Source organism: Ruegeria sp. G10 (assembly GCF_056533645.1).
On the sequence record NZ_JBQFOQ010000006.1, the window covers coordinates 1 to 225166 of the forward strand.

Annotated in this window: 222 protein-coding genes, 4 tRNA genes and 1 other RNA gene (1 of these 227 cut by a window edge); 83 read left to right on the top strand and 144 right to left on the bottom strand. The window is 60.9% G+C overall.

The genetic code is table 11. The features are described 5' to 3' along the window. Positions 1 to 85: 85 nt before the first annotated feature. Positions 86 to 175: transfer RNA gene (locus ACR0KM_RS11545), tRNA-Ser, on the bottom strand. 203 nt (positions 176 to 378) lie between these two features. Between ACR0KM_RS11545 and ACR0KM_RS11550 the strand changes: the two genes are divergently transcribed. From ACR0KM_RS11550 to ACR0KM_RS11585, 8 genes are all read left to right on the top strand, one after another. Continuing rightward, a complete protein-coding gene (locus ACR0KM_RS11550) occupies positions 379 to 1671 on the top strand; it encodes an SPOR domain-containing protein (RefSeq protein ID WP_480861422.1) in 1293 nt (430 codons plus the stop codon). Between the two features lie 16 nt (positions 1672 to 1687). Next, the gene (locus ACR0KM_RS11555; protein ID WP_480822496.1) at positions 1688 to 2854 is read left to right on the top strand and encodes a D-alanyl-D-alanine carboxypeptidase family protein; all 1167 of its coding nucleotides are present in this window, start codon (positions 1688 to 1690) and stop codon (positions 2852 to 2854) included. Further along, positions 2851 to 3477: a dTMP kinase gene (gene tmk / locus ACR0KM_RS11560; RefSeq protein WP_480861421.1), complete on the top strand. Its 627-nt coding sequence runs from the start codon at positions 2851 to 2853 to the stop codon at positions 3475 to 3477. Before ACR0KM_RS11555 ends, tmk begins: the two co-directional genes overlap by 4 nt. A 7-nt stretch (positions 3478 to 3484) precedes the next feature. Continuing rightward, entirely contained in the window at positions 3485 to 4603 is a 1119-nt protein-coding gene (locus ACR0KM_RS11565; protein ID WP_480861420.1) for a DNA polymerase III subunit delta', read from the top strand. After that, positions 4603 to 5409 carry a TatD family hydrolase gene (locus ACR0KM_RS11570; protein ID WP_480861419.1) on the top strand — a complete coding sequence of 269 codons (807 nt, stop codon included), beginning with the start codon at positions 4603 to 4605 and terminating at the stop codon, positions 5407 to 5409. The genes ACR0KM_RS11565 and ACR0KM_RS11570 overlap by 1 nt, the downstream gene beginning before the upstream one ends. Next, entirely contained in the window at positions 5406 to 6203 is a 798-nt protein-coding gene (locus tag ACR0KM_RS11575) for an MBL fold metallo-hydrolase (protein ID WP_480861418.1), read from the top strand. Before ACR0KM_RS11570 ends, ACR0KM_RS11575 begins: the two co-directional genes overlap by 4 nt. 46 nt (positions 6204 to 6249) lie before the next feature. Beyond that, the gene (locus ACR0KM_RS11580; RefSeq protein WP_480861417.1) at positions 6250 to 7182 is read left to right on the top strand and encodes an AEC family transporter; all 933 of its coding nucleotides are present in this window, start codon (positions 6250 to 6252) and stop codon (positions 7180 to 7182) included. Positions 7183 to 7244: 62 nt separating this feature from the next. Then, positions 7245 to 7931 (top strand): CbiX/SirB N-terminal domain-containing protein, encoded by a 687-nt coding sequence (locus ACR0KM_RS11585; RefSeq protein ID WP_480861416.1) that lies wholly within the window; start codon positions 7245 to 7247, stop codon positions 7929 to 7931. 20 nt (positions 7932 to 7951) lie between these two features. On the opposite strand, the gene ACR0KM_RS11590 is transcribed toward ACR0KM_RS11585, so the two are convergent. The 5 genes from ACR0KM_RS11590 to ACR0KM_RS11610 all read right to left on the bottom strand — a co-directional run bounded on the left by ACR0KM_RS11590 (position 7952) and on the right by ACR0KM_RS11610 (position 12319). Then, positions 7952 to 8947: a diguanylate cyclase domain-containing protein gene (locus ACR0KM_RS11590; RefSeq protein ID WP_480861415.1), complete on the bottom strand. Its 996-nt coding sequence runs from the start codon at positions 8945 to 8947 to the stop codon at positions 7952 to 7954. Continuing rightward, a complete protein-coding gene (locus ACR0KM_RS11595; RefSeq protein WP_480861414.1) occupies positions 8944 to 9531 on the bottom strand; it encodes a heme NO-binding domain-containing protein in 588 nt (195 codons plus the stop codon). Before ACR0KM_RS11595 ends, ACR0KM_RS11590 begins: the two co-directional genes overlap by 4 nt. 116 nt (positions 9532 to 9647) lie before the next feature. Next, a complete protein-coding gene (locus tag ACR0KM_RS11600; protein ID WP_480861413.1) occupies positions 9648 to 11207 on the bottom strand; it encodes a trimethylamine methyltransferase family protein in 1560 nt (519 codons plus the stop codon). Positions 11208 to 11326: 119 nt separating this feature from the next. Next, positions 11327 to 12019, bottom strand: a complete 693-nt coding sequence (locus ACR0KM_RS11605) for an HAD family hydrolase (protein ID WP_480861412.1) — start codon at positions 12017 to 12019, stop codon at positions 11327 to 11329. A 15-nt stretch (positions 12020 to 12034) separates the two neighbouring features. After that, positions 12035 to 12319: a DUF3572 domain-containing protein gene (locus ACR0KM_RS11610; RefSeq protein WP_480861411.1), complete on the bottom strand. Its 285-nt coding sequence runs from the start codon at positions 12317 to 12319 to the stop codon at positions 12035 to 12037. A gap of 89 nt (positions 12320 to 12408) precedes the next feature. On the opposite strand from ACR0KM_RS11610, the gene ACR0KM_RS11615 reads away from it, so the two are divergent. Continuing rightward, positions 12409 to 13809, top strand: a complete 1401-nt coding sequence (locus ACR0KM_RS11615) for a diguanylate cyclase (protein ID WP_480861410.1) — start codon at positions 12409 to 12411, stop codon at positions 13807 to 13809. A 12-nt stretch (positions 13810 to 13821) separates the two neighbouring features. On the opposite strand, the gene ACR0KM_RS11620 is transcribed toward ACR0KM_RS11615, so the two are convergent. The 4 genes from ACR0KM_RS11620 to ACR0KM_RS11635 are packed head-to-tail and all read right to left on the bottom strand — an operon-like array spanning position 13822 to position 15702. Next, a complete protein-coding gene (locus ACR0KM_RS11620; RefSeq protein WP_480861409.1) occupies positions 13822 to 14295 on the bottom strand; it encodes a periplasmic heavy metal sensor in 474 nt (157 codons plus the stop codon). Beyond that, on the bottom strand, positions 14292 to 14633 hold the full coding sequence (locus ACR0KM_RS11625; protein ID WP_480861408.1) for a hypothetical protein: 342 nt from the start codon (positions 14631 to 14633) through the stop codon (positions 14292 to 14294). Before ACR0KM_RS11625 ends, ACR0KM_RS11620 begins: the two co-directional genes overlap by 4 nt. After that, positions 14626 to 15240 (bottom strand): RNA polymerase sigma factor, encoded by a 615-nt coding sequence (locus ACR0KM_RS11630; protein ID WP_480861407.1) that lies wholly within the window; start codon positions 15238 to 15240, stop codon positions 14626 to 14628. The genes ACR0KM_RS11625 and ACR0KM_RS11630 overlap by 8 nt, the downstream gene beginning before the upstream one ends. Positions 15241 to 15246: 6 nt before the next feature. Then, positions 15247 to 15702, bottom strand: coding sequence for an EF-hand domain-containing protein (locus ACR0KM_RS11635; protein WP_480531416.1), 456 nt, complete (start codon positions 15700 to 15702; stop codon positions 15247 to 15249). 220 nt (positions 15703 to 15922) lie between these two features. Here ACR0KM_RS11635 and ACR0KM_RS11640 point away from each other — a divergent pair, with 220 nt between their 5' ends. Both ACR0KM_RS11640 and ACR0KM_RS11645 read left to right on the top strand, forming a co-directional pair. Then, entirely contained in the window at positions 15923 to 16321 is a 399-nt protein-coding gene (locus tag ACR0KM_RS11640) for a DUF983 domain-containing protein (protein ID WP_480861406.1), read from the top strand. After that, the gene (locus tag ACR0KM_RS11645; RefSeq protein ID WP_480861405.1) at positions 16318 to 17019 is read left to right on the top strand and encodes an NUDIX hydrolase; all 702 of its coding nucleotides are present in this window, start codon (positions 16318 to 16320) and stop codon (positions 17017 to 17019) included. The genes ACR0KM_RS11640 and ACR0KM_RS11645 overlap by 4 nt, the downstream gene beginning before the upstream one ends. On the opposite strand, the gene ACR0KM_RS11650 is transcribed toward ACR0KM_RS11645, so the two are convergent. From ACR0KM_RS11650 to ACR0KM_RS11800, 31 genes are all read right to left on the bottom strand, one after another. Beyond that, positions 17016 to 18683, bottom strand: a complete 1668-nt coding sequence (locus ACR0KM_RS11650) for a ribonuclease J (RefSeq protein ID WP_480861404.1) — start codon at positions 18681 to 18683, stop codon at positions 17016 to 17018. The genes ACR0KM_RS11645 and ACR0KM_RS11650 overlap by 4 nt on opposite strands. After that, the gene (locus tag ACR0KM_RS11655; RefSeq protein ID WP_480822536.1) at positions 18680 to 19459 is read right to left on the bottom strand and encodes a type III pantothenate kinase; all 780 of its coding nucleotides are present in this window, start codon (positions 19457 to 19459) and stop codon (positions 18680 to 18682) included. Before ACR0KM_RS11655 ends, ACR0KM_RS11650 begins: the two co-directional genes overlap by 4 nt. Positions 19460 to 19470: 11 nt before the next feature. Then, positions 19471 to 20220 (bottom strand): biotin--[acetyl-CoA-carboxylase] ligase, encoded by a 750-nt coding sequence (locus tag ACR0KM_RS11660; RefSeq protein ID WP_480861403.1) that lies wholly within the window; start codon positions 20218 to 20220, stop codon positions 19471 to 19473. A 54-nt stretch (positions 20221 to 20274) separates the two neighbouring features. Then, a complete protein-coding gene (nuoN, locus tag ACR0KM_RS11665; RefSeq protein WP_480861402.1) occupies positions 20275 to 21717 on the bottom strand; it encodes an NADH-quinone oxidoreductase subunit NuoN in 1443 nt (480 codons plus the stop codon). Between the two features lie 15 nt (positions 21718 to 21732). Next, positions 21733 to 23277 (bottom strand): NADH-quinone oxidoreductase subunit M, encoded by a 1545-nt coding sequence (locus ACR0KM_RS11670; RefSeq protein WP_480861401.1) that lies wholly within the window; start codon positions 23275 to 23277, stop codon positions 21733 to 21735. Then, positions 23277 to 25406, bottom strand: a complete 2130-nt coding sequence (nuoL, locus tag ACR0KM_RS11675; RefSeq protein ID WP_480861400.1) for an NADH-quinone oxidoreductase subunit L — start codon at positions 25404 to 25406, stop codon at positions 23277 to 23279. Before nuoL ends, ACR0KM_RS11670 begins: the two co-directional genes overlap by 1 nt. A gap of 7 nt (positions 25407 to 25413) precedes the next feature. Further along, positions 25414 to 25719 (bottom strand): NADH-quinone oxidoreductase subunit NuoK, encoded by a 306-nt coding sequence (gene nuoK / locus ACR0KM_RS11680; RefSeq protein WP_005984024.1) that lies wholly within the window; start codon positions 25717 to 25719, stop codon positions 25414 to 25416. A gap of 4 nt (positions 25720 to 25723) precedes the next feature. Next, positions 25724 to 26326: an NADH-quinone oxidoreductase subunit J gene (locus ACR0KM_RS11685; RefSeq protein WP_152458578.1), complete on the bottom strand. Its 603-nt coding sequence runs from the start codon at positions 26324 to 26326 to the stop codon at positions 25724 to 25726. After that, complete coding sequence (locus tag ACR0KM_RS11690; protein WP_480822546.1) at positions 26323 to 26733, bottom strand: carboxymuconolactone decarboxylase family protein; 411 nt, start codon at positions 26731 to 26733, stop codon at positions 26323 to 26325. The genes ACR0KM_RS11685 and ACR0KM_RS11690 overlap by 4 nt, the downstream gene beginning before the upstream one ends. Continuing rightward, positions 26730 to 27224 (bottom strand): NADH-quinone oxidoreductase subunit NuoI, encoded by a 495-nt coding sequence (gene nuoI, locus ACR0KM_RS11695; protein WP_039524264.1) that lies wholly within the window; start codon positions 27222 to 27224, stop codon positions 26730 to 26732. Before nuoI ends, ACR0KM_RS11690 begins: the two co-directional genes overlap by 4 nt. Position 27225: 1 nt before the next feature. Next, entirely contained in the window at positions 27226 to 28263 is a 1038-nt protein-coding gene (gene nuoH, locus ACR0KM_RS11700) for an NADH-quinone oxidoreductase subunit NuoH (protein ID WP_480861399.1), read from the bottom strand. A 204-nt stretch (positions 28264 to 28467) separates the two neighbouring features. Further along, entirely contained in the window at positions 28468 to 30489 is a 2022-nt protein-coding gene (gene nuoG, locus ACR0KM_RS11705) for an NADH-quinone oxidoreductase subunit NuoG (protein WP_480861398.1), read from the bottom strand. Positions 30490 to 30492: 3 nt separating this feature from the next. Next, positions 30493 to 30897 (bottom strand): DUF5333 domain-containing protein, encoded by a 405-nt coding sequence (locus tag ACR0KM_RS11710; protein WP_480822552.1) that lies wholly within the window; start codon positions 30895 to 30897, stop codon positions 30493 to 30495. A 98-nt stretch (positions 30898 to 30995) separates the two neighbouring features. Further along, the gene (locus ACR0KM_RS11715) at positions 30996 to 31343 is read right to left on the bottom strand and encodes a hypothetical protein (protein ID WP_480822554.1); all 348 of its coding nucleotides are present in this window, start codon (positions 31341 to 31343) and stop codon (positions 30996 to 30998) included. A gap of 76 nt (positions 31344 to 31419) precedes the next feature. Beyond that, entirely contained in the window at positions 31420 to 32718 is a 1299-nt protein-coding gene (nuoF, locus tag ACR0KM_RS11720; RefSeq protein WP_480822556.1) for an NADH-quinone oxidoreductase subunit NuoF, read from the bottom strand. Positions 32719 to 32725: 7 nt separating this feature from the next. Beyond that, the gene (locus ACR0KM_RS11725) at positions 32726 to 32953 is read right to left on the bottom strand and encodes a DUF5337 domain-containing protein (RefSeq protein WP_480822558.1); all 228 of its coding nucleotides are present in this window, start codon (positions 32951 to 32953) and stop codon (positions 32726 to 32728) included. Between the two features lie 30 nt (positions 32954 to 32983). Next, positions 32984 to 34090 (bottom strand): NADH-quinone oxidoreductase subunit NuoE, encoded by a 1107-nt coding sequence (gene nuoE, locus ACR0KM_RS11730; RefSeq protein WP_480861397.1) that lies wholly within the window; start codon positions 34088 to 34090, stop codon positions 32984 to 32986. After that, a complete protein-coding gene (locus tag ACR0KM_RS11735) occupies positions 34090 to 35313 on the bottom strand; it encodes an NADH-quinone oxidoreductase subunit D (RefSeq protein WP_480593116.1) in 1224 nt (407 codons plus the stop codon). Before ACR0KM_RS11735 ends, nuoE begins: the two co-directional genes overlap by 1 nt. After that, positions 35313 to 35438 (bottom strand): hypothetical protein, encoded by a 126-nt coding sequence (locus tag ACR0KM_RS11740; RefSeq protein WP_480822562.1) that lies wholly within the window; start codon positions 35436 to 35438, stop codon positions 35313 to 35315. Before ACR0KM_RS11740 ends, ACR0KM_RS11735 begins: the two co-directional genes overlap by 1 nt. Beyond that, the gene (locus ACR0KM_RS11745) at positions 35438 to 35611 is read right to left on the bottom strand and encodes a hypothetical protein (RefSeq protein WP_170397057.1); all 174 of its coding nucleotides are present in this window, start codon (positions 35609 to 35611) and stop codon (positions 35438 to 35440) included. The genes ACR0KM_RS11740 and ACR0KM_RS11745 overlap by 1 nt, the downstream gene beginning before the upstream one ends. Positions 35612 to 35614: 3 nt before the next feature. Continuing rightward, positions 35615 to 36217, bottom strand: coding sequence for an NADH-quinone oxidoreductase subunit C (locus tag ACR0KM_RS11750; RefSeq protein ID WP_480861396.1), 603 nt, complete (start codon positions 36215 to 36217; stop codon positions 35615 to 35617). Further along, the gene (locus tag ACR0KM_RS11755; RefSeq protein ID WP_480861395.1) at positions 36210 to 36536 is read right to left on the bottom strand and encodes an antibiotic biosynthesis monooxygenase; all 327 of its coding nucleotides are present in this window, start codon (positions 36534 to 36536) and stop codon (positions 36210 to 36212) included. The genes ACR0KM_RS11750 and ACR0KM_RS11755 overlap by 8 nt, the downstream gene beginning before the upstream one ends. Next, on the bottom strand, positions 36533 to 37066 hold the full coding sequence (locus ACR0KM_RS11760; RefSeq protein WP_037307875.1) for a NuoB/complex I 20 kDa subunit family protein: 534 nt from the start codon (positions 37064 to 37066) through the stop codon (positions 36533 to 36535). Before ACR0KM_RS11760 ends, ACR0KM_RS11755 begins: the two co-directional genes overlap by 4 nt. Beyond that, positions 37057 to 37422, bottom strand: a complete 366-nt coding sequence (locus ACR0KM_RS11765) for an NADH-quinone oxidoreductase subunit A (protein ID WP_120635912.1) — start codon at positions 37420 to 37422, stop codon at positions 37057 to 37059. The genes ACR0KM_RS11760 and ACR0KM_RS11765 overlap by 10 nt, the downstream gene beginning before the upstream one ends. Positions 37423 to 37598: 176 nt before the next feature. Then, positions 37599 to 38387, bottom strand: coding sequence for a crotonase/enoyl-CoA hydratase family protein (locus tag ACR0KM_RS11770; protein WP_480861394.1), 789 nt, complete (start codon positions 38385 to 38387; stop codon positions 37599 to 37601). Between the two features lie 3 nt (positions 38388 to 38390). Next, positions 38391 to 39245, bottom strand: a complete 855-nt coding sequence (locus ACR0KM_RS11775; protein ID WP_480861393.1) for a hydroxymethylglutaryl-CoA lyase — start codon at positions 39243 to 39245, stop codon at positions 38391 to 38393. A 74-nt stretch (positions 39246 to 39319) separates the two neighbouring features. After that, entirely contained in the window at positions 39320 to 41251 is a 1932-nt protein-coding gene (locus tag ACR0KM_RS11780; RefSeq protein ID WP_480861392.1) for an acetyl/propionyl/methylcrotonyl-CoA carboxylase subunit alpha, read from the bottom strand. Between the two features lie 3 nt (positions 41252 to 41254). Then, the gene (locus tag ACR0KM_RS11785) at positions 41255 to 41677 is read right to left on the bottom strand and encodes an ASCH domain-containing protein (protein WP_480861391.1); all 423 of its coding nucleotides are present in this window, start codon (positions 41675 to 41677) and stop codon (positions 41255 to 41257) included. 1 nt (position 41678) lies between these two features. After that, positions 41679 to 43286, bottom strand: a complete 1608-nt coding sequence (locus tag ACR0KM_RS11790; RefSeq protein WP_480861390.1) for a carboxyl transferase domain-containing protein — start codon at positions 43284 to 43286, stop codon at positions 41679 to 41681. Next, the gene (locus ACR0KM_RS11795; protein ID WP_480861389.1) at positions 43283 to 43849 is read right to left on the bottom strand and encodes a hypothetical protein; all 567 of its coding nucleotides are present in this window, start codon (positions 43847 to 43849) and stop codon (positions 43283 to 43285) included. Before ACR0KM_RS11795 ends, ACR0KM_RS11790 begins: the two co-directional genes overlap by 4 nt. Then, positions 43846 to 45372 (bottom strand): AMP-binding protein, encoded by a 1527-nt coding sequence (locus tag ACR0KM_RS11800; RefSeq protein ID WP_480861388.1) that lies wholly within the window; start codon positions 45370 to 45372, stop codon positions 43846 to 43848. Before ACR0KM_RS11800 ends, ACR0KM_RS11795 begins: the two co-directional genes overlap by 4 nt. Positions 45373 to 45508: 136 nt before the next feature. Here ACR0KM_RS11800 and ACR0KM_RS11805 point away from each other — a divergent pair, with 136 nt between their 5' ends. Then, positions 45509 to 46111 carry an OmpW/AlkL family protein gene (locus ACR0KM_RS11805; RefSeq protein ID WP_480823128.1) on the top strand — a complete coding sequence of 201 codons (603 nt, stop codon included), beginning with the start codon at positions 45509 to 45511 and terminating at the stop codon, positions 46109 to 46111. Positions 46112 to 46158: 47 nt separating this feature from the next. On the opposite strand, the gene ACR0KM_RS11810 is transcribed toward ACR0KM_RS11805, so the two are convergent. The 3 genes from ACR0KM_RS11810 to ACR0KM_RS11820 form a co-directional block, all read right to left on the bottom strand. Further along, on the bottom strand, positions 46159 to 47322 hold the full coding sequence (locus tag ACR0KM_RS11810) for an isovaleryl-CoA dehydrogenase (RefSeq protein ID WP_480861387.1): 1164 nt from the start codon (positions 47320 to 47322) through the stop codon (positions 46159 to 46161). Between the two features lie 163 nt (positions 47323 to 47485). Continuing rightward, the gene (locus ACR0KM_RS11815) at positions 47486 to 48676 is read right to left on the bottom strand and encodes a DegT/DnrJ/EryC1/StrS family aminotransferase (protein ID WP_480861386.1); all 1191 of its coding nucleotides are present in this window, start codon (positions 48674 to 48676) and stop codon (positions 47486 to 47488) included. A gap of 39 nt (positions 48677 to 48715) precedes the next feature. Continuing rightward, complete coding sequence (locus ACR0KM_RS11820) at positions 48716 to 49387, bottom strand: HAD-IA family hydrolase (protein WP_480861385.1); 672 nt, start codon at positions 49385 to 49387, stop codon at positions 48716 to 48718. A gap of 134 nt (positions 49388 to 49521) precedes the next feature. Between ACR0KM_RS11820 and glmU the strand changes: the two genes are divergently transcribed. Genes glmU through ACR0KM_RS11835 form a run of 3 tightly spaced genes read left to right on the top strand, consistent with a single transcriptional unit; the run spans position 49522 to position 53384 of the window. Beyond that, the gene (glmU, locus tag ACR0KM_RS11825) at positions 49522 to 50874 is read left to right on the top strand and encodes a bifunctional UDP-N-acetylglucosamine diphosphorylase/glucosamine-1-phosphate N-acetyltransferase GlmU (protein ID WP_480861384.1); all 1353 of its coding nucleotides are present in this window, start codon (positions 49522 to 49524) and stop codon (positions 50872 to 50874) included. A gap of 3 nt (positions 50875 to 50877) precedes the next feature. Continuing rightward, positions 50878 to 52698, top strand: coding sequence for a glutamine--fructose-6-phosphate transaminase (isomerizing) (gene glmS / locus ACR0KM_RS11830; RefSeq protein ID WP_480861383.1), 1821 nt, complete (start codon positions 50878 to 50880; stop codon positions 52696 to 52698). Beyond that, positions 52695 to 53384, top strand: a complete 690-nt coding sequence (locus ACR0KM_RS11835) for a DNA alkylation repair protein (RefSeq protein WP_480861382.1) — start codon at positions 52695 to 52697, stop codon at positions 53382 to 53384. Before glmS ends, ACR0KM_RS11835 begins: the two co-directional genes overlap by 4 nt. Here the strand turns inward: ACR0KM_RS11835 and ACR0KM_RS11840 are convergent. Continuing rightward, positions 53381 to 53794: a hypothetical protein gene (locus tag ACR0KM_RS11840; RefSeq protein WP_480861381.1), complete on the bottom strand. Its 414-nt coding sequence runs from the start codon at positions 53792 to 53794 to the stop codon at positions 53381 to 53383. The genes ACR0KM_RS11835 and ACR0KM_RS11840 overlap by 4 nt on opposite strands. Before the next feature lie 90 nt (positions 53795 to 53884). Here ACR0KM_RS11840 and moaA point away from each other — a divergent pair, with 90 nt between their 5' ends. Continuing rightward, positions 53885 to 54892: a GTP 3',8-cyclase MoaA gene (moaA, locus tag ACR0KM_RS11845; RefSeq protein WP_480861380.1), complete on the top strand. Its 1008-nt coding sequence runs from the start codon at positions 53885 to 53887 to the stop codon at positions 54890 to 54892. Between the two features lies 1 nt (position 54893). Then, positions 54894 to 56216 (top strand): 3-deoxy-D-manno-octulosonic acid transferase, encoded by a 1323-nt coding sequence (locus tag ACR0KM_RS11850; RefSeq protein ID WP_480865499.1) that lies wholly within the window; start codon positions 54894 to 54896, stop codon positions 56214 to 56216. Between the two features lie 42 nt (positions 56217 to 56258). Here the strand turns inward: ACR0KM_RS11850 and ACR0KM_RS11855 are convergent, their stop codons facing one another. Genes ACR0KM_RS11855 through ACR0KM_RS11875 form a run of 5 tightly spaced genes read right to left on the bottom strand, consistent with a single transcriptional unit; the run spans position 56259 to position 62798 of the window. Next, entirely contained in the window at positions 56259 to 57422 is a 1164-nt protein-coding gene (locus ACR0KM_RS11855; RefSeq protein ID WP_480859834.1) for a M20 aminoacylase family protein, read from the bottom strand. Positions 57423 to 57439: 17 nt separating this feature from the next. Continuing rightward, a complete protein-coding gene (locus ACR0KM_RS11860; protein WP_480859835.1) occupies positions 57440 to 58603 on the bottom strand; it encodes a M20 aminoacylase family protein in 1164 nt (387 codons plus the stop codon). Between the two features lie 14 nt (positions 58604 to 58617). Then, positions 58618 to 59784 (bottom strand): M20 aminoacylase family protein, encoded by a 1167-nt coding sequence (locus ACR0KM_RS11865; RefSeq protein ID WP_480859837.1) that lies wholly within the window; start codon positions 59782 to 59784, stop codon positions 58618 to 58620. A 21-nt stretch (positions 59785 to 59805) separates the two neighbouring features. Next, the gene (gene argE / locus ACR0KM_RS11870) at positions 59806 to 60972 is read right to left on the bottom strand and encodes an acetylornithine deacetylase (protein ID WP_480859838.1); all 1167 of its coding nucleotides are present in this window, start codon (positions 60970 to 60972) and stop codon (positions 59806 to 59808) included. A gap of 5 nt (positions 60973 to 60977) precedes the next feature. Continuing rightward, positions 60978 to 62798: an ABC transporter ATP-binding protein gene (locus ACR0KM_RS11875; RefSeq protein WP_480859840.1), complete on the bottom strand. Its 1821-nt coding sequence runs from the start codon at positions 62796 to 62798 to the stop codon at positions 60978 to 60980. A gap of 285 nt (positions 62799 to 63083) precedes the next feature. On the opposite strand from ACR0KM_RS11875, the gene ACR0KM_RS11880 reads away from it, so the two are divergent. From ACR0KM_RS11880 to ACR0KM_RS11890, 3 genes are all read left to right on the top strand, one after another. Beyond that, a complete protein-coding gene (locus ACR0KM_RS11880; protein ID WP_480859842.1) occupies positions 63084 to 64790 on the top strand; it encodes a peptide ABC transporter substrate-binding protein in 1707 nt (568 codons plus the stop codon). A gap of 94 nt (positions 64791 to 64884) precedes the next feature. Next, a complete protein-coding gene (locus tag ACR0KM_RS11885; protein WP_170573004.1) occupies positions 64885 to 65892 on the top strand; it encodes an ABC transporter permease in 1008 nt (335 codons plus the stop codon). Further along, the gene (locus tag ACR0KM_RS11890) at positions 65885 to 66865 is read left to right on the top strand and encodes an ABC transporter permease (RefSeq protein WP_480822616.1); all 981 of its coding nucleotides are present in this window, start codon (positions 65885 to 65887) and stop codon (positions 66863 to 66865) included. The genes ACR0KM_RS11885 and ACR0KM_RS11890 overlap by 8 nt, the downstream gene beginning before the upstream one ends. 7 nt (positions 66866 to 66872) lie before the next feature. Here ACR0KM_RS11890 and ACR0KM_RS11895 read toward each other — a convergent pair whose 3' ends face one another. The 6 genes from ACR0KM_RS11895 to ACR0KM_RS11920 form a co-directional block, all read right to left on the bottom strand. Next, complete coding sequence (locus tag ACR0KM_RS11895) at positions 66873 to 68009, bottom strand: MFS transporter (protein ID WP_480859846.1); 1137 nt, start codon at positions 68007 to 68009, stop codon at positions 66873 to 66875. A 68-nt stretch (positions 68010 to 68077) separates the two neighbouring features. Next, positions 68078 to 69355, bottom strand: a complete 1278-nt coding sequence (locus tag ACR0KM_RS11900; protein WP_480859848.1) for a DUF3422 family protein — start codon at positions 69353 to 69355, stop codon at positions 68078 to 68080. 107 nt (positions 69356 to 69462) lie between these two features. Continuing rightward, the gene (locus tag ACR0KM_RS11905; RefSeq protein WP_480822622.1) at positions 69463 to 69819 is read right to left on the bottom strand and encodes a VOC family protein; all 357 of its coding nucleotides are present in this window, start codon (positions 69817 to 69819) and stop codon (positions 69463 to 69465) included. A gap of 160 nt (positions 69820 to 69979) precedes the next feature. Continuing rightward, positions 69980 to 71431, bottom strand: coding sequence for an NAD(P)(+) transhydrogenase (Re/Si-specific) subunit beta (locus ACR0KM_RS11910; protein WP_480822624.1), 1452 nt, complete (start codon positions 71429 to 71431; stop codon positions 69980 to 69982). A gap of 13 nt (positions 71432 to 71444) precedes the next feature. After that, positions 71445 to 73016: a Re/Si-specific NAD(P)(+) transhydrogenase subunit alpha gene (locus tag ACR0KM_RS11915; protein WP_480822626.1), complete on the bottom strand. Its 1572-nt coding sequence runs from the start codon at positions 73014 to 73016 to the stop codon at positions 71445 to 71447. A gap of 132 nt (positions 73017 to 73148) precedes the next feature. Beyond that, entirely contained in the window at positions 73149 to 73598 is a 450-nt protein-coding gene (locus ACR0KM_RS11920; protein WP_480859850.1) for a methyltransferase family protein, read from the bottom strand. 196 nt (positions 73599 to 73794) lie between these two features. On the opposite strand from ACR0KM_RS11920, the gene kynU reads away from it, so the two are divergent. After that, positions 73795 to 74988 carry a kynureninase gene (kynU, locus tag ACR0KM_RS11925; protein WP_480859852.1) on the top strand — a complete coding sequence of 398 codons (1194 nt, stop codon included), beginning with the start codon at positions 73795 to 73797 and terminating at the stop codon, positions 74986 to 74988. Here kynU and ACR0KM_RS11930 read toward each other — a convergent pair. Continuing rightward, a complete protein-coding gene (locus ACR0KM_RS11930) occupies positions 74981 to 75559 on the bottom strand; it encodes a TetR/AcrR family transcriptional regulator (RefSeq protein ID WP_480822632.1) in 579 nt (192 codons plus the stop codon). The two genes, kynU and ACR0KM_RS11930, sit on opposite strands and share 8 nt — an antisense overlap. A 97-nt stretch (positions 75560 to 75656) precedes the next feature. Between ACR0KM_RS11930 and ACR0KM_RS11935 the strand changes: the two genes are divergently transcribed. Next, complete coding sequence (locus ACR0KM_RS11935) at positions 75657 to 76121, top strand: (2Fe-2S)-binding protein (protein ID WP_480859854.1); 465 nt, start codon at positions 75657 to 75659, stop codon at positions 76119 to 76121. Between the two features lie 3 nt (positions 76122 to 76124). After that, the gene (locus ACR0KM_RS11940) at positions 76125 to 78365 is read left to right on the top strand and encodes a xanthine dehydrogenase family protein molybdopterin-binding subunit (RefSeq protein WP_480859856.1); all 2241 of its coding nucleotides are present in this window, start codon (positions 76125 to 76127) and stop codon (positions 78363 to 78365) included. A 5-nt stretch (positions 78366 to 78370) separates the two neighbouring features. Here ACR0KM_RS11940 and ACR0KM_RS11945 read toward each other — a convergent pair whose 3' ends face one another. The 3 genes from ACR0KM_RS11945 to ACR0KM_RS11955 all read right to left on the bottom strand — a co-directional run bounded on the left by ACR0KM_RS11945 (position 78371) and on the right by ACR0KM_RS11955 (position 81926). Continuing rightward, positions 78371 to 79150: a gamma-glutamyl-gamma-aminobutyrate hydrolase family protein gene (locus ACR0KM_RS11945; protein WP_480859859.1), complete on the bottom strand. Its 780-nt coding sequence runs from the start codon at positions 79148 to 79150 to the stop codon at positions 78371 to 78373. 133 nt (positions 79151 to 79283) lie between these two features. Next, positions 79284 to 79709 carry a GlcG/HbpS family heme-binding protein gene (locus ACR0KM_RS11950; RefSeq protein ID WP_480859861.1) on the bottom strand — a complete coding sequence of 142 codons (426 nt, stop codon included), beginning with the start codon at positions 79707 to 79709 and terminating at the stop codon, positions 79284 to 79286. Between the two features lie 81 nt (positions 79710 to 79790). Continuing rightward, positions 79791 to 81926, bottom strand: coding sequence for a malate synthase G (locus tag ACR0KM_RS11955; RefSeq protein WP_480859863.1), 2136 nt, complete (start codon positions 81924 to 81926; stop codon positions 79791 to 79793). Between the two features lie 208 nt (positions 81927 to 82134). Here ACR0KM_RS11955 and pepN point away from each other — a divergent pair, with 208 nt between their 5' ends. The 7 genes from pepN (at position 82135) to ACR0KM_RS11990 (ending at position 91407) form a co-directional block, all read left to right on the top strand. Continuing rightward, positions 82135 to 84687 carry an aminopeptidase N gene (gene pepN, locus ACR0KM_RS11960; RefSeq protein WP_480859866.1) on the top strand — a complete coding sequence of 851 codons (2553 nt, stop codon included), beginning with the start codon at positions 82135 to 82137 and terminating at the stop codon, positions 84685 to 84687. Beyond that, positions 84684 to 85112, top strand: a complete 429-nt coding sequence (locus ACR0KM_RS11965; protein WP_480859867.1) for a hypothetical protein — start codon at positions 84684 to 84686, stop codon at positions 85110 to 85112. Before pepN ends, ACR0KM_RS11965 begins: the two co-directional genes overlap by 4 nt. A gap of 127 nt (positions 85113 to 85239) precedes the next feature. Next, the gene (locus ACR0KM_RS11970) at positions 85240 to 86499 is read left to right on the top strand and encodes a hypothetical protein (RefSeq protein WP_480859868.1); all 1260 of its coding nucleotides are present in this window, start codon (positions 85240 to 85242) and stop codon (positions 86497 to 86499) included. A gap of 75 nt (positions 86500 to 86574) precedes the next feature. After that, positions 86575 to 88086, top strand: coding sequence for an Asp-tRNA(Asn)/Glu-tRNA(Gln) amidotransferase subunit GatB (gene gatB / locus ACR0KM_RS11975; RefSeq protein WP_480859870.1), 1512 nt, complete (start codon positions 86575 to 86577; stop codon positions 88084 to 88086). A gap of 91 nt (positions 88087 to 88177) precedes the next feature. Beyond that, a complete protein-coding gene (gene pepT / locus ACR0KM_RS11980; RefSeq protein ID WP_480822652.1) occupies positions 88178 to 89416 on the top strand; it encodes a peptidase T in 1239 nt (412 codons plus the stop codon). Positions 89417 to 89514: 98 nt separating this feature from the next. Further along, a complete protein-coding gene (locus ACR0KM_RS11985; protein ID WP_480822654.1) occupies positions 89515 to 89940 on the top strand; it encodes a DUF4177 domain-containing protein in 426 nt (141 codons plus the stop codon). Between the two features lie 96 nt (positions 89941 to 90036). Continuing rightward, a complete protein-coding gene (locus ACR0KM_RS11990; RefSeq protein ID WP_480822656.1) occupies positions 90037 to 91407 on the top strand; it encodes a DUF3179 domain-containing protein in 1371 nt (456 codons plus the stop codon). On the opposite strand, the gene ACR0KM_RS11995 is transcribed toward ACR0KM_RS11990, so the two are convergent. The 18 genes from ACR0KM_RS11995 to ACR0KM_RS12080 all read right to left on the bottom strand — a co-directional run bounded on the left by ACR0KM_RS11995 (position 91408) and on the right by ACR0KM_RS12080 (position 108893). After that, complete coding sequence (locus tag ACR0KM_RS11995; RefSeq protein WP_480822658.1) at positions 91408 to 93093, bottom strand: chloride channel protein; 1686 nt, start codon at positions 93091 to 93093, stop codon at positions 91408 to 91410. A 92-nt stretch (positions 93094 to 93185) separates the two neighbouring features. Then, entirely contained in the window at positions 93186 to 94835 is a 1650-nt protein-coding gene (gene recN, locus ACR0KM_RS12000) for a DNA repair protein RecN (protein WP_480859872.1), read from the bottom strand. 36 nt (positions 94836 to 94871) lie between these two features. Beyond that, entirely contained in the window at positions 94872 to 95732 is an 861-nt protein-coding gene (locus ACR0KM_RS12005; RefSeq protein ID WP_480822662.1) for an outer membrane protein assembly factor BamD, read from the bottom strand. 129 nt (positions 95733 to 95861) lie between these two features. Further along, complete coding sequence (lpxC, locus tag ACR0KM_RS12010; RefSeq protein WP_480859873.1) at positions 95862 to 96782, bottom strand: UDP-3-O-acyl-N-acetylglucosamine deacetylase; 921 nt, start codon at positions 96780 to 96782, stop codon at positions 95862 to 95864. Between the two features lie 214 nt (positions 96783 to 96996). Continuing rightward, a complete protein-coding gene (gene ftsZ / locus ACR0KM_RS12015) occupies positions 96997 to 98598 on the bottom strand; it encodes a cell division protein FtsZ (RefSeq protein ID WP_480859875.1) in 1602 nt (533 codons plus the stop codon). A gap of 351 nt (positions 98599 to 98949) precedes the next feature. Further along, a complete protein-coding gene (locus tag ACR0KM_RS12020; protein WP_480859878.1) occupies positions 98950 to 99369 on the bottom strand; it encodes a hypothetical protein in 420 nt (139 codons plus the stop codon). Further along, on the bottom strand, positions 99356 to 100690 hold the full coding sequence (gene ftsA / locus ACR0KM_RS12025; protein ID WP_480531467.1) for a cell division protein FtsA: 1335 nt from the start codon (positions 100688 to 100690) through the stop codon (positions 99356 to 99358). Before ftsA ends, ACR0KM_RS12020 begins: the two co-directional genes overlap by 14 nt. Before the next feature lie 8 nt (positions 100691 to 100698). Beyond that, on the bottom strand, positions 100699 to 101703 hold the full coding sequence (locus tag ACR0KM_RS12030) for a cell division protein FtsQ/DivIB (protein WP_480859880.1): 1005 nt from the start codon (positions 101701 to 101703) through the stop codon (positions 100699 to 100701). After that, complete coding sequence (locus ACR0KM_RS12035) at positions 101691 to 102608, bottom strand: D-alanine--D-alanine ligase (protein ID WP_480859881.1); 918 nt, start codon at positions 102606 to 102608, stop codon at positions 101691 to 101693. The genes ACR0KM_RS12030 and ACR0KM_RS12035 overlap by 13 nt, the downstream gene beginning before the upstream one ends. A 112-nt stretch (positions 102609 to 102720) precedes the next feature. Beyond that, the gene (gene murB / locus ACR0KM_RS12040; protein ID WP_480859884.1) at positions 102721 to 103641 is read right to left on the bottom strand and encodes a UDP-N-acetylmuramate dehydrogenase; all 921 of its coding nucleotides are present in this window, start codon (positions 103639 to 103641) and stop codon (positions 102721 to 102723) included. Then, entirely contained in the window at positions 103641 to 103913 is a 273-nt protein-coding gene (locus tag ACR0KM_RS12045) for a hypothetical protein (RefSeq protein ID WP_480859886.1), read from the bottom strand. Before ACR0KM_RS12045 ends, murB begins: the two co-directional genes overlap by 1 nt. A gap of 5 nt (positions 103914 to 103918) precedes the next feature. Next, on the bottom strand, positions 103919 to 104167 hold the full coding sequence (locus tag ACR0KM_RS12050) for a DUF2484 family protein (protein ID WP_480859888.1): 249 nt from the start codon (positions 104165 to 104167) through the stop codon (positions 103919 to 103921). Beyond that, a complete protein-coding gene (locus ACR0KM_RS12055) occupies positions 104164 to 104412 on the bottom strand; it encodes a DUF2484 family protein (protein ID WP_480822680.1) in 249 nt (82 codons plus the stop codon). Before ACR0KM_RS12055 ends, ACR0KM_RS12050 begins: the two co-directional genes overlap by 4 nt. A gap of 54 nt (positions 104413 to 104466) precedes the next feature. Continuing rightward, positions 104467 to 104733, bottom strand: a complete 267-nt coding sequence (locus ACR0KM_RS12060; RefSeq protein WP_480859890.1) for a hypothetical protein — start codon at positions 104731 to 104733, stop codon at positions 104467 to 104469. Continuing rightward, positions 104730 to 106127 (bottom strand): UDP-N-acetylmuramate--L-alanine ligase, encoded by a 1398-nt coding sequence (murC, locus tag ACR0KM_RS12065; protein WP_480865502.1) that lies wholly within the window; start codon positions 106125 to 106127, stop codon positions 104730 to 104732. Before murC ends, ACR0KM_RS12060 begins: the two co-directional genes overlap by 4 nt. Further along, on the bottom strand, positions 106124 to 107215 hold the full coding sequence (locus ACR0KM_RS12070; RefSeq protein ID WP_480859894.1) for a UDP-N-acetylglucosamine--N-acetylmuramyl-(pentapeptide) pyrophosphoryl-undecaprenol N-acetylglucosamine transferase: 1092 nt from the start codon (positions 107213 to 107215) through the stop codon (positions 106124 to 106126). The genes murC and ACR0KM_RS12070 overlap by 4 nt, the downstream gene beginning before the upstream one ends. Then, positions 107215 to 108378, bottom strand: a complete 1164-nt coding sequence (gene ftsW / locus ACR0KM_RS12075; RefSeq protein ID WP_480822685.1) for a putative lipid II flippase FtsW — start codon at positions 108376 to 108378, stop codon at positions 107215 to 107217. The genes ACR0KM_RS12070 and ftsW overlap by 1 nt, the downstream gene beginning before the upstream one ends. Before the next feature lie 158 nt (positions 108379 to 108536). Further along, a complete protein-coding gene (locus ACR0KM_RS12080) occupies positions 108537 to 108893 on the bottom strand; it encodes a cupin domain-containing protein (RefSeq protein WP_480859896.1) in 357 nt (118 codons plus the stop codon). Positions 108894 to 109034: 141 nt separating this feature from the next. On the opposite strand from ACR0KM_RS12080, the gene ACR0KM_RS12085 reads away from it, so the two are divergent. Further along, positions 109035 to 110213 (top strand): BaiN/RdsA family NAD(P)/FAD-dependent oxidoreductase, encoded by a 1179-nt coding sequence (locus ACR0KM_RS12085; RefSeq protein WP_480859898.1) that lies wholly within the window; start codon positions 109035 to 109037, stop codon positions 110211 to 110213. On the opposite strand, the gene ACR0KM_RS12090 is transcribed toward ACR0KM_RS12085, so the two are convergent. The 9 genes from ACR0KM_RS12090 to mraZ all read right to left on the bottom strand — a co-directional run bounded on the left by ACR0KM_RS12090 (position 110210) and on the right by mraZ (position 119883). Further along, complete coding sequence (locus ACR0KM_RS12090) at positions 110210 to 110584, bottom strand: glycine zipper family protein (protein ID WP_480822691.1); 375 nt, start codon at positions 110582 to 110584, stop codon at positions 110210 to 110212. The two genes, ACR0KM_RS12085 and ACR0KM_RS12090, sit on opposite strands and share 4 nt — an antisense overlap. Positions 110585 to 110696: 112 nt before the next feature. Then, positions 110697 to 112091: a UDP-N-acetylmuramoyl-L-alanine--D-glutamate ligase gene (gene murD, locus ACR0KM_RS12095; protein WP_480859901.1), complete on the bottom strand. Its 1395-nt coding sequence runs from the start codon at positions 112089 to 112091 to the stop codon at positions 110697 to 110699. Positions 112092 to 112239: 148 nt separating this feature from the next. Beyond that, a complete protein-coding gene (gene mraY / locus ACR0KM_RS12100) occupies positions 112240 to 113322 on the bottom strand; it encodes a phospho-N-acetylmuramoyl-pentapeptide-transferase (RefSeq protein ID WP_480730839.1) in 1083 nt (360 codons plus the stop codon). Between the two features lie 31 nt (positions 113323 to 113353). After that, positions 113354 to 114736: a UDP-N-acetylmuramoyl-tripeptide--D-alanyl-D-alanine ligase gene (locus tag ACR0KM_RS12105; RefSeq protein ID WP_480859903.1), complete on the bottom strand. Its 1383-nt coding sequence runs from the start codon at positions 114734 to 114736 to the stop codon at positions 113354 to 113356. Further along, positions 114733 to 116214 (bottom strand): UDP-N-acetylmuramoyl-L-alanyl-D-glutamate--2,6-diaminopimelate ligase, encoded by a 1482-nt coding sequence (locus tag ACR0KM_RS12110; protein ID WP_480859905.1) that lies wholly within the window; start codon positions 116212 to 116214, stop codon positions 114733 to 114735. The genes ACR0KM_RS12105 and ACR0KM_RS12110 overlap by 4 nt, the downstream gene beginning before the upstream one ends. A gap of 22 nt (positions 116215 to 116236) precedes the next feature. After that, entirely contained in the window at positions 116237 to 118024 is a 1788-nt protein-coding gene (locus tag ACR0KM_RS12115; RefSeq protein WP_480531247.1) for a peptidoglycan D,D-transpeptidase FtsI family protein, read from the bottom strand. Continuing rightward, the gene (gene ftsL, locus ACR0KM_RS12120) at positions 118021 to 118389 is read right to left on the bottom strand and encodes a cell division protein FtsL (protein WP_480822701.1); all 369 of its coding nucleotides are present in this window, start codon (positions 118387 to 118389) and stop codon (positions 118021 to 118023) included. The genes ACR0KM_RS12115 and ftsL overlap by 4 nt, the downstream gene beginning before the upstream one ends. Next, complete coding sequence (gene rsmH, locus ACR0KM_RS12125) at positions 118386 to 119375, bottom strand: 16S rRNA (cytosine(1402)-N(4))-methyltransferase RsmH (protein ID WP_480859907.1); 990 nt, start codon at positions 119373 to 119375, stop codon at positions 118386 to 118388. The genes ftsL and rsmH overlap by 4 nt, the downstream gene beginning before the upstream one ends. Before the next feature lie 4 nt (positions 119376 to 119379). Beyond that, on the bottom strand, positions 119380 to 119883 hold the full coding sequence (gene mraZ / locus ACR0KM_RS12130) for a division/cell wall cluster transcriptional repressor MraZ (RefSeq protein WP_480859910.1): 504 nt from the start codon (positions 119881 to 119883) through the stop codon (positions 119380 to 119382). Positions 119884 to 120787: 904 nt separating this feature from the next. Here mraZ and ACR0KM_RS12135 point away from each other — a divergent pair. Both ACR0KM_RS12135 and ACR0KM_RS12140 read left to right on the top strand, forming a co-directional pair. Then, positions 120788 to 121012 (top strand): DUF1127 domain-containing protein, encoded by a 225-nt coding sequence (locus tag ACR0KM_RS12135; RefSeq protein WP_480859911.1) that lies wholly within the window; start codon positions 120788 to 120790, stop codon positions 121010 to 121012. A 375-nt stretch (positions 121013 to 121387) separates the two neighbouring features. After that, positions 121388 to 121678 carry a DUF1330 domain-containing protein gene (locus ACR0KM_RS12140; protein WP_480859913.1) on the top strand — a complete coding sequence of 97 codons (291 nt, stop codon included), beginning with the start codon at positions 121388 to 121390 and terminating at the stop codon, positions 121676 to 121678. A 3-nt stretch (positions 121679 to 121681) separates the two neighbouring features. Here ACR0KM_RS12140 and ACR0KM_RS12145 read toward each other — a convergent pair whose 3' ends face one another. After that, on the bottom strand, positions 121682 to 124078 hold the full coding sequence (locus ACR0KM_RS12145) for an ATP-dependent helicase (protein ID WP_480859914.1): 2397 nt from the start codon (positions 124076 to 124078) through the stop codon (positions 121682 to 121684). A gap of 168 nt (positions 124079 to 124246) precedes the next feature. Here ACR0KM_RS12145 and ACR0KM_RS12150 point away from each other — a divergent pair, with 168 nt between their 5' ends. From ACR0KM_RS12150 to ACR0KM_RS12160, 3 genes are all read left to right on the top strand, one after another. Next, positions 124247 to 126034 carry a sensor domain-containing diguanylate cyclase gene (locus tag ACR0KM_RS12150; protein ID WP_480859917.1) on the top strand — a complete coding sequence of 596 codons (1788 nt, stop codon included), beginning with the start codon at positions 124247 to 124249 and terminating at the stop codon, positions 126032 to 126034. Between the two features lie 453 nt (positions 126035 to 126487). Continuing rightward, positions 126488 to 129925, top strand: coding sequence for a pyruvate carboxylase (locus ACR0KM_RS12155; RefSeq protein WP_480859919.1), 3438 nt, complete (start codon positions 126488 to 126490; stop codon positions 129923 to 129925). 74 nt (positions 129926 to 129999) lie between these two features. After that, positions 130000 to 130386, top strand: coding sequence for an MAPEG family protein (locus ACR0KM_RS12160; protein ID WP_480822717.1), 387 nt, complete (start codon positions 130000 to 130002; stop codon positions 130384 to 130386). Between the two features lie 8 nt (positions 130387 to 130394). On the opposite strand, the gene ACR0KM_RS12165 is transcribed toward ACR0KM_RS12160, so the two are convergent. Beyond that, entirely contained in the window at positions 130395 to 130547 is a 153-nt protein-coding gene (locus tag ACR0KM_RS12165; RefSeq protein WP_480822719.1) for a hypothetical protein, read from the bottom strand. Between the two features lie 148 nt (positions 130548 to 130695). On the opposite strand from ACR0KM_RS12165, the gene ACR0KM_RS12170 reads away from it, so the two are divergent. The 3 genes from ACR0KM_RS12170 to ACR0KM_RS12180 all read left to right on the top strand — a co-directional run bounded on the left by ACR0KM_RS12170 (position 130696) and on the right by ACR0KM_RS12180 (position 131828). Further along, a tRNA-Gly gene (locus ACR0KM_RS12170) sits at positions 130696 to 130770 on the top strand. A gap of 33 nt (positions 130771 to 130803) precedes the next feature. Then, a tRNA-Gly gene (locus ACR0KM_RS12175) sits at positions 130804 to 130878 on the top strand. 83 nt (positions 130879 to 130961) lie between these two features. Further along, positions 130962 to 131828 carry a GNAT family N-acetyltransferase gene (locus ACR0KM_RS12180; protein WP_480859921.1) on the top strand — a complete coding sequence of 289 codons (867 nt, stop codon included), beginning with the start codon at positions 130962 to 130964 and terminating at the stop codon, positions 131826 to 131828. Here the strand turns inward: ACR0KM_RS12180 and ACR0KM_RS12185 are convergent. After that, a complete protein-coding gene (locus ACR0KM_RS12185) occupies positions 131825 to 132064 on the bottom strand; it encodes an Lrp/AsnC family transcriptional regulator (protein WP_480822723.1) in 240 nt (79 codons plus the stop codon). The two genes, ACR0KM_RS12180 and ACR0KM_RS12185, sit on opposite strands and share 4 nt — an antisense overlap. 154 nt (positions 132065 to 132218) lie before the next feature. On the opposite strand from ACR0KM_RS12185, the gene hisB reads away from it, so the two are divergent. Then, positions 132219 to 132806, top strand: a complete 588-nt coding sequence (gene hisB / locus ACR0KM_RS12190) for an imidazoleglycerol-phosphate dehydratase HisB (protein WP_353008264.1) — start codon at positions 132219 to 132221, stop codon at positions 132804 to 132806. 58 nt (positions 132807 to 132864) lie between these two features. Then, on the top strand, positions 132865 to 133503 hold the full coding sequence (gene hisH / locus ACR0KM_RS12195) for an imidazole glycerol phosphate synthase subunit HisH (RefSeq protein WP_480859923.1): 639 nt from the start codon (positions 132865 to 132867) through the stop codon (positions 133501 to 133503). A gap of 3 nt (positions 133504 to 133506) precedes the next feature. Here hisH and ACR0KM_RS12200 read toward each other — a convergent pair whose 3' ends face one another. Then, on the bottom strand, positions 133507 to 133908 hold the full coding sequence (locus ACR0KM_RS12200; protein ID WP_480822728.1) for a DUF2147 domain-containing protein: 402 nt from the start codon (positions 133906 to 133908) through the stop codon (positions 133507 to 133509). Between the two features lie 134 nt (positions 133909 to 134042). Between ACR0KM_RS12200 and hisA the strand changes: the two genes are divergently transcribed. Beyond that, positions 134043 to 134762 carry a 1-(5-phosphoribosyl)-5-[(5-phosphoribosylamino)methylideneamino]imidazole-4-carboxamide isomerase gene (gene hisA / locus ACR0KM_RS12205; protein WP_480859925.1) on the top strand — a complete coding sequence of 240 codons (720 nt, stop codon included), beginning with the start codon at positions 134043 to 134045 and terminating at the stop codon, positions 134760 to 134762. Between the two features lies 1 nt (position 134763). On the opposite strand, the gene ACR0KM_RS12210 is transcribed toward hisA, so the two are convergent. Beyond that, positions 134764 to 135156: a DUF302 domain-containing protein gene (locus tag ACR0KM_RS12210; RefSeq protein ID WP_480822730.1), complete on the bottom strand. Its 393-nt coding sequence runs from the start codon at positions 135154 to 135156 to the stop codon at positions 134764 to 134766. 174 nt (positions 135157 to 135330) lie between these two features. Between ACR0KM_RS12210 and hisF the strand changes: the two genes are divergently transcribed. The 3 genes from hisF (at position 135331) to ACR0KM_RS12225 (ending at position 137047) form a co-directional block, all read left to right on the top strand. Then, on the top strand, positions 135331 to 136092 hold the full coding sequence (gene hisF / locus ACR0KM_RS12215; RefSeq protein WP_480859927.1) for an imidazole glycerol phosphate synthase subunit HisF: 762 nt from the start codon (positions 135331 to 135333) through the stop codon (positions 136090 to 136092). Then, the gene (locus ACR0KM_RS12220; protein ID WP_480859928.1) at positions 136089 to 136406 is read left to right on the top strand and encodes a phosphoribosyl-ATP diphosphatase; all 318 of its coding nucleotides are present in this window, start codon (positions 136089 to 136091) and stop codon (positions 136404 to 136406) included. The genes hisF and ACR0KM_RS12220 overlap by 4 nt, the downstream gene beginning before the upstream one ends. A gap of 74 nt (positions 136407 to 136480) precedes the next feature. Beyond that, the gene (locus ACR0KM_RS12225; RefSeq protein ID WP_480859931.1) at positions 136481 to 137047 is read left to right on the top strand and encodes a hypothetical protein; all 567 of its coding nucleotides are present in this window, start codon (positions 136481 to 136483) and stop codon (positions 137045 to 137047) included. Between the two features lie 3 nt (positions 137048 to 137050). Here ACR0KM_RS12225 and ACR0KM_RS12230 read toward each other — a convergent pair whose 3' ends face one another. The 3 genes from ACR0KM_RS12230 to rlmB form a co-directional block, all read right to left on the bottom strand. Next, positions 137051 to 137521, bottom strand: coding sequence for a CoA-binding protein (locus ACR0KM_RS12230; RefSeq protein ID WP_480822737.1), 471 nt, complete (start codon positions 137519 to 137521; stop codon positions 137051 to 137053). A gap of 207 nt (positions 137522 to 137728) precedes the next feature. Beyond that, positions 137729 to 138175, bottom strand: a complete 447-nt coding sequence (locus ACR0KM_RS12235) for a YHS domain-containing (seleno)protein (RefSeq protein WP_480859933.1) — start codon at positions 138173 to 138175, stop codon at positions 137729 to 137731. 376 nt (positions 138176 to 138551) lie between these two features. Next, positions 138552 to 139325: a 23S rRNA (guanosine(2251)-2'-O)-methyltransferase RlmB gene (rlmB, locus tag ACR0KM_RS12240; protein ID WP_480859935.1), complete on the bottom strand. Its 774-nt coding sequence runs from the start codon at positions 139323 to 139325 to the stop codon at positions 138552 to 138554. Positions 139326 to 139441: 116 nt separating this feature from the next. Here rlmB and ACR0KM_RS12245 point away from each other — a divergent pair. After that, positions 139442 to 139525: transfer RNA gene (locus tag ACR0KM_RS12245), tRNA-Tyr, on the top strand. Positions 139526 to 139569: 44 nt separating this feature from the next. Here ACR0KM_RS12245 and ACR0KM_RS12250 read toward each other — a convergent pair. From ACR0KM_RS12250 to ACR0KM_RS12275, 6 genes are all read right to left on the bottom strand, one after another. Beyond that, complete coding sequence (locus tag ACR0KM_RS12250) at positions 139570 to 141012, bottom strand: ArnT family glycosyltransferase (RefSeq protein WP_480859937.1); 1443 nt, start codon at positions 141010 to 141012, stop codon at positions 139570 to 139572. A gap of 157 nt (positions 141013 to 141169) precedes the next feature. Next, positions 141170 to 141694 (bottom strand): DUF2478 domain-containing protein, encoded by a 525-nt coding sequence (locus tag ACR0KM_RS12255; RefSeq protein ID WP_480859939.1) that lies wholly within the window; start codon positions 141692 to 141694, stop codon positions 141170 to 141172. Positions 141695 to 141765: 71 nt separating this feature from the next. Beyond that, positions 141766 to 142431: an NnrU family protein gene (locus ACR0KM_RS12260; protein WP_480859940.1), complete on the bottom strand. Its 666-nt coding sequence runs from the start codon at positions 142429 to 142431 to the stop codon at positions 141766 to 141768. A 105-nt stretch (positions 142432 to 142536) separates the two neighbouring features. Beyond that, the gene (locus ACR0KM_RS12265; RefSeq protein ID WP_480859944.1) at positions 142537 to 144597 is read right to left on the bottom strand and encodes an ABC transporter permease; all 2061 of its coding nucleotides are present in this window, start codon (positions 144595 to 144597) and stop codon (positions 142537 to 142539) included. Continuing rightward, entirely contained in the window at positions 144594 to 145643 is a 1050-nt protein-coding gene (locus ACR0KM_RS12270; RefSeq protein ID WP_480859945.1) for a quaternary amine ABC transporter ATP-binding protein, read from the bottom strand. The genes ACR0KM_RS12265 and ACR0KM_RS12270 overlap by 4 nt, the downstream gene beginning before the upstream one ends. 10 nt (positions 145644 to 145653) lie before the next feature. After that, positions 145654 to 146604: an ABC transporter substrate-binding protein gene (locus ACR0KM_RS12275; protein ID WP_480859947.1), complete on the bottom strand. Its 951-nt coding sequence runs from the start codon at positions 146602 to 146604 to the stop codon at positions 145654 to 145656. A gap of 339 nt (positions 146605 to 146943) precedes the next feature. On the opposite strand from ACR0KM_RS12275, the gene ACR0KM_RS12280 reads away from it, so the two are divergent. Continuing rightward, positions 146944 to 147606, top strand: a complete 663-nt coding sequence (locus ACR0KM_RS12280) for a DNA-3-methyladenine glycosylase I (RefSeq protein ID WP_480859949.1) — start codon at positions 146944 to 146946, stop codon at positions 147604 to 147606. Between the two features lie 42 nt (positions 147607 to 147648). Beyond that, entirely contained in the window at positions 147649 to 148335 is a 687-nt protein-coding gene (locus ACR0KM_RS12285; protein ID WP_480822757.1) for a hypothetical protein, read from the top strand. 3 nt (positions 148336 to 148338) lie between these two features. Here the strand turns inward: ACR0KM_RS12285 and ACR0KM_RS12290 are convergent, their stop codons facing one another. Then, complete coding sequence (locus ACR0KM_RS12290; RefSeq protein WP_480822759.1) at positions 148339 to 148746, bottom strand: c-type cytochrome; 408 nt, start codon at positions 148744 to 148746, stop codon at positions 148339 to 148341. 97 nt (positions 148747 to 148843) lie between these two features. Between ACR0KM_RS12290 and ACR0KM_RS12295 the strand changes: the two genes are divergently transcribed. Then, positions 148844 to 149281, top strand: coding sequence for a DMT family transporter (locus ACR0KM_RS12295; protein ID WP_480822761.1), 438 nt, complete (start codon positions 148844 to 148846; stop codon positions 149279 to 149281). Here ACR0KM_RS12295 and ACR0KM_RS12300 read toward each other — a convergent pair. Further along, on the bottom strand, positions 149265 to 149951 hold the full coding sequence (locus tag ACR0KM_RS12300) for an ABC transporter ATP-binding protein (protein WP_480859951.1): 687 nt from the start codon (positions 149949 to 149951) through the stop codon (positions 149265 to 149267). The two genes, ACR0KM_RS12295 and ACR0KM_RS12300, sit on opposite strands and share 17 nt — an antisense overlap. Next, positions 149944 to 151230, bottom strand: a complete 1287-nt coding sequence (locus tag ACR0KM_RS12305; RefSeq protein WP_480859954.1) for a lipoprotein-releasing ABC transporter permease subunit — start codon at positions 151228 to 151230, stop codon at positions 149944 to 149946. Before ACR0KM_RS12305 ends, ACR0KM_RS12300 begins: the two co-directional genes overlap by 8 nt. 381 nt (positions 151231 to 151611) lie before the next feature. Between ACR0KM_RS12305 and ACR0KM_RS12310 the strand changes: the two genes are divergently transcribed. Then, positions 151612 to 151962, top strand: a complete 351-nt coding sequence (locus ACR0KM_RS12310; protein ID WP_480822767.1) for a hypothetical protein — start codon at positions 151612 to 151614, stop codon at positions 151960 to 151962. 30 nt (positions 151963 to 151992) lie between these two features. Here ACR0KM_RS12310 and proS read toward each other — a convergent pair whose 3' ends face one another. Further along, entirely contained in the window at positions 151993 to 153333 is a 1341-nt protein-coding gene (gene proS / locus ACR0KM_RS12315) for a proline--tRNA ligase (protein ID WP_480822769.1), read from the bottom strand. Between the two features lie 168 nt (positions 153334 to 153501). Here proS and ACR0KM_RS12320 point away from each other — a divergent pair, with 168 nt between their 5' ends. The 5 genes from ACR0KM_RS12320 to ACR0KM_RS12340 all read left to right on the top strand — a co-directional run bounded on the left by ACR0KM_RS12320 (position 153502) and on the right by ACR0KM_RS12340 (position 159290). Then, positions 153502 to 154866: an FAD-dependent oxidoreductase gene (locus tag ACR0KM_RS12320; protein ID WP_480859955.1), complete on the top strand. Its 1365-nt coding sequence runs from the start codon at positions 153502 to 153504 to the stop codon at positions 154864 to 154866. Next, positions 154866 to 155840, top strand: coding sequence for an isopenicillin N synthase family dioxygenase (locus tag ACR0KM_RS12325; protein ID WP_480859957.1), 975 nt, complete (start codon positions 154866 to 154868; stop codon positions 155838 to 155840). The genes ACR0KM_RS12320 and ACR0KM_RS12325 overlap by 1 nt, the downstream gene beginning before the upstream one ends. 89 nt (positions 155841 to 155929) lie before the next feature. Then, complete coding sequence (locus tag ACR0KM_RS12330; protein ID WP_480822775.1) at positions 155930 to 157003, top strand: AI-2E family transporter; 1074 nt, start codon at positions 155930 to 155932, stop codon at positions 157001 to 157003. Then, the gene (locus ACR0KM_RS12335) at positions 157004 to 157693 is read left to right on the top strand and encodes an HdaA/DnaA family protein (protein WP_480822777.1); all 690 of its coding nucleotides are present in this window, start codon (positions 157004 to 157006) and stop codon (positions 157691 to 157693) included. Between the two features lie 52 nt (positions 157694 to 157745). Continuing rightward, positions 157746 to 159290: a Ppx/GppA family phosphatase gene (locus ACR0KM_RS12340; protein WP_480822779.1), complete on the top strand. Its 1545-nt coding sequence runs from the start codon at positions 157746 to 157748 to the stop codon at positions 159288 to 159290. Here the strand turns inward: ACR0KM_RS12340 and ACR0KM_RS12345 are convergent, their stop codons facing one another. From ACR0KM_RS12345 to ACR0KM_RS12375, 7 genes are all read right to left on the bottom strand, one after another. After that, positions 159291 to 159623, bottom strand: coding sequence for a hypothetical protein (locus ACR0KM_RS12345; protein WP_480859959.1), 333 nt, complete (start codon positions 159621 to 159623; stop codon positions 159291 to 159293). A 76-nt stretch (positions 159624 to 159699) separates the two neighbouring features. Continuing rightward, complete coding sequence (locus ACR0KM_RS12350) at positions 159700 to 160692, bottom strand: endonuclease/exonuclease/phosphatase family protein (protein ID WP_480859960.1); 993 nt, start codon at positions 160690 to 160692, stop codon at positions 159700 to 159702. Between the two features lie 3 nt (positions 160693 to 160695). Continuing rightward, entirely contained in the window at positions 160696 to 161376 is a 681-nt protein-coding gene (locus tag ACR0KM_RS12355; protein WP_480822785.1) for a TerB family tellurite resistance protein, read from the bottom strand. Between the two features lie 45 nt (positions 161377 to 161421). Beyond that, the gene (locus tag ACR0KM_RS12360; protein WP_480859962.1) at positions 161422 to 161910 is read right to left on the bottom strand and encodes an N-acetyltransferase family protein; all 489 of its coding nucleotides are present in this window, start codon (positions 161908 to 161910) and stop codon (positions 161422 to 161424) included. Continuing rightward, on the bottom strand, positions 161907 to 162509 hold the full coding sequence (locus ACR0KM_RS12365) for a VOC family protein (RefSeq protein WP_480859963.1): 603 nt from the start codon (positions 162507 to 162509) through the stop codon (positions 161907 to 161909). Before ACR0KM_RS12365 ends, ACR0KM_RS12360 begins: the two co-directional genes overlap by 4 nt. A gap of 70 nt (positions 162510 to 162579) precedes the next feature. Continuing rightward, the gene (gene scpA, locus ACR0KM_RS12370; RefSeq protein WP_480822791.1) at positions 162580 to 164706 is read right to left on the bottom strand and encodes a methylmalonyl-CoA mutase; all 2127 of its coding nucleotides are present in this window, start codon (positions 164704 to 164706) and stop codon (positions 162580 to 162582) included. Next, positions 164703 to 165518 (bottom strand): hypothetical protein, encoded by an 816-nt coding sequence (locus tag ACR0KM_RS12375; protein ID WP_480822793.1) that lies wholly within the window; start codon positions 165516 to 165518, stop codon positions 164703 to 164705. The genes scpA and ACR0KM_RS12375 overlap by 4 nt, the downstream gene beginning before the upstream one ends. Before the next feature lie 171 nt (positions 165519 to 165689). Between ACR0KM_RS12375 and ACR0KM_RS12380 the strand changes: the two genes are divergently transcribed. After that, positions 165690 to 166136: a DUF4174 domain-containing protein gene (locus ACR0KM_RS12380; RefSeq protein WP_480822795.1), complete on the top strand. Its 447-nt coding sequence runs from the start codon at positions 165690 to 165692 to the stop codon at positions 166134 to 166136. A gap of 76 nt (positions 166137 to 166212) precedes the next feature. Here the strand turns inward: ACR0KM_RS12380 and ACR0KM_RS12385 are convergent, their stop codons facing one another. Both ACR0KM_RS12385 and ACR0KM_RS12390 read right to left on the bottom strand, forming a co-directional pair. Beyond that, the gene (locus ACR0KM_RS12385; RefSeq protein WP_480859965.1) at positions 166213 to 168258 is read right to left on the bottom strand and encodes an acetyl-CoA carboxylase biotin carboxylase subunit; all 2046 of its coding nucleotides are present in this window, start codon (positions 168256 to 168258) and stop codon (positions 166213 to 166215) included. A 117-nt stretch (positions 168259 to 168375) separates the two neighbouring features. Continuing rightward, positions 168376 to 168579 (bottom strand): hypothetical protein, encoded by a 204-nt coding sequence (locus ACR0KM_RS12390; protein WP_480822799.1) that lies wholly within the window; start codon positions 168577 to 168579, stop codon positions 168376 to 168378. A gap of 650 nt (positions 168580 to 169229) precedes the next feature. Between ACR0KM_RS12390 and ACR0KM_RS12395 the strand changes: the two genes are divergently transcribed. Next, positions 169230 to 170381 (top strand): DcaP family trimeric outer membrane transporter, encoded by a 1152-nt coding sequence (locus ACR0KM_RS12395; RefSeq protein WP_480822801.1) that lies wholly within the window; start codon positions 169230 to 169232, stop codon positions 170379 to 170381. Between the two features lie 86 nt (positions 170382 to 170467). On the opposite strand, the gene ACR0KM_RS12400 is transcribed toward ACR0KM_RS12395, so the two are convergent. From ACR0KM_RS12400 to ACR0KM_RS12410, 3 genes are all read right to left on the bottom strand, one after another. Beyond that, complete coding sequence (locus ACR0KM_RS12400; protein ID WP_480859967.1) at positions 170468 to 170821, bottom strand: hypothetical protein; 354 nt, start codon at positions 170819 to 170821, stop codon at positions 170468 to 170470. Between the two features lie 126 nt (positions 170822 to 170947). After that, positions 170948 to 171373: a DUF6497 family protein gene (locus ACR0KM_RS12405; RefSeq protein WP_480859969.1), complete on the bottom strand. Its 426-nt coding sequence runs from the start codon at positions 171371 to 171373 to the stop codon at positions 170948 to 170950. A gap of 80 nt (positions 171374 to 171453) precedes the next feature. After that, complete coding sequence (locus ACR0KM_RS12410; protein WP_480859971.1) at positions 171454 to 172986, bottom strand: acyl-CoA carboxylase subunit beta; 1533 nt, start codon at positions 172984 to 172986, stop codon at positions 171454 to 171456. 182 nt (positions 172987 to 173168) lie between these two features. Here ACR0KM_RS12410 and ACR0KM_RS12415 point away from each other — a divergent pair, with 182 nt between their 5' ends. Continuing rightward, positions 173169 to 174374, top strand: coding sequence for a multidrug effflux MFS transporter (locus ACR0KM_RS12415; protein ID WP_480859973.1), 1206 nt, complete (start codon positions 173169 to 173171; stop codon positions 174372 to 174374). A gap of 63 nt (positions 174375 to 174437) precedes the next feature. Continuing rightward, a complete protein-coding gene (locus ACR0KM_RS12420) occupies positions 174438 to 175838 on the top strand; it encodes a helix-turn-helix domain-containing protein (protein WP_480859974.1) in 1401 nt (466 codons plus the stop codon). A gap of 69 nt (positions 175839 to 175907) precedes the next feature. Here ACR0KM_RS12420 and ACR0KM_RS12425 read toward each other — a convergent pair whose 3' ends face one another. The 6 genes from ACR0KM_RS12425 to ACR0KM_RS12450 form a co-directional block, all read right to left on the bottom strand. Then, positions 175908 to 176147 carry an HP1242/YdcH family protein gene (locus tag ACR0KM_RS12425; protein WP_480822813.1) on the bottom strand — a complete coding sequence of 80 codons (240 nt, stop codon included), beginning with the start codon at positions 176145 to 176147 and terminating at the stop codon, positions 175908 to 175910. Positions 176148 to 176245: 98 nt separating this feature from the next. Then, entirely contained in the window at positions 176246 to 177904 is a 1659-nt protein-coding gene (gene betA / locus ACR0KM_RS12430) for a choline dehydrogenase (protein ID WP_480859978.1), read from the bottom strand. A gap of 89 nt (positions 177905 to 177993) precedes the next feature. Then, entirely contained in the window at positions 177994 to 179502 is a 1509-nt protein-coding gene (betC, locus tag ACR0KM_RS12435; protein WP_480859979.1) for a choline-sulfatase, read from the bottom strand. After that, positions 179499 to 180071 carry a choline-binding transcriptional repressor BetI gene (gene betI, locus ACR0KM_RS12440; RefSeq protein WP_480859981.1) on the bottom strand — a complete coding sequence of 191 codons (573 nt, stop codon included), beginning with the start codon at positions 180069 to 180071 and terminating at the stop codon, positions 179499 to 179501. Before betI ends, betC begins: the two co-directional genes overlap by 4 nt. 75 nt (positions 180072 to 180146) lie before the next feature. Continuing rightward, positions 180147 to 181067, bottom strand: a complete 921-nt coding sequence (locus ACR0KM_RS12445) for a DMT family transporter (protein ID WP_480822821.1) — start codon at positions 181065 to 181067, stop codon at positions 180147 to 180149. 40 nt (positions 181068 to 181107) lie between these two features. Further along, entirely contained in the window at positions 181108 to 181707 is a 600-nt protein-coding gene (locus tag ACR0KM_RS12450) for a LysE/ArgO family amino acid transporter (RefSeq protein WP_480859983.1), read from the bottom strand. Between the two features lie 86 nt (positions 181708 to 181793). On the opposite strand from ACR0KM_RS12450, the gene ACR0KM_RS12455 reads away from it, so the two are divergent. Then, positions 181794 to 182681 carry a LysR family transcriptional regulator ArgP gene (locus tag ACR0KM_RS12455; protein ID WP_480859985.1) on the top strand — a complete coding sequence of 296 codons (888 nt, stop codon included), beginning with the start codon at positions 181794 to 181796 and terminating at the stop codon, positions 182679 to 182681. Here the strand turns inward: ACR0KM_RS12455 and ACR0KM_RS12460 are convergent. Next, positions 182678 to 183949: a permease gene (locus ACR0KM_RS12460; protein ID WP_480859987.1), complete on the bottom strand. Its 1272-nt coding sequence runs from the start codon at positions 183947 to 183949 to the stop codon at positions 182678 to 182680. The genes ACR0KM_RS12455 and ACR0KM_RS12460 overlap by 4 nt on opposite strands. A 144-nt stretch (positions 183950 to 184093) precedes the next feature. Further along, a complete protein-coding gene (locus ACR0KM_RS12465; protein ID WP_480859989.1) occupies positions 184094 to 184834 on the bottom strand; it encodes a YebC/PmpR family DNA-binding transcriptional regulator in 741 nt (246 codons plus the stop codon). Positions 184835 to 184944: 110 nt separating this feature from the next. Here ACR0KM_RS12465 and ACR0KM_RS12470 point away from each other — a divergent pair, with 110 nt between their 5' ends. From ACR0KM_RS12470 to ACR0KM_RS12485, 4 genes are all read left to right on the top strand, one after another. Then, positions 184945 to 186717 (top strand): SLC13 family permease, encoded by a 1773-nt coding sequence (locus ACR0KM_RS12470; RefSeq protein WP_480859991.1) that lies wholly within the window; start codon positions 184945 to 184947, stop codon positions 186715 to 186717. Positions 186718 to 186733: 16 nt separating this feature from the next. Continuing rightward, the gene (locus ACR0KM_RS12475; RefSeq protein WP_480859992.1) at positions 186734 to 187468 is read left to right on the top strand and encodes a glutamine amidotransferase; all 735 of its coding nucleotides are present in this window, start codon (positions 186734 to 186736) and stop codon (positions 187466 to 187468) included. Positions 187469 to 187540: 72 nt separating this feature from the next. Further along, on the top strand, positions 187541 to 188398 hold the full coding sequence (locus ACR0KM_RS12480) for a bile acid:sodium symporter family protein (protein WP_480859994.1): 858 nt from the start codon (positions 187541 to 187543) through the stop codon (positions 188396 to 188398). An 11-nt stretch (positions 188399 to 188409) separates the two neighbouring features. Further along, positions 188410 to 190071, top strand: a complete 1662-nt coding sequence (locus tag ACR0KM_RS12485) for an FAD-binding dehydrogenase (RefSeq protein WP_480859996.1) — start codon at positions 188410 to 188412, stop codon at positions 190069 to 190071. Here the strand turns inward: ACR0KM_RS12485 and ACR0KM_RS12490 are convergent, their stop codons facing one another. The 5 genes from ACR0KM_RS12490 to mgtE form a co-directional block, all read right to left on the bottom strand. Further along, a complete protein-coding gene (locus ACR0KM_RS12490) occupies positions 190072 to 190818 on the bottom strand; it encodes a YbaY family lipoprotein (RefSeq protein ID WP_480859998.1) in 747 nt (248 codons plus the stop codon). A 98-nt stretch (positions 190819 to 190916) separates the two neighbouring features. Beyond that, positions 190917 to 192695 carry an SLC13 family permease gene (locus tag ACR0KM_RS12495; protein WP_480822841.1) on the bottom strand — a complete coding sequence of 593 codons (1779 nt, stop codon included), beginning with the start codon at positions 192693 to 192695 and terminating at the stop codon, positions 190917 to 190919. Positions 192696 to 192786: 91 nt separating this feature from the next. Further along, positions 192787 to 193599, bottom strand: a complete 813-nt coding sequence (locus tag ACR0KM_RS12500) for a TIGR00282 family metallophosphoesterase (RefSeq protein ID WP_480859999.1) — start codon at positions 193597 to 193599, stop codon at positions 192787 to 192789. Positions 193600 to 193677: 78 nt separating this feature from the next. Beyond that, a complete protein-coding gene (locus tag ACR0KM_RS12505; RefSeq protein WP_480860001.1) occupies positions 193678 to 194244 on the bottom strand; it encodes a 5-formyltetrahydrofolate cyclo-ligase in 567 nt (188 codons plus the stop codon). Beyond that, positions 194241 to 195635 (bottom strand): magnesium transporter, encoded by a 1395-nt coding sequence (gene mgtE, locus ACR0KM_RS12510; protein WP_480860003.1) that lies wholly within the window; start codon positions 195633 to 195635, stop codon positions 194241 to 194243. Before mgtE ends, ACR0KM_RS12505 begins: the two co-directional genes overlap by 4 nt. A gap of 138 nt (positions 195636 to 195773) precedes the next feature. Here mgtE and guaD point away from each other — a divergent pair, with 138 nt between their 5' ends. Next, positions 195774 to 197063: a guanine deaminase gene (gene guaD / locus ACR0KM_RS12515; protein ID WP_480860005.1), complete on the top strand. Its 1290-nt coding sequence runs from the start codon at positions 195774 to 195776 to the stop codon at positions 197061 to 197063. Between the two features lie 65 nt (positions 197064 to 197128). On the opposite strand, the gene ACR0KM_RS12520 is transcribed toward guaD, so the two are convergent. The 3 genes from ACR0KM_RS12520 to ACR0KM_RS12530 all read right to left on the bottom strand — a co-directional run bounded on the left by ACR0KM_RS12520 (position 197129) and on the right by ACR0KM_RS12530 (position 199787). Beyond that, complete coding sequence (locus tag ACR0KM_RS12520; RefSeq protein WP_480860007.1) at positions 197129 to 198463, bottom strand: 8-oxoguanine deaminase; 1335 nt, start codon at positions 198461 to 198463, stop codon at positions 197129 to 197131. 115 nt (positions 198464 to 198578) lie between these two features. Next, positions 198579 to 199370 carry a histidinol-phosphatase gene (gene hisN / locus ACR0KM_RS12525; RefSeq protein ID WP_480860008.1) on the bottom strand — a complete coding sequence of 264 codons (792 nt, stop codon included), beginning with the start codon at positions 199368 to 199370 and terminating at the stop codon, positions 198579 to 198581. A 45-nt stretch (positions 199371 to 199415) separates the two neighbouring features. Further along, positions 199416 to 199787: a helix-turn-helix domain-containing protein gene (locus ACR0KM_RS12530; RefSeq protein WP_480822855.1), complete on the bottom strand. Its 372-nt coding sequence runs from the start codon at positions 199785 to 199787 to the stop codon at positions 199416 to 199418. 325 nt (positions 199788 to 200112) lie between these two features. Here ACR0KM_RS12530 and ACR0KM_RS12535 point away from each other — a divergent pair, with 325 nt between their 5' ends. Then, positions 200113 to 201072 carry an NADPH:quinone oxidoreductase family protein gene (locus tag ACR0KM_RS12535; protein WP_480860010.1) on the top strand — a complete coding sequence of 320 codons (960 nt, stop codon included), beginning with the start codon at positions 200113 to 200115 and terminating at the stop codon, positions 201070 to 201072. Here ACR0KM_RS12535 and ACR0KM_RS12540 read toward each other — a convergent pair. Further along, the gene (locus tag ACR0KM_RS12540; RefSeq protein ID WP_480822859.1) at positions 201065 to 201943 is read right to left on the bottom strand and encodes a LysR family transcriptional regulator; all 879 of its coding nucleotides are present in this window, start codon (positions 201941 to 201943) and stop codon (positions 201065 to 201067) included. The genes ACR0KM_RS12535 and ACR0KM_RS12540 overlap by 8 nt on opposite strands. Positions 201944 to 202070: 127 nt before the next feature. Between ACR0KM_RS12540 and ACR0KM_RS12545 the strand changes: the two genes are divergently transcribed. Together ACR0KM_RS12545 and ACR0KM_RS12550 are read left to right on the top strand one after the other, a co-directional pair. Continuing rightward, entirely contained in the window at positions 202071 to 202289 is a 219-nt protein-coding gene (locus tag ACR0KM_RS12545; RefSeq protein ID WP_480822861.1) for a DUF1127 domain-containing protein, read from the top strand. 172 nt (positions 202290 to 202461) lie between these two features. After that, a complete protein-coding gene (locus ACR0KM_RS12550; RefSeq protein ID WP_480822863.1) occupies positions 202462 to 203241 on the top strand; it encodes a Bax inhibitor-1/YccA family protein in 780 nt (259 codons plus the stop codon). 148 nt (positions 203242 to 203389) lie between these two features. Here ACR0KM_RS12550 and ACR0KM_RS12555 read toward each other — a convergent pair whose 3' ends face one another. The 8 genes from ACR0KM_RS12555 to gatC all read right to left on the bottom strand — a co-directional run bounded on the left by ACR0KM_RS12555 (position 203390) and on the right by gatC (position 208885). Beyond that, positions 203390 to 203896, bottom strand: coding sequence for a hypothetical protein (locus ACR0KM_RS12555; protein ID WP_480822865.1), 507 nt, complete (start codon positions 203894 to 203896; stop codon positions 203390 to 203392). 184 nt (positions 203897 to 204080) lie between these two features. Further along, positions 204081 to 204248 (bottom strand): 50S ribosomal protein L33, encoded by a 168-nt coding sequence (gene rpmG / locus ACR0KM_RS12560; protein WP_010441901.1) that lies wholly within the window; start codon positions 204246 to 204248, stop codon positions 204081 to 204083. A gap of 128 nt (positions 204249 to 204376) precedes the next feature. After that, the gene (locus ACR0KM_RS12565) at positions 204377 to 205084 is read right to left on the bottom strand and encodes a DUF533 domain-containing protein (protein ID WP_480860013.1); all 708 of its coding nucleotides are present in this window, start codon (positions 205082 to 205084) and stop codon (positions 204377 to 204379) included. Positions 205085 to 205198: 114 nt separating this feature from the next. Next, positions 205199 to 205592: RNase P RNA component class A (rnpB, locus tag ACR0KM_RS12570), an RNA gene on the bottom strand. Positions 205593 to 205717: 125 nt separating this feature from the next. After that, on the bottom strand, positions 205718 to 206389 hold the full coding sequence (locus tag ACR0KM_RS12575; RefSeq protein WP_480860015.1) for an N-acetylmuramoyl-L-alanine amidase: 672 nt from the start codon (positions 206387 to 206389) through the stop codon (positions 205718 to 205720). Next, the gene (locus tag ACR0KM_RS12580) at positions 206373 to 207065 is read right to left on the bottom strand and encodes a hypothetical protein (protein WP_480822871.1); all 693 of its coding nucleotides are present in this window, start codon (positions 207063 to 207065) and stop codon (positions 206373 to 206375) included. The genes ACR0KM_RS12575 and ACR0KM_RS12580 overlap by 17 nt, the downstream gene beginning before the upstream one ends. 41 nt (positions 207066 to 207106) lie before the next feature. Then, positions 207107 to 208594 carry an Asp-tRNA(Asn)/Glu-tRNA(Gln) amidotransferase subunit GatA gene (gatA, locus tag ACR0KM_RS12585; RefSeq protein ID WP_480860017.1) on the bottom strand — a complete coding sequence of 496 codons (1488 nt, stop codon included), beginning with the start codon at positions 208592 to 208594 and terminating at the stop codon, positions 207107 to 207109. Positions 208595 to 208597: 3 nt separating this feature from the next. Then, positions 208598 to 208885: an Asp-tRNA(Asn)/Glu-tRNA(Gln) amidotransferase subunit GatC gene (gatC, locus tag ACR0KM_RS12590; RefSeq protein ID WP_039536649.1), complete on the bottom strand. Its 288-nt coding sequence runs from the start codon at positions 208883 to 208885 to the stop codon at positions 208598 to 208600. 210 nt (positions 208886 to 209095) lie between these two features. Here gatC and ACR0KM_RS12595 point away from each other — a divergent pair, with 210 nt between their 5' ends. Together ACR0KM_RS12595 and ACR0KM_RS12600 are read left to right on the top strand one after the other, a co-directional pair. Continuing rightward, a complete protein-coding gene (locus ACR0KM_RS12595) occupies positions 209096 to 209254 on the top strand; it encodes a hypothetical protein (protein WP_480860018.1) in 159 nt (52 codons plus the stop codon). A 155-nt stretch (positions 209255 to 209409) separates the two neighbouring features. Then, positions 209410 to 209973, top strand: coding sequence for a DUF4202 domain-containing protein (locus ACR0KM_RS12600; protein WP_480860020.1), 564 nt, complete (start codon positions 209410 to 209412; stop codon positions 209971 to 209973). Here ACR0KM_RS12600 and ACR0KM_RS12605 read toward each other — a convergent pair. Further along, positions 209950 to 210627, bottom strand: coding sequence for a ceramidase domain-containing protein (locus ACR0KM_RS12605; RefSeq protein WP_480860022.1), 678 nt, complete (start codon positions 210625 to 210627; stop codon positions 209950 to 209952). The two genes, ACR0KM_RS12600 and ACR0KM_RS12605, sit on opposite strands and share 24 nt — an antisense overlap. A gap of 57 nt (positions 210628 to 210684) precedes the next feature. Here ACR0KM_RS12605 and ACR0KM_RS12610 point away from each other — a divergent pair, with 57 nt between their 5' ends. Both ACR0KM_RS12610 and ACR0KM_RS12615 read left to right on the top strand, forming a co-directional pair. Further along, on the top strand, positions 210685 to 211377 hold the full coding sequence (locus ACR0KM_RS12610) for a metal-dependent hydrolase (protein ID WP_480860024.1): 693 nt from the start codon (positions 210685 to 210687) through the stop codon (positions 211375 to 211377). Next, positions 211378 to 212544, top strand: coding sequence for a M24 family metallopeptidase (locus ACR0KM_RS12615; protein ID WP_480860026.1), 1167 nt, complete (start codon positions 211378 to 211380; stop codon positions 212542 to 212544). Here the strand turns inward: ACR0KM_RS12615 and ACR0KM_RS12620 are convergent. Further along, positions 212541 to 212993, bottom strand: coding sequence for a nucleoside deaminase (locus tag ACR0KM_RS12620; protein ID WP_480860027.1), 453 nt, complete (start codon positions 212991 to 212993; stop codon positions 212541 to 212543). The two genes, ACR0KM_RS12615 and ACR0KM_RS12620, sit on opposite strands and share 4 nt — an antisense overlap. Between ACR0KM_RS12620 and ACR0KM_RS12625 the strand changes: the two genes are divergently transcribed. From ACR0KM_RS12625 to ACR0KM_RS12675, 11 genes are all read left to right on the top strand, one after another. Beyond that, positions 212992 to 213870, top strand: coding sequence for a pseudouridine synthase (locus ACR0KM_RS12625; protein WP_480860029.1), 879 nt, complete (start codon positions 212992 to 212994; stop codon positions 213868 to 213870). The two genes, ACR0KM_RS12620 and ACR0KM_RS12625, sit on opposite strands and share 2 nt — an antisense overlap. A gap of 175 nt (positions 213871 to 214045) precedes the next feature. Next, positions 214046 to 214960 carry a 5-bromo-4-chloroindolyl phosphate hydrolysis family protein gene (locus ACR0KM_RS12630; protein ID WP_480860032.1) on the top strand — a complete coding sequence of 305 codons (915 nt, stop codon included), beginning with the start codon at positions 214046 to 214048 and terminating at the stop codon, positions 214958 to 214960. 30 nt (positions 214961 to 214990) lie between these two features. Continuing rightward, positions 214991 to 216181, top strand: coding sequence for a toxic anion resistance protein (locus ACR0KM_RS12635; RefSeq protein WP_480860033.1), 1191 nt, complete (start codon positions 214991 to 214993; stop codon positions 216179 to 216181). Continuing rightward, on the top strand, positions 216156 to 217151 hold the full coding sequence (locus ACR0KM_RS12640) for a DUF2927 domain-containing protein (protein WP_480860035.1): 996 nt from the start codon (positions 216156 to 216158) through the stop codon (positions 217149 to 217151). Before ACR0KM_RS12635 ends, ACR0KM_RS12640 begins: the two co-directional genes overlap by 26 nt. Positions 217152 to 217173: 22 nt before the next feature. Then, on the top strand, positions 217174 to 218322 hold the full coding sequence (locus ACR0KM_RS12645; protein WP_480860036.1) for an SPFH domain-containing protein: 1149 nt from the start codon (positions 217174 to 217176) through the stop codon (positions 218320 to 218322). A gap of 34 nt (positions 218323 to 218356) precedes the next feature. Further along, the gene (locus ACR0KM_RS12650; RefSeq protein WP_480860038.1) at positions 218357 to 219448 is read left to right on the top strand and encodes a TFIIB-type zinc finger domain-containing protein; all 1092 of its coding nucleotides are present in this window, start codon (positions 218357 to 218359) and stop codon (positions 219446 to 219448) included. Positions 219449 to 219504: 56 nt separating this feature from the next. Further along, positions 219505 to 220173, top strand: a complete 669-nt coding sequence (locus ACR0KM_RS12655; protein WP_480860040.1) for a nitroreductase — start codon at positions 219505 to 219507, stop codon at positions 220171 to 220173. Between the two features lie 31 nt (positions 220174 to 220204). After that, positions 220205 to 220642, top strand: coding sequence for a D-aminoacyl-tRNA deacylase (gene dtd / locus ACR0KM_RS12660; protein WP_480822905.1), 438 nt, complete (start codon positions 220205 to 220207; stop codon positions 220640 to 220642). Continuing rightward, the gene (locus ACR0KM_RS12665; protein ID WP_480860042.1) at positions 220642 to 221745 is read left to right on the top strand and encodes a glycerate kinase type-2 family protein; all 1104 of its coding nucleotides are present in this window, start codon (positions 220642 to 220644) and stop codon (positions 221743 to 221745) included. Before dtd ends, ACR0KM_RS12665 begins: the two co-directional genes overlap by 1 nt. Positions 221746 to 221790: 45 nt before the next feature. Then, on the top strand, positions 221791 to 223785 hold the full coding sequence (locus ACR0KM_RS12670) for a CocE/NonD family hydrolase (RefSeq protein WP_480860044.1): 1995 nt from the start codon (positions 221791 to 221793) through the stop codon (positions 223783 to 223785). Positions 223786 to 223910: 125 nt separating this feature from the next. Beyond that, a protein-coding gene (locus tag ACR0KM_RS12675; RefSeq protein WP_480860046.1) for an ABC transporter substrate-binding protein crosses the window boundary here: on the top strand, positions 223911 to 225166 show its 5' portion. It continues 331 nt past the right edge of the window; only the first 1256 of its 1587 coding nucleotides appear in the window; its start codon is at positions 223911 to 223913; its stop codon lies beyond the right edge, outside the window.

Consider the following 225166-nt stretch of genomic DNA (forward strand, 5'->3'; position numbering starts at 1 on the left):
CTGATTGAAAGCGTACGGGCCAACGTGCGGGAATTGCGGCACAATTCCGGGTCAGAAAACACAACTGAAGTGAGACAGGTATGAGTGGCGGGGAGACAGGGATTCGAACCCTGGGGACGCTCTCACGCCCAACGGTTTTCAAGACCGCCGCATTCGACCACTCTGCCACCTCCCCGCGTGAGGCCGGGTCTAAGCGCAGATGCCGGCAGAGGCAAGCCATAAAGCGGGATTTATTGCCGAAGCGAAACCAGCGCTCTTTCCATGGACCGGCACCCGCGTTATGATCCGCGTATCAGACCGCACGAGACTGGCAACAAGAACCAGCGCGACGCGGTTGGGGCGCGGCCTTGAAGGCCTGGTCAGGCAAGGGATGAGACAATGAAGCGAGCGACTGGCACACGCTTTGGGCCACAACGGCTGGCGTTTCTGGCCGTGAGTTTGGCGGCTTTGGCAGGGTGCGAGGAAGGGTTCAACCTGCAGCCCCCCGAGGCCGAAGAACAAACAGGCGAAGACGCCGACAACACGAACAGGTTTGAACTGTTCCCCGAGGCCAACGCCTCGAACCAACGTGACGTGGAAGCCCCCGAGGTGTTTCAGGTGACCGAAGCCGGCCTTTGGGATGGGCGTCCTTCTCTGGGCGGTGTCTGGGTCGCACATCCTGATGTTTCACAACCCGAACGTGTGCTGATCAAGAATACGGCCAACAACAAATCTGTGACCGGGGCCCTGTTCCGCCGCGACCGGAACCTGCCGGGACCTGCGCTGCAGGTGTCGTCTTCTGCCGCATCACAGCTGGGCATGCTGGCCGGGGCACCTACCCGGATCGAAGTGGTCGCGTTGCGGCGCGAAGAAATCGCGCCCGCTCCGCCGCCAATCGCAGATGATCCTGCAACACCGGACATTACAGAAGAAGACGTGGTGCCAACCGACATTGCCGAAGCAGACACCCCCGAGAAGCCCGCCAAGCGAAAGTGGTGGCAAAAGAAACCTGCGGAAGAAACTGCGGCCGCGGCGGCGGTCGCAGGCGCAGCGGTGGCTTCGGCTGGTGAAGAGGCGGCTGAAACGACTGTCGACGCGGTCGATACCGTGGCCGAAACGGCGACATCCGAAGCCCCGGCAAAGCGCAAGTGGTGGCAAAAGAAGGCCCCCGACGAGACGATAGCAGCCGAGGCAGAAGTGACGACCGCGCCGCTAGCGGAAACCGGGACCGAAGCCGCTTTGGCCAGTGAGCAGACAGCAGCCGCTACTTTGTCTGACCCGGACGTCACGCCTCCGGTCGAAAAGCCGGCCAAGCGGAAATGGTGGCAGAAGAAAGATCCCAATGCCATCACCGAAACCCAACTGGATCCGATAGCAGGGGCCGAGGCAGCCATTGAGGCGAGTGCGCCGACAAGCGCAGCTGCAGCCGCTGCCGCCGCGCCCGAGGCGACCGACGGATTGGCGAAGCCATTTGTTCAGGCTGGCACGTTCAGTGTCGAGGCCAATGCCAAAAGCGCGGCGGACAAAATCCGGCGCAATGGCATGGCTGCTCAGGTGGCCGAACTGAAAGGGGACGACAACACCGTGTGGCGCGTGCTGGTTGGTCCAGCTTCGACCCGGGCCGAACGCCGCGCTTTGTTGAACGACGTCAAAGACCTCGGCTTTACCGATGCCTTCACGGCCAAGAACTGAGATGAGGAGGCCCACAATGCTCTCTGCACTGCGATCCACATGCCTTGCCTTTGGGCTATCGGTACTGGCACTGCCCGCTCTCGCCTTTGATACAACGGCGCGAGCCGCATATGTGATGGACCAGAAAACCGGTACGGTGCTGCTTTCGAAAGACGCCGACCAGCCGTTGCCTCCCGCTTCGATGTCCAAGCTCATGACGCTCTATGTCGCGTTCGAGGCTCTGCGCGACGGGCGTCTGACGTTGCAGGAGACCCTGCCCGTCTCGGAACATGCCATGAGCTATGGCGGCTCGACCATGTTTCTGAACACGCAGGACCGCGTAACAGTCGAGGACCTTCTACGAGGGATCATCGTGCTGTCTGGCAACGATGCCTGCGTGGTGATTGCCGAAGCCCTGAGCCCAGATGGGACCGAGGCCGGTTTTGCCCGGTTCATGACGCAACGCGCGCAGCAGATGGGCATGAACCAATCGAACTTCGCAAATTCCAACGGCTGGCCCGCCGCCGGGCACATGATGTCGGTGCATGATCTTGCCATTCTGGCCGACCGCCTGATCACCGATTTTCCCGAATACTATCCGCTTTTTGCCGAAGAAGAATTCGAATTCGATGGCCGCGCGCCTTCGAACTCGCGCAACCGCAACCCGCTGCTGCGTCTGGGCATCGGAGCGGATGGGCTGAAAACCGGGCACACGCAAGAGGCCGGGTATGGCCTGGTGGGCTCGGCCAAACAGGGCGACCGCCGGGTTGTGTTTGTTCTGACGGGCCTCGACAGCACGCGCACCCGCGCAGAGGAGGCTGAGGCCGTGGTTAACTGGTCGTTTCGAAATTTTGTCGAGAGGACAGTTGCCAAAGCGGAAGAACCGGTAGCACAAGCCAAGCTATGGATGGGTGCCGAAAAGACGGTTGGCCTTGTCCCGCAAGAGGACCTGACCCTTCTGTTCCCCGTTCTGGGCGAAAAGGACATCAAGGCCGAGGTTGTTTATGACGGTCCCATTAATGCGCCGGTGTCAAAAGGCCAGCAACTGGCCGAGCTTGTGATCCAACCCGAAGGCCTGCCGGAAATCCGCCGTCCGCTTGTGGCCGACCGGGACGTTGCGCAAGGCGGATTTGTTGTGCGCATGATGACGGTTGGCGGCATCGTTCTGAAAGACGTGATCAATATCCCGTTGGAGCAAATGTGACGCCGCGCGGAGTATTCCTGACCTTTGAAGGCATTGACGGATCGGGAAAATCCACGCAGGCGCGCCTGCTGGCCGAACATCTTCGCGCCGAAGGCCGCGAGGTCGTGCTGACACGCGAGCCCGGCGGATCAGCCGGGGCCGAGGAAATCCGCGCTCTGGTCCTGCAGGGGGACCCAGATCGCTGGTCCGCCGAGACCGAGATTCTGCTGTTCACCGCCGCCCGGCGCGACCATCTGGAACGGACCATCGAACCTGCTCTGGCTGGTGGCAAGGTGGTGATCTGCGACCGGTTCGCCGACAGCACTCGCATGTATCAGGGCCTGTCGCGCGGGGATTTGCGCGGGATGGTCGATCAATTGCACGCACTGATGATCCAGCGTGAGCCTGATCTGACCCTGCTGATCGATATGGACCCCGAAACAGGTCTGTCGCGCGCAAAGGGACGTCAGGGCACAGAGGAGCGCTTCGAAGATTTCGGCCTGGAGCTACAGCAAAAAATGCGCGCTGGCTTTTTGGCGCTCGCGGACGAGTTTTCCGACCGATTTCACGTTGTTGACGGCAACCGAGACATGGACAGCGTCGCGCAGGATGTGACAGATATCATTACAACAGTCCTGCGATGAACGAGACATGAGCGACGACATCCCATCCCCGGATCAGGCCCTCGGCGCACCGCACCCGCGCGAAACGGTGCAACTGTTCGGGCAGGACGCGGCCGAACGGGCCTTTCTGACCGCCTATACCTCGGACCGGTTGCATCACGGCTGGCTGTTGACCGGTCCGCGCGGCGTTGGCAAAGCGACGCTGGCATGGCGTATCGCGCGGTTTCTGCTGGCGACACCTCCGGCAGATGACGGCGGGCTGTTCGGAGCCCCTCCGCCGCCCGAGACGCTGGACATCGCCCTCGATCACCCGGTCGCGCACCGCATCCTGGCCGGGGCAGAGCCCGGATTGGCCGCGATCACCCGCTCGGTCAACGATCAGGGGCGTCTGCGCAATGAGATCGTCGTTGATGACATCCGCAAACTGGGCCGGTTCTTTGGTCTGTCCTCCGCCGATGGTGGACGGCGGGTTGTAATCGTGGATTCAGCCGATGAGATGAACACCAGCGCCGCCAACGCGTTGCTGAAGATGCTCGAAGAACCGCCCGCGCGTACGACCCTGCTGCTAATCTCGCACCAACCTTCGCGCCTGTTGCCCACGATCCGGTCCCGTTGCCGAACCTTGCGCCTGTCGCCTTTGGGGGTCGAAGACATGCAGGCCGCGCTGGCGCAGACCAGCGCGGAACTGCCCGCGCAAGCCGACCATTTGGCCGCCCTCGCGGCAGGCTCGGTCGGCGACGCGGTGCGCCTGATTAATCTGGGCGGGCTGGACCTCTATGCCGAACTGATCGCCATTCTGGGCACCCTGCCCCGGCTTGACCGGCAGCGCGCGCTGAAACTGGCCGAAACCGCCGCCCAGCGCGGCGCGGCTGAACGGTTCGACCTTCTGTTATCACTCATCGACATCGCCCTGTCCCGCCTTGCCTTGACCGGCGCAACCGGCGCGCCCCCTATGCCCGAAGCCGCCCCGAATGAGGCGGAAACGCTGGCCCGCCTTTCGGGCTCGCCGCACAAGGCCCGCCAATGGGCCGAGGCCGCCGCGCTGATCACATCACGCGCGCGGCATGGGCAGGCGGTGAACCTTGACCCTGCCTCGCTTGTCCTAGATACGGTGTTCAAGATACAGGAAACCGCCGGTCACAGCTGATGAGCCCCACCCCCGAAATTACTGACAGCCATTGCCATCTGGACTTCCCGGATTTCGACGGCCAGTTGGACGACATCGTATCCCGCGCGACCGAGGCTGGCGTGACCCGCATGGTCACCATCTGCACCCGCCTGCGCAACGAACCCACCGTGCGCGCCATCGCCGAGGCCCACGCGCCGGTCTTCTACGCCGCCGGAACCCACCCGATGAGTGCTGCCGACGAGCCGATGGCAACCGTGGAAGAACTTGTCGCGCTGGCCCGTCATCCAAAATTCGTCGGCATCGGCGAAAGCGGGCTGGACTATCACTACACGGCGGAGTCGGCAGAGGTGCAGCAACAGTCGCTGCGCATCCATATCGAAGCCGCCCAGCAAACCGGCCTGCCGCTGATCATCCATGCCCGCGCCGCGGACGAAGACATGGCCCGCATTCTGGCCGAGGAACACCGCAACGCGCCCTATTCCTGCGTCATGCATTGCTTCTCATCTTCGGCGGAACTGGCCCGTGCGGCGCTTGATCTGGGCTTTTACCTGTCCATGTCCGGCATCGCCGCCTTCCCCAAAAGTCAGGAGCTGCGCGATATCTTCGCCGCCGCGCCTATCGATCGCATTCTGGTGGAAACCGACGCGCCCTATCTGGCCCCTCCGCCCCATCGCGGCAAACGCAACGAGCCCGCCTATACCGCCCGCACCGCCCGCAAAGGGGCCGAGGTGTTCGGGATGGACTACGCCGATTTCGCCGCACAGACGCAAGCGAATTTCGACCGGCTGTTCACCAAGGCCGCCACATACAAGGCCGCCGCATGAACGAGATACGCTGCACGATTCTGGGCTGCGGATCATCCGGTGGCGTTCCCCGGCTGGGCGGTTTGTGGGGGGCATGTGATCCCGACAATCCCAAGAACACCCGCCGCCGATGCTCGGTACTGGTTGAACGCGACGGGCCGGATGGTACCACGTCTGTCCTGATCGATACCTCACCAGACATGCGCAGCCAGCTGCTGAGCAGCGGCACGGGGCGCTTGGACGCGGTCGTTTACACTCATTCCCATGCGGATCACACCAATGGTCTAGACGATCTTCGGATGATCTTCTTCAACATGAAGGCGCGCGTCCCGGTCTGGGCGGATGGTGATACGCAGAATGATCTGCTCAGCCGGTTTGGCTATGCGTTTGTGCAGCCCAAGGGCTCACCCTACCCACCGATCCTTGACCTGCACACGATCGACGGCCCGTTCGAAATCGACGGACCGGGCGGAGCGATCCCGCTGCAACCCTTTCTGGTCAATCACGGGATGATCGACGCGCTGGGATTCAAGATAGGGAACCTCGCCTATCTACCTGATGTTTCAGAGATTTATGACGACGCATGGGCTGAACTACAGGGCCTCGACTGCCTGATCATCGACGCCCTGCGCCGCACGCCCCACCCCACCCACGCGCATCTGGAAAAGACGCTGGGCTGGATCGAGCAACTGACCCCGAAACGCGCCATTCTGACCAATATGCATATCGATATGGACTATGCCACGGTCGAGGCCGAAACCCCGGACCACATCACGCCCGCCTTCGACGGGATGGTGATCCGGCAAGCGCTTTAGGGGGCGGGTCGCTGGCCGCCTCCGACACTCTGCCCACGGCTTTGCCATGTTCCAAAGCCTGATTGACGTCATCCTGCCGGTCTTTCTGGTGATCGGCGCCGGGTATCTGTCAACGCGACTGGGGTACTTCCGCGAGGTCCATATCGACGGGTTGATGAAGTTCACGCAGGGCTTCGCCATCCCCTGCCTGCTGTTTCTTGCAATCGCCAACCTTGACCTCAGCGCCAGTTTTGATCCCCGTCTTCTGGGCAGCTTCTACACCGCCGCCGGTCTGTGTTTCGCCGCCGGTATGATAGGCGCGCGCCTGATCTTCCGCCGCGACTGGGAGGATTGCGTCGCCATCGGTTTCTGCTGTCTGTTCTCGAACTCAGTCCTGCTGGGCCTACCCATCACCGAGCGCGCCTATGGCCCCGAAAACCTGACCGGCAACTTCGCGATCATCGCGTTCCACTCGCCCTTTTGCTATGGCGTGGGCATCACGGTGATGGAAGTGTTCCGGCACCGCGGGCACGGCGGCGCACAGATGATCAAATCCGTGCTGACCGCCATGTTCAAGAATGCACTGATCCTGGGCATCGGGCTGGGTTTCATCGTCAATCTGTCGGGCCTCGGCATCCCTACCGTGGTGGATGACGCACTGAACCTGATCACTCGCGCCGCACTACCCGGAGCGCTGTTTGCTCTAGGCGGCGTGCTGGTAAAGTACCGCCCCGAAGGTGATCTGCGCGCGATCCTGTTTGTCTGCGGCATCTCTTTGATCCTGCACCCCAGCCTCGTCTGGCTGTTCGGAACGTCGCTATCGCTGCCCCAGGACCTGTTCCGTTCAGGTGTGCTGACCGCCGCGATGGCACCGGGTTTCAACGCCTATATCTTCGCAAACATCTACGGGCGCGCCAAACGGGTCGCTGCTTCGTCGGTTCTGATCGGAACAGGGGCGTCTATCCTCACCGTCTGGCTTTGGCTGACCATTTTGGGCTGACTGCCGCATTGACTTTAGCCGTCATCGTAACACCTATCGCGTGACAAAACCGGAGCTCGAATATGCCAAACGCTGTCATCGTTGCCCATGGCCAACCTTCTGACCCTGCCCCCGCCGAAGACGCGCTTGCCTCGTTGGCCGCTGAGGTCGATGCGCTGTGTCATCGGGTCAACGTGCGCTCGGCCACTTTGGCTGCTCCGCAATCGCTCGAGACCCGACTTGATGACCTCCCCGAGGATACCGCAGTTTACCCGTTGTTCATGGCGCGCGGATGGTTTGTCACCAGCGCCCTGCCGAAGCGGATCGGACAACGGCCCGTACGGATTCTTGATCCGTTGGGGATTGATCCCGAACTTCCCGGTTTGGTCGCCGATGCCCTGCGCACTGTCCTGCAAGACAAAGGCTGGAACGCTGAGAGCACAGATTTGATCGTAGCGGCCCACGGTTCTGGACGCAGCGCCAATCCCGCCCGCGTCGCGCAGGCGTTCACTGACGCCGTGGCGCATCAGATACCTTTCAAAACCGTCCGCACCGGTTTCGTTGAACAACCCCCATCGATCGCCGATGCGGCGGCAGACGCGGGGCAGCAAGCAATCTGCCTGCCCTTTTTCGCCTGCACCGGTGGGCACGTGCTTGAAGATGTCCCGCAAGAGCTTGAGCGCGCCGCGTTCGGCGGTCACGTCATGCCCGTAATATCCGAACTACCGCAGGTGCAGCGCCACATCGCCAAGGTGCTGGATCGGCTTTGACCAAATTGAAGCCGTAGCAATCAACTCGGCTGTTGCGCGCCGGATAGCGCGCAATAAAACCGATGACAGGAGCGACCGCCCCGTTTCGCCGCATAAAGCGCCAGATCCGCAGCGTGCAGGATATCGACCGCTTTCGCTGCTTCGAACTGTGTCGATAACGCAGTGCCGATGCTGCACGAAACCTGACACTCCGCCCCTTCGAACTGCATTGGCTCACACAGCCGGGCGATCAGGCGGCATGCGATTCTGTCCAGCTTATCGACATCTGTCATGCCTTTGAAAATTAAGACGAACTCATCGCCCCCTACCCGAGCTACCGTATCATCCCCGCGCGTCTCGGCCAGCATGATCTGGGCGGCCTGTTGCAACACATAGTCACCTGCAGCATGCCCGAGACGGTCGTTGACCGATTTGAAAAAATCCAGATCAAGGTGCATCAACGCAAAGCTTGCCTTCATCGAGATCAGGTGCCCCAGCAGGTGATCCATTGCACGGCGGTTCCTGAGCCCCGTCAGAGTATCGGTATAGGCCTGCTCTTCCGCAGCAAGCTTGGCCCCCTGCAAACGCAAATTCAAAGAACGCGACGCCTCCATCGCGGCGGATTTTGCTTCGACCAGATACAACAGCTCGATCGCAAGATCGGTGCCAGAGAAATCCGCACTTGTCAGCGCATAATCCCGCACCGCGTCCAGGATGGAGATGCCGAAGGACAGATTAATTATCGCACCACCACCCTGCAGGGGCGCGATCAGTCCCTTCAGCGCAGTGCGGGGCGCGTCCTGAAATCGTAAATGAAGCTTGGTGCCATGCGTCGCAATCAATGTCGTAAGGCTGGTCACAGAACGGGGCCGCAAGAGTTCGAAGATGTCCAGAAAACAGGCTCCTGCCATCGAACTGTCGGGACGCAGTTTCTGTAAGGTCGGACCGACCCGCACAATCCGACCCGCATCATCGATCTGCACGAACATCGGGCAGAGCGTTTCCAGAAGCGGTGTCAGCGCATCTGTCGATGTCATGCCTGTCGCCCCCCCAGATCGAAATGGCGCCCTTGGGAAAATGCGCTTTCGATCAGGATGATCGAAATCACTTCGGCATGACTTTGTTGCCCTTCATAGGTTAAGATAACCAGCGCCCCATAGTCATCCGCCATAGCGCGCAATACCCCGGTCATAACGCTGGGAAACCCTGGCAGGCCCGGAGCGCAATGCAGCCTATACTCGGCGGGCGAATGCTCCTGCAACTCAAGCGCTGGCAACACCAGATCCGAAACCGCAAGCCGTACCCGGTCCGACAGGTCATCCAGTGAATGAAGAAACTCAACATAGCTTACGCCGCCAAAGCGCAGCAGGCGGCGCAAACCCTCCATGTTCGGATGCGAAACCAAATACGTTCCGAGATCTTCCAGAAACTCTGTTTTTGGCCGCTCCAGATCGGCGCACAACGCGTCAAGAACGCGGCTAGAGACATCGGCGTCATAGATAAGCATCGCCTCAAACTCTTCAAAATCCAAACCTGCGGCTTGCATCGCTTGCTGCCAACAGGGGCGGCCATAGGTGGCGCACACAAAGGATTGAATCGCCCTATTGATCAGCCCATGCATGAAAAGCCCCGGTTTGGATACCCGTGACAAGTGAACCCAAAAAGCTTAACAAATGCCCAAAATCCCACATCGGATCATGACAATACGATGTAATCTCAGCCTGAAATGAAAAGCGATCAGAAGTCGGTCGGGGCACCTCCTTCAGCCTTGCGGCGGGTCACGAAGTCAGCCAGTTCTTCGCGGATGGCCTCATCCAGCGCGGGCGGCTCGAAACTGTTAACGATCTCTTTGAACATCCTGTGCGCCCGCTCGGCAGTCCAGATGCTGCCTGCGACCTCCCAGGCCTCAAAATTCTTCCAGTCGCTCAGGAACGGCTGATAAAATGCCGTTGTGTATCGATCCTGCGTATGCTGGATGCCAAAGAAATGCCCGTCATTGCCAACTGCCCGAATTGCATCCAATGCGATCTCATCCGGCCCCGTGGCGTTGATCTCAGGCTGCATATAGCGCTGGATTTGCTGCAGTATCTCGCAATCCATAATGAACTTTTCCGGGCTCGCGATCAGCCCGCCCTCAAGCCAGCCCGCCGCGTGATAGACCATATTGGTCCCCGACTGCACCGCCGCCCAGAGCGAGTTCGACGTCTCCCATACCGCCTGTCCATCCGGGACATTGGCCGCGCACACGCCGGATGAGCGCATCGGCAGCCCGTAAAACCGTGCCATCTGCCCGGTCATCTGGGTCGAGCGCATGTATTCCGGCGTCCCAAACGCGGGCGCGCCCGATTTCATGTCGACATTCGAGGTAAACGTCCCGATCACACAGGGAATGCCGGGCCGGACGTATTGGAACAGCGCAATCGCGCACAGGGCCTCGGCCAGCGACTGCGCCACCGCCCCGGCCATAGTGACAGGTGCCATCGCCCCGGCCAAAGTGAACGGCGTCACCACGATGGCCTGCCCGCGCCGGGCCAGTCGCAGACAGCCGTCAATCATCGGATGGTCATGCTTCAGCGGCGAGGTCGAGTTGATGTTGGTATACATCCGGGGCGATGCCTCGAATTCCTCGTGGCTGAGGCCGCCGGCGATGCGCACCATCTCCATCACGTCCTCGACGCGTTCTTTGCCCAGCGAGTAGGCGTGCATCGCTTTGTCGGTCAGCGTCAGCTTGTCATAGAGCACATCCAGATGGCGAATGCTGGCGTGGATGTCCACCGGTTCGACCGGGTAACCGCCCGCGAAATGGATGCAGTTGAAATATTGCGTCAGCTTCAGCAGGTCCTGACACATCCGGCGTGTGCCCGGAACCTTCTTGCCAATCTCCATGTCCCAATAGTTCGGCGGGGACGAGACATTGCCGAACAGCATCGTACGCCCGCCGACCTCCACCGTATGATCGGGATTGCGCGGGGTGATGGTGAAGCTGCTGGGGGCCTTGCGCACCATCTCCATCACAAAGTCACGGCCCATGCGAACGTTGTCACCATTGATGGTGCACCCGGCCTCGCGCAGGATGCCAATGGCTTCCTTGTTGTAGAACTCGATCCCGATTTCTTCGAGGATGCGCATCGCGCCTTCATGGATCGCCTCGATCCCCTCGGGGCCCAGCGGTTCGGTTGGGCGGTCGATGTTTACAGGCGGGTTCCACGGCATCTGATCGATCACGGCACTGCCGCGCCGGGCGGCTGCCCCCGCGCGACCACCGCCGCGACGTTTGCGAGTATTGCTGTCGGCCATGGTTTCCTCCGGGCACTGCTTTTCCCAAGCAAGCCCGGAAGGTTGTTCTATGGCCGCTCTGTCTGCGACACCGCATGTCGGTTTTGCCATGTGAAGCGGCGATTTTTAAGCGCAGATGGTTAACTCTTAGACAGCCATGCGGGAATATGCCCGATGTCCGGCAGCACGACATCTGCCAGAGGTTCGAGTGTTTCAGCCGGGGCCATTCCGGTCAGGACACCGATGGTCACCATGCCCGCGGCGCGCCCGGCCTCAAGGTCATGAAGGCTGTCGCCCACCATCGCGATGCGCGACGGATCAACGTCGATATGTTTGGCAAAGGCCAGCAATTGCCCCGGTCCGGGTTTGAACCCGTGCCCGCTGTCATATCCGGCAACGAAATCGAAATGATCCTGCACCCCGACCGAAGCGAGATGCTGCAGCGCGGGCATCTCGCCATCATTGGTGGCGACGCCCAGCTTCAGCCCGCTTTCCCGCAACCCCTCCAGAAACGGAGCCAAAGGCACCGATGGGATTTGCCGCGCCTCGGCCGAGGCCCGATTCAGTGTCTCCACGAGGTCAGATCGCGATGTTTCAGGCAGATGGTGCCGCAATGCGTCTGCCACCTCGTCGACTGTGCCTGCAATTACAACGCTGTCGGCCTCGTAAGTCTCTTGCGCAAAGTCGAACCCGATGGCCTTGCCCATTTCACCCGCGCGCTCTGCGTCGCCTTTCGACAGACGTTCAAGCGCAACGCGCCCGAAAGCGCCCCAGGTAGCAGCAAAGTCAAAAAGTGTACCGTCCTTGTCGAACAAAAGGGCGTCGATGGGCATAGGGGCTCCTGCAGATTAGGTCCAGTGCATGTCCGATGTGCCCGCCAACACCGCGTGGGCCTGACCAGGCAGATCGTAGGGGACGGAATTGGCGTCACAAAAGGCGATCACCCACGAATCGTCAAGCATCAGGAAATCGAGAACCGAGGTCAGGAACTCGACCTCGCCCGCGCGGGCACGCAAATCTTCAGCGGACGCACCGCTGGCACCTAGAAAAACAGGCAAAAGCTCTTCGTTTCCGACCAGCCAACCCAGCACGTTCAAGGCCAGAGTTTCGGCGGAGTTGGCAGAGATCGGCATAAACTGGCCCCGGATCGTGTCTTGGAAAGGGTTTGTTAACCAGACTCATAAACACTTTGGCAACGCATGCAATCTAACGGTGAATGGCTATGTCTGTGCAAGGCACCATACTCGTCCTCGACGGTGTTTCGACCAATCGCATTATGCTCAAGGTGCAACTGACTGCGGCCTGGTATCATGTTGTGCAGGGCGAAAAGCTCTCTGGGTTGACGTCGCTTGCGCGGCGGACGCGACCGGATCTTATCCTTACCGCGCAGACTTTGCCGGATGGTACGGCAGCCGACGTGAAAAGGATGATGCAGGCCGAGCCTGCGCTTGCGGATATTCCCGTGGTGGCCATTGCCCCACAAAACGACAAGGCCGCGCGGTTGCGCGCACTTTCCGACGGGCTGGATGATGTGCTGGGCTATCCGCTCAAGGATACGTTGTTATTGGCCCGTATTCGCAGCCTGCTGCGCGCGCGGGCTGACCGGCATGACCTCGACGCGCGCGATGATCCGCAATCGATGGGCTTTGCAGAACCACCTGCGGCCCTGATCGCACCTGCGCCGGCTGCACGGATCGCACTCTTGACGTATTCGCCCCGCACCGGCGCGTTATGGAGCAAAGCCCTGAGCGGGCAGACCCGCCACCGGCTAAGTGCCCACACCCTGCCAAACCTGCGCGGTGTGCTGGGCGACGTTCCACCGGACGCAATCATAATCGAGCTTGGAGCAGAAGCGGCTAGCCTGAAACTGCTGGCCGATCTGCGTTCTCGCAGCGGCACTCGACACACGGTTCTGATCGCGGTTCTGCCGGATGAGGATACGAACCTCGCCGCCGAGGCGCTGGATCGCGGAGCGGATGCCGTCTGTCTGGGTGGGTTCAATACAGATGAAATCTCGCTGCGGCTGGAAACCCAGATCGCGCGCAAAACCCACGATGACCGATTGCGGGCGACTTTGCGCAAGGGATTGGCCGAGTCGCTGACCGATCCCCTGACCGGATTGCACAATCGACGCTATGCCATGCGTGCGCTCGAACGGATCGCCCAACACTCCTTATGCAGCGGACACAGCTTTGCGGTGATGTTGGGCGATCTCGATCATTTCAAGTCCATCAACGACCGCTACGGGCACGCCGCCGGTGATCTGGTCCTCTGCGAAGTGGCGCGCAGATTGGAAGCTGCGCTTAGACTGCCCGGTTTCGTAGCCCGCATCGGGGGTGAAGAATTTATGATCGCGCTGCCGCAGACCTCGGCACAGAAGGCTTTGCGACAAGCTGATCTCATCTGCGAAAGCATATGCAGCAGACCCTTCCCGCTGCCTGATCAGGCTACGCTGATTCCGGTCACAATCAGCATCGGCCTCAAGTTATGCGCGCCGCCGGACCTGACCGCCAGCCAAGACGTAAGCCCGGTGAACCGCCTGCTTCAGTCCGCGGACAAAGCGCTTTATGCGGCGAAGAAAGCCGGGCGTAACCAGGTGCAAATCCGCAAAAGCGCGGCGTGACGAGCCAGTCGATCAATCGCGCTTTTTGTGCTTGCGCGGCCCCTGCTTGACCACCTGCTCCAAACGGTCGGCATAAACGGCGCGCTCTTCATCCGTCATGACCGTGACTTGTGTCAGCCATTGATCGTGCAGCGCCTCTTGCAGGTCCGAGGTCGCGCGCGCCTGCTGCGCAAGCAGTGCCTGAACGGCAGTCGGCTCGAACGGGACAGCCCGCAGGGCCTGACTGAGCGCTCCAAAATCCTCTTCACGCCGCTTGGACCCCTTACCCCGCAGCGCCGACAACTCGCTGCGTAGCGCTTTGCGCTCGGTTTTCGGCAGTGCGTAGTACAAGGTCGGACCGAATCCCGGCGGGCCTATCACCTGATCCCTATCCTTGAAACGCAGCATGGTACCGATGACAACACCAGCCACCAGCAGGTTAATGGCCAGCGAAACAATCAGCAAAATCGGCATCCATCGGCGCTTGGGTGCAGGCGTATCGGTCATTCCGCATCCTCCAGATAATCATCGTCGAAATTCAGATCGGCCATCAGATATGTCGTGTCCGAAGAAACCAAGTACTCGACCGGGTCCGGCAAAAAAGTCGGGGCCGCGAAACCGATCCAGACGCCCGCCGCGCTGGCGGCCACAAGACCGCCCAGCCCCTGCCAGCCACCAATGCCTCGCAGGCGCTGTCGCCACGAGGGCGCGGTTCTGGTCTTGCGCGCCAGGCGCACCGCCTCGGCATCGGTTTCGATCCGAACCGCCAGCGCGTCAGGAAACACATCACGCGTGGCACGCGCCTGCGCAAACAGATCCTCCAGTTCCTTGTCGTGATCAGCCATGTTCATACCCCAGTTCATCCTTGCGCCCGGCCAGTATCGCCGTCAAAGACCGTTTTCCCCGCGCGGTCAGACTTTCCACCGCCTCGATCGAGATATCCATGATCCCAGCAATCTCGGGATTGGATAGCTCTTCGATATGCCGCAGAACAACAGCCTGCCGCTGCCGATCCGGTAGCTGGTCCAGAGCATCTTGCAAAGCATCGCGGCGCGCGACCTCTTGCATCTGCTCGACCACGCTGGCGGCTCCGTCCTCGGGCTCGGGCGCATTCTCCAACGTCTCAGGCCGTTTCCTGCGCCGCAGGTCCACGCACAGGTTCAGCGTCACGCGATAGAGCCAGGTCGAAATCTGCGCCTGCCCCGGCACCCAGTCCGGGGCGATCTTCCACAGGCGCATCATCGCCTCTTGCGTCACATCCTCGGCCTCGGCCCGGTTGCCCAGCATCCGCAAGGCAACCGAATAACAGCGGGGGCCCAGCCGGTCGGTCAGCAAGCGGGCCGCCGCGCCATCGCCATCAGCAAACAGGCCCAGCAACGCCTCGTTGCTGGGGTCGGGCATGGCGAGTGAACCGCCATGCGCCATGTCCGGATAAGAGGTCAGATCCTCCATCCCGCATCAGTTGTTGTCGGTATCCGACTTCTGATGCCGCTTGTGCTTGCGGCCCATCCGGTCCTTTGCATCCGCATACTCCTGTTCCGAGATCGACCCGTTGCCATCGGCGTCGATGCGTTCGAACATCTTGGAGGCACGGCGCGGTTTGGGCAATTCATCTTCGCTGAGGAAGCCATCCGCATTGGCATCGTGCTTCTCGAACATCTTCGTCACACGCTCGTTGGCCTTGACCTGAGCCGCCGCCTGCATTTCCTCGACGCTCAGTTGCCCGTCTCCGTCCGCATCGGCCGAGGTGAACTTCTGCATACGCTGTTCGGTGATCTCGGTCAGCGTCACCTGACCGTCGCCGTCGATATCGAGTTCCTCGAAGGTCACGCGCTGTCCTTTGGCAAAGGCCGAGGTTGCGGTAACCGCAACAGCGGTTCCAACGAGGACTGAGATGAGGTTTGCGTTTTTCATAACATATTTCCCTGATACGCGCGGCCCTGTGCCGCCGCTGATACTGTTCAAACGCGGGGCCGGTAGGTTTCCGTCGCCCGTGGCTCAACTTTTTCGTGCCTTGTTTGAAACAGGCCCGTTTCCTGCTAGGTTGCGAGATGCCGCCGCAAAGCGACGCACCCCCTTTCCCGAACGGCCCGGCTTGGCCTATATCGCCTCAGGACAAACGCGCGAGATTCAAATGACTGATCAGACCATCGATTCCACGATCGAGGAAGACCGCCCGACCAAGCCCGCCCTGATCCGGGGGTTTCGGTGCAAATGCCCGAACTGTGGCGAGGGCAAGCTGCTGCACGGCTATCTCAAGGTGAACGACGCCTGTTCGCATTGCGGGCAAGAGCTGTTTCACCACCGCGCCGATGATGGCCCGGCCTATCTGACGATCCTGATCGTCGGGCACCTGCTGGCGCCTGCGCTGCATGTCTCTTACGTGCATTGGCGGCCTGATCCGTGGACCATGGCGATCGCGTTTTCGATTGGCTGCGTGGCGCTGTCGCTATATCTGCTGCCACGTCTGAAAGGGGCCGTTGTGGCCTATCAATGGGCGCGACGGATGCACGGGTTCGGCAAAACCGCATGAGTGCGGACAAAACCGCCATTCGCAATGCCGCCACGGTGATTGTCCTGCGGGACAGACTGGGTGATCCGTCGATCCTGATGGGGCAACGGGGGGCCAATGCGGCCTTCATGCCGAACAAGTTCGTCTTTCCCGGCGGTGCGGTCGACCCGGCGGACGCAGATGTGCCGCTGGCGTCCCAACTGCCCGATCTGTGCACCGACCGCCTGTCGCAGCAGTCTGAGGCCGGGTTGCAAAACGCTCTGGCCGCCGCTGCAATCCGCGAATTGTGGGAGGAAACCGGGCTGATCCTAGGGCAACCCGGCACATGGCAGGGCGACGTGCCAACGGATTGGCAGAGCTTTGCTGAAATGGGCTTTGTCCCCTCGGCCTCGGCGCTGCAATTCGTGTTCCGCGCTGTCACACCGCCCGGACGGCCCCGCCGGTTTGATGCGCGGTTCTTTCTGGTCGATGCCGACGCCATTCAGGGCGATCTGGATGATTTCACCCATGCCTCGGACGAGTTGTCTCATCTGCAATGGGTGAAAATCCGACAGGCCCGCGAATACGATCTGCCCTTCATAACCGAGGTCGTTCTGGCCGAAATCGCCGCCCGCGCGGCAGACCCGAACCCGCCCGAAACCGTGCCCTTCTTTCTGAACAATGAAGAGGCCAGCCTGTTCCTGCAGCTTCGGGGCTATCCCATGCCTTATGCGGATTAACGCATCCGGCTGACCACCACGGTGACCTCGGGTTTTTTGCCGATCTCGGCCTGTGCGGTCTGGCGCGCGATCCGGCGCAGGCCTTCTTCCAGCTTGTCATCGTCGCGCAGAGTCTTGGCCCCGGCCCGCATCAGAAACTGATTGAGGTCTTCTTCCAGCACCTCGACCAGCCCGGCACGGGACGATCCCATCTCGGGCAGGCCCATGGTGTCGCACCAGGGTTCACCCAGTGGTTCATCCTCTTCATCCAGAATGACCGTGATGGTGATGTGGCCGTTCAGCGCCATGCGGATGCGGTCGCGCACAACCCCGTCCAGCGCACCAATCTTCACCGAGCCATCCAGATAGGTCCGACCGGTTTCAATATAGTCCGCCACCTTGGGCGCATTGCCGGTCAGGTCCAGCATGGTGCCGTTCACAGCCAGTATCCCGGTGCGCCCACCAGCCTCGGCCAGCTTGGCATGTTCGCGCAGGTGACGGTGTTCGCCATGCATCGGGATCACCATCTGCGGGTCAACCAGCGCATGGACCCTCTCAAGGTCGGGCCGGTTGGCGTGGCCCGAAACGTGATAGAGACCCGAGCTGTCATCGACCACATCAACGCCCTTTTCGCTGAGCTGGTTGATGATGCGGATCACACCCCGCTCATTGCCGGGGATGGTTTTGGACGAGAACAGGAACAGATCGCCCTCTTTCGCCTCAAGCCCGCGATATTTACCCCGCGCCAGTTGGGCGCTGGCCGCGCGGCGCTCGCCTTGACTGCCGGTGACGATCAGCATCAGGTTCTGACGCGGCACGTCGACGGCCTCTTCGGCGCTAATCACCTTTGGGAAATCCGTGAGGATACCAGTCTCGGTCGCGGCTTCGATCATCCGCCGCATCGCGCGGCCCAGCAACACGACCGACCGCCCGGCCCTCTGCCCAGCCTCGGCCAGCGTCTTCACCCGCGCCACATTAGACGCGAAGGTCGTGGCGATCACCATTCCGCTGGCCTCTTGCACCAGACGGGTGATCTCGGGGCCGACCTCGGATTCCGAGCGTCCGGGATGGGCCGAGAACACATTGGTGCTGTCGCAAACCAGCGCCTTGACGCCCGGCTTGGCGACCTCGGCCCACAGGTCGGGGTCGAACGCCTCACCCACCACGGGGTCGGCGTCCAGTTTGAAATCGCCCGAATGCACGACGCGGCCCGCAGGCGTGTCGATCACCAACCCGGCGCTTTCGGGGATCGAGTGCGATACGGGCAGGAAGCCAACCGTAAATGGCCCCGCCTTGATCTGCTCGGGCCATGGCGAGGCGGTTTGCACCGCCTCGGTCGGGTGGCCGTGTTCCTCCATCTTGCGCCGCGCGATATTAGCGGTAAAGGCGCGGGCATAAACCGGTGCGCCCAACGCCTCATAGCAATGGGCAACCGCGCCGACATGGTCTTCGTGCGCGTGGGTGATAAAAACCGCGTCAAGCTGGTCGGCGCGTTCTTTCAGCCAGCTGATGTCGGCAAAGATCAGGTCAACGCCGGGCGAGGTGTCCATGTCCGGGAACGCAACGCCCAGATCGACAAGGATCAGGCGCTCCTGTCCCGGTTTGCCGTACCCATAGACATAGGCGTTCATGCCTATTTCGCCTGCACCGCCCAGCGGCAGATAGATCAGTCTCTCGTTGCTCATGCTGATCCGTTTTCCTTGTTATAGCGATGGATCACGGTCAGCCCGTGCATCGTCAGATCGTCTTCGAATTCATCAAACAGCTCAGCCGCCTGCTGGAACAGCGGGGCCAACCCACCGGTCGAGATCACCTTCATCGGGACCCCGGACTCACCCTTGATACGGGCGCAAATCTCGCGCACCAGACCGACATAGCCCCAGAACACACCCGACTGGATGCATTCCACCGTGTGCGTGCCGATCACCTTTTGCGGCTTCGATATATCGACATGCGGCAGCGCCGCTGCAGCCAGATGCAGCGCCTCAAGGCTAAGGTTGACACCCGGCGCAATGACACCACCGACATAGGCCCCGTCATGAGCCACAACATCAAAGGTCGTCGCAGTGCCGAAATCGACCACGATCAGGTCTCCGCCAAACCGCTCGTAGGCGCCCGCCGTGTTGACCAGCCGATCCGGCCCCACCTGCGTCCCTTCATCGACACGCGGGTTGGCGGGCAGCAGGCAGTCGGGCTTGCCCACGACCAGCGGGCGGCATCCAAAAAACCGATCCGCAAAGACACGCAGGTTGAACACCACCCGCGGTACCGTGGATGAGATAATCACATCGGTAATATCCGCCTCGATCCCGTAGTGCTTGACCAGTGTGGAATACCAAGTGAAATACGCATCCGCCGTGCGCGCATGATGGGTCGAGGTGCGTAGGGTGCACAGGAACTTCTCGCCATCCCAGATCGAGAAAACGGTGTTTGTGTTGCCGCAATCAATGGCCAGAAGCATTTGCGCCCCCTTTAGAAATAAACATCCGCGGCAGGTATGCTGACGCGGCCCTTGGCGGTGTTTAGGACAAGGTTGCCGCCCGCGTCCACCGTTTCGAAGGTTCCGACCGTCTTGGACGTTGCGGTACGGGCGGTGATGACCTCACCCAGCCGGGCCGCTCGGGCCAGCCAGGCGGTGCGGATGGGCTCGAACCCATAGGTGGTGAATTGGGTTTCGTAACGGGCGAAGGCTGCTGCCAGCTCGGTCAGGAAGTCTTCGGGCGACACCTGAGCACCGGTCTCGGACAGCAAAGACACGGGCCGCACCGCTCCGGGTTCGACTGTGTCCGGTGTGGGGGCCTCGGACAGATTGACACCGATGCCGATGGACAGGTGCATCACACCTTTGCCCTGCCCGGCACTTTCCAGCAATATGCCGGCCAGCTTCCCGCCGTTCAGCAAAACATCATTTGGCCATTTCAGCGCCAGTCCCTGCGCACGACCGGTCACCGCCACGCAGGCATCAAACAGCGCCAGCGCTGCCACAAAGCTGCGCAGCGCAGCCTGCTCGGGCTGTCCGTCGGGCCGCATCAACAGGGTTGTCGCAAGGTTTCCCTTGGGATTGGCCCAAGCCCTGCCCCGACGCCCCCGCGCCGCCGTCTGGTGATGCGCCATGATCCAGACCGGACCCGTCGCAGTGGGTGCGATCCGTGTGGCTTCGTTCAGTGTGCTGTCGACCTGCTGCAGCACATGCAGGCCGTATCCCTGCGGCCAGTCGCTCATGTCAAAAAGGCCCGGTCATGCGACCGAGCCCTCTGGGTCTGCTGCGCAACCGGATCAGTTGACAAGCGTCGCCGCCGCAGCTGCTGCTGCGCCTTCCACGCCGAACTGATAGAACACGCCGATCAGCATCAGCGCGGCTGACCCCATCAACGCCGTCCAAAGAACCGGAGAGGAACGTGTTTCGATCGGGTCTTCGTTCTCGGCGCCGAAATACATGTAGAACACGATCCGCAGGTAATAGAACGCACCGATCACCGAGGCGATGGCCGAGACGATCACCAGTCCAAACAGGTCCGCATCGATCCCGGCCTGCCAGACGCCGAACTTGGCAAAGAAGCCCAGCATCGGTGGGACCCCCGCAAGGCTGAACATCAGAATCAGCAGGGCCAGTGCCTTGCCCGGATCACGTTTCGAGAACTGGCGTAGCGCGTCGATATTGGTGACCGGCTTGCCGTCACGCTCCATCATCAGGATGAAGGCGAAGGTGCCGATATTCATAGTCACATAGATGGCCAGATACATCAGCATCGCTTTGACGCCCATTTCCGTTCCCGCAGCCAGACCGATCAGCGCATAGCCCATATGGGCGATCGACGAAAACGCCATCAGCCGCTTGATGTCCCGCTGTCCGATCGCCGCAACCGCGCCCAGCAGCATCGACAGGACCGACAGGAGCACGACGACTTGCTGCCAGTCCTTGATCACACCGCCAAACGCGTCGTGCATCAAACGGGCGAACAGCGCCATGGCCGCCACTTTCGGCGCGGTGGCAAAGAACGCCGTGATCGGCGTCGGAGATCCTTCGTAGACGTCCGGTGTCCACATATGGAACGGCACCGCAGACACCTTGAACGCCAGACCGGAAATCATGAAGACCAGACCAAACAACAGGCCAATCGAGACATCTCCATGATGGACCGTCTCGATGATGCCCGAGAACAGCGTGGTGCCGGTAAAGCCGTAAACCAGCGACGCGCCATAGAGCAGCAGACCCGAGCTGAGCGCGCCGAGTACAAAGTACTTCAGACCCGCCTCGGTGGATTTCGCACTGTCACGGCGCAGAGCGGCCACCACATAAAGCGACAGTGACTGCAGTTCCAAGCCCATATAAAGCGACATCAGGTCACCGGCACTGACCATCATCATCATGCCAACAGCGGCAAGGGCGACCAGCAACGGGTATTCAAACCGCAGCAGGTCGCGGCGGGCCATGTAGTCCTGGCTCATCAACAGGACCGCGGCGGCGGACAGCAGGATCGCGACTTTTGCGAACCGGGCGAAACCGTCATCCACGAACATACCGTTGAAGGCGACGTTCACACCGTCGCCATTCATTGCAATCCAGATCGCCAGCACCGCCATCAGGCCCGAGGTGGCCCAGACCAGCACCGGTGCCAGCGCGTCCTTGGTGGTGTAGACGGCCCCCAACAACGCGGCCATCGCATAAACCGCCAGAACAATTTCCGGCATGATAATTGTCAGATCAGCCTGGATCATGTCTCCAAAGCCTCCTTAATGCGAGGCGGCCGTCTGGGTCGCAGCCTCAGCCGCGGCCAGAGCCGTGTCGTAGTTCGAGATTAGCGCAGCGGTCGATTGTCCGATCACATCAGTTACCAGCGATGGATAAACACCCAGCAGAATGGTCATCACGATCAGCGGCGCAAAGATCAGACGCTCACGCGAGCTCATGTCGGTGATGGCTTTCAGGCTTTCTTTGATAAGGTCGCCAAAGACCACACGGCGATAGAGCCACAGCGCATAACCGGCCGAGAAGATCACACCGGTCGCAGCCACGGCCGTTACCCAGGTATTGACCTGGAATGCGCCCATCAGGGTCAGGAACTCGCCGATAAACCCGGAGGTGCCCGGCAGGCCCACGTTCGCCATGGTAAACAGCATGAAGACCAGCGCGTATGCGGGCATCCGGATTACCAGACCTCCGTAAGCGTCAATATCGCGGGTGTGCATCCGGTCATAGATCACACCGACGCACAGGAAGAGCGCGGCCGAGATAAAGCCGTGGCTGATCATCTGGAAGATCGCACCGTCAATCCCTTGCTGGTTCGCCGCAAAGATGCCCATGGTCACAAAGCCCATATGCGCGACCGAGGAATACGCGATCAGCTTTTTCATATCCTCCTGCACTAGCGCCACAAGCGAGGTGTAGACGACAGCGATGGCCGACATCCACAGCACCAGATCGGTCATCACCGCCGATCCCACAGGGAACATCGGCAAGCTGAACCGCAGGAAGCCATAGCCGCCCATTTTCAGCAGGATCGCCGCCAGCACGACCGAACCTGCCGTCGGGGCCTGAACGTGTGCGTCCGGCAACCAGGTGTGCACCGGCCACATCGGCATCTTCACCGCGAACGAGGCGAAGAAGGCCAGGAACATGAGCGTCTGCATGCCGCCGACGATGTAGATGCCCATGACGCTGAACCCTTCGGACGAGAACTGATGGCTCATCAGCGCTTCGATATCGGTGGTGCCTGCGTCGGCGTACATTGCGACCATCGCGACCAGCATCAAAACCGAGCCGAGGAAGGTATACAGGAAGAACTTGAAGCTGGCGTAGATGCGGTTCGCGCCGCCCCAGATGCCGATAATCAGGAACATCGGGATCAGACCGGCCTCGAAGAACAGGTAGAACAGCACCAGATCCAGCGCCATGAACACGCCCAGCATCAGCGTTTCCAGCAGCAGGAAGGCGATCATGTATTCCTTCACGCGGTCGGTCACGTTCCAACTGGCCAGAATGGTCAGCGGCATGATGAAGGTCGTCAGCAGCACGAACAGAACGCTGATGCCGTCCACGCCCATCTTGTATTTCAGGCCTAGCAGCCACTCACCCTCTTCCACCATCTGAAAGCCGGTGTTGTTGGGGTCAAAGCCGGTATAAATGCCGATGGACACAAAGAACGTCACAGTCGTTGCAACCAGTGCGACCCATTTGGCGTTGCGCTGCGCGGCTGCATCTTCGCCATGCAGGAACAGGGCCAGAATACCTGCGGCGATGGCGGGGATGAAGGTGACAATAGATAGGATATTGTCCATTAGTGTGCGCCTCCGCCGATCGACATCCAGGTGACAAGGGCGGCGATGCCCAAGACCATCCAGAAGGCATAAGTAAAGATGTAACCGGTCTGAGCTTTGCCCGCGAGGCGGGTGAAGAAAGGCACCACGCCCATCGCCACTCCGTTCAGGAAGCCGTCGATCGTATTGCCGTCACCGCGTTTCCACAGGAAGCGGCCCAAAGCCACGGTCGGTTTGACGAAGATCGCATCGTAGATCTCGTCAAAGTACCACTTGTTCAGCAGGAACAGGTACAGCGGACGCTGGTTCGCAGCCAAACGCGCAGGCAGCGAGGTGTTCACAATATAGAACCAGTAGGCCACGACGAACCCAAGCAGCATCGCAACAAAGGGCGAGACCTTGACCCATTTCGGAGCAGCATGGGCGTCGTCCAGCACATGGTTATCCGGCGCCATATAGAGCGCGCCCTCACCCGGTTCACCCACGAATGCATAGTGATGATCGCCATGGGCATCTTTCTCACCATGCCCTCCATCCGCATGATCATCTTCAGCGTGGGCGTCATCCCCATGCGCCGTATCCGCCGCGTGGTCTCCGCCCTCGGCATGTTCCGAAGCCTCCGCAACTGGAATACCGTAGAACTTGCCGACCTTGTCCGCATGGCCGAAGAAATTGCCGTACCAGAGCATCCCGGCAAAGACCGCGCCCAGAGACAGTACACCCAGCGGGATCAGCATGACCTTCGGGCTTTCATGTGCATGCTGGTGGGTATGTTTGTCCCCGCGCGGCTCACCATAGAAGGTCAGGAAGATCAGACGCCAGCTGTAGAACGAGGTGAACATCGCCGCGATCACCAGCATCCAGAAGGCATAGCCAGTACCGCCCGCATAGGCGCTTTCGATGATGGCGTCCTTGGACAGGAACCCGGCAAAGCCGAAGGTGGTCAGCGGGATACCCACACCGGTAATGGCCAACGTCCCGATCATCATCGCCCAGAAGGTATAAGGGATCTTCTTCCGCAGCCCGCCGTATTCAGTCATCTCCTGCTCGTGGTGCATCGCGTGGATCACCGAACCGGCCCCAAGGAACAGCAGCGCCTTGAAGAACGCGTGCGTCAGCAGGTGGAACATCGCCGCCGAATACATGCCGACGCCCGCCGCAACGAACATATAACCCAGCTGCGAACAGGTCGAATACGCGATGACGCGCTTGATGTCCGTCTGCACCAGACCCACGGTCGCCGCAAAGAACGCGGTCGAGGCCCCAAGGAAGGTGATGAAACCGGTCGCACCCGGCGCGAACTCCATCAGCGGCGACATGCGGCAGACAAGGAATACACCTGCGGTCACCATGGTCGCGGCGTGGATCAGGGCCGACACTGGTGTCGGGCCTTCCATCGCGTCCGGCAACCACGTGTGCAGGATCAACTGCGCCGATTTACCCATCGCGCCGATGAAGAGCAGGACGCAGATTACTTCAACCGCGTTCCACTCACCCCACAGGAAATGAAGCTGCGTTTCCGACAAGGTCGCTGCCGAAGCAAAAATGTCCGAGAAGTTGATGCTGTCGGTCAGCAGGAAGAGCGCAAAGATGCCCAGAGCAAAGCCAAAGTCGCCGACCCGGTTGACGATGAACGCCTTCATCGCCGCCGCATTGGCCGATGGTTTGCGATAATAGAACCCGATCAGCAGGTACGAGGCGACGCCCACGCCCTCCCAACCAAAGAACATCTGCACCAGATTGTCCGCCGTCACCAGCATCAGCATGGCGAAGGTGAAGAAGGACAAATAGGCAAAGAAACGCGGCTTATAGCTTTCGCCCTCGCGCCATTGCGGGTCGTGATCCATGTAGCCGAAGGAATAGAGGTGAACCAGCGCCGAAACCGTCGTCACCACGATCAGCATGATCGCGGTCAACCGGTCCAGACGAATGGCCCAGCTTGTCGACAGCGAGCCGCTCTCGATCCAGCGCATGATCTCGATCTGCTGGGTGACGCCATCGAATGTGAAGAACACGATCCACGACAGCAGACAGGCCAGAAACAGCAGGCCCGTCGCGGTCCACATGGCCGCCTTCTCGCCGATAAAGCGCCAGCCAAACCCGCAGAGCAGCGCGCCCACCAGCGGGGCAAAGAGGATGGTGGTTTCCATAGTTCTCTTAGCCCTTCATCATATTGACGTCTTCAACCGCGATGGTGCCACGGTTGCGGAAGAAGCAGACCAGAATGGCCAGACCAATCGCCGCCTCAGCCGCCGCAACGGTCAGCACGAACAGCGTAAACACCTGCCCGACCAGATCGCCGAGGAAGCTGGAAAACGCCACAAGGTTGATATTCACCGCCAGAAGCATCAGTTCGATACTCATCAGCAGGATGATGACGTTCTTGCGGTTCAGGAAGAGACCGAAGATGCCGATGACGAACAGCGTCGCCGCGACCGTAAGATAGTGTTCAAGTCCGATCATCGTCTTAAAGTCCCTGCCCCGGTTTCACGTCCTTCAACTCCATCGCCTTGGCCGGGTCGCGCATCATCTGGCCGATGATGTCCTGACGCTTGATGTCCTGACGGTGGCGCAGGGTCAGCACGATTGCGCCGATCATCGCGACCAGCAGGATCAGGCCCGCCAGCTGGAACAGAAGGAAGTATTGATCGTAAAGGATGACACCCAGCGCCTCGGTATTGTGGCGGTCTGCCGGGACCGGCTGGGCCAGATTGGCCGCTGCGCCTTGTGCGCTGTCCCATGCGCCGAAGGCCATGACGAACTGCATCAGGATGACCAGACCGATCAGCAGGGCCAGCGGCATATAGCGCGCCATCTCGGCCTTCAGCTCGGCAAAGTCCACGTCCAGCATCATCACCACGAACAGGAACAGAACCGCGACCGCACCCACATAGACGATGATCAGCAGCATCGCCACGAACTCAGCCCCCAACAGCACGAACAGCCCCGCCGAGGACAGGAAGGACAGGATCAGCCACAGCACCGAGTGCACCGGCTGGCGGCTGATCACCGTGAACAGCCCGCCGGTGATGGCGCTGATGGCAAACAGGTAGAAGGCAAAGACGGTCATTGATCCTCATCCTCATTATCGCCCAGGACCTCTTGCGCCAGATCCAGCGCGCGGGTCATGGCCGGGATGCCGGCAAAGACCGACATCTGACCGATCGTTTCCACGATCTCTTGTTTCCTCGCCCCGGCCTCCAACGCATGGCGTACGGTCTGGCGCACAGCGGTATCGGCCTGTGCGCCCTGACAGGTCAGCCCAGCCAGCGTCAGCAGCAGACGGGTTTTGGCATCCAGCCCGTCTTTGTTGACGGTGTTGCCAAACATCATCTCCATGATCTCTTTGGGCATGGTCGGCCAAAGGGCCTCAAACCCTTTGGGCGAGAAATTCTCCATCGCCGGGTTCATCGCCTTGGCCATGTCCTGCGCCTGCTTCATCATCAGCTCAAACGGATTTGTCGGCGTGTCACTCATCTGTACGGCGCGTCCATTTCCAGATTGCGGGCGATCTCGGCTTCCCAGCGTTCGCCGTTGTCGAGCAGTTTTTCCTTGTCGTAGAACAGCTCTTCGCGGGTTTCCGTGGCGAATTCGAAATTCGGACCTTCGACGATGGCATCGACCGGGCAGGCCTCCTGACAGAAGCCGCAATAGATACACTTGGTCATGTCGATATCATACCGCGTGGTGCGGCGGCTGCCGTCTTCGCGCGGCTCGGCGTCGATCGTGATGGCCTGAGCCGGGCAGATCGCCTCGCACAGTTTGCAGGCGATGCAGCGTTCCTCGCCGTTTGGATAACGGCGCAGGGCATGCTCACCGCGAAACCGCGGGGACAGAGGGCCCTTTTCGTGCGGGTAGTTCACGGTAGCCTTGGGGGCGAAGAAGTATTTCAGCCCCAGTTTCATGCCGACCCAAAAGTCTTGCAAAAGGAAATATTTGGCGGCGCGGGTATAGTCGATTTGAGTCATATCAGCCTCCTACGCTCCAACGGGCGAACGCGCCCCAGAACCAGTCGAACCTTGCCGCGAAGGCCACGAAGACCACCCAGGCCAGCGAGAAGGGCAGGAAGACTTTCCAACCCAGCCGCATCAGCTGGTCATAGCGGTAGCGGGGCGTGATTGCCTTAACCATCGCGAAGAGGAAGAAGAAGAACGCCATCTTGGCGACCATCCACAGCACGCCGTCCGGCAAGCCCGGGATCGGCGACAGCCAACCGCCAAAGAACAGCAGCGTGGTCAGGGCACACATCAGGAAGATGGCAATGTACTCGCCTGCCATGAACAGCAGAAAGGGCGTTGCCGAATATTCGACCTGATAGCCCGCGACCAGTTCCGATTCCGCCTCGGGCAGATCGAAGGGTGGCCGGTTGGTCTCGGCCAGCGCCGAGATGAAGAACAGGAACACCATCGGGAAATGCGGCAACCAGTACCAGCTGAAGAACCCGAACGAGCCATCCTGTGCGCGGACGATATCACCGAAGTTCATCGAACCGGTCGAGATGATGATGCCGATGATGATCAAACCAATGGAGACTTCATAGGAAATCATCTGCGCCGCAGACCGCAGCGAGCCCAGGAATGGATACTTTGAGTTCGACGCCCAACCACCCATAATCACGCCATAAACTTCCAGAGAGGACACGGCGAAGACATACAGAATGGCGACGTTGATATCCGACAGAACCCAGCCATCGTTGAACGGGATCACCGCCCAGGCGATCATCGCCAGCACGAATGACGTCAGCGGTGCCAGCATGAACACCGTGCGGTCTGCACCCGCCGGAATCACAACTTCTTTGACCACGTATTTCAGTGCATCCGCCACCGATTGCAGCAGGCCGTAGACGCCCACCACGTTGGGGCCACGACGCATCTGGACGGCAGCCCAGATCTTGCGGTCGCCATACACAAGGAACAACAGCGAGATCATCACGAAGGCAACAACGGCAAGCACTTGCGCCAGAATGATGATGGCTATTCCGCCTGGGGTGTTAAAGAAATCAGCCATTGGTCCTCACACCGTGGGTATTCTGTTGTCCGCATGCGATGCAAAGGCCAGTTGCCTGCGCGATCTGCGGCTGGGTCGGCGCGTTGGTGTAAACAGCATCTGATGCTGCAGCGCCACCCTTAATCTTGGGGTCCACACGCATTTCAAGCGCGGCTATCTGCCGCCCGGCCGCCACGCCCGAATACGATATGAAACAATTTGAGCTCATTCCGCCGCGATCTTCCCGGATTTGCGGCCCTGCGCCTGCGCCGATAGCTCGGCCATCAGTTCCGAGGCGCGGGCAATCGGGTTGGTCAGATAGAAATCCTTAACCGCATAGCGGAAGCTGGCTTTGCCCAGCGGGCCGGCATCGAGGGCCTGAACCTCATTCTCGATCACCGAGTCGACTTCCGCCAGATGTGGAACGGCTTCGATCAGAGCCGTGCGCAGTTGCGCCAGCGAGTCGTAGGGCAGTGTTGCGCCCAATTCTGCTGACAGCGCGCGCAGGATCGCCCAGTTCTCTTTGGCCTCACCCGGGGCAAATCCGGCGCGCATGGCCAATTGCGGGCGGCCTTCTGTGTTCACGAACAGACCGTTTTCCTCGGTATAGGCTGCGCCCGGCAGGATCACATCGGCGCGGTGCGCGCCGCGATCACCGTGGCTGCCCTGATAGATCACAAAGGCCCCTTCGCCGATTTCGACCTCATCCGCGCCGAGGTTGTAGATCACATCCGCCGCGCTGATGGCCTCCATGCCGCCTTCATTGGTGGCATCGACATCCATGGCACCGACGCGCGACGCGGCAGTGTGCAGTATGATCAGGCCGCTTTCGGTATTTGCGGCAATGGTTTGAGCAGCGGCCAGAACGGCAGCTCCGTCAGCCTCTTGCAGGGCACCCTGGCCCACGATGACCAGTGAGCGCTTGCCCTTGATCTCATCATCGCCGCCCATGTCGACCACTTGTTGCAGCGCGGCCCGGTCATCCCCGATGTGGTGGTACTGATAGGTCAGATCGACCGCAGGACCAACCACGGCGACCTCAGCCCCATGCGCCCAGGCTTTGCGAATGCGCGCGTTCAAAACCGGAGCCTCGTCACGTGGATTCGTGCCAATCAGCAGAATGCGCTCGGCCGTTTCGATATCCTCGATAGCAGCAGTTCCGGCATAGGCACCCCGGTTGCCCGCAGGCAGCTTGGCCCCATCGGTGCGGCATTCAACAACACCGCCCTGCCCTTCGATCATCTGCTTCAGCGCAAAGATCGCTTCGACCGGAGCGAGATCGCCCACAATGCCCGCAGGTTTCTCGGCCCCTTTCAGCGCCTCAGCAGCCTTGGTCAGCGCCTCGGGCCAACTCGCGGCGCGCAGCTTACCGTTTTCACGCACATAAGGCCGGTCCAGACGCTGGCGGCGCAGGCCGTCCCAGACAAAGCGCGTCTTGTCGCTGATCCATTCCTCGTTCACGCCATCATGGTTGCGCGGCAGGAACCGCATCACTTCGCGGCCCTTAGTATCCACGCGGATGTTCGAGCCCAAGGCGTCCATTACATCGATGCTCTCGGTCTTGGTCAACTCCCAAGGACGGGCGGTGAAGGCATAGGGCTTCGAGGTCAGCGCCCCAACCGGGCACAGATCGATAATGTTACCCTGCAGGTTCGAATCCAGCGTCTGGTTCAGATACGAGGTGATCTCGGCATCCTCGCCACGCCCCGTCTGGCCCATCTGGGTGATCCCGGCGACCTCGGTGGTGAAACGCACGCAGCGGGTGCAACTGATGCAGCGGGTCATCGCGGTATCTACCAGTGGTCCCAGATCCAGATCATCCACTGCGCGCTTGGCTTCCTTGAACCGCGAGCCCGAGACGCCGTAGGCCATCGCCTGATCCTGCAGGTCACACTCACCGCCCTGATCGCAGATCGGGCAATCCAGCGGGTGATTGATCAGCAGGAATTCCATCACCCCTTCGCGGGCCTTTTTGACCATGGGTGAGTTCGTCTTGACCTGCGGGGCCTGCCCTTCCGGCCCCGGACGCAGATCACGAACCTGCATCGCACAAGACGCGGCGGGCTTGGGCGGGCCGCCGACAACTTCAACCAGACACATCCGGCAGTTTCCGGCAATCGACAGACGCTCGTGATAGCAGAAACGCGGCACCTCGACCCCGGCTACTTCACAGGCTTGGATCAGGGTCATCGCGCCATCGACTTCGATTTCCTGCCCGTCGATATTGATCTTGCGGAGGTCAGACATCGCCTAGTTCGCCCTCAAATACACGCCGATGGCGCTGTTTCTTTCGATCTCTTTCTGTCCCAATGTGCAGAAAGAATTGGGATTTTCGTAAGACACACCGTTCTGCGCCAGATAGGCTTCGCCCTTGGCGCGCATCCGGTCTTTTTCAGCATCCGAGTCGACATAGGCCCGGATTTCGCTATCCGAGTATCCCAGCTTATTCGCTTTGGATCGCAGGTCCCACATCACGCCAATCGCTTTCAACCGACGCCCGCTGATCGACGGGCAGTACTCGGAAATCTCATTTGCGATGGCGATGTAATAGAGTTCGTTGTCGATCTCTTTGACATCGCGCAAGGGGGGCTTGGCCTCGGCCGCGACCGGCAAAAGCACAGCAGTGACCACAGCAAGCGTTTTCAGACCAAACATGGGGTTTCCTTTCGTCTTGGGTTCCCCAAGACGCACCCCATCCGCACTGTCAGGCAATAGCGCCCAGCCCGTTGGCCCGTGATATCCGATAACGCGGCTCATGGGCGCTGGCACGATCCGGCAAAGGTCAGCTTGTCATTCTCGATCCGCAGGTTCTGCGGCTCGGTATCCGGACCAAGTGTCCAATTGATCCGGGACGAGCCGAAATTCTGCACACAGAATCGCGTCGCTTCGAAACGACCCGCCTCGCGCGCGCCATCGACCGAGGCCGAAACGCCATTCACCGTGACAGTGAAATCTGTTGGCATCTTCTTCTTGTCAACAGACTTCGCCTTCGCGCGGAAGACCTGCCCATCAAAGGCGACTCGCTCGGGGTTCGACACGGCCCCGCCACATGCCGAGAGCAGCAAGACTGCGGTCAGGGCGCAGACGACAGATCGTGTCACGCGCATCTGCCCCTTTCGCTGATGTCCACCGAAGGCGCCATTTTTTGCAATCCGTCCCAGCATCACAGCACCACTGTCATTCCGCCGCCATCGCGCCCATGCGGCCCGATTTTTGCGCCTTGATACGGTCCTCGATCTCTTCGCGGAAGTTGCGGATCAGGCCCTGGATCGGCCATGCCGCAGCATCACCAAGGGCGCAGATTGTGTGACCCTCGACCTGCTTGGTCACGTCGAACAGCATGTCGATCTCTTCCAATTCGGCCTCGCCGCGCACCAGACGGTCCATGACGCGCATCATCCAGCCGGTGCCTTCGCGGCACGGCGTACACTGACCGCAGCTTTCGTGCTTATAGAATTTCGACAGACGCCAGATCGCCTTGATGATGTCGGTGGACTTGTCCATCACGATCACGGCGGCGGTGCCAAGGCCCGAGCCCAGCTCTCCGCGCAGATAGTCGAAATCCATGATCGCATCCCGCATGTTCTCACCGCGCACGCAAGGCACGGATGAGCCTCCGGGGATCACCGCCAGCAGATTGTCCCAGCCGCCGCGAATGCCGCCGCAATGGGTTTCGATCAGTTGCTCGAACGGGATCGACATCGCCTCTTCGACGACGCAGGGGTTGTTCACATGGCCCGAGATCGCAAACAGCTTGGTGCCCGCGTTGTTCTGACGGCCAAAACCCGCGAACCAGTCCGCGCCCCGGCGCAGAATGGTCGGCACAACGGCGATGGATTCCACATTGTTCACCGTGGTCGGGCAGCCATACAGGCCCGCGCCCGCCGGGAACGGAGGTTTCATCCGGGGCATGCCCTTCTTGCCCTCAAGGCTTTCAATCAGCGCCGTTTCCTCACCACAGATATACGCGCCCGCGCCGTGATGCAGGAACACATCGAAATCCCAGCCTGACCCAGCCGCGTTCTTGCCTAGCAGTCCCGCATCGTAGGCTTCGTCGATCGCGGCCTGCAGCGCCTCACGCTCGCGTATATATTCGCCGCGCAGGTAGATGTAGCAAGTATGTGCATTCATCGCGAAAGAGGCGATCAGGCAGCCTTCGATCAGCGTATGCGGATCATGGCGCATGATCTCGCGGTCTTTGCAGGTGCCGGGTTCGGATTCATCCGCATTCACCACCAGATAAGCCGGGCGACCGTCGCTTTCCTTGGGCATGAACGACCATTTCAGGCCGGTTGGAAAGCCCGCGCCGCCACGACCACGCAGGCCTGAATCCTTCATCGTCTGGATAATCCAGTCGCGGCCCTTGTCGATCAGGCCAGCGGTGCCGTCCCAATGCCCGCGGGCCTGCGCGCCTTTCAGAGTGCGCTCATGCATCCCGTAGATGTTGGTGAAGATCCTGTCCTGATCCTTCAGCATCGCTCAGTTACCCTTGGCTATCCTGACGCATGCGCCAGAGTTGAAAAATGTTGACACCCGCATAGATGAACCCTGCCAGAGCGGCAAAATCAAATAGCAGCGCATAGCGCCCGGGCATCCCCAACGCGGGGCCGATGAACAACGTCATGCCAAGCCAAACCACCATCGTCACAGCGATGACGATGCCGATATGTCGACCCTTGCGGGCTATGGCCAGTTCCTTGTCCTTGTCCATCTCATCCCGATGCCCCTTATGGGCACCTGTTTAGTCCTTGTAAGTGCCATCTTCCTTGGCGCGTTTGGCGAACTCGGTTTCTTCACCTGCCGCCAGCTTGGCCGCCTGTTCAATCCACCCGTCGCGTTCGATCCGACCCTTGAACTTCAGCCGGGCATCGACCCACGCGACATGCGCCGCAGTCCATTTGGCGATCTGGTCATAGTGGTAAAAACCCAGCTCGTTCAGCGTCTGTTCCAGCTTCGGACCCACGCCTTTCAGCATCTTGAGGTCATCCGGCTTGCCGCCTCGCGCTTCGGTCAGCGTGACGGGCTGTTCTTCGGCCTCCTGTTTGGCCTTCGCTTCCTCAACCTGTTTCACCGCCGTTTTCGCAGGTTCAGGCGCTTTCGGAGGTTTCGCCGCAGCCGCAGCCCCAGCCTGTGCGCCATCCTTGCCCAGCCAAGGCGTCAGAATCGGAACTTCGGTTCCATCGATCCGCTTAACCGTATCGCCCAGATCGCTCGCCAGTTGGACGCTGGCGTTGTATTGCGTCCGGCCACTGTCATACTCGGTCAGACTGGTCAGCCCCTTCAAAGGCTCAGCCGCATAACGTCCATTCTGCGGACCCGGCGTAGGCACCTTGCCCGCGACAAGATCATCAAGGATGCGGCCAAAGCTCTCGGTTGTCAGGTCCTCGTAATAATCCTTGCCAATCTGCGCCATCGGAGCGTTTGTGCAGGACCCCAGGCATTCCACCTCTTCCCAGCTCAGCTTGCCATCGGCGGACAGCTCATGCGGCTTGGCGGCGATCTTTTCTTTACAAACCGCAATCAGATCCTCGGCCCCGCAGATCATGCAGGACGTCGTGCCACACACCTGAATATGCGCTACCGACCCAACCGGTTGCAGCTGGAACATGAAGTAGAACGAAGCCACCTCAAGCACGCGAATATAGGCCATGCCCAGCATGTCGGCGACAGATTCGATGGCCGGGCGGCTCAGCCACCCCTCCTGCTCTTGCGCGCGCCACAGCAGAGGGATCACCGCGCTGGCCTGACGGCCTTCTGGATATTTGGTAACCTGCGCTTCGGCCCATTGCTGGTTGGCAGCGGTAAAGGCAAAGCTCTCGGGTTGTTCGGGATGCAGACGGCGGAGCATTAGCGGTCAATCTCTCCAAATACGACGTCCATGGTGCCGATGATTGCGGCGACGTCGGCCAGTTGGTGGCCTCCGGCGACATGGTCCATGGCTTGCAGGTGCAGGAACCCGGGCGCGCGCAGTTTGGCACGGTAGGGTTTGTTGGTGCCGTCGGCGACCAGATAAACGCCGAACTCACCCTTGGGGGCCTCGACGGCGGCGTAAACTTCGCCCGCAGGGACATGGAAGCCTTCGGTATAAAGCTTGAAGTGATGGATCAGGCTTTCCATCGAGGTCTTCATGTCAGAGCGTTTCGGCGGGGTGATCTTGCCGCGCGCCAGCACATCTCCGGGGCAATCGCGGATTTTGGCGATGGCCTGACGGATGATCAGCAGCGACTGGCGCATTTCTTCCATGCGCACCAGATAGCGGTCATAGCAGTCGCCGTTCTTGCCGACCGGGATCTGGAACTCGAACTCGTCATAGCATTCATAGGGCTGCGCACGGCGCAAATCCCATGCGAGGCCCGAGCCACGGACCATAACGCCCGAGAAGCCGTATTTCTGGATGTCATCTTCGGTCACAACACCGATGTCAGCGTTGCGCTGTTTGAAGATGCGGTTTTCGGTCAGCAGACCGTCGATATCGTCCAAAACGGTAGGGAACTCATGGCTCCAAGCCTCGATATCATCCAGCAGTTCGGGCGGCAGATCCTGATGCACACCACCCGGGCGGAAATAGGCGGCGTGCAGGCGAGCACCGCAGGCACGCTCATAGAACACCATGAGCTTTTCGCGTTCCTCAAAGCCCCAAAGAGGTGGGGTCAGCGCGCCCACGTCCATCGCCTGCGTCGTCACGTTCAGCAGGTGGTTCAGGATACGCCCAATCTCGGAATACAGAACCCGGATCAGCGAACCCCGGCGCGGCACTTCCACGCCGGTCAGTTTCTCGATGGCCAGACACCAGGCATGTTCCTGATTCATCGGCGCCACGTAATCCAGACGGTCGAAATACGGCAGGTTCTGCAGATACGTCCGGCTTTCCATCAGTTTTTCGGTGCCACGGTGCAGCAGGCCGATATGCGGGTCGCAGCGCTCGACAATCTCGCCGTCCAGCTCAAGCACAAGACGCAAAACCCCGTGCGCCGCAGGGTGCTGCGGGCCGAAGTTAATGTTGAAGTTGCGGATCTTCTGTTCTCCGCTCAGCGCGTCCGTGCTGCCGTCATCATATCTTGAGCCGTCCATCAACGCCCTCGTTTCTTCTTCGCTTCGACCCGAACCCGGACCTTTTCCGCCTCAGCCGCCTTGGCAGCGGCCCCGGCCAGCAGAACCCCAAGCGCACCCAACGCGATCAGTTCCCCCAACCCCATCAGCGGCGCTCCATCTCTTGCAGTTTCATGGCCATGATCCAGATCAGGATCAGCGTTCCAATCGGGATGACGCAGGCGACAACCCAGTATTTCTCGATCCCGAAATGCGGTAGCAGTTTCAGCATCGGGATGATCGTGGCGACCGTGACGGCAATCCAGATCAGGAACTCCATGACTTACGACTCCTGTTTTTCATCCCCTGGCAGAATGTAATTCGCACCTTCCCATGGGGACATGAAATCGAACTGGCGATATTCCTGCACCAGACTGACGGGTTCATAGACCACGCGCTTTTGCGCCTCGTCATAGCGGACCTCGGTATAGCCGGTGGTCGGGAAATCCTTGCGCAGCGGATAGCCCCGGAACCCATAATCGGTTAGGATGCGCCGCAAGTCCGGATGGCCCGAGAACAGGATACCGAACATATCGAACACCTCACGCTCGAACCAATTGGCCGAGGGGTGCACGTCGACGATCGAAGGAACCATGTCATCCTCGCGGATCGAAACCCGCAGGCGGATGCGCTGGTTCTGATACATGGACAGGAAGTGATATACGACGTCGAACCGCTTGGCCCGCTCAGGATAATCGACGCCGGTGATGTCCACGAGGGTCGAGAACTGGCAGTTCCGGTCGGATTTCAGGAATTCAATGAACTCCACAAGGTTCGACAGGGCCACATCCACGTTCAACTCGCCATGGGTCACATCCCACGACAGAACACAATCTTGCCGTTTCAGCTCCAGCTGCGCGCCGAGTTCTTTGAGCGCTTCACTCATTGCGGCCCTCCTGCAGAACTTCGTCATAGAACGTCGCTTCTGCATCGTAAGACTTGAAAAATTTCGCCATAAAGTCGGGCATAACCGTCTTTGCGGCTTCCTTACCCGCAAACGCCGTTACAGCCGCCATGTCCCGCCACTTGCTGAGAACAACAACATGGCAAGGGTCTTGGTCGCGCCGGACCAGAAAAGACACGCTTTTGAACCCGTCAACGGCCTGCATTCCGGGCAACGCGCGTGCGCGAAAGGTGCTCACCCACTCAGCAACATCGTTCCGAGCGACAACGGCCTCCCAGCGCCTGACAACCGCATCACTCATCGAACGATCGTCCCTGTGCGGCGGATTTTGCGTTGCAACTGCATCAAACCGTACAGCAACGCCTCAGCTGTCGGCGGACAGCCGGGGACGTAGATGTCCACAGGCACAATCCGGTCGCAGCCGCGCACGACGGAATAAGAGTAGTGGTAATAGCCGCCGCCATTGGCGCAGGACCCCATCGAGATCACATAACGCGGCTCGGGCATCTGGTCATAAACCTTGCGCAGCGCCGGGGCCATTTTGTTGGTCAGGGTCCCAGCCACGATCATCACATCCGACTGACGTGGAGAAGCGCGGGGAGCGATACCGAACCGTTCCGCATCATAGCGCGGCATCGAGGTATGCATCATCTCAACCGCGCAGCAGGCCAGACCAAAGGTCATCCAGTGCAGCGACCCGGTGCGCGCCCAGTTTATGATGTCCTCGGTCGAGGTCAGCAGGAAACCTTTGTCCTGCAGTTCCGCATTCAGGGCCTGGGTGGCGACTTCCTTGTCGACGCCGGCGGTGTTTGCACCCGTCATCACTCCCATTCCAGAGCCCCCTTTTTCCATTCATAGGCAAAGCCGATGGTCAGAACGCCCAGGAACACCATCATCGACCAAAAGCCGACATCACTGATGTCCTTGAAGCCGACGGCCCAGGGGAACAAGAAGGCAATCTCGAGATCGAAGATGATGAAAAGAATCGCCACCAGATAGAATCGGACGTCGAATTTCATCCGCGCATCATCGAAGGCATTGAAACCACATTCATATGCGCTCACCTTCTCGGGGTCGGGATTACGAACGGCGAGGACCACAGCAGCCAGAATCAGTACGATTCCAAGGCCCACAGCAACGGCCAGAAACACCAGAATCGGGAGGTACTCCCGCAGCAGGTCTTCCACGTATAGCTCCTTTCCTGCGCAGGCCCGAAAAGGGCGCGCCGTCAATTGGCGTGTTGACTGGCCATTCTCTATCCCCGCAGGGTCAGAGGGTCAACCGAACACAAACGCGCAGGTCCGTATTGTTACAGTCGCCCCGACTGCGCTGCCGATGCCAGCGCAGCATGCGGGCTGATCGGCTAACCCGTCCTATTCCATTCAGGTTTTCGCTTGTCAAAGAAGGCAGCGATCCCCTCTTTGGCCTCGTCGCTCTCCCAACGCGCGACAAGCTGTTGAATGGTGTGGTCAATCACCGCATCGTCGATGCGCGGACCAAGCGACCGGATCATCTGCTTGGCAGACGAAACCGCACCGGGCGCGCAAGCGAGATAGGGCGCGACCTCGGCTTCGACGGCCTCGGCCAATGCCTCTGCAGGCACGGTTTTGGCCAACAGCCCGAGATCGACGGCTTCTGGCGCGTCAAACAGGCGGGCTGACATGAAAACGCGGCGCGCCCGCGCCTCGCCCATACGGGCAATAACATAGGGCCCGATCGTGGCCGGGATCAGGCCCAAACGGGTCTCGGTCAGGCCCATCTTCAGGCTGTCGACGCCGATCGCCACATCACAGACCGAGGCCATTCCCACACCGCCGCCAAACGCATTCCCCTGAACCGCCCCGATCAGCGGCTTGGGCAGCGTATTCAGCGCATTCAGCATCTCGGCCAGCTTACGCGCCTCGACAAAGCGCGTTTCAGGATCGGCGGCCATCTGCGCCTGCATCCAGCCCAGATCACCCCCGGCGCAGAAGCTTTTGCCGGACGCGGCCAGAACGACCACCCGCACCGCGTCATCGCTGGCCAATTGCCCTGCGGCTTGGGTGAGCTCGGCAATCATCTGCGCCGACAGAGCGTTGTGTTTTTCGGGGCGATCCAATGTCAAAGTGGTCACGCCACGCGCATCGGTGTTCAGTGTGATTGTGTCGAACATATCCTACTCCGCCCGCATGGCCCGCGCCATGTCCGCCGCCTGTTCCAGAACAGCCGCGTCCAGACCGGTCTCATAGCCCAGTCGCTCCAGATGTGCGGCTACAGCCTCGGTCGCGACATTGCCCGCCGCACCCGGCGCATAGGGGCAACCGCCCAGCCCGCCCACGGCGGCATCAAACACCCGCACGCCCAGCGCCAGCGAGGCATCGATATTGTCGATTGCCCGCCCGTTGGTGTCGTGGAAATGGCCAGCTAGCCGGGTGACTGGTACACGTTCACGCACCGCCAGCAGCATATGGGCGATCTTGTCCGGCGTTGCCTGCCCGATCGTGTCGCCTAGAGAAATCTCGTAGCAGCCATGGGCGAACAGGGCGTCCGCCACCTCGGCCACTTTCTCGGGCTGGGTCGGGCCGTCATAGGGGCAATCGGTCACGCAAGAGACATAGCCCCGAACCGGCAGATCGATATGCCGCGCGGCCTCAAGAATCGGCACGAACCGTTCAATGGATTCGGCGATGGTCGCGTTTATGTTGGCTTTCGAAAACCCCTCGGATGCCGAAGCAAACACCGCGATCTCATCCGCCTTGGCCGCCAGCGCATCCTCATACCCGCGCATATTCGGTGTCAGCGCCGCATAGCGCACACCGTCGGTCCGGGTAATCCCAGCCAGCACCTCAGCGCTGCCCGCCATCTGCGGCACCCATTTCGGCGAGACAAAGCTCGCCACTTCGATCCGGTTGAACCCGGCGCGGCTGAGGCAATCGACCAGAGCTACTTTCTCGGCCACCGGAATCTCGCGCTGTTCGTTCTGCAGACCATCGCGCGGCCCGACCTCGAAAATCTCGACCCGTTCCTTCATCAGCGCATCCCTTCCCGGCTTCTTCTTGTTTCAAATACGGATGACTGTGCCACGCAATGCAACGCCCGAACAGATCAATCCTCGGCCAGCCGGACCAGCGCCGCTCCGGCCTCGACCTGCGCACCTGCCTCGGCCAGCACCTCGGCCACCACGCCATCGCGGGCGGCCAGCAGCGCATGTTCCATCTTCATGGCTTCCAGAATGGCCAGACGGTCGCCTTCCTTCACCTCTTGCCCTGCTAAGGCAAAGACGGCCTTGACCAAACCGGGCATCGGCGCCTCGATCACATTGGTGTCACCCGCCGCGCTGGCGTCACGGTCCAGCGGGTCAACTACCTCAAACACCTGCCCGTAGTCGTCGAAAACCGTGACGACATCACCTGAAACCGCAACCTGCGGCATCGGCGCGCCGTCGATCAGCCAGCGATGGTCGACCCTGCGGGCCTCGACCGTGGTGCCATCCACCTGCCAGACCTGCAGGTCCGGGCCATGAACTTGAACATCCAGATCAATACGCTCTCCGTCACGCATCAGCGCAATGGCCCTGTGCAACGGGGCCCAGAGGGTAAAGCCAATGTCCTCGACCGCGTCAACCAGCCCGGCCGCGGCAATTGCAGCAGCCACCGCCAACGCGGGGCCGGGTGCGGGGTCGCGTACCAAGTCTTCCAGATCACGCCCGATCAGACCGGTATCGACATCGCCCGAGGCAAATCCCGCATGCCGCGTCAGCGCGCCCAGAAACGCAAGGTTGGTGACAGTGCCCGCGACCTGAGTTCCGCGCAGGGCGGTGTCGAGCTTGGCCAACGCGATCTCGCGCGTTGCACCCCAGACCACCACCTTGGCGATCATCGGATCATACCAGGGGCTGATCGTGTCCCCGGCCCGCACGCCACTATCGGCGCGGCACTCTTGCGGGAAGTTCAGATGGGTCAGAGTACCCGTCGCGGGTAAAAAGCCCTTGGGCACATCCTCGGCATAGAGCCGCGCCTCAAAGGCGTGCCCGCTGATGGACAGATCGCTTTGCTGCTTCGGCAGGCTTTCTCCTGCGGCAACGCGCAGCTGCCATTCGACCAGATCGACGCCCGTGATCGCCTCGGTCACCGGGTGTTCGACCTGCAGGCGCGTGTTCATTTCCATGAACCAGAACCGATCCGGGCGCAGCCCGTCCGAGGCATCGACGATGAACTCAACCGTCCCCGCGCCCTTGTAGCCAATCGCCTCAGCCGCGCGCACGCCTGCCCGCCCCATCGCCGCGCGCATTTCAGCGGTCATGCCGGGGGCCGGAGCCTCTTCAATCACCTTCTGATGCCGCCGCTGCAATGAACAATCGCGTTCAAACAGATGCACCGCATGAGTGCCATCGCCGAACACCTGCACTTCGATATGCCGGGGTTTGGCGACGAATTTCTCGACCAACACGGCGTCATTGCCAAAGGCTGTCTTGGCCTCACCGCGCGCGCTGTCCAAAGCAGCCGAGAACTCCTCAGGCCTTTCGACCAGCCGCATGCCCTTGCCACCGCCTCCGGCAACGGCTTTGATCAGGACCGGATAGCCAATAGTGTTCACCGCCTCAGCCAGATGTTCGGGATCCTGATTGTCGCCATGATAGCCGGGCACGACGGGAACGCCCGCATCCTCCATCAGCACTTTTGCCGCGTCCTTGAGGCCCATCTTGCGGATCGCATCCGCAGAAGGCCCGATGAAGGTCAGACCCGCAGCTTCGACCGCATCCACAAAATCCGGGTTCTCGGACAGAAACCCATAGCCGGGGTGGATCGCCTGCGCGCCCGTATCCAGCGCCGCCTGTATGATCACGTCGCCCTTCAGATAGCTCTTAGCCGGGGCCGCGCCGCCGATATGCACGGCCTCATCCGCCATCTGCACATGCTTGGCCGAGGCATCCGCGTCAGAATAAATCGCCACGCAAGACACGCCCATCTTCTGCGCGGTTTCCATGACGCGGCAGGCAATCTCTCCCCTGTTTGCAATCAGGATTTTGTTGAACATGGCTTACCCCTCAACCCCAAGATCTTCGACAAGTCGGAACCGTTCACAAAGCAATTCCATTTCGGGATCAAACCCGCCATTTCGCTCGAAATACCGGCGGTGATCTTCGCGCCAACCCTCAAGCGTCTCATTTTCGCCCTCGGCCAACGCAAAATCCTCGGTCACATCGCAATACCGGCAGATCGAAACCTCAACCGTTTCAATCACCAGCGCCGGTCGGTCGTCCCACTCCAAAGCGATGTCCCGCCGCCCGACAACCGGGGTGTCTGTGCTGCCTTCGGGATAGTCTCGCAAAGCACCGCAGGTTGCCGTCTTCCGGCCTGATCGCACCAAAGCCAGAAGTTCGGCGCTGAGGGCCGCGTTATCGCCGAACTTGAAGGTCTGCGCACCGGGATAGCGGGTTTTCAGATGTTCCAGATCGCTCATCTTACATCCTGAACACGCCGAAACGTGTCTCCTCAATCGGGGCATTCAGCGCAGCACTCAGGGACAGGGCCAGCACATCGCGCGATTTGCGTGGGTCGATGATACCGTCATCCCAAAGGCGGGCTGAAGCATAAAGCGGGTGCGACTGCTCCTCGAACATATCCAGCGTCGGACGTTTGAATTCGGCCTCTTCTTCGGCCGACCACGAGCCACCCTGCCGTTCGATCCCGTCGCGCTTGACGGTGGCCAGAACGCCGGCCGCCTGCTCGCCACCCATCACTGAAATCCGCGAATTGGGCCAGGTCCATAGGAACCGAGGCTGATAGGCGCGTCCCGCCATGCCGTAGTTCCCAGCCCCGAATGAGCCGCCAACCAGCATGGTGATCTTCGGCACAGATGTCGTCGCCACAGCGGTCACCATCTTGGCCCCGTGTCGCGCGATGCCTTCGTTCTCGTATTTGCGGCCCACCATGAAGCCGGTGATGTTCTGCAGGAACACAAGCGGCGTCTTGCGCTGAGAACACAGCTCGACAAAATGCGCACCCTTCTGCGCGGCCTCGGAAAACAGCACGCCATTGTTGGCGATGATCCCCACCGGGCAGCCTTTGATATGGGCAAAGCCGGTCACCAGTGTCTCGCCAAAGCGCGGTTTGAATTCATCGAACCTAGAGCCGTCGACCAGTCGCGCAATCACCTCGCGAATGTCGTAGGGCGTCCGCAGATCGGCGGGAACAACGCCCAGGATTTCCTCGGGGTCATAAGCCGGGTCCTCGGGTGCCTCGAACTGTAGGCCGGGCTTCAGCCCGGCACCGCCCAACGACCCGACCGCGCGGCGGGCCAAGGCCAGCGCGTGGGTGTCATCCTCGGCCAGATAATCCGCCACGCCCGAAAGGCGCGTATGCACATCACCGCCGCCCAGATCTTCGGCGCTGACCACCTCTCCGGTCGCGGCCTTGACCAGAGGCGGCCCGGCCAGAAAGATCGTCCCCTGCTCTTTGACAATGATCGTCACGTCCGACATCGCAGGCACATAAGCCCCGCCCGCCGTGCAAGAGCCCATCACGACGGCAATCTGAGCAATCCCCTTGGCGCTCATCCGTGCCTGATTGAAGAAGATGCGGCCAAAGTGGTCGCGGTCGGGGAAGACCTCATCCTGATTGGGCAGGTTCGCGCCGCCGCTATCGACCAGATAGATGCAGGGCAGATGGTTTTCCTCGGCAATCTCCTGCGCGCGGAGGTGTTTCTTGACGGTCATCGGATAGTAAGTGCCGCCCTTCACGGTGGCGTCGTTGCATACCACCATGACCTCGCGCCCCTGTACCCGGCCAATGCCCGCGATCACCCCGGCACAGGGCGCTGCATCACCATACATCCCATGCGCCGCCGTCGCGCCGATTTCCAGAAACGGAGACCCCGGATCGAGCAGGTTCGCAACCCTGCGCCGAGGCAGCATCTTGCCCCGAGATTCGTGCCGCACGCGAGATTTTTCGCCGCCTCCCATGCGGGCAGTTTCGGCAGCCGTCGAGATTTGCGCCAACGCGTCGAGATGGGCAGTACGGTTTGCTTTGAAGCCCTCGGAGGTGGGCATGGCTTTGGATGTGAGTTTCATGTTTCCTCCAGAAGCGATTCAATTTCAGAGAGCTGCCGCATCCACCAACTTGCAGCTTCGGACAACAACTCATCAAAAGACCAACCTGCAAACGGTCCTGTTGGCATGAGTATCGCTTTCATTGTTCTACCCTCCAAACCCGTGAAAAACGCTTCCGAAAACTGTTTTGACTCTTCTGATGCGTTCGGCCCGGCCGGCAAAGCTCTCCACTTGAGTTCCACCTCGTTGTCAGGCGACCAATTGGGCGCGTACTCTTTCAGAATTAAGTTTCTCTCTTTCTCGATGAACTCGGTAAAAATAGCGTCTCGACCTTCGCCTTTCTTCCATTGTTGAAATTTGCTTTCGACCTCTGCCTGAATTTCGGGGAATTTTTTGCAATCCACTTTATGCAGTACGTGGCCAACGACTCGCAGGAGGGTTACAGCTGAAACATACATTACTCTGGATTCGCCACCCGGCTGAATTGGGCCGTAAGCCCATTTGTAAATTGCGCTAGATGCATCATCCAGCGCCACTTGAGCTTTCAAACGCCGCGCTTCCTTGCCAAAGTTTACCCAAGTCATGCTTGGGCCTCCCCCGCCGCCCGCGCCTTCAATTCCTTACGGATCACCTTCCCCGTCACTGTCATCGGCAGCTCGTCCAGAAACGCCACCTCACGCGGATAGGAATACTGCGCCAGCCGGTCCTTGACCCACTCCTGCAACTCCGCGCCCGTCGCTTCGGCCCCCGGTTTCAACACTACGTAGGCCTTCACAATCTCGGTCCGCAGCTTGTCGGGCTTGCCAACGACGCCCACCGTCGCCACCGCCGGGTGGGTCAGCAGGCAATCCTCGATCTCGGCGGGGCCGATGCGGTATCCGGCAGACGTAATCACATCGTCGTCGCGGCCCACAAAACGCAGATAATCACCCTCCCACACGCCGCGGTCGCCGGTGATCAGCCAGTCACCGCGGAACTTCTCAGCTGTCGCCTCTGGCCGATTCCAGTATTCCAACAGCATCGAGGCCGAGCCGCGCCGGATAGCAACGTCGCCCTCCTCATCCGTCGGCTGGCCGTTATCATCGACTACAGCAACCTCATGCCCCGGCACCGGTTTGCCGATGCAGCCGGGGCGCACGGGGAAATCCTCGGCACAGGAGGACACAACCATATTGCATTCAGTCTGACCGTAGAACTCGTTGATCGTCAGGCCGAACGCCTGCTGCCCCCAGGCCAGCATCTCGGCCCCCAGAGGCTCACCCCCGGACGCGACCGAACGCAGACCGGGGATGCCTTGATCCGCCGCCTTCAGCATCCGCAGCGCGGTTGGCGGGAAAAACACATTCCGCACCCCACCGCGCGCCACCACGTCGGCGCAAGCCTCGGGCGAGAACTTCTCAAGCCGCGCGGCCACCACGGGGATGCCCAGCGCCAGACCGGGCATCAGCACGTCAAACAGCCCTCCGATCCAGGCCCAATCGGCGGGGGTCCAGAGGCAATCGCCCGGGCGCAGATGATTGTGGCTGATTGAAACACCCGGCAAATGACCGGTCAGAACCCGGTGCCCATGCAGCGCCCCTTTGGGGCTGCCGGTGGTGCCCGAGGTATAGATCAGCACGGCAGGATCCTCGGGCCCGGTATCAACGAAGGGCACCGGATCGCCGTCCCGCCCAATCTCGTCCACACTCAGCGACCGCGCCAGATCACCGACCAGCGCTACACCCTCATCATCGGTCAGAACAATGCGCGCGCCCGAATCTCCGATACGCGAGGCAAGTGCATCCCGCTTGAACAGCTTGAACAAGGGCACCGAAATCGCGCCGATCTTCCAGATGGCAAGGTGCGCCGCCGCACACCAGGGTGATTGGCTCAACAACACCCCCACCCGGTCGCCAGGCTGAACATGGTCCAGCAGACCCCGTGCGATGCCGTCGGTCATCTCGTGCAACGCGCCAAAACTGATGGCGTTGGCGCCGCCATCTGACAGGTCCAGAATCGCGGTCTGATCCGAAGGGTGTGACAGGCATTGGCGCGCCATATTCAGCCGGTTCGGAAGCGCCCAGCTTTGATCAGGATGCAAACCCGATATGACGTCAGCGGGACGCATCTGTATTCTCCCTTGTTTTGCAAAGATTTAGGTGTCCAAGGCCCGCTGCACTCATCGCGAAAACTTGATGCAGATCAGGGTCCTGCACCCGCGATGCCCTCACAAAGCGGGTATCAACAAAACCATAGGCATGAAAATGATCAAAACACTCGCCGCTTTGACCCTTTCGACCGCGCTTGTCGCGCTGGCTGCCCCGGCCTTCGCCCAATCTCAGGGTGACTGGACCGTCGGTGTCGGTGTTGGCTATCTGGACCCCAAGTCCGATAACGGCACGCTGGCCGGACTTGACGCTGACGTTGACTCGGACACTCGTCCGATCTTCACCGTCGAATACTTCATTCAGGACAACCTCGGCATCGAATTGCTGGCCTCGACCCCCTTTAGCCACGATGTCTCGCTTGGAGGCACCGAGATCGGCAGCGTCGATCACCTGCCGCCCACCCTGTCGTTGAACTATCACTTCCCGACCGGCAGCGCTTGGACGCCTTATGTCGGTGCGGGCGTGAACTACACTATCTTCTTCGATGAACAATCGTCTCTGGGCGACCTCGAGCTTGATAACTCGGTCGGTATCGCGCTGCAGGCCGGTGTGGACTATGCCGTTTCGGATGCGGGTGCGGTCCGTCTGAACGTGCGCTGGTTCGACATCGACTCGGACGCCACTCTGGACGGTGCCGATATCGGAACCGTCGAGATTGACCCATGGCTGGTGGGCGTGTCCTACGTTCATCGCTTCTGATCCAATCGCCAAAAGGCCCCGTGGTTCGCTGAACCGCGGGGCTTTTTTCACAGCATTTCGTTCATCATCTCGCGGCCAATCAGCATCCGGCGAATCTCGCTGGTGCCTGCGCCGATTTCCATCAGTTTGGCATCGCGGAAAATCCGGCTGACCGGAGAATCCGACAGGAACCCCGCCCCGCCCAGCGCCTGGACGGCCTGATGCGCCTGAACCATCGCCTGCTCGGACGCATAAAGACAACACGCCGCCGCATCCTGACGGGTCACATCCCCCCGGTCACAGGCTTTGGCAACCTCATAGACATAAGCCCGCGCCGAGTTCATCGCGGTGTACATATCCGCAATCTTGCCCTGCATCAGCTGGAACGATCCGATCGGTTTGCCGAACTGCTTACGCTCGGCCAGATAGGGCATGACCTCATCCAGACAGGCCGCCATGATGCCGGTGCCGATCCCGGCCAGCACAACGCGTTCATAGTCGAGACCGGACATCAGAACGGCAACGCCCCGGCCCTCTTCGCCCAGAACATTCTCGAACGGCACCTCGACATCTTCAAAGATCAGTTCGGCCGTATTCGACCCACGCATCCCCAGCTTGTCGAAATGGGGCGAGGTCGAGAAACCCGTCATCTCTTTCTCGATCAGAAAGGCGGTGATCCCTTTTGACCCCGCCTCAGGGTCGGTCTTGGCATAAACCACCAGAGTGTCCGCGTCCGGCCCGTTGGTGATCCAGTACTTGTTGCCGTTCAGCCGGTAATGATCGTTGCGCTTTTCGGCGCGCAGCTTCATCGACACCACATCCGACCCCGCCGAGGGTTCCGACATCGCCAGAGCACCCACATGATCGCCCGAAATCAGCCGCGGCAGATATTTCTGCTTCTGCTCCTCAGAACCATTCAACTTGATCTGGTTCACGCACAGGTTCGAATGCGCCCCGTAGGACAGCGAAACCGAGGCCGAAGCCCGCGCCACCTCTTCCACCGCGATGGTATGGGCCAGATAAGACATTCCCGCCCCGCCATATTCCTCGGGCACCGTGACGCCCAGCAGGCCGAGGTCTCCCATCTCTTTCCACAGCTCATTCGGGAACGCGTTGGATTTGTCGACCTCTGCCGCCATCGGCTTGACCCGCTCCTGCGCCCAGCGGTGGACCATCTCGCGCAGGGCGTTCACGTCCTCGCCCAGATCGAATTGCATTGTGGCGGTAAACATGCGGGCCTCCTCCGACCGAGTTAATGAACAAGTGTTCAATAACCAGATACCAGCGATTCCGCCTCTGGTCAACGACGTCGCGCTGACCAACGCAAAACGCCGCCCGGCAAGGGGCGGCGTTTACCAAAGGATCGAGCGTTCGCTGAAAGCGCACTCCGCCGGATTACGACTGATAGACCGCGCTGACCTCGGCCCGGATGATCCGCGCGATCAGGCGACAATCCTCAAGCGAAAAGGTCAGCGGAACACGCATATCCATGATCCCCGCCAATATCCGGTCACTCGCAGGCATCGGCGCACTGTCCGCATAACGCCAACTGTCGTAGCGCGAGGTAAAGCCCGAAGGTTCCGCACCGCCAAACCACTTCAACTCCACCCCACGCCCGGCGCACCGTCGGATCACCTCGGCGATCCGCTCTGACGACCAGTCCAGCAGCAGGAACTGGATCGAAGAGCCGACATAGGTTTCCTGCTCAGGACGCTCCACAATCGTCAGACCCGGCGTGTCGCGCAGCCCACGCTCAATCTCATCATAGCGCTCGTTCCAGCGCGCAACCTGCCGATCCAGATCCCGCAACTGCGGGCGCAGGATCGCAGCGCGCAGATTGTCCATGCGCCCCGACACATTGGGCGTCGTGTACTTGATCTGCTCAAACACTTCGGGGCCCGGGGCCGCCAGATGGCGTTCGTACAGCATATAAGACCCCGAAAGCATGGTGGCCTTTGCCGCCAGTTCCGGATCATCAGTGACCAGCAAACCGCCTTCGCCGGAATTCACGTGCTTGTATGTCTGGCACGAGTAACAGCCCACGGCCCCCTGCCGACCGGAAAGCTGCCCCCGCCATGCAGCGCCCATCGTGTGCGCACAATCCTCGATCACGACCACTCCGGCGGCATCGCACATCTGCATCAGCCGGTCCATGTCACACAGATGCCCACGCATATGGCTCAGCATCAGCACATGCGCCTGCCGCAGCTTGGCCTCAAGATCATCCAGATCAATGGTCAAAGTCTCGGTGACACCCACAAAGACCGGCTTTGCCCCTACCGATGCAATCGCCCCCGGCACAGGGGCCAGCGTGAATGCATTGGTCAGAACCGGATCCCCCGGCCCGACACCCACGGCCCGCAGGGCGGTGGCCAGGGCGTACCCGCCCGACGATACTGCCAGACAGTACTTCGCCCCCATCTGGGCCGCAAATTCCCGCTCCAGCAAGGCCGTCTCGCTCAATTCGCCCGGCACGACGTTATAACGGTGCAGACGACCATGGCGCATCACGGCCAGAGCGGCCTCGATCGCGTCTTCCGGGATGGGTTCCTGCTGGGTAAAACTGCCAGTGAATGTCTCGGTCATGACCTTGTTCTGGGGCTGCACGCGGTCAGCGTCAAGAGATCACGCCGCCGCTCCGATCAAATCGGAGACCAGTTTCGGCAAATCATCAAAATGATGCAGCAGCGCCTCGGGCTCCAACGCGGCCATATCCTCGCCCGAAGGGCCGAAGGTGACCAGCACCGAAGGCACACCCGCCGCCCGCGCCGTATTCCGGTCGGTATCGGAATCGCCGATCAGTATGCAGTGATCGGGATGCCCACCCGCGCGCCGCGCCGCTTCGCGCAACGGCTCGGGATCGGGTTTGCGCACCGGCAGCGTATCCGCCCCCACCAGCGACGCGAACGTGTCCCGCACACCCAACCGGGTCAGCAGAAGATCAGCCAGGCCCTCGGGTTTGTTGGTGCAAATGCCAACACCATAGCCCGCTTGCGCAAGCGCCTCGACGGCATCCATGGCACCGGGATAGAACCGCGTGTGCGTGTCAATCGCCTCGGCATAAGCCTCAAGCAGGACCGGGTAGTAGTCCGAAACCGTATCCTCGGCATAGGCCCCGACGCGCTTCAGGCCATGGGTCAGCATCATCCGGCCACCGCGCAGCGCGACGCCTGCATCCTGTTCGTGCACCAGCACATCGCCGTGCCCCATCTGTCGGAAACAGTGATTGGCCGCAGCCAGCAGATCACCGGATGTATCGGCCAATGTCCCGTCCAGATCGAAGATCACCGTGCGCATGTTACCCCCTGCCTCAGCGGTTTTTTGCCGTGTCATGTTGCAAACGGCAATCTTGTTTGATGGGCGAACCGCTTGCGCCTTTGACCTCAGCGGATAAAACGGGGCGCAACAAAACACAAAGAGAAAACGATTTCATGACGACCGCCCTTATCATTCTTGCCGCCGGGAAAGGCACAAGAATGAATTCTGACATTCCCAAAGTCCTGCACCCGATCGCGCAGGTGCCCATGCTGGTCCACGCCATGCGCGCCGGTGCGGTTCTGTCGCCCGAACGCACCGTGATCGTCACCGGGCACGGGGCCGAGGCGGTCTCGAAAGTGGCGCAGGCCGAGGACGAAAACGCCCGGATCGTGGTGCAGCAAGAACAGCTTGGCACCGCCCATGCCGTCGCGCAGGCGCGTGACGCGCTGGACGGGTTTGACGGCGATGCGGTCGTGCTGTTTGGCGACACCCCCTTCCTGCAGCCCGACACTCTGGAGCGGATGATCGCTGCACGGGCCGAAAATGATCTCGTCATCCTCGGGTTCGAAGCCGCCGACCCGGCGCGCTATGGCCGTCTGGTGATGCAGGGTGACACGCTGGAACGGATCGTCGAATACAAAGACGCCTCAGACGAAGAGCGCGCCATAACCTTCTGCAATTCCGGTCTTATGGCCTGCCATGCACAAACACTGTTCTCGCTGATCGACGCGGTTGGCAACGACAATGCGTCGGGCGAGTATTATCTGACCGATATCGTTGAGATCGCGCGCAACAAGGGCCTGCGCGTCACAGCAGTCGCCTGTGACGAAGCGCAGACATTGGGCGTGAACTCCCGCGCGGATCTGGCCTCGGCAGATGCGGTTTTTCAAGCGCGCGCGCGGGCAGAACTGCTGGATCTGGGCGTGACATTGATGGCCCCCGAGACGGTCTATCTGGCCGCAGACACCATCATCGGGCGCGATACACTAATCGAACCAAACGTGGTCTTCGGCCCCGGCGTCACCGTCGAAAGCGGCGCCACGATCCGTGCGTTCTCGCATCTTGAGGGTTGCCATGTCAGTCGTGGCGCGACCGTTGGCCCCTATGCCCGGCTGCGTCCGGGCACCGAGCTGGCTGAAAACACCCGCATCGGCAATTTCGTCGAGATCAAGAATGCCGAAATCGCCGAGGGCGCGAAAGTCAATCACCTGAGCTATATCGGCGATGCCTCGGTAGGCGCTGCAACAAATATTGGGGCCGGTACGATCACCTGCAACTATGACGGGGTGATGAAACACAAAACCACGATTGGGGACAACGTGTTCATCGGGTCCAACACGATGCTGGTCGCTCCGGTGACACTGGGAGACGGCGCGATGACTGCGACCGGGACTGTTGTAACCAAGGACGTGGATCCTGACGCCCTTGCCGTGGCGCGCGCCAAGCAGGAAAACAAGCCCGGCTATGCGCGTAAACTGTTTGATATGCTGAGGGCGAAAAAAGCGCGCCGCGACAAAGGAGCCTGAACGATGTGCGGAATTGTAGGTGTTCTGGGCAGTCACGAAGCAGCCCCCATTCTGGTCGAGGCGCTGAAACGGCTGGAATATCGCGGCTATGACAGCGCCGGGATTGCCACCGTCAATGATGGCGTGCTGGGTCGCCGCCGGGCCGTGGGCAAGCTGGTCAACCTGAGCGACCTTCTGGTGCATGATCCGCTGCCCGGCAAGTCCGGCATCGGTCATACCCGCTGGGCTACCCACGGCGCGCCGTCGGTCAGCAACGCGCATCCGCACAAGGCCGGACCGGTCGCCGTGGTGCACAATGGCATCGTCGAGAACTATCGCGAGCTGCGCGCCGAACTGGCCGAGCACGGCATCGGCTTTGAAACCGAGACCGATACCGAAACCGTCGCCCTGATGACCGAGCTTTACCTGTCGCGGGGCATGGCACCGGTTGATGCCGCGTTCAAAACCATCGACCGGCTTGAGGGCGCGTTCGCGCTGGCCTTTCTGTTCAACGGGCAAGATGACCTGATCGTCGCGGCCCGCAAAGGCTCGCCGCTGGCGATTGGCCACGGGGACGGTGAAATGTATGTCGGATCGGACGCAATTGCGCTTGCGCCGCTCACCGATCGCATCACCTATCTGGAAGAGGGCGACCGCGCCGTTCTGACCCGCGCCTCGCTTGAGATTCGCAACGGCGCCGGCGAGATCGCTAACCGCGAGATGCGCCAGATCAAGCTGGATCAGACGCGCGCGGACAAAGGCGGTCACAAACACTATATGGCGAAGGAAATCGCAGAGCAGCCTGTGGTGGTCGCCGAAGCGATCCGCTCGTATCTGCCGACCGGCGGCGATCAGATCGTTCTGCCCGAAGGGCTGGACTTTGCCAAGCTTGACCGGTTGACCATGGTTGCCTGTGGCACGGCGTTTTATGCCTGCCTGACCGCCAAATACTGGTTCGAGCAGCTGGCCAAAATGCCCGTCGAGGTGGATATTGCCAGCGAGTTCCGCTATCGCGAACCTCCGATCACCGACCGGACGCTGGCGCTGTTCGTCAGCCAGTCGGGCGAAACCGCCGATACGCTGGCGGCGCTGCGCTATTGCGAGGGCAAGGCAGACAAGATCGTTTCGGTGGTCAATGTTCCCGAAAGCTCGATTGCGCGGGAAAGCGACATCGCCCTGCCGATCCATGCCGGGGTTGAGATCGGCGTGGCCTCGACCAAGGCCTTCACCTGCCAGCTGAGCGTGCTGCTGATGCTGGCGCTGAAAGCCGCTGCAGATCGCGGCACCCTGACCCCAGCAGAATTGGCGGACCATGCCGCCGCGCTAAGGGGATTGCCTTCGGTTCTGAACACGGCGCTGGACGAAAACGACGCGATCCGCAAATCCGCCCAGCGCCTGTCCGAGGCGCGCGACGTTCTGTTTCTGGGGCGCGGCCTGATGTATCCGCTGGCCATGGAAGGGGCACTGAAACTGAAAGAAATCAGCTATATCCACGCCGAAGGTTACGCATCGGGTGAGCTCAAGCATGGCCCCATCGCGCTGATCGACAAGCACATGCCCGTGGTCGTCATGGCCCCGCGCGATGCGGTGTTCGACAAAACGGTCTCAAACATGCAAGAGGTGATGGCGCGTAAGGGCAAGGTCATTCTGGTCTCGGACGACGATGGCATCGCCGACGCCGAAGACGGGGTCTGGAGCACGATCCGAATGCCGCATGTCCATCCCAGCCTTGCTCCGATCCTCTATTCGGTACCTGCGCAGTTGCTGGCTTATCACACCGCCGTTGCCAAAGGGACGGACGTAGACCAGCCCCGTAATCTGGCGAAATCCGTGACTGTTGAATGAGCGCGGCTCTGCTCAGAACCCATCTGGATCAGATCAAAGCCCATGCCGACCCGGCGCGGGCCGAGCAGGTCGCGGCCTATCACAAGGTTGACCGCACCTATCTGGGCGTCGCCAACCCGATCCTGAACGATCTGACCAAAGAATGGCGGCGCGAGCTCGACCTACCCGAGCGGGTCGAACTGGCCTCGGCCCTTTGGCAGACAGACATCCACGAAGCCCGCGTGGCAGCGGCGAAGCTGCTGACTCAGGCGCGCATCCGGCCCGATGACGGCGTTTGGGACCTGCTACAAAGCTGGGTGCCCGATTTTGATGCCTGGGCCATCGCCGATCATGCCTGCATGGCGATGCAGAAGCGATTGTCTGCCGACCCGTCAAGGCTGGATCAGGTCGAACAATGGACGCTGTCCGATCATATGTGGACCCGGCGCGCGGCCTTAGTCGCCACCCTGCCCTGGACCAAGCAGAACCACCCCAAGCCAGAGGATCTGGCATGCCGAGACCGGGTACTGGGCTGGGCGGCGGGCTATGTCCCCGACCGGGATTGGTTCATCCAGAAAGCCATAGCATGGTGGCTGCGTGAACTGTCCAAACATGACCCCAAACGGGTGATCGATTTTCTGGACCAGCACGGCATGGCGATGAAGCCCTTCGCCCGGAAAGAGGCGGGGAAATACCTGCGGGACTAGTCTGAATAGACGTCCAGCTCGACCAGTTCATCGAACGGGATCAACAGGGCGCGCATCGCCTCAAGCGACAAACGACTGCCGCCGCCTTCCGGCCCGCTCGCAGGCACGAGCGTTACATAGGCCTGCGCCCCGGTGCGCGGCACGACCACGCGGCCATTGAGTTCCACCTCCACCAACGGCGTCTGCAACCAGCGCCCCGGAGTGTTCGGATCCCCCAGACCCGCAACCGTCCTTTTCGCGCCGACCCATCTGACATCGTCCACGGCCGGAGCGGGCGTCTGCCCGACAACTGCAGCAGTCGGAGCCGTCTCAGGCTGCGCAGGGGCGCTTCCGAACACCCGATCCGTTGTCGACCGGACCGTATCGCAACCCGCGATCATGCCACACAGCAAAAGAAACACATATCTCATATGCAAAACGTAAGGTCCTGCGCTTATCTGTACCAGTCCAAAACGCAGATCACACTTGCCGCGTCCCCGCCTGCGCTTTACCTATAAGCCATGACAGCTCCGCTTATCGACCCGTTTGCCCGCGCCATCACCTATCTCCGCGTCTCCGTCACGGACCGCTGTGATTTTCGCTGCGTCTATTGCATGTCCGAGGACATGAAGTTCCTGCCCAAAAAGGACCTGCTGACGCTGGAAGAACTTGACCGCATGTGCACCACCTTCGTGAACATGGGTGTCGAAAAGCTGCGCATCACTGGTGGCGAACCTCTGGTGCGGCGAAACATCATGTCCTTCTTCCACAACATGACCCGGCATCTGGACAGCGGCGCGTTGAAAGAGCTGACGCTGACCACCAACGGCTCGCAACTGCACCGTTTCGCGGATGATCTTTATGCGGCTGGCGTACGCCGGGTGAATGTCTCGCTGGACACGCTGGACGAAGACAAGTTTTCCAAGGTCACGCGCTGGGGCCGCCTGAAACAAGTGCTGAACGGCATCGACGCGGCGCAAAAAGCAGGACTGCGGATCAAGATCAATGCCGTGGCGCTGAAGGGCTTCAACGAACCGGAACTGCCGCGGATCACAGAATGGTGCGCCGAACGCGACATGGACCTGACCTGGATCGAGGTCATGCCCATGGGCGATATCGGCAACGAGGATCGGCTGGATCAGTACTGGTCCCTGAAAGACGTGCGCAAGGAATACGAGAACCACTATACCGTGACCGATCTGGCCGAGCGCACCGGCGGCCCCGCCCGCTATGTCCGTCTTGAAGAGACCGGCCAAAAGATCGGCTTCATCACCCCGCTGTCCCATAACTTCTGCGAAAGCTGCAACCGCGTGCGCCTGACCTGCACCGGAGAGCTGTATATGTGCCTCGGCCAGGAAGACATGGCCGACCTGCGCGGTGCCCTGCGCGACCACCCCGAGACCGAAGAACCGCTGGAACAGGCGATCCGCGCCGCAATCAACCTCAAGCCAAAGGGCCATGATTTCGACTATTCCCGGCAGGCTGTCGACGGCCAGATGAGCCGCCACATGAGCCACACAGGCGGCTGATTTGCCCGGCCCCGGCGGACAGCCGACGCTGCTGTTCAAGCTGTACTGCGGTCTGACTTCTCTGGTCGGACCACTGATCTGGCGCAAGGTACGCGCAAAACTGCAGGCCGCCAACGTCCCTGAGCAGCGACAGCAGGAAAGGTTGGGCCATGCCAGCCTGCCCCGCCCCGACACCCGCCTGATCTGGTTCCACGCCGCCAGCGTCGGCGAAAGCCTGTCCGTCCTCAGCCTGATCACGCGACTAGGCGAACGCCTGCCCGACGCTGAATTCCTGATCACCTCGGGCACCCCGACCTCCGCCGAACTGATCGCCAAACGCCTGCCCCCGCGCACGCGCCACCAATACCCGCCACTCGACAGCAGCGGACCGGTGCGACGGTTTCTGGACCATTGGCAACCGGATGCGGCCATCTTCGTCGAAAGCGAAATCTGGCCCCGCCTTATCGTCGAGACCTCAAGACGCGGAACACCGCTGGCCCTGCTCAACGCGCGCCTGTCCGAGAAATCCGTCGCCGGTTGGACGAAGCGTCCCAAGACTGCCCGGTTCCTCCTGAACCATTTCTCCCTGTTCCTGACCCAGAACACGAAAACCGCCAGCAACCTGATCGCTATGGGTGCCGCTCCTGAGAAGGTACAACCCGGCACCAACCTCAAGGCCCTGTCCGACCCACTTCCTGTGGACACAAAAACGCTGTCCCAGATCAAGCAGCAGATCGGCGATCGCCCGGTCTGGATCGCCAGTTCCACTCATCAGGGTGAGGAAGAAACCGTTCTCACCGCGCATAAAGCTCTGCTCGACCGCTGGCCCGATCTGCTGCTTCTGCTGATCCCGCGCCACCCCGAGCGCCACACCGAAATCGGTGATCTGATCCGTGCCCAAGGCCTTACACATGCCCTGCGCAGCACCGACCAGCCCATCACCGGCCATACTCAGATCTACATGGCCGACACGCTGGGCGAGTTGGGCACATGGTACACCCTTTGCCCGATCGTCTTCCTCGGCGGTTCCCTGAAAGAGATCGGAGGGCACAACCCCTTCGAACCCGCGCAAGCCGGAGCCGCGGTCCTGACCGGCCCGGGCACCTTCAATTTCGCGGAAACCTTCGCCCCGCTGATAGAAACTGGCGGCGCCATCGAGGTCCAGTCAGCGCCCGATCTGACCAAGGCCGTCGACCGCTGGCTCTCGGACATCAACGCACTGACCAAAGCCCGCGCCGCCGCCCAGTCCTGCGTCAACACCCAAGCCACCGCGCTGGACATGGTCATCGAAACCCTCTGCTCCACGCTCGACTTGCGTGCACCGGATCCCTCTTCATCTGGCTAAAAATATCCCGGGGGTGTGGGGGCAGAGCCCCCACGCTGTCCATCAGGCTGCAGGCATCCGCTGCTCAACAATCTCGGCCCACCAGCTGCACCCAGCCGGAATCGCTTCATCGTTGAAGTTATACTCGGGGTGATGAACCATCGCCGTGTCGCCGTTGCCCACCAGAATATACGCCCCCGGACGTTCTTCCAGCATAAAGGCGAAATCCTCGCCCCCCATGACCAGCGGCGCGTCATCGCAAGCCCCCGATACAGACCGCGCCACGTCTGCGGCAAATTCGGTCTGCTCATCGCTGTTCACCATGACGGGATAGCCCCGGATATAGGTCACGTCCGCAGTCCCGCCAAAGGTCGCGGCCACTCCGGCGCAAATCTCGTTGATCCGCGTCTCTGCCAGATCGCGCATCTCTTTGCTCATGGTGCGCACGGTGCCTTTGATCTGCACGGTCTGCGGGATCACGTTGAATGCCTTCGAGGATGTCTCGAACGAAGTCACCGACACCACCACCTGATCAATCGGGTCGGCATTGCGCGAGGCAATCGTTTGCAACGCCAGAACCGCCTGCGCCGTCATCACGGTCGTATCCACCGTCTCCTGCGGTTTGGCGGCGTGACCTCCGCGGCCCTCGAAGGTGATGTCGAACTGATCGGTCGCCGCAAAGAACGAGCCCGGGCGGATCGCAAAACTGCCGACCGGACGACCCGGCCAGTTGTGCATGCCGTAGACTTCCTGAATGTTCCACCGCTCCATCATGCCGTCTTCGCACATCTCGCGACCACCGCCGCCGCCCTCTTCTGCGGGCTGGAAGATCACCACCACCGTACCGTCGAAATTGCGCGTCTCAGACAGGTATTTCGCCGCCCCCAACAGCATCGCCGTATGCCCGTCATGCCCACAGGCATGCATCGCGCCGTCGGTTTTCGAGGCATAGTCTAGCCCTGTCGCCTCATGGATCGGCAGCGCATCCATATCGGCGCGCAATCCAATCACCTTTCCGCCGGTATCGGCCTTACCCTTGATCACACCAACAACCCCGGTACGACCGATCCCGGTCACGACCTCATCGCAGCCGAATTCCTTCAGCTTTTCGGCCACCAAGGCGCTGGTGCGGTGTGTTTCGAACAGAATCTCGGGGTTTTCGTGAATATCCCGTCGCCATGCGGTGATTTCATCCTGCAACTCGGCAAAGCGGTTTTTGACTGGCATCTCTTCTCTCTCCTATTTCAAGCCGCCGGCATCCGGCGCTCGACCATTTCGGCAAACCAGGAACATCCCATCGGGATGATCTCATCATTGAAATTGTATTCGGGGTGGTGCAGCCCGGCGCTGTCGCCATTGCCCAGCACAATGAAAGCCCCGGGGCGTTCTTCCAGCATGAACGAGAAATCCTCGCCCCCCATCACCATTGGCGCTTCACCACAGCTGCCGCCCACGGAAACGGCGGCCTCAGTCGCATACCCCGTCTGCTCCTCGGCATTGATCGTCACCGGAACGCCGCGCTTATAGGTCACTTTGACCGTGCCACCGAAGGTCTCAGCGATGCCCTGCGCCACCTCGTTCAGTCGCGCTTCGATCAGGTCGCGCATGTCGTTCGAATGCGTCCGCACAGTACCCTTCACCTGCGCCGACTGCGGGATCACGTTGAACGCCTTGGACGAGGTCTCGACCGACGTCACCGACAGAACCGCCTGCAAAATCGGGTCCGCGTTGCGCGATACAATGGTTTGCAGCGCAACAATCAACTGAGACAGCATGACGGTTGTATCAATAGTCTCCTGCGGCTTGGCCGCGTGGCCTCCGCGCCCTTCCAGATGAATGTCGAATTCATCGGCGGCTGCCAGCAGAGGCCCAGAGCGGATCGCAAACTGACCGGTCGGCACACCGGGTACATTGTGCATGGCATAGACTTCCTGAATACCGAAGCGATCCATCAGACCGTCCTTGCACATGGCCTCGGCTCCATTGCCGCCCTCTTCGGCAGGCTGAAAGATCACGATGGCCGTGCCGTCAAAGTTCCGCGTCTCGGACAGGTACTTCGCCGCGCCCAGAACCATCGCGGTGTGGCCATCATGGCCGCAAGCGTGCATGGCGCCTTCGGTCTTGGACGCATAGTCCAGCCCCGTCTGCTCCTGCATCGGCAGCGCATCCATATCGGCACGCAACCCGATCACGCGGCCCTGCGTATCGGTCTTGCCCTTGATCACCCCTACAACACCTGTGCGGCCAATGCCGGTCACAACCTCATCGCAGCCGAATTCTTTCAGCTTTTCGGCGACCAAAGCACTGGTGCGGTGGGTCTCATACAGGATTTCGGGGTGCTGATGGATATCCCGCCGCCAACCGGTGATTTCCTCGTGCATTTCGGCAAGTCGGTTCTTGATTGGCATCTGATCCTCCCAAATCAGGCGACGGGCAATCGTCGTTCCACCAGCTCAGCAAACCAGCTGCATCCGGCGGGAATGGCGTCGTCGTCGAAGTTGTATTCCGGGTGATGGCACATCGCCGTGTCCCCGTTTCCGATAAAGATGTAGGCTCCGGGCCGTTCTTCAAGCATGTAGGCGAAATCTTCGGACGGCATGATCGGATCGGTGCTGTCATTGATCTTGCCCGCCACGGCCTGCGCAGCCTCGGCGGCATAGATCGTTTCGTCGTCCGAGTTCACCGTCACCGGATAGCCCGGCGTCCACGTCATCGTGGCCGACGCGCCGAAGGCCGAGGCGGTGTCTTCCGCAATCCGGCGCACGCGGTCCTCGGCGATTTTCCGGTATTCCGGGTCCAAAGTCCGCACCGTGCCCTGCAGCCGCACCGTATGCGCGATCACGTTCGAGGCGACGCTGTCCGTCACGAACGTTCCAACCGTCAGCACGACACGTTTGATCGGATCAACGGTCCGGGACACAACCGATTGCAAAGCCACAACAATATGAGACGCCACAAGCGTGGTATCCACCGCTTCATGCGGCGCGGCGGCGTGACCACCTTTGCCCGTGACGACGATTTCAAACTCATCGGACGAGGCCAGCAAAGCGCCGGGCCGGATCGCAAATTCCCCGACCGGCAGGCCCGGCATGTTGTGCATGCCATAGACTTCCTGAATGCCCCAGCGGTCCATCAGCCCGTCCTGACACATGGCCAGACCACCTGCGCCACCTTCTTCGGCGGGTTGAAAGATCAGCACAACCGTACCGTCGAAATTCCGCGTCTCAGCCAGATACTGCGCCGCGCCCAGAAGCATCGAGGTATGTCCGTCATGCCCACAGGCATGCATCTTACCCGAAACGGTCGAGGCATAGTCCAGCCCCGTCGCCTCTTCAATCGGCAGCGCATCCATATCCGCCCGCAGCCCGATCACCCTACCTTGCGTGTCCTGTCGTCCCTTGATCACTGCCACCACGCCGGTCTTGCCGATCCCCGGTGTGATCTCGTCGACGCCGAACTCTTTCAGGCGGTCGACCACGAAGCCTGCGGTTTCTTCCACGTCATACATCAGCTCGGGATGCATATGCAGATGGCGACGCCATTTGGTGATCTCGCCATGCATCTCGGCGAGCCGGTTCTTGACGGGCATCCTTGACCTCCGATCAGAGCGTTATTCGCAGAGCCGTTCTACCAGACGTTCCATGAATTTCTGGCCTGCGTTGAATTGAGAAATCGTAATGAATTCATTTGGCTGATGCGCCTGCGCGATGTCACCGGGGCCGCAGATGACGGCGGAATAACCCGCCTCCTGAAACTGCCCCGCCTCGGTGCCATAGCTGACCACATGGCTGGCATTGTCGCCAGTGAGTGAACGCACCAGCATCTCGGCCTCACCTTCGGTCTCGGGCACCAAGGCAGGCACTGCGAAATGGTCGGTAACATCGATGCGCGCCTCGGGACGAACGGCCTGCATCCGGGCCTCGGCCTGTTTCACCTGCTCAAGATAATCCGCGCGCCATTGGGCCGCGCTTTCCCCCGGCACCACGCGGAAATCCATCATGAAGCGGCAATCCTTGGCGGTGATGTTATGCGCGGTACCGCCTTCGATCATGCCCACATGGCACGTCGTCCAGGGCGGATCGAACACCGCCGCGATGTCCGAAGGCTGCGCCGCCATATTCTCGGCATTGCGCTTGTTGGCCCAGTCGATCAGCGGCGCGGCCTCCATGATCGCGTTGACGCCGGTGTGCATGATCGAGCTATGCACCTCGAACCCGACCATATGCGTGTCATAGCCGAATCCGCCTTTGTGGCCGGTGACGGCCTGCATCACCGAAGGCTCGCCCACGATCACGGCCGAGCCTTTCGGCAGGACCTTCTGCATCGCTTCGATCATCGGCGGGGCACCGGTGCAGCCGACCTCTTCGTCAAAGCTCAGCGCCAGTTGCACAGGGCGATTGATGCCTGCGTGATGCGCCTCGACCAGTGCCCAGATCGCCAAAGCGTCAAAGCCTTTCATATCGCAGGTGCCGCGCCCGAAATACTTGCCGTCTTTTTCGGTGACGATGAAGGGATCGGTATCCCACGGCTGGCCATCGACCGGCACCACATCCGTATGGCCAGACAGAACAATCGCGCCTTCTTCCCACGGGCCGACATGCGCGAAAACGGCTGCCTTGTGCGGCTGCTCCGGGTCCGGCCAGCGATGCGGCTCGATCCCGTGGCTGCGCAAATAATCTTCGACCCAGTCAACCAATGGCAGATTGGTTTCGCGACTTACCGTTGGAAAAGAGATCAGCTTGGTCATGATCTCAAGCGGGCTCAGGCGTTGGGACATTTAGTTCAGTATCCGCTGTCGGTCGTCAGCACGAAGTGACCTGGTTCAACCTCGTCATACTGCGAGGGTTCGGGGGTGTACCCAATCGAGTGAATCGGCGACGGAATCGGCTTGAAATTCAGGTCTTTTTCCGACTTCCGCTTGTTTGGATCGGCAATCGGCACCGCCTTCATCAGCGCCTGCGTATACGCGTGCTGGGGGTTCTCGAACACCCGCGCCCGAGGGCCGAGCTCAACGATCCGGCCCAGATACATCACGCCCACATGGTGGCTGACCCGTTCTACCACAGCCATATCGTGGCTGATGAACAGATAGCTGAGGTTCAGTTCCGATTGCAGCTCCATCATCAGGTTCAGAACCTGCGCCTGCACCGAGACGTCCAGCGCCGAGACCGCCTCATCCGCCACAATCAGTTTGGGGTTCAGGGCCAGCGCGCGGGCGATGGCAATCCGTTGCCGCTGACCGCCCGACATCTCATGTGGGAAGCGGCGCATGAAGCTGCGCGGCAGTTGCACCTTGTCAAACAGTTGCGCCACCCGGTCCTGCAATTCCGACCCCGAGGCGACGCCGTAATTGCGCATCGGTTCCGCCACCTGATCGACCAGTTGCATCTGTGGGTTCAGCGAGGCGAACGGGTCCTGAAAGATCATCTGCATATCCAGCCGCGCCTTGCGCAGGCCCGCCGGATCCAGCTTCATGATATCGACGCCGTCCAGATCGACCGCACCCTTCATCGGTTCAACCAGACGCAGGATCGAGCGCCCAGCCGAAGACTTGCCGCAGCCCGACTCGCCCACAAGGCTGAGGGTCTGACCGCGGTTGATGGTGAACGACACATCCTCGACCGCGTGCACGTTCGAAATGGTCCGACGCAGCAATCCGCCTTTGACCGGAAAGCGCGTGGTCAGGTTTTTGACCGTCAGCAGAACATCGTTGGTACCCGGAATCGGCGCGATGTTCTGGCCTTCGACACCCAGCAACTTCATCGGCTCGGGCGCGGCCTTGCCCTGCATCTCGCCCAGCTTGGGCACCGCAGCCAGCAGCGCTTTGGTGTAATCGTGCTGCGGATTCTCGAAGATTTCGTTAACCGTACCTTCTTCGACCTTGTTGCCCCGGAACATCACAACCACGCGGTCGGCCATCTGAGCGACCACGGCCATATCGTGAGTGATGAACATCACCGCCGTTCCGGTCTCGCGCTTGAGACGGTCCATCAGCGCCAGAATCTCGGCCTGAATGGTCACATCCAGCGCGGTCGTCGGTTCATCCGCGATCAGCAGGCGCGGTTCGCAGGCCATGGCCATGGCGATCACGACTCGCTGCCTCATGCCACCCGACAATTCGTGCGGGTATTGCTTTAGCCGCCGTTCAGGTTCGGGGATGCGCACCTGTCGCAGCAGCTCCAGCGCGCGTTCCTCGGCCTGCGTCTTCGACATATCCTTGTGGATGCGCAGCCCTTCGGTCAGCTGCCGCCCCACCGTGAACACCGGGTTCAGGGCGGTCATGGGTTCCTGAAAGATCATCCCGATCTCATTGCCGCGAATCTGTTTCATCAGATCCTGATTGGCATCGGCCAAATTCATCTCCTCGCCGTCGCGGCGATCAAACAGCAATTGCCCGCCCGCGATCTCGCCCCCGCCGAACTCGACCAGCCGCATCAGCGACAGCGAGGACACCGACTTGCCGGACCCGGATTCGCCAACGATACATACGGTTTCACCGGGATTCACCTCGAACGAGACATCCTCGACGCCGACCACCGGACCGTCCTTGGTCTGAAACTCGACCCGCAGTTTTTTGATCTGGGCAATAGGCTGATCCAGCACGCGCGCTCTCCCCTTGGCGGCTTTTTGGTTTGAGTGCCAAACGCTAAGGCGGGGGGGCGGGAAAAGTCAAACCCATTGCCGGTTTTCCTGCAGGCAAGGCTTGCAATTTTCTAAAACTCTGTTTCGATACGCCGCGTAACCGCTTTGGGGAGAAGACGGAAAACACGTTCGCGTGACTGCCGTTATCGTTGTTTTTCAACGCATTAAACCCCATCGCGGCAACGCCTAATCCGCGGGCATCGCGGAAAAGACCGAGACACGAATGTGTCCAACATGGAGTGTATGATGAAAATCAAAACCCTTTTGCTTGGTGCGATTGCAAGCACGGCAATGGCCCCGATGGCCTTTGCCGAGCGCGGATCGGACGGCAATGTCAGCATTATTTACTGGCAGGCCCCGTCGATCATGAACCCGTTCCTGTCGGGCGGCACCAAGGATGTGGAAGCGGCCTCGCTGGTGATCGAACCTCTGGCGCGCTACGACCAGGACGGGAACATGGTTCCGTTTCTTGCGGCTGAAATCCCGACCGTTGAAAATGGCGGCGTCAGCGAAGATCTGACAACGATTACATGGAAGATCGCACCCGGTCTCACCTGGTCGGACGGTACGCCGTTCACATCGGCGGATGTGAAGTTTACCGCTGATTACTGCATGCACCCCGAAGGCGGTTGTGCGCAGGTGACCAAATTCGAAGGTGTCACCTCGGTTGAGGCCGTGGACGACCTGACGGTCAAAGTCACCTTCGATGCACCGACACCCTTCCCATACGGCCCGTTTGTGGGCGGTGAAAGCCCGATCATTCAGGCCGCTCAGTTCGCCGATTGTGTAGGCGCAAAAGCCCCCGAATGCACCGATGAGAACTTTAACCCGATCGGCACCGGGCCGTTTGTCGTCACCGAGTTTAAGCCGAACGACGTGATCACTTTTGCGGCCAATGAGAATTATCGTGATCCGGCCAAACCGGCCTTTGCGTCTGTGACCTTCAAAGGCGGTGGCGATGCGACAGCCGCAGGCCGTGCTGTCATGGAAACCGGCGAGTTCGATTACGCCTGGAACCTGCAGCTGGCACCCGAAGTGATCGCTCAGATGCAAGAAGGCGGCAAGGGCACTCCGGTCGCAGGCTTCGGCCCGCTGGTCGAGCGTATCATGCTGAACCAGACCAACCCGTCGCCTGATCTGCCGGAAGGCGAGCGTTCGACAGCTAAGCATCCACATCCGTTCCTGCGGGATCCTGCGGTTTACAAAGCCATGTCCATGGCCATCGACCGCCCGCTGCTCGTCGAGATCGGCTATGGTCAGGCCGGCAAGGTGACCTGTAACTGGGTCCCGGCTCCGGCTGCGTTCAACTCGACCTCGATGACCTGTGATACGCAGGATATCGCAGGCGCCAACGCGCTGCTGGATGAGGCTGGCATCGTGGACACCAATGGCGACGGCATCCGTGAAAAAGACGGCGTTCCGCTGAAAATCGTCTATCAGACCTCGACCAACGCCGTCCGTCAGGATTTCCAGGCGCTGATCAAGGAATGGTGGAGCCAGATCGGCATCGAAACCGAACTGCGCAACATCAACGCATCGGTCTTCTTTGGTGGTGATCCGGGCTCGCCCGATACGTTCCAGAAGTTCTATGCTGATGTTGAGATGTACGCCAACACCTTCAACGGCACCGATCCGCAGTCCTATCTGGGCAACGGTCTGTGCGACAAGGCCCCGCGTCCTGAGACGCAGTGGCAAGGCGAAAACATCAGCCGCTTCTGCAACGAGGAATTCGACAGGCTGCACGGTCAGCTCGCCGAAACCGCCGGTCTGGAAGCCCGCGCCGAGATCGCGAAACAGCTGAACGACATCATCGTTCAGAACGGCGGTATGATCCCGCTGGTACACCGTGGTCGCCTGTCGGCGCACTCGAACACGCTGGGTGGCGTTGTCCTGAACGTTTGGGACAGCGAACTGTGGAACATTGCGGACTGGTACCGCAAAACCGGTTCCTAAACCTTAGCCTTGCAAAACTGCGCCCCGGTCCATATCGGGGCGCAGTCTTTTGCACGCCACCCCAACAAGAAGACGCATATAAAGGCGCCTCTTAATGCTTAACTTTACCATTCGACGACTGGTGCTGGCCGTACCCACGCTGCTGTTCATCAGCCTCGTCATCTTCCTGCTGTTGGAACTCGCCCCCGGCGACCCGATGGCGCAGGTTCCGCTCACCGTTCCGCCCGAAGTCAAAGAGAAAATGCGCGAGGCGCTTGGCCTCGGCCAGCCGATGCATATCCGGTTCTGGAAATGGATCGTGCAGTTCTTCTGGATCGAACCTCAGGTTCTGGTCGACCATATGTTCGGCACCACTTTCTCCGAAGGTGACCTGCGCGTGATTTCGTGGCAGACCCGCTCGCCCGTCATGGACATCGTCGTTCAGCGTATCCCGCAGACCCTGTGGGTTGTTGGCACCGCCTATGTGGTCGCCATCCTGATCGCCCTGCCAATCGGCATCTATTCCGCTTACCGCCAGTATTCCTGGTTCGACCAGATGGGCACGTTCGTGTCGATGGTCGGCTTCTCGGTCCCGCCCTTCTTCTCGGGCGTGCTTGTGATCGTGATCTTCTCGGTCCAGCTGGGCTGGTTCCCGTCGATCTATGACACCACCCACGTGGTCAACAGCTGGGACAGTTTCGTCGTGCAGCTCAAGCAGATGATCATGCCGGTGATGGTTCTGGCGCTGCAGATCACGGCGCAGTTGAGCCGGTTCATGCGCGCCTCAATGCTGGACAACCTCAATCAGGATTACGTCCGCACCGCCCGCGCCAAGGGCCTCAGCGAATACACCGTCGTCATGGTCCACGTCCTGCGCAACTCGATGATCCCGGTGGTCACCGTGATCGCGCTGGGTATTCCGGCCATCTTCGGCGGCGCAATCATCACCGAGCAGGTGTTCAAGGTGAACGGTATCGGCCAGTTGCTGATCGGCGCGATCCAAGCCAACGACCTGCCGATGGTGCAGACCCTGACCTTCATCTTTGCCGTGTTGATCGTGCTGTTCAATCTGATCGCCGACGTCCTGTACGGCATTCTGGACCCGAGGATTCGCTATGACTGATACCGATAAATCAGACACGCTGATCCCGGACGAAGGATTGGCCGCCGCCTCCACTGCCGTTCCCGGTGCGGGCACGATTGAGGAACTGACCACCCCGCCCCGCAGCCAGTGGCGGGATGTGTGGGATCAGTTCAAAACCCACAAAGGCGCGATGATCGGGGCGATCCTGTTCATCTTCATCGTGGCGGCCGTGTATCTGGGTCCGTTTATCTGGACGATCGACCCGACCCAGATCGACATCCGGTCGCGCAACCAGGGGCCCAGCCTTGCGCATCCGTTTGGCACCGATCAGTTGGGCCGGGACATTCTGGCGCGGATGATGTCGGGCGGTCAGACCTCGGTTTCGGTCGGCATCACCGCAATGCTGCTGGCGCTGTTTCTGGGTTCGTTCATCGGCGTTCTGGCCGGGTTCTTCAAACGGCTGGACGGCCCGCTGATGCGCCTGACCGATCTGTTTCTGGCGCTGCCCCTTCTGCCCCTGCTGCTGGTCATGATGCTGTTGTTCCGCGAGCCGCTGTCGGCAGCTTTCGGACTTGAGCGCGGCATTTTCATCCTGATCGTCTGCGCCATCGGCATCACCTCGTGGATGCCCACCGCGCGGATCGTGCGGGGGGACGTTCTGGCCATCAAGGAACGTGAATTTGTTCTGGCCGCCCGGTCCATCGGCACCAGCAACAGCCAAATCATCACACGGCACATCCTGCCGAACGTGCTGTCTCCGATCATGGTGTCGGCAACGCTGGGTATCGCCACGGCGATCATCACAGAAAGCGCGCTGTCCTTCCTGGGCCTTGGCTTCCCGCCGGATTTCCCGACATGGGGCCGGTTGCTGTTCGATGGCGTCGACTACCTGCAGCAATACCCCGAGCGTGTGTTCTGGCCCGGTCTAGCGATCTCGCTGACCGTGCTCAGCGTGAACTATCTGGGCGACGGCTTGCGCGACGCGCTGGATCCGCGCATTCGAGGACGCTAAGCGAACCTCAGTCGGCGCGCTTCAGCGCGCCGGCCAGCAGGATGATCAGCACGGCCAGCGGCAACAGAACCGCAAATGCCAGCCGCAAAGTCATCAACTCGGCCAGAAACCCGATCAAAGGGGGGCCGATGAGCAACCCTCCATAACCCAAAGTCGCAACGCTGGCTATCGCCTGTCCGGGTGGAACATCCGGATCATTGGCAGCGCGACTGAAGGCCAATGGCATGATCACCGCATATCCCACACCCATCAGCGCAAAGCCTGCCAGCGCCAATCCGGGCTGCCCTGCTGACACCACGCCAAAGACGCCCAAAGCGGCACATATTCCCCCAAACCGGGCCGTGGCAACAGGACCAAACCGGGCGATGACCACACCGCCCGCAAGCCGAAACGCAACCATAGTCACGGAAAAGACCGCATATCCAAGCGCGGCGACGCTCTCGGCTGCACCTGTCTCATCACGCAGGAAAATGGCGCTCCAATCCGCAACTGCCCCTTCCCCCAACGCGCCGCACAGCGCTGTGAACCCAACCAGCACCAAAGTCCCGGACGGCAACGCGAACACCGATCCCGGTTCCGAAACCGTGCGCTTTGAGGTCCAGCGCACCCAGGACAAACCAAGCGCAAGCGCCACCACGATGCCACCGGCCAGCAGAAAATGCTGCAGCACGGTCAGGTCCATCTGAACCGCACCATACCCGCTGAGCGCACCCAGCCCGGCCCCAAGGCTCCACATCGCGTGGAACGAGGACATGACCGGCTTGTCATAGGCCTGCTCAACCTCGGCCGCCCAGGCATTCATCGCCACATCCATCGAGCCATGGAATGCACCAAACACAAACAAAAACGCCGCGAGCAACCAGAACCCGCCCGCAAAGGCCAACAGCACCAGCGAAAACGTATAGAGCACGGCGATCACACGCGTTATCGCGACCGCTCCGAACCTGTCGGTCAGACGTCCTGTAATGGGAAACGAACACACCGCGCCAGCCGCCATGAACAGCAATCCCAGCCCCAACGCCTCATGCGTCAGCTCCAGCTTGTCGCGGACCGCAGGGATACGAGACGCCCAGATACCAAACAGCGCCCCGTTCAAAATGAACATGGCGGCAACAGCGCGCCACGCAGCCACAATACCGATCACAGAAGGCCCTCGCGAAATCCGTAAAACGCCGCCCGTTCTACAGATCATTCATCGATTGGCAAAGACAGCTATTCCAAACGCTTGCGAACTCTGCGAACCGCAAACCAAACGGCAAGTACAACAGGCAGCGTCACGATCGCTGTCAACATGCCCTTGCCGATGCCGGCCTGCGTCAGCGGGTAAAGCAGGTAACTCACCAGCGACACCGCATAATAACTGATCGCCACGACCGAGAGCCCTTCGACAGTATGCTGAAGCCGCAACGCCAGATCGGCACGGCGATCCATGCTTTCAAGCAAGGCCTGATTCTGTGCGCTTCGCTCCACATCCACCCGGGTGCGCAGCAGCTCTCCGGCCCGGATTGCCCGATCAGACAGCGTCTGCAACCTGCGTTCGGTCGACTTAACCGTGCGCATGGCAGGATCGTAGCGGCGCATCATAAAATCAGCAAAACTCTGACCGCCCTCGAAACGGTCTTCGCGCAGCACCTGAATCCTCTGATTGACGAGGGCCTCATAAGCCCCTGTCGCGCCAAATCTGAATGAGCATTGTGCTGCGAGCGTTTCAAGCTCGGTCGACACAGACAACAGGTCCGGCAGCAACGCATCAGGATGGGCGGCATTGTCAGTCATTTGCCCCATCAGTCGCGTCAACTGTCCATCCAGCTCTGAAACGCGCGGCGCCAACTGCTTGACGCGAGCAAACCCCAGCATCGACATCGCCTTGTAGGTCTCGATCTCGCACAATCGCTGAATGATCCGCCCGGTACGGCGCTCTCCGGTTCCTTTGTCAACGAACAACGCAAACCGCATGTGCCCGGCCGGATCGATGCGAAAGTCGCTGGCGCAAATGGCCGAGTCATCCAGCACGCGCGCAACGGCCAGGCTTTCTGGTTCAAACCAGTCACTCAAAGCTGCACGCACGGCATCATCCGACCCGCGCTCAACCACCCGCACCATGGCCGAGGTCACCCGCTGGCCGGGGCTGGTCATCAGCCAATCCGTTGGGAATACCTCGAAATCGGCGGGGTTGAAGGGCCGGTCACTGACATTCTGCGTGATCGAGGTATAGGTTACGAATTCCGTATGTTGCTCCCATTTCAACCAATGACGCCCGATCTGGCCCGCATAATGGGTCGCCTCGGGCTGCGGGTGCTGCGCCCCATGGCGATCCAGCAGATCTATCAGGTGCGCCATATCTTTATCCCGGTCCCGCGCCACTGCTGTGGTGGGCTTTTTGATCGCCAGAAACACCACAGTGCACGGTGCCGAGGCCGTCGGAAAAGGTCGCGCGTGCAACTCATTGGCCAGCGCATAGCGCAGCGGATGGTCATCAATGGGCGTCATCTGGGGCTCCGTTAGATCGAGCGTACTATACGCCACAGGATAGATACATCAATTATCTTTTTATTTCATACGCTTACATGGATATCACGGTGTGCAAGCCCGTTATCTCACTGATTTGGCTCCCATAGCTCGATCGGGTTACCCTCGGGATCATGTATCCGGGCAAATTTTCCGACCTCACTGTCCCAATCCGGGTGCGTTTCCACCACGATGTCGGCTGCCCGCAGCTGCGCGATCATAGCGCCCAGATCATCGACGCGGAAATTGATCATCCATTGCTGCTCTGCCTTGCCGAAATACTCGGTGTCCCGAGCGAACGGCGCAAAGACCGTATATCCCTCGCGCTGCTTCCAGGGCACGGGGTCATAGTGGTTGACGCCAAGATGCGCCTCATACCAATCCCGCAAAGCCTCAGGATCATGGGCCCGAAAGAAAACCCCGCCTATTCCGTTTACTTTCTGCATCTCCACCTCCGGCCATCAGGTTCCACCCCAGAATAACACACTCCGCTCGCTTCATCTGGCCAGAAATATCCTGGGGGTTTGGGGGCAAAGCCCCCATTCAAAAAAAGCAAAGAAAAGGGCGCCTTCTGGCGCCCTTTACGATCGTATTATGCCAGCCGATTCAGTCGATCATCGGCAACAGCTTGTCCAGCGACGCTTTTGCATCGCCATAGAACATCCGTGTGTTCTCCTTGAAGAACAGCGGGTTCTCGATGCCCGAATAGCCGGTGCCCTGACCACGCTTGGACACAAAGACCTGCTTGGCCTTCCAGCATTCCAGAACCGGCATTCCGGCGATAGGGCTGTTGGGGTCTTCCTGCGCCGCAGGGTTCACGATGTCGTTCGAGCCGATGACGATGGCCACATCCGTGTCCGGAAAGTCGTCATTGATCTCGTCCATCTCCAGTACGATGTCATAGGGTACCTTGGCCTCGGCCAGCAGCACGTTCATGTGTCCAGGCAGACGACCGGCAACCGGGTGGATCGCAAAACGCACCTCTTTGCCCTTGGCGCGCAGCTTGCGGACCAGTTCAGAGACCGATTGCTGCGCCTGCGCCACGGCCATGCCGTAGCCCGGGATGATGACGATGCTATCGGCGTCGTTCAGAGCGGCTGCCACACCATCAGCCTCGATGGCGATCTGCTCACCCTCAACCGCCATTTGCTCGCCCTGCGGGCCGCCAAAACCACCCAGGATCACGCTGACAAAGTGACGGTTCATCGCCTTACACATGATGTAGGACAGGATCGCACCCGACGACCCCACCAGTGCACCAACCACGATCAGCAGGTCATTGCCCAGCGAGAAGCCAATCGCCGCCGCGGCCCAACCCGAATACGAGTTCAGCATCGACACCACCACCGGCATGTCGGCACCACCGATGCCCATGATCAGGTGATAGCCGATGAACAGCGCCGCCAGCGTCATCAGGAACAGCGGGAAGAAACCACCAGACGCGGTGTACCAGATCAGACAGATCAGCGAGAGCCCCGCCGCAGCCGCATTCAGCGCATGACCGCCCGGCAGCTTGGTCGCCGCCGAGGTCACCTTACCCGCCAGCTTGCCGTACGCCACGACCGAGCCGGTAAAGGTGATCGCCCCGATGAAGATGCCCAGGAACAGTTCCACATGCAGGATCGAAACCTCGGCCGCGGTCTTCTTGGCGATCAGCTTGCCGAATTCGCCCAGCCCTGACAGCTCGACCTCTTTCGCGGCATCCGCGATGGCGAACAGCTCGGCCACGTTCAGGATTTCGAAATGGGCGTTATAGCCCACGAACACAGCCGCCAGACCGACAAGGCTGTGCATTGCCGCCACCAGCTGCGGCATCTCGGTCATCTGCACGCGCTGCGCCACATATTGACCGATCAGGCCACCGCCGATCAGCAGCAGCAGCGACAGCAGCCACAGGCCCGAGCCCGGACCAACCAGCGTAGCAAAGACCGCGAGCGCCATACCGACGATACCATACCAGACCGCGCGCTTGGCGCTTTCCTGGTTCGACAGACCGCCGAGGGACAGAATGAAAAGGACAGCCGCAACAACATAGGCGGCAGAAGTGAAGCCAATCATATGCCCGACCTCCTTAAGATTTCTGGAACATGGCGAGCATGCGCCGGGTTACGAGGAAGCCACCGAAGATGTTGACCCCGGCCATAAAGACGGACAGCGCCGCCAGCAGAATGACCAGGAACGATCCCGATCCGATCTGCATCAACGCTCCAACGATAATAATCGACGAGATCGCGTTGGTGATCGCCATCAGCGGCGTGTGTAAACTGTGCGAGACGTTCCAGATCACTTGAAAGCCCACAAAGATCGCCAGCACAAAAACGATGAAGTGCTGCATGAAACTGGCCGGAGCGATCAGCCCCACCAACAGCATCAACGCGCCGCCGACACCCAGCAGGGTGAACTGCTGTTTTGTCTGAGCCTTGAACGCCGCAATCTCCTGCGCTTTTTTCTCTTCCGGGGTCAGTTCCTTGACCTCGGGCTTTTTCTGCGCCGCAATCGCCTGCACCTTGGGCGGCGGCGGCGGGAAGGTGATCTCGCCCTCATGGGTCACGGTCGCGCCCCGGATCACGTCATCTTCCATGTCGTGGTTGACCTTGCCGTCCTTCTCCGGCGTCAGGTCCGCCATCATGTGACGGATGTTGGTGGCATAGAGCGACGAGGACTGTGCCGCCATCCGGCTGGGGAAGTCGGTATAGCCGATGATGGTCACGCCATTGTCGGTCACGATCTTCTCATCCGCGACGGTCAGTTTGCAGTTGCCACCCTTTTCCGCCGCCAGATCGACGATGACCGAGCCCGGCTTCATCGCCTCGACCATATCCTTGGTCCAAAGCTCGGGTGCCTCGCGGTTCGGGATCAGCGCGGTGGTGATCACGATGTCCATCTCAGGGGCCAGTTCACGGAACTTGGCCAGCTGCGCCTCGCGGAACTCGTCCGACTGGACGGAGGCATAACCACCGGTCGCAGCACCGTCCTGTTGGTCTTCTTCGAAATCCAGATACACAAACTCGGCACCCATGGATTCGACCTGTTCGGCCACTTCGGGGCGCACGTCGAACGCATAGGTGATCGCACCCAGCGAGGTCGAGGTCCCGATCGCCGCCAGACCGGCGACCCCGGCCCCAACGATCAGCACCTTGGCAGGCGGGACCTTACCGGCGGCCGTCACCTGACCGGTGAAGAAACGGCCAAAATTGTTACCCGCTTCGATGACCGCGCGGTAACCGGCGATATTGGCCATGGACGACAGCGCATCCATTTTCTGAGCCCGGCTGATGCGCGGCACCATTTCCATGGCAATCACGGTCGCGCCCTTGGACTTGGCCAGTTCCATCCCCTCTTCATTCCCGGCAGGATTGAAGAACGAAATCAGGGTCTTGTCCTTGGTCAGACGCTTCAGCTCGGTCTCGGACGGCTGACGTACCTTGGCGATGATATCCGCCGCTTTCCAAAGCGCGGCAGGGGTCTTGATGACCTCGACCCCGGCGGCCTCATACGCGGCGTCTGAAAAGCCGGCGGCAGCGCCCGCGCCTTTTTCGATCAGACACTCATAGCCCAGTTTCTGCAACTGCGCCGCCGAGTCCGGGGTCATCGCGACCCGGTTCTCGCCTTTGAATATTTCTTTTGGCGTTCCAATTTTCACCAGTCGGTTCCCCCTAATTTTCGGTTCAGGCCAGGTGGGTATCCGGCATTGTTCGACAAGCCGACACTTATCTTGCGCAAGATTGTTTCGCAAGCGCAGCAATAGTGACGCTGTGTCATGATCCCCACACCCTCAGATCCAGCGCCGGGTCTTGCGTTCATAGCGCGCAAAGTCGGCACGGAAGGTGCGACGCAGGCGGTCTTCTTCCGGGATGATAAAGCGCCGTTCCAGCAGCAGCACAAAGACCGGGATCAGCACCAAGGACAGCACCGCGTCAAAGCGCAGGATCAGCCCCGCCAGGATCAGGACATCGCCCAGATAGATCGGATTGCGGCTGCGTTTGTAGATGCCGCTCTGGACCATGGCCGAGGGCGTTTCGTGCGGAATGACCGTTGTCTTGTGACGCCGGAACTCGACCACTGCCATCAGGGCCAGAATAACGCCGCCACCGATCAGCACACCGCTGAGAAGATCGGTCACTGCACCATCCAGCGACAGGCCCAAGGGCAGCACACGCGCTTGCGTCCAGGCAAGCGCAGCGAAGCCCACAAGCCAGACAGGCGGTATATCAATCAGGCGCATGGCATTCCTTAGCACGGCGACACCCAACTGCACATGTCGCTTCTGATCGACGTCCTACCGCTTTCTGACCCCAATAGCAAAAGCACAGGGTGTCGCATCGGGATAGGGCCCGGCCCTGGCTGTATCAATGGACAGGGCTGACGGGATCAGATAGGCCATTCATAACATCACCGCCTGTGAAAGCTTCAGCCTTACCATGACCGATTTTGCCAAGACCAAATCCATGTTCCACCTGCCCGACGGGATGATCTATCTCGACGGCAACTCTCTGGGTCCGCTGCCGAAATCTGCGGCTGGCCGGGTGGACGAGATGATGCAGGACGAATGGGGGCAGATGCTGATCACCGGCTGGAATAAAGCTGGCTGGATGGGGATGCCCACGGGTCTGGGTGACCGCATCGGAAGGCTGATCGGGGCAGAACCCGGCAGCGTTGTCGTGGGGGATACCCTGTCGATCAAGGTCTATCAGGCTGTCGCCTCGGCACTGGAGTTGAATCCGACCCGCAAGGTTGTTCTGTCCGACAATGGCAACTTCCCCTCGGACCTTTACATGGCCGACGGGCTGCTGCGTTCGCTCGGGCCGGATTATGAATTGCGGGTGGTCGATCCCGAAGACGTAGCCGCTCAGATCACCGAAGAGGTCGCGGTGTTGATGCTGACCGAGGTCGATTATCGCACCGGCCGCATGCACGACATGAAGGCGCTGACGGAACTGGCCCATGCAAACGGGGTTGTCACGGTTTGGGACCTCGCCCATTCCGCCGGCGCCATTCCGGTCGATCTGTCCGGGTGCAACGCCGATTTCGCGGTGGGCTGCACGTATAAATACCTCAACGGCGGCCCCGGCGCGCCGGCCTTTATTTATGTGGCCCCGCGTCTGTCGGATCGGGTGCGCCCGGCGCTGTCAGGTTGGCTAGGGCACGAATCTCCGTTTGCCTTCGACCTCGATTACCGCCCCGGCGCGGGGATCGAGCGGATGCGGGTCGGCACCCCTCCGGTCATACAGATGGCAGCGTTGTCAGCGGCGATGGATATCTGGGATACAGTCGAAATGATCGACATCCGCGCCAAGTCCATCGAGTTGACCGAACTGTTTATCGCACGGGTCGAGGACACCTGCCCCGGCCTGACGCTCGCCAGTCCGCGCGATCCGCAGCAGCGTGGCAGTCAGGTGTCCTTCCGGTTTGAGGAAGGTTATGCCGCCATGCAGGCCCTGATCGCGCGCGGTGTCATCGGCGATTTCCGCGCCCCGGACGTGATGCGGTTCGGCTTTACGCCGCTTTATGTCGACGAAAATGACGTCGAGCAAGCGGTCGATATTCTTGCCGATATCATTACCAATAAGCTTTGGGACAAGCCGGAATACAAGGTCCGTCAGCGGGTTACCTGACCTCCAGCCCGGCGCCCAGCAGTTCGGCCAGCTGAGAAATACGGCGTTCGAATTCGTCCGCGCTGGCGGCGGTCAGCTTGACGCCCATAAGGGTCGCGGTGATGGTCTTGGCCGTTTCCTCGGCCCCATTGGGCAGCCGCACGCGGCCCGCCTCATCCTCGCGCCGCAGCCAATCAGCATAGAGCGTCGTAAGCGCAGCCTCCCCCTCGGCCAAAATGTCCGAGGCGGTGGATTTGCTGGTATCGAGCATCTCGACCCCATGGGGTGAGGCGAGAATGGCGGCCATCCCGTCGATCTGCGCCTCAATCGCGCGCGCCAGCCGACCGGAGACGCTGCCATCACCGGACAACGCCCGCGCCACATTTTCAATCTTATCAGCGTAGTGCGCCTGCGTCAGGCTGCGAACGATCGCCTCTTTGTTCTTGTAATGCAGATACACCGCCGGGCGTGACATGCCCGCGCCCTTGGCGATGTCATCCATTGATGTCTTGCGAAACCCATAGGTCGCAAACGCCTCAAGCGCCGAGGCAAGAATTGCCTGCTGCTTTGGATCGTCTAGTTTGTCTTTCATAGATCTGCTCTGACACTAATTGTCTATTTTGTCAATTGACAACCTGACATTTTTCGATAATTATGTCAGAAACCGTCACAGCCAAAAGAGGTGCGCCATGGCGACCGCCCTTAAGATCAACGGAAAGACCCATCAGGTCGATCTGCCCGACGATGTCCCCCTGTTGTGGGTCCTGCGCGACGAGGTCGGCCTGACCGGAACCAAGTTCGGCTGCGGCGTGGCCGCTTGCGGATCCTGCACCGTGCATATCGATGGCGAGGCCGTGCGATCCTGTCAGGTCGCCCTGTCCGATGTCTGGGGCGATGTCACAACCATCGAAGGTCTGGGCACGCCGGACGCGATGGCGACGATCCAGCAAGCGTGGGTCGATCATCAGGTCGCGCAATGCGGCTACTGCCAGTCGGGCCAGATCATGCAGGCGGCAGCGCTGCTGGCCGAAAACCCAGCCCCCTCGGACGCCGATATCGATGACGCGATGCAGGGCAACCTGTGCCGCTGCGGCACCTATCCCCGCATCCGTGCCGCCATCCACGACGCCGCATCCAAGCTGAAGGAGGTCTGATCCATGGCCAGCATCGGAAAAATCCTGCGCCGCACCTTCCTGATCGGCTCGGCCGCCATTGTGGGCGGTGTGGCCTTCGGCGCATATTACGTCACCCGCCCCGCGGCGAACCCACTGAAACCGCGTGACGGTGAAACCGCGCTCAGCCCGTTTGTGCTGATCGACCAGCAGGGCATCACACTGTTCGCTCCGCGCGCCGAGATGGGCCAGGGCGTCATGACCACATGGGCCGCCCTGATCGCCGAGGAACTGGACGTCGAACTGGAAGATATCCGCGTCCTACACGGACCGGCGGCGGCGGCTTACTACAACCATGCCCTTGTGGGCGAAGGCCTCCCGAACAAGGGCTATGACATCTCGGATTTCCAGCACAATCTGGGTGAGGCTCTGGGTGTTCTGGGCCGGACGCTTAGTTTGCAGGTCACCGGCGGCTCGACCTCGATGAAAGACGGGTTCGAGCGGATGCGCATGGCCGGTGCCACCGCCCGCGAGACACTGAAACAGGCAGCGGCGGATCAGTTGGGCGTGGACCGCGCGCAGTTGAAAACCGAAAACGGCGCGGTGGTTGCCCCCGACGGCACCCGTATCCCCTATACCGAACTGGCCGAAGCCGCTGGCCAGATCGAGCCGCCCGAGGTCGCGCTGCGCGACCCGTCGGAGTGGCGCCTGATCGGTAAATCCCTGCCCCGCGTCGATGTTCCCGGCAAATCCACCGGCACCGCCACTTTCGGCATCGACGTGCGCCCCGAGGGCCTGAAATTCGCGTCCGTGCGTATGAACCCCAAGCTGGGCGGCGCAATGAACGGCTTTGACGCAAGTGCTGCCGAATCCATGCCCGGTGTCGAAAAGATCGTCGATCTGGGCACTGGCGTCGCGGTGATTGCGAACAACACATGGCTCGCCATGCAGGCGGTCGAGGCGATCGACGTCGACTGGGGCGATGCCCCCTACCCGCCCGAGACCGACGACCTGTTTGCCAAGATCGCCGAGGCGTTTGACGACGCCCCGAACTCGACCATGCGCGACGACGGTGATGTCGACACCCTGCCCGAAGGCGCAACCGAGATCACGGCGGACTATACCGTGCCCTATCTGGCCCACGCCACGATGGAGCCGATGAACGCCACCGCGCTTTACACTGGCAGCAAGCTGGACCTGTGGTGCGGCAATCAGGCCCCAACCCTGATCCAGATGCGCGCGGCCAGCACCGCCGGTCTGGATATCGAAGCGGTCGAGATCCACACCACCTATCTGGGCGGCGGCTTTGGTCGCCGCGGAGAACTGGATTTTGGTGAGATCGCCACCAAGGTCGCCATGGCCATGCCCGGCACGCCGGTCCAGACAACGTGGAGCCGCGAAGAAGACATGCGCCACGACTACTACCGCCCCGGCGCGATGGCCCGGATGCGCGGCGCGGTCAAGGATGGCAAGGCGGTGCTGATTGACGGTAAAGTGGCCACGCAATCCCCCACCCAGCAAGCGGTCGAACGCTATACCGGCTTCCCCGGCGGCGGCCCCGACAAGGTTCTGGTCGAAGGCTTCTTCAACCAACCCTATTCGGTGCCCAACTACCGCATGGCCGGGCATATCGCCGATCTGGCCGTTCCTGTGGGCTTCTGGCGCTCGGTCGGCAACAGCCATAACGGGTTCTTCCACGAAACCTTCATGGATGAGATGGCCCATGCCGCCGGACGCGACCCGCTGGAGTTCCGGCTGGAACTGGCCAAATCCGAACACGCGCCCTCGGCCGGGTGTCTGGAGGCCGTCCGGGAAATGTCCGGCTGGACCGGCAAGACCCCCGATGGCGTGGGCCGCGGCGTGGCACTCGCCTACAGCTTCGGCACCCCGGTCGCGCAGGTGATCGAAGTGGTGGACGAAGACGGCACCATCCGTATCTCGAAGGCCTGGATCGCCTGCGACGTGGGCCTTGCGCTGGACCCGGCCACGGTCGAGGCGCAGATGATCGGCGGCATGATCTATGGCCTGTCGGCGGCGGTGTCAGGTCAGATCACCTTTGCCGATGGCGAGGTCGAGCAGTACAACTTCCCCGACTATGACGCGCTGCGGATGCACACAACGCCCGCAACCGAGGTCCGAATCCTTGAGACCAACAAGCATCTGGGCGGGGTCGGCGAACCCGGTACGCCTCCGTCGATGCCTGCACTGGGGAATGCGCTGTTTGATCTGACCGGCGAGCGCGCCCGCAGCCTGCCGCTGAACAAACAGTTCGACCTACTGGTCTGACCGTCTCAGGCAGAGCGCTGCAACCGCGCGGCGTCTCTGCCTGCGGCCCAGCCATATACGGCGCGGCCGAATTCTTCGAACAAGGGGCGCGAGACTGGGTCGTTTGCGGCATCCCATTCGGGGTGCCATTGCACCGACAGGGTAAAACCCGGGGCACCTTGAATATAGATCGCCTCGGGCGTGCCGTCGGGCGCGAGACCGTCGATCACCACATTCTCACCCAGTGTCTTGATGCCCTGCCCGTGCAGCGTATTGGTCATAACCTCGCAAGCACCCAGCAACCGGTGAAATACCCCGCCCTCGGTCAGCGTCACAACATGGCGCAGCGCGAACTTCTCTTCCAAAGTCCCGTCAGGCGGCATCCGGTGGTTCAACCGCCCCGGCAAATCACGAATTTCAGGGTAGAGCGTGCCACCCATGGCGACGTTGACCTCCTGAAATCCCCGGCAAATTCCGAAAAACGGCTGCCCCCGTTCGGCGCAGGCCCGGACCAGAGGCAATGTGATCGCATCCCGCGCCCGGTCGAACTCACCGTGTGCCTCGGTCGCTGGCTCTCCATATTCCTCGGGGTGAACATTCGGGCGGCCTCCTGTCAGCAGGAAACCATCACAAACTTCCAGCAGTTCGTCGACCGAAACATAACGCGGATCGGCAGGGATCAGCAGAGGGATACAATCTGACACGTTCGACACGGCATCTGAATTCATCGTCCCGCCCGCATGGGTCGGATACTGATCGTTCATCAGATAGGAATTTCCAACTATTCCGACGACGGGGCGCGCCATGTGCTGTCCTTCGTTTCAATCGCATTTGGCAAAACCTATCGACAGGCATGGCCCTGCGCAACGGCGCAGGACCTGCATGTCAGCGCAAGCGCGTGTTCAACCGCGCACAAATGATGAAAACTTCGGCAGCAGGTCAGATTTCGCCCGTCAGCCCTGCGGCTTCGATGCCCGCAAGCGCCGCCTGCGCGTCGTTGTCCGAGGTATCACCTGTTACCCCAACCGCGCCAATCACCGCACCTTTGCGATCCCGCAGCAACACGCCACCGGGCACCGGAATGACCTGTCCGCCGTAAACGCCGTTTACTGCAGCCATAAAATAAGCCTGCCCCTCGGCCCGCGCCATCTGTGCCGTACCCGCCATGCCCAACATCACAGCGCCATATGCCTTGCCATGGGCAATCGCAAAGCGACCGGGTGCGGCGTTGTCTTCACGCTCGAACGCGATCACATGCCCGCCCGCGTCCAAAACCACAACCGACAAGGGCTTCAATTCCATCTCGCGCCCTTTCTCCAAAGCCTTGCGAATGATGGTACGCGCCTTGCGCAAAGAAATAAGCATTCCCGATCCCTTTCATCTGGCCAAAAATATCCTCGGGGGAGCGCGAGGGGGCAGACAGCCCCCTCGTTCCTGCCCTTGCCACTAGCCCAGGCTGGCCTTCAACTCTAACCGACGCGCGTGTAAAACCGGCTCGGTATAACCCGACGGCTGCACCCGGCCCCGGAACACAAGATCACAAGCCGCCTGAAACGCGATTCCGTCAAAACCCGGTGCCATCGGGTGATAGGACGGATCTCCCTCGTTCTGACGGTCCACAACGGCCGCCATTTTGCGCATCGCTGCCATCACCTGCTCTTGACTGATCAGATCATGATGCAGCCAGTTGGCCAACGCCTGCGAGGATATCCTGCAAGTCGCCCGATCCTCCATCAGGCCGATATCGTTGATGTCCGGCACTTTCGAACAGCCCACGCCCTGATCGACCCATCGCACCACGTAGCCCAGAATGCCCTGAGCGTTGTTCTCGATCTCGCGGTTGATCTCGTCCGCGCTGAGATTGCGCCCGCCCAAAAGCGGTACGGTCAACAGGTCATCCAGCGTCCCGCGCGCGCCACCAGCGGCCAGCGCGTCCTGACGCGCCTGTACATCGACCTTATGATAATGCGTCGCGTGAAGGGTTGCGGCGGTGGGTGACGGCACCCAGGCACAAGAGGCACCGGATTGCGGGTGGCCGATCTTGGCCGTAAGCATATCCCCCATCCGGTCAGGCATCGCCCACATCCCCTTGCCGATCTGCGCCTTGCCTTTCAGGCCGCAGGCTAAACCGATATCGACATTGCGATCCTCATAAGACGCAATCCACGGCGTGTCCTTGATATCGCCTTTGGGCAGCATCGGACCGGCCTCCATCGAGGTATGGATCTCATCGCCCGTACGATCGAGGAACCCGGTATTGATAAAGGCCACCCGCGATTTCGCAGCACGGATACATTCCTTCAGGTTTGCCGAGGTCCGGCGCTCCTCATCCATGATGCCCAGCTTCACCGTGTTGCGCGGCAGGCCCAGAATATCCTCGACCATGTCGAAAATCTCGACGGCAAAGGCAACTTCCTCAGGTCCGTGCATTTTGGGCTTAACCACATAGACCGACCCGGTGACCGAATTGCCGCCCGCGCGTTTCAGGTCATGGATGGCGATCAACGTAGTGCAGAGCGCATCCATCAACCCTTCACCAATCTCGCGACCTTCTGCGTCCAGCACGGCTGGATTGGTCATCAGATGGCCGACATTGCGCACCAGCATCAGCGACCGCCCCTTGAGCGTCGAAGACGTGCCATCCGGGGCCGTGAACGCCAGATCGCCCGCCAGTTTGCGGGTAAAGGTCCTGCCGCTTTTGCTGACCTCCTCGGTCAGGTCCCCTTTCATCAGGCCCAGCCAGTTTTCATAGGCTGCCACCTTGTCGGCCCCGTCGACACAGGCGACCGAATCCTCGCAATCCATGATCGTGGACAGCGCCGATTCCAAACGGACATCTGCAATGCCCGCCGGGTCCGATGCACCGATAGCGCTGTGCGCATCGATTCTGATCTGGATGTGCAAACCGTTGTTACGCAGCAGAACGAACTCGGGTTTCGCCGCCGCTCCGCCGTAGCCCGCAAACTGCGCGGGATCAGCCAGCGTGGGCATCAATGCCCCGTCCTGAACACTCAAGCCCGAGACATCCGCCCAAGACCCGAAGGCCAGCGGCACGGCCTGATCCAGAAAATCCTTGGCCCAGGCGATCACCCGTGCACCGCGTGCCGTGTCATAGGCCTTGCCTGTCGGCACGTCGCCCAGTGCATCCGTGCCGTAAAGCGCGTCATACAAGCTGCCCCAACGGGCATTCGCGGCGTTCAGCGCAAAGCGGGCATTGGTGATCGGTACGACCAATTGCGGGCCGGGGATCCGGGCGATCTCGGGATCGACATTCGTGGTCTCGACCTCGAAATCTCCGCCCTCATCTACCAAATACCCGATCTCGCGCAGGAAGGATTGATATTCGCCCGGATCAATGACGAGACCCCGCCGTGCCGCGTGCCAGCCATCAATCCGGCCTTGAATATCGGCGCGCTTTTCCAGCAGCGCACGGTTCTTCGGCCCCAGTTCATTCGCCAGGCGCGCCAGACCCGACCAGAACTGCTCTGCAGACACATCCGTACCCGGCAGCGCCTTATGTTCTATGAAGTCGACCAAAACCGGGTCAATCTGCAACCCGCTGCGGGTCTGTCTGCTGCTCATCTCCCGAATCCCCCAATATTGTGTGCCATTGTATGCGGTCATCAATTAGGGCGTTCGTCCGCTATAGGCAACTTGTGCCCCTGCGTTCTGGCCTGTCGAAACTGCGCGAAGCTGTTTCAAATCCAACAAGCCAATCACCATTGGTTGCAGCCACAGGACGAAGACCCTAACGTCGCGCCAAAGTCCCGGATGATGATGAGGCCCCCCGATGCGCGACGCCACCCCCACCACGATCTATCTGAAAGACTATACGCCGTTCGGCTATCTGGTGGACAGCGTACATCTGACCTTTGATCTGGCACCGCACGCCACGCGGGTGACCTCTCGCATCGGGTTCCGTCCCAACCCCGAGGCTAAGGACCGCAGGTTCTTCCTGCATGGCGAAGACCTCAAGCTGATCCGCGCCGCGATCGACGGGGCCGCGATCCAGCCCGAAGTGACCGACGAAGGGCTGACCGCGTCGGTGCCCGACGCACCTTTCATTTGGGAGGCCGAGGTCGAGATCGATCCCGGCAACAACACCGCGCTGGAAGGGCTTTATATGTCGAACGGCATGTATTGCACCCAATGCGAGGCCGAAGGGTTCCGCAAGATCACCTATTACCCCGACCGCCCCGATGTGATGTCCACATTCACCGTGCGCATCAATGGCGATCTGCCGGTGTTGCTGTCAAACGGCAACCCCACGGCCAAGGGTGACGGCTGGGCCGAATGGGTCGATCCCTGGCCCAAACCCGCCTATCTGTTCGCGCTGGTCGCCGGAGAGCTGATCGCCCATCCCGGCCAGTTCACCACCATGTCGGGCCGTGACGTCGAGCTGAACCTCTGGGTCCGCCCGGGCGACGAGGGCAAATGTGCCTTCGGCATGGAAGCCCTGAAGAAGTCGATGAAATGGGACGAGGACGTCTATGGCCGCGAATACGATCTGGACGTGTTCAACATCGTCGCCGTCGATGATTTCAACATGGGCGCGATGGAGAACAAGGGGCTGAACATTTTCAACTCCTCGGCTGTGTTGGCCAGCCCCGAAACCTCGACCGACATGAATTTCGAGCGGATCGAGGCGATCATCGCCCATGAGTATTTTCACAACTGGACCGGCAACCGCATCACCTGCCGCGACTGGTTCCAGCTGTGCCTCAAGGAAGGGCTGACCGTCTATCGCGATGCACAGTTCACCTCTGACATGCGCTCAGCTCCGGTGAAGCGTATCCACGACGCCATCGACCTGCGCGCGCGGCAATTCCCCGAGGATAACGGGCCTCTGTCGCATCCCGTTCGGCCCGAGAGTTTTCAGGAAATCAACAACTTCTACACCTCGACCGTCTACGAGAAAGGTGCCGAGGTCATCGGTATGCTGAAGCGGCTCGTGGGCGATGAGGCCTATGCACGGGCGCTCGATCTCTATTTCGACCGCCATGACGGTCAGGCCTGCACCATCGAGGACTGGCTGCAGGTTTTCGAGGACACCACAGGCCGCGACCTCAGCCAGTTCAAGCGCTGGTACAGCCAATCCGGCACGCCGCGCCTGTCGGTGCGTGAGGATTGGACCGATGGCACCTACACCCTGACGCTGGGCCAACGGACCGAGCCGACACCGGGGCAGGACGACAAGCAGCCTCAGGTGATCCCCGTCGCCGTCGGCCTGCTGGGCCCGAACGGGGATGAGGTCCGCGCGACCGAGGTGTTTGAGCTGACCGAGGCAGAACAAAGCTTTACCTTCAGCGGCCTTGCGGCCAAGCCCGTGCCTTCGATCCTGCGCGATTTCTCGGCCCCGGTGATCCTTGAACATGAGCCGTCGAATGCCGAACGCGCCTTCCTGCTGGCCCATGACACCGACCCGTTCAACCGCTGGCAGGCAGGGCGGTCGCTGGCCGAGGACACGCTGCTGCGCATGATCACCGACGAGGCGACGCCGGATGCCGATTATCTGGACGGTTTGCTGGCCGTTCTGCGCGATCAAACGCTGGACCCGGCCTATCGCGCGCTGATGCTGGGCCTGCCGACGCAATCCGAACTGGCCGCGGCGCTACATGACAAAGGCGTCACGCCCGATCCGATGGCAATCTGGGCAGCGGTTGAAACCCTGCGTCAGGCCACCGCCCAGCATGTTCAGGACCTTCTGCCCCGGCTGCACAGCGAAACGCTGGTGGATGCCCCCTACCAGCCCGACGCCGAACAATCCGGCAAACGGGCCCTTGGGGGTGCTGCTCTGGCGCTGACCTCGCGGCTGGATGGCGGGGTCAAGGCGGCCGAGGACTACGGCCGCGCCGACAACATGACACTTCAACTGACCGCCCTGTCCTGCCTGCTGCGCGCGGGCAAGGGCGAAGCAGAGCTGGCGGCGTTCTATGACCAGTGGCAGCATGACCGGCTGGTGATGGACAAATGGTTCGGACTGCAGGTTGCGATGACAGGCCCCGAAAAGACGGTCGAAACCGCGCGCAAACTGTCCGAGCACGCTGATTTCAATTGGAAAAACCCCAACCGGTTCCGCGCGCTGATGGGCTCTTTAGCGGGCAGCCATGCGGGCTTCCATCAGGCGGACGGAGCGGGCTATGCGCTGCTGGCAGACTGGCTGATCAAGCTTGACCCGGTGAACCCGCAAACCACCGCCCGGATGTGCAGCGCCTTTCAGACCTGGAAACGCTATGACGCCGACCGTCAGGCCCTGATGCGCGCGCAACTGACCCGCATCGCGGACACGCAGGACCTGTCCCGGGACACCACCGAGATGGTCTCGCGCATCCTCGGCGCATGACGCCGTTTCGGTTCACGCGGCAAAACCGGAACCAGCGCACGGTTCTGATCCTGATCTGCATCTATGCGGCGCTGATCGGGCTGATGATCGTCTTTGACGCGGTCTGGTGGCTGATGGCCCTGCTGGCCCTGACCACCCTGCCCGCGCTGTGGGATGTGATCAAAGACACCAGCGCCGGGATGGAACTGACCGGCGATACCCTGCGCTGGCACAGCGGTCAGCGGCAGGGCGAACTGAAGCTGGCCGAGGTTGACCGGTTCCGCTTTGACACCCGTTGGGACTTTTCGGTGCGGGTCTCGGCGATGCTGAAATCGGACAAACGCGTGCGCCTGCCGGATGAATCACTTCCACCGCACAAGCAGTTCGAAGAGGTCCTGACACAGGCCGGATTTGCGGTCGAGCGCCATCATTTTAGAGTATTCTGAAACGATCCCCCGATTTCGAGCCGGATTGGTCGCGGAATCCTCCGCTCGCAACGTTGTTTCCTTGATTTGCAATTAATTTTTGGCAAAACTGAACCGGTTACACTTTTGTTCCAGTTCGAGTTTTGCCATGTTTCGGTCTCTCAGGGCAGTTTCTGCCCGTCTTTTCGGTTCTTCTGATCCCACCCCAACGCCTCTGCCTGCGTCAGTTGCCGATGCCACGGCATGGCTTGTTGCCTCGGGTCAGTTGAACATTCCTATCGCTGAAACAGATGCTGATGATGCGATCGCGCATCAGGTGATCGAGCGCGGCCGCTATCTGGCGCGGCAGGATATGTGGGCCGAATTGTCGCGCGAAATGCGCGCCGCGGACGCTGCCCGCAAGACCACGCCCTGCGGACAGCCAATCACCGACCTACTGGCCTTTGGTGCCCGCTCGGACGTGGTGCTGGCGGCCGAACATGCGCTGTCCGACGGGAAGGAACTGTCGGATTACGATCTTCTGGGTGGAATCTCAGAGCTGGAAGGCGAAGTTCAGAACCATCCCGACGATCCGATGATCGCGCTGGTGGTGGCGCTGGCCCATATCGATCTGGCCTGGGCCTGGCGTGGCACGGCGCAAACGGATGCGCTGCCGGCGCTGCATCAGTCCCGTTGTGCGGCGCATTTCGACCGCGCCGCCGCGCTGCTGCCGCTGAGCCGCGCAACCATGCCCGACAGCCCCGCCGTTGCCGCGGCGGATTGCGCCCTGCTGGCCGGTCACATCGACCCGCGCACCCGCGTCGCTGACAAATACGAGGCGTTGATCACGCTGGATCCGCAGAACCACCGCCACATGCGCGCCATGGGGACCCACCTGCTGCCCCGTTGGTTCGGCAGCTATGAGCAACTTGAGGTTCAGGCCCTGCGCAACGCCGCGCGGACCCAGAAGACATGGGGCGCAGGCGGCTACACCTGGGCGCAATTCGACGCCATCGCACTGGATGACGAGGCCTGCGCGCGGGTGGATGTCGAGTATTTTATTGAAGGATTACAGGATATTGTAGCGCGCCGCCCGGATCAACAGACGATCAACCTGCTGGCGGCCTATTGCTCGGTCACCCTGCAGAAGGGCATGGGCCGCAGCCCCAAGGCAGACGTCGCCCGCAAGCAGATCTGCGCCGCCGCAGACTGGTTGATCCGCGATCACCTGACCGAGCTGCACCCGCTGATCTGGGCCCATGCGGCGAGCGGGTTCAACAACAGCCTGCGTGTCAATTCGGCTGAACGCTTTGCCGCCCGGGGCCGCCGCGATGCGCTGCGGGCGATTGCCAACCTGCTGCGGGACGAGCTGCGCAGCGGTCAAAGCGCGACGTTCACGCCGTCTGGGCTGCAGTTCTCGGGGAATTAGGGTCGGAACCCCTTGCTCCTTTGGCGCGCCGGGCCTAATACGCAGGCTTAGACTTCTGCGGATATGAGGCGCGCCATGCTCGACCTGACATACGAAATGCCCAAACCCAAAACCATTGCCGGGGCCAAGCACGATTGGGAACTGGTGATCGGGATGGAGGTGCATGCTCAGGTCTCATCCAATGCCAAGCTGTTTTCCGGCGCGTCGACCCAATTCGGGGCCGAGCCGAACTCGAACGTGGCCTTTGTGGACGCGGCAATGCCCGGAATGCTGCCGGTCATAAACGAATACTGCGTGGAACAGGCGGTCCGCACCGGGTTGGGCCTGAAGGCGGATATCAACCTGAAATCGGCGTTCGACCGCAAGAACTATTTCTACCCTGACCTGCCGCAGGGCTACCAGATCTCGCAGCTGTATCATCCCATCGTGGGCGAAGGTGAAGTGCTGGTCGAAATGGGTGACGGCACCGCGCGTATGGTCCGCATCGAACGCATCCACATGGAGCAAGACGCCGGTAAATCGATCCACGACATGGACCCGCATATGTCCTTTGTCGACCTGAACCGCACGGGCGTCTGCCTGATGGAGATCGTCTCGCGCCCCGACATCCGTGGCCCGGAAGAAGCCGCCGCATATATCGCCAAGCTGCGCCAGATCATGCGTTACCTGGGCACCTGTGATGGCAACATGCAGAACGGCAACCTGCGGGCGGACGTGAACGTATCGATCTGTTTGCCGGGTGCGTATGAGAAGTATCAGGAAACACAGGACTTTTCGCATCTGGGCACACGGTGCGAGATCAAGAACATGAACTCGATGCGGTTCATCCAGCAGGCAATTGAGGTCGAAGCCCGCCGCCAGATCGCCATCGTCGAAGGTGGTGGCAAGGTCGAGCAGGAGACGCGCCTGTATGACCCGGACAAAGGCGAAACACGCTCGATGCGGTCGAAAGAAGAAGCGCATGACTACCGCTACTTCCCTGACCCCGATCTGCTGCCGCTGGAGATCGAGCAGGCATGGGTGGATGATATCGCCGCCAAGCTGCCCGAGCTGCCGGACGACAAAAAGGCGCGCTTTATCAGTGAGTTCGGGCTGACCGACTATGACGCCTCAGTGCTGACCGCCGAGGTGGAATCGGCTGCCTACTTCGAAGAAGTCGCCAAGGGTCGCAGCGGCAAGCTGGCTGCAAACTGGGTCATCAACGAACTGTTTGGCCGCCTGAAAAAAGAAGACCACGACATCACCGAGTCTCCGGTGTCTCCCGCTCAGTTGGCGGGTATCATTGATCTGATTTCGTCGGATGCAATCTCGGGCAAGATCGCCAAGGACCTGTTCGAGATCGTCTATACCGAAGGCGGCGACCCGGCGCAGATCGTGGAAGAGCGCGGCATGAAGCAGGTGACCGACACCGGCGCGATTGAGGCCGCACTGGATGAGATTATCGCCGCCAACCCGGCGCAGGTTGAAAAGGCCAAGGTGAATCCGAAACTGGCGGGCTGGTTTGTCGGTCAAGTGATGAAGGCCACCGGCGGTAAAGCCAACCCCAAGGCGGTAAACCAATTGGTCGCCCAGAAGCTGGGATCGTAAACCCATCGTGAACCACCCGACGGAGTCAGGCCATCGGCTTGACTCCGTTGTCATTTAGCCCCTTTCTTCGGCAACAAAGAGGGAGGGCACGATGCAGAACAGATTTGATCAGGAACTCGAAACCCGGCTGATGCGCTATGCCGCCATCGACAGCCAAAGCGATGAGACCTCGCCCTCGACCCCCAGCACAAACATTCAGTTCGACATGCTGCATCTGTTGCAAAAGGAATTGGCCGAGATCGGTGCGCAGGATGTTGAGATCACCGGCGACAGTGTGGTTGTGGCGACGATACCCGGCACGGCTGAGGGCCCGACGGTTGGCTTTCTGGCCCATGTAGACACCGCCCCGCAATTCAACGCGACCGGTGTGAAACCGCGGGTGATCAAAGGCTATAACGGTGGCGATATCACCTTTCCTGACGATCCTGATCTGGTTCTGTCCCCCGAAGAGCATCCCTATCTGGCCGAAAAGATCGGCCATGACCTGATCACCGCCTCGGGCACCACGCTGCTGGGTGGTGATGACAAGGCCGGCGTGTCGATCCTGATGACGATGGCGCGGCATCTGATTGAGAACAAAGACATCGCCCACGGCCCCATCCGCATCGCCTTTACCCCCGACGAAGAGATCGGGCGCGGCGTGACCGAGCAACTGCCCAAGGACCTGAAAGCCGATTTCGCCTATACGCTCGATGGGCAGGACGTGGGCGAGATCGAGTACGAGAGCTTCTCGGCGGATCGTGCGGTGATCAACATCACCGGCGTGTCGATCCACCCCGGCCTGGCCAAGGACAAGATGGTTAACGCTGCGCATCTGGCCGCCAAAATCGTGCAGACCCTGCCGCAGGCCACCATGACGCCCGAGGTCACCGACGGGCGCGAGGGGTTCATCCATATCACTGACATGAACGGCGGGTCCTCCGAGATGGAGATCAAGCTGATCCTGCGCGATTTCGAAATGGAGGGGCTTGAGGCCCAGCGCGACATCGTCCGTCAGGTTTGCGCCGCCGTGCAGGCAACCGAGCCGCGCGCGACCATCACCTGCGACATCTCCCATCAATACCGCAACATGCGTTACTGGCTGGAAAAGGACATGACCCCCGTCGATCTCGCCCGCGAGGCCTGCCGCGAACAGGGTATCGAGCCCGTCTCGGTCCCGATCCGGGGCGGCACCGATGGGTCGCGCCTGACCGAATTCGGCACACCGACGCCAAACATCTTCACCGGGATGCAATGCATTCACGGCCCGAAAGAGTGGATTTCGGTGCAGGACATGGCGTTGGCGACCGAGGTTTGCCTGTCGCTGGTCGGCAAAGCAGCGCGGGGCTAAAACCACAGTACACGCCGAAATTCGCCTAAACACGATCTTGGCTTTCACCCGGCGGTCAAAATGTTAACGTGCCCGGACACAGCAATCAGGACCTGTTGATGCAGCGCTACGAATACAAAGTTGTCCCCGCTCCGCAAAAGGGCACCAAGGCGAAAGGTGTGAAAACGCCAGAGGGCCGGTTTGCCACGTCGATCGAGCAGCTTCTGAACCAGATGGGACAGGATGGTTGGGAGTATCAGCGCGCGGAACTGCTGCCCAGCGAGGAGCGCTCGGGCCTGACCGGGTCGACCACCAACTGGCGCAATGTACTGGTGTTTCGCCGAGCGGTCACCGAAGACGCCCCGCGGGTCGAGCCGGTGGAAGAGGATGATACCCCAACCCCGCGCCCGGTGCCGGGCCCCGATGAGGTGCTGACCACGCCGCCTGCGGCCCCTGCCCCGATCTCGGAAGCGCCGCAGGACCCGCCGCTGACGCTGAAAGCGTCGGACGAGGTCGACGCCGACGCGGCCAAAGACAAGGCCTGAACCCGGGACATGATGTTTCACCCCGCTCACGCGGGTGTTTCGTGTATGTGAGCGCGATTGCAGGCAGATTGGGTCTGAACCCAATCGGAGGATGCCATGTCGATCTCACGTCGTAGTTTCACCGCCTTGCTGGGGGCCAGTGTCGCCCTGCCCACCGGGCTTCGGGCCCAGGAAGATCCGGTGCTTGAGGCGGTACGATCCACGCTTTACGGCGGGCGGACCGATTTTGAGGCTTCGATGGCCTTTCTGAAAGAGCGTGGCAACCCCGATGTCGTCCCCGCCCTGCTGACCGGATTGCGGTTCGCCCGGCGGCGCGAAGACGATATCGCCGAGGTGATGGATGCGCTGACCGGCGAATCCATTGGCCCCGATTGGTTTGAGTGGATGTTGTGGCAGGAAAGAAACCCCCAGATCGTGCCACACGCGTCGCTGATTCCGTTCAAACGCGAGGTGTTGCTGGGGATCGACGATAATTTCGACCTGTTCCTGCGGCCCGAGTACCTGCAGCGCGACAAGATGAAGATCCGGCTGGAAGAGATTTCCTGGGGCGGCGTTGTCAAAGATGGCATCCCGTCGCTGGACAATCCCAAGCTGATACCGGCGGCGCGGGCGGATTACATGAAAGACGATGATCTGGTCTTTGGTGTCTCGATCAACGGCGATGTGCGGGCCTATCCGCTGCGGATCATGGGCTGGCACGAGATGTTCAACGAGGTGATCGGCGGTGTGCCGGTCGCGCTGGCCTACTGTACGCTATGCGGTTCGGGGATCTTGTTTGAAACGCAGGTCGAAGCGCGGCGCAAACCGTTCGTCTTCGGCTCGTCGGGATTCCTGTATCGATCAAATAAGCTGATGTTCGACCGCGAGACGCATTCGCTGTGGAACCAGTATACCGGCAAACCGGTCGTTGGCCCCCTGGTAAACAGCGGGATCGAGCTGAAACAGCGCCCGGTGGTGATCACCCGTTGGGACAGCTGGAAAGCATCGCATCCCGACACGCAGGTGCTGTCGCTCAGTACCGGGTACCGGCGCGACTACGGATCGGGCGTGGTGTATCGCGAGTATTTCGCCTCATCCGAGTTGATGTTCCCCGCCTTGGTGGACCAGCGGGTTCACCGGCAAAAGGACTATGTGTTCGCGGTGCGCCAGTTCGGGGCTGCACGCGCTTGGCCACTTGAGGCCTTCAAGGGAAAGCCGGTGATCAATGACGCGATTGGTGGGCGTGCGCTCATGCTGATGGGCGATCCTGACAAACGCAGCGTTCGCGCGTATGAACGCGGCGCGCATAGTTTCCGCGCAACCACGGATGGCGGGCTTTTGGACGAATCAGGGGCGAAATGGACCGTCACAGAAGAGGCGCTGGTCGCCCCGGACGGCACGCAGTTGCCACGCGTCGCGGGTCATATTTCTTACTGGTTTGCCTGGGACAATTATCTGGGCGATGCAGCCAGCGTTTATGGCGGCTGATCAGGAGTGTTCTTCGGCCGCCGTGGCAGCCAGCGCGCGGTTATACGCCTTGAGCGCGTCAATGTGATAGAGCGCGCCCACCGGGTTTTCGCAGCCGTCCTTGCCGACAATCACCACCGGGATACACGGGATGTCATCGCGGTCGAAATAGGGCATGGCGGCTTCGAGCGTGGCATTCGCTCTGACGCAGAGCCCCTGTTCGATCAATGCCAGCGCCTCGTCCTTGGTGATTGATCTCGCGTCGCCCAGTGGCCGCATGACCGCGCCAGCGCGCAGCATGCCCAGCAGGTACGCTTGCGGCCCGGCAGCCAGATGCACGTTGCGACGCTCGAGCTGGGTCAGGAAGAACGACCGGTCCACAAGGCGCGAAGCCAGCGCTGTGGACATCGACACCGACACCATCACGGCAAGGCCGATCTGCCAGTCTCCGGTCAGTTCAAAGACGATGAGCGTCGTCGAAATGGGCGCGCCCAGTACGGCCGCCGCTACCGCGCCCATCCCGGCAAAGGCATAGAGCGTATGGGTGCCTGACACGTCCGGCAGTAGACCGGTGGCGATAAGGCCAAAGGCCAACCCGGTCAGCGCGCCGATCATCAGTGAAGGCGAGAACACCCCGCCGCCCATGCGCCCGCCCATGGTAATGGCCACGGCAACAGTTTTGATCACCGCGAACAGGATCGCTGTCGTCAGGACAAGATCTCCGGTCAGGGCGCGGATCGTGGTCTCGTACCCGACGCCGATAATGTGGGGAAACCAGATGGCCAGAAGGCCAAGCATCAGACCCGAGACCCCCGGCCGCAGCCAGCGCGGAAGGGACAGACGGTTCTGGATATGCGTCCCGATATCCTCAGCAAAGAAGATCGAGCGCATCAGAACCAACGCCACCAGCCCGCAGATCAGACCGAGGATCAGGAATGCGGGCAATTCGACATAGAATTGCAGCGATCCGGGGGTGTCCAGCGTGAATTCCGTGACATCCCCATAGGCCAGCCGGTTGATCACTGTCCCAGCGACCGAGGCAATCACGATGGGCGCAAAGGCATGCACAGCAAAATGGCGCAGCACGACCTCAAGCGCGAACAGCGCCCCAGCGATGGGGGCGTTGAAGCTGGCCGAAACGGCGGCGGCCACGGCGCAGCCCAACAGGTCTCGACCCGTGATACCGTCCGCGTTGATCCGGTCGCTGACCCAGGTCGAGATAACCCCGGCCATATGTACAACCGGTCCCTCCCGTCCCGTCGACCCGCCCGAGCTGAGCGTGATCAGCGATGCAAAGAAGGATGCAATCCCGGCCTTCTTTTCGACCCGCCCATCGATGATGGCCGAGCCCTCGATTACATCCGCGACCGAGCGCACACGCCCGTCATCGGTAAAATTGTGCAGAATGACCCCGACGATCAGTCCACCGATCATAGGAATCAGCAATATCCAAAGCCAATGAAGCTTTGCCGCGTGCGTGTGCAGGAAAAGGATGTCTTCGGTGTCGTAGAGATAGGCCTGCAAGGACGAAATCGCCATGCGGAACCCCAGCGCCATGAAGCCCGCCGCGATCCCGATCAGCAGCGCAATGAACCAGAACTGGATCTGGCTGGGACCGCGATGCAGCATCACCCGCCAGCCATCCCGCAAAGCCGAGAGGGCCTGATTGAGCTGATTGCGCAGCACGGTGCGGGTTGATTGGGTCATTGGCCCTCGTCGAGGTGATCACCTGACCCTTAGTAAGCCACGCGGAGGGCTTAGAAAAGTCGGTTCACAGCAAGATGTTCAAGGAAGGCGCATTATGCATCCAACAGGGCACGGGCAGCGGCGCGCGCCTCTTCCGTTATCGTATCGCCAGCGACCATGCGGGCGATTTCGTCCACGCGGTCCGGATCCGCCAGCGGGATGACGGTGGACAGGGTCTGATCTCCGGCCACTTGTTTCTGCACCCGCCAGTGATGCGCCGCACGAGCGGCCACTTGTGGCGAGTGGGTGACGACCAGCACCTGCCCGCCTTGCGCCAGCGATGCCAGACGACGACCCACCGCATCCGCCGTTGCCCCGCCGACGCCACGGTCGATCTCGTCAAAGATCATGGTGCGGGCGCTGTCCTCGCCGGTCAGGCAAACCTTGAGCGCCAGCAGAAAGCGGCTGAGCTCACCGCCCGAGGCGATCTTGTTCAGCGGACCCGAGGGCGCGCCGGGGTTGGTGGCGACGGTGAAGGCCACCGCGTCAGTGCCTTCGGGGCCGGGATCAGCGGGGGTGATTTCGGTTCGGAACACGGCGCGTTCCATTTTCAGGGGCGCGAGTTCGGCCATGACCGCCTGGTCCAGCGCGCTGGCCGCGGTCTGGCGCGCGGTGCTGAGCGCTTGGGCCGCTGCATCATACGCCGCCTGCGCCGCGTCCACGTCGGCGCGTTTGTCGCTGAGGTCGGCGTCGCCCGCGTCCAGACGGTTCAGGCGGTCGCGCAGGGTATCGGCGAAGGCACCCAGATCGTCGGGGGCGACGTCGTGTTTGCGGGCCAGCGCGCGGATGGCGAACAGGCGTTCCTCGGCCTGTTCCAGTTCCGCCGGGTTGAAATCGAGCGCCTGCAGGCAGGTGTTGACGCCGTCCTGCGCCTCGCCCAGTTCGATCAGGGCGCGGCCCAAAGCGGCGATGGGTTCCTCAAGCTGGCCGCCTGCATTGTCCGAGACCCCTTCGAGCCAGCGCACGGCGTCGGCCATCGCGCCTTCGGCCCCATCACCGCCCAGAAGGGCAAAGGCGCGGGCCACGTCGTCGCGGATACGCTCGGCCCCCTGCATCATGCGGCGGCGGGCGTCGAGTTCGGCATCCTCGCCCGGTTGCGGGTCAAGCTGGGCAAGTTCGCCCACGGAATGACGCAGGAATTCTTCCTCGGCGCGCATGGTGGCCAGCGTGGCTTCGGTCTCAGCCAATGCCTTGCGAGCGCGGGACATCTGGGCCCATGCGGCGCGGACGGCGCCGATGTGATCCCCTGCCCCGGCATAAGCATCCAGCATGGCGCGGTGGCCGCGCGGGTTCAGCAGACCGCGATCATCGTGCTGGCCGTGCAGTTCGATCAGAGTTTCCGACAGGGCACGCAGCACCTCGCCCGAGCAGCGGCGATCATTGACCCATGCGGTCTTACGCCCCTCGGCCGTGTTTACCCGCCGCAGGATCAGCTCTTCGCCGCCGGGCAGACCTGCCTCGGCCAGAACCCCATGGGCGGGGTGATTTGCGGGCAGTTCAAACTCGGCTACGACCTCACCCTGCGCAGCACCCTGTCGGACCAGTTCGGCACGCCCGCGCCAGCCCAACACAAAGCCCAGCGAATCCAGCAGGATCGACTTGCCCGCCCCGGTCTCGCCGGTCAAAGCGTTCAGACCCGGCTGGAAGGTCAGTTCCAACCGGTCGATGATCAGCATATCGCGGATATCAAGGGCGCGCAGCATCGGGTCTTTAGCGTCCCTCGGCCTTAGCCATGGCGGTTACAACCACTCACCCTTGATGGTCTGACGGTAAATCGTGGACAGCCAGTTGTTGCCACGGCTCTTGAGGTCCAGCCCGCGCGACGTCAGAAGTTTGTAGCCGGCATCGTACCATTCCGAAGACTGGTAATTGTAGCCCAAGATCGCCCCTGCTGACTGCGCCTCATCCACCAGGCCCAGCGCAAGATAAGCCTCGATCAGGCGATAGAGCGCCTCGGCGGTGTGGGATGTCGTCTGGAAATCCTCAACCACGACACGAAAGCGGTTGATGGCAGCGGTAAAGTGATCCTGACGCAGATAATAGCGCCCAATCTCCATCTCTTTACCCGCGAGGTGATCGAACGCCAGATCGAATTTCAGGATGGCCGAGGTGGCGTATTCACTGTCAGGATAAACCTCAATCACCGTGCGCAGAGACTGAAGCGCCTGGAAGGTCAGCCCTTGGTCACGACCGACCTCATCGATCTGGTCGTAATAGCTGAGTGCCAGAAGATACTGGGCATAGGCCGCATCTTCATCCGTTGGATAGAAGTCGATAAAGCGCTGCGCGGCGGCGCGGCTTTCTGCATAATTCCGATCATTGTGGAACGAAAACGCCTGCATAATCAGCGCGCGCTTGGCCCAATCGGAATAGGGATACAGGCGTTCCACCTCCGAAAAATACCACGCTGCATCATCCGAGCGATTCTGCGACAGCTCATATTCACCCCGCGTGAATATCTGTTCAGGCGTGAACCCTTCGAGGTTCTGATTGCGATCTGCACCACGGCTGCTGAACAGGCCATTGTCGCCACATGCGGTCAAAACCGCCGCCAGAAGAAGCGCGCCTGCGAACCTGACTGCCGCCTTGGTACCAACCATTCCGCCCATCCTTGTCGTCTTTCTTAGCGGGATTTGTCCCTGATCGGACCTTGGTCTAGCACATAAAATTCCGGGGCAAAACGCCTTATGCACCCTCGTGACGCAAATGTCGCCAGAGTTGATCGGGTGTCAGGCGACCTGCGGAATCTCGCTGCGGACAAGGCCCTGACCCGGCAGACGCGCGGCCTGTTCCGGCGTGCACAGGATCGGACGCACCGCGCCAGGTGTTTCAAACAGCTTGCGCAACAGTGTGTTGGTCATCGAGTGACCCGACTTTTCCCCGATAAAGCGCCCCAGAATCGGGCCGCCCGCAAGGTAGAGATCTCCCAAGGCGTCCAGCATCTTGTGGCGCACGGCCTCATCCGCGTGGCGGAAACCGCCCGGCGTCAGCACTTCGTCACCCTGCACGACCACCGCGTTGTCCAGTGTACCACCCAGCGCCAGCCCGTTTTCGCGCATCGCTTCGACATCCGTGCGGCGGCAGAAGGTACGGCTGTCACAGAGTTCACGCGCAAACGCACCGTTGCACATATCCAGAACCTTGGTCTGGCTGCCGATGGCGTCGTCTTCGAAGTCGATGTGAAACTCGATCTCAAGCTTGTCGGCAGGCACGATCGATGCGCTTGCGCCCTCACGCGACACAGTGACGGGCTTCAGCACCTCATAGGCCAGAACCGGGCTGGCCTGACGGCGCACGCCCTTGGCCATGATGCCACGCACAAATTCAACGGACGAGCCATCCATGATCGGAACCTCGGGGCCGTCGATCTCGATCAGCGCGTTATGGATGCCGCAGCCCGCCAGCGCCGCCATGATATGTTCGATGGTCGAGACCGACACGCCTGCGTCATTGACCAGACGGGTACACAGCGGCGTGCGTTCAACCACGTCATAGATCGCGGGGATCAATGCATTGCCCAGCTCGATATCGGTGCGCTTGAACCAGATCCCATGACCGGCAGCCGCCGGTTTCAGGACCATCGTCGCAGGCTTGCCGCTGTGCAGCCCGGTGCCCTTGAACGTGACCGATGATTTGAGCGTATGTTGCAAATTGAACCTCAGCGAGTGGTGGCCAGCCTTGAGTGGGCTGTGTTGGCCATTCAACTAAGGAACCGGGCCATCAGGCTCAACTCACTCTTTGCAACCGATTGAAACATGAATGTGACAGATCGGCAAAACCCTGCTTAGCGCCTGTCAGGGTCCTGTTTTTTAACGATAAAGGGTCGCCAGATGGCGACCCCTTACAGTGATTTTGTTACCGTGGTCAGTTGGCTTGACGGCGCAAGAAGGCCGGAATTTCGATACGTTCCTGATCCGGGTCCGCCTCTTCCCGTGCAGGTGCCGTTGCGTCAGATGCCCGCATCGCCGGTTGCTGACGCGCCGGTTGGGCCGGAGTATCGGCGGCGTGGCCGGTCATCCGATCGATCAGACGGTTAAAGCCAAACCGGGGGCGATCCTCGGCCGCAGGTTGCGGTTGGGGGGCCGGTTCACGCGGTGCTTCAGCCGCCGGACGCAGACGGTTTTGCGGCACTTTCTGCACCGCTGCCTGCAGCCGCTGCATCGCCTCGGGCGACGGGGTGCCGGGGGTCGGGGCACGCGGCGCAATATAGGATTCAGCCGGTTCTTCCTGCTCGGGTTGAGGCTCGAACTGGGCCACCTGAGGCTGGTAGGCCGGGGGCGGCAGACCATCATCGTCCTGCGCGGCGGGCTCTTCGTGCCAGCCTTCGTTCAATTCGACATCCTCGATCGATTCAAACAACGTGGGGGCGATGTTTGCGTCTTCAGCGGCGGGGGCCTCATCCGCGGCGACTTGTTCGGGGGCTGGTTCTTCTGCCGAAACAGTACGGGTCAGCGGGGCCGACATCGAGCGGCGCGCAACCGGTACGTCGTCAGTTTTCTCGCTGGCGTCGATGCCGGTGGCAACGACCGAAACGCGCATGCCGCCTTCCATCTCGGTATCGAGGGTCGAGCCGACGATGATGTTGGCCTCGGGGTCCACTTCCTCGCGGATGCGGTTCGCCGCCTCGTCCAGTTCGAAAAGGGTCAGATCATGCGCACCAGTGATGTTGATCAGCACGCCCTTGGCACCCTTGAGGCTGATTTCGTCCAGCAGCGGGTTGGCAATGGCTTTCTCGGCGGCCTGAATGGCGCGGTCTTCGCCGGTCGCCTCACCGGTGCCCATCATCGCCTTGCCCATCTCGTCCATCACGGCGCGAACGTCGGCAAAGTCAAGGTTGATCAGGCCCGGACGCACCATCAGGTCGGTCACGCCTTTGACGCCCTGATAGAGCACGTCGTCGGCCATCGAGAACGCCTCGGTAAACGTGGTCTTTTCGTTGGCCAGACGGAACAGGTTCTGGTTTGGGATGATGATCAGCGTGTCGACGACCTTTTGCAGCGATTCAACGCCGTCCTCGGCCTGACGCATCCGCTTGGCACCTTCGAACTGGAAGGGTTTGGTGACCACGCCCACGGTCAGCACGCCCAGTTCACGCGCAGCCTGCGCGATGATCGGAGCCGCCCCGGTGCCGGTGCCGCCGCCCATACCAGCGGTGATAAAGCACATATGCGCGCCCGCCAGGTGATCCACGATCTGTTCGATGCTTTCTTCGGCAGCCGCAGCCCCCACGGCGGGCCGTGCACCTGCGCCCAGCCCTTCGGTGACCTTGACGCCCAGCTGCACCCGCGCCGACGAGCGGCTTTGCTGCAGCGCCTGCGCGTCGGTGTTGGCGACGACAAATTCCACGCCATCCAGCTGCTTTTCGATCATGTTGTCGACCGCGTTGCCGCCTGCCCCACCAACGCCAAATACCGTGATCCGAGGCTTAAGTTCGTCGTGCCCGGGCATCGAAAGATTCAATGTCATGCTCTGTCCGCCTGTTTTATATGTTGCCGCAAAATGCGGTTTTTTCTGACCTATCCACAGATGATTTTACTGTGTCATTTCGGAAACGTCACCAGAAAAATCGCAAGAATCCACAAAATATGGAGGAAATAAGGCAGCAAACAGCGGCATTTCGCTGTGACCGCCATATGTTGCGGCGAGAGCTTCAAGTCATACTACGCGCCGAAAGACCCCACCCGCCTGGATGCGCGTGCGGACACTGGTAGCTCACTTGTTCTGGTCGCGGAAAACTGCTCAATGTCCTGCCGCTGGGCCTCTGCCGGGCCTTGTGGATATCTTGCGGGATTCCGGCGCGCGCTGCAACCGATTTCTTTAGCCAACCGGGGCACTTGGGCAATTCAGGCCGTCCTCGGTGATGCTGCGGACCTCTTGCGTTTCGCTGCCGACAAATCTGGCCAACCGCACCATCAGGCGGTCGTTGTGCAGAAAGGGCCACCAGCAGACCGGCAGGCCATTTGGGGCATCGTCGTAGAGAAAGCAGATCTGGCCGTTGGGCGTGGTGATCTGACCATAGACGCAGCCGCGCCCCTCCATCCGCCAGACGGACAGAGTCGGGCTGAGAAATTCCTCGGTCCCCACCAGCATACCGCTGCGGATTTCGTGGAAGGTGATGGTTTTGCCGACCACCGCGTCCAGAAACGCGTCCGGAGAGATCAGGGTTTGGGCGGTGGCCGCCACAGGCCAGAGCGTTGCGCCGAGGACTGCCCGGCGCAAGGCTTTACCAATTGTCACGGAACCAGCGCACGGCGCGTTTGAACGGGCGCGCGGCGTAGGTATCGACGGGGATTTCGAAATCCCACCATTCGTCCTGCGGATGCGCGGCAAACAGGCTGAGGCCAACAGCCGACGAGAACCCCGGCCCCGTCGCTGATTGCGGCAGGCCATGCACGCGCAGCGGGCGGCCAAGGCGGACGCGTTGGCCGAGGATGCGGCTGGCCAGCCCGTCGAGACCCATGATCTGGCTGCCGCCGCCGGTCAGCACGATCTGCTGGCTGGGCAGGTGGTCGAACCCGGCAGCGTCAAGGCGGGTGCGGACCTCTTCGAGGATTTCCTCGACGCGGGGGCGCATGATACCGATCAGCTCGGCGCGGCTGACCGTGCGGCGGTCGTGTTCCCAATCGCCGGTATCTCCGCCGATATCGATCATGTCGCGGTCATCGGCTCCGGTGGCGTGGACGCCGCCGTTGAAGGTCTTGATGCGCTCGGCCACCGCGGCGGGCACGCCGAGGCCCATGGAGATATCGCTGGTGACGTGATCGCCGCCCATGCGCACGCAATCGGCATAGATCATGTGTTTCTTCATGAAGATCGACACGCTGGTGGTGCCGCCGCCCATGTCGATACAGGCCGCGCCCAGTTCCTGCTCATCCTCGACCAGCGCCGAGATGCCCGACACATAAGCCGAGTTCGCAATCCCGGCCAGTTCTAGATCGCAGCGTTTGATGCAGCGCACGATGTTCTGGATGGCCACCGCGTCGACGGTGAGCATGTGCATATCCACCGCAAGGCTTTGCCCCAACTGACCGCGCGGATCAATCAGGCCCGAGCGGTTGTCCAGCGCGAAATTCACCGGCTGGGCGTGCAGAACCTCGCGCCCTTCGCCGTAATCCGGCACGTCGCAGGCGTTCAGAACACGGCCGACCTCGGCCTCGGTGACCAGTTGGCCCTCCAGATCGACCTGCGCATCCAGACCATACGAGCGCGGGTTCGCGCCCGAAAAGCTGGCAATCACATGGTCGACACGGATATCGGCCATCTTCTGCGCCGCTTGCAGCGCAGTGCGAATGGCGCGTTCGGTTTCCTGCATCGCGGTGACTTCGCCAAACTGCACGCCGCGCGAACGGGTGGTGGCCGCGCCGATCACTCGGAAACCCGTCTGGCCTGCCATCGACCCGATCGAGTTATCCTCGGACAGGCGCCCTGTGCCGTCGAAGCGCAGCACGAGGCAGGCGATTTTGGAACTGCCCACGTCCAGAATGGCGACAACGCCGCGTTGCATGGCCTGCCGGCGCATCTGCCGCATGGCCCGTTGGGACTGATAAAGATCGGTCATCATGGTCGTTACTGCCCGCTACTCACATCTACTTTTGTGTTCCACCAGTCTTCGCTGGCTGTTTTGTTCATTCGAATGGTTGGCCGCTGTCCAAGGCGCATATCCACCGCCACCACGTCGCGTTCCAGAAGGTCCTGCACCTCGTTCACCGCCAGCACGCGCTCCAAGGCGCGCGCGGGGCGGTCGGTGGGCAGCATGATGCGCTGGTTGCGATCCAGCACCAGATCCCAGCGGCGTTCGCCGATGCGCACCAGACCGCGGACGCGTTCGCCCAGACTGCGCGCGGTGGTCAGAATCTGCAGCGCTTCGGGGACGTGTTTGTCGGCACCTTTGCCTGCGATCAGCGGCAGGGTGGCGTGATCAGCGCGCGCGGCGATGTGGTCCACATGGGCCCCGGTTTCGTCCAGCAACTCGATCCCGTCGCGGGTGCGCCAGACGATCACCGGCTGTCGTTCGACTACGTCCACTTGCAGGATGCCGCCGGGGCGGATGCGCACGGTGGCCGATTTCACCGGGTCCAGCCCGGTGATGGTGTCGCGGATCTGCTCGACATCCAGATCCCAGGAACTGAGCGGGAAATCGAGCGGCACGACCTCGCGGATATCTTCCGACAGCGCGGTCCCTGCCCCGTCGATGGCCATCAGGTTGACCATGAATTCGGGCCGTTCCTGAATCGAGGTCTTGATGTCGGCGATATAGGTGCTGACGGCCTCGCGCCGGTCTTCCGAGGCGAAATAGCCGCCCACCGCAGCAACCACGGCCAGCATCGGCAGGCCGATCTTCAGCCCGCGCCGGATGCCGGGGGTGAGCATCCAGCGCTGAAAACGGTAGCTGAGGCGCGACGGCGCGGGGTCCGACGCCTGCGCGCGGCCAAACAGGCGCGCACCGCGCAGGCGCAGTTTGGGTTCAGGTTTGGGATCAGGCCGAGGGGCCGCGGCAAAATCCGCGTCTGGCCCGGCAAGGGCTTTGGTCCGGTGGATCACCGGTGCGCGGGTAGCGGTCAGCGGTCGCATGAGGCGTCCTCCACCATCCAGGCGCAAAGCTGGCCGAAACTCATGCCGATATGCTCGGCCTGTTCGGGCACCAGCGAGGTCGGGGTCATGCCCGGCTGCGTGTTGGTTTCCAGCAGGAACAGGCCATCCGCGCCCATGCTATCATCCCAGCGGTAATCGGTACGGGTCACGCCGCGACAGCCCAGAGCGTTATGGGCTTTCACCGCATAATCCATGCAGCGGTCGAAGATATCCTGCGGGATGTCGGCGGGCAGGACGTGCCACGATCCGCCCGGCTTGTACTTGGCGTCGTAATCGTACCAGCCGCCATCGGTCATGATCTCGGTGACGGTCAGGGGGCGGTCGCCCATGACGGTCACGGTCAGTTCGCGGCCTGCGACGTATTTCTCGACCATGATATGCTCGGGCATGTCGTCCGACAATTGCGGCGGGCCGTTCGAGCCTTCGTGGACGATATAGATGCCGACGCTGGAGCCTTCGTTGTTGGGCTTGGCGACGTAAGGAGGTTCCATCACGTGGACCTCGATCACCTCGACCTTGGGCACGATGACGCTGGGCACGATGGGCAGGCCCTCGGTCTGGTAGATTTCCTTGCTGCGCTGCTTGTCCATCGCCAAGGCCGAGGCCAGCACGCCGGAATGCGTATAAGGAATGCGCATCCATTCCAGCAGGCCTTGCACACAGCCATCCTCGCCCCAGCGGCCATGCAGGGCGTTGAAAACCACATCCGGCTTAATGTCCAAAAGGCGCGCATAGAGGTCGGGACCTGCGTCCAGCTCGACCACTTCAAAGCCTTCTCCCACAAGGGCGGCTGCGCATTCGCGCCCGCTGCTGAGAGACACCTCGCGTTCCGCCGAGGGGCCACCCATCAATACCGCCACTTTGGGGTTTGTCCTGCTCGACATACCCAATGTGCGCCTCAATGTCCCCGGACCTTATGTGGTGGTCCGTACTGCGTTTATGCCTTTGATCCGTCGCCTGAATTTGCCTGATTTTGGTCTGACGGTTGGGGCTTGATTATTCCAGCGGATCACCGACCCGCATGATTTCCCACTCTAGCGTGATGCCGCTTGTTTCGTAAACCTTTTTTCTGACCTCTTCGCCCAGACCTTCGAGGTCTGCGGCGGTCGCGTCACCGGTATTGATCAGGAAATTCGAATGCTTGGGGCTCATCTGCGCGCCGCCAAGCGTGGCCCCGCGCATTCCGGCGTCGTCGATCACCTTCCATGCCTTGAGGTCGTGGACATCATCGGCCTTGCCGGTCGAGGAGAACCCGGCGGGGTTGCGGAAGGTCGAACCGGCGCTGCGGTCTTTGGTGGGTTGGGTTTCGTCGCGCTTTTGCAGTTGCGCTTCCATGCGGGCGTGCAGCTCGGCGGGATCGCCTTTCGGGCCTTGGAACGTGGCCGAGATCAGCACCGCGCCTTCGGGCAAGTCGGACTGGCGGTAGCGGAAGTTGAGGTCTTGGGGTGAGAGGTCTTTCACCTCTCCGGCCCGCGTGACGATGGTGGCTTTTTGCAGAACGTCTGCGGTGTAGCTGCCGTAGCAGCCTGCGTTCATGCGCACCGCGCCGCCGATGGAGCCGGGGATGGTGCGCAGGAAGGTCAGGTCAACCCCCGCATCCGCCGCCTTGCGCGCCACATGCGCGTCCAGCGCGGCGGCCCCGGCGGTGACGGTGGTGCCGTCGATCGAGATCGTGTTGAACCCGCGCCCCAACCGGATCACCACGGCGCGCAGACCACCGTCGCGGACGATCAGGTTTGATCCGACGCCCATGGGGAAGACCGGCACATCTATGGGTAGGTTGCGCAGGAAACCCTGCAGGTCTCGGATGTCAGCCGGTTGGAACAGGTAATCCGCAGGCCCTCCGACACGCAGCCATGTGAGGTCGTTGAGCGGGCGGCTTTCGGTGAGCTTTCCACGAATATCCCAGTTTGTCATCAACGCGATCTTCGCCACGAGAGTCTTCCCCAAATCCAACCGATTAGTGAGAAAACACCTGCTATCAGCAACCCCGCCCAAAAGACAGCTACAAAAGCAGCCTCAACGTCATGAGAGATGCCGCGCAAATAGAGTGTCAGCCAAGAGAATATTGAAACCCACGCTACACCCAAAAACAGGCAAGTTGCATTCTTGTTTTGCAAAGCCAGAATTCTGAAGAAAAAAATAAAAAATGCCGCCAGCGTCAGCGCAATCAAATAAAGCAAAAGCACAAACTCTAGCCCCCGATACTCTTTCGTATCCAACGGGTCAGGTAAATCACCGGCCAGCGCAGCACGGACATGCCCATCGCCAGCACCAGCAGCCCGATCCACGGGCCGTTTTCATAGGTGACATAACCCAGAATAGGCACGCCGACAGCGATCAGGAAATAGGCTCGCCGCCAATGGTTATCCTTGCTGGGCAGCATCGCAAGCACGTTGGCGACCAACCCCCAAAAACCGGCAAGCGCGATTGACCAGTTCATTCCTGCACCTCACGTCCAGTCCATTTGCGCCAATAGTAGCGGATCGGATTGCGAAACATCGAGACGAACCCGGCGAGCGCAAGTAACCCCACAAACCAGCCATAATCATAGCCTAAGAACACAATTAGCGCCGGGGCACTGACGAACAGCACGATACCGGGCGGGAATTGCAGCCGCATGGGGAGCATCGCCACTATGGTTGAGGCGAAGACCCAGAGGCAGGCGATTATGAGCGACAAACTCAAGACGCTCCTCCTGATGGGCCTTGGCCGTGATGACCAAAGATGTCTGTTGGAGTGTCAAGCATCGCTAAGCTCTTGAGCTGCTGACTGTTTTTTTCTGCGCCAGAAGCCAGCGCAAAAACCTGCGAATAGAAACGGAAGCGAATTCAATGCAATAAAGGCCGCAAACTTTGCACCGATGGAAACCTTAGTATCCGGGCCGTAAAGTACGTAGAGCAAAAACCCAGCAATCAGAGCGATCACCCCAAGCATAACCCACCTGGGCAAAGCTCCGATCACAAACCCCAACCCAAACAATATCAATATGCTAAAAAACGCGGTCATGCGACTAGTCGCTCGGGCAACCCATTGGCCCAAGCGCTGATCGTACCGGCGCCCAGACAGACGACCATATCCCCCGGGCGGGCCTGCTCGCGGACAAGCCGCGCGAGGTCGCCTTCATCCAGAATTGCTCGGGCGTGGCGGTGGCCGTGGCGGATCAGACCCTGCACCAGCGCATCGCGGTCGGCGCCTTCGATGGGGTCTTCGCCTGCGGCAAAAACCTCGGCAATGGCGACGACGTCGGCGTCGTTAAAGCAGGTGCAGAAATCGTCGAACAGATCGGACAGGCGGGAGTAGCGGTGGGGCTGGTGGACAGCGATGACCCGACCCTCGGTCGCTTGGCGCGCCGCCTTGAGGACGGCGGCGATTTCAACCGGGTGGTGGCCGTAATCGTCGATGATGGTGACCCCGTTGACTTCGCCGACCTTGGTGAAGCGGCGGTTGACGCCGCCGAAATTGGCCAGTGCATCGCGGATTTCACTGGCCTTCATGCCCAGATGACGGGCCACGGCCACAGCGCTGAGCGCGTTCGAGACGTTGTGATCGCCGGGCATCGGCAGGGTGCAGCCCTCGATCACCTTGTCCTCGTATTGCAGGTGAATGTCGAAATGGGCGACGCCGCCTTTGTAGGTCAGGTTCTCGGCCCGCACATCGGCCTGCGCGTTGAACCCATAGGTGCGCACGCGGCGGTCGGTGATGCGGCCCACAAGCGCCTGAACCTCGGCATGGTCAGTGCAGCAGACGGCGAGGCCGTAGAAGGGCAGGTTCGAGACGAATTCATGGAATCCGTCGCGCAGCTGATCGAAATCGCCCCAATGCTCCATATGCTCGGGGTCGATATTGGTGACGATGGCGATGGTGGCGGGCAGGCGGTTGAAAGAACCGTCGCTCTCGTCGGCCTCGACCACCATCCATTCGCCCTGCCCCATTCGCGCGTTCGAGCCGTAGGCGTGGATGATGCCGCCATTGATGACAGTGGGGTCAAAGTCTCCCGCGACCATCAGCTCGGCCATCATGGTAGTGGTGGTGGTCTTGCCGTGGGTTCCGGCAATCGCGATGTTCGAGCGCAGGCGCATGAGTTCGGCCAGCATGTCGGCGCGGCGCACCACCGGCAGGCCTTGCGCGCGCGCCTCATCCAGTTCCGGGTTGCCCGGTTTGATCGCGGTCGAAACCACGACCACAGCTGCGTTCTGCAGATTCTCGGCGCGTTGGCCCTCGAAAATCTCGGCCCCGAGCGAAGCCAGACGGTCCGTGATCTTTGACGCCTTCAGGTCCGAGCCTTGCACCCTGTAACCCAGGTTCAAAAGCACCTCGGCAATGCCCGACATCCCGATCCCGCCGATACCGACAAAGTGGATCGGTCCTACGTCCTGCGGCAGTTTCGTTGCTGGATTCATGAGGTCTCCTTCTGCGCCATTTGCTCGACAAGGGCCATCAAACGCTCGGTCGCGTCCGGAGCCCCGACCGATAGCGCGGCATGGGCCATTTTCTGTGCGGCTTCGGGGTTGGTCAGAACCGTGGTCATTTGCTCTGTCAGCGCGGCAACGTCAAGCGCGTTTTCCGGGATCATGATCGCCCCGCCCGCCTGCACCAGCCCGCGCGCATTGGCGGTTTGATGGTCGCCTGCGGCGGTGGCCAGCGGGATCAGGATCGAGGGTCGCCCGATCACCGAGATATCGGCGATGCTGGACGCGCCCGATCTGGAGATCACAAGCTGAGCATCAGACATACGGCGCGGTACGTCATCGAAAAAGGGCTGAACATCAGCACGAATGCCGTGGTCGGCATAGAAGGCCTTGACCCGTTCACCATCCTCATCGCGGGCCTGATGCGAGACGCGGATGAAGCCGCGTAGCTCGTCCGGCAGTGCCGCGATGGCTCCCGGCACCATGTCGCTGAGGATGCGCGCGCCTTGGCTGCCGCCCATTACAAGGACAGACATCGGGTAGTCTCCGGGCGGGATATAGGGCGCTCCGGCGCGGTCAAGCACGGCGGCGCGGACCGGGTTGCCGGTGTGTATGCCTTTGGCCCCGTCGGGCAAGTCCGTGGGCCAGACGCCGCAGGCGACTTGACCCACACGGGTCGCGAATATCTGGTTCACGCGACCCAGAACCCCATTCTGTTCATGGATCATGCGCGGGAGTTTCAGCAGCGTCGCCGCACCCAAGGCCGGGATCGAGGGGTAACCGCCGAAGCCAACCACGACGTCCGGCTTGTCGCGCATCATCTGCGCAGCCATCCCGGTGACGCCAGCGGCGATCTTGGGGCCGACCAGCAGTTTGGCGGCCAGACCGCCACGGGCGAAAGTGGCCGAGGAAGCCTCGACGATTTCGACGTCTTCGGGGAACGCGCCGGTATAACGCGCACCGCGCGGGTCGGTGGACAGGCGCACGCGCCAGCCTTTGTGCAGCATCGCCTCGGCCAAAGCCTGCGCCGGGAACATATGGCCCCCGGTGCCGCCCGCTGCGATCAGAAGATACGGCATCAGCCCCGCCCACGCAGAATATCGCCCAGTTCGCCTTGCGGGCGCGAGCGGGTGAAGGCCAGCAGCATACCAACCGCGATGCCGCCTGCGATCAGCGACGAGCCGCCATAGCTGACGAACGGCAAAGTCATACCTTTGGCGGGCAGCAGGCGGACGGCGACGCCCATGTTGATCATCGCCTGCACGCCAAACATGCATGCCAGCCCGGTTCCGGCCAGACGGATGAACATATCGCGTTCGCGCATCAGCCGCAGCAGCGAGCGCACCACGATCAGCGAATAAAGCGCGATGATGATGAGGACGAGGATCAACCCGTATTCCTCGGCCGCCACCGCAATGATGAAATCCGTATGTGCATCGGGCAGCGACCATTTCACCTGCCCCTCACCCACGCCGACACCGAACAGGCCGCCCTCGCGGATGGCATTGGTGGCGTAGCCAAGCTGCGTCGTCGGGTCGAGTTCCTGATTGAGGAAACCGTCGATGCGGCGGGCGAAGTGTTCGGAATTGGAATAGGCGAACATGCCGCCCAGAACGACAGCTCCGGCCATGCCGACCAGCAGCAGCATGGGCGCGCCGGCGACGAAATACATAACGCCCCAGCCAAAGAGGATCAGGCAGGCCTGCCCGAAATCGGGCTGCATGACCAGCATCGCCACAATCGCCATGCACAGCGCAAAGGACCACAGCCGCCCCGGCGGGCCGTTGATTTCCTGCGACGCGGCCAGCAGCCAAGCGGCGACGACCACAAAGCCGGGTTTCAGAAATTCCGACGGCTGCAGCGAGGCAAAGCCCAGCGAATACCAGCGCACGGCACCCTTGCCGAAATCGGTGCCGAAGATGGGCAGGAAGGCCAGCGCCACAAAGGCCCCCAGAAAGCCCAGCACCGCCAGCCGTCGCACCAGAGTCGGCGACATCATCGAGGTCAGCAGCATCGCCACCAGCGCCAGCCCGCCAAAGATCGCCTGCCGTTCGACATAGTGGAACGGATCGAACCCGTTGCGCCCGGCCAGCGGTGGCGACGAGGCCAGCCCCAAGAGCAGCCCGATGACAAACAGGATCAGAACGCAGGACATCGTCCAGCGATCAATCGTTCGCCACCACTTTGGTAGAATCGGTTCGCCGCGCTGGTCCTGGACCGCGCCATACACCATCTCAGTCATGAGATACCGCCACTATCTGCCTCGTTAACGTCCCGTTTTCGGGATCTGTTTGAGAGTCTACAGGTGTTTTTACGTTTGGGCTAGGGAAATAAGGGAAAATCTCTGCTTAACAGGGCAACCTCAGCGGGCCGCCCAGAGATGGGACATTGATGCCACCGTCACAGCCTTGGCTTGGGCGCGGCGGGCTGGCCGGAATCGCCTGAATTCGGCTCTCCTTTGGGCTCGATCAGCACTACCTTGACCTCGGTTTCGGCGCGCGGCCGATGCACGACGCCTTTGGGAACGACGAAAATCTCTCCGGCGCGGACGGTGTGCGAGGGGTGGCCTTCGATATCCATGATCATCTCGCCCTCAAGCACCAGAAAGAAATCATCCGTGGTGTCATGTTTGTGGAAGGGGAATTCACCCTGGAATTTCACGACCATGATGTCATTGTCGTTGTAGTCAGCGACGACATGCGGGTCCCAATGGCTTGAAAACAGGGCCAGCTTTTCCTTCAGGTTGATCGGTTTCATGTGGGTTCCATCCGATGTGCAGTGACTGGGCAGGGTTCACCCCGTATCAATCGGAAACGCGCAGGCATTTTGCAAGACTGCGCGGACCAACACAGCCCATGGGGCCTTGTCTTTCGCGCCGATCCAAGCCATCCCCGCCGCATGACCTACGACACGATCATCCTCGGCGCTGGCGCGGCTGGCATGATGTGCGCCACCCATTGTGGCGGGCGTGTATTGGTGATCGACCACGCTAAGGCTCCGGGTGAGAAAATCCGCATCTCGGGCGGTGGGCGCTGCAATTTCACCAATATGTATGCAGGGCCCGGCAATTTCCTGTCGCAGAACCCGCATTTCTGCAAATCTGCGCTGGCGCGGTATACGCAGTGGGATTTCGTCGATCTGGTGAATAGCCATGGCATTGCCTGGCACGAGAAAACGCTGGGGCAGTTGTTCTGCGACGGATCCTCGAAACAGATCATCCAGATGCTGCTGGACGAGATGGATCGCGCCGGAGCGGAGTTGTGGGTTCAGACCGAGATGAAAGACCTGCGCAAGACCGAAGGCGGCTTTGCCTTGGAGGTTGAGCGCGAGGGGCAGCGCGCACCCCTGACCTGCCGCAATCTGGTGCTGGCGACCGGCGGCAAGTCGATCCCCAAGATGGGGGCGACGGGTTTGGCCTATGATATCGCGCGCCAATTCGGGTTGCGAGTGACCGAAACCCGGGCGGCGTTGGTGCCGTTCACCTTCTCCGAAGGTCGCTTCAAGGACCTGTCGGGCGTCTCTTTGCCCGTCCGTCTGTCGAACGACCGGACCAGCTTTGACGAAGCACTGCTGTTCACCCATCGCGGCCTCAGCGGGCCTTCGGTGCTGCAGCTATCCTCGTACTGGCGCGAGGGTGAGGGCATTGCGGTCAACCTGATCCCCGATCTGCCCCTGTTCGATTTGCTGCGCGAGCAGCGGCAGGCGGGTGGGCGCAAGGCGCTAACGACAGAACTTGCCCGGCACTTACCCACGCGGCTGGTGGATTACCTTGGCCAGCATACCCCGATGCAGGGCAATCTGGCCGACCAGTCCGACGACGCCCTGTCGGATCTGATCTCAGCGCTGTCGAGTTGGGAACTAACCCCCTCGGGCACCGAAGGGTATCGTACCGCCGAGGTCACACTGGGCGGGATCGACACCGATGATCTGTCGTCAAAAACGATGGAGGCCAGGGATGTCCCCGGCCTCTATGTCATTGGTGAAGCGGTGGATGTCACCGGCTGGCTGGGTGGCTACAATTTCCAGTGGGCGTGGTCCTCGGGCCACGCCGCCGGATGCGCCATCGCAGGCCGTTAGCCGACGACGTTGTAGCCACGTCCGCGCATGCAGTTGCGCACGATGACTTCCTTGTTCTGGTTCTTGTTGATCACGTCCGCGCCCGCGCCCACCAGCGCGCCGGCAACAGCTGCGCGGCCGAGGTTGTCGCTGCTGTCCTGCACAATCCCGGTCACAGCTGCAGCACCCGCAGCGCCGATCGCCGCGTTCCCTGCGGTTGATCCGTCAACGCTGGCTTGCGAAGCAGCCAATTGCTGGCATTGCGCCAGATCAGAGTTGTAGTTCGGCCCAACGGGGCCGTCGATCACAGGCTGATAATTGGCGCCGGTATTGGTGCAGGCCCCGGCAGCAAGCAAGGCGGGAACGATTAAAAGAAGTTTACGGTTTGGCATTGTCATGACCTCGTGTTGAATTTCCTGAAGGCAAAAACCAACTCAGGTGGCGCGTCAAGCGGATAGGGCTGCAGCTTCGCCGAACCGGCGGTCAATTGCAAACACCCTGCGCTCAGAGGCGTTTTTGCACCTCGGCCACGAAATCATCTCCGCGCTTCTCAAAGCTGTCATACTGATCGAAGCTTGCCGCCGCCGGGGCCAGCAATACCACTTCACCCGGCTGCGCATCCGCCATAGCCTGTTCGACGGCCTCAGCCATCGCGGTGCAAACCTGCGCCTCGGTCTTCAACTGCATGGCAAAGGCCGCCGCCTCGCGCCCGATGACATAGGCCTTGATCACGTGGTCGGCAGCGGCGTTCAGGGCCTCCAACCCGCCCTCTTTCTCAAGCCCGCCGCAGATCCAGCGGATCTGTTTGAACGCGCTCAGCGCTTTCAGGGCGCTGTCGACATTGGTGGCCTTGGAGTCGTTTACATAGGTCACCCCGCCCGCCTCGGCGATGATCTGGCTGCGATGCGGCAGGCCGGGGAAGGAGTGCAGCGCATCCTCGATCACCCGCGGCGCGAGGCCCAGCGAGCGGCAGGCAGCATAGGCGGCGCAGGCGTTCTGATGGTTATGCGTGCCGGGCAAGCCCCTGATGCCACGCAGATCGATGGACCCCGCCTGACGACCCTTGCGGTATTCCGCGAGGTACCCTTTGCGGGCAAAGACCTGCCAGCCCGGCCCCGTCAGCTTGCGCGCGACCGAGACGCGGATCACCCGGTCATCCGTCGGGCCTTCGGCCATTTGCCCGGCCAGAAACGCGCCCTCGGCCTCGTCAATGCCGATCACGGCGCGGTCCGGCCCGCCCTCGGCGAACAGGCGGCGCTTGGCGGCGAAATAGCCGCCCATGCCGCCATGGCGATCCAGATGATCGGGCGAGAGATTGGTGAACACCGCCACATCCGGGGTCAGCGCCCGGGCCAGTTCGGTCTGATAGCTGCTGAGTTCAAGCACCACGACCGAGCCATCACCGCCCGGGTCGATATCCAGAACGCCCCGCCCGATATTGCCCGCCAGTTGCGAGTCGCGCCCCGCCTCGGTCAGAATATGGTGGATCAGCGCGGCGGTGGTGGATTTGCCGTTCGAGCCGGTCACCGCGATGACGCGCGGCGGGGTGTCGTAATTGTTCCACTCAGGCCCCGCGAAAGAGCGAAAGAACAGACCGATATCATTGTCGACCGGCACGCCCGCCTCCAACGCGGCGGCCACAACGGGGTTTGGTGTCGGATAAAGGTGCGGGATACCCGGGGAAACGATCAGCGCGGCGATCGCGTCAAACGCCCCGTGACGGCGCAGATCGGCGCAGGTGAAGCCTTCGCCCTCGGCAGCCTCACGCGCGGCGGGGTTGTCATCCCAGCAGATCGCTTCGGCCCCGCCTGCGCGCAGCGCGCGCGCGGTGGTGAGGCCCGACCGACCCAGCCCCAGAACTGCAACCTTCTGTCCTGAAAACCCTTTGACCGGGATCATGCCGCCCACCTTCGTCGCCTAGAAATCTGCGCCACCCTGCACCGAAGGATTTGCCAAAGGCAAGGGCGCGTTCAGGCTCGCGCGACAGCGCGAGCCGGGCCCAACGGGTGGCAGGGGGGCCGCAGGCCCTCCGAACCCGGCGGGAGCCTTACCGGACCTTCAGCGTCGCCAGCCCAATCATCGCGAGGATCAGCGAGATGATCCAGAAGCGGATGACGATGGTGGGCTCGGCCCAGCCCTTTTTCTCATAGTGGTGATGGATCGGGGCCATCAGGAACACCCGCCGTCCCGTCCGCTTGAAATAGAGCACCTGAATGATCACGCTCAGCGCTTCGACCACGAACAGGCCGCCGACCACGGCCAGAACCAGCTCGTGCTTGGTGGCCACGGCGATGGCTCCCAGCGCACCGCCCAGGGCCAGCGATCCGGTGTCACCCATGAACACCGCAGCCGGAGGGGCGTTGTACCACAGGAACCCGAGCCCTCCGCCGAACAAGGCGGCGGTGAAGATCAGAATCTCACCCGTGCCGGGCACGTAATGGACGTCGAGATATTCGGTAAAGTCGACCCGCCCCACCGCATAGGCGATCACGCCAAGGGTCGAGGCCGCGATCATCGCGGGCATGATCGCCAGCCCGTCCAGCCCATCGGTCAGGTTCACCGCATTCGCGGCCCCCACGATCACGATCACCGCGAAGGGGATGTAGAACAGGCCCAGATTGACCAGCGTATCCTTGAACACCGGCAGCGCCAGTTGGTTCTGCAAATCCGCCGGGTGGTGCAGCGTCGCCCAGAGCGAGGCCAGAACCGCGATGATAATCCCAAGCGCCAGCCGCATCTTGCCCGACACGCCCTTGGTGTTCTGTTTTGAAACCTTGGCATAGTCGTCGGCAAAGCCGATGGCCGCATAGGCCAGTGTCACGAACAGCACCATCCACACATAAGGATTGTCCCAGCGCGCCCAGACCAGTGTCGAGGTCACCAGCGCGCCCACGATCAGCAACCCGCCCATGGTGGGGGTTCCGGCCTTCGAGAAATGCGCCTCGGGGCCGTCATCGCGGATCGGCTGGCCCTTGCCCTGCTTGCGGCGCAGTACGTTGATCAGGGGTTTGCCGAACAGGAACCCAAAGATCAAAGCGGTCAGAAAGGCGCCCCCTGCGCGGAAGGTGATATAGCGGAAGAGGTTCCAGAAATCGCCTCCGTCCGACAGGGCGGTTAACCAATAAAGCATACCAATACCTTTCTTACGCACCGGGCATGGATCACGCGCGCACTTGCCCCATTTTCCGCAGACCGTCAACAATCTGCGCCAATGCCATGCTGAGCGAGCCCTTCGCCAGCACCGCATCACCGTCACGGATCAGTTCGGGCAGATGCGCGGCCATCTCGGCGCTGGTTTCAGTCCAGAGCCCGCGTTTGTCTTCGGGCAGCGCCTGATGCAGCGCCTGCATCAGCGGGCCGATGCAATGGACCTGATCGACCTGCGCCATTGCCGTGACATCCGCCATCGCGGCATGCATCGCTTGTTCCTGCGCACCCAGTTCTTTCATATCACCCAGAAACGCGATCTTGCGTTTGCCTTGCGAGGCGGCCAGCACGTCCAAAGCGGCCTCCATCGAGGTCGGGTTGGCGTTATAGCTGTCATCCAGCAACTCGATCTGCCCCTCGGGCAGCGCGATCACCTCGCGTACGCCGCGCCCCTTGACCGGAGACCAGCGGCGCAGGCCCGCGATGGCCTGATCCAGATCGATGCCCATCTCGACGCAAGCGGCCAGAGCGCCCAGTGCGTTCATGGCGAAATGGGTGCCCGCCGATTGCACGTCGAACCGGATGGGCTGGCCGCCGACGGCTCCTTGCGCCTGCAGGTTGTCGGGCCCCTGCTCCACCTCGGTCAGGGCATAATCCTGTGCGGCGCGGCCAAATTCGACGATCTTCGCGCCTTTGGCCTGCGCGCAGTCGCGCAGGATGTCGGCGTGGTCGATATCGGCATTGACGATGGCCGCTCCGCCCGTTGTCAGCCCGTCAAAGATCGCGGCCTTTTCGTGGGCGATGCCCGCGACATTCTCGAACGCTTCCAGATGCACCGCCGCGACGGTCGTCACCAGCGCCACATGCGGCTGCGCCTGACGGGCCAGAGGGGCGATTTCTCCGGGATGGTTCATGCCGATCTCGATCACCGCGAATTCGGTGTCGCGGGGCATCCGGGCCAGTGTAAGGGGCACGCCCCAATGGTTGTTATAGCTGGCGACGCTCGCATGGGTTTTGCCTAGGGTTTCCAAAATGCTGGCCAGCATTTCCTTGGTCGAGGTCTTGCCGACGCTGCCGGTCACGCCCACCACGCGCGCATCGGTCCGGGCACGGGCGGCCTGCCCCAGTGCTTCGAGCCCTTCCAGCACATCATCCACGATCAGAAGCGGCGCATCCTCGGGCACACCTTCGGGGATGCGGGAGACCAGCGCAGCCCCTGCGCCTTTCTCCAGTGCTTGCGCCACGAAATCATGACCATCGCGGGCGGCTTTGAGCGCCACGAACAGGTCGCCGGGTTGCAGGGTGCGGGTGTCGATGGAGACGCCGTTGACCTGCCAATCGGAGGTTGCACGGCCCTTGGTGGCCTCGGCGGCCTCGGCTGCGGTCCAGAGCGTCATGCGACCCTCCCGTCCAAAGCGGCGACCGAGATGCTGGCCTGTTCCACATCGTCAAACGGCAAAACCTGATCACCGACGATCTGACCGGTTTCATGGCCTTTGCCTGCGATCAGAAGCGCATCGCCCGGTTGCAGCGCGTCGATGCCGCGCAGGATGGCCTCGGCGCGGTCGCCCACCTCGGTCGCCTCGGGTGCGCCCAGCATGACGGCGGCGCGGATGGTGGCCGGGTCTTCGCTGCGGGGGTTGTCATCGGTGACAAAGACCAGATCGGCGTTTTCTGCCGCCGCCTGCCCCATCAGTGGGCGTTTGGTGGCGTCACGGTCGCCGCCCGCGCCGACGATGGCGATCAGGCGGCCCATCACATGCGGGCGCATCGCCTTCAGCGCCGTGGCGACCGCGTCAGGCGTGTGGGCGTAATCGACAAAGACCGCTGCGCCGTTTTCGCGCGTCGCGGCCAGCTGCATCCGTCCTCGAACGGTGGTCAGATGCGGCAGGGTTTCGAACACGCGGTCAGGGTCTTCTCCGGCGGCGATGACCAGACCGCAGGCCAGCAGGACGTTTTCGGCTTGAAACCCGCCGATCAGGTTCAGGCGGGTTTGATGCACCTTGCCCTTCCAAGAAAAGCGCAGATCCTGCCCGGTCGCATCAAAGCGTTGATTCAGAAGGCAAAGATCGGCACCCTCGGGGCCGACGGTGAAGATATTCTGTCCGCGCGCCTCGGCGATTTGGCGCACTTGCGCGCCCTTGGGATCGCTGAGGTTGATCACCGCGACGCCGTCCTCGGGCAGCACCCGGTCGAACAGACCGGCCTTGGCGGCGAAATAGGCCTCGAACGTGTCGTGATAGTCTAGATGATCCTGCGTGAAGTTCGAGAACCCAGCGGCGGCCAGATGCACCCCGTCCAGACGACGTTGTTCAAGGCCGTGGGACGAGGCCTCCATTGCCGCGTGGGTCACGCCATTCGCGGCGGCCTCGGCCAGACAGCGGTGCAGCGTGATCGGTTCGGGCGTGGTGTGGGCCAGCGGGGCGGTCCATGCGCCCTCGACCCCGGTGGTGCCGAGGTTGACGGCCGGAAGGTCCAGCTCGGTCCAGATCTGGCGGACGAAGCTGGCCACGGATGTTTTGCCGTTGGTCCCGGTCACCGCGACGATGGTCTGTGGCTGCGCGCCGAACCACAGGGCGGCAGCCCCGGCCAGTGCCTGCCGCGGGTCTTGAGTGACGATCAGCGCGGCGTCCGAGACGGCCAGTTCGTTGGCGGCGATCTCGGCCCCTTGGGCGTCGGTCAGGATCGCGGCGGCACCCATGCGCAGGGCGTATTGAATGAACTCTCCGCCGTGGACGCGGGTGCCGGGGAGGGCCGCGAAGAGGAACCCATCCTTCACCTCGCGGCTGTCGACCGCCAATCCGGTAATGTCAGGATTCGCCCCGCCCCGTGCGGTCAGGGCCAGTTCGCTGAGTTTCTTTGACGTTGCGCCCATGACCCACCTTTCGCCGGACAGCCTAATTTGAGGTCAGCGTTATAGCAGCGCGCGCCTCAGGCTCAAGCCGGGGTCTGAGGCCCAACAAAGGCGCAATGCGCGCGATCAATTCGGCGGCGACGGGCACCGCCGTCCAGCCGGCGGTGCGGCGCTTTTCGCCATAGGCGACGATCGAGGGTTCATCCAGCGTGACGATCAGCACATATTTCGGATCGTAGGCCGGGAAGATGGTGGCGAAGGTGGCTATCACCTTGTCATCATAATAGCCTCCGCGCGGCTTGGGCTTGTCAGCGGTGCCGGTTTTGCCTGCGACATCATAGCCCGCCACGTCACCAAAGCTGGCGGTGCCATCGGTGACCACCTTGCGCAGCATGTTCTGCGCTTGCTTGGCGGTATTTTCGGACATCACACGGGGGCCGTATTGCGGACCGTTGCGGCGCAGGATGGTCGGACTGACGTAGTGCCCGCCATTGGCAATCGCGGCATACCCGGCGGCCAGATGCATCGGGCTGGTCGACAGGCCATGGCCGTAGGAGATGGTGACGGTGCTCAGCTCACCCCATTTCTTGGGCTTGAGCGGTTGGCCACCCTTGGCCTCGACAATCTCGAACGGGGTCGGGTCGAACATGCCCAGCGCGTTCAGGAAATCCTGCTGCCGCTGCGCGCCGATCTGCAGCGCCAGCCGCCCGGTACCGCGGTTCGAGCTGTGGACGATCACATCAGCCACGCTGATCTCGCCATAGTTCTTGCCGTTGAATTCACCGATTGGGAAACGACCGATCTTCATCGGGCCGGAGGTATCGATGATCGTGTTGGAATTCACCAAGCCCAGTTGCACCGCCTGCGCAGCGGTGAAGATTTTGAACACCGAGCCCAGTTCATACACACCCTGCACATAGCGGTTGAACAGAGGGCTGTCCGAGGGATCGAAACCCGAGGTCGGCGGGCGCGGGCGGTCGTTTGGATCAAAAGACGGCAGCGAGGCGGCGGAAACCACCTCTCCGGTATGCGCATTCATCAGAACCGCAGACGCGCCCTTGGCGTTCATGATCTTCATGCCGCCATAAAGCACCTGCTCAACGGCGGCCTGAACGGTCAGGTCCAGCGACAGTTGCAGCGGCTTGTTGCCATTGGCCGGGTCGCGCAGATAGTCGTCGAACTGTTTTTCGACACCGGCCACACCGATCACCTCGGCGGCGCTGACGCCTTCGCGGCCAAAGCCCGAGCCGCCCAGAATATGCGCGGCCAGCTTGCCGTTCGGATACAGACGCATTTCACGCGGGCCGAACAGGATGCCCGGATCACCGATGTCATGCACCGCCTGTTTTTGTTCGGGCGAGATGCGCTTCTTGATCCACAGGAACTTGCGCTTGCCGGTGAAGTCTTTGACCAGACGTTCTTTTTCCAGATCGGGGAAGATCGCAACCAGTTGGTCGGCGGCGGCAATCGGATCGATCATCAAGGGCGGTTGGGCGTAGACCGAATAGGTGTCCAGATTGGTCGCCAGAATCCGTCCCTCGCGGTCGACAATATTGCCGCGCTGCATCGCGATGGAAGCCCCCGGTGCGCTGGCCAACGGCTCCTGCGCCTCGGAGGTTGCAAGAACGCCCATGCGGAAGCCCACGACCGAGAAGGCACAGAAGAAGAACAGGCCCAGCACCAGCAAGCGGCCTTCGGCCCGGGCGCGGGCGCGGTCTTTCATGTCTTCGTGGCGTTTGCGGATGTTCTCGCGTTCAATCGCCTTGGGGTTTTCGCCCTTGGCACGGGCGTCGAGAATACGGGCCAGCGGGCGGAGCGGTGTGCGGGTCATGGGAACTGTACCTCGCCCAGCGCCTGGATATCGGTGATTTCCTGCAGCTCAAGCGGATCGACGATGGGCAGGTCGGGGTCTTCGCCATAGGCAATCTGATCGGCGCGGCCAAACTGCTCAGCCCGCAGAGGCAAGAGGCCCAGACGTTCGAAATTGAGGTCCGCCAGTTCCCGCAGGCGGTCGGGCCGGTTCAGATAGGCCCATTCTGCATTCAGCACCGCCAGGCGCGCTTGCGCAATTCCAATCTCGCGCTGCAGCGTCTGGGTTTCCTTCAGCACCTGCTGCGTTCGGTAGTTCTCTTGATACGCCCAAAGCGCTAGCCCGAATACGGAAAGGGCTGTCAACACATACAATATACTCTTCATCTTCCCCGTCCCCCCAGTTGCGGCATCCCGATGGCGCGGGCCTCAATTTCCCCCGCCGGAGCCTCAGTTCGTATCGCCACGCGCAGCTTGGCCGAGCGCGCGCGTGGGTTTTCCTGCAATTCCTGATCGTCGGGACCCACGGCCTTGCGGGTCTTGAGCGTGAATTGCGGCAGTTCCTGTTCCATCTCGGGCGCATAGCGGTTGGCGCGGCCCGTCTTGCCTGCGCGCGACTGGAAGAAGCGCTTGACCATCCGATCCTCGATGGAGTGGAAGGTCACAACGGCCAGCTGCCCGCCCGGTTTCAAAGCGCGTTCGGCGGCCATAAGGCCCTGAAACAGTTCTTCATATTCCGCATTCACCGCAATCCTCAGCCCCTGAAAGCTGCGCGTTGCCGGGTGCGATTGCCCGGGTTTGGGGCGCGGCAGGCAGGATTCGACGATCTCGGTCAGACGCAGAGTCGTGGTGATCGGTTCCTCAGCCCGCGCCTTGACGATGGCCTTGGCAATGCGACGGCTGGCGCGTTCTTCACCGAAATGGAACAGGATATCAGCCAGTTGCACCTCGGTCGCGGTATTGACCAGATCGGCGGCGCTTTCGCCCTGCTGGCTCATACGCATGTCCAGCGGGCCGTCCTTCATGAAGGAAAAGCCGCGTTCGGCCTGATCCAGTTGCATGGACGAGACGCCGAGGTCCAGCACCACGCCATCCAAATCTTGCGCATATTCATCCATGCGCGAGAACACACCCTGCTGCATCACCAACCGGTCGCCATAATCCCCAGCCCAATCGGCGGCCATCTCAAAGGCCAGCGGATCGCGATCCACGCCGATGATCTTCTCGGCCCCGGCCTCAAGCAGGCCACGGGTATAGCCGCCCGCGCCGAATGTGCCGTCCAGCCAGACGCCAGCCACGGGTGCCACGGCAGCCAGCAACGGACGCAACAGAACAGGGATGTGAGGGTTCGATGAGGTCTGAGCGCCGGCCATGCCGTCACCCATCCCCGATGCCGTCAAGATACTGCATCGGATCGAAATCCTCGGGCAGATCGTCCAGCCATTCCTCGGTCGCGGCCAGTTCGTCGGCCTCGTAAGTCTCGGGTTTCCATATCTGGAAGGTGTCTCCGGCGGCGATAAAGAACGCTTCGCTCTCAAGACCGATCTTGTTGCGCAGCTTGGCGGGCAGGACCAGACGGCCCGTCTCATCAACATTGGTCGGGAAGGACTGACCATGGAACAGACGCTGCAACATCCGGCGCTGCATCGAGCCACGCGGCAAAGCGTCGATCTTGTCGTCGACCTCATCAATCGCCTGCATGGTATAGCATTCAAGGTATTTGCGGCGGTGGTCGCCATAGACAATCACCAGTTCAGGATTGTCACCGGGCTGCCAGTTGGGGTCGGACGCTTCAAGCACACGGCGAAACGAGGCCGGGATCGAGACCCTGCCCTTCGTGTCCACCTTATGGTGGCTTTCACCTCTAAACCTGCGCGCCAAGACGACTGTCCCTTTCGCTTGCGCCCCACCTCAAAATTCACGTTCCCCCCGGAAGTAAAAACGGCGGGTTGATCTGCTGCCACTGATCAACCCGCCGCATTGACCCGCTGAGCGGGATGTCCAGCTGCGCGCGCCACCTGGGGGGATGTCTGCTCGCCCGCGCGCCGGATCTGTTAAGTGATGAAAGCGAGATGCCTGTATGAAACCTGTTTTTGTATTTTTTGGTTCGGGGTCGTTTGGCGCCCCTTTAACTGTCCTCGCCCTCATCGGGTAAACAAGGGATGCCATGGGAATTCATGGAAAGCAACATAAATTTACGGTACGAAATCCTCGAACGCTCGCAAAAGAGAGCGAGGATAATCCTCATTTACGAAAAATGCCCCATAAGTTGGGCTAAGATCTCAAGATAATACCATATATACGCGGACTGATGCCAAAAGATCTTATCCCACGATTTCCCATAATTTTTTCAATCCGATGATAAATCGAGGCTCACCACCCACAAAACCCAGCTGTCGACGACGAATCACAGGCTCCGTGCAGGTCGATCCCATGCCGGTCCCATGCCTTCCCGTATCATCACCACGACATGGATCGGATCGGCATCGCACGCCTCTGCCGCCCGCAAGAGCTGACGCAATATGCCCAAACAAACGCCAATGCCGCCCAAGGGATAAGCACCCACACTCATGGCTTCTAAACCGGGAAAATACCAGCAGCGCGCGAAAACCTATATTTTTAAGGCAATTATTAGGCTGAGCGGGATTGTCCTGACAATCCATGCATTTGCTGCATAGCAGCATTGACATTGTGGGCTATTGTGCAATCGCAGCATTTGCCTATTTTCAATCTCAAGCAAGCGCCGGACGATGTCGGCAGCAACAAGAATGAACGGATGATGAAGATGGCAGTTGCAAGCACACAAACAACCCTGAAGGGCGCTCCGGTACTCGGGATCGCAGCCCTGGTTGAAACCTTGAAAGCCCGCGTAGCGCGCTATCGCCTGTACCGCCAGACGGTCAACGAACTGTCGGCTCTGTCCGACCGCGAACTGGCTGATCTGGGCCTGCACCGCTCGATGATCCGCCGGCTGGCCCTGCAGGCCACCGAAGACCACGCCGCGCAGTAAGCGCGACACGAAACACCGAGATCAGGTCCGTCCTCCTCCCTTTCGGACCTGTATTTCAGCGGCAGCGTCTCTCCTCCTCCCTGACGTTGCCGCACCTTATACCGGCCCTGATCGCCGGAACCTGATACATCGGGGCTCTCCTCCTCCCTGCCCCGATGTTGAAAGCGCGCGGCGAGGTCCTCCTCCTCCCTGACGTCGCCGCGTCTTCCTCATACCGGGATCAAACCCGGGTTCGGATACATCGGGGCTTCCTCCTCCCTGCCCTGATGTAGAAAAGAACGGCGGTTCCCCTCCTCCTCCCTGGGAACCGCCGTTTTTCGTTTTTTGCGCACAAGATGTAAGCTGGGGCCGTGAACGATTTTTCAGGAGTATCCCATGGCTGCCTATTTCATCGCCCAGATTTCCATTCATGACCCGGACGGGTATCAAAAATACCTAGAAGGTTTCATGCCGATCTTTGACCGGCACGGCGGCCGCCTTCTGACCGTTTCATCAAAGCCTGTCGAGGTGATCGAAGGCAGTTGGGCCGAAGACGGCATCGTCTTGATGGAGTTCCCCGACATAGCCGCTGCCCGAGCGTGGAAAGATGACCCGGACTACGTCGCACTGGCCAAGATCAGGCAAAATACAGCAACCGCAAATCTGGTGCTGGTCGAGGGGTTGTAGAGCTCAGAACGGCACGTCGTCCTTGGCGGTCAGGAACCGGGACACAACTTTCTTTGTCCCGGCCTTGTCGAAATCGACCTCGACCTTGTCGCCCTCGATGCCGCTCACCGCGCCATAGCCGAATTTCTGGTGAAACACCCGCTCGCCCAGCGTGAAGCTGGCCACGGCCGTCGCATCAATCACCGTATTGCGGCTTTCCTTGGGCTGAGACATCCCATACTGCCCCTGCCGCGCCTGCATCCGCTTCCAGCCGGGCGAGTTGTAAACATTCGCCTCCGCCGCGCGGGTCTCGATGCTGGCCGTGACCCGCCCTCCGCCATAGAGCCCTGGGGGCGTCAGCACCTCGACATGATCCTCGGGCAATTCGTCAATGAACCGCGAAGGCATGGAATTCTGCCACTGCCCGAACACCCGCCGGTTGGCCGCGAAGGAGATCGTGCAGACCTGCTCGGCGCGGGTGATGCCCACATAAGCCAGCCGCCGTTCTTCTTCGAGACCCTTGAGTCCCTGCTCGTCCATTGACCGCTGTGAGGGGAACAAGCCGTCTTCCCATCCTGGCAGGAACACGGCGGGAAACTCCAGCCCCTTCGCAGCATGCAAGGTCATGATCGAGACCTTGGCCCCGTCGCCGTCCTGCTCATTGTCCATCACCAAGCTGACATGCTCCAGAAACCCCTGCAGGTTCTCGAAATTGTCCAGCTGGTTGACCAGTTCCTTGAGGTTTTCCAGCCGCCCCGGTGCCTGAGGCGTCTTTTCATTCTGCCAATGGGCGGTATAACCAGATTCGTCCAACACGATCTGCGCCAGTTCGATATGCGTATGCTCGGGTTCGCCATAGCGGATGGGTGAGACGCCATCGTCAATGACCGTGTCATCGTCCACCTCGATTCGAGGCCCGCGCGTCATCGCATTCCACCGCGCCAGCCCGTCGATCAATTCGCGCAGCGCCTTGGCGCCTTTGCCTTTGATCAGAGCATTGTCGACCGCAATCCGCGCGCCCTCAACCAAAGACACGCCGTTTTCCCGCGCCACCACCTGAATCGTCTGCTGCGCCTTGTCGCCAAGGCCGCGTTTGGGCGTGTTCACGATCCGCTCGAAGGCCAGATCATCCTCGGGGCTGACCACCAGCCGGAAATAGGCCATTGCATCGCGAATCTCCATCCGCTCATAGAACCGAGGGCCGCCGATCACCTTGTAAGGCAGGCCAATGGTCAGAAACCGATCCTCAAACGCCCGCATCTGGTGCGAGGCGCGGACCAGAATCGCCATCTCATCGAGGTTCATCGGCCGCACACCGCGCGTGCCGCCTTGCATCGCGTCGATTTCCTCGCCGATCCAACGCGCCTCTTCCTCGCCGTCCCAATGGCCGATCAGACGAACTTTTTCGCCTTCTTCACGGTCGGTCCAAAGTTCTTTACCCAAGCGACTTTCATTGCCGCGAATGACGTTCGATGCAGCCGCGAGAATGTGGGGAGTCGAGCGGTAGTTTTGTTCCAACCGGACCACAAACGCTCCGGGAAAATCCTTCTCAAACCGCAGGATGTTGCCCACCTCGGCCCCGCGCCAGCCATAAATCGACTGATCGTCGTCGCCAACGCAGCAGATATTCTTATGCCCCCCGGCCAGCAGGCGCAGCCAGAGGTATTGGGCGACGTTGGTATCCTGATATTCGTCCACAAGGATATAGCGGAACCAGCGCTGGTACTGCTCCAATACGTCCGAGTGGGTCTGGAAAATCGTGACCATATGCAGCAGCAGGTCGCCGAAATCCACCGCGTTCAACTCTCGCAGGCGAGTCTGATACTGGGCGTAAAGCTCTATACCTTTGTGGTTGAAGGCCCCAGCATCCGCTGCGGGCACCTTGTCGGGCGTCAGGGCACGGTTTTTCCAATCATCGATGATGCCAGCCAGCATCCGCGCGGGCCAGCGTTTGTCGTCGATATTGGCAGCTTGGGTCAGTTGCTTCAGCAGCCGCTTCTGGTCGTCTGTGTCCAGAATGGTGAAGTTCGACTTCAACCCCACCAGTTCCGCGTGACGCCGCAGCAGCTTGACGCAGATCGCGTGGAACGTGCCCAGCCACGGCATCCCTTCGGCGGGTCGACCCAGCATCCGGCCTACACGCTCTTTCATCTCGCGCGCGGCCTTGTTGGTGAATGTCACCGCCAGAATCTCGTTCTCGCGCACCCGATGAGTTCTGAGCAGATGCGTGATCCGCGCGGTCAGCGCCTTGGTCTTGCCCGTCCCGGCCCCGGCCAGCATCAGCACCGGGCCATCCAGCCGTTCGACCGCTTCGCGCTGCGCCGGGTTGAGGTCGTTCAGATACTCGGCAGACGCCGCAGGCATCGCCCGCGCCGACAGCGATGCGCCCTCGAAGGCGTCCATTTCGTCAAAACTGCTCATGGGTCCAAACTACGCCGGATGCGCGCCGAGGGGAAGGGTTTGTTCACGCCTTGTTCGCAAGGAATTTGCCACGTGATCCGATCAATTCTAGATAATCATCCCGACGCCATTAACCCTCTGTCAAACCTTGCCAAACATCCTGATCCCATTGCTGTGGGAGCGCGGGTTATGAAACAGAGTGATATGGTGGGTCGGACCTCGGCCCTGAAAATTGCGGGCATCTCGGCGATGCTGATAATGCTGACGGCGCTGGCGGGTTGGGGGATTTACGCGATCCCGGCCCCGGTGGTCGACCGGATGCTGGAATCGGACCTGCGGCATCGCGCAGCGCAATTGAACCAACAGGTGGCAAGCCATCTGCACGATGTCGAGGCGACGTTCAAACACGGCATTCTGGATGATCATGATGAAGAGTTTCTGGAACTTTTACCCGAAACCTCGGACATCTACCGGTTCAAGCTGTTCGACAGTCAGGGCCGCGTGTTCTGGTCAACGCGCGCGGGGGATGTCGGGACAGTTAACTCCAAGCCCTATTTCACCGAAATCGTCGCTGCGGGTGGTTCGTACTACAAACACGAAGAAAAGCCGATTTCCGAAGTCAGCGGCCTGAACCACGAGATGATGGTCGGATCAGGCAAGAAAACCTGTCACGTGGCCGAGATCTACACCCCGGTCATCAAGGACGGTCAGTTTCTGGGCGCGATTGAGTTCTATTCGGACATCACTCCGCAGCGCGATCTGTTCATCACGCGCGTCCGGTGGTCGCTGGCGGTGCTGTGCGGCGTGGCCCTTATGGCGCTGACGGCGGTGATTCTGGTGATCTACCGGACGAATCGGACACAGGTGCGCGACCTGCGGGTACGCGCGGCCAAAGAGCGTGCGTTGATGGATGATCAGTTGCGCCTTGCACGCGAGGTACGGCTGCTGGGCGAGTTGAACGAATGGCTGCAATCCAGCCGCTCGCTGGATGAGCTGTTCGACATGGTGTCGCGGTTCATGACCCATATCCTGCCTGAGGCCGAGGGCAGCGTATATGTCTACTCGAACTCGCGCGATGTGCTGGATGGCTGCGCCAGCTGGAACGGCGGGTCGCACAAGGCGCATATCCACCCCGAAGGCTGCTGGGGCCTGCGGCGCGGCCGGACTTATGAATTCGGCGCGTCCGAGATCGATTTCGTCTGCGAACATGCGGAACCGCATGACGGGCGGCCTTATTTCTGCTTTCCCATTCTTGCCCATGGCGAAACTGTGGGTCTGCTGCACCTACGCGCCCATGAGGGCAGTGGAGAGGAATTTCACGCAAGCAAGAAACTCGCGCAGCTCTGTGCCGAACAGATCAGCATGGCAATTGCCAATGTAAGAATGCGCGATCAGTTGCATGATCAATCGGTGCGTGACCCTCTGACAGGGCTGTTCAATCGCCGTCACATGACCGAGACATTGCGCAAAGCGATCAGCCGCAGCCAGCAGACTGGCGCGGCACTCAGCCTGATCGCGGTCGATGTCGATCATTTCAAAAAATTCAACGACACGCACGGGCATGACGCGGGCGACATGGTTCTGCGCGCGGTGGGCTCAGCGTTGGAACAGGGGTGCGACCGGGATGAGGTCGCGTGTCGAATCGGCGGCGAGGAATTCATGCTGATCCTGCCTGACAACACGCCCGACGACGCTATGACCCGCGCCGAGCAGCTGCGTCAAGCGGTTGAGGCGGTCTCGGTCCGATATGGCGAAAAGTCGCTACCGCGCATCACCATTTCGGTCGGCGTCGCGCACTATCCGGCGCATGGTGTAATGCCGCAGGATTTGATGCGCGCGGCCGACGACGCGCTTTACGCCGCCAAGGATAAAGGGCGCAACCAGGTTCAGGTCGCACGCGCCGGTATGACCCAAAGCCCCGCCGCAGAAGCAGGCGATACCCCCGCGCCAGAACCAAAGCGGGTGCGACGGTCTTAGGCGGCATGACGCATGTCAGATGCTTGCACTGAGGCTTGCAAGCCACGCCGATCGATTCAGGCGGCGGATTACAGAAGCGATTTGTGATCGAAGTACAGAGCGGCCTCTTTGCAGTCTCTGGCCCCGCGAAAAACTGCTGTCCCAAGCCGCCATCGACGCACGCGGGACGCAGGGTCGAACGGATGCGTCTGCCGGAAGAATCAGCTCTGCTACCCACCCACCGACCAATGTCGGATATTGAAGGCCACGCTGAATCACGCTGAGGCTGCAACAAGTCAATTTTTGCAACAAAAATACAACATTTGATGCTGCGGCGCAGCATGTGTAAAAGAAAAGCGCCGATGGGCGGCGTTTGCGAGCGATAACATGCCGGTTCTACCCAGAACTACAGATATACGTGGCCCTATTGTCCGCCTAATCACAAGGCCACACCTATAAAGACCGGGACCTGAAATGACAGACTTCAAGAAAATCCTGATCGCCAACCGCGGCGAGATTGCGATCCGCGTGATGCGGGCAGCCAACGAGATGGGCAAGAAAACCGTCGCGGTCTTCGCCGAGGAGGACAAGCTGGGCCTCCACCGCTTCAAGGCGGACGAGGCGTATCGTATCGGGGCCGATCTGGGACCGGTCGCAGCCTATCTGTCAATTGATGAGATCATCCGCGTAGCCAAGGAATGCGGCGCCGACGCGATCCACCCCGGTTATGGTCTGCTGTCCGAGAACCCGGATTTCGTGGATGCCTGTGTGCAGAACGGCATCACCTTCATCGGGCCCAAGGCCGAAACCATGCGCGCGCTGGGGGACAAGGCCAGCGCCCGGAAAGTGGCGATTGCAGCGGATGTGCCGGTGATTCCGGCCACCGAGGTTCTGGGCGACGATATGGCCGCCATCAAAAAAGAAGCCGCCGAAATCGGATATCCCCTGATGCTGAAAGCCAGCTGGGGCGGCGGTGGGCGCGGTATGCGCCCGATCCTGTCCGAAGACGAGCTGGAAGAAAAGGTGCTGGAAGGCCGGCGCGAGGCCGAAGCCGCCTTTGGCAATGGCGAGGGTTATCTGGAAAAGATGATCACCCGCGCCCGCCACGTTGAGGTTCAGATTCTCGGCGACAAGCATGGTGAGATTTATCATCTGTATGAGCGCGACTGCTCGGTCCAACGGCGCAACCAAAAAGTGGTGGAACGCGCCCCTGCCCCGTATCTGACCGAAGAACAGCGCGCAGAAATCTGCGAGTTGGGTCGCCGCATCTGCGCCCATGTGAACTATGAATGCGCAGGGACCGTCGAATTCCTGATGGATATGAACACCGGCAAGTTCTACTTCATCGAGGTAAACCCGCGCGTTCAGGTCGAACACACCGTCACCGAAGAGGTCACCGGAATCGACATCGTGCAGGCGCAGATTCTGATCGCCGAAGGTAAGACCCTGGCCGAGGCCACCGGCAAGCCCAGCCAGGACGATATCCGCCTGAACGGTCACGCGCTGCAGACCCGCGTGACAACCGAGGACCCGCTGAACAACTTCATCCCCGATTATGGGCGCATCACCGCCTATCGCTCGGCAACCGGAATGGGCATTCGTCTGGATGGCGGCACCGCCTATGCGGGCGGGGTGATCACGCGGTATTACGACTCGCTGCTGACAAAAGTCACTGCTTGGGCGCCCACGCCCGAGAAAGCGATTGCGCGGATGGACCGCGCGCTGCGGGAATTTCGCGTGCGCGGTGTCAGCACCAACATCGCCTTTGTTGAGAACCTGCTGAAACACCCGACCTTCCTGTCGAATGAATACACCACCAAGTTCATCGACGAGACGCCAGACCTGTTCCGTTTCAAAAAGCGCCGCGACCGGGGCACCAAGGTTCTGAACTATATCGCTGACATCACCGTCAACGGTCACCCCGAGACCAAGGACCGTCCGATGCCGCGCCCTGACCTGAAGGAGGCGCGCCCGCCTGCGCTGAAGGCGGAACCACAGATGGGCACCCGCAACCTGCTGGAGCAGAAGGGCCCTCAGGCCGTCGCCGACTGGATGAAAGCGCAGCGTCAACTGCTGATTACCGATACCACCATGCGCGACGGACACCAGTCACTGCTGGCCACGCGGATGCGGTCGATTGATATGATCAAGGTCGCCCCGACCTACGCGGCGAACCTACCGCAGCTGCTCTCAGTCGAGTGCTGGGGCGGTGCGACGTTTGATGTGGCCTATCGCTTCCTGCAGGAATGCCCGTGGCAACGCCTGCGCGAGCTGCGCGGTGCCATGCCGAACCTGATGACCCAGATGCTGCTGCGCGGTGCCAATGGGGTGGGCTATACCAACTACCCCGACAACGTCGTGCAGGAATTCGTGCGTCAGGCCGCCAAGGGCATCGATGTATTCCGTGTGTTCGACTCGCTGAACTGGGTCGAGAATATGCGCGTGGCGATGGATGCGGTCGTCGAGAATGGCAAGGTCTGCGAAGGCACCGTCTGCTACACGGGCGATATTCTGGACCCGGACCGCGCCAAATATGACCTGAAATACTATGTCGGCATGGCGAAAGAGCTGCGCGATGCAGGCGCCCATATTCTGGGCCTGAAAGATATGGCGGGTCTGTTGAAGCCGGCCTCGGCCAAGATCCTGATCCGGACACTGAAGGAAGAGGTTGGCCTGCCGATCCACTTCCACACCCACGATACCGCCGGTATCGCCAGCGCCACCATTCTGGCCGCGTCCGAGGCGGGTGTGGACGCCGTGGACTGCGCGATGGACAGCTTCAGCGGCAATACCTCGCAGGCCACATTGGGCACCGTGGTAGAGGCGCTGCGCCATACCGAGCGCGACACCGGGCTGGACATCAAGGCGATCCGCGAAATCAGCGACTACTTCGAGGCGGTGCGCGGTCAGTATGCGGCTTTTGAATCCAGTCTGCAGGCCCCCGCGTCCGAGGTCTATCTGCACGAGATGCCCGGTGGTCAGTTCACCAACCTCAAGGCGCAGGCGCGTTCTCTGGGGCTAGAGGAGCGTTGGCACGAGGTTGCCCAGATGTATGCTGATGTGAACCAGATGTTCGGCGATATCGTCAAGGTGACGCCATCATCGAAAGTGGTCGGCGACATGGCGCTGATGATGGTCAGCCAGGGCCTGACCCGTGATGATGTGGAAAACCCCGCCACCGATGTGGCGTTCCCTGACTCTGTCATCGACATGATGCGTGGCAATCTGGGCCAGCCTCCGGGCGGGTTTCCGGATGCGATCATCAACAAGGCGCTGAAAGGCGAGACGCCCAACACAGAGCGCCCCGGCAAACACGTCGAGCCGGTCGATCTTGAAGCCACCCGCGCCGAACTGTCCAAGCAACTGGAAGGCAAAGAGGTCGATGATGAGGATCTGAACGGCTACCTGATGTATCCCAAGGTCTTCCTGGACTATATGGGCCGCCACCGGACCTATGGCCCGGTCCGCACCTTGCCCACGCGCACGTTCTTCTATGGCATGGAACCGGGCGAAGAGATCACCGCCGAGATTGACCCCGGCAAGACCCTGGAAATCCGCTGTCAGGCGATCGGCGAGACCGATGAAAACGGCGAGGTCCGCGTCTTCTTCGAACTTAACGGTCAGCCCCGTGTGATCCGGGTGCCGAACCGCCTGGTCAAAGCCTCGACCACGCAGCGCCCCAAAGCCGAAGTTGGCAACCCCAACCACGTGGGCGCACCGATGCCCGGGGTCGTCGCGGTAGTCGCCGTTTCGCCGGGTCAAGAAGTGAAAGAGGGCGACCTGTTGCTGACCATCGAAGCGATGAAGATGGAAACCGGCATCCACGCCGAGCGCGATGCGGTGGTCAAGGCCGTCCACGTCCAGCCCGGCGGCCAGATTGACGCCAAGGACCTTTTGGTCGAACTGGACTAACGGGTTATCTTACAACACTGAAATGGGCCGTTCGGGGAACCGGACGGCCCTTTGATCTATGAACCGGAGGAAGCATGATGCCGTCCATCACCCCAATCTACGCTGCAGTGTTGGCGATGCTATATATTGCCCTCAGCTTTATGGTGATCAACCAGCGCCGCAGCGGCAAGATTTCTTACGGGGATGGGGGCAATGCTGACATGCTAAAGGCGATCCGCACCCATTCCAACTTTGTGGAATACACGCCATTCGCCCTGTTGCTTATCCTTATGGTCGAGATGCAGGGCGCAACTGGCCTGACATTGCACCTACTGGGGCTGGCTCTGCTGGCAGGACGCCTGCTTCATGCCTATGGCTTTGGTCGCAGTCCACAGATCGTGATTCTGCGTCAGATCGGCATGGTCCTGACGTTCACCGCGATCCTGATCGCCGCGATGGCGAATCTCGTGCTGGCCCTGTAGCCGCACGCTCAACCCATGAGGCTCTGCGTGTTGACCAATGCTGCGGCCGAGGGGGCTGGTCGTCCCTCTGCCAATTCATCTTCGGTCTTGGCACAGAACACCGTGGTCAGCACAATCAGCACCGCCAGAACCGCCACCTTAATATCTGCAATATGTGCCATTTCGTTCGTCTTGCCCTTCGTTTCGCCGAAACCCATGGGTGTTTAACGGCTCTGCGCCGACATTCCGTCGAAAGATTTTTGCGGGTTTTTGTGTTTTTCCGCTTGCAGCCTCGTGTGGGACTTTATACATCCCTCCTCACTCAACGGCGCGGGCGTAGCTCAGGGGTAGAGCATAACCTTGCCAAGGTTAGGGTCGGGCGTTCGAATCGCCTCGCCCGCTCCATTGAGAGGTCTTTGGACCGAAATAGTATCTGATGCGGGCGTAGCTCAGGGGTAGAGCATAACCTTGCCAAGGTTAGGGTCGGGCGTTCGAATCGCCTCGCCCGCTCCAGGTACCAACCTTTCCCGAACATGCTGGTTCTTTTGCCGAGCTTGCGCCATGCTGGTGGCAACGCAGTATTTAAGGCAACCCGCATGTCAGATTATGTCATTCGCCCCCTCACCGCCCCCGAAGTTCAGCATGCTGTCGATTGGGCGGGGCGCGAGGGGTGGAATCCGGGTTTCCACGATGCGGAGTGCTTTCGACCGACGGACCCCGATGGGTTTCTGGGCGGATTTCTGGATGGCGAGATGGTCGCCTCGGTCTCGGCGGTGAATTATGACGACGCATTCTCATTTCTGGGGTTCTACATCGTCAGACCCGAGTTTCGCGGCTCGGGGCATGGTCTTGAGATCGCCCAGCACGCGCTGGCCCATTGCACCGGTCGGAACATGGGGCTGGATGGGGTGGTCGAGCAGCAGGACAATTATCGCAAATCCGGTTTCACCTTTGCCTATAACAACTATCGCTTTGGCGGAACCAAGCACGGCATTTTGGCGGCACTTGGCGCTCAACCCGTGGCGCAGGTTGCGGTCCTGAACCACCTTTCAGACGATCTGGCCACCTATGACCGGCAATTGTTCCCTGCCCCGCGCAATGTGTTTCTGCGCGACTGGCTGAGCGCGCCTAGCCATACCTCGCGCGTATTTGCCGAAAACGGCGAGATCAAAGGATACGTCACGCTGCGCCCATGCCAAAGCGGGTATAAGATCGGGCCGCTATTTGCCGACACTGCCGAGATTGCGCAGGCTCTGCTGGTGTCGGTCCTTGCCGATATTCCTGACGAAAACGCACTGCTGGACGTTTTCATCGACATGCCGCAACCCAACGCCGCCGCCTTTGCGCTGGCGGATGCGCTAGGGCTTGAGAAGGTATTTGAAACCGCGCGGATGTATTCGGATCATCAGCCGGATATCGATCTGAACCGGATCTTTGGCGTCACCACGTTTGAGCTGGGCTAGAACGCTTTGAACGTGATCGTGGTCAGCGAACGTTCGATATTGGGAATCACCAGCAGGTTTTCGTTGATGAAGTGGCCCACATCCTCGGACGCCGGGATATAGAGCTTCAACAGCAGATCATATTCGCCGCTGGTAGAGTAGAGTTCCGAGTGGATTTCGCGCAGCGCGATGTCTTCGGCCACTTGATAGGTGGTGCCGGGTTTGCAACGGATTTGGATGAAAACGCAGGTGGACATGGGCCAGGCCTTGTTGGTTCGTGTTGTCCGCAGGCTGGCACGGGGCGCGTCCGGGCGCAATCCCCTGCAACAGTTTGCGGCGAAGGCTGAAAGCGGTCTGGATAGGCCGCCCGTCCGCGTCTATAAGCGCCCCTGTAGCAAAAGGAATTCGCCCATGCGCAGCGCAAAGATCAGCCGCCAGACCGCCGAGACCGAGATCTCGGTCGAGGTCAATCTTGACGGCACCGGCCAGTATGACAACCAGACCGGCGTCGGGTTCTTTGACCACATGCTGGACCAGCTGGCGCGCCATTCGCTGATCGACATGACGATCCGCGCCAAGGGCGATTACCACATCGACGACCACCATACGGTCGAGGATACCGGAATCGCGCTGGGTCAGGCCTTGACGCAGGCCTTGGGCGACAAAAAGGGTATCCGGCGTTATGGCGAGTGTCACCTGCCGATGGATGACGCACAGGTGCGTTGTGCGCTGGACCTGTCTGGGCGTCCGTTCCTGATCTGGAACGTGGACCTGCCGACCCAGAAGATTGGAACATTCGACACCGAACTGGTGCGCGAGTTTTTTCAGGCGCTCAGCACCCATGGAGGCATAACGCTGCATATCGATCAGCTGCACGGGTTCAACAGCCACCACATCGCCGAGGCCGCATTCAAGGCCGTCGCCCGCGCGTTGCGCGATGCGGTCGAAACCGACCCGCGTAAGGCGGATGCGATTCCGTCGACCAAGGGCGCGCTGTAAGCGCAACCCGAAAAGTGGGCACCGGTTTTCGGACAAGTTGCGCGCAGAAAGGACTCAGATGCTGACTGCCATCATTGATTACGAGAGCGGCAACTTGCACTCGGCAGAGAAGGCGTTTCAGCGCATGGCGCGCGAGGTGGATGCGGGTGAGGTCGTTGTGACCTCGGACGCGGATGTTGTGGCGCGGGCCGACCGTCTGGTGCTGCCCGGCGACGGGGCCTTTCCCGCCTGCGCCGCCGAGCTTCGGGGCCACAAAGGCATCTATGATGCGATGGTTGAGGTGGTCGAACAAAAAGGCCGCCCGTTTCTGGGCATCTGTGTCGGGATGCAGCTGATGGCCTCGAAGGGCCACGAATACACCGCAACCGATGGTCTGGGATGGATTACTGGCGATGTTGTCCGGATTGAGCCCTCAGACAGCACCTTGAAGGTGCCGCATATGGGCTGGAACGATCTGGTGCTGGAGAGCAGCCACCCGGTCTTTGATGGCGTGGCATCCGGAGATCACGCCTATTTCGTCCACTCCTATCACTTCCGCGTCACCGACCCGGCGCAGCGGCTGGCCTATGTGGATTATGGACAAGAGGTCACGGCCGTCGTTGGCCGCGACACGATGCTTGGATTGCAGTTTCACCCCGAGAAAAGCCAGGATGTGGGCCTGCGCATGATCGGAAACTTCCTGACCTGGACGCCCTGATGTTTACTGAACGCGTGTCCAGGTCTGCCCGCGACAAACTAGACCACCCGCAACACATCCTTTGACGGTCAGCTTGTTCTGCCCGTCCAGCGCCATTTTCGAGTTGTAGGTCTTGTCCCGGTCCGGCGCCCAGATCTTGCCATCGCCATAACTGCCATCGCCTTCGGGCACCATGTCCCAGATGATCTGCTTGCCGAGGTTTTCGTAGTTCAGTGACTGATTGCCCGCCGCATCGAACGCGCTGTCGATGGTTCCGCAAATCGCGCTGCCGCAGGGCTGGATCGAGACGTGAAGATAGTTCCCCTCATCCCCGGGCTCGGTCTTCCACAAACCGTCGACCGGATCGGCCAGAGCGACGGTGGACAGAACCGACAAGGACGCTGCTGCGATGAATGTGCGTTTCATGAATTTCTCCCTGTTTCGCGGCCAGTCTGACCCGGCCATTGCTATCGGGCAAGAATGACCCCGCGTCGCGTTGCATCCCCCGCCCCGCCTGTGCGATATCCCGCGCGGATAACTGACATATAGGGCCGCCTGACATGATCCTCTACCCCGCTATCGACCTGAAAGACGGCAATGCCGTGCGCCTGCTTCGTGGTGAGATGGACCAGGCCACGGTCTTCAACGAAGACCCCGCCGCACAGGCCCGCGCCTTCGTCGACGCGGGCTGCGAATGGCTGCATCTGGTCGACCTGAACGGCGCCTTCGCAGGAGAGCCGGTCAACGCCGCCCCGGTCGAGGCGATCCTGAAAGCCTGCAACGTACCCGCACAATTGGGCGGCGGCATCCGCGACATGGCCACGATCGAGACCTGGATCGAGAAAGGTCTGGCGCGCGTGATACTGGGCACCGTCGCCGTCGAGAACCCCGATCTGGTACGCGAGGCTGCCAAAGCCTTCCCCGGCAAGGTTGCGGTGGGAATCGACGCCCGCAACGGCATGGTCGCCACCAAGGGCTGGGCCGAAGAGACCAACGTGCAGGTTACCGATCTGGCCCGCAGCTTCGAGGACGCAGGCGTCGCTGCGATCATCTACACAGATATCAACCGCGACGGCGCGATGCAGGGGCCGAATATCGAGGCTACGGCGGCACTTGCGCAGGCGGTCTCAATCCCGGTGATCGCATCGGGCGGCGTCAGTTCGCTGGACGACCTGATCGCCTTGCGCGATTGCGGGGTTGAACTGAACGGCGCAATCTCGGGTCGCGCGCTCTATGATGGCGCGATTGACCTTGCTGAGGCCATTCGCGCCCTGAGCTGAGTTACTGTGCGGCAGCGGCGGTCAGTTTCGCCAAAGCGCCGCGCATTTTCTCTATGACCGGGGAATTTTCGACATCGTCGAAGTCATCCATCGTCTCTTTCGGGTCCTCATAGATCAACCAGACCTGCCCGTCGGCGTCCTGATAGGCCTGCACCTTCAGCGGCAGGAACAGCCCCGCACGCGGGTCAATCTGCATGGCTGGCGTGCCCAGCGCGGGGTTGCCAAAGATCAGAACCTGATTGGGCGGGATCGGCGTGCCGACCTTTTCGGCCCCAGCCGCATGATCGATGCGGGCAAAAACGGTGGCGCCAGCGTTGCCCACGGCAGCCTCAAGCGCGTCCAGCGCCTCGGCCACGGATTTGTCGGTTTTTACGGTGATGATGTCGTCTGCCATGGCGGACAGGGTGCCTCCGAAAGTAAGAAGTGAAGCCAGCAAAAGATGTCGCATAGTTATATTCCCTTTGGTGAATTTCATCTCTAATTTCCACAGCTTCGCGCCATATCACAATCACAAGTCTGGCATCGGCAGGGCTTTGCCGGTAGAGGTGCCCTCAACAAAGGACGCCGCATGCTGAAAACCCGCATTATTCCTTGTCTTGATGTTGCCGATGGCCGCGTGGTCAAGGGCGTGAATTTCGTTGGCCTGCGCGACGCGGGTGATCCGGTGGAATCGGCCAAGGCCTATGATGCCGCCGGTGCGGATGAGATCTGTTTTCTGGACATTCACGCCACGCATGAGAATCGCGGCACCATGTTCGATGTGGTCCAGCGTACAGCCGAGCAGTGTTTCGTGCCTCTGACCGTGGGCGGCGGCGTGCGGACCAAGGATGATGTACGCGCGCTGCTGCTGGCAGGCGCAGACAAGGTCAGCTTTAACTCGGCCGCCGTCGCCAATCCGGATGTTATCGCCGAGGCGGCAGACCAGTTCGGCAGCCAGTGCATCGTCTGCGCCATCGACGCCAAAACCGTAAGCCCGGGAAAGTGGGAGATTTTCACCCATGGCGGGCGCAAACCAACAGGTATCGATGCCGTTGAATTCGCCAGAACAGTTGTCGCCAAGGGTGCAGGGGAAATCCTGCTGACCTCGATGGACCGGGATGGGACCAAGGCGGGCTTCAACCTGCCTTTGACTCGCGCAATCAGCGATGCAGTGGACGTTCCGGTCATCGCCAGTGGTGGCGTTGGCAGTCTGGACCATCTGGTCGAGGGCGTGACCAAAGGCGGTGCCAGCGCCGTATTGGCCGCCTCGATCTTCCATTTCGGCGAATACACCATCCGCGAGGCCAAGGAGCACATGGCCGCCGCAGGCATTCCGATGAGGCTGACATGAGCATCCTGCACGATCTGGCCACCACGATCGAGGCCCGCAAAACCGCCGATCCCGACAGCAGCTGGACCGCAAAGCTGTTGGCCAAAGGCCCCGAGAAATGCGCTGAGAAATTCGGTGAAGAAGCCATCGAAGCCATCATCGAAGCGACCAAGGGTGACAGGGAAAACCTAACATCCGAGGCCGCGGATGTCCTCTATCACCTGCTTGTCATGCTGGCGGCAAGAGAGGTGCCGCTGGACGATGTTCTGGCCGAACTGTCCCGCCGTCAGGGCCTCAGCGGCATCGCCGAAAAGGCCGCCCGCCCCAAAAGCTGAGCCGACGGGTTCCGCGCAAAGCCCATGCCCGCTATACTCGGGGACGCGCTGTAGATGATTTAAAGGGCATGCGAATGATCAGAGCACTGATTTGTGCAACCGTCCTTTTCTTGCTCGCGGCCTGCAGTGCCCCACCCCAATCCTCTGGCGATCAGGTCCAGAGACTGGCAACCGAAATTCAAAGCCTCGACCCTGAGATCGACCCGGAAGAGGCGGCGCGGGCCGCGCATATTGCCTATGCCTATACGGCGCAGCTGGCGCGGGAATACGAGATCACTGACCCGCCGCTGATCCACAATGCCAAGGTTAACAAGGGCCTGCGCCCCCGCGGCCTATGCTGGCATTGGGCCGAAGATATTGAGCGGCGGCTGGATCAGGAAGGGTTCGAAACGCTGGAAATGCACCGGGCCATCGCAAATGCCGACAACCCGTTTCGCATCGATCACAGCACCGCCATCATCAGCCGCAAGGGCCAAAGCCTGTACGAGGGCATAGTGCTTGATCCATGGCGTCATGGCGGCGTGCTGTTCTGGTCACCGCTGGTCAAGGACACAAAATACGACTGGGTTCCGCGCGAAGTCGTCATGCGCAAACGAAGCGTTGAGCAGTACGGCGAGTTGAAGCCCTACACCGGCAACTGATCGTCACAGCTTGGACGAGATGATCCCGGTTGCAAACCCGCCCATCCGCAGCTCGCCGAATAAACGCTGGTATTCGATTTTGGGACAGCGGTTCATCACCACATCCACACCGCGCGCCTGCGCCTTGGCTGCCGCCTCGGCATGTTCGACGCCAATCTGCATCCAGATGGTGCGAAGATCCGGAAACGCCTCAAGGGCTTCGTCAACGATGGGCGGCACAGCCTCAGAGCGGCGGAAAATATCGACCATGTCGACCGGTTCGGAAATCTCGGACAGGGACGCCCGTACAGTCTGCCCAAACAACGGTTTACCCGCATGGCCGGGATTGACCGGTATCACCGTATACCCCTTCAAAGACAAATAGCGCGCAACATAATAGCTGGGCCGTACCGGGTCCATCGACACACCAACAACCGCAACCACTTTGGTGCGCCGCAGAATCTGGGTCAGAAAATCATCGCTATAATCCGCCATGCCAGCACCTTAGGCCTGTGCGCCTAAAGAAAAAAGCGCCCAGGTGATTAACCTGGGCGCAAGGTGTTGGAACGAGGGACAGTGAAATGACCCGCGGCAGTTCCATTCCGCGGTCACTGTGACATTTAAGCATGACTTCTTTAAAAAAAAGAGGGGGTGCGCATTTTTGTGATGACAGATCACGAAAAGCGGAACTTCGCCACTTTTCTAGTAGAGGACCTCGGGCCAGTGAACCTCGGCCCGGCGGATATTTTGCGCTACATTCTCGCGCCAAATCCGCTCAATCTCAGCTGAATGCGCAAGGTAAAGCTTGCCGTCCACGATCTGCCACGCCAGCGGGTCGGTGCTGCTCAGCTCTCCAGCCATCATCGCATAGGCGCAGTAGCCGCCGAATTGCGGGGCAAACGCGCGTGGGTTCTGTTCGAACCGGTCGCGGTTTTCCACGGATGCAAATTGCCAGCGAGTGCCCTTCCAGATCAAAGCGATCTTCGAGTCGCCTTGCACCGGCTCTTTGTCGCGAAAATACGAAACGGCATCATAACCGGATATCGCGACCCCATCATCGGCGTAGAACATCGCTTTTTCCTGCGCATGGGCAACAGGCGCGAGGGCAAAACAGGTCAGGCTGGAAAGAAAGAGGCGTCGGGACAGCATTGGTGATTCATCGGTTCAGATTTGAAGAGTCTAAAATGCCTGTTTAAGCCAGCCGCCGAAACCCATATGACGCCGATGTGATCAGATGCTAGTCAAATACATCCTCTATAACGTCCCACGCCTCGTCCAAAACGCGAGAGAACAGGCTTCTCTTCTTCTTTTTCTTGTATTTCGCAGGTTTTCGCCCTGGCTTATAGCTGGGCTTGGGACTTTCCGGCAGCTTGGCCTTTGGCACCATCTTCAAGTTATGCAGCGGCGCACCGCAGCTGGCGCAGCTTAGTTCGTGCTGCTGCTTGCCCCGCAGGACAAGCGCAGCGCGGGTGCCGCAGTAGCAGCAGGTGGCGATTTTATGCGAGGTGGAAATAAGAACCTCCTGTCATCTGGGCTGTGATGCATATAGGGCAATTGCGGCAGCATTTGAGACATTGAGCGAGCCAAAGCCCCCCGCCGCGTCAATCTTGACCAGTTGATCCACCGTCTCTTTGGTCTTTTGCCGCAGACCCGGCCCCTCTGCACCAAGTACCAGCGCGACGGGGCGGTCTTTTTTACCCTGCAGGGCGGTTTCGATGGTCTCGTCTGCCTCACCGTCCAGCCCCAGCACCAGAAATCCCATGGCCTGAAGCTCGACAATCGTATCGGCGAGATTGCGTAAGCGCAGGTAGGGTTGCCGCTCGAGCGCGCCACTGGCGGTTTTCGCCAGCGCCCCGGTTTCGGGGGCCGCGTGATGCCGGGTGCCGATCACCGCGCTTGCCCCAAGCACTTCGGCCGAGCGCAGAATCGCCCCGACATTATGCGGGTCTGTCACCCGGTCCAGCAGCAGCACGCGCGGGTTTTCCCGACCGATACAGTTTTCGGCCAGCCCGCCCCAATCCAACGGCTTGACCTCAAGCGCTGCGCCCTGATGGACCGAGCCGGGGTCGATCGGGGCCGTAAACTTGCGCGGGTCCGCCATCTCGGGCGTGATCCCAGAAAATTCAATGGCTTCCGTCAGCTTATCGCCGGCGTTCCGGGTCACAATCAGGCGCAACTTCTGCCGCTTGGGGTTCATCAAGGCATCCCGAACAGCGTGCAGACCGAACAGCCAGACGGTCTCGGACGCCGCAGCTTTGCGCGCCTGTTCCTTCTCGACGACCCACTTTGGTTTTTTCATGTGACGGGCCTCCGGGCCGGTAATTCGGTTTCCTGCGTCAAAGCGGTATTTTCCTGTTGACGCCCTTTAGACGCGCTAGTAATCACGCCTCCACGTCAGGTGCAACGCCTGACAGTGGGCGACAGGCCGCAAGGTGTGGCAGGGGACTGTAACTCCCTCGCGGAGACGCACGCCTGGTTCGATTCCAGGGTCGCCCACCATCTTCTTCCGACACAGGTTTTCGACATGCCAGACCCGATCTGCGCTATTCCGAAACCGGCGCGAAAGACAGCGACATCACGGTGCTCTCATCAAAGCGGTATGGGGCCGATAGAGTAACCTGACGCGTTTGATCAATATCCTTGGGTGCCTTTCCATCTGCCTCCCACACCCTCAGCGCGGGGCCAGGTGGCTGAGAGCGGAGGGCATCGTGGACCGGCCGACCGGGGGCAAGATAAGCCATGTTTCCTGCCACCCAGTTCTGAGCAATGATGGTTGTTCCTGCGGGGGTTTGCGCTAGAATTTGTGGTGTCAGAACCGCAAAAGGGGCGGCGCGCTTGGCATCCCCGGCGAGATTGTGATGCAGCATCGCTGCGGCGATCAGAGCCGCAAAACCCGCGCTCATCTGGGAAAAGCGCCGTATGCCAAGCTTTCCGGTTCGCGGCAGCACCCACAGCGCAAATACGGGGCCCGCAAAGATCAGAACGGGTTGAAGCCACCGATCCTTGATATTGGTGCTGCCACTGGCAACCACGATCACAACCATCAGAGCCAGCGACCAGACCAGGCTGCGCACCATAAAGCGTAACAGGTCATCCGAAACCGCTTGCACCCCCTGTTTGCGATACAGCAACCAAAGGGCTCCGAGCACCAGCAACAGCAAAGACACGAACCCAAGGGCAGCCGCAAACAGCTCGACAAGGCCTTGCGCCGCGATCAGCAGGGACAGCCCCTGATCCGTCATCTCGAACTTGCGGGCACTCGCAAACGCAAGGTCTGGATTGCCCAAAACCCAGAGCAGCGTTGGCATCATCAGCAAAACGGCAATCCCCAGCGACAACAAAAACCGAGCCGAAAGAAACGGCTTTCGCGTTGCCGGATCACAGAGCGCCGCAAGAAGCATCGCCAGAATTGCAATGGCATAGTTGTATTTCGACAATCCGCCCGCCGCCATTGTCACGCCCAGCAGAACATAGCCTCGGGTCGAAGGGGTGCGGATCAGGTGCCAGATCGCCGCAAAGCTGAGGACCGAGCAAAGATTGGCCAGCACGGTATGCGTCAGTGCCCGCTGTGATTCCCAGCTGATCTGGTAGAACATCAGCAAGGATAGCACCGCCACCCCCGCCATGAGGGGTGTCTGCCGGGTGCGCATGGTCAGGTACAGCGTACAAACGGTGGCAAGCAATATTCCGTTTTTCAACACCGACAGGCCCAAAAGGCCCGGCCCCGTGATCTGAAACACCACCCATTGCAGCCACGCATAAAGCGGCAACTGCGGGCCGTACCCCCAGGCCAACTGCCTTGCATCCAGAAAAACCTCGGCCTCATCCAAGCCAAGCGCCCCGCCGCTGGCAAGCCTCAGGACGACATGAACCGCGAAGTAAGCTGCAAAGAGCAACAACCAGAACCGATCACTGTCCAGCAGGTCTTGCCCGCGGCGGCGAGCAGTAGATTGTAAGTTACAATGGCCCACCCCGGACTGGGTCATAACGCGCCCCGGCTTTTCGGCGGGTCCGAAACGTCGCTGGACCGCCAAGTGCTTCGCTATAAGCAGCTAGCACCGAAGCGGTGGCCTAAGTCCAGTTGTTTTCACCTTCATTGCAACGCGCTGGCGCGCCATGGTTCCAAACCATGCAGGTCGGCACTCAGGCTGTGCGTTGTGCGCTGCTTTTCGCAGCACTGTCGATCCAATCGGTCAGGCTGCCGAGGTCGGGTTCAAGCGCGTCAGCCATACCGCCCGCGAACTCTTGGAAGCGTTCGATGTTCAGTTGATTCAGGCCAACCAATACGGGAATCCCACGCTCGAGCGCGTCGGCGATGAGCGGGCGGAAACCCCGGCCGTCGGCCTCGTGCTTGCCGAACTTGTTGATGATCAGCAGGTGCGGGCCGTCGTCCAGCGATTGCGTGACCAGTCCTACTGCGCGCTCCAGCTCACCCGTGTCCAGTCGGCAGCCGCGCGCATTCTTGCCCAGCGATTGCGAGATGCGAATGGTCTCGCCCGTTGGCAGCACCTTAAGGTCCATGTCGCATTTATAGCCTTCGGCGCATTCGGTATTGGTTTGCACCACGCCGGCCAGCGGAGTGCCCGCATCGGTCAGAGCCTCGGCAAAAGCGCTAAGCAGACGGTCGGTTGCGCCGCGATCGGTGGTTGTGACATAGGCCAAGTGCATTTTGGGACCTCAGTTCTTCGGTTACGACGTTTCAGATAGCACGGGTTTGCTGGTTCGACCACTCTGCCCGCCTATGGCAGCGGGGACAGTCCGATCACAGCTTCGTGCAGGGACAGGAGAGCCGCCCAGACGGCGATGGTTGCAAGCCAGACCCAGAGCCTTGGCCAAGGACGCGGCGGGCGCAGGGACAGGCGCGCGGTGTTGCGGGACAGGCGATGCCATTCTGACCCCATCTGCCGCGCGGTGCGGCGGTCGATCAGGGCCATGCCCATCGCGGCGAACCCTGCGAAGAGGCCAAACAGGATGACATGCGACAGGCTGCCATTGGCCAGAAGATGCGCGACGGCCCACAGCATCAGTGCCACAAGGATCGGATGACGGGTGGTACGCAGGATGCCGGGTTTGTCAGGATCGAAAGGGCGGTTCCCCAGCCCGCCGAAGGAAAACGGGTTCTGGATCGACAGGCCCGCAATCGCCAGCCAACACACGATGGGCATGATCAGCATCGGAAGCCAGCGGAAGATTGTGAACGGTGGAATGACCTCGACGTAGGGCGCGTTGGCGGCGGCGATGATCAGCCAGCCCAGTACGGCCAGCGAGACCAGCGAATAGGTGGCGAAATAGCCAACACGGCCCAACGTGCCGACCAGCCAGCCGCGCACCGCCGGGCGGGCCGGGATCATGTGGCTCAGCAGGAACGTGGCGAGTGCTGCGAGGAATAGGCCCCAGCCGGTCATGGATATCTCCGAACGTGTTGCGCACGGTTTAGGCCTGTGGCTCGTTGCCGTCTTTGTCCGAAATCAAGTGGCGGGCGGGGCGGTCGCGCCGCCCCCTGCCCTTTGCTACAGGCCCAGCGCTTTGCGGCGTTCCTCCGCAAACCCCTGCACCATACGGTCGGCGATCAGCGCGAGGATGGCCATGGCCGCCCCGGCCGAGATGCCAAGCCCCACATCCGCCTGACCCAGCGCCAGATAGATCGACTGGCCCAGACCAGTCGTGCCGATCAGCGCGGCGATCACCAGCATCGCAAAAGCGTATAGGATCGTCTGGTTCAGCCCCAGCAGGATGGTCGGCGCGGCATAGGGCGCGCGGACGTCGCGCATGATCTGCCACTCGGTCGCGCCGCTGGAGATTGCAGCCTCCATCATCTCATCCGGCGTGTTAGCCAGCCCATGCCGCGTGTAGCGGATCATCGGGACAATGGCGTAAGCGCAGATGGCGAGGAAGGCCGAGAACTCTCCGATCTGAAAGACCATCAGTACCGGGATCAGGAACACGAACAGCGGGATGGTCTGCAGCATGTCGCAGATCGGGCGCACGATGGTCCAGACCGGTTTCCAGACCGCGCTGGCCAGACCGATCAGCCCGCCGACCACAGCGCAGGAAAACACCGCCGCACCGCTGAGGTAGAGCGACAGCAACGCACGCTCCCACAGACCCGAGACAAGAATGGTGCAGAGCAGACCCACCGACAGCGCGGCCAGCCGCCAGCCGCCCGCAACCCAGCCCAGCGCAGCAGCGCCGGTCAGGACGAAGGGCCATGGCAGATTGGCAATACCTGTTTCCAGAATTCCGATCAGGATCAGAACGATCAGCCCTCCGGTCAGATGCCCGCGCCATGCCATCAGCAGCGCGATTGCGGCAGCAGCGGCAAAGAGGCCGTAGCTCATGGTGGGCGTCCATGCGAAGCCCCAAGTGAAGGGCAGCACCGCCTGATCCAGCCCGATCCGCAGCGGTAGCAGCACATAGAACAGCGAGTTGTTCTTGAGAGCATCCAGCCACGGCCCGTTGGCCTGCGTGAAGGCGGTCAGGCCACTGTCGATGGCCTCGGCCATCGGGTCCATAACCGTCAGTTCGGACGGGTTGGGCAGCCATGCCCAGAAGGCGGCGGTGAACAGCACGGCAAAGCCTAGCATCGCCCAAACGACACGTTGGTCATAGCGTTTGCGCTCGGTCGCCAGTGTGCCGCTCATCCGGTCGATCACCACGGCAAACACCACGATGACCAGACCAGCCATCAGGGATTCGCCGAACTGCGCCTTGCGCATGGTCAGCAGGACCTCCCAGCCGATGTCATTGAAGCCTCCGATAACGGCGGCGATGATCACCATGGACAAGGCTGCCATCAGGCACTGGTTCACACCGACCATGATCTGCGTCGTGGCGGCGGGAAGCTCGACCTGGAATAGCTGCTGAAACCGAGTGCCGCCGGACATGATAGCGGCCTCTTTGATCTCGGGCTCCACCCGTTCCAGCCCCAGCATCACGTTGCGCGCCATGGGCGGGGCGGCATAGATGGCCGAGGCGATCAGTCCGACCACCGGGCCAAAGCCAAAGAGCAGCAACAGCGGCGTCAGATAGGCGAAGGTCGGCACCGTTTGCATGATATCCAGCACGGCCTGCACGAACGCTTTCACCCTTGGCACTTCGTTGGCGAGAATGCCAATCGCGCCGCCCATGATCAGCGCCACGGGCACAGACACGGCGACAAGGGCCAGCGTGTTCATGCTTTCGGCCCAATAGCCCGAGGCCAGCACAAAGCTGAGCCCCAGAAAGCCCAACGCCGCCATCGGCAGCCCGCCCAGATACCAGCCCAGCGCGGTGACAATGCCGATCAGGATCGGCCATGGTGTGCTGCCCAGCACATAGTTGGCGGCGTTCATCGGATAGGTCATCAGATCCGAAAACAGCCGCACCGCCGGTTTGATGCCGTTCAGGAACCAGTCGAGAAACGATCCGACCCATTGGGTGGCGGGCAGTTCCCATGCGGCGGGCCATTTGACCAGCCACGGGGCCACGCCTTCCAGCGCGAGACATACCGCGCCAACGATCACGGTGATCAGCGCCGCCTGCGCACCGGCGGTCAGGCGCGCCTGCTGCGCAGGGATATCCAGCGCCGTCATGCCTCGTCCACCTGCAACGCAGCCGCCAGATCAGAGGGATGCACAGTACCGACAACTTTGCCCTCGGCATCCCGAACCGGCACGGGTTCGTACAATTCCATGCAATGCGCCAATGCCGCGTCCAACGTCATCGAGGTCGTCAGACCGGGATCATCCGGTCCGCATTCGGCCTCATCCCGCATGACCGAGGCGACCTTCGCGTGCTGGCCTTTGGCCACGTCTTTCGAGAATTCGCGCACATAATCGTCCACTGGGCGCAGCACGATATCTGTGGGCGTGCCGATCTGGACGATCTTTCCGTCACGCATGATGGCGATGCGGTCGGCGAGTTTCAGGGCTTCTTGAATGTCATGAGTGATGAAGACGATGGATTTCTTCAGCGTCGCCTGAATGCGCAGGAATTCATCCTGTAACTGACGGCGGATCAGGGGGTCGAGCGCGCTGAACGGCTCGTCCAGAAACCAGATGTCCGGGTTCACGGCAAGGCTGCGGGCGATCCCGACGCGTTGCCGCTGGCCGCCCGAAAGCTGCCGGGGGAAGCTGTCTTCGCGCCCCTCAAGTCCGACCAGAGAAATGACTTCCTGCGCCCGCGCCAGACGCTCCTTTTTGCCGATACCCTGCACGCGCAGCGGATAGGCCACGTTCTCAGCCACGGTCATATGCGGGAAAAGGCCAAAATGCTGGAACACCATGCCCAGCTTTTTGCGCCGCAGATCGGTCAGCACCTTCTTGGACGCGCCCATGACATTCTCGCCATCCACACGAATCTCGCCACCCGTGCCGGGCAGCAGTTGCGAGATGCAGCGGATCAGCGTCGACTTGCCCGAGCCGGACAGGCCCATGATGACGAACAACTCGCCTTCCTGCACCTCGAAATTGGCGTCCTGAACGGCGGGGATGAATCCACCTTCACGCAGATTGGTGGCGGCTTTGTCGGCGTCATTCCCTGACCGAGACAGCGCGTCGGTCAGGGCCTTTTCTGCGCCGGGGCCAAACACCTGCCAGAGATTCCGGCAGGCGATGGCTGGCGTGTTTGCGTCAGTCACTGATGTCAGCTCACTGGGTTGCCGCGTCAACAACGGGGCGCCATTTGCCCTCGTTCTCGGCCATCCAAGCGGCGACGACTTCCTCGACCGAGCCGCCGTCGACATCGATCGCGCCCATCATCGGCTGCTGGTCTTCGACCGACAGCTGGTAGTTCGACAGGATCTCATAAGCGGCGGGCCATTTGTCGGCCATACCGCTCCAACCGGCTTTGAAGATGCGCGAGGGCGAGAAGTCACAATCGTTGACCGCGTTCGGGTTCGGGCCCCAGGCCGGATCGTTGAAACATGCCTCTTCGCCAGCGGGCAGGTCGACAAACTGCACATCATAGGCGGACATCGCCCAATGCGGTTGCCAGAAGGTGATCAGCAATGGCGACTTGCGCTCGGTCGAGGCGCGGAGTTCGGCGATCAGCGCGCCCTCGGACCCAGCGGGAACCGCTTTGAACGGCAGTTCAAGACCAGTCATGCGATCTGCGCCCGGGGTGCCCCAATCGGCGGGATAATCAACCAGACGACCTCCGGGCAGGGTTTCTGCGGTGGCAAAGACCTGCGCGCAGTCTTTCAGCGCTTCCCAAGCGGGCAGGCCCGGGCACAGCTCGGCCACGTGCGCCGGGTAGGCAATGCCTTCCTTGGCGTCGAGGCCCAGATCGCCGATCTCGACTACGGTGCCTTCGTCGATCTTCTTGGCATATTCATCGGACACGTTGGACGACCAGATTTCCAGCGTTGCATCAATGTCGCCATCAGCCAGCGCCTGGAACTGGTTCATCATCCCGGCGGTGATGTATTCGACGTTGTAGCCGGCGGCCTTCAGCATCTCACCTGCCACATGTGTGGTCACATGCTGACCGGTCCATTCGTTGATCGCCAGTTTGATCGGCTCGTCCACCGCGCCCATCTCGGCGGCATGGGCCGATCCGGCGACGGCGATGGCCAGAAGGCTTACGCTTAGCTTTTTCATGATTTTACTCCCTGTTTTGTTCTGTTGCCCCTGCGCGAACCCGATGGCCCGGGCGGGGAAATCCGTGGTGACTGCACCTGTCGCAACATGCACAAATTCGACCGGAAAGTGAAAGGGAACCGTGACCCCTGCCGAAACTTTCCGCGCCGGTTCTGGTTCTGCCCTCCCTTAGGGCCGTATTTGCAGCTTGTTATCCGCTCCTGGTATCGTTCATACGCTAGGTTAGGGATATTGATTGACTAGTCAATTATAAAACACACCACGGCGCAGCAACGTCACGTTCGCCCTTGCCAGACCGGCCCCAACCAGCCCAACCTTGCACAACGGAGGGATCAGGCGATGCATCACTTTGACGACATCTTTGCCATGGCCGCCAAACGACACGGCGGCCCTGATGCGCTGGAGGCCAAGCTAGAGCGACCCAAACCAGTCGCCGAGCTGGCCGAGATGCCCGAGGATCGGTGGCTGTCGACCATCACCAAAACCGTGTTTCAGGCCGGGTTCAACTGGAAGATCATCGAGGCGAAATGGGACGGATTCGAGACCGCGTTCGACGGGTTCGACGTCGGGCGCTGCGCCTTCATGGATGATGAGAAGTTCGATGCCCTGCTGCAGGACACACGCATCGTGCGCAACGGCACCAAGATTGCTGCCGTGCGCGACAACGCCGCCTTTCTGCTGGAGCTGCGCGAAGAAGGCGGCGCGGGGCAGGTTCTGGGCGGCTGGCCCTCGACCGATTTCATCGGCCTGCTGGCGATGCTGGGCAAGCGCGGGTCGCGGCTGGGCGGGGCGTCGGCGCAATATGCGATGCGCTTTGCGGGGCGGGACAGTTTCATCCTGTCACGCGACGTGACCGCGCGGCTGATCGCCGAAGGGGTGATCGACAAGGCCGCGACCTCGAAAAAGGCGATGACGGCGGTTCAGGGCGCGTTCAATACGTGGATGGATCAGTCCGGGCGCTCGTTGACGGAAATCAGCCGGGTTCTGGCGATGAGCCTCTGAAAACGGGTTGCAGAGCGCAGCGGGCGCTTTAGATTTTGCGATATGGTCCGACCTCTGCTGATTTTGATCCTGCTGTTCTTTGCATCCTGCGGTCGCCCCCTGACCGAGCATGAACGCGCCTTTGCAACAAGGCTGCACGGCGATACTTTGAACCTTGATCGCGTGCGTCTGGTCGAGGGTGCTCCGGTTGCGGCGATCACCTATACGCGCAAAGCCCGGCCCCGTCTGGCCTGCCGCGAGCGGATTTTGCCACCGGTGAAAGAGGAAACGGTGACCGGCAAACCCGCCGGTGTGGCTCTGTTCAACCGGGTTTATTTCACCAAGGACTGGTATCTGGACGACTACATGGCGCAGTACCCCGAGCGGGTGAATCTGATCGCCGCCATGCTGCTGGCGCATGAACTGACCCATGTCTGGCAGTGGCAGAACCGCGAGACGACAGGCTACCACCCTCTGCGCGCCGCAGCCGAGCACGGGCGCAGCGATGACCCGTATCTGTTCGACCTCAATACTTCGCCCAACTTCCTGTCCTATGGCTTTGAACAGCAGGGTGCCATTGTCGAGGAATATGTCTGCTGTCGCGCACTGGACCCGGATGCACCGCGCACCAAGCGCCTGCACGACATGCTGAGCGCCCATTTCGATGTCTCGGCCCTACCCGGCAGCCGGCGTGAAAGCGCCGTGCATCTACCATGGGCGGGGGCCAAGGTCGAAGGCATTTGCCGCTAAATCTCAGTCCTCTTGCAAGGTCTGCAGATAGGCGACCAGATCAGCGATGGGTTTACTTGTCAGGATCGGCTGTCCGGCGGGCGTTTTGATCGCCGTATCGTTTCCCTCAAAATAGGGTCCATAAACCGGCATCGGACTGCCGTGACTGACCAAGGGATCACGCCCGTCGATCCGTGCCACTACGCGGGCGGTTGGAAACACACCCTCTGCGTTGGCCAGCGTCTTGAGGTTCGAAGGCTGGATCACAAGCACTCCGGCCATGGGCCCGTGCCCGGTTGCGTCCAGCCCGTGGCAGGTGGCGCAATAATGCTGATAGAGCTCGGCCCCCATCTCGACGTCCTGCGCCAGCGCGGGCTGTGAAATTGCGGTGAGTGCGCTCAGCGACATAGCGCCAAGTATCCATCGTGTCATCGCTTTTCTCCCTTCTACCTTGCAATTCGAGACTTGCCCGGCACGCCTGCTGGCGCAATGATCCAGATCAACGAAACCGGCGCAGGGGTAGAAGGCCATGACACAATACGCAGCCATCATGCTGGCCGCCGGGATCGGTGTGCCCATCCTCGCCGCGCTGAACGCCGCGCTGGGTCGGCTGATCGGGTCGCCCAACGCGGCGGCGGTCATTCTGTTCGCCATCGCTTTTGTCGCCTCGGCCCTTGCGCTGTTGGTGCTGGGCGGAGGTGACGCGTTCGCAAAACTCGCTGAGGCCCCCAGGCATCTGCTGTTGGGCGGGGTTCTGATTGCGTTCTACGTCCTGTCTATCACCCATGTGGCCCCGCATTTCGGGGTCGGCAATGCCGTGTTCTTCGTGCTGTTGGGGCAGTTGATCAGCACGGCAGCGATTGACCATTTCGGCCTTTTCGGCGCGCAGGTCACGCCGCTGACGCTGATGCGCGCGGGCGGGATTGCGGTGATGGCGCTTGGCGTGGCGATCACGCAACTGGCCTGAGCACGCCCCCGTCCAGCCGCACCACCCGGTCCATGCGCGCCGCCAGATCGAGGTTGTGCGTGGCGATCAGCGCCGAGAGCCCCTCATCCCGCACCAGCGCCATCAGCGCGGCAAAGACCTGATCCGAGGTTTCGGGGTCCAGATTGCCCGTCGGCTCATCCGCCAGCAGAACACGCGGTCTGTTGGCAAGCGCCCGGCAAAAGGCAACGCGCTGCTGTTCACCGCCGGACAGAGCAGCCGGTCGATGACCTGAGCGCGCAGCGACGCCCACCCGATCAAGCAGCTGCATCGCGCGGTCCTGTGCGGCTTTCTCAGACGTGCCGTTCGCCAGTTGCGGCAGCACGATGTTCTCCAGCGCGGTGAACTCGGGCAGCAGGTGGTGGAACTGGTAAACAAAGCCGACATCCTGTCGCCGGATCGCCGTACGGGTGCGGTCACCTCTGTCGGTTGCACCCTGCCCCGCGATCTCGACCGTTCCCGTGTCGGGCGTATCCAGCAGACCCGCGATATGCAGCAGCGTGGATTTGCCCGCGCCCGAGGGGGCAACCAGCGCCACGGCCTCACCTGCGCGCAGCTCCAGATCGGCCCCGCGCAGCACCTGAACCTCGCCCGGGGTGCCCTGCAGGTAGGTCTTGGTCAGGCCGTCGAGCTTCAACGTTACATCACTCATAGCGCAGCGCCTCAACCGGGTTCAGCCGCGCCGCGCGGCGGGCTGGGAAATAGGTGACAAGGAAGGACAGACCCAGCGACAAAGCGATGGCCTTGAGGACGTCCGACAGGTGCAATTCGGCTGGCAGGGCATAGATACCGCGAATGGACGGGTCCCAAACGCCGCCGCCCATGACGTAGTTCACGAACGAGAAAATCGGGTCGATGTAGATCGCGAAGAGGCAGCCCAGAATGACGCCCATCGCCGTGCCGATGATGCCCGTGAAGGCCCCGCAGATGAAGAACACACGCAGCACCGACCCTTCGCTGAGGCCAATGGTCCGCAGGATACCGATATCGCGGCCTTTGTTCTTCACCAGCATGATCAGGCCGGAAACGATGTTCATCGCCGCGATCAGCACAAGGATCGACAGGATGATGAACATCACGTTGTCCTCGACCTCCAACGCGCGCAGGAAGCCGCCCGAGGCGTCCTGCCATGTCCAGATCTGGCTGCGCTCACCAGCGGCTTCGAGGATTGGGATCAGGATCGGTGACAGATCCTCGGGGCGGGCGACCATCACTTCGATTTCGTCAGCCACGCCTTCGCGGTTGAAGAAGCTCTGCGCCTCAGCGAACGGCATGTAGACGCGGGTGCGGTCGATGTCATAGCGCCCAGCGGAAAAGACATAGACCACCTCATAAGCATTCACGCGCGGCGACGTCCCGAAGGCGGTCTTGACCCCGTTGGGCGAGGTCAGCTTGACCCTATCCCCCACCGTCGCCCCGATGGACCGCGCAACGCCCGAGCCGATGGCGATGCCATCCGCGAACCGCGACAGTTCGCCATAGGCCTGCTCGCTTTCTGCAATACCCGGCAGGTCGGCCAAATCATCGGGGCGGATGCCGAACACCTGCACCCCGGCGCTGCGGTCGGCATTGGTGATCAGGACCTGCCCCTTGACCAGCGGCGCGGCACGCTCGACCCCCGGCACCTGCGCGATCCGGTCCGCCATGCCGTCGAAATCGGCGATGGTGCGATCCAGCCGTCCTTGCGCGTTGACCTCTCCGGCTGAGAACACGGTGACATGGGCGTTCGCACCCAGAATGGTGCCCACGAATTCCGACCGGAACCCGGACCGAACGGCCAGCGTCGCGATCAGCGCAAACACTGCCAGCGTGATCCCGATCAACGAGATCCATGTCATCACGCTTACACCACCCTCGGCGCGGCGCGCGCGCAGATAGCGCCAGGCGATTTTCCATTCGAATGGAGCAAAGGGCGGGGGTGAACTGGCCATGGTGCCTCGGGGCTATCGGTTTGGCGCGACCCTCTCGGCATTTCGCCCGAGGGTCAAGCCGGTTCTCGCCCAACATGCACGCGTCGGCAAATGAACGGCGCGCAGGTCCGCCGTACACGGAACGCGCGCCGAATCGACCAAGGGCACTCTGTCATCACGTGAATATGCACCGTGAGAACACCACCATCGGTTGTGACCCTCTTCACAGACAAAGGCTTATTGTTTCAGCTATGAAGTCAATGTGAAGCGTTAGCGGCTCAACTGAGTCACAATCGCAACATTGGATGCGCAATATTATGTCGCAAATTGATTAATGCAGGAAACATTGTACCCTTATTTCGGGGGACACATTTTTAAGAGTGAAGAGCGGAGGTACGCTCAATGGGTATTCAAGAACACATGGAAGGATCGGGCCCTATTTTGGCCCGTCAGGCATCTACGGAACTGGATTGTGAAAGTGCTGCATTGTTGCGGGCAGCGATCCGGCCGTTGTTCAGCAGCGCAGTCAGCTGGGCCAGTCTCGCCGACATTCTGAGAGAGAAGGGCTATCATCTGGCCTTCCGTCAGGGGCGCCTGTGCATCAGCGACCATACGACCGGAAAACGCATCTGCGGATTGCGCTTTCTCGGCTTTGAATTGCGCGATCTGGTTCGGCGCATGGGACGCCCCATCGTCGTCGCACGTGGCAGCGACGCGGACGGGGACATCGTGACTGCGCGCCCGACGTCCTGATCTTTTGACGTCAGGCCTGCATCGACCGGATCAGGCGATGCCCTCATAGATTTCAGCGACTTTAGTCACCGCGGCCTCTGGGCTGAGTTCTTCGCTTTCGCCAGTTCGGCGACAGGTCAGTTCGACCACACCGTTCTTCAAACCACGCGGGCCGACAGTGATCCGCCACGGCAGGCCGATCAGGTCCATGGTGGCGAACTTGCCCCCTGCCCGTTCGTTGCGATCGTCATACAGCGGTTCCAGCCCCAGCGCAGTCAGCGCGCCGTAGAGCTTGTCACAAGCCGCATCCGCTTCTTCATCGCCCTGCTTCAAGTTGACGATTCCACAGTGGAACGGCGTCACGCCTTCGGGCCAGATGATGCCCTTGTCATCGTGGCTGGCTTCGATGATCGCACCAATCAGGCGGCTGACGCCAATACCGTGGCTGCCCATATGCACCGGAACCGGCTTGCCATCGGGTCCTTGGACCGTTGCGCCCAGAGGTTCGGAATACTTGGTGCCGAAATAGAAAATCTGCCCCACTTCGATCCCGCGCGCGACGCGGCGGCGTTCCTCAGGGATCTGGTTGAACAGCGCCTCGTCATGAGTCTCATCAGTACGAGCGTATTTCGAGGTGAACTCTTCGAGGATCGCCTGACATTGCGCGCGGTCATCATAGTCGATCTGACGGTCTCCAAAGGTCAGGTCGGTGACAGCGCTGTCATAGAAAACTTCGGACTCGCCCGTATCAGCCAGAACCAGGAATTCATGCGTGTCATCGCCACCGATGGGCCCGGAATCCGCGCGCATCGGGATGGCCTGCAGGCCCATGCGCTCATACGTGCGCAGGTAGCTGACCAGATGGCGGTTGTAGGAATGCAGCGCGTCCTCTTTGGTCAGGTCGAAATTGTAGCCGTCCTTCATATAGAATTCGCGCCCCCGCATCACGCCGAAACGCGGGCGGATTTCGTCGCGGAACTTCCACTGGATCTGGTAGAGCGTCAGCGGCAGGTCTTTGTAGCTGCTGACATGACCCCGGAAGATATCGGTCACCAGTTCCTCGGCCGTGGGCGTATAGAGCATGTCGCGGTCATGCCGGTCTTTCATCCGCAGCATTTCCTGACCGTAATCATCATACCGCCCGGATTCGCGCCACAAATCCGCCGATTGCAGGATCGGCATCTGGATCGCGATGTGCCCTGCCTTGGCCTGCTCCTCATGCACGATGTTTTCCAGCTTGCGCAGCACTTTGAAGCCCAGCGGCAGCCAAGAATAGATGCCCGCAGCCGCCTGCTTGATCATCCCGGCGCGCAGCATCAGCCGGTGGCTGACGATCTGAGCCTCGGAGGGGTTTTCCTTGAGAACGGGCAGAAAGTAACGGCTAAGGCGCATGGTTTAACCTTCAAAGGTGAATTTGGACGTCGAAAGGTGATTATGCCAAAGCCCCGCCGGGGGCAATCATGCTTTGGCGTTTTTGCGACGGCTGGCACGTCGCAATTTTTGTTGACCAGTCAGTCAGGAAAATAAAATGTGTCGGAAACTTAGAAACCTGAGGCGTCGATGCAAACTATATCCGAACCCGCCCGGCAAATCCCGGTTGTTCACCAAACCGATATTCTGGTCGTGGGCTCCGGCCCTGCCGGACTCGCTGCTGCGTTGGCCGCCGCCCGCGCAGGGGCCGAGGTGACGATCATGGACCGTTTCGGCTGCATGGGCGGCAACATCACCGCCGTAGGCGTCGAAGGCTTTGCCTGGTACCGCCACGAACAGACCGTCGAAGCTGGCGGCATCGGCATGGAGTTTGAGACCCGCGCCAAGGAAATGGGTGCCGCGGTGCCCGAAAGCCAATCGCTCAGCTATGAACTGGACAGCGAAGGGTTCAAGCTGGTCGCCGATCGTCTGATCGAAGAGGCTGGTGTGCATCCCATGCTGCACCGGCAATTCGTCGCTCCGATTATGGAAGGGGATCGGATCACCGGCGTCATTACCGAATCCAAGGCCGGGCGCGAGGCGATTTTGGCCCGCGTCGTGATCGACGCCACCGGCGATGCCGATGTGGCCCATCGCGCGGGCGCGCCGACGCATAAGACTGCGCCGGAGAAGATGATGGCGGCCTCGGTCATGTTTCATCTGGCCGGTGTCGACAAGCGCGCCTTTATGGAGGGCGTCAAAGCTGATCCGCAAACCTACAAAGATTGGGGCGGCGGGGGCGAGTGGAATATCGAAACTTCCGGCAAAGAGGACGATATGTTCTCGCCCTTCGTGCACAAGCCGTTCCAGCAGGCCATTGATCAGGGCCTGATCCCGCCGCATCTGAACACCATCGCGGGCACTTGGGGGGCGATGCACGATACCGGAGAGCTGACCTACATGAACCTGATCCATCTGGATCAGATCGACGGCACCGACCCCGACAGCATGACGCGCGGCGAGATCGAAGGGCGTCGTCAGTCCATGTTGGCAATTGAGGCCCTGCGGCGCTTCATGCCCGGGTGCGAAAACGCCCGTCTGCGCAATTTCGGCATGACCATCGGCATCCGCGACACGCGCAAGATCGACGCCGTTTACAATATGACCGAGGATGACGCTCGCCATCAGGGCCGGTTCGAGGATACGATCGGCATCTACCCCGAATTCATCGACGGCTATGGCATCCTGATCCTGCCGACGACGGGGCGGTATATGCAGATTCCATACCGCTCGATGCTGCCCAAAGGAATAAGGGGCCTGTTGGTCGCGGGCCGCTCGCACGGGGCGGATCGGGTGGCTCACGCGGCGACGCGCAACATGGCCTGCTGCGCAGTCATGGGTCAGGGGGCGGGCATCGCTGCTGCCGTATCGCTGCAAAGTAATCAGGAGGTTGACCGCATGAACCTAGCACCGGTGCATCGGGAACTTGAACGCCAAGGGGTCAGGATCGCCTGATGCAGCACATCCCGACCATCGACATCTCGCCGCTGGCCGATCCCGCTGGCGCATCCTATGACCAGACCGTCCGACAGGTCATGGAGGCCTGCACCGGCATCGGGTTTCTGTCGATCACCGGTACCGGCATATCTCCGCAGACTGTAGATCAGGTCCGGCAGGTCGTCCGCGCGATCTTCGACGTCGATGAGGCGCGCAAATGGGATCAAGCGATCACCCGCGAGAATTATCGTGGCTATATCCCGATGGGGTTTTTCTCGCCCAATGATGGCTCGGGCACGGCGGATAAATACGAAGGCTACAAACTGCACCATGAGGTGCCCGAGGATGCGCCGATCCAGCAGGATTGCGCACTCTATGGCCCGAACCTCTGGCCCGCCGAGGTGCCGCAGGCCCGCGATATCATCCTTGATTATTGGCAACAACTGGACGGGGTCGCCGATCTGTTGCTGGGCGCGCTTGAGGCCGGATTGGGCCTGACGCCGCGCACGCTGCGCGATGCGTTCCGCGACCCGATGACCAACATGACTTTGCTGCACTACCCTCCGCAGGCCCCGGATGAGGGCGGCTATGGCATCCACCCGCATAAGGACACAGACGCGCTGACCATCATCGCCCCCGACCCGGTGGGAGGGCTTGAGGTGCAAACGCGCGACGGCGGCTGGATCACGCCCGACTGCCCGCCGGGAGGCTTCGTCGTCAATATCGGCGACATGCTGGAGCTTTGGTCCGGCGGGCGGTTGAAATCGACACCGCATCGCGTGGTCAATCGCTCGGGGCGCGAGCGCTATTCCTTCCCCTATTTCGCTGTGCCCCGCCATGATGTGGTGGTCGCGCCCTTGCTGCTTGCCCTGCCCGGTTTTGACCGGCCCGCAGTGCATTGCGGCCATTGGTCGGCCGAGATCTGGCGCACCAACTGGCCTGATGAGGCGGCCACCAAGGACACGCCCGAACTGGGCACCTTGACCGACTGAGACGCAAAAACCGTGCCCCATGATCCGCTTGCATCGCGGGGCATCATGGGCCAAGAACACGGCAACGCTGTGCAACAAGGGAATGCGCCATGGCTTTGCCGGTGAAGGATCAGTTCAGATACTGGGGCATCGCCGCTGTTGTCTTTGTGGTGCTTTTGTATCTGCTGGGCGACGTGCTGTTGCCCTTCGTTATCGGCGGGGCAATTGCCTATTTCCTTGATCCCGTGGCCGACCGTCTGGAAAAGCTGGGGCTTTCGCGCATGGCGGCCACCGGCATCATCACGGTCGTGGGCGTTTTGGGCTTCGTGCTGATGATCCTGATGGTTGTACCCGCGCTGATCACGCAGCTGCTTGACCTGATCGACATATTGCCCAGCCTGTTCAAAAGACTGCGCACCTTTGTCGAAACGCAGTTCCCGTCACTTCTGGACCGCGAATCCAATACGCATCAGATGCTGGTCTCGTTCGGGGAAACGCTGAAATCCAAAACCGGCGATGTGCTGCAGGGCGTCCTGGCGTCGCTCGGCTCGGCGATCAACGTCGTGGTGCTGCTGGTCATCGTGCCGGTGGTAGCCGTTTACATGCTGATGGACTGGGACCGGATGATCACCCGGATCGGAGAGTTGCTGCCCCGTGACCACGCACCAACCATCAAGCGCTTGGCGACTGAGATCGATGCGGTTCTTGCGTCCTTCGTGCGCGGTATGGGCACGGTCTGTTTGATCCTTGGCACCTATTACGCGGTGGCGCTGATGCTGGTCGGCCTGCAGTTTGGCCTGATCGTCGGCTTCATCGCAGGGCTGGTGACGTTCATCCCCTATCTCGGCGCGCTGATCGGGGGCACTCTCGCCATCGGGCTGGCCCTGTTTCAGTTCTGGGGCGACTGGGCCCATGTTGGCATGGTTGCGGGTATCTTCGCGATCGGGCAAGTCACCGAAGGTAACTTCCTGACCCCTAAACTGGTGGGCAGTTCGGTCGGCTTGCACCCGGTCTGGCTGCTGTTGGCGCTCTCGGTCTTTGGCGCATTGTTTGGTTTTGTCGGCATGCTGGTCGCCGTTCCGGTGGCCGCCGCCTTAGGGGTACTGGCGCGGTTCGCGACCCAACAGTACCTGAACAGTCGCCTTTACACAGGTCTCGAAGGGCTGCAGCAGGACGACGAATAAATGGCCACTCAGCTGAGCTTTGATCTACCGTCCAAGACCGCCTTGGGCCGCGAGGATTTCTTTGTCTCGCCTGCCAACGCGCTGGCGGTCGCGATGATCTCGGCCACCTCGTGGCCCGGCAACAAGCTGGTGCTCAGCGGCCCGGCGGGATCGGGCAAAACCCATCTGGCTCATGTCTGGGCGGCTGAAACCGGCGGGCGGATTGTGCAGGCGGCAGCCCTGCGTCATGACGAAGTTCCCGGTCTGGCGCGCGCGCCTGTCGCCGTCGAAGACGTGCCGTTGATCGCCGCCGATGCCGAGCAGCAGAAAACCCTGTTCCACCTGCATAATCTGGTTCTGGCCGAAGGGCACGCGCTGCTGATGACAGGCCGCTCGGCTCCGAATCTTTGGCACCTGCCGCTGGCCGATCTGCAAAGCCGCGTCGAAGGCGCGCATCACGTGGCCCTTGAGACCCCCGATGACGCGTTGCTGGGGGCCGTGCTGGCAAAGCTTTTTACCGACCGTCAGTTGAACCCGGGGCCGGATGTGATTGCCTATCTGGTCAAGCACATGGACCGCAGTTTCGAAGCCGCAGCTCAAATGGTCGAGCAACTGGACGAGATTGCGCTGAGCGAAAAGCGCGACATCACCCGTGCGCTGGCGGTACGCCTATTGAACACAGAAGCGGAACAATCGGATGCGTGCAATTGACCGCCGCAGGGCGATCTCGCATCCTGACGCCAAAGAATACCTTGGGGACACCATGACCAAAATCGCCGAAACCGATTTCCCCGATCACGGGCTGTTCGGAAAGCCCTTGTTCGAAGATCCCGGCGCGCGCGCGCTGTCACGGGTCGGGGTTGTCGATATCGGATCGAACTCGGTCCGGATGGTGATCTTTGACGGCGCGGCGCGCTCTCCTGCCTATTTTTACAATGAAAAAGTGATGTGCGAACTGGGCGCGGGCCTGTCCGAGACCGGGCGCCTGAACCCGCAGGGGCGCAAACGCGCGCTGGCTGCACTTCAGCGGTTTCAATACCTTGCCAAGGATCTTGGCCTGCCCGCTCTGCACGCGGTCGCCACCGCCGCGGTGCGCGAAGCCAGCGACGGGCCCGAATTCTGCGCACAGGTCAGAGCCGAGACCGGCCTGATCATCAACGTCGTCGATGGCGAGGAAGAGGCCCGCCTCTCCGCGCAGGGCGTTCTGCTGGGCTGGCCCGGCGCGTACGGGCTGATCTGCGATATCGGCGGATCTTCAGTGGAACTGGCCGAAATCGGCGGTGGCAAAGTCGGGCGCCGCATGACGTCGCCGCTTGGTCCGCTTAAGCTGCGCGACATCAAAGGCGGCCGTCAGGCCCGCAAGGCATATATCAAGACAACGCTGGAAGAGATGCGTGACCGCATGGGCCCCCAGCGCGATCGTCTGTTTCTGGTTGGCGGCAGTTGGCGCGCCTTTGCGCGGCTGGATATGCTGCGCAGCGGCTATCCGCTGAACGTTTTGCACGAATACCGCATGACACAGAGCCAGGTGCGCGAGACCATCAAGTTCATCGAAAAACACGACCCCGAAGACCTGCGCGCGCAGGCGGGGGTTTCAGGCTCACGCATGGCGCTGATCCCATACGCAATGGACGTGCTGACCCGGTTGATCCGCACCTTCAAGCCCAAGGACATCGCCATCTCAAGCTATGGCATCCGCGAAGGCCTGCTGTATGAGCAGATGCCCCAACGCCTGCGCGACCGCGACCCACTGATCGAGGCCTGTCGCTTTGCCGAGGCCAAAGACGCGCGCCTGCCGGGCTATGGCAAGCACCTGTTCGAATTTGTGATGCCTCTGTTCCGCTCGGCCCCCGAGCATCGCGTGCGCCTGATCAAGGCCGCCTGCCTGTTGCATGATGTCAGCTGGCGCGCGCATCCCGACTATCGGGCCGAGGCCTGTTTCGAATACGTCACCCGCGCCAACATGAGCGGGATCAAACACTCGGAACGCATATTCATCGGTCTCGCGCTTCAGCACAGGTACCGCAACAAGCGTGAGGGTAGTCGGTTCGTGGACTTATATGAGCTGCTGGATGAGCGCGGGCAGGAACAGGCCGAAATTCTGGGCAAAGCACTGCGCTTTGGCGCGATGCTATGGATGCAGCACGATGCAACGATGGGGAAGCTACGCTTTTATCCCAAAAAACAACAACTTGAACTTCGTCTTCCAAAGGCCGCCGGACCCTTGTTCAATGAGGTAGCAGAGGCGCGGTTTCAATCGCTGGCATCGGCGCTGAAATCTGATCCGCGCGTCATCCTGCGTGGATAGTCAGATATCCGTAAACCCGTCCGAAGGCGCCTCGGGCGGCACCTCTTCTTCGGGTCGCACCGCAGGCTTTTTGCGGATGATGATATCGCCATTTGGTAGCATCTGAGGCGCTTCATAGGCGCTCCAATCCTGCACCTGACCGGCCAGATCCGCTAGGGCAGGCCCCATTTCCCGCATGAAGGATTGCAAAGCCGGACGAAGCTGGTCGGCAAAGCCGCGCAGATCTTCGATCGCCGGTTCCATCTCTTGCCTCAGGCCTTCAAGAAACAGCTCGGCACCGCGCTCCATCAAAGACTGAGCTGTGTCGTCCTCAGCCTGGGCAGGCAAGGCCATGGCGGCGCACGCCCCACAGGTCAATATCAATCGTCGCATGCGAATAATATAGGCAAGGCCGCTGCAGGTTGAAAGGTTACAAATCGATATCCAACGTGACCGGGAAATGGTCGGACGCCGCAAGCAAGGCCTCACGCAGTTCGGGTGCCCGCCAACAGGCCGCATCGCGGAACGGGTGCCAGATGCGCCAATAGGGGGTGTGAGCTTCCAGATCCTTGCTGATCATTATGTAATCCAACAAGGCTTCGAGAAAGCGCCCCTCGTCAGGGCGCGCAAAGCGGGCCGTGGCCGGAATCGAACCGGGCCGGGGTCCCAACGCCCGCGCCGCATGAGGGTCATGGAGCCCCGCCTGCAAAACGATCTCGACCGACGAGCGGCCAAACAGATGTTCGAACTCATCAAGGCCCGGCCCGTCATTCAGATCGCCCAACAGGATAACAGAATCCTGCGCAGCCAAATGCTGTTCGACTCTCCGCGCCAGCCATACAGCCTGAGCAAGTTGCTTGCGGCGGTTGGCGATGGATATCCGGATCATCTCATCCCGTGATCCCGCCCCGTGAGGGGCCTTGGACTTCAGGTGTGCTCCGATCAGGCGGAACGCGAAGCCCGAAGCCGTCGTGACGGCCAACTCCATCGGCGGCTTTGAAAACTGCACCCGATCCTCGGTTGCATCCACATCCAGATCAATGCGGAATTCGGCATCGAAACGGGGTGCATTATCCGCTTGCTGTGGCGCATGGCGGGGTTTGAGCATATCGGGATCGTATAGCAGCGCCAATTCCTGATGGGTGGTGTTGGCGAACCCCATGATTGCCTGACTCGTACGCAGCTTGAACGCATCCGCAAAGTTCTGCAGTGCCCGCACGGTGTTTTGGGTTTTCCCGGTGTTTGGCGCCTCGACAATCAGCAAAGCGTCGGCGTCAATCGCCGTCAGCACTGTCGCGATCGCCTCTATCTGTCGGGCCTTGGTCACGTCGTGACGCCCCGACCAGCTTTCATCGACGATCAGATCGTCATTGCGGTCAAACAGGTTGGCAAACCATTCGATATTGTAGGTCGCCAGCCGCATGGATCAGGCTTTGGCGCCGTTGATTTCATCCCATGCACGGTTGATGTCTATCATCTTTTTCTCGGCCAGCCGCACCGCTTCCTCCGGGACACCACGCGCGATCATCGCATCGGGATGTGTGTCGCGCACCAGTTGACGCCAAACCTTGCGAATTTCGGTCAGCGGCGCGTCGCGGGCCACACCCAGCACCGTGTAGGGGTCTTTTGGCGCATCCGGCACAAAGCGCGCGCGCAGCGCCATGAACTGCGCATCGGTCTGGCCGAAAATACGACTGACCTCTTCCAGGAACTCGTTCTCGTTGGGATGATAGAACCCATCGGCCATGGCGATGTGAAAAAGCCCCTCCATCAAATCGCAGAGTGTTGTGCTGTCTTCTGCAAACATTCCGGCGATCTTGCGGGCATAATCCTTATAGCCCGCGACATCGGTTCGGGCCATGTCGAACACCTTGGCCGCGCCGTCCTCATCTTCGGGCGCGATCCGGAAAACCTCGCGGAAGGCGGTGACCTCATCACGTGTGACTTGACCGTCAGCCTTCGCCATTTTTGCCCCAAGTGCCACGACTGCAATCGCAAAGGCCACCGAGCGTTCGGGCGGCGTTCGCAGTTTCTCGAAAACCGCGGTCAGGCTTTCGCCTTGGGCGAGCGCGTTCAGCGCGTCGGCTATTCTGGTCCAGATCGACATGAGCGCACCCTAGCGCGCCTTGGCGCAACTGTCAGGTGCGACAGATCACTGCGGGCCGAGTATTTTCTGCATCAGCACAAGATCCAGACGTTGCCCCCATTTGACCCCGACCTGTGGCATCAGACCAACCTGTTCGAAGCCAATTGCCGAATGAAAAGCGATCGCTGCCGGATTGGCGGAGGAAATGCCTGCAATCAGGACATGCACATTGCGCTCTATCGCAACCGCCTCCAATGCCTCCATCAGCGCGCGGCCCGCGCCCTGCCCTCTGGCAGCAGGTCTCAACTGGACCGAATGCTCTTGGCATTGCGCGTAGCCCGGTCCTGATCGGAAAGGGCCATACGTGGCAAAGCCTGCGACCACGCCGTCACGCTCCGCCACCAGGTAGGCTGGCCCCCGGCCGAGGATATCCGCGGCCACGCTTTCGGCTCCGCGCGTGTCGGTCGTGAAGGTGAACAATGTGTCGCGTATCGTGCTGTTTGCGATTTCAGCTATCGCAGGCGCGTCTTCGACCTTCGCCTGCCGAATGTTCATTCGAGCACGCGCACCCCATGAGGTGTCTCGATTTCGGCCCTTAATGCTGCCGGGCCGCTGTCAAACACAACGGACTCCAACGCGCCCAGCGCTTTTGCAAGATCCAGCGCATCCGGATGGCACACGACCAGTCGGCGCAAACGGCAGCCGCTGTCGGACAGCATCTGCGCCGGATGCAGATCGCCTTGCCACTCGATCAGCGCCGGAAAGAGGTTATCGTAAGGCAAACGCCCATTGGGGGGCACAGCCATCTGCCAGCGCAGCGCCCCCCGGTTGAGATCAATCGGCTGACCCACCCCATCGGGGAAGATGGTCAGCGCCGCGTGGATATCAGGGACGCTGCAAATCCAGTTGGTTAAGCGAGGCGTCCCGGCAAACCGGTCCAGATCGAACCAGCGTGTGCGCTGCGGGTTGGGGGCATCAGGATCGATTGCGATCGCCTCAAGATACAGCCCGTCCCGCAGGCCGAGAAGCCGGTTATGCGTTCCGAACTTCTCGTGCTTGCCGCCGTCCTGCAAGTGCACGCCCAGTACCTGCTCGATATGGGCCGAAGCCTCTTCCAGCGATGCACCTGCCACGGCCAGATGATCCAGTTTCATAAGCGTCCCCAATTACAAAATCTTCACCGAAGATTTTGTAGCATAAGATTTTTCGACGAAAAATCTTGGTCTATGCCCGCGCTTGGTTGATCAGACGCAGGATGTCCTGCGCGGCTTCGGGGATGTTGGTGCCCGGGCCGAAAATCGCTTTGACCCCGTGATCATAGAGGAACTGATAATCCTGCTGTGGGATCACACCGCCGCAGATGACGATGATATCTTCGGCACCAGCCTTTTTCAGCTCTTCAACCAGTTGCGGGGCCAGCGTCTTGTGCCCGGCGGCCTGCGAAGAAATTCCGACCACATGCACATCATTGTCCACGGCATCCTGCGCCGCTTCGGCGGGCGTTTGGAACAACGGCCCGACATCTACGTCAAAGCCAATGTCCGCAAAGGCGGTAGCAATCACTTTGGCCCCACGGTCATGTCCGTCCTGCCCCATCTTCACCACCAGCAAACGCGGGCGGCGGCCTTCGGTCTCGGCAAAATCCTCAATAGATTTCTGGATCGCCGCGAAACCCTCGTCCCCTTCGTAGGCTGCGCCATAGACACCGGCCAGAGTTTTCACTTCGGCGCGGTGACGGCCGAATTCCTTTTCCATTGCCATACTGATCTCTCCTACGGATGCGCGGGCGCGGGCGGCCTCGACCGCAGCAGCCAGCAGGTTTCCACCCTCGCGGGCGGTCTTTGTCAGGTTGTCCAGAGCTTGTTGGCACGCGGCGTCATCGCGGGTGGCACGGATACGTTCCAGCCTTGCAACCTGAGCCTCGCGCACAGCGACGTTGTCGACATCCAGAATATCGATCGGGTCTTCCTGTTCCTTGCGATATTTGTTGACGCCCACGATCACCTCATCACCGCGATCGATCATCGCCTGACGGCGGGCCGCGCTTTCTTCGATCCGCAGCTTCGGCATTCCGCTGGCGACGGCCTTGGTCATGCCGCCCATGTCCTCGACCTCTTCCATCAAAGCCCAGGCTTTTTCGACCAGTTCATTGGTCAGGCTTTCGATGTAGTAAGAGCCCGCCAGCGGATCGACCACGTCAGTCACACCGGTCTCTTCCTGCAGCACCAACTGCGTGTTCCGCGCGATGCGGGCTGAGAAATCGGTGGGCAGTGCAATGGCCTCGTCCAATGCGTTGGTGTGCAGCGACTGGGTGCCGCCCAGAACCGCGCTCATCGCCTCATAAGCGGTGCGGATGACGTTGTTATAGGGGTCCTGTTCCTGCAGCGATACACCCGAGGTCTGACAGTGGGTTCGCAGCATCTTGGAGCGTTCGGATTTTGCCCCGAAATCCGTCATCACCCGGTGCCACAGCGTGCGGGCAGCGCGCAGCTTGGCGATTTCCATGAAGAAGTTCATGCCGATGGCAAAGAAAAAGGACAAACGCCCAGCGAACTTGTCCACGTCCATCCCGGCCTGCGTCGCGGCGCGCACATATTCGCGGCCATCGGCGAGCGTATAGGCCAGCTCCTGCACAAGGTTCGCCCCGGCCTCTTGCATGTGATAGCCCGAGATCGAGATCGAGTTGAACTTGGGCATCTCGTTTGAGGTATAGTCAATGATGTCCGAGATGATCTTCATCGACGGCTCAGGTGGGTAGATATAGGTGTTGCGCACCATGAACTCTTTCAGAATGTCGTTCTGAATGGTGCCGGACAGAACTGCCTTGTCATGCCCCTGTTCCTCGCCCGCCACGATGAAATTGGCCAGAATCGGGATCACCGCACCGTTCATGGTCATCGACACCGACACCTTGTCGAGCGGAATGCCGTCGAAGAGAATCTTCATGTCCTCGACGCTGTCGATCGCGACGCCAGCCTTGCCGACATCCCCGACAACACGCGGATGATCACTGTCATACCCCCGGTGCGTCGCCAGATCGAAAGCAACCGAAACACCTTGCTGACCCGCAGCCAGATTGCGGCGGTAGAAAGCGTTCGATTCCTCGGCCGTCGAAAATCCCGCATACTGACGGATCGTCCACGGGCGACCGGCGTACATGGTCGCCTTCACACCACGTGTGAACGGCCCGAACCCAGGCAAAGAGCCCATATGAGGTAAATCCGCAGTGTCTTCCTGCGTATAGAGCGGTTTGACGTCGATGCCTTCCAGCGTTTCCTTGGTCAACTCGTCTAACGAGCGTCCGCGCAGCTCTTTCTCGGCCAGCGCGCGCCAGTCATTGGTATCAGTCATATCGGATTCCTCTCGTCGATTCGGGTTTCGGCCGGGTCCTGCCCGCCGGAATTGGTGTTTGTAAGGTGCATCAGCCGCGCCAGCCCACCGGCCCCAGAGGCCAGCCAGTCAAGGTCCTCAGCGTAATCGCTGAGCAGTTTGACGGATTGCTTGGGTTTGAAACTGTGCTTGCGCGCGGCACGCACCGCGTTTCGCCATGTATCGCTGAAACTGCGTGGCGCATTACGCCCGGTCGCCAGACGCAATTGATCGTGTGGGCGCCCCGCGAAGTCTTCAAACGGGAAAATCTGCAGGCAGGCATTCGGAAACGCACCGCCAATATCACAGATAACGTCCTGCCAGCGCCGCATGCTGCGGACAATCTGCCTCCAGTTATCGGGTGTGGTTGGGGCGTGGCCCCGCTTGGTCAAATAGGCGTCAGCCGAGCTCCAATAAGCATCCTGTGCCCTTATGTTCAGGGCGATTTTGATTACCCGAGCGTCAAATACCTCGGCCAGTCGCTGCGCGCGCTCTTTCGCCTTGGGATAAAGTGACTTGAGCCGGAAGTTACCGCTCATCGTACCGACGAAATTCTCCTGACTGATGATCAGTTGACGAACCCCGCCTTGTTCGCACAGCCGCAGATCATGCAGGATCCGCGTGTGCGCCTGTGGTGTCAGGTCCCGCAGGCTGTTCAAGCCGTTCTCGCGCGTGCGCTCGGGGCCCCAATAGCCGATGCCCTCTTGCGCAAGGTCCGCGCTGTTGGCGCTCATATACTCCTGAAAACTGGAGGTCGCGCAGCGATGCGCCCCAAAGTGAAGGATCACGTCCATCCGCTTTCCTTCTTGATCTGCGCAACCGCTGCGTAACCGCACGTGACACGCGCCAAGCGACCTGTGCTTTGGCGGGGCTGAAACGTGACGCGCAATTTTTTGATGCACAAAGGCATTTCGCCAGTCGCATTCGTCCGGGCAACGGCTATATTCAAGGGAACAGGAGGCCATATGACACGCACGCTTGCCCTTGTTTTTTCGGCTTTATTCCCGCTGGCTGCGATGGCTGCCGACGGGTCGGCACCCGCAGATGATGCCTTTGTGCAGCCCGTCGGGGACAGCACACTAGACGAGTTCCTTTGGGTCAACCGCCCCATCGTTGTGTTTTCAGACACCCCGGCTGATCCCCGGTTCCAGCAGCAGATCGACATGCTCATGGACGGCGAGGCGGCAATGCGGGATCGCGATGTTGTGGTTCTGACTGACACCGACCCCTCGGCGCGGTCTCCGATCCGGTCGCAACTGCGTCCGCGCGGATTCCAGATGGTGTTTGTCGACAAAGACGGCGTGGTCAAACTGCGCAAGCCCTCGCCCTGGAGCGTGCGCGAGATCGGTCGGTCTATCGACAAAACCCCCCTCCGCGAACGCGAGATCCGCGAACGGCGCGAGGGCGGCTGAGCACTTTCGCCACGCACGAAGGGCCCGGCGCGCAGCGCCGGAGACTCCGTTTGATATTGCGAAAGCGCTGGCATCATCACTCGAACTCGATGATGACATCATCCACGGCGAGGCTGTCGCCGGGGCCCGCATTGATCTTGGAAACCACGCCCTTCTTCTCGGCGCGCAGGATGTTTTCCATCTTCATCGCCTCGACAGTACACAGCGCTTGGCCTTCCTGAACCTCTTGCCCCACTTCAACATCAATCTTGACGATCAGACCGGGCATCGGGCAGAGCAGCATTTTCGAGGTATCAGGCGGCAGCTTCTCGGGCATCATGCGCGCCAGTTCAGCCTGACGCGGTGTACGCACATGCACTTTCATATCCGCGCCCCGGTTACGGATGCGGAACCCGCCAGAGACCTTCCCAACCTTCAGCACAAGCGGGCTGCCATCGACCTCCAGCACGGCCAGCTGATCTCCGGGCGTCCAGTCCGAGGTGACGCGTGACGTGGTCCCATCAGCGAAGGTCACCGTCGACCCATCCTTATCCGCATCAATGGAAACGGCAAATTCCTCGCCCTGCAGTGTGACAACCCAATCAGAGCCAACCTTGCGCTCGTGGTTATCCATTCGGCCCGAGACGCGCGTGCGGCGAATCTCGGCCACACGATGCATTGCGGCGCACGAGGCCGCGATGCGACGCAGGTCTGCCCCCGGCAGGTCGACGCCTTCGAACCCCTCAGGATATTCCTCGGCAATAAAGGCGGTGGTCATGTCGCCGCTGACAAATTTCGGATGATCCATCACGGCCGACAGGAACGGCAAGTTGTGGCCAATGCCTTCGACCTCGAAGCTGTCCAAGGCAACACGCATCGCCTCGATCGCCTGTTCGCGGGTCGGAGCCCAAGTACAGAGTTTGGCGATCATCGGATCGTAATACATGCTGATCTCGCCGCCTTCATAGACGCCGGTATCATTGCGCACAGCGGACGGACCTTCGGGCGCATCGCCCTGCCATTTACCATTGACCAGCATCGGGCCAGCAGCCGTTTCCTGCGGCGGACGATAGCGGGTCAGACGACCGATCGAGGGCAGAAAGCCACGATACGGGTCTTCGGCATAAAGACGGTTTTCGATGGCCCAGCCGGTCAGCGTGACATCGTCCTGTGTGATGGTCAGCTTTTCACCAGCGGCAACGCGGATCATCTGTTCGACCAGATCAACCCCGGTGATCAGTTCGGTCACAGGATGTTCGACCTGCAGGCGGGTGTTCATTTCGAGGAAATAGAAGTTCTTTTCCCCATCCACGATGAATTCCACCGTCCCGGCGCTGGCATAGTTCACCGCCTTGGCCAAGGCGACCGCCTGTTCGCCCATCGCCTTGCGCGTCTCGGGGTCGAGGAACGGCGACGGGGCCTCTTCGACCACCTTCTGGTTCCGGCGCTGGATCGAGCATTCACGCTCGCCCAGATAAATGCCGTTGCCATGGCTGTCACACAGAACCTGAATTTCGATATGGCGCGGCTGGGTCACGAATTTCTCGATGAAAATCCTGTCATCACCAAAGGAATTCGCGGCCTCGTTCTTGGACGACTGGAAGCCTTCGCGCGCCTCTTCATCATTCCATGCGATCCGCATCCCCTTGCCGCCGCCGCCGGCGCTGGCCTTAATCATCACCGGGTAGCCGATGTCGTTGGAGATTTTCACGGCCTCTTCCGCGTCTTCGATCAGCCCCATATAGCCGGGCACGGTCGAAACCCCTGCATCCTGCGCGATTTTCTTCGAGGTGATCTTGTCGCCCATGCTTTCGATCGCGCCGACAGGCGGGCCGACAAAGGCGACGTCTTCGGCATCCAGCGCCTCGGCGAATTTCGAGTTCTCGGACAGGAAGCCATAGCCGGGATGCACCGCCTGCGCGCCGCTTTGGCGGATGGCATCCATGACCTTGTCGATCACGATGTACGACTGGTTCGCAGGCGGCGGGCCGATATGCACCGCCTCATCCGCCATCGAGACATGCAGGGCGTTCTTGTCGGCGTCCGAGTAAATGGCAACGGTGCCGATACCCATTTTGCGCGCGGTCTTGATGACACGGCAGGCGATCTCGCCCCGGTTGGCGATCAGGATCTTGTTGAACATGGAACGTCCTTTGTCTTGGTGTTCTGGAAACGCAAAACGCCGCCGCAGGGCGAAAGCCCCACGACGGCGTGATGCGCGATGACCGACGGGGTCCGATTGGCCCCGATCAAATCGGTGTTAGTTGCAGTTGTTCTGCGTCTTGCAATACAGCACGTTGCCAGCGGCACCAACGGCCGCGCCCAGCAGCGGGTCCGCGCTGAGAACCGCCGCGCCGACCGCACCGGCACCACCGCCGATGATGGCCTGTTCGCCGGTCGTGTCGCCGCAGGCCGCAAGGCCCGCGCAGGTCGCAAGCGCGAGAAGAATTCTTGAGTTTTGCATAGGTACTGCCCTTTCAGGTTCCTTGACTTGTTTTCAGCCACATGCCGAAAGCCTGCCTTGTTATGCAATATCAAATGACGTGATTCCGCCTTATGCGCAGCTTTTTGCCGCTTTTCGGTTGTGTTTTCAGGAAAGAAAAACGCGGGCAGGACCATGTGGGGTTCACAAGCCTGCCCGCGGAAGGAAGGGGTACGGAATAGTAGGTGCTTGTGCGACGCAGGCAAAGTAGTGCCGCACTGCGCATTCAAAATGCACGGTACAATTATGGGCGCAAACCAGACATTGTTTCCAAACAACTTTCCGGCTGAAACTTGCCCATCTGGCAAAAGCCCGCGCAAATTTGCGCCTATGCCGGGTTCAGGCCCAAATTCGGCCAAAGCCTGCGACGCCGTCACATTCCCGTTACAAATAGTGCGCGATTGACCAATCGTGGCGTTCTCATGATCACGGCGGATCACGTGTATCTGCCCCGAAAAACACCTTTTACGCAGCAGCTTACGCGCCCGCGTCACGGCCCTGTGACAGCGATGAGAGCTCTCGACACGTTTGCTTGAGCATTCGCGGTGATTCCCTCCCGATTTGGTGATTTCCATCGCAGAGGCTTGCGTGAAACGTTGGCCCTGCACACTCGCACACAAGGAAGTATCCCCATGATATTTAAGGGTAAAACCGCAAGCCTGCTTGCTGCCAGCGCGCTTACCGCGACCGGTCTGCCAGCCTTGGCGCAAGATGCTCAGACACAGGCTGAACTGGACGCGTTGCGCGCTCGGGTCGAAGCACTGGAGGCCACCAATCCCGGATCGGGCACGGGTGACCTGCAGATCGGCAATACGACGCTGGACGTCTATGGCTATGTCAAAGCTGACTTCTTCTATGACTTCGACTTCGATCAGGGTGACACGGCGTTCGTGAATGTCGTGGGCGAGCCCTCGGCGGCGACCAGCGGCACCTTTGGCGCTACGGTTCGTCAGTCGCGCATCGGATTGCGCACCAGCACCCCGTCGGGTGTCGGTGACATCCAAGGCCAGCTTGAGGTCGACGCGTTCGGATCGGACGGCACGGCCGAATTCCGCATCCGCCACGCCAACATCCGCATCGGTGAACAATGGCTGATCGGCCAGTACTGGACCAACTTCCAGCCGCTTGACACCTATCCGACCTCGGTCGAATTCAACGGCCCCGTCGGTATCGCTTTTGCGCGTGTCCCGCAGGTGCGCTACACCAATACCATTGGTTCGAACACCACATTTGCCGTCTCGATCGAAGAGAATGTCGGCGGGTCGGATTCGGATGATCCGGTCTTCACCGCGTCTGCCGAATACAATGACGGCAAATACATCGCACGCGGCGCATTGCTCTACGGCAAGGCCGAAGGGGACGGGACCGAAGTTGATCAGACGGGTCTGACCCTTTCCGCCTCGGCCCGCCTGTGGGAAGGCGGCCTGATTCAGGCCAACTATGTCACCGGTGAAGCGCTTGGCCCTTGGCTGATCGGTCTGGGTGATGCTGTCGTCGGCGGCGAGGCCAACGATGTTGACGGCTTTACCCTGGAGCTGCGTCAGCAGTTGGGTCCAAAGTGGAACGTTGGTATCGCATATGGTTACGAAGACTACGACCTGCCGACCTCGACCGGCACGCTGTCGTTCACCGAACTGGAAACGATCCACGTGAACGCTTTCTACCAGCTGACGGACGACCTGACACTCAGCGCCGAATACATCTACGGCGAGCGGAACGATACGATCTCTGGTGACGATTTCGACGCCAGTCGTATTCAGTTGGCTGCACAGCTGAACTTCTGAAGCACGCACAGCACCCTGCCCGCTCGCGGGCAGGGTCACTTTTTCATGACCCGGAAACAGGTTATGTGCGGCCCCGTTCAACACACTCAGCCCATCCCGTCAAAAATCTCGGGAAACGATTGGCGCACGGCATCTGGGTCGATCACCAATAAAGCGTCATAGCTGGTCGCATCAAACGGATCTTCCGCCGCGATCACCTCTCGGCCGAACAGCCAGCTCAGCCGCCCGGCGTCCAGATTACCGCGTTCAAACGGCTGATCACCAAAATGGGTCCAGAGAGCCTCCATGAACGCCGCATCGGCGCGTTTGTCCGCAGGTTTGCGATCCCGAAAGCGTTCACGACGGGTCAACGGCGTCACGCCCTTGGGATTGGCGCGCCGGATGGTGAATTGGAAATCGGTACCTGAGAGGCGACCGGGGAAACCGCGATGTTTCAGCATATCGGGGCTCGTTTCGAGAAGGTATTGATAAGACGACAGAAGCCATCTTGCTGCGGGGACAGAGCGGTCATACGCGCCTCCAGTGATTTTCAACCTGAGATACCCTGACATTGAGACTTGCCATGTTCAGAGCCCTTCCCAGATACACGTGGATTGCTCTAGCCGGTAGGCCTCGAAGAACTGAGTTGCATCAGGCTCCGAGGTACCGAACTCGATAGGTCGATCCGAAAACGAGATCACCACACGCGCAGGTTCAAGTGCATGTTGGGCGACGTAGGGAACTGCCAGCGTCTGGCACAGATGTTCCATATCGATTACCGCAACATCATAGGTGATACGCCCGGCGGTCGACCCGATCTTCGGGGCGATAAAGCGGAACCGCAGCCAAAGCTCACCGGGATTGTGGTCCAGCAGAACATTGCTGAGTTCCACCGGCTGGCCGGACGGCACGGGCAAAAGACGATCCGCCGCTGCAGGGCCCGCCAGATGCGCGGCCAAGGCCGCACAGGCCCAGGCACGGGCCCGACCAAGGCGGGCTCGTCCCGCTGGCATCGACTGCTTCGCCCCAAGGGCGCGTGCCGGGTTATGTCTGGCAGAGTTGGTCATGAACAGCAGAGCGTCGCAGCGACCCCTTAAAGCGGAATGTTGTCGTGCTTTTTCCACGGGTTCTTCAGCTGCTTGCCGCGAAGGCTGGCAAAGGCACGCGACACACGGCGGCGGGTGGATTGCGGCATGATCACCTCATCCACAAAGCCGCGCTCTGCCGCCACAAACGGGTTGGCAAAACGGTCTTCATAGTCGGCAACGTGCTGCGCGGTCTTCTCGGCGTCATCCAAGTCTGCGCGGTGGATGATCTCGGTCGCACCTTTCGCGCCCATCACCGCAATCTCAGCCGTGGGCCAGGCATAGTTGAAATCACCGCGCAGGTGTTTCGAGGCCATCACAACATAAGCACCACCATAGGCTTTGCGGGTGATCACGGTCACCTTCGGCACCGTCGCTTCCCCGTAAGCATAAAGCAGCTTGGCACCATGCTTGATCACCCCGCTATATTCCTGCTGCGTCCCGGGCAGAAAGCCGGGCACGTCCACCAGCGTCAGAATCGGGATTTCGAAACAGTCACAGAAGCGCACGAACCGCGCCGCCTTGCGCGAGCTGTCGATATCCAGACACCCGGCCAAAACCATGGGCTGGTTGGCTACAACACCAACGGTCTGCCCTTCCAGACGGATGAAGCCGGTGATGATGTTCTTGGCAAAGTCTTCCTGAATCTCGTAAAAATCACCTTCATCGGCGATCTTGGTGATCAGTTCCTTCATGTCATAAGGTGAGTTCGGGTTTTCCGGGATAAGCGTATCCAGCGAGGTTTCGACCCGGTTGGGTTCATCAAAGAACGGGCGCACGGGCGGCTTCTCGCGGTTGTTGAGCGGCAGGAAGTCGACCAGACGGCGCACCTCGGCCAAGGCCTCGACATCGTTTTCAAACGCGCCATCGGCCACCGAGGATTTCTTCGTGTGGGTCGATGCTCCGCCCAGCTCTTCGGCGGTTACCACCTCATTGGTCACGGTTTTGACCACATCAGGGCCAGTGACGAACATGTACGAGGAATCTTTCACCATGAAGATAAAATCGGTCATCGCTGGGCTGTAGACCGCCCCCCCCGCGCAGGGCCCCATGATCACGCTGATCTGCGGGACCACGCCGGATGCGGTCACGTTGCGCTGGAAGACTTCGGCATAGCCCGCAAGCGAGGCGACGCCCTCCTGAATGCGCGCACCGCCCGAGTCGTTGATGCCGATGATCGGCGCGCCGTTTTGCACAGCCATATCCATGATCTTACAGATTTTCTGTGCGTGGGTTTCCGACAGCGAGCCGCCAAACACGGTGAAATCCTGGCTGAACACATAGACCATACGGCCATTGATCGTACCCCAGCCGGTGACAACGCCGTCGCCAGCAGGCTTTTGTTTTTCCATTCCGAACTCGGTGCAGCGATGGCTGACGAACATATCGAATTCTTCAAAGCTGCCTTCGTCGAGAAGCAGTTCGATCCGCTCGCGCGCGGTCAGCTTGCCACGCGTGTGCTGCGCATCGATCCGTTTCTGCCCACCGCCAAGCCGGGCGTTGGTGCGGCGGTCTTCAAGCTCGGAAAGGATATCTTTCATGACGGTTGTCCCCTATGGAATTTTGCCAGACCATAGCGGCAGCAGGGCATAGGCCAAAGACATTTTCCGCAAATTTGCAAATCTTCCGCAACACATCTTGCAAAAAATGCAAAATTGCTAATTAACACAACAAGCCGCAACAGCAGATGGTAATTCCTGCGCGCAGGCTCTAAAGGTGAACCATGCAGTTCAGCGCACCCTCAGTCAGCCGCACACCGCCCACCCTTGCAACGCTTGTGTTGCTGTCGGGCCTGTCGGCACTGAGCATGAACCTGTACCTGCCCAGCCTGCCCTTCATGGCGACCTATTTCCAAACCGACTACAAGACGATGCAGCTGTCGATTGCGCTGTATCTGTTGGTCAACGCGGTGCTGCAAATCCTGATCGGCCCGCTTGCCGACAAAGCGGGGCGCAGACCGGTCCTGCTTTGGGGGCTCGGGTTGTTTCTGCTGGCCACGCTGGGCTGCATCTACGCTCCGACGATCGAGATATTTCTGGCCTTCCGCATGAGTCAGGCGGTGATCGTGGTGGGTATCGTCCTCAGCAGAGCCGCTGTGCGGGATATGTACACGCAGGACAAGGCAGCCTCGATGCTGGGATATGTCACAATGGGCATGGCCGTAGTCCCGATGCTCGGCCCTGCAGTCGGCGGATTGCTCGAAGAAGCGTTCGGTTGGAAAGCCAATTTCTGGCTGCCTTTCGGGCTGGCCGCCCTCGCCCTCTGGCTGACCTATCAGGATTTTGGCGAAACCGCTGCCACCAGCGGCAAAACGTTGGTGCAGCAGTTCCGCGAATACCCAGAGCTGCTGACCTCCCCACGCTTCTGGGGCTACTCGCTGTCCTCGGCTTTGTCCTCTGGGGCCTTCTTCGCCTATCTCGGCGGTGCCCCGTTCATCGGGACCGAGGTGTTCGGCATGACCGCAGCCGAGGTCGGCGTTTACTTCGGGGCCCCGGCCCTTGGGTACTTCTTCGGCAACTTCGTCAGCGGGCGTTATTCGGTGCGCTTTGGGGTCAATCGCATGGTCCTGTGGGGCTGCTGGCTGAACGCCATCGGCGTCCTGATTTCGGCCACCCTGTTTCTGGCGGACATGGGCACTGCGCTCAGCTTCTTCGGCCTGATGACATTTGTCGGGCTGGGCAATGGCATGTCGATCCCCAACGCAACAGCAGGAGCGCTGTCCGTCCGTCCGCATCTGGCCGCCACGGCCTCGGGCCTCAGCGGAGCGATCATGCTTGGCGGCGGTGCGGGCCTCAGCGCCTGGGCAGGTGCTTTGTTAACGCGTGACACTGGCGCAATGCCCCTGCTGTGGCTGATGCTGGCAACCTCGATCCTGGCGATTTTTGCAATCGGCAGCGTCATCTGGCGCGAGAAGCAGCTCGGTCTCTAGGCACTTGCGCCAAAGGGTTTGCAAAGTTAGCCTGAAAATTCAGGAAACTTGCAAAGAACCATCATGGCCACCCAGAAACTCTATGCCGGCGCCAAGCTGCGCGAAATGCGCACGCGCCTGACCCTGACCCAAAAGGAATTCGCCACAAAACTGGGCGTTTCTCTGCCGTACCTCAACCAGATGGAGAACAACAATCGTCCGATCTCGACCACGGTTGTTCTGGCGCTGGCGCAGGAATTCGGCATGGATGTTACCGAGCTCAGCACCGGTGACAGCGAACGGCTCGTCTCCGACATGCGCGAGGCGCTGGCCGATCCAGTGTTTGCCGACATGATGCCGCCTTTGGCTGACCTGCGGCTTACCGCCTCGAACGCGCCAGCATTGGCCCGGGCCTTCATCGAGTTGCACCGCAGCTATCGTCAGACCCACGAACGGCTCGCCTCGCTCGACGAAGCTTTGGGGCGCGAGGACGCCCGCATTCAGGCCAGCCCATGGGAAGAGGTCCGTGACTTCTTCCATTATTGCGACAATTACATCGACGCCGTCGACCGTGCCGCCGAACGGTTCGCAGCCCGCGCAGATGATGCCGGAAGCATCCGCCAGGCGGCCCTGAACAGCCTGTCGGAACGCGGTATTCACGTAACCTTTGGTGATACCGAAACCCTGCGCAGCTACAACGCGGCGGACAAGACTCTGCGCCTGTCTTCACGCGCAACCCCGCAGACCCAAGTATTTCAACTCTTGCTACAGGTGGCGCTGATCAGCCAGGACAAGCTGCTTGAGGCCACGCTCGACTTCGCCCGTTTCCAAAGCGACGAGGCCCGCGCAATCGCCAAGATCGGGCTGGCCAACTACTTCGCAGGAGCCTCGCTGATGCCCTACGCGGCGTTCCTGTCTGCCGCGCAAGAGTACCGCCATGATCTGGAACTTCTCAGCAATCGGTTCGGGGCCTCCATCGAACAGATCGCCCACCGCCTGTCGACCCTGCAACGGCCCGGCGCCAAGGGTATCCCGTTCTTCTTCGTCCGCGTCGATCAGGCGGGAACCATCACCAAACGCCACTCGGCCACGCGGCTGCAATTCGCCCGTTTCGGCGGGGCTTGCCCGCTGTGGAACGTTCACCGCGCCTTTGAAACACCAGGCCATTTTCTGCAGCAGCTGGCGGAAACGCCCGATGGCGTCCGCTATATCTCACTGGCCCGCGATGTGTCTAAATCGGGTGGCTCGTTCGGCGCGCCGGTGCGCCGTTACGCTATCGCTCTGGGTTGCGAAATCCGCCATGCCGAAGCGCTGGTCTACGCCGACAACCTCGACATCACCAACGCCAGCGCGTTCGAACCCATCGGCATCTCGTGCCGCATCTGCGAGCGCCAGACCTGCCATCAACGCTCGGTCCCGCCATTGGAACGCCGCTTGACCATCGACGCCCATACCCGCGGGACTTTGCCTTACGAGGTCACCTGACCTTCTTCTGTTCTAAAATACCTCGGAGAAACTGCCGATAGCGACGGGGGCAGAGCCCCCGCCCTGCTCTTACCCTTTCGACAAAATCGCCCAAATCGCATCCTTGAGTGCCGCACGTTTCTTGCGCAGCTCAACCTCGGCCAATTCCTCCATGGGCTCGACGTTGGTTTCGGCCCGATGAACGATGCGATTGACCTCATGATACTCATCCGCAAGGCGCGCGAAATGCGCGTCCGATTGCTTGAGCTGGCTCATCAATTCGACCTTGTCAGGGAATTCCTCGGCCAGTTCATGCGGGGTGTGGGACATTCGATGCGCTCCTATATCTGCGTTACGTCCCAAGACTAAAGATGCCGCGCAGGTGTTACTTTGACCCGGATCAAATCCGGGGCAAAGAAGGTCGGGAATTATCGTTGTGCAACGGCCCATTCCGGATGAATCCAAGGCCGATCGTTGGCCTTTGGCAATGCATCCCTGCCAAGAAGGTGATCAGAGATTTTCTCACCCACCATGATCGAAGGTGCGTTAAGATTGCCATTGGTAATCTGAGGAAAGATCGAACTGTCGGCCACGCGCAGCCCGTCGACTCCGATCACGCGGCCCTGCGGGTCCACTACGGCCTGTTTGTCGTCCGCCCGCCCCATACGGCAGGTGCCGCAAGGATGGTACGCGCTCTCGGCATGTTCTGCGATGAAAGCATTCAACGCGTCATCGCTTTGCGCGGCAGCGCCTGGCTGTATTTCCTTGCCCGCAAATGGCTTGAACGCCTCTTGTCCGAAAATCTCGCGGGTCAGGCGGATGCAGGTTCGGAAATCCTCCCAGTCCGTTTCATGGCTCATGTAGTTGAACCGGATCACAGGTGCGTCCTCGGCCCGCGCCGAGCGCAAGGTCACCGCGCCGCGTGACGGGGATCGCATCGGTCCCACATGCGCCTGAAACCCGTGCCCCTCAGCCGCCGCCTGCCCATCATAGCGTACCGCCATGGGTAGGAAGTGATACTGAATGTCGGGATATTCCACACCCGGCTTCGACCGGATAAAGGCCGCACTTTCAAACTGGTTCGAGGCCCCAAGCCCTGTCTTGGTAAACAACCACTGCGCCCCGATCATCCCCTTGCTGAGCAGGTTCCAGTGTTTGTAAAGGGTGATAGGCTGCAACGAAGCCTGCTGAATATAAAGCTCCAGATGGTCCTGAAGGTTCGCCCCAACTCCGGGCCGGTCTGCGACCACCTCGATCCCATGCTCGGCCAGATGCGCTGCCGGGCCGATGCCCGACAACATTAGCAGCTTGGGTGAGTTGATTGACGAAGCCGCAAGCACCACTTCGCGCCGTGCCCGGATGAGCTCGCGCTTACCGCCGCGGATCAGTTCGACACCGACCGCGCGTCCGTCTTGAGTCACAACCCGCGCGGCCAGTCCGCGCACAATCTCGCAATTGTCCCGCTTGAGCGCGGGCTTCAGATAAGCATTGGCCGCAGACCAGCGCCGTCCTTTCCAGACGGTCTGCTCCATCGGGCCAAAGCCCTCTTGCTTTTCACCGTTATAGTCGCCGGTGACCTCATAGCCGGCTTGTTGACCGGCATCGACAAAAGCCTTGAACAGAGGGTTCTCTCGCGGACCGCGAGAGACATGCAACGGTCCGTCGGTCCCGCGCCATGTGACATCGCCCCCGTGGCCGCCATCATGCCAGGTCTCCATCCGTTTGTAATAGGGCAGCACGTCCGCGTAAGACCATCCATCCGCGCCCATCTCGGCCCAGGTGCCAAAATCGCGCGCGTGACCACGCACATAGACCATCCCGTTGATCGAGGATGATCCGCCGATCACCTTTCCCCTTGGGCAGGCAAGGCGGCGGTTGTTGAGGTGCGGTTCGGGCTCGGATTTGTAGCCCCAGTCATAGCGAGACATGTTCATCGGATAGCTGAGCGCCGCCGGCATCTGGATGAACGGCCCTGCATCGGTGCCGCCGTGTTCGATCACCAGCACCGAAGCTCCGCCTTCGCTCAGCCGGTAGGCCAACGCGCATCCGGCGGATCCGGCGCCGACGATGACAAAATCTGCTTCCATATTCGTGTCTCCGGTCCCGCGCGGGCCAAGATTTTTCGTCGAAAAATCTTTTTGCCTCCGGCGGGAGTATTTTCAAAAAGATGAAGAGGTTACTCGCCGCGCGGATAGCGCTGGTTTTCTTCCACAACGTTCAGGTCCATGTGGTTGCGCATGTAGCGTTCCGAGGCTTTCTGAAGTGGCTGATAGTCCCACGGATAATAGCCACCCTGCCGAAGTGCTTCATAAACCACCCATCGGCGGGCCTGACTGGCACGGACCTCGGCATCAAAGCGGTCCAGATCCCAGCGCGCCTCGGATTTCGCACGCAAGGTCTGCAAAGTGCCCGCGTGCTCGGGGTGCGTTGCAAGATTGCTGAGTTCATGCGGGTCACTCTCGAGGTCGAACAGCTGATCAGGGTCCAGCGCACAGCGGTTGTATTTCCACTTGCCATACCGCAACGATACCAGCGGTGCGTAGGAGGCCTCGGCGGCATATTCCATGGCCACCGGGGCGGTGCGCGCGGTGCCCTGCGCCAAAGGGACGAGATCTTCGCCATCAGTCCAAGGCGCAATCTCGGCCATATCCACGCCTGCAAGCGATCCCAGCGTCGGTGTCACGTCAATCGTCGATACCGGGGTGTCAATCCGGCCCGCAGGCAGGTCGGGTGCCGAAATCATCAGTGGCACACGGGCCGAGCCTTCATAAAAGTTCATCTTGAACCACAAGCCGCGCTCGCCCAGCATATCGCCGTGATCCGAGACAAAGAGGATGATGGCCTCTTGCCGCGTGCTGTCGAGTACTTCCAGGATCTCTCCGATCTTGTCATCCAGATACGAGATGTTCGCAAAATACGCCCGGCGGGATTTGCGGATGTCTTCTTCGGTAATGTCGAAGCTACGCCAGTCATTGGCGTCGAAAATACGTTTGGAATGGGGATCCTGATTGTCGTAGCCGATATCAGAAACCTCGGGCAGAAGGTGCGCGCAATCCTCGTAGAGATCCCAGTATTTGCGCCGCGCGACATATGGATCATGAGGATGGGTGAAACTGACCGTCACACACCATGGGCGCGCATCCTTGCCGCGCGCCAAATCGTAAAGCTTGGCCTTGGCGTTGTAAGCGACCTCGTCGTCGTACTCCATCTGGTTCGAGATTTCCGCAATGCCTGCGCCGGTGACCGAGCCCATATTGTGGTACCACCAGTCGATCCGCTCACCGGGCTTGCGGTAATCGGGTGTCCAGCCGAAATCAGCGGGGTAGATGTCGGTGGTCAGGCGGGATTCAAACCCGTGCAATTGATCGGGGCCGACGAAATGCATCTTGCCGGACAGGCACGTATAGTATCCTGCACGCCGTAAGTGATGCGCATAAGTCGGGATGTCACTGCGAAACTCTGCGGCATTGTCGTAGACCCCGGTGCGTGACGGCAATTGACCGGACATGAAGCTGGCCCTGCCCGGCGCACATAAGGGCGACGCGGTGTAGGCGTTGGCGAACCGGGTCGAGCGTTCCGCCAGTTTCTTCAGGTTTGGAGCATGAAGCCAGTCGGCGGGACCGTCAGGAAAGAGGGTTCCGTTGAGCTGATCCACCATCAGGATCAGGATGTTCGGCTTTTTCATTTTTCAGCCTCGAGGAAGGTCTCAAGAACACGCAGGGCGTGGTTCACCGCAAGTTGTGGCTCTTGCGGGGCGTTGAGAGCGGAGTGGATGTAAAGCCCGTCGATCAATGCGATCATATCCTCGGCTGCCTCGACCGGGTTCTGCATCAGCGGGCGCAGGGCGTGGATCAGATTGGACCGGATACGCGCCTGATAGACCTGCCAAAGGCGCAGCGCATCGTCGTTGGTCTGCGCAAGCACGTAAAAGGTCATCCATGCCGCGATCACGTCGGGCGTAAAACACGAGGGCGCAAAGCAGGCCCGGATGATGGCCTGTGCACGCGCATTTGCAGGCGCAATCTCAAGCTGGGCGCGTGCTTCGGATCCGAAATCAGACAGGATGCGGCGCATGGCGGCCAGAAAAATCTGCTCTTTGCCGCCGAAATAGTGATGGGCCAGCGCGCTGGACATTCCCGCGCGTTTTGCAATCTGGCTGACCGTAACGTCGAGGGATTTCTGCACACCAAGCTCGGCAATCGTCGCTTGGACGATCGCCTCGCGCCGGATCGGTTCCATTCCGAGTTTCGGCATCTGAGCCCCTCTGCCACATCTGTTGATGCAGAAAAGCTAAGGCGTTTTTATTGACCCGTCAATCAATAACCTTTTTCAACGCGCTGCGGGTGGGTTTTCGGACCCTTGCACCGGCGTCGGAGGCCTGCGCATGATCCGCGCTTCGCGCCAGGTGATGAAACTGAGTGCGCCCAGGATCAGGGTACCTCCGGCGATCACCCAGATGTCGATACGTTCGTGAAACACCAGCGTACCCAGCAGCGTAGCCCAGATCAGTTGCAGGAAGGTCATCGGCTGCGTCACCGCCACCGGAGCCGCCTGCAGGGCCAGCGTCATGAAGTAGTGCCCGGCGGTCGCAAAACTGGCGACGACAAACAAAATCCCCATATCGCGGAGGCTGGGCGGCTGCCACACGGCGATGGCGAAGGGTATCAGCGCAAGCGTCACCCAGATCGACAGATGCGCCACCACCACCGAAGGTCGGATATCGCGGACAAGTACCTTGGCCAGCAGATAGGAACCGCCCAGTGCAAGCGTCGTGCCCAGCATCGCCAGATGGCCGGGCAAGACCTCTCGGAAACCGGGGCGCAGTATGATGATAACTCCGACCAATGCAACACCGATGGCCGCAATCCGGCGGAAAGCAAGCTTCTCACCCAGAAACAGAGCAGCTCCTAAGGTCACGTAAACCGGCGTCAGGTAATTCATCGCGGTGACCTCGGCCAAAGGGATGCGGGTCATTGCGAAAAACCACAGCATGACGGCAACGGCGTGAACGATGCCACGCAGGCCGAACAGGGTCAGATTGCGGCGAGTCAGGCGGGTTTCGAAAATTGCGCGCAGCGCCGGAAGCAGGAAGACCAGCCCCAGAACATATCGCAAAAATGCAGCCTGTATCGGGTTCATGCTGGTGCCGAGGATCTTCACCAGCGCATTCATGCCCACAAAAGACAGACCTGCCGCCAGCATCCAGAACATGCCGGTCAGAGGGCGATAGGTTTCGGGGTGTGCGTTCATAAAAACGGTTGAACACCGGAATTCAGCCGGGAACAACCCTTCACATGACAACAAGTTTCAGTGCGATCAGCAACATGACAACGCCGATCAACGCATCCAGCAGCTGCCACGCGCGTGGGCGCGCAAATACAGGTGACAGAATCCTTGCGCCATACCCCAGCGAGAAAAAGAACACAAAGCTCGACGCCATGGCACCCACGGCAAATCCCAGACGGTCATCATATTGTGCCGAGATTGACCCAATCAGCACGACCGTATCCAGATAGACATGCGGATTCAGCCAAGTGAACGCCATCAGCGTCAGCAAAGCGGTGCGCAGACTGGTGCGCTGGCCCTGACCCAGCTGCATCGCGGCCCCGCCCTGCAGCGCTGATTGAAAACTGCGCAGCGCGTACCAGATCAGAAACGCGGCTCCACCGTAACGCATCACCGGTTCAAACCACGGTACAGCCTTGGCAAGAGTACCGAACCCCGCCACCCCGGCGGCAATCAGTATCGCATCCGAGACCGCACAGGTCAGGCACAGCACAAAGACATGCTCGCGCCGTAGCCCTTGCCGCAGGACAAAGGCATTCTGCGCGCCGATCGCAAGGATCAGGCTAAAGCTCAGGGCAAAACCGGCGATCAGGGACGGGAACATGCGACCTCCTATTGGTTGCGCTATTGACTACAGCTTGCTCGCGGACCTATCAAATTAAAGATAGTAACCTGAATTAAGTACAACTAATGCTACTGGACCCGCATCACCTGTCTGCGCTGTCTGCCATCTTGCGCCATGGCAGCTTTGACGCTGCGGCGGCAGCGCTTTCGGTCACTCCATCGGCGATTTCACAGCGGATTAAGGCGCTTGAGGATCGGGTCGGGGCGGCGTTGATCAACCGCGGAACGCCCTGCACCGCCACGCCGACCGGGTTGCGCATTGCCCGCCATGCCGAGGATATCGGAATCCTTGAGGCGCAGTTAGCGCGCGAGGTCACGCTGGATCGCACCGAGGGCCCTGCCCGCGTGCGCATTGCGCTGCCTGCCGACGTTCTGGCCACCTGGTTCATCGACACCATGGCGCAAACTGACAATATGCTGTTCGATCTGGTGATTGACGATCAGGATCACTCGGCCGACTGGCTGCGTCGCGGAGAGGTCAGCGCTGCGATCACAGTGGGCGGCCAGTCAGTCCCCGGTTGTGATGCGGTAGCGCTTGGAGCGCTGCGTTATCTGCCAACTGCAAGTCCAGCGTTCATGCGCAAGTGGTTCGCCGATGGCATTCATGACCAAACGCTGTCGCGCGCGCCCTGTCTGGTGTTCAGCCGCAAGGACAATCTGCAAAAGACCTATCTGGCCGCACATACCAGCGGGCGCATCTCACCCCCGTCGCATTTTTTGCCCTCGTCGCAAGGCTTCGTCGAGGCCGCAATCGCCGGCTTGGGCTGGGGAATGAACCCCGAAGGGCTGGTACGTGACGCGATATCCGAAGGGGCACTGGTTGAACTGATCCCGAACACTCCGCTGGACATATCATTGACATGGCAGGTCGGGCGGGTTCTGGCCCCTGCCCTGATGCCGCTGACACGTGCGGTCCAGCGCGCAGCGGCCCGGGCGCTGATCCCGCCACGTTAGGCGCGCGATACCTCGGGTTTTGGCGGCTGTACAATGCGATAGCATGCAAACGCCGCCCACAGGCTGACCAGCACGATGAACGCAATGGCCGAGGCAACCTCATGCATATGGGCCACCCCCGCCATTGCCGCAGACAGCAGCACCCCGGCCAGCCGACAGATCGCCTTGATTGCCGCCGCGCCCTGCACGCGCTGGTCTTTTGGAGCAACGTCCAGGAAATACAGCTTGCGCGCGCTGCCGATCCCGGTTGCCGCAACCGATACGATGAATAACGAAATCGCGTGCAGATGGATCGCATGATCGAGATGCAGGTAGTGAAAGCCCAGCAGCACGATCCCCGTCGCCGCCACCATCAGGGTGCCTGTGACCATCACCGCGCGATGAGATTTCATGTTCACAAGCTGCCACAACGGGGCCGAAACCAGATAACCCGATGCCGACGAGATGATCATGGCGGTCAGCCCCTTGGCCGACGCGTGATGCGCCTCGGCCGCGATCAATGCGAAAAACGGCACCGACAGTGTGACGACGACCAACGGCAGACGCATCACCATATAACGCCGGAACCAATCCTGTTCGAACATCCTGACAATGCCTGAGACAACGTCGCGCAACGATGAGCGGTGCGGTTTAGTCGCCCCGTCGGCCTGCTTCTCAGGCGCGGTTTCCGCCATCCCAAGAATGCACAACGCGGAAAACAGGAAGAACAGCACCGACGCGACGATCACTGCCGAATGGCGTGAAAACGGCGGGTTCTCTTTGGTGATCTCGTGCAGCAACAGCGCCAGCCCGATCGCACCAAGGCCACCTGCGCCAAGCTGCAAGTAACGGATGACCATCCGGGATTTCGATTTCAAGTGATCCCCGAACAGGTCAGACAACATCAGCGCCTGGCTCTCTTCGATCAGCCCAATCAGGAAAAACGCCATGACGAAAGCAATCGCAGTCAGCGGCACACTTCCGGTGGCAGCGATCAGCAGGGCCATCAGCAGGCAGCCGCCGATCCCGATTTCGGTCAGGGCGACACCCCGTTTCTTGCGGGCCTGCGCCGCGATGGGGCGCGCAAAGAACACGTCCGAGATCATGCTGCCGACCATGCGGATCGACACCAGCGCCCCGGCGAGAAACATCGGCAACTCCAGCGACACCGCCAGAAACGGCAGCACGACCGAGGGGCTGCCCAGCGTCCACGCGACCTGCGACAGGATGCTTTGCCCTGCCAGAACCGGCACATTGCGCCGCCCCGGATCAGTTGCTTTGGATGCCATCTGCGTTTGCCCTATGCCGCGTGGATCGCGGGGTTTTCCCTGTTGCAAAGAACTGTATAGGGGCAAACTTTGCGGGCCAAGCCCCTCTGACAACGCAAAAACCCGGCTCGGGGGCCGGATTTCTAGTTTGGCTTTAGCACCGCATCAAAGCTGCGCCATGACCTCGTCGGTCGCTTCAAAATTGGTGGTCACGCGCTGAACGTCATCGTCATCTTCTAGCGCGTCCACCAGCTTCATGAGCTTTTGCATGTCTTCCAGACCCAACTCGGTCGTGGTGGTGGGTTTCCACACCAGCTTTGTGGATTCGGATTCGCCCAGCGCCTCTTCAAGCGCGTTCGACACATCATTCAGATCGGTGTCGGCGCACCATATGATGTGACCGTCTTCCGAGCTTTCGACATCCTCGGCCCCGGCCTCGATCGCGGCTTCGAAAATCGTGTCCGCATCGCCCGCTTCCGCCTGATAGACAACCTCACCCTTGCGGTCGAACATGAACCCGACCGAGCCGGTCTCACCCAGGTTTCCACCGTTCTTGGAAAAGGTGGAGCGCACGGTGGAGGCGGTCCGGTTGCGGTTGTCAGTCATCGTCTCAACAATCACAGCCACGCCGTTGGGGCCATAACCCTCGTACCGGATTTCTTCGTAATCGTCGCCTTCGCCCGCAACCGATTTCTTGATCGCGCGGTCGATCACGTCCTTGGGGACCGAGTTCGACTTGGCCTCTTTCACTGCCAGACGCAGGCGCGGGTTCTTGTCGGGATCCGGGTCGCCCATCTTGGCGGCCACGGTGATCTCTTTCGACAGTTTGGAAAACAGTTTGGACCGCGCGGCGTCCTGACGTCCCTTGCGGTGCTGGATATTGGCCCATTTGGAGTGGCCTGCCATGGTGCGTCCTCGTCATCATGTTTGCGTGTTCGGCGCTCATATAGACGTTTGCAGGGGATGGGATCAAGAGACCGGCTTGCCCGACCTGCGCCTGAGGCTATGGTGGCGGTATGACGACAGATCAGATCATTCTTTTTTCCCTTTTCATCGCTGTGTTCGGAATGCTGCTGTGGGGGCGGTTCCGCTATGACCTTGTGGCCTTCACCGCGCTGATGATCGCGGTAACGCTGGGTGTCGTGCCGGTTGATCGCGCATTTGCAGGGTTTGGGCACCCCGCCACAATCATTGTCGCCTTGGTGCTGGTCGTGTCCGCCGGTCTGGTGCGCTCGGGCGCGGTGTTCATGATTACGCGAACCTTGGTGGATGCCTCGCGCGGTCTCGGCGCCCACATCGCGCTGATGGGCGGGATCGGGGCGGTTCTTTCAGCCTTCATGAACAACGTCGCGGCGCTGGCGCTGCTGATGCCGGTCGATATCCAGACCGCCCGCAAGGCGGCGCGCCCGGTTGGTCTGTCACTGATGCCGCTCAGCTTTGCGACGATCCTTGGGGGGATGGCGACGCTGATCGGAACGCCGCCGAACATCATCATCGCCTCGATCCGGGCGGAAACGCTGGGTGAGCCGTTTCATATGTTCGATTTCGCCCCCGTGGGCGGGATCGCGGCCATTGCCGGTCTGGCCTTCGTCGCGCTGATCGGCTGGCGTCTGATCCCCAATCGCGGCGTGCAGCAGGAAACCTCCGAGGCGTTGGCCGAATACATCGCCGAACTGACGATCCCGCCCGAGTCGCCTCATATCGGCAAGCGGGTCAGCGAACTCTATGAGGCCGCCGAGAAGTCCGACGTTGCGATCATCGGCCTGATCCGGGATGGCAAACGCCGCTATGGCCGCTCGACCCACGCAACGCTGCACGAAGGCGATGCGCTGGTGCTTGAGGCGCGGCCCGAGGCGCTGGATGAATTCCGGGCCGCGTTGAACCTCAATTTCTCAGACACCCGCAGACAGGAAGTTCTGACCGCCGAGGGCGACGGGCTGGAGGTGATCGAGGTTGTCGCCCCCGAAAGCGCCCGCATCACCGGGCGCACCGCGCAGGCGCTGGGGTTGGCGTGGCGGCAAAGCACAGTGCTGATGGGCATCTCGCGTCAAGGGCAGCGCATCACCAAACAGGTCCGCAAGACCGAGGTTGAGGCCGGGGACATCCTGCTGCTGCTCTGCCCACGCGACCGAAGCGCCGATGTGACCGAGTGGCTGGGCTGTTTGCCGCTGGCCGAACGCGGCCTGAACGTGACGGCCAATGACAAGGCGTGGCTGGCGATTGGCCTGTTCGCGGCCGCCGTGCTGGCCGCCAGTATCGGGCTGATCTATCTGCCCATCGCTTTGGGTCTGGTGGTGGTGGCCTATGTGCTGACCAAGATCATGCCCATCGCCGATATTTACAATCATATTGAATGGCCTGTGGTGGTTTTGCTTGGATCGATGATCCCGCTAGGCAGCGCTTTGGAGACCTCAGGCGGCACAGAACTTATTGCCAACGCGCTGATCCAACTGACAAACGGCCTGCCCGCATGGGCCATCCTGACCGTGCTGATGGTGGTCACCATGACCCTGTCGGATGTGCTGAACAACACCGCAACCGCCATCGTCGCCGCCCCCGTGGGAATCCAGATGGCCCGCACGCTTGAGGTCTCGCCCGACCCGTTTCTGATGACGGTGGCCGTGGCGGCCTCGGCGGCGTTCCTGACGCCCATCGGGCACAAGAACAACACGCTGGTTCTGGGCCCCGGAGGCTATCATTTCGGCGACTACTGGCGCATGGGCCTGCCGCTTGAGGTTCTAATCATCGCCGTTTCGATCCCCTCGATCCTTGTGTTCTGGCCGCTTTGATGGGTAAAGGCAGCGCATGAAACGCTTTCTGATCCTGCAACTGCGCCCGGAAACCGATGCCTCGGATGCCGAGTATGCTTCGATTCTGGACAAGACCGGCCTGACGCCTGACCAGACCCACCGCATCCGGCTTGATTGCGAGGACCTGCCCGAGGGGCTGGAGGTCACCGATTACGCCGGTGTCATCGTCGGCGGCGGACCGGGCTGCGTCAGTGACGATCCGGCCAGCAAATCTGCGCTGGATGCGAAGATCGAAGGTGCGATCATGGGGCTGATGCCGCAGATCACCGCGCAGGATCATCCCTTCATGGGCTGCTGTTATGGCTTGGGCATTCTGACCGCGCATCTGGGTGGCGACGTCAGCAAACGGCAATATGGCGAACCGGTCGGCCCCTCAGATTGCCGCCTGACCGCGGATGGCACGCAGGACCCGCTGACCGCTGGTCTGCAGCCGGAATTCGAGGCTTTTGTCGGCCACAAGGAAGCCGTGCAATCCCTGCCCGATGGCTGCGTGCATCTGGTGGCCTCGGACCCCTGCCCGTTCCAGATGATCCGCTGGGGGCAGAACGTCTATGCCACCCAGTTCCACCCCGAGGCCGATGCGCATGATTTCGAAGAGCGCATCCATATCTATAAGGATCATGGCTATTTCCCACCCGAAGATGCGCAGTCGCTGATTGATATGTGCCACGCCGCCGATGTCACCCAACCAGGTGAAATCCTGCGCCGGTTCGTGCAACGCTACGGGTGACCCAACGGAGCGGTTGCCTGATCCACGACCCCTCGCATAGGCTGGCCCGAACGGCTTTGGGAGGAGTTGTTCTTGGACCTACTAATCAATGTCGGCCTACCGCTGTCGCTGGCCATTATCATGCTGTCTTTGGGCGTCGGGCTTGAGGTCGCCGACTTTCGCCGGGTCATGACCCGAGGCTACCCCTTTGCCATCGGTGCCGTCAGTCAGGTGGTGTTGATCCCGCTGGCCGCGTTTGTCACCGTCAAACTGTTCGCCCTGCCACCCGAGATTGCCGTGGGGGTCATGCTGCTCAGCTTCTGCCCCGGCGGGGTGACCAGCAACATCCTGACGAAATTCGCCAAAGGCGATGTAGCGCTGTCGGTCAGCCTGACGGCGGTGATCAGCCTGTTGTCTATCGTCACTGTCCCCATTCTGGCTGCATGGTCCATCGACTATTTCATGGCAGAGTCGGCGCCAGAGGTTTCAATCGCAGCGCTGGCAACTGCGCTGTTTCTGATAACGACGCTTCCAGTCGCAATCGGTGTCAGCCTAAGGCATTTTGCAAAGCGGTTCGCCACCCGGATCGACGCCCCTCTCTCGACGCTCGCATCGGTCCTGTTTGTTCTGATCGTCTTGGCCGCGCTGGCCGGAAACTGGCAGTTCTTCATCGCAAACCTCAGTTCAATTGGCGTTGCGCTTGTCGCGTTGAACATCGCCCTTTTGCTGGTTGGCCTTGGGTTGGCACGCGCCGCAAATCTGACATGGGCCGAGGCCAAGACCATCTCGATCGATACGGGTATCCAGAACTCGGCAATGGGCATTACCCTTGCAGCGCTGATCACCAGCACAACCACCGGATTTAGCCCTCTGGCCGTGCCCGCCGGCGTCTATGGTATCACAATGTATGTGGTCGCCGCGCCCTTTATCCTCTGGTTCCGCAGCCGCTGAAAGGACAACCCATGACCAACAACACAGCAGACGCAATTGTGGTCGGCGGCGGGCTTGCCGGTCTGGCTGCGGCGGCAGAGTTGGGTGATCGTGGCAAGCGAGTGATCATCGTGGATCAGGAGCCCGAGCATTTCCTCGGCGGGCAAGCGTTCTGGAGCCTTGGTGGTCTGTTCATGGTCGACACCCCGGAACAGCGGCGCATGGGCATCCGCGACAGCCACGATCTGGCCTTGCGCGACTGGATGGGTAGCGCGCAGTTTGACCGGGATGAGGACGCCTGGCCCCGCAAATGGGCGCAAGCCTATGTCGAGTTTGCCGCCGGCGAGATGCGCCCATGGTTGCATGAGATGGGCCTGCGCTGGTTCCCGGTCGTGGGCTGGGCCGAACGCGGCGGGTCTTATGCGGACGGTCATGGCAACTCGGTCCCGCGCTTTCACATCACATGGGGCACTGGGCCGGGTGTGCTGGAACATTTCATTCGGCGGGTCAAAGAACACGTCAGCGCCGGGCTGATCCAGATGAAATTCCGCCATCAGGTCAGCCACATCATCATGCAGAACGGCTGCGCCAAAGGCGTTTCCGGAGAGATTCTGGCCGATGACACAGCCCAGCGCGGCGGCAAGACCAACCGTGATGAGGTTGGCGAGTTCGAGGTCTATGCGCCCTCGGTCATCGTCACCTCCGGTGGGATCGGCGGTAATTTCGAGATAGTGCGCAAGAACTGGCCGCGGGATAGGCTGGGTGAGCCGCCCAAGGATATGGTCGCGGGCGTGCCGTTCCACGTGGATGGCCGGATGATCCCGATCACCGAAAAGGCGGGCGGTCATGTGATCAACGGCGATCGGATGTGGCACTATACCGAAGGCGTGCGCAACTGGGATCCAATCTGGCCCGCCCATGGCATTCGCATCCTGCCCGGGCCAAGCTCGATGTGGTTCGATGCACGCGGCAATCGGCTGCAACCGCCCTGTTTGCCGGGTTTCGACACGCTGGGGACGCTCAAAGAAATCCTGAAAACCGGCTATGACTACAGCTGGTTCGTTCTGACGCAGAAGGTCATCAAGAAGGAATTCGCCCTGTCGGGGTCTGAACAGAACCCCGATTTCACCTCGGGCAGTTGGATAGAGGTCATCCGTCAGCGTATTCTATCAGGTTCGAAAGCCACGGCCCCGGTCGAGGCGTTCAAGGAAAAAGGCGAGGATTTCGTCGTTGCCCGCACCCTGACCGAACTGGTCACCGGAATGAACCAGCTGGGTGGAGGCCTGATCGACGAAACACATCTGCGCGCCCAGATCGAGGCGCGGGATTCGCAGGTCGATAATCCGTTCTCGAAAGATGCGCAGATGATGGCGATTTTGGCCGCGCGGAACTATCGCGGCGACCGGCTGATCCGCACAGCCAAGCCGCACAGGTTCCTCGATCCGTCAAACGGCCCGCTGATCGCGGTCAAGCTGCATGTGCTGACCCGCAAGACGCTGGGCGGGCTGCAGACCAACCTCGATAGCCAGATGATCGGTGCCGACGGTCAGGTTGTCCCCGGCTTGTTCGCGGCCGGAGAGGTCGCGGGCTTCGGCGGTGGCGGCTACCACGGATACAACGCGCTGGAGGGCACGTTCCTGGGGGGCTGTATCTTCTCGGGCCGCAATGCGGGGCGGTCGCGGGCCGTAGCCTGATTAAGGCGTGCGGATGAATTTCAGAACAGGCTCACCCGCGGCATCCAGCAGCACCAGACTGTCGCCCGCCACCGCATAGGCGGTTACGCCCTGCAAGGCGGCGAAGAACTGATCCTCGACCTCTTCCAGCGCGGGCGGACAGGCCATCAAGGTGGCCGCCATGTTGTCCGGGAACTCAAGGCCATCACCCGACAGCTCAACCTGTCCCATGAAGCGGTTGCAGCCTCCGAATCCGCTGAAGGACCCGCCTTGGGCAAACGACAGCGTTGGTGGGCGTTCGGCATTGACGACTGCGCCATCGATACCAATCGCTGTCCAGTTGGTGTCTTCCAGCGTGGCCGCACCCTGCCCGCTGACCTGCACCAGCACAAGATCGGTGGAATCCCCGGCCCCGTTGGTCAGAACCGGATGAACGGTGTCGGTGGTAAACAGCAGTTGGTTCCCGCGCAGGATTGAGGCGCGGACCGCATAGGTCATGCCATCGCGGATCAGCGCGTCATCAAAGCTCAGTTCGAATTCGGCCGGTACCCCGGTCAACGCATAACGCTGCGCCGCCAGAGTCACCGCAGGCACATCGGCCAGCGAGATATCCTGAAGCTCGACATACAGCGTCGCATCCTCTGGCACCGCGATCCGTTCGCGATAGGTCGCGGTTCCGGTGACCGATCCGGCATGGCTCTGGCTGCCCAGAAGGGCCAGCACGACGGCTCCGGCCACGATGGCTTGTCCGAGTTTGGGAAACGGCATGATCCCATCCTTTCGCATTCATCTTGCAGCAAACGTTTGTGCACCGGTCGCGGTTTACAAGACCCGGACCCTTACGTTCGGCGATTCCGCGCTGGTTGCTAGAGCGGCCAAATGAACGGGATCAGCAACGAGGCCAGCAGACCCACCGTCAGATTCAGCGGCACACCGACCTTGAGAAAATCGGTAAATCGGTAGCCACCCGGGCCATACACCATCATGTTTGTCTGATAGCCGATGGGCGTCGCGAACGAGGCCGAGGCCGCGACCATCACCGCCACCACCAGCGGGCGCGGATCGATCCCCACCGCCTGCGCCAGCGAAATCGCGATGGGTGTGACAACCACAGCGACCGCGTTGTTCGATACCAGTTCAGTCAGGACCGAAGTCAGCAGATACACCGCCCAGATGATCAGGAAAGGCGGCAGCATGCCCAGCGCGGGGGCTACCGCCTCGACAATCAGTGACACCGCCCCGGATTTGTCCAGCGCCGCGCCGATGGCCAGCATCGCAAAGATCAGCGCCAGCAGGCGACCCTCGACGAACGAGAACGCCTCATCCGCATCGATGCATCGGGTCAGCAGGACCACGGCAACGGCGATAATCGACAACAGCAGGATCGGCGCGACACCGAGCCCGGCCAGCGCTACAATCCCGACCAGCGCCCCAATGGCGATCGGGGCATGGCTGCGCCGGAACGCCCGTGCCGAGGGCTGGGTGACGTCAACCATATCCATATCGGCGGCCAGCTTCTGAATATCGGCGGGCGAACCTTCCAGCAGCAGCGTATCCCCCACGCGTACCGTCAGATCATCCAGTTGACGCCCGATATTCTGGTTGCGCCGATGCACCGCCAGCACATAAACGCCATACCGACGACGCAGACGCATGGCGCCCAAGGTGCGCCCGACCATCCGGCATCCGGGTGTAATCAGCACCTCAACCGTCTTGGTTTCAACCGCCGAGACCTGATCGACCCGCTTGAGTTCCTTGTTCGTTTGCAGGCTCAAAAGCTCTGTCATCTCTGTCCGCAACACGACCCGATCACCCAACTGCAGCTCAACACCTTTGAGGTTGCGCCGCAGCGACTCGTCGCCCCGAACCACGTCGATCAGCCGCACACCGGGACGTTTGAACAGCTGAACGCCAGTGACCTCACGCCCGATCAGGTTGCTTTCCGGGGGGATCACCGCCTCGGTGAAGAACTTCATCTTGGACCGATCGCTGAGCATCTCGGCCATGCTGTCACGGTCAGGCAGAAGGCGAGGCGCGATGAAGCGCAGATAGACCATGCCGTAGAGCACGACCGCGATCCCCAGCGGAGTTACTTCGAAAATGGTAAACGCTGTCATGCCCTGCGCGCGCGCCACACCATCAACCAGCAGGTTGGTCGACGTTCCGATCAGCGTCAGCGTACCCCCCAGAATCGCGGCATAACTCAGCGGGATCAACAGCTTCGAGGCAGGAACGTCCAGCGTCCGCGCGATCTGGATGAAGACCGGGATCATCACCACCACCACCGGCGTGTTCGACACCACCGCCGAGGCGACAACAACGAAGCCCATCAATAGGGCTATGGCGATGCGTGGATTGACCTGTGCCTGTTTCTGCGCGACCGAGGTGAATGCATCCAGCGCGCCCGTTCGCACCAAGGCCCCCATGATGATGAACATGGCCGCAATCGTCCACGGGGCCGGGTTCGACAGCACCGCGAGCGCGCTTTGGTAGGGCAGAATGCCGGTGGCCAGCATCAGCGCGGCGCCGCCAATGGCGACGACCTCGGTCGGGTAGACCTCGCGCAGAAACATGATGAACATGCCCGCGACAATCATCAGCGCCAGTACCGCGCTGCCCGTTTCTGTCAGTTGAAGGAGTTGCATTCTTGGTATTCTGTCCGAACCCTGACCTGGCTTGCGCGCCCGACGCTCAGTGTCTCGCATTGCGCGCGGCAGGGCAAGCCTGACATGGGTTTTAGAGACCTGCCTGCTGCAACCGCCCGCCCACGCGGACCATCTGCACAGATTTTGCGCGCCCGTCCCGGTCGTCGGTCTCGACAAACACACCGCTCAGCGTGGCCTCACCATTGGCAGGCGTGAACCGCGCCTTGGGCATTCCGGTGATAAAGCGGCGCATCGGCTCTTGTTTATCCATGCCGATGACCGAGTCATAATCTCCGCACATCCCAGCATCGGTCAGATAGGCCGTGCCGCCGGGCAGGATTTGGGCATCCGCCGTGGGCACGTGCGTATGCGTGCCCACCACAAGGCTGGCGCGTCCGTCGCAATAATGGCCCATCGCCATCTTCTCGGACGTCGCCTCGCAATGCATATCGACGATGATCGCGTCCGCCTGTCCGCCGCGCGGATGCGATTTCAGGATCGGTTCAACGCCCGAGAACGGGTCATCGAAGGGCCGCTTCATGAACACCTGCCCCAGCACCTGCACCACCAGAACCTTGCGCCCGCCCGGAGCCGTGAACAACCGATGCCCCCGCCCCGGCGCGCCCTTGGCGAAATTCACAGGGCGCACGATGCGTGGTTCTTTCTCGATGAATTGCAGCATGTCTTTCTGGTCGAACGCATGATCGCCCAACGTGACGCAATCCGCCCCCGCATCCAGCAACAGCTTGGCGTGATCCCCGGTCAGCCCCATCCCGTTCGAGGCATTCTCACCATTGACCACAACGAAATCCAGCCGCCATTCGTCGCGCAGACGTGGCAAATGCTGCTGTATGGCCGCGCGCCCCGCGCGCCCCATGACGTCACCCAGGAAAAGTATTTTCATATCAGCGGTCCTAGAGACTGTCGGCAGCAAAAACAATACAGCATGAGCGCGCGCCCGTTTGCCGTCGCAGATAGGGGATCAGAAGCTCAGCACGCGGCTTTCGGTGATCACCATATCCAGCGGTTGATCGGTGGGCTCCAAAGGCAGGCCTTCGTCCTCTTGCGCATCAAAAGCAAAGCCGATGGCCAGCGTCGGGCGTTTGGCGCGCAGACCTTCCAATGTACGGTCGTAGAACCCCCCTCCATAGCCCAGTCGCCCGCCTTGTGCATCGAACGCCACCAACGGCACGATAAGGATTTCCGGATCGAAATAGTCATCAACCTCGGGGACCTTTGCACCGAAAGGGCCATCCTTCAGCGCGCCCTCGGGCGTCCAGCGCGAAAAGCGCAGCGGTTGGCCCGCAGCCTGAATCACCGGCACGCCGACCGGGCCATAGGCTGCGGCCTCGGCCATCGCGGGCAGCGGGTCGATCTCGGTGCGGATGGGCATGTAGCCCGAGATCGGGACGCCGCGGTACCCGGCCAGAACCTCGGACAAGCGCCCCGCCGCGCCCGGTGGCCGCGCGTCAAAGGCTGCTTTGCGGCGGGCAAAGGCTGCTTTACGCGCGGCAGCTTTGATTTCAGTCAGATCGGTCGTTTCGGTCACAGTAGCACCACGCTGGCCAGTCCCAGAAAGATGAAGAAACCCATGACATCCGTTGTTGTGGTCACAAAGGTCCCCGACGCCAGCGCCGGGTCAACGCCCAGACGGTCCAGCACCACAGGTACTACCGTACCTGCAAAGCCTGCGATGATCATGTTCACGACCAAGGCCGACCCGATCACGACACCCAGCAGGGGCGAGTCGAACCACATCATCCCCACCGTGCCCAGCACGATAGCGAAGCATAAGCCGTTGAGCATCCCGACCAGTAATTCTCGCCGGATCACACGCCCCACATTCGAGCCCGTCAGGTCACGCGTCGCCAAGGCGCGCACCGCAACCGTCAGCGACTGCGTGCCCGCGTTGCCGCCCATCGAGGCCACGATCGGCATCAGGATCGCCAGTGCAACAAGTTGATCAATTGCCGCTTCGAACTGCGAAATCACCAGCGACCCGCAGATCGCTGTAACGAGATTGACCGCCAGCCACGGCAGCCGCCGTCTGCTGGTCGCCGCCACACTGTCCGAGATCGAGCTTTCGTCGGAGACGCCCGCAAGGCGCAGCATGTCCTCTTCATATTCTTCGTCCAGCACGACCATCGCATCGTCAATGGTGATCACCCCGACCAAGCGCCCATCCCCATCCACCACAGGGGCCGAGATCAGGTGGTATTGGTTGAACGCATAGGCCACATCCTCTTCATCCTGATCGACGGGGATGCTGTGCAACTCCTCATCCGCGATCTCATGCAAAGGAACCTCGCGCCGCGCCGCCATCAGCTTGCCCAGCGTGACCTGCGCCACGGGTTTCAGACGCGGGTCGACCAGAATGACGTAATAGAACTGCTCGGGCAGGTCGTCATTGGCCCGCATGAAATCGATGGCCTGCCCCACGGTCCAATGCTCGGGCGCCATGACGACCTCGCGCTGCATCAGACGACCTGCCGAGTTTTCGGGGTAGGACAGCGCCTGTTCCGCCGCGATGCGTTCGGAATCTTCCAGCGCGTCCAGGATGGTCTCCTGTTGCGGCTCTTCGAGGTCTTCCAGCAGGTCGACGACATCGTCGCTTTCCATGTCCCGGACGGCCTCGGCCAGAACATCTGGGTTCAGAACGCCGATGACCTCTTCCCGAACGGACTCATCCAGTTCCGACAGGATATCCCCGTCAAATTCCTTGTCGTACAGTCGGATCAGTCGGGCGCGGTCATAAGGGTTGATCTGCTCCAGAAGGTCAGCGATGTCGGCGGCATGCAGCGGCTCCATCAGCTCGATCAGCTTGTCGCGATCCTCAACATCCACCGCATAGAGAATCGCCGCGACATTGCGCCGGTCCAGCGCATAGGCGTCCTCGTCCCGGGGCTGATCGTTTCCGGCTTCGTCAATGCCTGTGTTCATGCTCTGCCCCTTACTCCGCGCGATTGCTTCTAGATAGAAGAAGCAGCTACCGGAAAACAATGACAATGCTTGGATTTACCCACAAGTTTCGCCCCCCTATGCTGCGGAACGGTCCCAAACAGGCGGAGAATACGGCAAATGGCGCAAAAGACGCTTTTGAAAGGGCGCGTACTGAGCTTTGATAGCTCGCCATTCGAAGGCGAGCCGACCGAGGCGGCAACGGTGCATGAGGCACTCGTGATCGAGGACGGACGCATTGTCGCGCTTGGCACAGCTTCCGATCTGGCGCACACGCACCCCCAGGCTGAGGTGCAAGACTATGGTAGCCATTTGATCATGGCCGGCTTTGTTGATCCGCATGTGCATTATCCACAGACGGCGATGATCGCCAGTTGGGGCAAACGGCTGATCGACTGGCTGAACAGCTACACCTTTCCCGAAGAGATGAAGTTCGGAGATCCCGTATATGCGTCGGAGATTGCCAACCGCTATCTCGATCTGACCGCCGCCCATGGCACCACCACCATGTGCAGCTTTTGTACAATCCATCCCGAGAGCGTGGATGCGTTTTTCTCGGCCGCTCAGGCGCGGGGCCAGAGGGTGGTTGCGGGCAAGACCTGCATGGACCGCAACGCGCCCGAGGGCCTGCGGGACACGGCGCAGACAGCTTACGACCAATCGCAGGCCTTGCTGGAGAAATGGCACGGGGTCGATCGGCTGTCTTACGCCATCACCCCCCGGTTTTCGCCCACATCAACGCTCGAACAACTTGAGGCGATGGGTGCGCTGTGGGGTGAGTATCCGCATTGCCTGATGCAAACTCATCTGTGCGAACAAACCGATGAGATCGAATGGGTCCGGTCGCTTTTCCCCGACGCGCGGGACTATCTGGATACGTATGAGCAGTTTGGTTTGCTGCGCAAAAACGGGCTTTATGGCCATGTCATCCATCTTGAACCGCGCGAACGGGATCGGCTGCGCGAGATGGAGGCGGCGCTGATCCATTGCCCGACTTCGAACACCTTTATCGGCTCGGGCCTGTTCGACATGGAAGGCCTGATGCGCGATGGACATCGCGTGGGGCTGGCGACGGATACAGGCGGCGGATCGAGTTTTTCAATGCTGCGGACCATGGCGGCGGCGTATGAGATCGGGCAGTTGCGCGGCACGCCGCTGCATCCGGCCCAGCTGCTGTGGCTGGGAACCGTCGGATCTGCTCGGACACTGCATATGGACGATCAAATCGGCAATGTCGCGACGGGCATGGAGGCGGATCTGGTGGTGCTCGACCTTGCTTCGACTCCTGCGATTGCCCAGCGCGAAGCCCGTGCGAACGCACTGTGGGAAGCGGTTTTTCCCACGATCATGATGGGTGATGATCGGGCTGTGGCGGATGTCTGGATCGGTGGCGCTCGGGTAGCTGAGTGAGGGGGATGCGCCTGCGGCGCATGCCTCCGGCGGGGATATTTTTGGCCAGATGAAGGGCGGACCCGCTACGCGGCAAGGGTGCGCGCGAGGCCCTTCTGGGTTTCGATCACTTTGGGCAGGTCGATTGTGGTGATCTGTCCATCGCGGACAATTTGGCGGCCTTCGACGAAAAGGTGTTTGACACGGGTCGGGCCAGCCAGCAGCAAGGCTGCAGGGTCCCAGCTGCCTGCGGTTTCCACACCGCTTATGTCCCAGATCGCGATATCGGCGCGCTTGCCCGGCATCAGGCGCCCGCAATCGGGGCGGTTCAGCACATCCGCGCCGCCTCGTGTGGCGATTTCAAGCGCCTCGCGGGCGGACATGGCATCCGCCCCGTTCGCAACCCGCTGCAAAAGCATGGTTTGGCGCGCCTCAATCACAAAGTTGCCACTATCGTTGCTGGCGGAGCCGTCGACTCCCAGCCCGACAGGGACGCCCTGATCGCGCATGGCTCGGATCGGGGCGATGCCCGAACCGAGGCGGCAATTCGAGCAAGGACAATGGGCGACACCTGTTCCCGTGCGGGCGAACAGGTCGATTTCGGCCCCATTCAGCTTGACACAATGGGCGTGCCACACGTCTGTACCGGTCCAGCCCAGGTCTTCGGCATACTGACCGGGGCGGCAGCCGAAATTGGCCTGCGAATAAGCGATATCTTCTTCGTTTTCAGCAAGATGTGTATGCAGCATCACACCTTTGTCACGCGCCAAACTGGCCGTATCGCGCATCAGGTCGTGGCTGACCGAGAAAGGAGAACAGGGTGCCAGCCCAACGCGGCACATGGACCCGTCCCGTGGATCGTGGAAGGCATCAATGACCCGGATCATGTCCTCCAGAATTGCGGCTTCGGTCTCGACCAGCGCATCAGGTGGCAAGCCGCCATTGCTTTCACCGATGCTCATCGCGCCGCGTGTCGGGTGGAAACGCAAGCCCAGCTCGGCAGCGGCGTGGATCGTGTCTTCCAGCCGCGCCCCATTGGGGTAGAGGTAGAGGTGATCGGCGCTGAGCGTGCAGCCTGACAAAGCAAGCTCTGCCAGACCGATCTGGGCAGAAACAAACATCTCATCCGGGCCGAAACGTGACCAGATGGGATAGAGAGTTTGCAGCCAACCGAACAGCAGCGCATCCTGCCCGCCGGGCACCGCGCGAGTGAGGGTCTGATAAAGGTGATGGTGCGCGTTGACCAGGCCGGGTGTTATCACACATCCGGCAGCGTCGTGAATCTCTCCGCGCGTGGCCAGGTGTTGGCCGATTTGAGTAATCTTGCCGTCGCGGATCAGCAGGTCGGCGCCGACAAGTTCTTGTCGCGCATCGTCCATTGTCACGATCAGATCGGCATTTCGGATCAGGTATTCGGTCATCTTGCACTCCCGCATCAGCCCGTCTCATGCGTGGAAGTGCGGGGCTGGTGGAAAACGGGCGCAAGAACCAGCCGAGCCCGAGTTTACGAGCACGCGTGCCGTGCGGCAACCCGTTTCAATACTGGTGCAGGATATCCAGCGCTGCAGCGTGGAGTTCGGGTGTCGCGGCTGCCAGCGCGCGCCCCCCGTCGTGAGCAGGGTTTCCCGACCAGTCGGTGACGACGCCTCCGGCGGCTTCAATCACCGCGATCGGGGCCTGGATGTCGTAGGCATTCAAGCCAGCCTCAATCACCAGATCGATCTGCCCGGCCGCGAGCAATGCATAGGCATAACAGTCCATACCGTAGCGCGTCAGTTTCGCCTGCGACGCAACCGCGTGAAAGCCAGCCCCCTCGGCCTTGGTGCCGACTTCGGGAAAGGTCGTGAAAACAATCGCCTGATCCAGACTGCGCGTCGCGCGTGTTGCAAGTTTCGTCTGTCCTAACGGGCCTTTGACGAATGCCTGCCCGAAGCCGCCCACGAAACGTTCACCGATATAGGGTTGGTCAATCACCCCCATTATCGGGCCTGCCTCGGTGCTCAACGCGATCAGCACACCCCATGTAGGTGTCCCGCTGATGAACCCGCGTGTCCCATCGATCGGGTCCAGAACCCAGACACGCCCTGACGTGCCATCGCTTTGCCCGAACTCTTCGCCCAAAATGCCATCGTCCGGGCGGTGTTTTGACAAGACAGCGCGCATCGCCTGTTCCGCGGCGCGATCCGCTACGGTGACCGGATCAAACCCATCCGCGAGCTTGTTGTCAGTTTCCAGATCGGTCTGGCGGAAAAACGGGAGTATGGCCGCCCGCGCCGCGTCGGCCATTTCTTCGGCAATTTCAAGATCACTCAGCGGGGCGTTTTGCATGGCCCACCCGTGCGGTCAGCGCCCCGAGAAGTCAAGTCGATAGTCTCAGGCCACGTCGCTGAGAACGCGGGCCAATTCGAACAAGCGACGGCGCTGGTTTTCCGGAATGGCGTAGTATGAGCGCACAAGATCGAGCGCTTCTTTGTCGCCCATCAGATCTGCGGGAACCGATTTCTTGTCGGCGTCCGATTTCTGCGACTCTTCCAGACCTTCAAAAAAGAAACTGACCGGAACATCCAACGCCTCGGCGATGTCCCAAAGGCGAGACGCGCTGATCCGGTTGGCACCTGTTTCGTATTTCTGGATTTGCTGAAACTTGATACCAACTTGCTGCGCCAACTGCTGTTGGGTCATGCCAATCAGCCAGCGGCGATGCCGGACGCGTTTGCCCACATGGACATCGACGTGATGGGTCATTGGTAGTCTCCTTTACACAAACACCTGTCCGGGAAACGCGACAGCAGCCATGACCGCTAGACTAGCGGCTCGCTGCTTAAGAACTCCCTAATTCGGATCGTGCCCCCCGAACAGCACCATAAGGTAATATTGCCGCAATGGAATTTTTTTTCAAGCGGGTTGAATCGGCGAATGCACATAGTGGTTTGTGGTTGTGTCGCGACTTTGAGATCACTGTGTTTCCAGAGGCGAAACAGTGGCGACTGCAACTCAACGGCTTGTCTGATTGGAATTGACAAAGCGTTCGCACCCCCCGCCTATTACCGCCGAAACCCGGAGATTATCGATGCTGGCATACCAAATCGCAACCAAAGGAAGCCCCGCAGAACTGCGCGAGGTGGCCTTGCCTGCGCTCTCTGACGGGCAGATCCGCGTATCGATCCACGCGTGCGGACTGAACTTCGCGGACCTGTTGATGCTGAAAGGCACCTATCAGGACACACCCGATGCGCCGTTTACGTTAGGCATGGAAATCGCTGGGATTGTTACCGAGATCGGAAACAATGTGCAGGATTTGCGGCCCGGAGATCGCGTGGCTGTCTATTCCGGTCAGGGCGGGCTTGCCGAATCAGGAGTGTTTGATGCCGCGCGCGCCGTTCCGCTGCCCGACACCATGAGTTTCGAAGATGCCGCTGCGATCCAGATCGCCTATGGCACAAGCCATATTGCCTTGGAGCATCGGGCGCATTTGAAATCGGGCGAGACGCTGTTGGTGACGGGGGCAGCCGGCGGGGTTGGGTTGACCGCGGTCGAGGTTGGCAAGCTGATGGGCGCGACGATCATCGCGCAGGCACGCGGCGCAGACAAGTTGCGCATCGCCCAGCAAGCCGGTGCAGATCATCTGATCGACGCAAGTGAGGACCTGCGTGCCCGCGTGTTGGAGCTTGGCGGCGCCGATGTCGTTTATGACGCGATTGGCGGAGACGTTTTCAAAGCGGCTTTTCGCGCGACAAATCCCGAAGGCCGGCTGCTGCCGATCGGGTTCGCAGGTGGCGATGTTCCGCAGATTCCGGCCAACCATCTTCTGGTCAAGAACCTCAGCGTGATCGGTGTCTATATCGGAGGGTATCTGCGCTTTCGCCCCGAAATCGTCCGCAATAGTTTCGACACCTTGTTTCGTTGGCATGCCACCGGGAAGATCAAGCCGCATATCAGCCACGTCCTGCCCCTGCGCGAGGTCGAACAGGGGCTCGAGCTGTTGCGGACGCGTCAATCCACCGGCAAGGTCGTGATTCAGATCAACTGACTGCCTTAAGTGGCTGCGCGCCGTTGCGCGAGAAGTTCTGGCGCAGCAGATTGGCAAGTTCGGCCACATATTCTTCGCGGACGCGCTCGGCCCCGTAGAGGTTGATGAACTGGACCGGCAAATCCGGCAGCGTACCGCCATGGTCGATCAATTCCTGATGGTGGGGCTCGGTGCCCTCCAACAGAACCCCGACGGCAAGATCCGCGCTGACCGTGGCCTCAACCGTGCGATCCGAATCGCTGTCGATGCTCATATCCCAATCGATACCGGCCTGGTCCAGCGCCGCGGTGGCAACCGGGCGGAAGATACAATTCCGGCAGAACCCAAGGCGCAAGGGCTTTTGCCGCCACGCCGATCCATTCAGCGCCCCGACCCAGCGCAGAGGCATCTGGTGCAGAGTTTCACTGCCTTCACCCCTGCCCGATTCTGTGGTCAGAATCAGATCGAACGCCCCGCGCGCGAACTCGTCCTTCAAATCCCGCGTGTTGGATGTGACCAGGTTGACGCTGACTCTGGGGAAACTGGCGTTGAAGCGTTGCAGCACCCTTGGAATGAACGGATGTACGACGTCATGCGGCACACCAAGGGCGACCTCGCCTTCAAAGGCCTGATCCGTCAAACGTCCAATCACCTCGTCATTCAGGGCGACCATGCGCCTCGCATAGGCCAGCAATTGTTCACCAGAAGCCGTCAGGGCAATGGTGCGGCCAGACCGATCCAGCAGTTCAAGACCCAGCAGATCTTCCAACCTCTTAAGCTGCATTGAGACGGCAGATTGCGTCAGATGCAGGAATCCCGCGGCTCGTGTCACGCCACCATGATCAGCGACAGCCACGAAAGAGCGCAAGGTGGTCATATCCAAATTTCGCATCTTCACGATTCCTTATGAGACAGTTCATAAACATTCATTTTCAAAATATGTCAGTGTTCTCCATATAGATCAAGGAAATTGATTGAAATGCGATGTTTCATCATCCAAGCATGAAAGGGTAACAATCATGACCTATATAGTTGTTTCAGCACCCCGTCGCGCCGCACCGAAGGCGCTGCGCGCGCGGTTGTACAAATTGCTCAGCCTGTCGCGGCAGCGCCGTGCGCTGGCACAGTTGGATGAGCACGCCTTGGACGATATCGGCATCACCCGCGCTGAGGCGGATGCAGAAGCCAAACGCCCGCTCTGGGATGCGCCCGACAACTGGCACAAGCAGCTGTATTAACTGAGGAATGTTGCGTTTTTGCTGGCAATTCAGGCCTTACCGCCAAATTTGCTGACAGTTTTGCTGAGTTTTAAGCGCAAAACCCTTGAAACAGAGCGCGCACTCTCCGATATTTGCTGGGAAACGCGCCTGCAATCGCAGGATGAGAACAGAACAGCAGAGGGAGACCCCTATGGCACAATATGAGACGATCCGGACAGCAGCCGGCGCGCGCGCTGCCGAGATTGACGAGGGCCTGCGCGCCCATATGAACAAAGTCTACGGCACGATGTCCGTAGGTATGCTTATTACAGCGCTCGCCGCTTGGGCGATTGCGGGACTGGCAATGACCAGCGATCCCAGCAATGCTGTCGCGCAGATTGGTGCCGATCGTTATCTGACCAGCTTGGGTGGCGCGCTGTTCCTGTCGCCGCTGAAATGGGTGATCATGTTCGCACCGCTGGCCTTCATCCTGTTTGGCTGGGGATCTCTGATGCGCCGCGGCTCTGCAGCGGCCGTTCAACTGGGCTTTTTTGTCTTCGCGGCCGTGATGGGCGTGTCGATGAGCTCGATCTTCATGCTGTTTACGCCCTATTCGATCACGCAGACCTTCTTGGTGACTGCGATTGCCTTCGCTGGGCTGAGCCTCTATGGCTACACCACGAAGCGCAACCTGAGCGGCATGGGTACCTTCATGATGATGGGTTTGATCGGCTTGCTGGTCGCAATGGTCGTGAACCTGTTCCTGCAGTCGGGCGTGATGATGATGGCAATCTCGGCCATCGGTATCCTGATTTTCGCTGGACTGACGGCTTTCTACACTCAGGACATCAAGAACACCTATGTGGCTCATGCGGCGCATGGCGATCAGGAGTGGTTGGATAAAGCCGCGTTCGACGGCGCGCTGAGCCTGTATATCTCGTTCCTGAACATGTTCCAGTTCCTGCTGATGTTCATGGGACAACAGGAATAGAGGCTGATCAAGGTCAGACCAAACGTTCAGGGCCGGTCTTACAGACCGGCCCTTTCTTTTATTGCAGGCGGCTTGCTGATTGATCGCAGCGCATAAAAAAACCCGCCAAACCGGCGGGTTTTCAGCTTTTTGTCAGATCGTGGTTCTATTAACTGCAGTTCAGAGGAACCGCAAAACCAGAGCTACGCTCGGATGAGCCTTTGCGGAAAACATCACCCGCTGGCAGGCAGCCTGTAAAGCGTTCGGTTTGTTCACCGAAGGCTGCGCCGATCGAGTTATCAACTTTCGTGCTGTTATTCTCAGTACGCAGGACGCCGAACAATTGTCCGTTCACGCTTACGGTACTGAGGAAAAGGTTGGTGTCGCTTCCGGAAAGCTGCACAGCGTTGGCATCCGAACGCCCACCATTGTCGATGGCAACACCTGCTACCTTCTGCGGCTCAACCTTGTCGGACGAAACCTGGACTGTGGGAAGCACGGCCAACTCGGCCGGGATGTTGGTTGCGGGTGGCACGAACGCAACGGCGCCTTTGACGTCCGATACGGTGCGCGGCTCTCCATCGATGCCTGTGAACCCGACACCTTCGCGGTTGAACGGATCTTCGCAGGCCGAAAGGCTTAGGACAGCAAGGGCGGGCAACAGGATTTTTTTCATGGCGGTCAACATTTTGGAAAGGGTTGCTAAAGCCTAGTGGCACCGCACGCCAAAAAGCAAGCCGCTGCGGATCAGAACACCCAAAGGGCTGATGCGCCCCTGCAACGCCCCTGCGCACACCCGGAACCAAAAAAGGACCCTGCAACGCAGAGTCCTTTTTCGAAAATTCGTGTCAGAGGGCAGATTACTTGATCTTGCCTTCTTTGTACTCGACATGCTTCCGAGCGACCGGATCGTATTTACGAATGGTCATTTTCTCGGTCATGGTGCGCGCGTTCTTCTTGGTCACGTAGAAGTGGCCCGTGCCCGCGGTCGAGTTCAGACGGATCTTGATTGTCGTCGGCTTCGCCATGGTTATCTCCTGCGTCCGAAAAGGCAGGGGCCTTTCGGTTGAATTCCTATGAGCGTGCGCTTTTACGCGCTGCACCGCCCATGTCAAGGCCAATAGCACCCCGAGGACGCGGGTTTCGCATCCCCGCTTTAGGATGGCAGGGTCGGAGCCCCCATATATGTGTGGATCTGATCCCGCTCGGCGTCCGAGAGCCCAAGTGCCGTTGCCAGTTGCAACAGATAAGACGCTTCTTGCCGGTTATCCAGCCGAATCGCTGCCAGTGACGTGGCATAGACCTGCGCCTTCAATGGTGCTCCGGCATCCGCAGCCAGCGCCATGACGTCCACCGGGGCTTCAATCTGTTCCAGCACGAAAGCACGTTCTTCGTCGCTGATATCGTCGCCCAACTCGCCCAAAATGGTCTGCTTTTCGTGCTCATCCAGTTCGCCGTCGGATTTGGCGGCTTGGATCATGGCGCGCAGCATCAATTTGGCCTGTGCCTCCATTGCGGCGCCAGCGGGCGTGCCACTAAACACGGTTTCCATCATGTCTGCAGTCTGCTGACCACTGGTTTTTGCAGCCCCTTGCATGGCGTTCAAGAGCCCTCCAAGGCCCGCCGCCCCTGCTTCCCCGCCACCAAGCCCCATCTTGCCGATCATGTCTTGAAGGCCAGCCGCGCCACCGGGCATGCCGAATTGTTCGGCCATCTTGCCCAGTTGCTCCATTCCAAAGCCCGCACCCGAGGCTTGCATCATGTTCTGCAAGCCCGCCATACCGCCCATATCTTTGTATTTCTCTAGCCCTTTTGCCGCCGCGAACCCAACTGCAACGGATGCCAATGCCTTCATAAAACTCATTGTCTTTCTCCCGCGGTCTCAAATCCCATGCACGCAACCTAGCATTTTGCGCGGGTCGAGAACACAGGGGGTGTGTATGGGCACCCCTGCGTGGTCATTGGTACGGGTGTCGTATCGCGCGGAGGGCCTGTAAGCCGGATCCTGTTCCGGGGTTGCCCCCTTCGATGACCATTCCTCTAGGCCGTGCATTGCTGCGCGGCTCGAGCTGCCAACCCGGTCCCTCTCGGCCAAGGCGAGCCTAGCGGCGGTATCGGCTTGCACCGACCGGCCCGCGCGGGGACCCTATTCGGCATTGCTCCTGGTGGGGCTTGCCGTGCCGCCGCTGTTACCAGCGGCGCGGTGGGCTCTTACCCCACCGTTTCACCCTTGCCACACGTATGTGGCGGTCTGATTTCTGTGGCGCTTTCCGTCGGGTTTCCCCGCCCGGGCGTTACCCGGCACCGTTGCCTTGTGGAGTCCGGACTTTCCTCTCGGGTCTTGCGACCCCAGCGGCCATCCGGCCCTCCGCGCGAGGGGTGGGGTATGCGGTGGATCAAGCGGCGTCAAGGGTGGAGAGCGGATTGAAGGGGCCAGCCCCTTCTTGGCCTGCGGCCAATTCATCCCCGGGATATTTTTAGCCAGATGAAGTTTGGATCAGGTTGGGGTGTGGGTTGGGCCCAGTACTTTGAGGTCATCGGGGTGTATCGGTCCGGTGGCCCAGGGGCGATAGCGCAGGCGAGTGGTGGTGAGGAGTGTGGCCTCATCCGTCGGGGCCGTGTAGCCCCGGGTTTCAGCGAGCATGCGGAGGCTTGTGTCTGTTGGGGCTTTGGCGCCGCGTGGGGCGGCGAGGTGCTGGCGTTCCAGTCGCTGCCAGTCGAACCGGGGGCCGGGGTCGAATTTGCGACCGGGGGCCATGTCGGAATGGCCGATCACGCCTTCGGCGGGGATGGCCCAGCGTTGCATGATCTGCCGCAGGAGCTGTTCGAGCACCCGCATTTGTGGGTCAGAGAACGGGTGGTCGCCGCGATTGTCGAGTTCGATGCCGATCGAGCGGGAGTTGATGTCGGTTTGCCCGTGCCACTCCCCTGCCCCGGCGTGCCAGGCGCGGCTTTCTTCGCGCACGAGTTGCCAGAGCGTGCCGTTGCCGCCGATGAGGTAATGGGCCGAGACTTCGGGGCCGGGGTCGCAGAGGCGGTCTAGGGCCGAACGGGCGTTCTCCATCGCGGTATAGTGGAGCACGATCAGCGAGGGTTTCAGCCCATCTCGGCGGGGGCCGAAATTGGGCGATGGGTGCCAGATCGGCGCGAGGTCAGTTGTTGACGGCACTGCGGAACGCGCTGGGATCCCAGCCGCAGGCGTAACCGTCGCCGTCCGGGTCCAGCCCTTTGCGGTCGCGTTGCGGGCCGCCATTTGACAGGAACTCGATCTGGGCCTGATCGGGAGAGGCGAATTGCGCGCAATTGCGTTCGGCTTTGGCCTGCAGGTTAAACCCGGCGCGGCTGTAAAGCTGGGTGCCGACGGGGTTTGAGGTGCTCAGCGCGTATTGCACGATGTTGGGCTGCCCGTCCGAGCCGCGCTGGGGCACGGCGGTGGGAGCGATGACCTCATAGGTTTGGCGGTTTTGTTCGATCCGGGCCGCGTCGTCATCGATGCTGCGGCGGTTCGAGACGGCCTCGAAATCCTGCTCGTCAGAGATGGCGGTGCTGTTGGTCGCCGTCAGCGGTGCCACGGGCGCTGCCTGCCCGGACGTGTTCGCCAATGCGATCGCCGTCTGGTTGGCAATATCCGACGCATCGCCCGTCGCCGTCCCCTCCGCCGTGAGCGGTTGTTCCGAGATCGCCTCGGGCGGCAGAAGCGGGTTGCCGGCCAAGCCCTGTCCTGCCAGTTCAGCCTCGCGCTGGGCCTGATATTCCGGCGTATTGAACCCGGTGCCCGAAACGGGCGCGACGGTGTCGCAGGCCACGACCAGCCCGAGGGCCGGGATCAGAAGCAAATTGCGCATGAGGCTGCTCCGGTTGTCTATCGCTGTCTCGGGCCCGAGGCTTACCACCATTTGGCGGGCTTGGCCACAAACCCCGCCGCGCTTTCCAGCGCATAGGCGGTGTTGAGCAAATCACCCTCGTCCCATGGGCGGCCGATGAGCTGCAAGCCCAGCGGCAGTCCTTGTTTATCGAGACCTGCGGGAACCGAGATACCCGGCAGGCCAGCGAGGTTCACGGTGACCGTGAAGACGTCGTTCAAGTACATTTGAACGGGATCGGCCTCGGTCATCTCGCCCAAACCGAACGAGGCGGATGGCGTCGCAGGTGTGAGAATCGCATCGATGCCAGCAGCGAAGACATCTTCGAAGTCTTTCTTGATCAGGGTACGGACCTTGCGGGCGCGGTTGTAGTAGGCGTCGTAGAAGCCTGCGGACAGAACATAGGTGCCGACCATCACCCGACGCTGAACCTCGTGACCGAAGCCTTCCGCGCGGGTCTTTTCGTACATCTCAGTGATGCCGTCACCCTGCGCCAGATGCGCGCGTCGGCCATAGCGAACACCGTCATAGCGGGCGAGGTTCGAGGACGCCTCGGCGGGCGCAATCACATAGTAAGCAGGCAGCGCGTATTTGGTGTGCGGCAGCGAGATATCGACGATCTCGGCGCCTGCGTCTTTCAGCATCGCTGCACCATCAGACCATAGCTTTTCGATCTCGGCGGGCATGCCGTCCATGCGGTATTCTTTGGGGATACCGATCTTTTTGCCCTTGATGTCACCGGTCAGCATCGCCTCGAAATTCGGGACGGCCAGTTCAGCGCTGGTCGAATCCTTGGCATCGTGACCACACATGGTTTCCAGCATGATCGCCGCATCGCGGACGTTCTTGGTCATCGGGCCAGCCTGATCGAGCGAGGAGGCAAACGCGATGATGCCCCAGCGCGAGCAGCGGCCATAGGTGGGTTTGATCCCGGTGATACCCACAAAGGCGGCGGGCTGGCGGATCGAACCGCCGGTATCGGTGCCGGTCGCCGCCAGACACAGATCAGCGGCCACAGCCGAAGCAGACCCACCCGACGAGCCGCCGGGCGTCAGCTGCGCATCGTCATTGCCGCGCCGCCACGGGCTGACCGCATTGCCATAGGTCGAGGTTTCGTTGGACGAGCCCATAGCGAATTCGTCCATGTTTAGCTTGCCCAGCATCACCGCACCGGCATCGGCCAGTTGCTGAGAAACCGTGGATTCGTATTCCGGCTTGAACCCGTCCAGAATTTTCGAGGCCGCCTGCGACGGCACGCCCTTGGTGCAGAACAGGTCCTTGATGCCGATGGGAAGACCGCACATCGACGGTGCGTCGCCCGCCTTGATCCGCTCATCCGCGGCCTTGGCGCGTTCCAGCGCAAGCGCGGGTGTTTTGTGGACAAATGCGTTGAGCGCATCGGCGTCGTCAATTGCCTTGAGACAGGATTCGGTCAGCTCGACCGAGGTCACATCACCCTTGCGCAGCGCGTCGCGGGCCTCGGCCAGGCCCAGTTTGTTCAGATCGCTCATGTCTTACTCCACCACTTTGGGGACTGCGAAAAAGCCCTCGCGCGCGTCGGGGGCGTTGGCCAGAACCTTGTCCTGCTGGTTTCCATCGGTGACCACATCCTCGCGCCGTTTCAGGCGCATGGGCTCGACCGAGACCATCGGCTCGACGCCGTCCACATCGACCTCGTTCAGTTGCTCGATAAACCCAAGGATGGTGTTGAACTCGGACGCCAGCGCGGGCAGCGCGTCATCCTCGACCTTGATCCGGGCCAGTTTGGCCACCTTGGCGGCGGTGCTTTGGTCAATCGACATCGGAAAACCTCATATACGCTTAGACAGGGCGTTTACCCGTCTGCCGCAGCACCCGCAAGACCGGTGCGCGCATGGGTGTTTCAATTCGCCGTCGTCATCACCGAATAACCGATGTGCAAAAAAGTAAACCGATTAGTTCATTTTGCCCTTGAAAAATTAAACTGAACTGTTCATTTCATAATGGCACAGCACGCAAACCGGAGAAATCCAATGAAAACCTTCGTGACCGCCCTTGTTTTGTCTGCAACCGCGCTGGCCGCCCCGGCCATGGCGCTGAGCTTTGACATGACCCCTCTGACCCGGACCCTCACTTTCCCCGAACCGGTGCCCGAGCCTGCGACCAAGGGCCTGTCCGAAGCGGGCAAGTAACTTTGCCTGACGCGCCGGATCAGTCCTCCCACCCCCCTCACCTGATCCGGCGCGTATGCAATTGACTGCTGCACAGGCAGTAACAAGCCGTTAGCATGGTTCCGAAAATCAGCCGAACCGCCCGACGCAGTTCAGGTAAGCCAACGGAGCCAAATATGAGCACTCGCAAGCAAGTCGTTCTGGACGCAATCGATGCGGCCAACGCGCAGGACCCCAACCTTGAAGACGGCCAGCCCGAAGCGCTGCTGTATGGCCAGCGCATGAGCGCCGAGCTTGACCGGCTGTTCCCCGGTGCCTCGGACGCGTTGCAGATCGCCGCGCGGGGCCAGCATGTCGAACGCTGGAAACTGAAGCGGACGGAATATCCCGAGGGCCGCGCCGGTTATCTGGCCTGGCGCAAGGCGCAGGGCGTCTATCACGCGGATGTCGTGCGCGGTTTCATGGAACAGGCCGAATACGGTTCAGATCAGATCGAATCCGCCGAAAAAATGCTGCGCAAACAGGGAATCAAGCGCGACGCCGAGGTGCAGGCTCTTGAGGATGTGATCTGCTTTGTGTTTCTGAAGTGGTACTTTGAGCCGTTTGCCGCGAAGCATTCGACCGAGAAAATCCAGCGGATCGTCGAAAAAACCGCGGTAAAGATGTCGGCTGTCGCGCGCGCGCGGGTTCTGGATGAGTTTGATCTGCCAGACGCCCTAGCCGCCGCGTTCCGCGACTGACGCAAAGCGCTGCTGCACGACCGCTCTGCGGTAGACCTCGATCATCCAGCCCAGCATCGTGGCGTTCAGGATGTGCCACATGAAGTGCGTGCCCATCGGCACGCGCATGCAGATCGGTTCATCCAGCGCGCGGAAGGTGATCGAGGCGATCAGGATGACCGCGCCGATCGCCAGACCGCGTGCGGTGTCAGGCTCTTTCCGGCGCAGCAAGAAAGCGTAAATGAGAATCAACAGCGGTACAGGTGCGTAAGCCGATGACCCTCCGAGGCCCGGCAGCAACTGGAACACCGGAATGGTCAAGGCCGCGTAGGGAATAAAGAGGCTGGTCAACCCAAACGCATATATGGGCCGCATGTGCCAGACATCGCGGTTGATGGCGAAGATGTAGATAAGGATGAACAGCAGGATCGGCGCGACATCAGCCAGCGCGGCCCAGACCTGCGCATGGGTGTGGAACAGGTAACTGCCAATACCGATCAGCGCCAACACCGTTACCAGAGCCATCGCCAGCGGCATCCCCTGCCCGCGCACGCGCCGCCACATGATGAACGCCGCGACCAGAAACGCGGCGTTGGTTACGGCGTTTACCGGCTCGGCCCAATAGGCGGGCGACAGGCGCTCGCAATAGCCATCGATTTCCTGCGTCCAATCCATGGATTTTTACATAGCCGATGCTAGGCTGGCTCCAAGCCTAAAATGGGAGGGGTCTTCATGAATATCATCTGGCTGGGACACGGCAGCTTTCGCATTGAAACCGCAGGGCAGGTTCTGCTGATCGATCCATGGCTGACCGGCAACCCGGTGCTGCCTGAGGATCAGCACGATGCGGCGGTGTCGGGCGCGACGCATATCCTGCTGACCCACACCCATTTCGACCATGTCGCTGACGTACTGCCGCTGGCCAAACATCTGAACGTGCCCGTCGTCGGGCAATATGACCTGATGGGATACTGGGCCGAAGCCGAGGGGATCGAGACCGTCGGTTTCAACAAGGGCGGCACGGTTGATCTGAACGGGGTGAAGGTCTCGATGGTTCCGGCCTCACACAGTTCGACCTTTTCCACGCCGGATGGCTTGCGCGCGGGCGGCACCGAAGTGGGCTATATGATCGCTGCCGAGGGTCGCATGGTTTATGTCTCGGGCGACACAGACATCATGGCGGATATGGAGTGGATGGGGGATTACTACAAACCCGACATCGGCATCCTGTCGGCGGGGGGTCATTTCACCATGGACATGAAAGGCACGGCCTATGCGGCGAAGCGCTATTTCAACTTCAAGACCGTCATCCCCTGCCACTACAAAACCTTCCCGATCCTCGAACAATCGGCGGCCGCGCTGAAAGACGGCTTGCCGGGCGTTGACGTGATCGAACCTGAGGTGATGCAGGCGATCACGCTCTAGATGCCCGCCTCGGATTTCAGCTCGCAGGAATATGCGGACCGTCTGGCCAAGACCCGCGCAGCCATGGCCCAGCGCGGGATCGAGACCCTTCTGATCACAGATCCGTCGAACATGGCGTGGCTGACGGGCTATGACGGGTGGAGCTTCTACGTGCCGCAGATGGTGATCCTGCCCGCCAAAGGCGCGCCGCTCTGGTGGGGACGAACGCAGGACAAGGCGGGCGCGGCGCAGACCACATGGCTGGAAGCGTCGGACCTGCTGGACTGGCCGGAAGAACACGTCCAACACCCCGATCACCACCCCGTTGATGCGCTTGTGATTGCCTTACGCGAACGCGGCTGGACCTCGGGGCTGGGGGTCGAGATGGACAACTATTATTACTCGGCCACCAGTCATCGCATTCTCGAACACGCTTTCGGCGCGCTGACCGATGCCACCGGCCTTGTGAACTGGCAGCGCGCGGTCAAAAGTGAGGCCGAGATCGGGATGATGCGCAAAGCGGGTCAGTTGACCGCTCATATGCACGGCGTTCTGCGCGACGCGTTTCGCGAGGGGCTGCCGAAGAACCGGCTTGTCGCCGATGTTCAGGCGGCAGGGATCGCAGGCTTACCCGGCCTCGCCGGGGACTACCCCGCGATCGTACCGATTGCACCCTCGGGCCCAGAGGCCTCGGCCTCGCATATCACCTGGAATGACCGCCCTCTGACGCGCGGCGAGGCGACCTATTTCGAAATCTCGGGCTGCTATCACCGCTATCACTGCCCTGCTAGCCGCAGCCTGTTTCTGGGCGACCCCCCGGATGATATCCGCAGGGCCGAGGCCGCCGTTCTGACCGCCATCGATGACGCGTTGACCGCCGCGCGCCCGGGCACCACCTGCGAAGAGGTCGCGGCCTGCATCTATGACAGTTTTGCCCGCGCCGGGTACGTCAAAGCCAACCGCACCGGCTATCCCATCGGCCTAAGCTATCCACCCGACTGGGGCGAACGCACCATGAGCCTGCGGCCCGGCGACAAGACAGAGCTGCAGGAAAACATGACCTTTCACCTGATGCCCGGCTTGTGGACCCCGGACTGGGGGTTGGCAATCACAGAGAGCTTTGTGGTGACGCCGGACGGTGGCCAGCCTTTGGCGGATATCCCACGCGAGATGGTCGTCAAACCCTAACCGCGCTGCGCCGCGAAAAAGCGTTTCAGCAAGGCGGCGGCCTCCTCAGCGGCGATCCCGTCGTAGACTTCGGGCCGGTGATGCGCCTGCGGGTGTGAGAATACCCGCGCGCCATGGGCGACGCCGCCGGATTTCGGATCGGATGCCCCATAATACACGCGTCGGATACGTGCCGCCGCCAACGCCGCCGCACACATGGCGCAGGGTTCCAGCGTGACATACAGATCGTGATCCGGCAGCCGCTCTGACCCGGCCTGCGCACAGGCCGCACGCAGGGCCAGTATCTCGGCATGCGCCGTGGGGTCGTTCATCTCGCGCGTGCGGTTTCCGTCTGCGGCCACAACCTGCCCATCGGGCGCAATGATCACCGCGCCGACCGGCACCTCGCCTCGGTCTGCCGACGCCTGCGCCTGCTCGAGCGCGAGTTTCATGTGGGATCGGAACTCCATGCCTCTGACTGCCTCAGAAACCTGTCTTTCGCAAGCCGCCGGGATGCGCTATGGCCGGGGGATGACCAATACCCCTCCTCCCGGCGACCGGATCGCCAAAGTGCTGGCCCGCGCCGGTGTCGCCTCGCGCCGCGAGGCGGAACGCATGATCGAAGCCGGTCGTGTGACCGTGAATGGCAAACCCATCAGCCGCCCGGCGCTGAATGTGACCGCCAAGGACAAGATTACCGTCGATGGCAAACCGGTGTCCGAGCCGGAGCCCGCGCGCCTGTGGCTGTATCACAAACCGCCCGGTCTGGTGACGACCGCGCGCGACGAAAAGGGCCGCAAGACGATCTTTGATGACCTGCCCGAGGATATGCCGCGGGTGATGAGCGTCGGGCGGCTTGACCTGAACTCGGAAGGGTTACTGCTGCTGACCAATGATGGCGGGATCAAGCGCAAGCTGGAACTACCCTCGACCGGATGGCTGCGCAAATACCGCGTGCGGGTCAACGGGCGGCCCAAGGACGAAGATTTTGAGCCCCTGCGCAAGGGGCTGGTGATCGACGGAGAACGCTTTCAGCCGATGACCGTGACGCTGGATCGTCAACAGGGGGCAAATGCCTGGCTGACCATCGGCCTGCGCGAAGGCAAGAACCGCGAGATTCGGCGCGCCATCGAAGATATCGGCTATGTGGTGAACCGCCTGTTGCGTGTGTCTTACGGCCCGTTCCAGCTGGGCGACCTGAAATCCGGCGCGGTCGAGGAAATCCGCCGCCGGGTCATGCGGGATCAACTGGGTCTGGAGGCCGAGGACGGCCAGAAATCACCCTCCAAACGCCCCGCCCGGCCACAGCGCAAAAGACCGGCGATCGGCAAGAAATCTCGCAAGTGATGCGGGTTATTTAACCTTCCCCCTAGCGCCAAGCCCGCGCATCGCCTAACTTTTCTGTGATAGCCACAGTTGGGGGGCACCATGTCCGGGACCGGAGTGCAAAAATTGGCCTATGCGGCCTTGTTGGTGCTGCTGTTCGGCGTCTGCACCGGATTGCTGGGGGGCCTGTAGAGACATGGCCAAGCGGTACGGCGGCAAATTCAGCCCTCAGGGTGACGGGCCTGCGCAGGACCAGCCTCAGCGCGGCCAGTTCGATGGCGCCCGGGTCGAGCCTGCCGGTGCGCGGGCGAACATCCTGTTCATCCCGGCGATCCCGCTGGTGTTTCTGTCGCTGAACGATGGTGCAATCGGCATGACCATCGGCTTGGTCGCAGCCGGGCTTCTGACCACCGCCGCCTTCCTGCTGCGCGAAGGGTTGCGGGCCGAAGCAGCCTACAATGCGCGCCGCACCGCGCGCAGACCTGCCTTTCCGCGCAAGATATTTTCAAGCGTTCTGACCGGGTTGGGCGCCGCGCTGGCCTCATACCGGACCGAGCTTCTGGACGCCGAAACCGCCGCGCAGGCCAGCCTGCTGGCCCCGGTACTGTTTGGCGTCGCGGCAACGGTTTTGCACTCAGTCTCGTTCGGAATCGACCCGCTGAAGGACAAGGGAATGGAAGGGATCGACACCTTCCAGCAGGACCGCGTCGCACGAGCAGTTGAGGATGCCGAGACCCATCTGACCCAGATGACTGACGCGATTAAACGCGCAGGTGATCGTCGGATCGAAGCGCGGGTTGAGCGCTTTCAGGACACCGCCCGAGATCTGTTCCGCACGGTCGAGGAAGACCCCCGCGATCTGGCCGGGGCCCGGAAGTATCTGACGGTTTATCTGCAGGGCGCACGCGATGCGACGGTGAAGTTCGCGGACGTCTATGTCCGCACCCGCGATGCGCAGGCGTTGGAAGATTACACCGCGCTACTGGACGATCTGGAACAGAATTTCGCGGCGCGGACGCGGAAAATGCTATTGGATGACCGCAGTGATCTGACGGTTGAAATTGATGTGCTGCGCGACCGGTTGCAGCGCGAAGGCGTCCGGTTGGACTGACCGGCCACTATTTGAGCGAGGATTATCCCCATGTCCGATGAGATCAAGAACAAAGCCGTCGAGGCCGAAACGCTGGTACAGGAAGTCACCGCCGTAGCCCTGCCCGAGCCGAAAGCCGAAATCGTTCCGCTTGAGGAGGCCGATGAACCCGTCGGCGCGGAAATCCGCAAGCGGATGAACGAGATCGACATGGACAACACCAACTCGATCGTGTCCTTCGGGTCTTCGGCGCAGGCCGAGTTGCAGGAAATCAGTCAGGCGATGCTGGCCGATGTGCGCAACAAGGATGTGGGGCCTGCGGGCGACAGCCTCCGCAATATCGTGACCACGATCCGCGGCTTCTCGGTCAGCGAACTGGACGTCCGGCGCGAGCGGAGCTGGTGGGAGAAACTGCTGGGTCGCGCCGCGCCTTTTGCCAAGTTCACGGCGCAGTATGAAGAAGTCCAAAGCCAGATCGACCGCATCACCGATGATCTGCTGGGGCACGAGCATACGCTGCTGAAAGACATCAAATCGCTCGACCTGCTTTATGAAAAGACGCTGGAATTCTACGATGAACTGGCGCTCTATATCGCGGCGGGTGAGGAAAAGCTGACCGAGTTGGACAGCCACGACATCCCGGAAAAAGAGGCCGAAGTGCAGGCCGCGCCAGAGGACCAACAGGTGATGAAAGCGCAAGAGCTGCGTGACCTGCGCGCTGCCCGCGATGATCTGGAGCGCCGGGTGCATGACCTGAAACTGACCCGTCAGGTGACGATGCAGTCTCTGCCCTCGATCCGCCTAGTGCAGGAAAATGACAAGTCGCTGGTGACCAAGATCAACTCGACACTCGTGAACACCGTACCGCTGTGGGAAACGCAGCTGGCGCAGGCCGTCACCATTCAGCGCAGCGCCGAAGCAGCGGCGGCTGTGCGCGATGCAAATGATCTGACCAATGAGTTGCTGACCTCGAACGCGGCCAATCTGCGCGAGTCGAACAAAGCAATCCGCCAAGAGATGGAACGTGGGGTCTTTGACATCGAGGCCGTCAAACAGGCAAACGCGGACCTGATCGGCACGATCAACGAAAGCCTGGCGATTGCAGACGAAGGCAAGGCCAAACGCGCCGCGGCCGAGGAAGAATTGCAGAAGATGGAAACCGAACTGCGCGACACGCTGGCGGCCGCCAAGGCGCGACAGGACGGGATCGGCGACAATGCCGGAACGGCGGTTCCCGGCTAAAGGGACGGTACGCGTGCGGCGGCTTTCATGGATCAAGACTGCGGTGCTGGGCTTTACGCTGCTGGCGCTGGCGAGCTGTGACGAGGCTCTGACGACCTCAATCACACCCGAACCCCGACCGGCGCAGCCTCAGGGGCCGAGCAACGCGTATGTGCCACCCTCTGCCGCAAGTCTCGATCTGGCGCGGTATTACCAAAGCGTACAGAACAACCTTCTGACACGCGGGCTGCTGCGCACCGATGGGGGCGGCCCGGATACGCCCTATGACGCCGACGATCTGGCCCGCAATTTCGAGACGATCGCCTTTTACAACGAATACCCGACGCAGGTGGTTTCGACCAGCGGCGGTGGGACCAGCCGACAGCTGAGCCGTTGGTCCGGCGCGGTGCGGATCAAGCCCGAATTCGGCCCCTCGGTCGCGCCCGAGGTCCGGCAGTTGGATGCGGCCCAGATCGGGTCCTATGCCAATCGCCTGTCGCGGCTGACGGGTCATCCGGTTTCGACCGTCAGCCGCAACGCGAACTTTCACGTCTTTGTCGCGGGCGAGGATGACACGGATTATGTGCAGGCGCGGTTGCGGCAGCTAATCCCGGGTATCGGACAGGCACAGCTTGATCTGTTCGATAAGCTGCCCCGGTCGTTTTATTGCTTCGTCTTTGCCTCGGCCTCGACCGGGTCGCCGCAGACCTATACGCGGGCGGTCGCACTGATCCGGTCCGAGCATCCCGATCTGGTGCGGCTCAGCTGCATTCATGAAGAGATTGCGCAGGGGCTGGGCCTGCCGAATGACAGCCCTCGGGCGCGGCCCTCGATCTTCAACGATGATGACGAGTTTGCCCTACTCACCAGCCATGACGAAAAGCTGCTGACCATCCTCTACGACCCGCGCCTGCGCGCGGGCATGACCGCTGAGGAAGCCCGCCCGGTGGTCCGTATCATTGCACGCGAATTGATGGGGCAGTCGCTCTGACCCCGAAGACAGGAGAAATCCAATGGGAATTTTTGATTTTCTGACCGGCGAGTTTATTGACGTCATCCACTGGGTCGACGACACCCGCGACACCATGGTCTGGCGGTTCGAGCGTGAGGGGCACGAGATCAAATACGGCGCCAAGCTGACGGTGCGCGAGGGTCAGGCGGCGGTGTTTGTGCATGAAGGGCAGTTGGCGGATGTGTTCACGCCGGGGCTCTATATGCTTGAGACCAACAACATGCCGATCATGACCACGCTGCAGCACTGGGATCACGGGTTCCAGTCGCCCTTCAAGTCCGAGATCTATTTCGTCAACACGACCCGGTTCAATGACCTGAAATGGGGCACCAAGAACCCTATCATGCTGCGCGATCCGGAGTTCGGGCCGACCCGTATCCGCGCCTTTGGCACATATACGGTGCGCGTCAAGGATGCGGCGAAGTTTCTGGTCGAAATCGTGGGCACCGATGGTGAGTTCACCATGGATGAGATCAGCTTTCAGATCCGCAACATCATCGTGCAGGAATTCAGCCGCGTCATCGCCGGGTCGGGCATCCCGGTTCTGGACATGGCCGCCAACACCGCCGATCTGGGCAAGCTGATCGCAGCCGAGGTCTCGCCCGTTCTGGACGGCTATGGGCTGGAGATGCCCGAGTTCTACATCGAGAACATCTCGCTACCGCCTGCGGTCGAGGCGGCGCTGGACAAGCGCACATCGATGGGGCTGGCTGGAGATCTGGGCAAGTTCACCCAGTATTCAGCGGCTGAGGCCATGACGGCGGCGGCCAACAACCCCAGTCAGGGGGGCGGCATGGGCGCCGGTCTTGGCATGGGCATGGGTATGGCGATGGCGACGCAAATGTCGAACATGGCAGCGGGTCAGCCGAGCGGCCCGTGGGGCAGTTCCGCCCCCGCTGCCCCGCAACCCTCGGCGCATGCGGCACCGCCTCCTCCTCCGCCGGTTGAGCATGTGTGGCATATCGCGGTGGATGGGCAGACCAGCGGGCCGTTTTCCAAGGCCAAGATGGGGCGCATGGCCGCTGACGGAGAGCTGACGCGCGACACCCATGTCTGGACCGCAGGGCAAGACGGTTGGAAAAAAGCGGGCGACGTGCAGGAATTGGCGCAACTGTTTACGATATTGCCGCCTCCGCCACCGGGCGCTTGATCTGACCGTCAGGAACCAGAGATCGAGGGCAGGTATGGCCAAGGACGAACACCGCTTTCCCTGCGACCAATGCGGGGCGGATTACCGGTTCAACCCGGGTGACGGGACGCTGACCTGTGATCATTGCGGTCATTCCGAACCCATCGGCGCAGGCCCTTGGGGCGGCGCGAGCCTGCGCGAGCTGGATTTTGACGCTGCCATAGCGGAACGTCTGCCGGACAGCGAGATCGAGGAAACCCGCGTTCTGACCTGCCCGAACTGCGCCGCGCAGGTCGAATTCGACCCGAACACCCATGCTGCCGAATGCCCGTTCTGCGCGACCCCGGTGGTGACGGATACCGGCGTGAGCCGTCATATCAAGCCGCGTGGCGTTCTACCCTTTGCGCTGGATGAGCGCAGCGCGCACAAGGCGATGGGCGACTGGCTGGGGCGGCTTTGGTTCGCCCCCAACGGGCTGAAGGAATACGCCCGCAAGGGGCGCAAGATGCAGGGCATCTATGTGCCCTACTGGACCTTCGACGCCGACACCAAGTCCAGCTATCGGGGGGAGCGCGGCGTCGTTTATTACGAAACCCGGACCGTCATGCGGGATGGGAAACGCGTGCAGCAGCAGGTGCCCAAGGTGCGGTGGAGCCCAAAATCTGGACGCGTGGCACGGTTCTTCGACGATGTGCTGGTGCTGGCCTCTCGGTCGCTGCCCAAATCCTACACCGACGCGCTGGAGCCTTGGGATCTGCCCGCGCTGGAGCCCTATCAGCCCGAATATCTGGCCGGTTTTCGGGCCGAGGCCTATACGGTCGAGTTGCGAGAAGGATACTCCGAGGCGCGGGCGCATATGGCCCGGGTGATCGAACGCGACGTGCGGTTCGACATTGGCGGTGATCGCCAGCGTATCCATGCGGTCGATACGGATGTGCGCGATGTCACGTTCAAACACATTCTTCTGCCGGTCTGGATGGCGGCCTACAAGTATCGCGGACAGACCTATCGCTTTGTCGTCAACGGGCGCACCGGTCGCGTTCAGGGTGAGAGGCCATGGTCCGCGATCAAGATCACCATCGCGGTTGTGCTGGGTCTACTGGTCGCCGCGGGCGTTGGGTATCTGGTGGCGACCGGCCAGCAATAGCCTTGCGCATCGCGCGCCCTGACGTCATCTTCGCCCCGATCAGACCGGAGGCCCCCGTGACATTCACAGCGTTGAACCAGTTGCTGCACGTGCGCCATTCCTGCCGTGCGTTTCGCCCCGATCCGGTTCCGCGTGATCAGATCGAACAGATCGTGGCCAGCGCCAGCCGTGTGCCCAGCTGGTGCAACGCGCAGCCTTGGCAACTGACGATAATAACCGGACCAGAGACCGACGCGTTCCGCGCGGCCCTTCTGCAAGAGGCGACCAGTGGCACCCCAGCACCAGACCTGCCCTTTCCCACCGGCTACTCCGGCGTCTATCAGGAACGCCGCCGCGCCTGCGGATGGGCGCTGTATGACGCTGTGGGGGTTGAGAAAGGCGACCGCGCCGGTTCGGCCCAGCAGATGATGGAAAACTTCGCGCTGTTCGGCGCCCCACATTGCGCGATCGTGTCCAGCCCGGCAGAGCTGGGCGCCTACGGCGCTATGGATTGCGGAGGGTTCGTGACGGCGTTCACTCTGGCGGCGCAGGCGTTGGGCGTGGCTACCATCCCGCAGGCCGCAGTTGCGTCGTATGGCCCATTTCTGCATCGCTATTTCGACATCCCCGATGATCGCCTGATCCTGTGTGCGATCTCATTCGGCTATCCCGATCCCGACCACCCCGCCAACGCGTTTCGAACGGATCGCGCTGAGGTCAGTCAGATTGTCGACTGGCGCGGATAAACCAGCACTTCACCAAGCGAGAAACACAATCATGCGCGCTTTGCTTCAACGAATTTCCCGGGCCTCGGTGACCGTCGACGGCTCGGTCATCGGTCAGTCGGGACCGGGATTGATGATCCTTGTCTGCGCGATGCAGGGGGACGGAGACGCTCAGGTCGTGCAGCTGGCGGAAAAGGTCGCAAAGCTGCGGATTTTCAAGGACGAAGCGGGGAAGATGAACCGTTCGATTCTGGACGTTGGGGGCTCGGCGCTGGTGGTCAGTCAGTTCACGCTGGCCGCAGACACCTCGCGGGGCAACCGGCCCGGATTTTCCGCAGCCGCCCCGGCAGCTGAGGGCGAACAGTTATACGAGGCTTTTGCCCGTAAACTCGCGGCCTTGGGCATTCCGGTGGAAACCGGAGCGTTTGGGGCAGATATGGCGGTGGAACTGGTCAATGACGGGCCGGTTACGATTTGGATGGAAAGCTGATGCAGACGTCACAACTGGCTTTGGACTTCTGGCGTGCTGGCGTTGCAGCCGTTGACGGCTATCACGCAACGCTGGACGCCACGCAAAACATGGACCGCCCCGACCGGATTCTGGCGGTGGGCAAAGCCGCAGGCGCGATGGCACGCGCAGCGGCGGAACGGTTCGGTGATGTGCCCGCTCTGGTCGTGACCAAGGATGGCCATGGCCACGGGCTGCCCGCGCATATCCGCGTGATCGAAGCATCGCACCCGGTTCCCGATACCCGTTCACTGACCGGGGGCGGTGCGCTGCGCGAAGCTGTTGAAGGGATGCCCACGGGCAGCCATGTGCTGCTGCTGGTTTCGGGCGGCGCGTCGTCTTTGGCCGAAGACTTAATGCCAGGAAACAGCCTTGAAGATCTTGCGGCGCTGAACCGTCAGCTGCTGGCGGACGGGCTGGATATCGGCGCGATGAATGCGGAACGGCGCAAACTGTCCCGGATCAAGGGCGGCGGGTTGTTGTCGCATTTCTCTGGCGGAAAGGCGACGGTTCTGGCGATCTCGGACGTGCCCGGTGACGATCTGGGCGTGATCGGGTCCGGTATCGGATCACTGCCGGACGCGCCTGCGTTTTCGGCACAGACCTCGATCATCGCATCCAACGCCCACGCGCGCGACGCGGCTGCACTGGCTGCGCAGGAGGCCGGGCTTGAGGTTCTGGCCAATGAAGAGGCGATGCATGACGATTATCTGACCGTCGCGACCCGTATCGGCGCGCGGCTGCGTCAGATGCCCAACGGCGTGATGGTGTTTGGCGGAGAGCCTACGGTGGTTCTGTCCGCCGCTCCCGGTCGCGGCGGGCGCAATCAGGCGCTGGCCCTGGCCCTGGCGCGAGAGATTGCGGGGCAGCCCGGACTGACCGTGATCGTCGGCGGCACAGATGGCACGGACGGGCCGACCGACGCCGCCGGGGCCATCGTGACCGGAGCCACGTGGAAACCTGAGGCCGAGGATTATCTGCAGCGCGCCGACAGCGGCAGTTTTCTCGACACGGCGGGGGCGTTGCTGGTCACGGGGCCGACCGGAACCAATGTCATGGATCTGGTGATTGCAATCCGGGACTGATCTGACATCTTGGCCGGGTCCCTTTTCGGCCCGGAGATCAGACACATGGCGCAGCCCCCCAACACACTTCGCGAGATCGAGGACATCGCCGATATGGGCCTCACCATGCCCGACGGCTGCCGCCTGTCGGCGCGCGTCTGGCGGCCTGTCGATGCGCTCGACCACCCGGTTCCCGCGATCCTCGAGCACCTGCCCTATCGCAAACGCGACAGCACCGCGACCCGTGACGCGCTGACCCATCCGTGGTTCGCCAAGCGCGGCTATGCCTGCATCCGCGTCGACATGCGCGGGAATGGCGACAGCGATGGGCTGATGGAGGACGAATACACCCAACAAGAGCTGGATGATGCTGTCGAGGTGATCCGCTGGTTGGCGGATCAGCCATGGTGCACGGGTGCCGTGGGGATGATGGGGATCAGTTGGGGCGGCTTCAATTCCCTGCAGGTGGCCGCGATGCAGCCAGAGGCGCTGAAGGCGATCATCACGCTGTGTTCGACGGCGGATCGTTATGCCGATGATATCCATTACAAGGGCGGCTGCCTGCTGAACGAGAATCTGGGCTGGGGGGCGACGATGTGGTCCTATTCCTCTCGCGCGCCGGACCCTGCGTTGCGGGACAACTGGCGTGATCTCTGGCTGAAGCGGCTAGAGAATGAACCCTTCTTGCCATCGGTCTGGCTGCGCCACCAGGCGCGGGATACTTATTGGCAGCATGGCTCGGTCTGCGAGGATTTCAGCGCCATTCGCGCCGCCACGCTGGCAGTTGGCGGCTGGGGAGACTCCTACAAGAACACTGTGCCTTTGCTGGTTGAGGCGCTCGATGCTCCGGCAAAAGGAATCGTCGGCCCTTGGGTCCACAAATATCCGCATTTTGCCGTGCCCGAGCCGCGCATCGGCTTTCTGCAAGAGGCGCTGCGCTGGTGGGATCATTGGCTGAAGGGCGAGGATACCGGGGTTGCGGATGATCCTGACTATCGCGCCTATGTCATGGACGGCGTGCGGCCCGCGCGCTGGTACAACGAACGGCCGGGAAGATGGATTGCCGAGGCCGAGGGGGCGACCTCACGCCTGCCCACAACGGCGCTGCGCCTGACGGATAATGGTCTGGGCGGCGATGGGCCGCTGGATACGCGCATCCGGTCGCCGCACACCTGCGGGATGGAGAGCGGCGAGTATTGCGCGATCTGGCTTGGCCCCGACATGCCCGGCGATCAGCGGGGCGACGACGCTTTGTCCGTCTCTTTCGACGGCCTGCCCCTGGAAACAGATACCGAGATCGTTGGCGCGCCGAAAATCCGGCTGCGGCTGAGCGCCGACAAACCGCAGGCGCAGATTGCGGTTCGGCTGAACCATATCCACCCGGACGGAGCCTCGACCCGCATCACCTATGGCGTGCTGAACCTGACCCATCGTGACAGTCACGCCGAACCAACTGCCCTGACGCCCGGAAAGGTTTATGACATTGACATTGACCTCGACCATATCGCCTATCGCATGCCCAAGGGGCATCGCTTGCGGGTCGCCGTCTCAAGCGCCTACTGGCCTTTGATCTGGCCGTCACCCGAAACTGCCGAACTGCATGTGACAGGAGGTGAGATTATAGTGCCGACCCGTGAACCGGGCTACGCGGATGAATTTGCTTTTCCTCCACCCGATGCTGAGGCCCCGCGCGCCGTCACAACATTGCGAGAGCCGCGGAACGCGCGCCGGGTCGAGACAGATATGAACTCGGGCCTGACCCACCTGATTATCGATGATGACTTCGGCAAGGTTCGCGACGAAATGCATGGGCTGATCAATGGAAGCTCTGCTTTCGAGAAATGGTCGATTCACCCCGATGACCCTCTGTCCGCGCGTGGCGAATGCCGCTGGACGCAGGAGATGGAGCGTGATGACATCCAGCTTCGGACCGAAACGAACTGTGAAATGTGGTCTGATTCGGAGCATTTCTTCCTGCGCGCCGAGATAAACGCATATGAAAACAAAAATTTGATATTTTCGAAAACGCTGGAGGACACTATCCCGCGCGACGAAATGTGAATTTAAGGTTCATAGAGCGACGGATTATTGCTTGCCCGGCGGCCTGAAATGCGCCTAACTTGACTCAAGCGTCAATAAAAAGCCCGACAACGGGATGGCCATCCAACCAATTGGGAGATTTCTGGATGAACAATCAACTCACTCACATGACTAAGCTCGTCGCGGCAGGCAGAATGTCGCGACGTGAGTTCATGGGCCGCGCTGCGGCCTTGGGTGTATCCGTCGCAATGGCGGGCAGCGTATTCGCAACCGCGGCGCGGGCCGCTGGACCGGTCAAAGGCGGCACCATCCGCGTCGGCATCCAGGGCGGCGGCTCGTCCGACAGTCTTGATCCGGCGGTTGCAGCCAACGCCACCGCGACGCAGGTCATTCGCCTCTGGGGTGAACCGCTGCTGGAGCTGGATCCCGACGGAGGCCTGTGGCCGCGTCTGGCCGAAAGCTTTGAGGCATCGGCAGATGCGCGCGTCTGGACGTTCAAGATCCGCTCGGGCGTGAATTTCTCGAACGGGAAGCCGCTGACGGCAGATGACGTTCTGGCGACGATGGAACGCCATTCCGGCGAAGATACGAAATCGGGTGCTTTGGGCATCATGCGCGGCATCCAGAACATGAGCGTCGATGGGGATCTCTTCATTGTTGAGCTTGAAAAGCCCAATGCCGACCTGCCCTATCTGCTGACTGACTATCACCTGGTGATCCAGCCAAATGGCGGCAATGACGACCCGACCGCCGCGATCGGCACCGGCCCTTACACCCTTACATCGGTCGAGCCCGGCGTGCGCTTTGTCGGTGAAAAGAACCCCGAATACTGGGATGAGAACGTAGGTCATGCGGATACGATCGAACTGATCGTCATCAACGACGACACCGCCCGCGTTGCGGCCCTGCAATCGGGTCAGGTGCACATGATCAACCGCGTGCCGCCGCGCACCGCAAATCTGGTTGGTCGCGCACCGAACATCACCCTGCGCACCACTTCGGGTCCGGGACACTATGTGTTTATCGCACACACCAACACTGCGCCGTTTGACAACAAGGATCTGCGGTTGGCGCTGAAATACGGCATCAACCGTCAAGAGATGGTCGACAAGATCTTGTTCGGCTATGGCTCGGTCGGGAATGACACGCCGATCAACAGCTCGTACCCGCTGTTCACCGAGTTGGAGCAGCGCGAGTATGACCCGGACAAGGCCAAGTTCCACTTCAAGGAATCCGGCTATGACGGGTCGATCTTGCTGCGGACCTCGGACAACTCGTTCCCCGGCGCACCCGACGCAGCGGCCCTGTTCCAGCAGTCCTGTGGCGCCGCTGGTATCAATATTGAGATCAAGCGCGAACCCAATGACGGCTACTGGTCCGAGGTCTGGAACAAGCAGCCGTT

Bases quoted from the DNA above. Each gene is read 5' to 3' on its own strand.
- nuoI (WP_039524264.1), bottom strand. From the start codon at position 27,224: ATGACTCAAATCGACTATACCCGCGCCGCCAAATATTTCCTTTTGCAA.
- ACR0KM_RS11645 (WP_480861405.1), top strand. From the start codon at position 16,318: ATGAGTGCGGACAAAACCGCCATTCGCAATGCCGCCACGGTGATTGTC.
- nuoL (WP_480861400.1), bottom strand. From the start codon at position 25,406: ATGGAAACCACCATCCTCTTTGCCCCGCTGGTGGGCGCGCTGCTCTGC.
- ACR0KM_RS11745 (WP_170397057.1), bottom strand. From the start codon at position 35,611: ATGGAGTTCCTGATCTGGATTGCCGTCACGGTCGCCACGATCATCCCG.
- ACR0KM_RS11880 (WP_480859842.1), top strand. From the start codon at position 63,084: ATGAAAATCAAAACCCTTTTGCTTGGTGCGATTGCAAGCACGGCAATG.
- ACR0KM_RS12140 (WP_480859913.1), top strand. From the start codon at position 121,388: ATGGCTGCCTATTTCATCGCCCAGATTTCCATTCATGACCCGGACGGG.
- ACR0KM_RS12535 (WP_480860010.1), top strand. From the start codon at position 200,113: ATGCTGGCATACCAAATCGCAACCAAAGGAAGCCCCGCAGAACTGCGC.
- ACR0KM_RS12340 (WP_480822779.1), top strand. From the start codon at position 157,746: ATGACCAAAATCGCCGAAACCGATTTCCCCGATCACGGGCTGTTCGGA.
- ACR0KM_RS12400 (WP_480859967.1), bottom strand. From the start codon at position 170,821: ATGCTGAAACATCGCGGTTTCCCCGGTCGCCTCTCAGGTACCGATTTC.
- ACR0KM_RS11600 (WP_480861413.1), bottom strand. From the start codon at position 11,207: ATGGCCGACAGCAATACTCGCAAACGTCGCGGCGGTGGTCGCGCGGGG.
- betI (WP_480859981.1), bottom strand. From the start codon at position 180,071: ATGCCGAAACTCGGAATGGAACCGATCCGGCGCGAGGCGATCGTCCAA.
- ACR0KM_RS12520 (WP_480860007.1), bottom strand. From the start codon at position 198,463: ATGACCGAATACCTGATCCGAAATGCCGATCTGATCGTGACAATGGAC.
- ACR0KM_RS12395 (WP_480822801.1), top strand. From the start codon at position 169,230: ATGATATTTAAGGGTAAAACCGCAAGCCTGCTTGCTGCCAGCGCGCTT.
- ACR0KM_RS12425 (WP_480822813.1), bottom strand. From the start codon at position 176,147: ATGTCCCACACCCCGCATGAACTGGCCGAGGAATTCCCTGACAAGGTC.
- hisF (WP_480859927.1), top strand. From the start codon at position 135,331: ATGCTGAAAACCCGCATTATTCCTTGTCTTGATGTTGCCGATGGCCGC.
- ACR0KM_RS11815 (WP_480861386.1), bottom strand. From the start codon at position 48,676: ATGACCGAGACATTCACTGGCAGTTTTACCCAGCAGGAACCCATCCCG.
- ACR0KM_RS12285 (WP_480822757.1), top strand. From the start codon at position 147,649: ATGGTCCGACCTCTGCTGATTTTGATCCTGCTGTTCTTTGCATCCTGC.
- ACR0KM_RS12460 (WP_480859987.1), bottom strand. From the start codon at position 183,949: ATGGCATCCAAAGCAACTGATCCGGGGCGGCGCAATGTGCCGGTTCTG.
- ACR0KM_RS11605 (WP_480861412.1), bottom strand. From the start codon at position 12,019: ATGCCCATCGACGCCCTTTTGTTCGACAAGGACGGTACACTTTTTGAC.
- hisA (WP_480859925.1), top strand. From the start codon at position 134,043: ATGATCCTCTACCCCGCTATCGACCTGAAAGACGGCAATGCCGTGCGC.
- ACR0KM_RS12295 (WP_480822761.1), top strand. From the start codon at position 148,844: ATGACACAATACGCAGCCATCATGCTGGCCGCCGGGATCGGTGTGCCC.
- rlmB (WP_480859935.1), bottom strand. From the start codon at position 139,325: ATGAAAAAACCAAAGTGGGTCGTCGAGAAGGAACAGGCGCGCAAAGCT.
- ACR0KM_RS12255 (WP_480859939.1), bottom strand. From the start codon at position 141,694: ATGCACTTGGCCTATGTCACAACCACCGATCGCGGCGCAACCGACCGT.
- nuoG (WP_480861398.1), bottom strand. From the start codon at position 30,489: ATGTCTGACCTCCGCAAGATCAATATCGACGGGCAGGAAATCGAAGTC.
- ACR0KM_RS12390 (WP_480822799.1), bottom strand. From the start codon at position 168,579: ATGCAAAACTCAAGAATTCTTCTCGCGCTTGCGACCTGCGCGGGCCTT.
- ACR0KM_RS11550 (WP_480861422.1), top strand. From the start codon at position 379: ATGAAGCGAGCGACTGGCACACGCTTTGGGCCACAACGGCTGGCGTTT.
- ACR0KM_RS12375 (WP_480822793.1), bottom strand. From the start codon at position 165,518: ATGGACGTGATCCTTCACTTTGGGGCGCATCGCTGCGCGACCTCCAGT.
- ACR0KM_RS12030 (WP_480859880.1), bottom strand. From the start codon at position 101,703: ATGCGACCGCTGACCGCTACCCGCGCACCGGTGATCCACCGGACCAAA.
- ACR0KM_RS12540 (WP_480822859.1), bottom strand. From the start codon at position 201,943: ATGCGAAATTTGGATATGACCACCTTGCGCTCTTTCGTGGCTGTCGCT.
- murB (WP_480859884.1), bottom strand. From the start codon at position 103,641: ATGACAAACTGGGATATTCGTGGAAAGCTCACCGAAAGCCGCCCGCTC.
- ACR0KM_RS11950 (WP_480859861.1), bottom strand. From the start codon at position 79,709: ATGCTTATTTCTTTGCGCAAGGCGCGTACCATCATTCGCAAGGCTTTG.
- ACR0KM_RS11935 (WP_480859854.1), top strand. From the start codon at position 75,657: ATGGCGACCGCCCTTAAGATCAACGGAAAGACCCATCAGGTCGATCTG.
- ACR0KM_RS11810 (WP_480861387.1), bottom strand. From the start codon at position 47,322: ATGTTTACCGCCACAATGCAATTCGATCTGGGCGAGGACGTGAACGCC.
- ACR0KM_RS11575 (WP_480861418.1), top strand. From the start codon at position 5,406: ATGAACGAGATACGCTGCACGATTCTGGGCTGCGGATCATCCGGTGGC.
- ACR0KM_RS11565 (WP_480861420.1), top strand. From the start codon at position 3,485: ATGAGCGACGACATCCCATCCCCGGATCAGGCCCTCGGCGCACCGCAC.
- ACR0KM_RS11795 (WP_480861389.1), bottom strand. From the start codon at position 43,849: ATGACTTGGGTAAACTTTGGCAAGGAAGCGCGGCGTTTGAAAGCTCAA.
- ACR0KM_RS12410 (WP_480859971.1), bottom strand. From the start codon at position 172,986: ATGAAAGATATCCTTTCCGAGCTTGAAGACCGCCGCACCAACGCCCGG.
- ACR0KM_RS12290 (WP_480822759.1), bottom strand. From the start codon at position 148,746: ATGACACGATGGATACTTGGCGCTATGTCGCTGAGCGCACTCACCGCA.
- ACR0KM_RS11775 (WP_480861393.1), bottom strand. From the start codon at position 39,245: ATGAAGGAACGGGTCGAGATTTTCGAGGTCGGGCCGCGCGATGGTCTG.
- ACR0KM_RS12605 (WP_480860022.1), bottom strand. From the start codon at position 210,627: ATGGATTGGACGCAGGAAATCGATGGCTATTGCGAGCGCCTGTCGCCC.
- ACR0KM_RS12185 (WP_480822723.1), bottom strand. From the start codon at position 132,064: ATGTCCACCTGCGTTTTCATCCAAATCCGTTGCAAACCCGGCACCACC.
- ACR0KM_RS11590 (WP_480861415.1), bottom strand. From the start codon at position 8,947: ATGACATCGACAGATGCGCTGACACCGCTTCTGGAAACGCTCTGCCCG.
- ACR0KM_RS12645 (WP_480860036.1), top strand. From the start codon at position 217,174: ATGGGAATTTTTGATTTTCTGACCGGCGAGTTTATTGACGTCATCCAC.
- mraY (WP_480730839.1), bottom strand. From the start codon at position 113,322: ATGCTTTATTGGTTAACCGCCCTGTCGGACGGAGGCGATTTCTGGAAC.
- recN (WP_480859872.1), bottom strand. From the start codon at position 94,835: ATGCTGCGCGCCCTTGATATCCGCGATATGCTGATCATCGACCGGTTG.
- ACR0KM_RS11690 (WP_480822546.1), bottom strand. From the start codon at position 26,733: ATGAGTGACACGCCGACAAATCCGTTTGAGCTGATGATGAAGCAGGCG.
- ACR0KM_RS11905 (WP_480822622.1), bottom strand. From the start codon at position 69,819: ATGCAGAAAGTAAACGGAATAGGCGGGGTTTTCTTTCGGGCCCATGAT.
- ACR0KM_RS12005 (WP_480822662.1), bottom strand. From the start codon at position 95,732: ATGGTTGGTACCAAGGCGGCAGTCAGGTTCGCAGGCGCGCTTCTTCTG.
- ACR0KM_RS12330 (WP_480822775.1), top strand. From the start codon at position 155,930: ATGGCTTTGCCGGTGAAGGATCAGTTCAGATACTGGGGCATCGCCGCT.
- hisN (WP_480860008.1), bottom strand. From the start codon at position 199,370: ATGCAAAACGCCCCGCTGAGTGATCTTGAAATTGCCGAAGAAATGGCC.
- ACR0KM_RS11620 (WP_480861409.1), bottom strand. From the start codon at position 14,295: ATGACCGATACGCCTGCACCCAAGCGCCGATGGATGCCGATTTTGCTG.
- ACR0KM_RS11585 (WP_480861416.1), top strand. From the start codon at position 7,245: ATGCCAAACGCTGTCATCGTTGCCCATGGCCAACCTTCTGACCCTGCC.
- ACR0KM_RS11595 (WP_480861414.1), bottom strand. From the start codon at position 9,531: ATGCATGGGCTGATCAATAGGGCGATTCAATCCTTTGTGTGCGCCACC.
- ACR0KM_RS12565 (WP_480860013.1), bottom strand. From the start codon at position 205,084: ATGAGTTTTATGAAGGCATTGGCATCCGTTGCAGTTGGGTTCGCGGCG.
- nuoK (WP_005984024.1), bottom strand. From the start codon at position 25,719: ATGATCGGACTTGAACACTATCTTACGGTCGCGGCGACGCTGTTCGTC.
- ACR0KM_RS12550 (WP_480822863.1), top strand. From the start codon at position 202,462: ATGGCACAATATGAGACGATCCGGACAGCAGCCGGCGCGCGCGCTGCC.
- ACR0KM_RS12635 (WP_480860033.1), top strand. From the start codon at position 214,991: ATGTCCGATGAGATCAAGAACAAAGCCGTCGAGGCCGAAACGCTGGTA.
- ACR0KM_RS12345 (WP_480859959.1), bottom strand. From the start codon at position 159,623: ATGGCCTTGCCTGCCCAGGCTGAGGACGACACAGCTCAGTCTTTGATG.
- ftsZ (WP_480859875.1), bottom strand. From the start codon at position 98,598: ATGACATTGAATCTTTCGATGCCCGGGCACGACGAACTTAAGCCTCGG.
- ACR0KM_RS11965 (WP_480859867.1), top strand. From the start codon at position 84,684: ATGACGCCGTTTCGGTTCACGCGGCAAAACCGGAACCAGCGCACGGTT.
- ACR0KM_RS12405 (WP_480859969.1), bottom strand. From the start codon at position 171,373: ATGCCAGCGGGACGAGCCCGCCTTGGTCGGGCCCGTGCCTGGGCCTGT.
- ACR0KM_RS12415 (WP_480859973.1), top strand. From the start codon at position 173,169: ATGCAGTTCAGCGCACCCTCAGTCAGCCGCACACCGCCCACCCTTGCA.
- ACR0KM_RS11885 (WP_170573004.1), top strand. From the start codon at position 64,885: ATGCTTAACTTTACCATTCGACGACTGGTGCTGGCCGTACCCACGCTG.
- ACR0KM_RS12320 (WP_480859955.1), top strand. From the start codon at position 153,502: ATGCAAACTATATCCGAACCCGCCCGGCAAATCCCGGTTGTTCACCAA.
- ACR0KM_RS12490 (WP_480859998.1), bottom strand. From the start codon at position 190,818: ATGCCGTTTCCCAAACTCGGACAAGCCATCGTGGCCGGAGCCGTCGTG.
- proS (WP_480822769.1), bottom strand. From the start codon at position 153,333: ATGCGCCTTAGCCGTTACTTTCTGCCCGTTCTCAAGGAAAACCCCTCC.
- moaA (WP_480861380.1), top strand. From the start codon at position 53,885: ATGACAGCTCCGCTTATCGACCCGTTTGCCCGCGCCATCACCTATCTC.
- betA (WP_480859978.1), bottom strand. From the start codon at position 177,904: ATGGAAGCAGATTTTGTCATCGTCGGCGCCGGATCCGCCGGATGCGCG.
- ACR0KM_RS12630 (WP_480860032.1), top strand. From the start codon at position 214,046: ATGGCCAAGCGGTACGGCGGCAAATTCAGCCCTCAGGGTGACGGGCCT.
- ACR0KM_RS11860 (WP_480859835.1), bottom strand. From the start codon at position 58,603: ATGCCAATCAAGAACCGACTTGCCGAAATGCACGAGGAAATCACCGGT.
- ACR0KM_RS12450 (WP_480859983.1), bottom strand. From the start codon at position 181,707: ATGTTCCCGTCCCTGATCGCCGGTTTTGCCCTGAGCTTTAGCCTGATC.
- ACR0KM_RS12220 (WP_480859928.1), top strand. From the start codon at position 136,089: ATGAGCATCCTGCACGATCTGGCCACCACGATCGAGGCCCGCAAAACC.
- ACR0KM_RS11780 (WP_480861392.1), bottom strand. From the start codon at position 41,251: ATGTTCAACAAAATCCTGATTGCAAACAGGGGAGAGATTGCCTGCCGC.
- ACR0KM_RS11855 (WP_480859834.1), bottom strand. From the start codon at position 57,422: ATGCCAGTCAAAAACCGCTTTGCCGAGTTGCAGGATGAAATCACCGCA.
- ACR0KM_RS12265 (WP_480859944.1), bottom strand. From the start codon at position 144,597: ATGACGGCGCTGGATATCCCTGCGCAGCAGGCGCGCCTGACCGCCGGT.
- ACR0KM_RS11790 (WP_480861390.1), bottom strand. From the start codon at position 43,286: ATGAAACTCACATCCAAAGCCATGCCCACCTCCGAGGGCTTCAAAGCA.
- ACR0KM_RS12310 (WP_480822767.1), top strand. From the start codon at position 151,612: ATGGGTATTCAAGAACACATGGAAGGATCGGGCCCTATTTTGGCCCGT.
- ACR0KM_RS11740 (WP_480822562.1), bottom strand. From the start codon at position 35,438: ATGGGGTTGGGGGAACTGATCGCGTTGGGTGCGCTTGGGGTTCTGCTG.
- ACR0KM_RS11955 (WP_480859863.1), bottom strand. From the start codon at position 81,926: ATGAGCAGCAGACAGACCCGCAGCGGGTTGCAGATTGACCCGGTTTTG.
- ACR0KM_RS12620 (WP_480860027.1), bottom strand. From the start codon at position 212,993: ATGGAGTTCCGATCCCACATGAAACTCGCGCTCGAGCAGGCGCAGGCG.
- ACR0KM_RS11920 (WP_480859850.1), bottom strand. From the start codon at position 73,598: ATGCGCCTGATTGATATACCGCCTGTCTGGCTTGTGGGCTTCGCTGCG.
- ACR0KM_RS11970 (WP_480859868.1), top strand. From the start codon at position 85,240: ATGTTTCGGTCTCTCAGGGCAGTTTCTGCCCGTCTTTTCGGTTCTTCT.
- ACR0KM_RS11610 (WP_480861411.1), bottom strand. From the start codon at position 12,319: ATGCCGATCTCTGCCAACTCCGCCGAAACTCTGGCCTTGAACGTGCTG.
- ACR0KM_RS12160 (WP_480822717.1), top strand. From the start codon at position 130,000: ATGATGCCGTCCATCACCCCAATCTACGCTGCAGTGTTGGCGATGCTA.
- ACR0KM_RS12275 (WP_480859947.1), bottom strand. From the start codon at position 146,604: ATGAAAAAGCTAAGCGTAAGCCTTCTGGCCATCGCCGTCGCCGGATCG.
- ACR0KM_RS11840 (WP_480861381.1), bottom strand. From the start codon at position 53,794: ATGAGATATGTGTTTCTTTTGCTGTGTGGCATGATCGCGGGTTGCGAT.
- ACR0KM_RS12555 (WP_480822865.1), bottom strand. From the start codon at position 203,896: ATGAAAAAAATCCTGTTGCCCGCCCTTGCTGTCCTAAGCCTTTCGGCC.
- ACR0KM_RS11735 (WP_480593116.1), bottom strand. From the start codon at position 35,313: ATGGACGGCTCAAGATATGATGACGGCAGCACGGACGCGCTGAGCGGA.
- ACR0KM_RS12050 (WP_480859888.1), bottom strand. From the start codon at position 104,167: ATGAACTGGTCAATCGCGCTTGCCGGTTTTTGGGGGTTGGTCGCCAAC.
- ACR0KM_RS12665 (WP_480860042.1), top strand. From the start codon at position 220,642: ATGCAGACGTCACAACTGGCTTTGGACTTCTGGCGTGCTGGCGTTGCA.
- hisH (WP_480859923.1), top strand. From the start codon at position 132,865: ATGCTGACTGCCATCATTGATTACGAGAGCGGCAACTTGCACTCGGCA.
- ACR0KM_RS12640 (WP_480860035.1), top strand. From the start codon at position 216,156: ATGCCGGAACGGCGGTTCCCGGCTAAAGGGACGGTACGCGTGCGGCGG.
- ACR0KM_RS11940 (WP_480859856.1), top strand. From the start codon at position 76,125: ATGGCCAGCATCGGAAAAATCCTGCGCCGCACCTTCCTGATCGGCTCG.
- ACR0KM_RS11685 (WP_152458578.1), bottom strand. From the start codon at position 26,326: ATGACCGTCTTTGCCTTCTACCTGTTTGCCATCAGCGCCATCACCGGC.
- ACR0KM_RS12145 (WP_480859914.1), bottom strand. From the start codon at position 124,078: ATGAGCAGTTTTGACGAAATGGACGCCTTCGAGGGCGCATCGCTGTCG.
- ACR0KM_RS12305 (WP_480859954.1), bottom strand. From the start codon at position 151,230: ATGGCCAGTTCACCCCCGCCCTTTGCTCCATTCGAATGGAAAATCGCC.
- nuoH (WP_480861399.1), bottom strand. From the start codon at position 28,263: ATGGCTGATTTCTTTAACACCCCAGGCGGAATAGCCATCATCATTCTG.
- ACR0KM_RS12155 (WP_480859919.1), top strand. From the start codon at position 126,488: ATGACAGACTTCAAGAAAATCCTGATCGCCAACCGCGGCGAGATTGCG.
- argE (WP_480859838.1), bottom strand. From the start codon at position 60,972: ATGTCCCAACGCCTGAGCCCGCTTGAGATCATGACCAAGCTGATCTCT.
- hisB (WP_353008264.1), top strand. From the start codon at position 132,219: ATGCGCAGCGCAAAGATCAGCCGCCAGACCGCCGAGACCGAGATCTCG.
- ACR0KM_RS11750 (WP_480861396.1), bottom strand. From the start codon at position 36,217: ATGAGTGAAGCGCTCAAAGAACTCGGCGCGCAGCTGGAGCTGAAACGG.
- ACR0KM_RS11800 (WP_480861388.1), bottom strand. From the start codon at position 45,372: ATGCGTCCCGCTGACGTCATATCGGGTTTGCATCCTGATCAAAGCTGG.
- ACR0KM_RS11805 (WP_480823128.1), top strand. From the start codon at position 45,509: ATGATCAAAACACTCGCCGCTTTGACCCTTTCGACCGCGCTTGTCGCG.
- ACR0KM_RS11640 (WP_480861406.1), top strand. From the start codon at position 15,923: ATGACTGATCAGACCATCGATTCCACGATCGAGGAAGACCGCCCGACC.
- gatB (WP_480859870.1), top strand. From the start codon at position 86,575: ATGCTCGACCTGACATACGAAATGCCCAAACCCAAAACCATTGCCGGG.
- ACR0KM_RS11570 (WP_480861419.1), top strand. From the start codon at position 4,603: ATGAGCCCCACCCCCGAAATTACTGACAGCCATTGCCATCTGGACTTC.
- ftsA (WP_480531467.1), bottom strand. From the start codon at position 100,690: ATGACCGATCTTTATCAGTCCCAACGGGCCATGCGGCAGATGCGCCGG.
- ACR0KM_RS12110 (WP_480859905.1), bottom strand. From the start codon at position 116,214: ATGGGCGCAACGTCAAAGAAACTCAGCGAACTGGCCCTGACCGCACGG.
- ACR0KM_RS12165 (WP_480822719.1), bottom strand. From the start codon at position 130,547: ATGGCACATATTGCAGATATTAAGGTGGCGGTTCTGGCGGTGCTGATT.
- ACR0KM_RS12085 (WP_480859898.1), top strand. From the start codon at position 109,035: ATGACCTACGACACGATCATCCTCGGCGCTGGCGCGGCTGGCATGATG.
- ACR0KM_RS12580 (WP_480822871.1), bottom strand. From the start codon at position 207,065: ATGCGCAATTTGCTTCTGATCCCGGCCCTCGGGCTGGTCGTGGCCTGC.
- ACR0KM_RS12465 (WP_480859989.1), bottom strand. From the start codon at position 184,834: ATGGCAGGCCACTCCAAATGGGCCAATATCCAGCACCGCAAGGGACGT.
- nuoE (WP_480861397.1), bottom strand. From the start codon at position 34,090: ATGCTCCGCCGTCTGCATCCCGAACAACCCGAGAGCTTTGCCTTTACC.
- ACR0KM_RS11865 (WP_480859837.1), bottom strand. From the start codon at position 59,784: ATGCCCGTCAAGAACCGGCTCGCCGAGATGCATGGCGAGATCACCAAA.
- ACR0KM_RS11785 (WP_480861391.1), bottom strand. From the start codon at position 41,677: ATGAGCGATCTGGAACATCTGAAAACCCGCTATCCCGGTGCGCAGACC.
- ACR0KM_RS12495 (WP_480822841.1), bottom strand. From the start codon at position 192,695: ATGCAACTCCTTCAACTGACAGAAACGGGCAGCGCGGTACTGGCGCTG.
- glmU (WP_480861384.1), top strand. From the start codon at position 49,522: ATGACGACCGCCCTTATCATTCTTGCCGCCGGGAAAGGCACAAGAATG.
- ACR0KM_RS12500 (WP_480859999.1), bottom strand. From the start codon at position 193,599: ATGAAAATACTTTTCCTGGGTGACGTCATGGGGCGCGCGGGGCGCGCG.
- ACR0KM_RS11660 (WP_480861403.1), bottom strand. From the start codon at position 20,220: ATGAGCGACTGGCCGCAGGGATACGGCCTGCATGTGCTGCAGCAGGTC.
- murD (WP_480859901.1), bottom strand. From the start codon at position 112,091: ATGATCCCGGTCAAAGGGTTTTCAGGACAGAAGGTTGCAGTTCTGGGG.
- ACR0KM_RS12335 (WP_480822777.1), top strand. From the start codon at position 157,004: ATGGCCACTCAGCTGAGCTTTGATCTACCGTCCAAGACCGCCTTGGGC.
- ACR0KM_RS11725 (WP_480822558.1), bottom strand. From the start codon at position 32,953: ATGGACAAGGACAAGGAACTGGCCATAGCCCGCAAGGGTCGACATATC.
- ACR0KM_RS12670 (WP_480860044.1), top strand. From the start codon at position 221,791: ATGGCGCAGCCCCCCAACACACTTCGCGAGATCGAGGACATCGCCGAT.
- ftsL (WP_480822701.1), bottom strand. From the start codon at position 118,389: ATGAAGAGTATATTGTATGTGTTGACAGCCCTTTCCGTATTCGGGCTA.
- ACR0KM_RS12090 (WP_480822691.1), bottom strand. From the start codon at position 110,584: ATGCCAAACCGTAAACTTCTTTTAATCGTTCCCGCCTTGCTTGCTGCC.
- ACR0KM_RS12365 (WP_480859963.1), bottom strand. From the start codon at position 162,509: ATGAAACTGGATCATCTGGCCGTGGCAGGTGCATCGCTGGAAGAGGCT.
- nuoN (WP_480861402.1), bottom strand. From the start codon at position 21,717: ATGATCCAGGCTGATCTGACAATTATCATGCCGGAAATTGTTCTGGCG.
- ACR0KM_RS12150 (WP_480859917.1), top strand. From the start codon at position 124,247: ATGAAACAGAGTGATATGGTGGGTCGGACCTCGGCCCTGAAAATTGCG.
- ACR0KM_RS12420 (WP_480859974.1), top strand. From the start codon at position 174,438: ATGGCCACCCAGAAACTCTATGCCGGCGCCAAGCTGCGCGAAATGCGC.
- pepT (WP_480822652.1), top strand. From the start codon at position 88,178: ATGCAGAACAGATTTGATCAGGAACTCGAAACCCGGCTGATGCGCTAT.
- ACR0KM_RS11760 (WP_037307875.1), bottom strand. From the start codon at position 37,066: ATGGGAGTGATGACGGGTGCAAACACCGCCGGCGTCGACAAGGAAGTC.
- gatC (WP_039536649.1), bottom strand. From the start codon at position 208,885: ATGTCGATTGACCAAAGCACCGCCGCCAAGGTGGCCAAACTGGCCCGG.
- guaD (WP_480860005.1), top strand. From the start codon at position 195,774: ATGGCGCAAAAGACGCTTTTGAAAGGGCGCGTACTGAGCTTTGATAGC.
- ACR0KM_RS12280 (WP_480859949.1), top strand. From the start codon at position 146,944: ATGCATCACTTTGACGACATCTTTGCCATGGCCGCCAAACGACACGGC.
- kynU (WP_480859852.1), top strand. From the start codon at position 73,795: ATGACCGATTTTGCCAAGACCAAATCCATGTTCCACCTGCCCGACGGG.
- ACR0KM_RS11910 (WP_480822624.1), bottom strand. From the start codon at position 71,431: ATGATTGGCTTCACTTCTGCCGCCTATGTTGTTGCGGCTGTCCTTTTC.
- ftsW (WP_480822685.1), bottom strand. From the start codon at position 108,378: ATGACTGAGATGGTGTATGGCGCGGTCCAGGACCAGCGCGGCGAACCG.
- ACR0KM_RS11930 (WP_480822632.1), bottom strand. From the start codon at position 75,559: ATGAAAGACAAACTAGACGATCCAAAGCAGCAGGCAATTCTTGCCTCG.
- ACR0KM_RS12325 (WP_480859957.1), top strand. From the start codon at position 154,866: ATGCAGCACATCCCGACCATCGACATCTCGCCGCTGGCCGATCCCGCT.
- ACR0KM_RS12360 (WP_480859962.1), bottom strand. From the start codon at position 161,910: ATGAACATTCGGCAGGCGAAGGTCGAAGACGCGCCTGCGATAGCTGAA.
- ACR0KM_RS12225 (WP_480859931.1), top strand. From the start codon at position 136,481: ATGATCAGAGCACTGATTTGTGCAACCGTCCTTTTCTTGCTCGCGGCC.
- ACR0KM_RS12600 (WP_480860020.1), top strand. From the start codon at position 209,410: ATGAGCACTCGCAAGCAAGTCGTTCTGGACGCAATCGATGCGGCCAAC.
- ACR0KM_RS12455 (WP_480859985.1), top strand. From the start codon at position 181,794: ATGCTACTGGACCCGCATCACCTGTCTGCGCTGTCTGCCATCTTGCGC.
- ACR0KM_RS12300 (WP_480859951.1), bottom strand. From the start codon at position 149,951: ATGAGTGATGTAACGTTGAAGCTCGACGGCCTGACCAAGACCTACCTG.
- ACR0KM_RS11770 (WP_480861394.1), bottom strand. From the start codon at position 38,387: ATGTTCGACACAATCACACTGAACACCGATGCGCGTGGCGTGACCACT.
- ACR0KM_RS11945 (WP_480859859.1), bottom strand. From the start codon at position 79,150: ATGGCGCGCCCCGTCGTCGGAATAGTTGGAAATTCCTATCTGATGAAC.
- ACR0KM_RS12595 (WP_480860018.1), top strand. From the start codon at position 209,096: ATGAAAACCTTCGTGACCGCCCTTGTTTTGTCTGCAACCGCGCTGGCC.
- ACR0KM_RS12350 (WP_480859960.1), bottom strand. From the start codon at position 160,692: ATGCGGCTGGCGACCTACAATATCGAATGGTTTGCCAACCTGTTTGAC.
- ACR0KM_RS12115 (WP_480531247.1), bottom strand. From the start codon at position 118,024: ATGACCCGCACACCGCTCCGCCCGCTGGCCCGTATTCTCGACGCCCGT.
- ACR0KM_RS11580 (WP_480861417.1), top strand. From the start codon at position 6,250: ATGTTCCAAAGCCTGATTGACGTCATCCTGCCGGTCTTTCTGGTGATC.
- ACR0KM_RS11625 (WP_480861408.1), bottom strand. From the start codon at position 14,633: ATGGCTGATCACGACAAGGAACTGGAGGATCTGTTTGCGCAGGCGCGT.
- mgtE (WP_480860003.1), bottom strand. From the start codon at position 195,635: ATGAACACAGGCATTGACGAAGCCGGAAACGATCAGCCCCGGGACGAG.
- glmS (WP_480861383.1), top strand. From the start codon at position 50,878: ATGTGCGGAATTGTAGGTGTTCTGGGCAGTCACGAAGCAGCCCCCATT.
- ACR0KM_RS12180 (WP_480859921.1), top strand. From the start codon at position 130,962: ATGTCAGATTATGTCATTCGCCCCCTCACCGCCCCCGAAGTTCAGCAT.
- ACR0KM_RS11630 (WP_480861407.1), bottom strand. From the start codon at position 15,240: ATGGAGGATCTGACCTCTTATCCGGACATGGCGCATGGCGGTTCACTC.
- ACR0KM_RS12260 (WP_480859940.1), bottom strand. From the start codon at position 142,431: ATGACCGGCTGGGGCCTATTCCTCGCAGCACTCGCCACGTTCCTGCTG.
- pepN (WP_480859866.1), top strand. From the start codon at position 82,135: ATGCGCGACGCCACCCCCACCACGATCTATCTGAAAGACTATACGCCG.
- ACR0KM_RS12355 (WP_480822785.1), bottom strand. From the start codon at position 161,376: ATGTCGATCTGGACCAGAATAGCCGACGCGCTGAACGCGCTCGCCCAA.
- rpmG (WP_010441901.1), bottom strand. From the start codon at position 204,248: ATGGCGAAGCCGACGACAATCAAGATCCGTCTGAACTCGACCGCGGGC.
- ACR0KM_RS12615 (WP_480860026.1), top strand. From the start codon at position 211,378: ATGCCCGCCTCGGATTTCAGCTCGCAGGAATATGCGGACCGTCTGGCC.
- betC (WP_480859979.1), bottom strand. From the start codon at position 179,502: ATGAAAAAGCCGAACATCCTGATCCTGATGGTGGATCAGCTCAACGGA.
- ACR0KM_RS12080 (WP_480859896.1), bottom strand. From the start codon at position 108,893: ATGAAACCGATCAACCTGAAGGAAAAGCTGGCCCTGTTTTCAAGCCAT.
- ACR0KM_RS12210 (WP_480822730.1), bottom strand. From the start codon at position 135,156: ATGGCAGACGACATCATCACCGTAAAAACCGACAAATCCGTGGCCGAG.
- ACR0KM_RS11635 (WP_480531416.1), bottom strand. From the start codon at position 15,702: ATGAAAAACGCAAACCTCATCTCAGTCCTCGTTGGAACCGCTGTTGCG.
- ACR0KM_RS11755 (WP_480861395.1), bottom strand. From the start codon at position 36,536: ATGAGTGATGCGGTTGTCAGGCGCTGGGAGGCCGTTGTCGCTCGGAAC.
- ACR0KM_RS11655 (WP_480822536.1), bottom strand. From the start codon at position 19,459: ATGCTTCTGGCCATTGATTGCGGCAACACAAACACCGTTTTCTCGATC.
- ACR0KM_RS12610 (WP_480860024.1), top strand. From the start codon at position 210,685: ATGAATATCATCTGGCTGGGACACGGCAGCTTTCGCATTGAAACCGCA.
- ACR0KM_RS12070 (WP_480859894.1), bottom strand. From the start codon at position 107,215: ATGCCGTATCTTCTGATCGCAGCGGGCGGCACCGGGGGCCATATGTTC.
- ACR0KM_RS11890 (WP_480822616.1), top strand. From the start codon at position 65,885: ATGACTGATACCGATAAATCAGACACGCTGATCCCGGACGAAGGATTG.
- ACR0KM_RS12035 (WP_480859881.1), bottom strand. From the start codon at position 102,608: ATGTCGAGCAGGACAAACCCCAAAGTGGCGGTATTGATGGGTGGCCCC.
- ACR0KM_RS12470 (WP_480859991.1), top strand. From the start codon at position 184,945: ATGACGACAGATCAGATCATTCTTTTTTCCCTTTTCATCGCTGTGTTC.
- ACR0KM_RS12105 (WP_480859903.1), bottom strand. From the start codon at position 114,736: ATGACGCTCTGGACCGCAGCCGAGGCCGCCGAGGCCACCAAGGGCCGT.
- ACR0KM_RS11985 (WP_480822654.1), top strand. From the start codon at position 89,515: ATGCAGCGCTACGAATACAAAGTTGTCCCCGCTCCGCAAAAGGGCACC.
- ACR0KM_RS11835 (WP_480861382.1), top strand. From the start codon at position 52,695: ATGAGCGCGGCTCTGCTCAGAACCCATCTGGATCAGATCAAAGCCCAT.
- ACR0KM_RS12650 (WP_480860038.1), top strand. From the start codon at position 218,357: ATGGCCAAGGACGAACACCGCTTTCCCTGCGACCAATGCGGGGCGGAT.
- ACR0KM_RS12475 (WP_480859992.1), top strand. From the start codon at position 186,734: ATGAAACGCTTTCTGATCCTGCAACTGCGCCCGGAAACCGATGCCTCG.
- ACR0KM_RS11555 (WP_480822496.1), top strand. From the start codon at position 1,688: ATGCTCTCTGCACTGCGATCCACATGCCTTGCCTTTGGGCTATCGGTA.
- rsmH (WP_480859907.1), bottom strand. From the start codon at position 119,375: ATGGCCGGCGCTCAGACCTCATCGAACCCTCACATCCCTGTTCTGTTG.
- ACR0KM_RS11615 (WP_480861410.1), top strand. From the start codon at position 12,409: ATGTCTGTGCAAGGCACCATACTCGTCCTCGACGGTGTTTCGACCAAT.
- ACR0KM_RS11650 (WP_480861404.1), bottom strand. From the start codon at position 18,683: ATGAGCAACGAGAGACTGATCTATCTGCCGCTGGGCGGTGCAGGCGAA.
- ACR0KM_RS12625 (WP_480860029.1), top strand. From the start codon at position 212,992: ATGCCTCTGACTGCCTCAGAAACCTGTCTTTCGCAAGCCGCCGGGATG.
- ACR0KM_RS12445 (WP_480822821.1), bottom strand. From the start codon at position 181,067: ATGAACGCACACCCCGAAACCTATCGCCCTCTGACCGGCATGTTCTGG.
- ACR0KM_RS12380 (WP_480822795.1), top strand. From the start codon at position 165,690: ATGACACGCACGCTTGCCCTTGTTTTTTCGGCTTTATTCCCGCTGGCT.
- scpA (WP_480822791.1), bottom strand. From the start codon at position 164,706: ATGACTGATACCAATGACTGGCGCGCGCTGGCCGAGAAAGAGCTGCGC.
- ACR0KM_RS11820 (WP_480861385.1), bottom strand. From the start codon at position 49,387: ATGCGCACGGTGATCTTCGATCTGGACGGGACATTGGCCGATACATCC.
- dtd (WP_480822905.1), top strand. From the start codon at position 220,205: ATGCGCGCTTTGCTTCAACGAATTTCCCGGGCCTCGGTGACCGTCGAC.
- ACR0KM_RS11995 (WP_480822658.1), bottom strand. From the start codon at position 93,093: ATGACCCAATCAACCCGCACCGTGCTGCGCAATCAGCTCAATCAGGCC.
- ACR0KM_RS11710 (WP_480822552.1), bottom strand. From the start codon at position 30,897: ATGTTTGGTCTGAAAACGCTTGCTGTGGTCACTGCTGTGCTTTTGCCG.
- ACR0KM_RS12385 (WP_480859965.1), bottom strand. From the start codon at position 168,258: ATGTTCAACAAGATCCTGATCGCCAACCGGGGCGAGATCGCCTGCCGT.
- ACR0KM_RS12530 (WP_480822855.1), bottom strand. From the start codon at position 199,787: ATGACCCATCACGTCGATGTCCATGTGGGCAAACGCGTCCGGCATCGC.
- ACR0KM_RS12060 (WP_480859890.1), bottom strand. From the start codon at position 104,733: ATGACCGCGTTTTTTAGCATATTGATATTGTTTGGGTTGGGGTTTGTG.
- ACR0KM_RS12250 (WP_480859937.1), bottom strand. From the start codon at position 141,012: ATGACCCAGTCCGGGGTGGGCCATTGTAACTTACAATCTACTGCTCGC.
- ACR0KM_RS12135 (WP_480859911.1), top strand. From the start codon at position 120,788: ATGGCAGTTGCAAGCACACAAACAACCCTGAAGGGCGCTCCGGTACTC.
- ACR0KM_RS11990 (WP_480822656.1), top strand. From the start codon at position 90,037: ATGTCGATCTCACGTCGTAGTTTCACCGCCTTGCTGGGGGCCAGTGTC.
- ACR0KM_RS12545 (WP_480822861.1), top strand. From the start codon at position 202,071: ATGACCTATATAGTTGTTTCAGCACCCCGTCGCGCCGCACCGAAGGCG.
- ACR0KM_RS11670 (WP_480861401.1), bottom strand. From the start codon at position 23,277: ATGGACAATATCCTATCTATTGTCACCTTCATCCCCGCCATCGCCGCA.
- ACR0KM_RS11900 (WP_480859848.1), bottom strand. From the start codon at position 69,355: ATGACGCCCATTGATGACCATCCGCTGCGCTATGCGCTGGCCAATGAG.
- ACR0KM_RS12200 (WP_480822728.1), bottom strand. From the start codon at position 133,908: ATGAAACGCACATTCATCGCAGCAGCGTCCTTGTCGGTTCTGTCCACC.
- ACR0KM_RS12235 (WP_480859933.1), bottom strand. From the start codon at position 138,175: ATGCTGTCCCGACGCCTCTTTCTTTCCAGCCTGACCTGTTTTGCCCTC.
- nuoF (WP_480822556.1), bottom strand. From the start codon at position 32,718: ATGCTGAAGGATCAGGACAGGATCTTCACCAACATCTACGGGATGCAT.
- murC (WP_480865502.1), bottom strand. From the start codon at position 106,127: ATGAATCCAGCAACGAAACTGCCGCAGGACGTAGGACCGATCCACTTT.
- ACR0KM_RS12230 (WP_480822737.1), bottom strand. From the start codon at position 137,521: ATGGCGGATTATAGCGATGATTTTCTGACCCAGATTCTGCGGCGCACC.
- gatA (WP_480860017.1), bottom strand. From the start codon at position 208,594: ATGAGCGATCTGAACAAACTGGGCCTGGCCGAGGCCCGCGACGCGCTG.
- ACR0KM_RS12485 (WP_480859996.1), top strand. From the start codon at position 188,410: ATGACCAACAACACAGCAGACGCAATTGTGGTCGGCGGCGGGCTTGCC.